This is a genomic window from Streptomyces sp. NPDC008317 (assembly GCF_042955955.1).
Classification (GTDB): Bacteria; Actinomycetota; Actinomycetes; order Streptomycetales; family Streptomycetaceae; genus Actinacidiphila.
The window spans coordinates 796579-1027264 of the sequence record NZ_JBIBFQ010000002.1; the positions used below are offsets into that span (position 1 = coordinate 796579).

The 230686-nt window shown below is 71.9% G+C and carries 176 protein-coding genes, 5 tRNA genes and 3 pseudogenes (2 of these 184 running past the window's edge); 72 read left to right on the forward strand and 112 right to left on the reverse strand.

The features are described 5' to 3' along the window. From ACFY9V_RS08545 to ACFY9V_RS08560, 4 genes are all read right to left on the reverse strand, one after another. Positions 1-619: the 5' portion of an ATP-binding cassette domain-containing protein gene (locus ACFY9V_RS08545; protein WP_391160251.1), read on the reverse strand. It extends 956 nt beyond the left edge of the window; only the first 619 of its 1575 coding nucleotides appear in the window; its start codon is at positions 617-619; its stop codon lies off the left edge, out of view. Beyond that, the gene (locus ACFY9V_RS08550; RefSeq protein WP_391160253.1) at positions 616-1800 is read right to left on the reverse strand and encodes a substrate-binding domain-containing protein; all 1185 of its coding nucleotides are present in this window, start codon (positions 1798-1800) and stop codon (positions 616-618) included. The genes ACFY9V_RS08545 and ACFY9V_RS08550 overlap by 4 nt, the downstream gene beginning before the upstream one ends. A 59-nt stretch (positions 1801-1859) precedes the next feature. Further along, entirely contained in the window at positions 1860-2654 is a 795-nt protein-coding gene (locus tag ACFY9V_RS08555) for a DeoR family transcriptional regulator (RefSeq protein ID WP_391047450.1), read from the reverse strand. A gap of 359 nt (positions 2655-3013) precedes the next feature. Next, on the reverse strand, positions 3014-4072 hold the full coding sequence (locus ACFY9V_RS08560; protein WP_391160254.1) for a helix-turn-helix domain-containing protein: 1059 nt from the start codon (positions 4070-4072) through the stop codon (positions 3014-3016). Between the two features lie 125 nt (positions 4073-4197). Here ACFY9V_RS08560 and ACFY9V_RS08565 point away from each other — a divergent pair, with 125 nt between their 5' ends. The 3 genes from ACFY9V_RS08565 (at position 4198) to ACFY9V_RS08575 (ending at position 7582) form a co-directional block, all read left to right on the forward strand. After that, a complete protein-coding gene (locus tag ACFY9V_RS08565; RefSeq protein WP_391160256.1) occupies positions 4198-5676 on the forward strand; it encodes an MFS transporter in 1479 nt (492 codons plus the stop codon). A gap of 213 nt (positions 5677-5889) precedes the next feature. Further along, complete coding sequence (locus tag ACFY9V_RS08570; RefSeq protein WP_391047457.1) at positions 5890-6891, forward strand: aldo/keto reductase; 1002 nt, start codon at positions 5890-5892, stop codon at positions 6889-6891. 106 nt (positions 6892-6997) lie between these two features. Then, a complete protein-coding gene (locus ACFY9V_RS08575) occupies positions 6998-7582 on the forward strand; it encodes a TetR family transcriptional regulator (RefSeq protein WP_391160258.1) in 585 nt (194 codons plus the stop codon). A gap of 76 nt (positions 7583-7658) precedes the next feature. Here ACFY9V_RS08575 and ACFY9V_RS08580 read toward each other — a convergent pair whose 3' ends face one another. Then, positions 7659-9041: a glycine--tRNA ligase gene (locus ACFY9V_RS08580; RefSeq protein WP_355344566.1), complete on the reverse strand. Its 1383-nt coding sequence runs from the start codon at positions 9039-9041 to the stop codon at positions 7659-7661. Between the two features lie 172 nt (positions 9042-9213). Here ACFY9V_RS08580 and ACFY9V_RS08585 point away from each other — a divergent pair, with 172 nt between their 5' ends. The 4 genes from ACFY9V_RS08585 (at position 9214) to ACFY9V_RS08600 (ending at position 12405) form a co-directional block, all read left to right on the forward strand. Then, complete coding sequence (locus ACFY9V_RS08585; RefSeq protein ID WP_391160260.1) at positions 9214-10203, forward strand: metal ABC transporter solute-binding protein, Zn/Mn family; 990 nt, start codon at positions 9214-9216, stop codon at positions 10201-10203. A gap of 14 nt (positions 10204-10217) precedes the next feature. Next, the gene (locus ACFY9V_RS08590; RefSeq protein WP_391160262.1) at positions 10218-11027 is read left to right on the forward strand and encodes an ATP-binding cassette domain-containing protein; all 810 of its coding nucleotides are present in this window, start codon (positions 10218-10220) and stop codon (positions 11025-11027) included. Then, positions 11027-11926: a metal ABC transporter permease gene (locus tag ACFY9V_RS08595; protein ID WP_355344557.1), complete on the forward strand. Its 900-nt coding sequence runs from the start codon at positions 11027-11029 to the stop codon at positions 11924-11926. Before ACFY9V_RS08590 ends, ACFY9V_RS08595 begins: the two co-directional genes overlap by 1 nt. A 65-nt stretch (positions 11927-11991) precedes the next feature. Next, complete coding sequence (locus ACFY9V_RS08600; protein WP_355344554.1) at positions 11992-12405, forward strand: Fur family transcriptional regulator; 414 nt, start codon at positions 11992-11994, stop codon at positions 12403-12405. A gap of 381 nt (positions 12406-12786) precedes the next feature. On the opposite strand, the gene ACFY9V_RS08605 is transcribed toward ACFY9V_RS08600, so the two are convergent. The 6 genes from ACFY9V_RS08605 to leuA all read right to left on the reverse strand — a co-directional run bounded on the left by ACFY9V_RS08605 (position 12787) and on the right by leuA (position 19388). Further along, positions 12787-13617, reverse strand: coding sequence for an isoprenyl transferase (locus ACFY9V_RS08605; protein WP_188280782.1), 831 nt, complete (start codon positions 13615-13617; stop codon positions 12787-12789). Positions 13618-13646: 29 nt separating this feature from the next. Next, positions 13647-14396, reverse strand: a complete 750-nt coding sequence (recO, locus tag ACFY9V_RS08610; RefSeq protein ID WP_355344550.1) for a DNA repair protein RecO — start codon at positions 14394-14396, stop codon at positions 13647-13649. A 70-nt stretch (positions 14397-14466) separates the two neighbouring features. After that, positions 14467-15159, reverse strand: coding sequence for a response regulator transcription factor (locus ACFY9V_RS08615; RefSeq protein ID WP_355344548.1), 693 nt, complete (start codon positions 15157-15159; stop codon positions 14467-14469). Then, a complete protein-coding gene (locus tag ACFY9V_RS08620; protein WP_391047656.1) occupies positions 15156-16379 on the reverse strand; it encodes a histidine kinase in 1224 nt (407 codons plus the stop codon). The genes ACFY9V_RS08615 and ACFY9V_RS08620 overlap by 4 nt, the downstream gene beginning before the upstream one ends. Positions 16380-16734: 355 nt before the next feature. After that, positions 16735-17451: a TerB family tellurite resistance protein gene (locus ACFY9V_RS08625; protein ID WP_355344543.1), complete on the reverse strand. Its 717-nt coding sequence runs from the start codon at positions 17449-17451 to the stop codon at positions 16735-16737. A gap of 173 nt (positions 17452-17624) precedes the next feature. Further along, positions 17625-19388: a 2-isopropylmalate synthase gene (gene leuA / locus ACFY9V_RS08630; RefSeq protein ID WP_355344540.1), complete on the reverse strand. Its 1764-nt coding sequence runs from the start codon at positions 19386-19388 to the stop codon at positions 17625-17627. A gap of 303 nt (positions 19389-19691) precedes the next feature. Here leuA and ACFY9V_RS08635 point away from each other — a divergent pair, with 303 nt between their 5' ends. Further along, a complete protein-coding gene (locus tag ACFY9V_RS08635; RefSeq protein ID WP_391160264.1) occupies positions 19692-20810 on the forward strand; it encodes a M4 family metallopeptidase in 1119 nt (372 codons plus the stop codon). An 8-nt stretch (positions 20811-20818) separates the two neighbouring features. Further along, positions 20819-21082 (forward strand): protealysin inhibitor emfourin, encoded by a 264-nt coding sequence (locus ACFY9V_RS08640; RefSeq protein WP_391160608.1) that lies wholly within the window; start codon positions 20819-20821, stop codon positions 21080-21082. A 175-nt stretch (positions 21083-21257) separates the two neighbouring features. Here the strand turns inward: ACFY9V_RS08640 and ACFY9V_RS08645 are convergent, their stop codons facing one another. After that, entirely contained in the window at positions 21258-22073 is an 816-nt protein-coding gene (locus ACFY9V_RS08645) for a transglycosylase SLT domain-containing protein (protein ID WP_355344534.1), read from the reverse strand. 300 nt (positions 22074-22373) lie between these two features. Further along, complete coding sequence (locus tag ACFY9V_RS08650) at positions 22374-23849, reverse strand: DHA2 family efflux MFS transporter permease subunit (RefSeq protein WP_391160267.1); 1476 nt, start codon at positions 23847-23849, stop codon at positions 22374-22376. A gap of 177 nt (positions 23850-24026) precedes the next feature. Here ACFY9V_RS08650 and ACFY9V_RS08655 point away from each other — a divergent pair, with 177 nt between their 5' ends. After that, positions 24027-25070 carry an AsnC family transcriptional regulator gene (locus ACFY9V_RS08655; RefSeq protein WP_391160269.1) on the forward strand — a complete coding sequence of 348 codons (1044 nt, stop codon included), beginning with the start codon at positions 24027-24029 and terminating at the stop codon, positions 25068-25070. 47 nt (positions 25071-25117) lie between these two features. Here ACFY9V_RS08655 and era read toward each other — a convergent pair whose 3' ends face one another. Continuing rightward, entirely contained in the window at positions 25118-26059 is a 942-nt protein-coding gene (gene era / locus ACFY9V_RS08660; RefSeq protein WP_355344525.1) for a GTPase Era, read from the reverse strand. A 212-nt stretch (positions 26060-26271) separates the two neighbouring features. Here era and ACFY9V_RS08665 point away from each other — a divergent pair, with 212 nt between their 5' ends. Then, positions 26272-27597, forward strand: a complete 1326-nt coding sequence (locus tag ACFY9V_RS08665; protein ID WP_391047480.1) for an ammonium transporter — start codon at positions 26272-26274, stop codon at positions 27595-27597. After that, positions 27594-27932: a P-II family nitrogen regulator gene (locus tag ACFY9V_RS08670; RefSeq protein WP_355344523.1), complete on the forward strand. Its 339-nt coding sequence runs from the start codon at positions 27594-27596 to the stop codon at positions 27930-27932. Before ACFY9V_RS08665 ends, ACFY9V_RS08670 begins: the two co-directional genes overlap by 4 nt. A 68-nt stretch (positions 27933-28000) precedes the next feature. Here ACFY9V_RS08670 and ACFY9V_RS08675 read toward each other — a convergent pair whose 3' ends face one another. Further along, positions 28001-28351 (reverse strand): cytidine deaminase, encoded by a 351-nt coding sequence (locus ACFY9V_RS08675; protein WP_355344520.1) that lies wholly within the window; start codon positions 28349-28351, stop codon positions 28001-28003. Between the two features lie 138 nt (positions 28352-28489). Here ACFY9V_RS08675 and ACFY9V_RS08680 point away from each other — a divergent pair, with 138 nt between their 5' ends. Beyond that, complete coding sequence (locus tag ACFY9V_RS08680) at positions 28490-28684, forward strand: hypothetical protein (RefSeq protein WP_355344517.1); 195 nt, start codon at positions 28490-28492, stop codon at positions 28682-28684. 103 nt (positions 28685-28787) lie between these two features. Here the strand turns inward: ACFY9V_RS08680 and ACFY9V_RS08685 are convergent, their stop codons facing one another. Continuing rightward, the gene (locus ACFY9V_RS08685) at positions 28788-29612 is read right to left on the reverse strand and encodes a helix-turn-helix domain-containing protein (protein WP_391160609.1); all 825 of its coding nucleotides are present in this window, start codon (positions 29610-29612) and stop codon (positions 28788-28790) included. A gap of 163 nt (positions 29613-29775) precedes the next feature. Between ACFY9V_RS08685 and ACFY9V_RS08690 the strand changes: the two genes are divergently transcribed. Beyond that, positions 29776-31257, forward strand: coding sequence for an MFS transporter (locus tag ACFY9V_RS08690; RefSeq protein ID WP_391160271.1), 1482 nt, complete (start codon positions 29776-29778; stop codon positions 31255-31257). A gap of 11 nt (positions 31258-31268) precedes the next feature. Here the strand turns inward: ACFY9V_RS08690 and ACFY9V_RS08695 are convergent, their stop codons facing one another. Then, positions 31269-31622, reverse strand: coding sequence for a nuclear transport factor 2 family protein (locus ACFY9V_RS08695; RefSeq protein ID WP_391160274.1), 354 nt, complete (start codon positions 31620-31622; stop codon positions 31269-31271). Between the two features lie 107 nt (positions 31623-31729). Here ACFY9V_RS08695 and ACFY9V_RS08700 point away from each other — a divergent pair, with 107 nt between their 5' ends. Beyond that, entirely contained in the window at positions 31730-32626 is an 897-nt protein-coding gene (locus ACFY9V_RS08700; protein ID WP_391160276.1) for a LysR substrate-binding domain-containing protein, read from the forward strand. Positions 32627-32690: 64 nt separating this feature from the next. On the opposite strand, the gene ACFY9V_RS08705 is transcribed toward ACFY9V_RS08700, so the two are convergent. From ACFY9V_RS08705 to ACFY9V_RS08720, 4 genes are all read right to left on the reverse strand, one after another. After that, positions 32691-33983 (reverse strand): CNNM domain-containing protein, encoded by a 1293-nt coding sequence (locus ACFY9V_RS08705; RefSeq protein WP_391047492.1) that lies wholly within the window; start codon positions 33981-33983, stop codon positions 32691-32693. A 19-nt stretch (positions 33984-34002) separates the two neighbouring features. After that, positions 34003-34497: an rRNA maturation RNase YbeY gene (gene ybeY, locus ACFY9V_RS08710; protein WP_355344834.1), complete on the reverse strand. Its 495-nt coding sequence runs from the start codon at positions 34495-34497 to the stop codon at positions 34003-34005. Between the two features lie 13 nt (positions 34498-34510). After that, a complete protein-coding gene (locus tag ACFY9V_RS08715) occupies positions 34511-36634 on the reverse strand; it encodes a PhoH family protein (protein WP_391160277.1) in 2124 nt (707 codons plus the stop codon). 231 nt (positions 36635-36865) lie between these two features. Beyond that, positions 36866-37996: a PfkB family carbohydrate kinase gene (locus ACFY9V_RS08720; protein ID WP_391047496.1), complete on the reverse strand. Its 1131-nt coding sequence runs from the start codon at positions 37994-37996 to the stop codon at positions 36866-36868. Between the two features lie 153 nt (positions 37997-38149). On the opposite strand from ACFY9V_RS08720, the gene ACFY9V_RS08725 reads away from it, so the two are divergent. Together ACFY9V_RS08725 and ACFY9V_RS08730 are read left to right on the forward strand one after the other, a co-directional pair. Next, entirely contained in the window at positions 38150-39463 is a 1314-nt protein-coding gene (locus tag ACFY9V_RS08725) for a 6-phospho-beta-glucosidase (protein ID WP_391160278.1), read from the forward strand. Between the two features lie 239 nt (positions 39464-39702). Then, positions 39703-40503 (forward strand): HAD family acid phosphatase, encoded by an 801-nt coding sequence (locus ACFY9V_RS08730; protein ID WP_391160280.1) that lies wholly within the window; start codon positions 39703-39705, stop codon positions 40501-40503. 14 nt (positions 40504-40517) lie between these two features. Here ACFY9V_RS08730 and ACFY9V_RS08735 read toward each other — a convergent pair whose 3' ends face one another. The 3 genes from ACFY9V_RS08735 to ACFY9V_RS08745 are packed head-to-tail and all read right to left on the reverse strand — an operon-like array spanning position 40518 to position 42833. Continuing rightward, positions 40518-41531: an adenosine deaminase gene (locus ACFY9V_RS08735; RefSeq protein WP_355344496.1), complete on the reverse strand. Its 1014-nt coding sequence runs from the start codon at positions 41529-41531 to the stop codon at positions 40518-40520. Positions 41532-41560: 29 nt separating this feature from the next. Continuing rightward, positions 41561-42466 carry a ribonuclease Z gene (locus tag ACFY9V_RS08740; RefSeq protein ID WP_391160282.1) on the reverse strand — a complete coding sequence of 302 codons (906 nt, stop codon included), beginning with the start codon at positions 42464-42466 and terminating at the stop codon, positions 41561-41563. A 10-nt stretch (positions 42467-42476) separates the two neighbouring features. Then, positions 42477-42833, reverse strand: a complete 357-nt coding sequence (locus ACFY9V_RS08745; RefSeq protein ID WP_355344491.1) for a histidine triad nucleotide-binding protein — start codon at positions 42831-42833, stop codon at positions 42477-42479. A 553-nt stretch (positions 42834-43386) separates the two neighbouring features. On the opposite strand from ACFY9V_RS08745, the gene ACFY9V_RS08750 reads away from it, so the two are divergent. Together ACFY9V_RS08750 and ACFY9V_RS08755 are read left to right on the forward strand one after the other, a co-directional pair. After that, positions 43387-44412 carry a hypothetical protein gene (locus ACFY9V_RS08750; protein WP_391160284.1) on the forward strand — a complete coding sequence of 342 codons (1026 nt, stop codon included), beginning with the start codon at positions 43387-43389 and terminating at the stop codon, positions 44410-44412. A gap of 339 nt (positions 44413-44751) precedes the next feature. Continuing rightward, positions 44752-45792 (forward strand): annotated as a pseudogene (locus ACFY9V_RS08755) (transposase); the annotation flags it as partial. Positions 45793-45806: 14 nt separating this feature from the next. Here the strand turns inward: ACFY9V_RS08755 and ACFY9V_RS08760 are convergent. Beyond that, positions 45807-46082: a hypothetical protein gene (locus ACFY9V_RS08760; RefSeq protein WP_391160286.1), complete on the reverse strand. Its 276-nt coding sequence runs from the start codon at positions 46080-46082 to the stop codon at positions 45807-45809. Between the two features lie 243 nt (positions 46083-46325). On the opposite strand from ACFY9V_RS08760, the gene ACFY9V_RS08765 reads away from it, so the two are divergent. Together ACFY9V_RS08765 and ACFY9V_RS08770 are read left to right on the forward strand one after the other, a co-directional pair. Continuing rightward, entirely contained in the window at positions 46326-46979 is a 654-nt protein-coding gene (locus ACFY9V_RS08765) for a hypothetical protein (protein ID WP_391160288.1), read from the forward strand. Between the two features lie 116 nt (positions 46980-47095). After that, positions 47096-47842: pseudogene (locus ACFY9V_RS08770) on the forward strand (transposase); the annotation flags it as partial. A gap of 252 nt (positions 47843-48094) precedes the next feature. On the opposite strand, the gene ACFY9V_RS08775 reads toward ACFY9V_RS08770, so the two are convergent. From ACFY9V_RS08775 to hrcA, 7 genes are all read right to left on the reverse strand, one after another. Further along, a complete protein-coding gene (locus tag ACFY9V_RS08775; RefSeq protein ID WP_391160290.1) occupies positions 48095-48622 on the reverse strand; it encodes an NUDIX domain-containing protein in 528 nt (175 codons plus the stop codon). A gap of 327 nt (positions 48623-48949) precedes the next feature. Further along, positions 48950-52288 (reverse strand): S41 family peptidase, encoded by a 3339-nt coding sequence (locus ACFY9V_RS08780; RefSeq protein ID WP_391160291.1) that lies wholly within the window; start codon positions 52286-52288, stop codon positions 48950-48952. 22 nt (positions 52289-52310) lie between these two features. Continuing rightward, entirely contained in the window at positions 52311-52655 is a 345-nt protein-coding gene (locus tag ACFY9V_RS08785; protein WP_391160293.1) for a hypothetical protein, read from the reverse strand. 137 nt (positions 52656-52792) lie between these two features. Then, positions 52793-53527 carry a 16S rRNA (uracil(1498)-N(3))-methyltransferase gene (locus ACFY9V_RS08790; RefSeq protein ID WP_391160295.1) on the reverse strand — a complete coding sequence of 245 codons (735 nt, stop codon included), beginning with the start codon at positions 53525-53527 and terminating at the stop codon, positions 52793-52795. Beyond that, positions 53524-54588, reverse strand: a complete 1065-nt coding sequence (locus ACFY9V_RS08795) for a nitronate monooxygenase (RefSeq protein ID WP_391116785.1) — start codon at positions 54586-54588, stop codon at positions 53524-53526. Before ACFY9V_RS08795 ends, ACFY9V_RS08790 begins: the two co-directional genes overlap by 4 nt. Positions 54589-54869: 281 nt before the next feature. Next, on the reverse strand, positions 54870-56003 hold the full coding sequence (dnaJ, locus tag ACFY9V_RS08800; RefSeq protein ID WP_355348854.1) for a molecular chaperone DnaJ: 1134 nt from the start codon (positions 56001-56003) through the stop codon (positions 54870-54872). Continuing rightward, a complete protein-coding gene (gene hrcA / locus ACFY9V_RS08805) occupies positions 56004-57020 on the reverse strand; it encodes a heat-inducible transcriptional repressor HrcA (RefSeq protein ID WP_355348857.1) in 1017 nt (338 codons plus the stop codon). Positions 57021-57283: 263 nt separating this feature from the next. On the opposite strand from hrcA, the gene ACFY9V_RS08810 reads away from it, so the two are divergent. Both ACFY9V_RS08810 and ACFY9V_RS08815 read left to right on the forward strand, forming a co-directional pair. Beyond that, complete coding sequence (locus ACFY9V_RS08810; RefSeq protein WP_391160297.1) at positions 57284-58036, forward strand: MBL fold metallo-hydrolase; 753 nt, start codon at positions 57284-57286, stop codon at positions 58034-58036. A gap of 23 nt (positions 58037-58059) precedes the next feature. Beyond that, positions 58060-58884 (forward strand): DUF3097 family protein, encoded by an 825-nt coding sequence (locus ACFY9V_RS08815; RefSeq protein WP_391047525.1) that lies wholly within the window; start codon positions 58060-58062, stop codon positions 58882-58884. 21 nt (positions 58885-58905) lie between these two features. Here the strand turns inward: ACFY9V_RS08815 and hemW are convergent, their stop codons facing one another. From hemW to lepA, 4 genes are all read right to left on the reverse strand, one after another. Next, the gene (gene hemW, locus ACFY9V_RS08820) at positions 58906-60138 is read right to left on the reverse strand and encodes a radical SAM family heme chaperone HemW (protein WP_391160299.1); all 1233 of its coding nucleotides are present in this window, start codon (positions 60136-60138) and stop codon (positions 58906-58908) included. 170 nt (positions 60139-60308) lie between these two features. Further along, the gene (locus ACFY9V_RS08825) at positions 60309-62225 is read right to left on the reverse strand and encodes a SpoIIE family protein phosphatase (RefSeq protein WP_391160301.1); all 1917 of its coding nucleotides are present in this window, start codon (positions 62223-62225) and stop codon (positions 60309-60311) included. A 161-nt stretch (positions 62226-62386) separates the two neighbouring features. Then, the gene (locus ACFY9V_RS08830; protein ID WP_355348869.1) at positions 62387-64270 is read right to left on the reverse strand and encodes an AMP-dependent synthetase/ligase; all 1884 of its coding nucleotides are present in this window, start codon (positions 64268-64270) and stop codon (positions 62387-62389) included. 174 nt (positions 64271-64444) lie between these two features. Further along, entirely contained in the window at positions 64445-66316 is a 1872-nt protein-coding gene (lepA, locus tag ACFY9V_RS08835; protein WP_391116797.1) for a translation elongation factor 4, read from the reverse strand. Between the two features lie 265 nt (positions 66317-66581). Between lepA and rpsT the strand changes: the two genes are divergently transcribed. Next, positions 66582-66842 (forward strand): 30S ribosomal protein S20, encoded by a 261-nt coding sequence (gene rpsT, locus ACFY9V_RS08840; RefSeq protein WP_188280821.1) that lies wholly within the window; start codon positions 66582-66584, stop codon positions 66840-66842. Positions 66843-67112: 270 nt separating this feature from the next. On the opposite strand, the gene holA is transcribed toward rpsT, so the two are convergent. Further along, positions 67113-68099, reverse strand: a complete 987-nt coding sequence (gene holA, locus ACFY9V_RS08845) for a DNA polymerase III subunit delta (protein ID WP_355348876.1) — start codon at positions 68097-68099, stop codon at positions 67113-67115. A 60-nt stretch (positions 68100-68159) separates the two neighbouring features. Between holA and ACFY9V_RS08850 the strand changes: the two genes are divergently transcribed. Next, positions 68160-68399 carry a hypothetical protein gene (locus ACFY9V_RS08850; RefSeq protein WP_391047534.1) on the forward strand — a complete coding sequence of 80 codons (240 nt, stop codon included), beginning with the start codon at positions 68160-68162 and terminating at the stop codon, positions 68397-68399. 47 nt (positions 68400-68446) lie between these two features. Here ACFY9V_RS08850 and ACFY9V_RS08855 read toward each other — a convergent pair whose 3' ends face one another. The 10 genes from ACFY9V_RS08855 to ACFY9V_RS08900 all read right to left on the reverse strand — a co-directional run bounded on the left by ACFY9V_RS08855 (position 68447) and on the right by ACFY9V_RS08900 (position 83567). Next, positions 68447-69751 (reverse strand): MFS transporter, encoded by a 1305-nt coding sequence (locus tag ACFY9V_RS08855; protein ID WP_391160303.1) that lies wholly within the window; start codon positions 69749-69751, stop codon positions 68447-68449. Beyond that, positions 69748-70371 (reverse strand): helix-turn-helix domain-containing protein, encoded by a 624-nt coding sequence (locus ACFY9V_RS08860; protein ID WP_391160306.1) that lies wholly within the window; start codon positions 70369-70371, stop codon positions 69748-69750. Before ACFY9V_RS08860 ends, ACFY9V_RS08855 begins: the two co-directional genes overlap by 4 nt. 58 nt (positions 70372-70429) lie before the next feature. Beyond that, a complete protein-coding gene (locus ACFY9V_RS08865; protein ID WP_391160308.1) occupies positions 70430-72943 on the reverse strand; it encodes a ComEC/Rec2 family competence protein in 2514 nt (837 codons plus the stop codon). Next, on the reverse strand, positions 72940-73875 hold the full coding sequence (locus ACFY9V_RS08870) for a helix-hairpin-helix domain-containing protein (RefSeq protein ID WP_391160310.1): 936 nt from the start codon (positions 73873-73875) through the stop codon (positions 72940-72942). The genes ACFY9V_RS08865 and ACFY9V_RS08870 overlap by 4 nt, the downstream gene beginning before the upstream one ends. Positions 73876-74130: 255 nt before the next feature. Continuing rightward, the gene (locus tag ACFY9V_RS08875; RefSeq protein ID WP_355348894.1) at positions 74131-74976 is read right to left on the reverse strand and encodes a DegV family protein; all 846 of its coding nucleotides are present in this window, start codon (positions 74974-74976) and stop codon (positions 74131-74133) included. Positions 74977-75342: 366 nt separating this feature from the next. Then, positions 75343-75909 (reverse strand): hypothetical protein, encoded by a 567-nt coding sequence (locus ACFY9V_RS08880; RefSeq protein WP_391160312.1) that lies wholly within the window; start codon positions 75907-75909, stop codon positions 75343-75345. Positions 75910-76071: 162 nt separating this feature from the next. Beyond that, the gene (gene leuS / locus ACFY9V_RS08885; RefSeq protein ID WP_391160314.1) at positions 76072-78939 is read right to left on the reverse strand and encodes a leucine--tRNA ligase; all 2868 of its coding nucleotides are present in this window, start codon (positions 78937-78939) and stop codon (positions 76072-76074) included. 364 nt (positions 78940-79303) lie between these two features. Next, positions 79304-81271, reverse strand: coding sequence for a S53 family peptidase (locus tag ACFY9V_RS08890; protein WP_355348903.1), 1968 nt, complete (start codon positions 81269-81271; stop codon positions 79304-79306). Between the two features lie 217 nt (positions 81272-81488). After that, positions 81489-83276, reverse strand: coding sequence for a hypothetical protein (locus ACFY9V_RS08895; protein WP_355348906.1), 1788 nt, complete (start codon positions 83274-83276; stop codon positions 81489-81491). Between the two features lie 218 nt (positions 83277-83494). After that, a tRNA-Ala gene (locus ACFY9V_RS08900) sits at positions 83495-83567 on the reverse strand. A 133-nt stretch (positions 83568-83700) separates the two neighbouring features. On the opposite strand from ACFY9V_RS08900, the gene ACFY9V_RS08905 reads away from it, so the two are divergent. Then, entirely contained in the window at positions 83701-85059 is a 1359-nt protein-coding gene (locus tag ACFY9V_RS08905; protein WP_391160317.1) for a glycosyltransferase 87 family protein, read from the forward strand. Between the two features lie 87 nt (positions 85060-85146). Then, positions 85147-86262 carry an alkene reductase gene (locus ACFY9V_RS08910; protein WP_391160319.1) on the forward strand — a complete coding sequence of 372 codons (1116 nt, stop codon included), beginning with the start codon at positions 85147-85149 and terminating at the stop codon, positions 86260-86262. Between the two features lie 27 nt (positions 86263-86289). On the opposite strand, the gene ACFY9V_RS08915 is transcribed toward ACFY9V_RS08910, so the two are convergent. Next, positions 86290-87168, reverse strand: coding sequence for an MFS transporter (locus ACFY9V_RS08915; RefSeq protein WP_391160321.1), 879 nt, complete (start codon positions 87166-87168; stop codon positions 86290-86292). Between ACFY9V_RS08915 and ACFY9V_RS08920 the strand changes: the two genes are divergently transcribed. After that, positions 87130-87414, forward strand: a complete 285-nt coding sequence (locus ACFY9V_RS08920) for a hypothetical protein (RefSeq protein ID WP_391160323.1) — start codon at positions 87130-87132, stop codon at positions 87412-87414. The two genes, ACFY9V_RS08915 and ACFY9V_RS08920, sit on opposite strands and share 39 nt — an antisense overlap. A 187-nt stretch (positions 87415-87601) precedes the next feature. Here ACFY9V_RS08920 and ACFY9V_RS08925 read toward each other — a convergent pair. The 6 genes from ACFY9V_RS08925 to ACFY9V_RS08950 all read right to left on the reverse strand — a co-directional run bounded on the left by ACFY9V_RS08925 (position 87602) and on the right by ACFY9V_RS08950 (position 91900). Then, a tRNA-Ala gene (locus tag ACFY9V_RS08925) sits at positions 87602-87674 on the reverse strand. 148 nt (positions 87675-87822) lie between these two features. Continuing rightward, positions 87823-88476: a histidine phosphatase family protein gene (locus tag ACFY9V_RS08930; RefSeq protein ID WP_355348981.1), complete on the reverse strand. Its 654-nt coding sequence runs from the start codon at positions 88474-88476 to the stop codon at positions 87823-87825. After that, positions 88473-88907: a ribosome silencing factor gene (gene rsfS, locus ACFY9V_RS08935; RefSeq protein WP_355348921.1), complete on the reverse strand. Its 435-nt coding sequence runs from the start codon at positions 88905-88907 to the stop codon at positions 88473-88475. The genes ACFY9V_RS08930 and rsfS overlap by 4 nt, the downstream gene beginning before the upstream one ends. Before the next feature lie 215 nt (positions 88908-89122). Next, entirely contained in the window at positions 89123-91117 is a 1995-nt protein-coding gene (locus ACFY9V_RS08940) for a LytR C-terminal domain-containing protein (RefSeq protein ID WP_391160325.1), read from the reverse strand. Positions 91118-91148: 31 nt separating this feature from the next. Next, on the reverse strand, positions 91149-91751 hold the full coding sequence (gene nadD / locus ACFY9V_RS08945) for a nicotinate-nucleotide adenylyltransferase (protein WP_355348927.1): 603 nt from the start codon (positions 91749-91751) through the stop codon (positions 91149-91151). 2 nt (positions 91752-91753) lie between these two features. Then, positions 91754-91900, reverse strand: coding sequence for a hypothetical protein (locus ACFY9V_RS08950; protein ID WP_355348984.1), 147 nt, complete (start codon positions 91898-91900; stop codon positions 91754-91756). A gap of 144 nt (positions 91901-92044) precedes the next feature. On the opposite strand from ACFY9V_RS08950, the gene ACFY9V_RS08955 reads away from it, so the two are divergent. Further along, positions 92045-93178, forward strand: coding sequence for a M48 family metalloprotease (locus ACFY9V_RS08955; RefSeq protein ID WP_391160327.1), 1134 nt, complete (start codon positions 92045-92047; stop codon positions 93176-93178). Here the strand turns inward: ACFY9V_RS08955 and ACFY9V_RS08960 are convergent. The 6 genes from ACFY9V_RS08960 to galE (ACFY9V_RS08985) form a co-directional block, all read right to left on the reverse strand. Next, positions 93072-94370, reverse strand: a complete 1299-nt coding sequence (locus ACFY9V_RS08960; protein WP_391160330.1) for a hypothetical protein — start codon at positions 94368-94370, stop codon at positions 93072-93074. The two genes, ACFY9V_RS08955 and ACFY9V_RS08960, sit on opposite strands and share 107 nt — an antisense overlap. A 66-nt stretch (positions 94371-94436) precedes the next feature. Next, positions 94437-94871, reverse strand: coding sequence for a hypothetical protein (locus ACFY9V_RS08965; RefSeq protein ID WP_188283116.1), 435 nt, complete (start codon positions 94869-94871; stop codon positions 94437-94439). A gap of 93 nt (positions 94872-94964) precedes the next feature. Continuing rightward, positions 94965-96260, reverse strand: coding sequence for a glutamate-5-semialdehyde dehydrogenase (locus ACFY9V_RS08970; protein ID WP_355348936.1), 1296 nt, complete (start codon positions 96258-96260; stop codon positions 94965-94967). Positions 96261-96329: 69 nt separating this feature from the next. After that, positions 96330-96800 carry a hypothetical protein gene (locus ACFY9V_RS08975; protein ID WP_391160332.1) on the reverse strand — a complete coding sequence of 157 codons (471 nt, stop codon included), beginning with the start codon at positions 96798-96800 and terminating at the stop codon, positions 96330-96332. Positions 96801-96983: 183 nt separating this feature from the next. Beyond that, positions 96984-98144, reverse strand: a complete 1161-nt coding sequence (gene proB / locus ACFY9V_RS08980) for a glutamate 5-kinase (RefSeq protein WP_391160333.1) — start codon at positions 98142-98144, stop codon at positions 96984-96986. Between the two features lie 153 nt (positions 98145-98297). After that, positions 98298-99272, reverse strand: a complete 975-nt coding sequence (gene galE / locus ACFY9V_RS08985; RefSeq protein WP_355348945.1) for a UDP-glucose 4-epimerase GalE — start codon at positions 99270-99272, stop codon at positions 98298-98300. A 160-nt stretch (positions 99273-99432) separates the two neighbouring features. On the opposite strand from galE (ACFY9V_RS08985), the gene ACFY9V_RS08990 reads away from it, so the two are divergent. Beyond that, on the forward strand, positions 99433-101130 hold the full coding sequence (locus ACFY9V_RS08990; RefSeq protein ID WP_391160336.1) for an FG-GAP-like repeat-containing protein: 1698 nt from the start codon (positions 99433-99435) through the stop codon (positions 101128-101130). Between the two features lie 98 nt (positions 101131-101228). Here the strand turns inward: ACFY9V_RS08990 and ACFY9V_RS08995 are convergent, their stop codons facing one another. Both ACFY9V_RS08995 and galE (ACFY9V_RS09000) read right to left on the reverse strand, forming a co-directional pair. Continuing rightward, on the reverse strand, positions 101229-103391 hold the full coding sequence (locus ACFY9V_RS08995) for a PIG-L family deacetylase (RefSeq protein WP_391160339.1): 2163 nt from the start codon (positions 103389-103391) through the stop codon (positions 101229-101231). Between the two features lie 312 nt (positions 103392-103703). Next, a complete protein-coding gene (galE, locus tag ACFY9V_RS09000; protein WP_391047568.1) occupies positions 103704-104675 on the reverse strand; it encodes a UDP-glucose 4-epimerase GalE in 972 nt (323 codons plus the stop codon). A gap of 334 nt (positions 104676-105009) precedes the next feature. Here galE (ACFY9V_RS09000) and ACFY9V_RS09005 point away from each other — a divergent pair, with 334 nt between their 5' ends. Both ACFY9V_RS09005 and ACFY9V_RS09010 read left to right on the forward strand, forming a co-directional pair. Then, positions 105010-106002, forward strand: coding sequence for a hypothetical protein (locus ACFY9V_RS09005; RefSeq protein ID WP_391160342.1), 993 nt, complete (start codon positions 105010-105012; stop codon positions 106000-106002). Further along, complete coding sequence (locus ACFY9V_RS09010) at positions 105999-108821, forward strand: stealth conserved region 3 domain-containing protein (RefSeq protein ID WP_391160344.1); 2823 nt, start codon at positions 105999-106001, stop codon at positions 108819-108821. Before ACFY9V_RS09005 ends, ACFY9V_RS09010 begins: the two co-directional genes overlap by 4 nt. A gap of 38 nt (positions 108822-108859) precedes the next feature. Here the strand turns inward: ACFY9V_RS09010 and ACFY9V_RS09015 are convergent, their stop codons facing one another. After that, a complete protein-coding gene (locus tag ACFY9V_RS09015; RefSeq protein ID WP_355348962.1) occupies positions 108860-110605 on the reverse strand; it encodes a stealth family protein in 1746 nt (581 codons plus the stop codon). Between the two features lie 438 nt (positions 110606-111043). Between ACFY9V_RS09015 and ACFY9V_RS09020 the strand changes: the two genes are divergently transcribed. Next, positions 111044-112039, forward strand: coding sequence for a glycosyltransferase family 2 protein (locus tag ACFY9V_RS09020; protein ID WP_355348965.1), 996 nt, complete (start codon positions 111044-111046; stop codon positions 112037-112039). Continuing rightward, entirely contained in the window at positions 112036-112479 is a 444-nt protein-coding gene (locus tag ACFY9V_RS09025; protein WP_355348968.1) for a GtrA family protein, read from the forward strand. Before ACFY9V_RS09020 ends, ACFY9V_RS09025 begins: the two co-directional genes overlap by 4 nt. A gap of 42 nt (positions 112480-112521) precedes the next feature. Here ACFY9V_RS09025 and obgE read toward each other — a convergent pair whose 3' ends face one another. From obgE to ACFY9V_RS09055, 6 genes are all read right to left on the reverse strand, one after another. After that, positions 112522-113964 (reverse strand): GTPase ObgE, encoded by a 1443-nt coding sequence (gene obgE / locus ACFY9V_RS09030; protein WP_355348971.1) that lies wholly within the window; start codon positions 113962-113964, stop codon positions 112522-112524. A gap of 168 nt (positions 113965-114132) precedes the next feature. Continuing rightward, on the reverse strand, positions 114133-114387 hold the full coding sequence (gene rpmA / locus ACFY9V_RS09035) for a 50S ribosomal protein L27 (RefSeq protein ID WP_031514533.1): 255 nt from the start codon (positions 114385-114387) through the stop codon (positions 114133-114135). 14 nt (positions 114388-114401) lie between these two features. Then, the gene (gene rplU, locus ACFY9V_RS09040) at positions 114402-114722 is read right to left on the reverse strand and encodes a 50S ribosomal protein L21 (RefSeq protein WP_355348975.1); all 321 of its coding nucleotides are present in this window, start codon (positions 114720-114722) and stop codon (positions 114402-114404) included. Positions 114723-114992: 270 nt separating this feature from the next. Beyond that, positions 114993-119198, reverse strand: coding sequence for an Rne/Rng family ribonuclease (locus tag ACFY9V_RS09045; RefSeq protein WP_391160346.1), 4206 nt, complete (start codon positions 119196-119198; stop codon positions 114993-114995). Between the two features lie 216 nt (positions 119199-119414). Next, a complete protein-coding gene (locus tag ACFY9V_RS09050; protein WP_355349564.1) occupies positions 119415-120197 on the reverse strand; it encodes a TIGR03936 family radical SAM-associated protein in 783 nt (260 codons plus the stop codon). 216 nt (positions 120198-120413) lie between these two features. After that, positions 120414-121685 carry a hypothetical protein gene (locus ACFY9V_RS09055; RefSeq protein ID WP_391160348.1) on the reverse strand — a complete coding sequence of 424 codons (1272 nt, stop codon included), beginning with the start codon at positions 121683-121685 and terminating at the stop codon, positions 120414-120416. 531 nt (positions 121686-122216) lie between these two features. On the opposite strand from ACFY9V_RS09055, the gene ACFY9V_RS09060 reads away from it, so the two are divergent. Then, positions 122217-125624, forward strand: coding sequence for a CARDB domain-containing protein (locus ACFY9V_RS09060; RefSeq protein ID WP_391047585.1), 3408 nt, complete (start codon positions 122217-122219; stop codon positions 125622-125624). Between the two features lie 96 nt (positions 125625-125720). On the opposite strand, the gene ACFY9V_RS09065 is transcribed toward ACFY9V_RS09060, so the two are convergent. The 11 genes from ACFY9V_RS09065 to ACFY9V_RS09115 form a co-directional block, all read right to left on the reverse strand. Then, complete coding sequence (locus tag ACFY9V_RS09065; RefSeq protein WP_355349555.1) at positions 125721-127646, reverse strand: TIGR03960 family B12-binding radical SAM protein; 1926 nt, start codon at positions 127644-127646, stop codon at positions 125721-125723. A gap of 136 nt (positions 127647-127782) precedes the next feature. Further along, positions 127783-129372 carry a CHAD domain-containing protein gene (locus ACFY9V_RS09070; protein WP_391160350.1) on the reverse strand — a complete coding sequence of 530 codons (1590 nt, stop codon included), beginning with the start codon at positions 129370-129372 and terminating at the stop codon, positions 127783-127785. Between the two features lie 93 nt (positions 129373-129465). Next, the gene (gene rodA, locus ACFY9V_RS09075; protein ID WP_355349549.1) at positions 129466-130665 is read right to left on the reverse strand and encodes a rod shape-determining protein RodA; all 1200 of its coding nucleotides are present in this window, start codon (positions 130663-130665) and stop codon (positions 129466-129468) included. After that, a complete protein-coding gene (mrdA, locus tag ACFY9V_RS09080; protein WP_355349546.1) occupies positions 130662-132872 on the reverse strand; it encodes a penicillin-binding protein 2 in 2211 nt (736 codons plus the stop codon). Before mrdA ends, rodA begins: the two co-directional genes overlap by 4 nt. Then, on the reverse strand, positions 132869-133525 hold the full coding sequence (mreD, locus tag ACFY9V_RS09085) for a rod shape-determining protein MreD (protein WP_391047608.1): 657 nt from the start codon (positions 133523-133525) through the stop codon (positions 132869-132871). The genes mrdA and mreD overlap by 4 nt, the downstream gene beginning before the upstream one ends. Before the next feature lie 6 nt (positions 133526-133531). Then, complete coding sequence (mreC, locus tag ACFY9V_RS09090) at positions 133532-134518, reverse strand: rod shape-determining protein MreC (RefSeq protein ID WP_391160352.1); 987 nt, start codon at positions 134516-134518, stop codon at positions 133532-133534. 124 nt (positions 134519-134642) lie between these two features. Further along, complete coding sequence (locus ACFY9V_RS09095) at positions 134643-135665, reverse strand: rod shape-determining protein (protein WP_355349577.1); 1023 nt, start codon at positions 135663-135665, stop codon at positions 134643-134645. Positions 135666-135929: 264 nt separating this feature from the next. After that, on the reverse strand, positions 135930-136343 hold the full coding sequence (ndk, locus tag ACFY9V_RS09100) for a nucleoside-diphosphate kinase (RefSeq protein ID WP_188282321.1): 414 nt from the start codon (positions 136341-136343) through the stop codon (positions 135930-135932). A 206-nt stretch (positions 136344-136549) separates the two neighbouring features. Next, positions 136550-136921 (reverse strand): DUF4233 domain-containing protein, encoded by a 372-nt coding sequence (locus ACFY9V_RS09105; RefSeq protein ID WP_355349537.1) that lies wholly within the window; start codon positions 136919-136921, stop codon positions 136550-136552. Positions 136922-136934: 13 nt separating this feature from the next. Beyond that, positions 136935-138497 carry a glutamate ligase domain-containing protein gene (locus ACFY9V_RS09110; protein WP_391160354.1) on the reverse strand — a complete coding sequence of 521 codons (1563 nt, stop codon included), beginning with the start codon at positions 138495-138497 and terminating at the stop codon, positions 136935-136937. Between the two features lie 114 nt (positions 138498-138611). Next, positions 138612-141245 (reverse strand): valine--tRNA ligase, encoded by a 2634-nt coding sequence (locus tag ACFY9V_RS09115; protein WP_391160356.1) that lies wholly within the window; start codon positions 141243-141245, stop codon positions 138612-138614. Positions 141246-141363: 118 nt separating this feature from the next. On the opposite strand from ACFY9V_RS09115, the gene ACFY9V_RS09120 reads away from it, so the two are divergent. After that, the gene (locus ACFY9V_RS09120) at positions 141364-142362 is read left to right on the forward strand and encodes a hypothetical protein (RefSeq protein WP_391160358.1); all 999 of its coding nucleotides are present in this window, start codon (positions 141364-141366) and stop codon (positions 142360-142362) included. 128 nt (positions 142363-142490) lie between these two features. Here ACFY9V_RS09120 and clpX read toward each other — a convergent pair whose 3' ends face one another. From clpX to ACFY9V_RS09145, 5 genes are all read right to left on the reverse strand, one after another. Next, positions 142491-143774 (reverse strand): ATP-dependent Clp protease ATP-binding subunit ClpX, encoded by a 1284-nt coding sequence (clpX, locus tag ACFY9V_RS09125; protein ID WP_188282316.1) that lies wholly within the window; start codon positions 143772-143774, stop codon positions 142491-142493. A 165-nt stretch (positions 143775-143939) separates the two neighbouring features. Continuing rightward, positions 143940-144614, reverse strand: a complete 675-nt coding sequence (locus tag ACFY9V_RS09130) for an ATP-dependent Clp protease proteolytic subunit (protein ID WP_223187111.1) — start codon at positions 144612-144614, stop codon at positions 143940-143942. A 69-nt stretch (positions 144615-144683) separates the two neighbouring features. Further along, positions 144684-145286 carry an ATP-dependent Clp protease proteolytic subunit gene (locus ACFY9V_RS09135; protein ID WP_355349570.1) on the reverse strand — a complete coding sequence of 201 codons (603 nt, stop codon included), beginning with the start codon at positions 145284-145286 and terminating at the stop codon, positions 144684-144686. Between the two features lie 399 nt (positions 145287-145685). Further along, complete coding sequence (gene tig, locus ACFY9V_RS09140; protein WP_391116891.1) at positions 145686-147071, reverse strand: trigger factor; 1386 nt, start codon at positions 147069-147071, stop codon at positions 145686-145688. A 208-nt stretch (positions 147072-147279) separates the two neighbouring features. After that, positions 147280-147356: transfer RNA gene (locus tag ACFY9V_RS09145), tRNA-Pro, on the reverse strand. A gap of 120 nt (positions 147357-147476) precedes the next feature. Here ACFY9V_RS09145 and ACFY9V_RS09150 point away from each other — a divergent pair. Continuing rightward, positions 147477-147550 (forward strand) — tRNA-Gly (locus ACFY9V_RS09150). Between the two features lie 130 nt (positions 147551-147680). On the opposite strand, the gene ACFY9V_RS09155 is transcribed toward ACFY9V_RS09150, so the two are convergent. Then, the gene (locus ACFY9V_RS09155; RefSeq protein WP_355349524.1) at positions 147681-148133 is read right to left on the reverse strand and encodes an Lrp/AsnC family transcriptional regulator; all 453 of its coding nucleotides are present in this window, start codon (positions 148131-148133) and stop codon (positions 147681-147683) included. Positions 148134-148326: 193 nt separating this feature from the next. Between ACFY9V_RS09155 and ACFY9V_RS09160 the strand changes: the two genes are divergently transcribed. Then, positions 148327-149409, forward strand: coding sequence for an asparaginase (locus tag ACFY9V_RS09160; protein ID WP_355349521.1), 1083 nt, complete (start codon positions 148327-148329; stop codon positions 149407-149409). Here ACFY9V_RS09160 and ACFY9V_RS09165 read toward each other — a convergent pair. Both ACFY9V_RS09165 and ACFY9V_RS09170 read right to left on the reverse strand, forming a co-directional pair. Continuing rightward, positions 149374-149568, reverse strand: coding sequence for a hypothetical protein (locus ACFY9V_RS09165; protein ID WP_093715861.1), 195 nt, complete (start codon positions 149566-149568; stop codon positions 149374-149376). The genes ACFY9V_RS09160 and ACFY9V_RS09165 overlap by 36 nt on opposite strands. A gap of 134 nt (positions 149569-149702) precedes the next feature. Then, on the reverse strand, positions 149703-150848 hold the full coding sequence (locus ACFY9V_RS09170; RefSeq protein WP_355349518.1) for a PP2C family protein-serine/threonine phosphatase: 1146 nt from the start codon (positions 150846-150848) through the stop codon (positions 149703-149705). Between the two features lie 117 nt (positions 150849-150965). Between ACFY9V_RS09170 and ACFY9V_RS09175 the strand changes: the two genes are divergently transcribed. Further along, positions 150966-152195, forward strand: coding sequence for a GNAT family N-acetyltransferase (locus tag ACFY9V_RS09175; protein ID WP_391160360.1), 1230 nt, complete (start codon positions 150966-150968; stop codon positions 152193-152195). Between the two features lie 6 nt (positions 152196-152201). Here ACFY9V_RS09175 and ACFY9V_RS09180 read toward each other — a convergent pair whose 3' ends face one another. From ACFY9V_RS09180 to ACFY9V_RS09200, 5 genes are all read right to left on the reverse strand, one after another. After that, the gene (locus ACFY9V_RS09180) at positions 152202-153026 is read right to left on the reverse strand and encodes a DNA-formamidopyrimidine glycosylase family protein (RefSeq protein ID WP_355349512.1); all 825 of its coding nucleotides are present in this window, start codon (positions 153024-153026) and stop codon (positions 152202-152204) included. Between the two features lie 8 nt (positions 153027-153034). Then, positions 153035-153523 carry a ribose-5-phosphate isomerase gene (locus ACFY9V_RS09185; RefSeq protein WP_391160362.1) on the reverse strand — a complete coding sequence of 163 codons (489 nt, stop codon included), beginning with the start codon at positions 153521-153523 and terminating at the stop codon, positions 153035-153037. Between the two features lie 42 nt (positions 153524-153565). Beyond that, the gene (locus tag ACFY9V_RS09190) at positions 153566-154150 is read right to left on the reverse strand and encodes a biotin transporter BioY (protein WP_391160364.1); all 585 of its coding nucleotides are present in this window, start codon (positions 154148-154150) and stop codon (positions 153566-153568) included. Between the two features lie 243 nt (positions 154151-154393). Beyond that, positions 154394-154783 (reverse strand): VOC family protein, encoded by a 390-nt coding sequence (locus ACFY9V_RS09195; RefSeq protein WP_391160367.1) that lies wholly within the window; start codon positions 154781-154783, stop codon positions 154394-154396. Between the two features lie 37 nt (positions 154784-154820). Next, positions 154821-155486: a DsbA family protein gene (locus ACFY9V_RS09200; RefSeq protein WP_355349500.1), complete on the reverse strand. Its 666-nt coding sequence runs from the start codon at positions 155484-155486 to the stop codon at positions 154821-154823. Positions 155487-155731: 245 nt separating this feature from the next. On the opposite strand from ACFY9V_RS09200, the gene pepN (ACFY9V_RS09205) reads away from it, so the two are divergent. The 3 genes from pepN (ACFY9V_RS09205) to ACFY9V_RS09215 all read left to right on the forward strand — a co-directional run bounded on the left by pepN (ACFY9V_RS09205) (position 155732) and on the right by ACFY9V_RS09215 (position 164044). Then, positions 155732-158320, forward strand: coding sequence for an aminopeptidase N (gene pepN / locus ACFY9V_RS09205; protein WP_391160370.1), 2589 nt, complete (start codon positions 155732-155734; stop codon positions 158318-158320). Positions 158321-159336: 1016 nt separating this feature from the next. Continuing rightward, entirely contained in the window at positions 159337-160497 is a 1161-nt protein-coding gene (locus tag ACFY9V_RS09210) for a hypothetical protein (protein WP_391160372.1), read from the forward strand. 202 nt (positions 160498-160699) lie between these two features. Continuing rightward, positions 160700-164044 carry a S8 family serine peptidase gene (locus ACFY9V_RS09215; protein WP_391160375.1) on the forward strand — a complete coding sequence of 1115 codons (3345 nt, stop codon included), beginning with the start codon at positions 160700-160702 and terminating at the stop codon, positions 164042-164044. Positions 164045-164177: 133 nt separating this feature from the next. Here ACFY9V_RS09215 and ACFY9V_RS09220 read toward each other — a convergent pair whose 3' ends face one another. The 5 genes and pseudogenes from ACFY9V_RS09220 to ACFY9V_RS09240 all read right to left on the reverse strand — a co-directional run bounded on the left by ACFY9V_RS09220 (position 164178) and on the right by ACFY9V_RS09240 (position 169236). Further along, positions 164178-166766, reverse strand: a complete 2589-nt coding sequence (locus ACFY9V_RS09220) for an FtsX-like permease family protein (RefSeq protein WP_391160377.1) — start codon at positions 166764-166766, stop codon at positions 164178-164180. Further along, positions 166763-167623, reverse strand: coding sequence for an ATP-binding cassette domain-containing protein (locus ACFY9V_RS09225; RefSeq protein ID WP_391160379.1), 861 nt, complete (start codon positions 167621-167623; stop codon positions 166763-166765). The genes ACFY9V_RS09220 and ACFY9V_RS09225 overlap by 4 nt, the downstream gene beginning before the upstream one ends. A gap of 508 nt (positions 167624-168131) precedes the next feature. Further along, complete coding sequence (locus ACFY9V_RS09230; RefSeq protein WP_355337259.1) at positions 168132-168440, reverse strand: immunity 53 family protein; 309 nt, start codon at positions 168438-168440, stop codon at positions 168132-168134. 36 nt (positions 168441-168476) lie between these two features. Further along, positions 168477-168722 (reverse strand): annotated as a pseudogene (locus ACFY9V_RS09235) (IS5/IS1182 family transposase); the annotation flags it as partial. A 214-nt stretch (positions 168723-168936) separates the two neighbouring features. Further along, positions 168937-169236 carry a hypothetical protein gene (locus ACFY9V_RS09240; RefSeq protein ID WP_355337185.1) on the reverse strand — a complete coding sequence of 100 codons (300 nt, stop codon included), beginning with the start codon at positions 169234-169236 and terminating at the stop codon, positions 168937-168939. 410 nt (positions 169237-169646) lie between these two features. Between ACFY9V_RS09240 and pepN (ACFY9V_RS09245) the strand changes: the two genes are divergently transcribed. Beyond that, positions 169647-172220, forward strand: a complete 2574-nt coding sequence (gene pepN / locus ACFY9V_RS09245; RefSeq protein WP_355337183.1) for an aminopeptidase N — start codon at positions 169647-169649, stop codon at positions 172218-172220. 242 nt (positions 172221-172462) lie between these two features. Here the strand turns inward: pepN (ACFY9V_RS09245) and ACFY9V_RS09250 are convergent, their stop codons facing one another. Further along, positions 172463-173797 carry an MFS transporter gene (locus ACFY9V_RS09250; protein ID WP_391160382.1) on the reverse strand — a complete coding sequence of 445 codons (1335 nt, stop codon included), beginning with the start codon at positions 173795-173797 and terminating at the stop codon, positions 172463-172465. Between the two features lie 137 nt (positions 173798-173934). On the opposite strand from ACFY9V_RS09250, the gene ACFY9V_RS09255 reads away from it, so the two are divergent. Further along, entirely contained in the window at positions 173935-174450 is a 516-nt protein-coding gene (locus ACFY9V_RS09255; protein ID WP_355337179.1) for a MarR family transcriptional regulator, read from the forward strand. A gap of 172 nt (positions 174451-174622) precedes the next feature. On the opposite strand, the gene ACFY9V_RS09260 is transcribed toward ACFY9V_RS09255, so the two are convergent. Continuing rightward, positions 174623-174874: a hypothetical protein gene (locus ACFY9V_RS09260; protein WP_188282296.1), complete on the reverse strand. Its 252-nt coding sequence runs from the start codon at positions 174872-174874 to the stop codon at positions 174623-174625. A 48-nt stretch (positions 174875-174922) separates the two neighbouring features. Next, positions 174923-177136: a 4-alpha-glucanotransferase gene (gene malQ / locus ACFY9V_RS09265; protein WP_391160384.1), complete on the reverse strand. Its 2214-nt coding sequence runs from the start codon at positions 177134-177136 to the stop codon at positions 174923-174925. 373 nt (positions 177137-177509) lie between these two features. Here malQ and ACFY9V_RS09270 point away from each other — a divergent pair, with 373 nt between their 5' ends. The 6 genes from ACFY9V_RS09270 to ACFY9V_RS09295 all read left to right on the forward strand — a co-directional run bounded on the left by ACFY9V_RS09270 (position 177510) and on the right by ACFY9V_RS09295 (position 185687). After that, positions 177510-181013, forward strand: a complete 3504-nt coding sequence (locus tag ACFY9V_RS09270; RefSeq protein ID WP_391160385.1) for a beta-N-acetylglucosaminidase domain-containing protein — start codon at positions 177510-177512, stop codon at positions 181011-181013. Between the two features lie 227 nt (positions 181014-181240). After that, a complete protein-coding gene (locus tag ACFY9V_RS09275) occupies positions 181241-181849 on the forward strand; it encodes a hypothetical protein (RefSeq protein ID WP_391160387.1) in 609 nt (202 codons plus the stop codon). Between the two features lie 20 nt (positions 181850-181869). Then, positions 181870-182901 carry a hypothetical protein gene (locus ACFY9V_RS09280; protein WP_391160389.1) on the forward strand — a complete coding sequence of 344 codons (1032 nt, stop codon included), beginning with the start codon at positions 181870-181872 and terminating at the stop codon, positions 182899-182901. A gap of 27 nt (positions 182902-182928) precedes the next feature. Further along, positions 182929-183219 (forward strand): hypothetical protein, encoded by a 291-nt coding sequence (locus ACFY9V_RS09285; RefSeq protein WP_391160391.1) that lies wholly within the window; start codon positions 182929-182931, stop codon positions 183217-183219. A gap of 15 nt (positions 183220-183234) precedes the next feature. Beyond that, a complete protein-coding gene (locus ACFY9V_RS09290; protein ID WP_391160392.1) occupies positions 183235-185172 on the forward strand; it encodes an alpha/beta hydrolase in 1938 nt (645 codons plus the stop codon). 11 nt (positions 185173-185183) lie between these two features. Next, positions 185184-185687 (forward strand): hypothetical protein, encoded by a 504-nt coding sequence (locus ACFY9V_RS09295; protein WP_391160394.1) that lies wholly within the window; start codon positions 185184-185186, stop codon positions 185685-185687. Positions 185688-185879: 192 nt separating this feature from the next. Here ACFY9V_RS09295 and ACFY9V_RS09300 read toward each other — a convergent pair whose 3' ends face one another. Then, the gene (locus ACFY9V_RS09300) at positions 185880-186416 is read right to left on the reverse strand and encodes an HNH endonuclease (RefSeq protein WP_075016193.1); all 537 of its coding nucleotides are present in this window, start codon (positions 186414-186416) and stop codon (positions 185880-185882) included. A 232-nt stretch (positions 186417-186648) separates the two neighbouring features. Between ACFY9V_RS09300 and ACFY9V_RS09305 the strand changes: the two genes are divergently transcribed. From ACFY9V_RS09305 to ACFY9V_RS09375, 15 genes are all read left to right on the forward strand, one after another. Continuing rightward, entirely contained in the window at positions 186649-187716 is a 1068-nt protein-coding gene (locus tag ACFY9V_RS09305) for a mechanosensitive ion channel domain-containing protein (protein WP_391046747.1), read from the forward strand. 170 nt (positions 187717-187886) lie between these two features. Then, positions 187887-189122 (forward strand): ROK family transcriptional regulator, encoded by a 1236-nt coding sequence (locus ACFY9V_RS09310; RefSeq protein ID WP_355337173.1) that lies wholly within the window; start codon positions 187887-187889, stop codon positions 189120-189122. Positions 189123-189370: 248 nt separating this feature from the next. Continuing rightward, on the forward strand, positions 189371-190702 hold the full coding sequence (locus ACFY9V_RS09315) for an extracellular solute-binding protein (RefSeq protein ID WP_391160396.1): 1332 nt from the start codon (positions 189371-189373) through the stop codon (positions 190700-190702). Then, the gene (locus ACFY9V_RS09320; protein WP_355337169.1) at positions 190702-191652 is read left to right on the forward strand and encodes a sugar ABC transporter permease; all 951 of its coding nucleotides are present in this window, start codon (positions 190702-190704) and stop codon (positions 191650-191652) included. Before ACFY9V_RS09315 ends, ACFY9V_RS09320 begins: the two co-directional genes overlap by 1 nt. A 2-nt stretch (positions 191653-191654) precedes the next feature. Further along, complete coding sequence (locus tag ACFY9V_RS09325) at positions 191655-192569, forward strand: ABC transporter permease subunit (RefSeq protein ID WP_391160398.1); 915 nt, start codon at positions 191655-191657, stop codon at positions 192567-192569. Beyond that, positions 192566-193828 (forward strand): 6-phospho-beta-glucosidase, encoded by a 1263-nt coding sequence (locus tag ACFY9V_RS09330; protein WP_391160400.1) that lies wholly within the window; start codon positions 192566-192568, stop codon positions 193826-193828. The genes ACFY9V_RS09325 and ACFY9V_RS09330 overlap by 4 nt, the downstream gene beginning before the upstream one ends. Next, positions 193819-194847, forward strand: a complete 1029-nt coding sequence (locus ACFY9V_RS09335; RefSeq protein ID WP_391160402.1) for a BadF/BadG/BcrA/BcrD ATPase family protein — start codon at positions 193819-193821, stop codon at positions 194845-194847. The genes ACFY9V_RS09330 and ACFY9V_RS09335 overlap by 10 nt, the downstream gene beginning before the upstream one ends. Before the next feature lie 201 nt (positions 194848-195048). Further along, positions 195049-196455 carry a hypothetical protein gene (locus ACFY9V_RS09340; protein ID WP_391160404.1) on the forward strand — a complete coding sequence of 469 codons (1407 nt, stop codon included), beginning with the start codon at positions 195049-195051 and terminating at the stop codon, positions 196453-196455. Between the two features lie 107 nt (positions 196456-196562). Beyond that, a complete protein-coding gene (locus ACFY9V_RS09345; protein ID WP_391046758.1) occupies positions 196563-197540 on the forward strand; it encodes a transporter substrate-binding domain-containing protein in 978 nt (325 codons plus the stop codon). Between the two features lie 57 nt (positions 197541-197597). Then, positions 197598-198893 carry a hypothetical protein gene (locus ACFY9V_RS09350; protein ID WP_391160406.1) on the forward strand — a complete coding sequence of 432 codons (1296 nt, stop codon included), beginning with the start codon at positions 197598-197600 and terminating at the stop codon, positions 198891-198893. 139 nt (positions 198894-199032) lie between these two features. Then, the gene (locus tag ACFY9V_RS09355; RefSeq protein ID WP_391160407.1) at positions 199033-201648 is read left to right on the forward strand and encodes a tetratricopeptide repeat protein; all 2616 of its coding nucleotides are present in this window, start codon (positions 199033-199035) and stop codon (positions 201646-201648) included. 14 nt (positions 201649-201662) lie between these two features. Then, complete coding sequence (locus ACFY9V_RS09360) at positions 201663-203102, forward strand: protein phosphatase 2C domain-containing protein (protein WP_391160410.1); 1440 nt, start codon at positions 201663-201665, stop codon at positions 203100-203102. 14 nt (positions 203103-203116) lie between these two features. Next, the gene (locus ACFY9V_RS09365) at positions 203117-204463 is read left to right on the forward strand and encodes a VWA domain-containing protein (protein ID WP_355337155.1); all 1347 of its coding nucleotides are present in this window, start codon (positions 203117-203119) and stop codon (positions 204461-204463) included. A gap of 106 nt (positions 204464-204569) precedes the next feature. Then, positions 204570-205721 carry an FHA domain-containing protein gene (locus tag ACFY9V_RS09370; RefSeq protein ID WP_355337153.1) on the forward strand — a complete coding sequence of 384 codons (1152 nt, stop codon included), beginning with the start codon at positions 204570-204572 and terminating at the stop codon, positions 205719-205721. Continuing rightward, positions 205718-206434: an MBL fold metallo-hydrolase gene (locus ACFY9V_RS09375; RefSeq protein WP_391046769.1), complete on the forward strand. Its 717-nt coding sequence runs from the start codon at positions 205718-205720 to the stop codon at positions 206432-206434. Before ACFY9V_RS09370 ends, ACFY9V_RS09375 begins: the two co-directional genes overlap by 4 nt. A 92-nt stretch (positions 206435-206526) precedes the next feature. Here ACFY9V_RS09375 and ACFY9V_RS09380 read toward each other — a convergent pair whose 3' ends face one another. Next, positions 206527-207753: a methyltransferase domain-containing protein gene (locus tag ACFY9V_RS09380; protein ID WP_391160412.1), complete on the reverse strand. Its 1227-nt coding sequence runs from the start codon at positions 207751-207753 to the stop codon at positions 206527-206529. 73 nt (positions 207754-207826) lie between these two features. Here ACFY9V_RS09380 and ACFY9V_RS09385 point away from each other — a divergent pair, with 73 nt between their 5' ends. The 4 genes from ACFY9V_RS09385 to ACFY9V_RS09400 all read left to right on the forward strand — a co-directional run bounded on the left by ACFY9V_RS09385 (position 207827) and on the right by ACFY9V_RS09400 (position 215905). Beyond that, the gene (locus tag ACFY9V_RS09385) at positions 207827-208231 is read left to right on the forward strand and encodes a globin (protein ID WP_355337149.1); all 405 of its coding nucleotides are present in this window, start codon (positions 207827-207829) and stop codon (positions 208229-208231) included. A 132-nt stretch (positions 208232-208363) separates the two neighbouring features. Then, complete coding sequence (locus tag ACFY9V_RS09390; RefSeq protein WP_391160415.1) at positions 208364-211882, forward strand: FtsX-like permease family protein; 3519 nt, start codon at positions 208364-208366, stop codon at positions 211880-211882. A 217-nt stretch (positions 211883-212099) separates the two neighbouring features. After that, positions 212100-214856, forward strand: coding sequence for an FtsX-like permease family protein (locus tag ACFY9V_RS09395; protein ID WP_391160417.1), 2757 nt, complete (start codon positions 212100-212102; stop codon positions 214854-214856). After that, complete coding sequence (locus tag ACFY9V_RS09400) at positions 214853-215905, forward strand: ATP-binding cassette domain-containing protein (protein WP_391160419.1); 1053 nt, start codon at positions 214853-214855, stop codon at positions 215903-215905. The genes ACFY9V_RS09395 and ACFY9V_RS09400 overlap by 4 nt, the downstream gene beginning before the upstream one ends. Before the next feature lie 152 nt (positions 215906-216057). Here ACFY9V_RS09400 and ACFY9V_RS09405 read toward each other — a convergent pair whose 3' ends face one another. The 7 genes from ACFY9V_RS09405 to ACFY9V_RS09435 all read right to left on the reverse strand — a co-directional run bounded on the left by ACFY9V_RS09405 (position 216058) and on the right by ACFY9V_RS09435 (position 225189). Then, entirely contained in the window at positions 216058-216741 is a 684-nt protein-coding gene (locus ACFY9V_RS09405) for a hypothetical protein (protein WP_391160420.1), read from the reverse strand. Beyond that, positions 216738-217157, reverse strand: coding sequence for a thioesterase family protein (locus ACFY9V_RS09410; RefSeq protein WP_355337139.1), 420 nt, complete (start codon positions 217155-217157; stop codon positions 216738-216740). Before ACFY9V_RS09410 ends, ACFY9V_RS09405 begins: the two co-directional genes overlap by 4 nt. Before the next feature lie 16 nt (positions 217158-217173). Further along, complete coding sequence (gene ettA / locus ACFY9V_RS09415) at positions 217174-218838, reverse strand: energy-dependent translational throttle protein EttA (protein ID WP_355337137.1); 1665 nt, start codon at positions 218836-218838, stop codon at positions 217174-217176. 367 nt (positions 218839-219205) lie between these two features. Continuing rightward, the gene (locus ACFY9V_RS09420; protein ID WP_391160422.1) at positions 219206-220636 is read right to left on the reverse strand and encodes an LAETG motif-containing sortase-dependent surface protein; all 1431 of its coding nucleotides are present in this window, start codon (positions 220634-220636) and stop codon (positions 219206-219208) included. A 248-nt stretch (positions 220637-220884) separates the two neighbouring features. Beyond that, positions 220885-221457: a single-stranded DNA-binding protein gene (locus ACFY9V_RS09425; protein ID WP_391160424.1), complete on the reverse strand. Its 573-nt coding sequence runs from the start codon at positions 221455-221457 to the stop codon at positions 220885-220887. A 124-nt stretch (positions 221458-221581) separates the two neighbouring features. Next, the gene (locus ACFY9V_RS09430) at positions 221582-223294 is read right to left on the reverse strand and encodes a dynamin family protein (protein ID WP_391160426.1); all 1713 of its coding nucleotides are present in this window, start codon (positions 223292-223294) and stop codon (positions 221582-221584) included. A 209-nt stretch (positions 223295-223503) separates the two neighbouring features. Then, a complete protein-coding gene (locus tag ACFY9V_RS09435) occupies positions 223504-225189 on the reverse strand; it encodes a dynamin family protein (protein WP_391160611.1) in 1686 nt (561 codons plus the stop codon). Positions 225190-225528: 339 nt separating this feature from the next. On the opposite strand from ACFY9V_RS09435, the gene ACFY9V_RS09440 reads away from it, so the two are divergent. Continuing rightward, positions 225529-225601 (forward strand) — tRNA-Arg (locus ACFY9V_RS09440). A gap of 255 nt (positions 225602-225856) precedes the next feature. On the opposite strand, the gene ACFY9V_RS09445 is transcribed toward ACFY9V_RS09440, so the two are convergent. After that, on the reverse strand, positions 225857-226594 hold the full coding sequence (locus ACFY9V_RS09445; protein ID WP_391160428.1) for an SDR family NAD(P)-dependent oxidoreductase: 738 nt from the start codon (positions 226592-226594) through the stop codon (positions 225857-225859). A 183-nt stretch (positions 226595-226777) separates the two neighbouring features. On the opposite strand from ACFY9V_RS09445, the gene ACFY9V_RS09450 reads away from it, so the two are divergent. Both ACFY9V_RS09450 and ACFY9V_RS09455 read left to right on the forward strand, forming a co-directional pair. Then, the gene (locus ACFY9V_RS09450; RefSeq protein WP_391160430.1) at positions 226778-227419 is read left to right on the forward strand and encodes a TetR family transcriptional regulator; all 642 of its coding nucleotides are present in this window, start codon (positions 226778-226780) and stop codon (positions 227417-227419) included. 232 nt (positions 227420-227651) lie between these two features. Next, positions 227652-228557, forward strand: a complete 906-nt coding sequence (locus tag ACFY9V_RS09455; RefSeq protein WP_391160432.1) for a zinc-binding dehydrogenase — start codon at positions 227652-227654, stop codon at positions 228555-228557. 131 nt (positions 228558-228688) lie between these two features. Here the strand turns inward: ACFY9V_RS09455 and ACFY9V_RS09460 are convergent, their stop codons facing one another. Continuing rightward, positions 228689-230686, reverse strand: partial view of a helix-turn-helix domain-containing protein gene (locus ACFY9V_RS09460; RefSeq protein ID WP_391160434.1) — the 3' portion only. 192 nt of this gene lie beyond the right edge of the window; the window shows 1998 of its 2190 coding nt (coding positions 193-2190); the start codon falls outside the window, past its right edge — the gene reads right to left on this strand; the stop codon is at positions 228689-228691.

Genomic DNA, 230686 nt, shown 5'->3' on the forward strand with positions numbered 1-230686 from the left:
TCCGGTGGGTGACCATGAGGACCGCCGTGCCCCGGTCGGCGAGCCTGCGGACCAGGCCGAGGACCTGTTCCGCGTCGTCCTGCCGCAGCGAGGCGGTGACCTCGTCGAGGATGAGGATGCGGCTGCCCTGTCCGGTGGCGACGGCGAGGGACACCATCGCCCGTTCGGCGGGGCCGAGTTCGGCGCAGGTGGTACGGGCGTCGACCGGCACCTCGTGCTCGTCGAGCAGCCGCTGCGCGCGCCGTACCAGCGCCCGGTGGCTGAGCCCGAGGGCGGGGACGCCCTCGAAGCCGCCGAGCAGCGCGACGCAGTCCGCGACCCTGAGCGTGTCGACCAGCGGCGCCTCCTGGTGGACGACGCCGACGCCCGCCGCGCGGGAGTCCATCGGCGACGACCACTCCTGCGGGGCGCCGTCCACCAGCAGGTGGCCGCTGTCCGGGCCGAACACCCCGCTCATGATCTTGATCAGGGTGGACTTGCCCGAGCCGTTCGCCCCGGCCAGCGCGTGCACCGCGCCGGGGACCAGGCCGAGTGAGACGTCCCACAGGGCCTGGGTGGCACCGAAGGTCTTGCACAGCGAGCGCGCCGCCATGACCTCATCGGTTGCCCGGGTGGTCACTTCGTGCCCCAGAGCTTGTGGTACTCGGCGGCGACGTCGAACGGCAGCTTCCACTGGTCGTTGTTGCCGATCATGTTGTCCTTGGTGAGCAGGACCGTGATGGCGCCCTCGTTGGCCGGTTCGACGGCGGGCTGCTTCTGCACCGTGCGGATCATCTGGTCGACGGTCGCGTAGCCGTACAGCGAGGGGATCTCGATGACGGTCGCGCCCTGGATGTCGCCCTCGCGGATGAACTGCCGGTTGATCGGGTCGCCGACCGCGCTGACCAGCTTGACCTTGGCGCCGAGACCGGCCTGCCTGATCGCGTTGACCTCCGCCGCGGCGGCGGCGTCGAAGCCGGTGTAGACGTAGGTGGCGTTCGCGTGCTGCTGGAGGGTCGAGACGGTACGGGTGCCCAGGGCGCCCGAGGCGATCTCGTCGGTGGTGAAGTTGACCGGCTTGAGCACCTTGCACGCCGCGCACTTCTTCATCTCGGCGACGAAGGCGTTGTACGTGACCGTGTTGGACAGGTACTCGCTGGTGATGACCGGCTGGACCACGGCGGTGCCCTTGGAGTCGGCGATCACCCAGTCCGCCTGCATCCGGCCGTTGGCGCCGTAGTCGGGTGCCACGTCGAGGTCGAAGTCGATCTGGCCGGGCTCCAGTTCGGGCTTGGGGTTGGGGGAGCCGGTGCCGTTGTTCATCGAGATCACCGGAATCCCGGCCTTCTTGGCTGCCTCCAGGCCCTGCTGGACGAGCTTGGAGTCGATGGAGACCGTGGCGATCACATCGGCCCGGTTGGAGACGGCGTTGAGGATCATGTTGTTCTGGGTACGGGCGTTGGACTGGCCGTCGTAGATCGTGGGCTTCCAGCCGAGGGTCTTCACGATGCCCTTGACCGCTTCGGCGGGGGTGTTGCAGCCGCCGATGGCGACACCGCACGGGATGATCGCGACCTTGATGTTCTTGGGCACGGTGACCGGCTTGTCGGTCGGTCCCGCGAAGGACTCGGGACCCTTCTGCGCGGCCCGCACCGCGGTGACGAACTGGCTGACGTCCTGGCTCTGCCCGGAGTCGGCCGCGCCGCTGTCACCGCCGGAGCCGTCGTTGGAGGGCGCGCACGCGGTGGCGAGCCCGAGCCCGATGCACGCGGCAGCGATGACCGCTGCCCTCGCCCTTGACGTGAGGACTGTGGAAGGCATACCTCGCTCCTTTGCGGTGGTACACGTCGCCGTGGCGGCGGTGTCTGCGGGATCGCTTGTCATGGGATCGGAACCACTTCGATCGCCAGCCCGGAGGACTCCAGGGCCCGCAGCAGTTCCGGTGGGGCGTCGGCGTCGGTGATCAGGAGATCGGGCTGGGAGGTGTCGGCGAACCGGGCGAAGTGGTCCTTGCCGATCTTGCTGCTGTCGCAGAGGACGACGGTCCGCTTGGCGGCGCGGATCATCGCCTCCTTGACCGCGGCCTCGGCCGGGTCGGGGGTGGAGAAGCCGTGCCGGGGCGAGACCCCGTAGGTGCCGATGAAGGCGACGTCGACGTGGACGCGCGCGATGGCGCCGAGCGCGGGGGCGTCGACCTCGGCCAGGGTGTTGGCCCGGACGCGGCCGCCGAGGGTGTGGACGCTGAGTCCTTGCTTGCCCGCGAGCGCGATCGCCGCCTGGAGGCTGTTGGTCATGACGACCAGCGAGGGACCGCCGGGAAATATCTCGGCCATCCGGCCGGTGGTGGTCCCGGCGTCGATGATCACCGCGCCCTCGTCGGGCATGTGCTTGACCGCGGCGTGGGCGATCAGGTCCTTCGCCACCGCCATCAGCCGCCTGCGCGATTGGAGGTCGGGGACGAGGTGCTCACGGTCGAGGAGGATCGCTCCGCCGTGCACACGCTGGACGAGACCGCGGCGCTCCAGCAGCACCAGATCGCGGCGGATCGTCTCCGACGTCACCTCCAGCCGGTCGGCCGCGGCGACGACTTCGAGCCGCCCGTTGGCCTTGAGCTGGTCGAGCAGCGCTCGCCGACGTTCCTCCGCGAAGTGCGCGGATGTGCCGTTAACGCTCATCGCGGGCCCTTCCGTGCCAACCTCACTTTTGCTTCGTGTGGAATTCATACCTGTATCCACGCAATGCCACAAGAGGCTGCGCGAGGAAGAGTGTCCGAATGAGACATTCCGTGGCCGATGAGCGACCAAGTGTGACCACAGAGTGACGAGTTGATCACCTGGAGGAGCGTGAAGCGGGCATTCCCTCCCATAGGCTCCCTATGGAAACGCCACACCCATCATGGGTCTGTGTGGATATTCCAAATCCGCAGACGCGACCGGCCCCCCGTGCCGAGGAGGCACGGGGGGCCGGAGGGGGTCCGGAAGGGGGGCCGGAAAGCGGGTCCGCCGGCGGCCGGAAGCCGGGGTTCGCTCGCGGATCAGCCCGCGATCGGCTGCCGCTCCTGCGCGGAGACCAGCGCGTGCAGCCGGTTGAGCCGCTCGCGGGTGAGGTCGTCGGCCGGGGTGTACGTGGTCAGGCGGGGGCCCTGCTGCGGGCCGAGCCACAGGTGGGTGAAGTCGAAGGAGAGCAGGCCGACTTCGGGGTTCAGATAGCGCTTGATGTGGCCGTCGGGCTGGAGCACCTCGTGCCGTTCCCACATCTCGCGGAAGTCGGGCGAGCTCTGCTGGAGCCGCTTGAGCAGCTCGCGCCAGGCGGGCTCCGCCAGGTGCTGGGCCATCGAGACGCGGAATTTGGCGGCCATCAGCCGGATGCTCTCCTCGCGGTCGACCATCCGTTCGCGCCACAGCGGGTCGGTGAACGACAGCCACATGACGTTGCGGTCCTCGACGGGCAGCGCGTCCAGGTCGCTGACCAGCCTGCCGTAGGTGCGGTTGTACGCGATCACGTCGTACCGGCTGTTGACGACCGCGGCGGGCAGCGGCGCGAGCTGGTCGACCATGGCGAGCAGCGCGGGTGACATGCCGGGGCATTCCAGGTGCGGGTGCGGGTCGGCGGTCCCGGCGAGGGTGAACAGGTGCTTGCGCTCGTTGTGGTCGAGCATCAGGGCGCGCGCGATGGCGTCGGCGACCTGCCCGGAGACCTGGATCTCCCGCGCCTGCTCCAGCCACGTGTACCAGGTGACCCCGACGGCGGCGAGCTGTGCGACCTCCTCGCGGCGCAGTCCGGGCGTCCGGCGCCGACGGCCGGGCGGCAGCCCGACCTGGTCCGGCGAGATCCGCTCCCGGCGGCTGCGCAGAAAGGACGCCAGCTCCTGGCGGCGGCTCTCCGCGGCGGCGGCCTCGGGCACATCGGCCCCGGAGACGTCCAGCGAGACGTTCCCCTGACCCAGCGGGGCGGCGGCCGAGTCCGGCGACACGGTCCCCGTCCCCGCGGGAACGGAGACCGAATCCGGGGAAACGGCGCCCGAATCCGGGGCGACAGCGCCCGCGCCCGGGGTCACGGTGCTCGGCGGGAAAGCGCTGGCGTCTGCGGTCATATTCCCAGAGTGCCCGATCCGGCAGCCGGTTGCCAGGTGGTCCGTATACCTGGATAAACGCTCTCTGGTACCACCCTGAGAACGGGTCCAGTGTGGACCACGTGACCGACCGAATGGAACCCACCATGACCTCCCGGGCTCAGGTGCTCCCCCGCGTGACCCGCATCGGGGCGCCCGCCCGGAACTCTTCCGTCCCCACCCGCTCGCACTCCCCCGCCCCGGCCCCCGGCCTGAGCTCCCTCGGCCTGCTGACCGTGCTGCTCGGCGCGGCGCTGCCGATGGTGGACTTCTTCATCGTCAACGTGGCCCTGCCCACCATCGACCGCGACCTGCACGCCGGACCCGCGGTCCTGGAGATGGTCGTCGCGGGCTACGGCGTCGCCTACGCGGTGCTGCTCGTGCTCGGCGGGCGGCTCGGCGACATGTTCGGCCGCCGCAATCTCTTCCTGTGGGGCCTCGGCCTGTTCGCCGTCACCTCGCTGGCCTGCGGCGTCGCCCCCTCCGCCTGGACCCTGGTGGCGGCCCGCGTCGCCCAGGGCGCCGCCTCCGCCCTGCTGCTGCCGCAGGCGCTGGCCACCATCCAGTCCGCGACGTCGGGCGGCGCCCGCGGCAAGGCGCTGAGCTACTACGGCGCGACCGCGGGCATCGCCAGCGTCGTCGGCCAGGTGCTCGGCGGTGTGCTGGTCTCCGCGGACATCGCGGGCAGCGGCTGGCGGGCGATCTTCCTGGTCAACGTGCCGGTGGCGGCCGTCGCGCTGGCGCTGGCGCTGAAGTCGGTGCCGGAGACGCGGTCCGCGCACCCGGCCCGTATCGACAAGCCCGGCACCGCACTGCTCGCGGTCACGCTGATCACCCTGCTGCTGCCGCTCACCGAGGGCCGGGCGGCCGGCTGGCCGCTGTGGTCGTGGGTGCTGCTCGCGGTCTTCCCGCTCGCCGCGGCGGCCTTCGTGGCGGTCGAGCGGCGCGGTGAGCGCGACGGCGGCAATCCGCTGATCCCGCCGTCGCTGCTGCGCGTCCACAGCGTGCGCAGCGGTCTGCTGCTCATCGTGCCCTTCTGCCTCGGCTTCGGCGGCTTCATGTTCGTCGTGGCGGTGGCCATGCAGGACGGGCTGCGCTTCGGGGCGCTGGAGGCGGGGGCCGCGCTGGCCCCGCTGTGCGCCGCCTTCTTCGCCGCCTCGCTGCTCGGTCCGCGGATGGTGGCCCGCTTCGGCCGCCGTGTGGTGACCGCGGGCTCGCTGGTCCAGGGCGTCGGCCTGGTGGCGCTGGCCGCGACCTTCCACTACGGCGGCACGGGGCTGAGCATCGCGGAGCTGGCGCCGAGCATGGCCGTGATCGGCTTCGGCCAGGGCTTCGTCCTGCCGGTGGTGCTCCGGATCGTGCTCAGCGAGGTGCCGGCCGCGCAGGCCGGGGTCGGCAGCGGCGCGATGGCGACCACCCAGCAGTCCAGCCTCGCGCTGGGCGTGGCCACTCTCGGCACGCTGTTCCTGACCCTGTCCGGTTCGATCGGCGTACGGGACGCCCTGGTCTGGGCGCTGGTCGCGCAGCTCGCGGCGGTGGTCGCGACGGTCGCGCTGAGCACCCGGCTGCCGCGCAGAATCGTCTAGCGGCGGGCACCCCGGCCCTAACCGGCCCCCGCCCCGAACCGGCCCCGGCCCGCACCCCCGAGAGGACCGGCCCACCGCCCCGGGCCGAGGACGGCCCCCAGGGGCACGGCCGCACGACATATGGACTGACAGATGTTGATATCTGTCAGTCCACATGTGACGGTGGGAACGCACACCCGTCCCGCCGACGACCCCCGAAGGGGACCCCCACCGATGCGCACCCGCACCCTCGGCACCACAGGACCCGTCGTCTCCGCCCTCGGCCTCGGCTGCATGGGCATGTCCGGCGCGTACGGCGCCTCCGACGACGCCGAGTCCGTCGCCACCATCCACGCCGCGCTGGACGCGGGCGTGACCCTGCTCGACACCGGCGACTTCTACGGCATGGGCCTGAACGAACTGCTGATCCGCGACGCCCTGCGGGCCCGCCCCGGCAGCCGCGACCAGGCCGTCATCAGCGTCAAATTCGGCGCGCTGCGCGATGTCGAGGGCGGCTTCGGCGGCTACGACGGCCGCCCGGTCGCGATCCGCAACTTCCTCGCGTACTCCCTGAACCGGCTCGGCACCGACCACATCGACATCTACCGGATCGCCCGCGTCGACCCGGACGTGCCGATCGAGGAGACCGTCGGCGCGATCGCCGAGCTGGTCCAGGCCGGGCACGTCCGGCACATCGGGCTGTCCGAGGTCGGCGCGGAGACGCTGCGCAGGGCCGCCTCCGTCGCCCCGATCGCCGACCTCCAGATCGAGTACAGCCTCTTCTCGCGCGGCATCGAGGACCGGATCCTGCCCACCGCCCGCGATCTCGGCATCGGCGTGACGGCGTACGGCGTGCTCTCGCGCGGGCTGCTCAGCGGCCACTGGACCCGGGGCAGCGGCACGGAGGCGGGCGACTTCCGCAGCTACAACCCGCGCTTTTCCGGGGAGAATCTGGAGCGCAACCTCGGCCTGGTCGAGGCGCTGCGCGAGGTCGCGGACGGCAAGGGCGTCACGGTCGCGCAGGCCGCCATCGCCTGGGTGCTGTCCCGCGGCGACGACATCGTGCCGCTGATCGGCGCCCGCCGCAGGGACCGGCTCACCGAGGCGCTCTCCGCGCTCGACCTGACGCTGGACGCCGCGGACATCGCCGACATCGAGCGGGCCGTCCCGGCCGCGGAGGTCGCGGGCACCCGCTACGACCCCCGGCAGATGACCCATCTGGACAGCGAGCGCTGAGCCGGCGGCGCCCTGCCGCACACTGGACGGCGACGGCCCCGGCGATCTCGGCGGCCGTCGCCGTCGCAGAAGCCGTGTCCCGACCCGCCGAAAGGCCGCCTCTCCCATGCCGCCGGAGCCCCTGACCCGTGACCGCGTCCTCGAAGCCACCGAGGACGTGCTGCGCCGCTACGGCCCCGCGAAGGCCACGGTGGTCGATGTGGCGCGGGCGCTCGGGGTCAGCCACGGCAGCGTCTACCGGCACTTCCGCAGCAAGGCGGAGCTGCGCGAGGCGGTCACCCAGAAGTGGCTGGCCGAGGCGCACGCGGCGCTCGCGGACATCGCCGCGGAGGACGGGCCGGCGCCCGAGCGGCTGCCGCGCTGGCTCGCCGAACTCTTCGCGGCCAAGCGGCGCAAGGCCGGGCTCGACCCGGAACTCTTCGCGACCTTCCAGGTGTTGGCGCGCGACAACAGCGGCGCCGTCAGCCGCCACGTGCAGGAGACGATCGGCCAGCTCGCCGGGATCGTCGCGGACGGCGTCAGGCGCGGTGAGTTCGCCCCCTGCGACCGGGCGGCCACCGCCCGCGCCGTCTGGGACGCCACCTGCCGCTTCCACGACCCGGCGCACGCGGCCGAGTGGACCCTGCCGGGCGTCGACGCCGAGTTCACGGCGGTGTGCGAGCTGGTGCTGCGCGGCCTGTGCGCGGACTGACGCACGGGACGACGAGGGCGGGGCCGCGCGATCCGGTCCGTCCGGCTCGCGCGGCCCCGCCCGTGTGCAACCGGCGTCAGCAGCCCAGCAGTCGGCTGCCCAGGTAGGTCTCCACCTGGTCGAGCGACACGCGCTCCTGCTTCATCGTGTCGCGCTCGCGGACCGTCACCGCGTTGTCCTCGAGCGTGTCGAAGTCGACGGTCACGCAGAACGGCGTGCCGATCTCGTCCTGGCGGCGGTAGCGGCGGCCGATGGCGCCCGCGTCGTCGAACTCGATGTTCCAGTTGGCGCGCAGGGCGGTGGCCAGGCCCTTGGCCTTCGGGGACAGCTCGGGGTTGCGGGAGAGCGGCAGGACGGCGACCTTGACCGGCGCGAGGCGCGGGTCGAGCCGCATCACGGTGCGCTTCTCCATGACGCCCTTGGCGTTGGGCGCCTCGTCCTCGTTGTACGCGTCGAGCATGAAGGCCAGCATCGCGCGGTTGACACCCGCCGCGGGCTCGATGACGTACGGGAACCAGCGCTCGCCCGCCTCCTGGTCGAAGTAGGAGAGGTCCTGGCCGGACGCCTTGGAGTGCGAGGAGAGGTCGTAGTCGGTGCGGTTGGCGACGCCCTCCAGCTCACTGAACTCCTGGCCGCCGAAGTTGAAGCGGTACTCGATGTCGGCGGTGCGCTTGGAGTAGTGGGAGAGCTTCTCCTTGGGGTGGTCGAACCACCGGATGTTCTCCTCCCGGATGCCCAGGCCCGTGTACCAGTTCCAGCGCTCCTGCATCCAGTACTCGTGCCACTTCTCGTCCTCGCCGGGCTTGACGAAGAACTCCATCTCCATCTGCTCGAACTCGCGGGTGCGGAAGATGAAGTTGCCCGGCGTGATCTCGTTGCGGAACGACTTGCCCATCTGGGCGATGCCGAACGGCGGCTTCTTGCGCGAAGTGGTCTGCACCTGGGCGAAGTTGGTGAAGATGCCCTGCGCGGTCTCGGGCCGCAGGTACGCCACCGAGCCCGCGTCCTGGGTCGGGCCGAGGTGGGTCTGGAGCATGCCGGAGAACTGCTTGGGCTCGGTGAAGGCGCCCTTGGTGCCGCAGTGCGGGCAGTTGATGTCGGCGAGGCCGTTGGCCGGGGGCTTGCCGTGCTTGGCCTCGTACGCCTCCTCCAGGTGGTCCGCGCGGTAGCGCTTGTGACAGGAGGTGCACTCGGTGAGCGGGTCGGAGAACGTGGCGACGTGGCCGGAGGCCACCCAGACCTCGGGGGCGAGGATCACCGACGAGTCGATTCCCACCACGTCCTCACGGGAGGTCACCATGGCGCGCCACCACTGGCGCTTGATGTTCTCCTTCAGCTCGACGCCCAGCGGCCCGTAGTCCCAGGCGGCCTTGGAGCCGCCGTAGATCTCACTGCTCGGGAAAACGAAGCCACGGCGCTTGCTCAGGCTGACGATGGTGTCGATCTTGTCGGCGGCCACGGTGCTCTCTTCAGTACGACGAAGCGGTCAGTTGCCTCAGATTACCGGCGGGTGCGGTCCCCTTATCAAATCCGTTCCGGAACCCGGCTCCAGGAACCCGGCCGGGAGCGGATCGCGGACCCCGCCCTACGGATATTGACAATCGTTTCCACATCAGATGAAAATGACAGTCATGAACATCCATCGCCGCCCGATATCCGCCGTCTCCGTCGCCGCCGCGGCCGTGCTCGGCCTGCTGGCAGTGTCGGCCTGCTCCGGTGCCGACGCCTCCGAGAACACCTCGGGTGACTCCAAGAGCGGCGGAAAGCTCAAGGTCACGGCCGCTTTCTACCCGCTGGAGTACCTGGCGGCGCAGATCGGCGCCGACCATGTCGCGGTGACCGACCTCACCAAGCCGGGCGTGGAGCCGCACGACCTGGAGCTGACACCGAAGGAGACCGGCAGGCTCGGCCAGTCCGATGTGATCGTCTACCTCAAGGGCCTCCAGCCCGCCGTGGACGACGCCGTGAAGCTCTCCGGCGTCAAGCACAAGGTCGACGCCGCGTCGCTGACCACCCTGGAGTCCCACGGCACCGAGGTGGACGGCACGCACCACACGACCGGCGACAACGGCACCGGCGGCGGCAGCGAGGAAGGCGCGGGCGCCGACCCGCACATCTGGCTGGACCCGGTGAAGTACGCCGAGGTCGCCAAGGGCGTCGGCAAGGCGCTGGAGCAGGCCGACCCGGCGAACGCGGCGGCGTACGGCAAGAACACCGACGCGCTGGTCGCCCGGCTCACCGCCCTGGACACCGCATTCCGCGACGGCCTGAAGAACCGCGCCTCCGACACCTTCGTCACCACGCACGCCGCCTTCGGCTACCTCGCCGAGCGGTACGGGCTGGTCGAGGAGGCCATCAACGGCATCGACCCGGAGAGCGAGCCCAGCGCGGCGCGGGTCAAGGCGCTGCACGACCTGGTGAAGAGCAAGCACGTGTCGACCGTCTTCTTCGAGACGCTGGTCAGCGACGCCACCGCGAAGACCCTCGCGGGCGACCTGAGGCTGCGCACCGACGTCCTCGACCCGATCGAGGGCATCACCGACAAGTCCAAGGGCACCGACTACTTCCAGGTGCAGCGGAGCAATCTGACGGCCCTGCGCGCGGCGCTCGGCGCGAAGTGACGGAGGTCACCGCCATGGACCAGCAAGCCGTCGAAGCGGCCGGGGACACCGGCGCGGTCACGGACCCGGTCATCGCGCTCAGCGGCGCCACCGCCACCCTCGGCGCTCGCCCCGTACTGCGCGGCATCGACCTGACCGTCGGGCGCGGCGAGGTCGTGGCGCTCCTCGGCGCCAACGGCTCGGGCAAGTCCACGGCGGTGCGCGCGGTCATCGGCCAGGTGCCGCTGACCGGCGGCTCGCTGGAGCTGTTCGGTACGCCGCTGCGCCGCTTCCGGCAGTGGGCGCGTATCGGGTACGTGCCGCAGCGCACCACGGCGGCCGGCGGCGTGCCCGCGACCGTACGCGAGGTGGTCTCGGCCGGGCGGCTGGCCCGTACCCGGCTGCGGCCGATGCGCCGCGCCGACCGGGCGGCCGTGGACCGGGCCATCGCCGTCGTCGACCTCACCGACCGCGCGGGCGACTCCGTGGACGCGCTCTCCGGCGGCCAGCACCAGCGGGTGCTGATCGCCCGCGCGCTGGCCGGGGAGCCGGACCTGCTCATCATGGACGAGCCGATGGCGGGCGTGGACCTCGACAGCCAGCGCATCCTCGCGGCGACCCTGCGCGCCCAGGTCGCGGCGGGCACCACCGTCCTGCTGGTCCTGCACGAACTGGGGCCGCTGGAACCGCTGATCGACCGCGCGGTCGTGCTGCGCGACGGCTGCGTGACGTACGAGGGCGCGCCGCCGCGGGCACTGGGACAGCACGCCCTGCCGGGCCACGACCACGTACACCCGCACGCGGACGCCTCGGCCGCGCCGGTCAGGACGGGACTGCTGAGCTGATGGAATTCCTCGACTACGCCTTCATGCAACGGGCCCTGATCGCCGCCGCGCTGGTCGGCCTCACCGCGCCGGCCATCGGGATCTACCTCGTGCAGCGACGGCAGGCCCTGATGGGCGACGGTATCGGCCATGTCGCGCTGACCGGCGTCGGCCTCGGCTTCCTCCTCCAGTCCAACCCGGTCTGGATGGCCACCGCCGTCTCGGTGGCGGGCGCCGTCGCGATGGAGCTGATCCGCTGGTACGGCAAGACGCGCGGCGACATCGCGCTGGCCATGCTCTTCTACGGCGGCATGGCGGGCGGTGTGATGCTGACCAGCCTCGCGCCGAACGGCTCCAACGCCAACCTGGAGACGTACCTGTTCGGTTCGATCACCACCGTCTCGCCGTCCGACATCACCACGATGTGCCTGCTGGCGGGCTTCGTCATGCTGGTGACCGTGGGTCTGCGGCGGCAGCTCTTCGCGGTGTCGCAGGACGAGGAGTTCGCGCGGGTCACCGGGCTGCCGGTGCGGCTGCTGAATCTGCTGGTCGCGGTCACGGCCGCGCTCACCGTCACGGTCGCGATGCGCGTGGTCGGGCTGCTGCTGGTCAGCGCGCTGATGGTGATCCCCGTCGCGGCGGCGCAGCAGGTCACCCGCAGTTTCCTGGTCACCTTCGTCAGCGCGGTGGCCATCGGCGTCACCGTGACACTGTCCGGCACCGTCACCTCGTACTACGTGGACGTGCCGTCCGGTGCGACGATCGTCCTGATCACCATCGGGCTCTTCATCGTGCTCACCGCGCTCGCCACTCCGCTGGCCAGGAAACGCGCCAGGCGGGCCGCGGCGGAGCGGGAACGGTGCACTCTGGAGGTGGAGGTGCCCGCCGCCCGCGGCGCCGCCGACGAGGTACCCGCCTGAACGGAACGGCCTGGCACAATGGGCCGTCCGGACAGGTGCACGAAGCGACCCAGAAGGAGGCACCGGTGACCACCCATCCCGTACGTGGCCGCTCCACCCGGCAACGGGCCGCCGTGTCGGCCGCTCTCTCGGAGGTCGACGAATTCCGCAGCGCGCAGGATCTGCACGACATCCTGAAGCACCGCGGCGACTCCGTCGGGCTCACCACGGTCTACCGGACCCTTCAGTCGCTGGCCGACGCGGGCGAGATCGATGTCCTCCGGACCGGTGAGGGCGAGTCCGTCTACCGCCGCTGCTCCGGCGGCGGCCACCACCACCACCTCGTCTGCCGCGTCTGCGGCAAGGCCGTCGAGGTCGAGGGGCCCGCCGTCGAGAAGTGGGCCGACGCCGTCGCCGCCGAGCACGGCTTCGCCGATGTCGCCCACACCATGGAGATCTTCGGCACCTGCTCCGACTGCGTCGAGCACCCCCAGCCCTAGCCCACCCCCAAGGGCCTCCCCCGCCCTTCCCCGACCCCGCCCGGACGGCTCTTCCACCGGGGCGGTAGGCCGGTCTTTCCCGGGCGCGGCCCCCGGACGGCTCTTCCACCGGGGCGCCGGCCACGTGTCTTTAGGGGCGCGGGGAACTGCGCGCTCAGCCCCCACCGGGCTTTCAGCCCGAAAACACACAGCAACTGCCCCGCTGGGGCCGGTTTTCAACGGCGCGCCACCGCCGTGGCTGGTCGCGCAGTTCCCCGCGCCCCCACAAGCAGGCCCTGCGCAAGGGCACCGCGCGGCCGGGAATGCCGGGCCGCCGTCCGGGGCGGAGGAACCGTCCGGGGGCGGCCCCGGGAAGGATCGGGTCACCCCGCCCGGGAAGGGCTAGGCGCGTTGGTCGCCGGCGAGCTGGGCCTCGTTGGGGATGGCCCCGCCGAAGCGACGGTCGCGCGAGGCGTATTCGACGCAGGCCCGCCACAGATCGCGCCGGTCGAAATCGGGCCACAGCACGTCCTGGAAGACCATCTCGGCGTAACTGCTCTGCCAGAGCAGATAGTTGGAGGTGCGCTGCTCACCACTGGGACGCAGGAAGAGATCCACGTCGGGCATGTCGGCGTAGTAGAGATACTTGGCGAAGGTCTTCTCGTTGACCTTGGACGGGTCGAGCCGCCCGTCGGCGACATCACGGGCGATGGCCTGCGCCGCATCGGCGATCTCGGCGCGCCCCCCGTAGTTGACGCAGAAATACAGCGTCATCGCGTCATTGTCGACGGTCTGCTCCTGGGCGACCTGGAGCTCCTGCACGACGGACTTCCACATCTTGGGCATGCGCCCGACCCACCGGATGCGGATGCCGAGTTCGTCCATCTCGTCGCGGCGCCGCCGGATCACGTCCCGGTTGAAGTTCATCAGGAAGCGCACCTCCTCGGGCGAGCGCTTCCAGTTCTCGGTCGAGAAGGCGTACAGCGAGAGGTTCTTGACGCCGATCTCCAGGCAGCCCTTCAGCACGTCCAGGACGACGCCCTCGCCGACCCGGTGGCCCTCGGTGCGCGGCAGGCCGCGCTCCTTGGCCCAGCGGCCGTTGCCGTCCATGACGACGGCCACGTGCTTGGGCACCAGCTCGCTCTGGAGCTTCGGCGGACGCGCCCCCGACGGGTGCGGGTCAGGTGTCCGATACGAGCTTCGGGAACGGGCCAGAATCCCGTGACGTGCCATGGTGGTACTTCTCCTCATGCCTTCTCGGCTCAGGTCTTCTCGACGAACCGCAGGGAGCGCAGTCCGCGCTCCAGGTGCCACTGGAGGTAGGCCGCCACCAGCCCGCTGCCCTCACGGCAGTGGCGCGGCTCGCAGGCGTCCGCGGTCTCCCAGTCGCCGCCCAGCAGCGCGCCGAGCAGTTCCAGTGACTCCCGTGAGGGTACGACGCTTCCCGGCACCCGGCAGTCGCCGCAGACGACTCCTCCCGCGCCGACCGAAAAGAACCGGTTGGGACCGGTCATACCGCATTTGGCACAGTCGTCGAAGCTGGGCGCGTATCCGTTGACGGCCAGCGACCGCAGCAGGAAGGCGTCGAGCACCAGCCGGGGCTCGTGGTCACCCGCCGCGAGCGTCCGCAGCGCGCCGACCAGCAGCAGATACTGCTGCACGGCGGGCTCGCCCTCGTGGTCGGTGAAGCGCTCCGCGGTCTCCAGCATCGCGGTGCCCGCGGTGTAGCGGTCGTAGTCGGTGACGATCGAGCCGCCGTACGGCGCGATCGTCTCGCCCTGTGTGCACAGCGGCAGACCGCGGCCGACCAGTTCCCCGCCGCGGACGAAGAACTGCACGTCGACGTGGCTGAACGGCTCCAGGCGCGCGCCGAACTTCGACTTCGTCCTGCGCACACCGCGGGCCACCGCCCGTACCCGTCCGTGCCGCCGGGTGAGCAGCGTGATGATCCGGTCCGCCTCACCCAGCTTCTGGGTGCGCAGCACGATGCCGTCGTCGCGGAACAGACTCATGGGCCCATTCTCGCGTACGGCGGGAGCGGTACGGCGACGGACGGCCGACCGGCTGCCGCCGGGCCCCGGCTCAGCGGTCGGCGCCGGGCGCGACCAGGCCGGACTCGTAGGCGGTGATGACGAGTTGGGCGCGGTCGCGGGCGCCGAGCTTGCCCATGATCCGGCTCACGTGCGTCTTGGCGGTGAGCGGGCTCAGGCCCAGCGCCTCACCGGTCTCCGCGTTGTTCAGGCCGCGCGCGACCAGCGTGAGGACTTCGCGCTCGCGCTCGGACAGCCCGCCGAGCCCGGCCGGGGCCGGGGCGCTGACCAGCGGCCGGTCCGGCAGCCGCAGCACCCGGGCGATCAGCCGCGCGGTGGGGCCGGGCGACAGCAGCGAGTCCCCGGCCGCCACGGTACGGATCGCGTCCAGCAGCTCCGCGGGCCTGGTGTCCTTGACCAGGAAGCCGGACGCGCCCGCGCGCAGCGCCGACACCACGTGCTGGTCGTCGTCGTAGGTGGTCAGTACGAGGATGCGCACACCCGCCAGGTCGTCGTCGGCGGCGATCCGCCGGGTGGCCTCGATGCCGTCGAGCTCCGGCATGCGGATGTCCATCACGATGACGTCGGCGCGGGCGCTGCGCGCCTGCTCGACCGCCTCCAGGCCGTTCGCCGCCTGCCCGACCACCTCCATGTCGCGGGCGGACTCCACCAGCATCGCGAACGCGGCCCGCACCAGCGTCTGGTCGTCGGCGAGCAGCACGCGGATCGGCGGCGGCGAGGTCATCTGTGGTCTCCCTGGTGATCGACGGTGAGCGGCAGCACGGCGCTGACCGCGAAGCCCGTACGGTCCTGGCGCGGCCCCGCGGTGAGGGTGCCGCCGACGCTGCGGGCGCGCTCGCGCATCCCGGCGATGCCGAAGCCCTCGGTACGCCCCTCGGCGCGGTTCGCGGGCGCGGGGCCGCCGCAGGAGCCGTCGTCCTCGATCAGCAGGTGCAGGGCCGTCTCCCGGCGGTCCACCCGTACGGTGATCAGCGGGCTCGGGACCCCCGCGTGCCGTACCGCGTTGGTGAGCGACTCCTGGACGATCCGGAAGGCCGCGGCGCCCACCGCGGGCGGCACCGGCGCGACGCCCACGGCGTCGCCCAGGTCCACCCTGGCCCCCGCCGCCTCGGCGGCCTTGGCGAGCGCCGGTATCCCCGCCAGGTCGGGCAGCGGGCCGTCGCCGTCCGCGCGCAGCACCCGCAGCGTGGTCCGCAGCTCGGCGCGGGCCTCCCGGCAGGTGTCGGCGATCGTGTCGAGCGCGGCGGCCACCGCCGTACGGTCGAGCCGGTCGGGGTCGGCGACCAGGATGTGCGCGGCCACCGACGTCTGCACGCCGATCAGGGTGATGCTGTGCGCGAGCAGGTCGTGCAGGTCGCGGGCGATCCGCAGCCGCTCCTCCGCGACCCGGCGGGCCGCCTCCTCCTCGCGGGTGCGCTCGGCGCGCTCGGCCCGCCCGACGATCGCGGCCACGTAGTTGCGGTGCATCCGCACCACCTCGCCCGCCACCGCGACCGCCACGATCCAGCCGGCGCTCTTGAGCATGTCGGTGCCCGCGTGCGGCGCGCTGATCGTCGACATGATGGCCGCCATCAGCGCGATCACCGTCGGCAGCAGCAGGAACGTACGCAGGGGCGGCCCCGCGACCGCCAGCGCGTACAGCGCCACCATGCTCGACGGGATCGGCGCCACCTGGATGTTCTCCAGGTAGTGGTACGGCGCCACGAACGCCAGCATCCCGAGCATGCACACCAGCGGCGAACGCCGCCGCCACACCAGCACCAGCGCGCTGCCCACCAGCAGCGCCCAGCCCGCCAGGTCCGGCCGCCCGCTGGCCGGCTCCTCCGGCAGACAGCACGCCAGGAACGCCTCCACGGCGAACACGAGCGCGGCGAACGCCACGTCGGCGGGGGCGACCCGCGGTCCCGGCGCCGCCGGGATGCGCGGGGCGCGCAGAAGGTCCATGGTGAGCGCCACGGACCCATCCTCCCGGACGCGGGGTGCGCCGAGCCAGGTCACGGGGTCGCGGCGGGGCGCAGACGGGCCAGCGGTACGGCCCTGAGCCGCGGTACCGCCCACGGACGTGTGGTGACGTTCATGGGCTCCTCCGAAAGCCGAGGTCTTCTCCTACCGTCAGCTTCCTCCGCCGGGCTCGCCTTCCTCGTCCCGCCCAGGACCGATCCGGGGGCTACTCCCCCAGGAGTACGCCCCCCTTCACGCAGGGCCTGTGCCCCGTCAGGGGCGCTGGGGGGCACCTTGAGAAGGGGCACCTTGAGGACAGGCCCTGCGCCAGGGCGCCCACGCGCGGGCGGACCGCAGGTCAGAGGGCCGCGGCGGCTCCGGCGAGGAGGCGGTCGATGTCGGTGAGGGGCAGGGAGAGACAGCGGCCGACGGCTTCGAGGACTTCGCGTTCCGCAGGAAGGTAGGGCCCGTCGGCGAGGGCGATGTGCGCGCCCTGGAGGAGAACCCGCTCGCGCCCGAGCGGGTCGAGGTGGTCGGCCAGGGGCTCGAGCGCCTCGTGGAGCTCGATGGACAGCCAGCTCCCGCACCCGTCGACCTCGTCGGCGAAGGAGTCGGGCCCGAGTGGGGCACCCCCCGAGCCCGAGGCGCCGTACCGGCCCTCGTCGGCGACGATGGCGGCGAGCAGCCCGAGCAACTGGTCCTCGGTGCAGTCGGAGAACCCGGCGGAGCGCACGGCGCCGACGGCGGCCTCGCGGGCCGGGCGGCCGGTGGCGCCGCCCGCGGTGAGGACGGCGAGCGCGATGGTGTGCACGGCGTCCCGCAGCATCGCGGAGAAGCGGGTGGTGGTGGGCCGCAGCAGGACGTCGGAGGCGTACTGCCGGTGGCAGGCGGTGCACTCGATGACGGTGCCCGCGGGGCCCCGGCGCAGGACCGGCACATTGAGCACGGTCAGTCTGCGGGTGCCGGTTCTGCGGTGGTAGGCACGGTCGCCGCCGCAATCAGGGCAGAAGAACTCACCGTCGTCCTCGGTGTGCCACGCCGTTCGCACACCCCAGATACACAGCCTCAGCTTCATCACGCTGCACCCTCCGGCCGTTCGGCAACGCTGCCGCACTGCCGTGATGTTAGCCACAGTCGGCGGTCGCAGTCAGTACCGCGTAAGGGGCAATTGCCTTGCGAGGGTGCTCGAACCGGTCCGCCCGGGGGTTTTCGCCCCTCGGACGGACCGGGTGAACCGGGTCAATCCCGTCAGCGCGCGGCCCGGTTGACAGCCGAGACCAGCGCCTGCAACGACGCGCGGGTGGTGTTGGGGTCGACGCCGATCCCCCACAGCACCTTTCCGTCGATCGCGCACTCGATGTACGAGGCGGCCCGCGCGGAGGCGCCCTCGCTCATGGTGTGCTCGGAGTAGTCCAGGACGCGGGCGTCGATGCCCACCCCGGCCAGCGCGTCGACGAAGGCCGAGATCGGGCCGTTGCCCGTACCGCTCAGGGTGGTCTCGACGCCGTCGACCACGGCCTCGACGGTGAGGGCGTCGGTGCCGTCGCTGGAGGTGGACGTCTGGGCGGAGCGCAGGGCGACCCGGCCCCACGGGTTGTCGCTGGTGGGCAGGTACTCGTCCTGGAAGACCGACCAGATCTGCGCGGGGGTGACCTCGCCGCCCTCGCTGTCGGTCTTGGCCTGGATGATCCGGGAGAACTCGATCTGCATGCGCCGCGGCAGGTCCAGCTTGTGGCCGTTCTTCAGCACGTACGCGACGCCGCCCTTGCCGGACTGCGAGTTGACGCGGATGACGGCCTCGTACGAGCGGCCGACGTCCTTGGGGTCGATCGGCAGGTACGGCACCGCCCACTCGATGTCGTCGACGGTCTTGCCCTCGGCGGCGGCGGTGGCCTCCATCGCCTCGAAGCCCTTCTTGATGGCGTCCTGGTGGGAGCCGGAGAAGGAGGTGTAGACCAGGTCGCCCGCGTAGGGGTGGCGCGGGTGGACCTCCATCTGGTTGCAGTACTCGGCGGTGCGACGGATCTCGTCGATCTGCGAGAAGTCGATCTGCGGGTCGACGCCCTGGCTGAACAGGTTCATGCCCAGCGTCACCAGGTCGACGTTGCCGGTGCGCTCGCCCTGCCCGAACAGGCAGCCCTCGACCCGGTCCGCGCCGGCCATGAGCGCCAGTTCGGCGGCGGCCACGGCCGTACCGCGGTCGTTGTGCGGGTGCGCGGACAGGCACACGTACTCGCGGCGGGACAGGTTCCGCGACATCCACTCGAAGCGGTCGGCGTGTGTGGAGGGGGTGGAACGCTCCACGGTGGCGGGCAGGTTGAGGATGATCTCGCGGCCCGGCTCGGGCTGCCAGACGTCCATCACGCCCTCGCAGACCTCCAGGGCGAAGTCCAGCTCGGTGTCGGTGAAGATCTCCGGGCTGTACTGGTAGCCGAAGACGGTGTCGTCGCCCAGGATCTTCTCGGCGTACTCCATCACCAGCCGGGTGCCGTCCACCGCGATCGCCTTGACCTGGTCACGGCTGCCGCGGAAGACGACGCGGCGGAAGACCGGCGCGGTCGCGTTGTACAGGTGGACGGTGGCGCGGGGTACGCCGCGCAGGGCCTCGACAGTGCGCTCGATCAGTTCCTCGCGCGCCTGGGTCAGGACGGAGACCGTCACGTCCTCGGGGATCGCGTCGCCCTCGATCAGGGAGCGTACGAAGTCGAAGTCGGTCTGGCCCGAGGACGGGAAGCCGATCTCGATCTCCTTGTAGCCCATGCGGACCAGCAGGTCGAACATCTCGCGCTTGCGGGTGGGCGACATGGGGTCGATCAGCGCCTGGTTGCCGTCGCGCAGGTCCGTGGAGAGCCAGCGGGGCGCCTGGGTGATGCGGGCGTTCGGCCAGGTGCGGTCGGCGATGTCCACGGCCTCGTAGTGGCCGTACTTGTGGACCGGCATCACACTGGGGCGCTGGCGCGCGGTGGCCGTGGTGATGGGCGTGGGACGGCCGACGCGATTGGGGGTTGTCATGGGGCTCTGGCTCCTCGGGGGTCCGGCTGAGTGTCGGCCGACGGCGATGGCACGCCTGAACTCCGCGGGGAGGGGGTCGGCCTACGACTACAGGCCCTCGCCGCGGCAGCTAAGGAGAAGCAGCCCGAAACGCATGATGGGACGACCATAACCGAGGCGGACGGAATCACGTAGCCGGTACGAAGATCCTCTCAGCATGCAAGATGCACGGTTCTGTCCACTCAAACCATGATCCTTCGCTCCTTTTCGTCAATCATCGTCGCAACCCGTGACAGCGACTGTGACGCGTGCCACATTGCCGCCATGACTGCCACGCATGCGCCCAACGCCGTCTTCTGCACGATCGTGCCGCCGCACGTGCTCGACAAGCTGTCCCGTTCCGAGGACTCCGGGGTCTCGGGACCCGCTCGCCGCACCCTGGAGCAGGACGCGCTGCAACGCACCAGGCGCCGCCTGACCACGGTGATCGGCGCCACCGCCGTCACCGGGGCCGCCGCCTCCGACCAGCCGCGACGGACCGTTCACGACGCCAAGCACCAGGACACGCTGCCGGGGCGCAAGGTGCGCGCCGAGGGAGCCAAGCCGTCCAAGGACGCGAGCGTCAACCGGGCGTACGACGCGCTCGGCGCGACCTTCGAGACGTATCTGAAGGCGTACGGGCGTCACTCGATCGACGACGCGGGCCTGCCGCTGGTGGCCAGCGTCCACTACCTCCAGGGCTACAACAACGCCTTCTGGAACGGCCAGCAGATGGTCTTCGGGGACGGCGACGGCGAGATCTTCCTGGACTTCACCCTTCCGCTGGACGTGATCGGCCACGAGTTGACGCACGGCGTCACCCAGTACAGCGCCAACCTGGACTATTTCGGGCAGTCCGGCGCGCTCAACGAGTCCGTCTCCGATGTCTTCGGCAGCCTCATCAAGCAGTTCACGCTCGGGCAGAGCGCGGAGCAGGCCGACTGGCTGATCGGCGCCGGGCTGCTCGCACCGGGCGTCGACGGCCACGCGCTGCGCTCGATGAAGGAGCCCGGCACCGCCTACGACGACCCGCGGCTCGGCAAGGACCCGCAGCCCGGCACGATGGACGGCTACGTCACCACCTCGCGCGACAACGGCGGCGTGCACATCAACTCGGGCATCCCCAACCACGCCTTCTACCTCCTGGCGGCCGAGCTGGGCGGCAACGCCTGGGAGCAGGCCGGGCAGATCTGGTACGACACCCTCACCGGCGGCTCGCTGTCGCCGCACGCCCAGTTCGCGGACTTCGCCGCGGCCACCGCCGCGGCGGCCAAGGCCCGCTACGGTGAAGGCGAGCAGCACCAGGCGGTGCTCTCGTCCTGGTCCCAGGTGGGCGTCGCTCCGGCCGCCGCCCCCGCGGCCGAGGTCCCCCGCCAGCAGCCCGGCCAGCCGCAGGAGGCGTGACACAGCCCATGCGTATCGAGGTGGTCCGCTCCGGCGGCTTCGCGGGCGTCCCCCGCCACGCCGCCCTCGACACGGCGGGCCGCCCCGACGCGGCCCGCCTCACCTCCCTGGCCGAGGCCGTCCTGGCCGCTCCCCCGCCCTCGGGCCCCCCGGTCCCCGACGGCTTCACCTACGCCATCACCGCCGACGGCCGCACCGCCCACTGCGCCGACCCCCACCTGACCCCCGCCCAACGCGAATTGATCGAGGCGGTCCTGGGCGAGGGCGCGTAGGCCGCCCCCGTCCGAAGACCTGGAATCCCGGTGACCGACCCGCTGCTTCCCGCGGGCGTCGGGGCGCCGGGACACCTGGCCGACCGGACCGGCGGGCGCCGCTGACGCCGGAAGGGCGGCGGGGCCGTGGGGCCTCGCCGCCCTTCCGGGGTGCGGTGGGTGGTGAAGTGCGCGATCAGTACGCGGAATTCACGTTGTCCATCGAGCCGTAGCGGTCGGCCGCGTAGTTGCAGGCGGCGGTGATGTTGGCGACCGGGTCGTAGATGTCCCACGAAGTACCGGACACGTGGTAGGTCTTGAAGGTCGGGTCGATCACCTGGAGCAGGCCCTTGGAGGGAATGCCGTTCCGGGCATTGATGTCCCAGTTGTTGATGGCCTTCGGGTTACCGCTGGACTCGCGGATGATGTTCTTGTGAATCCCGTTGTAGCTGGCGGGAATTCCCTTGGAGTGCAGGATGTCCAGCGACTGCTTGATCCAGCCGTCGAGGTTGTTCGAGTAGGACTTGGCGGCGGCCTTCACGGGCGTGGCGGCGGCGGCCTTCTTCGGCGCGGCGACGGGAGCGCGCTTGGTCGAGCGGTTCGCGGCGGACTTCTGCTTCGCGCGGTCGGCGGCGTCGGCCGCGGCCTTCTTCTTGGCCGCCTCGGCGTCCGCCTTCTTCTTCGCGGCGTCGGCCTGCTTGGCGGCCTCGGCCTTCTTCGCCGCGTTGGCCTGGTCGGTCTTCTTCTGCGCGGCGTCCCTGATGGACTTCTGCGACGCGAGGCCGGTCTGCGCGTTCAGGTCCTTGACCTGCGTACCGGTGGAGACCGAGAACCCGGCCGGGTTGCTCGCCGCGGTCGCCGAACCGGCACCTGCGGTCGCTTCCAGACCGGTCACGGTCAGCACGACCGCGGCAGCGGCGACAGCGCCGGCGGCCGTGATCTTGTGCTTCTTCGGCATCCGGTTGAACGCGGTGAACGTAGGGAGCTTCTTCGGGATCGTGGGGAGCTGCATTCGGGAATTACCTCTTCCTCCGTAGCGGACCAGTGAATTGTTAGAGGCGGGCAATTCAGAGGTCAAAGACCCCGTCTACGGATTGCATTCGTAGACGGGGTCGGGAGGAGGCGTTTTCCCGTCAATACGGGAGGCGCGGTGTACTAAGCGGCTTCGTATGTGACCTGCGTCCTATCGAGGGGATCACAAGGGGGTGCCCCCTCTGTCGCGGTGCGTGAAAGAGGGGGCACTTTGTGTGTCCGTCATATGTGGCGCCGGTCACTCAAAAGCGAGTGAATCGGATGAAGCGGTCGTCGGCCGTCATTTCAGGCCGGTGGCGACCTCCTCTACCGCGCTGACCTGGGGCTTTCCCTCAGCCTCGGCCGAGGCGTCACCGTCAGCGGCCGGAGCGGGAGCAGAGGCGGCAGCGGCGGGGCGGAGCGTGGCCAGGACGAGCACGGCTCCGGCCAGCGCGGCGACCGCCGCGTAAAGGGAAATGCGGTCCAGGCCCGAGGCGTATCCGGCCCGCAGCGAGCCGCCGCCCGCGGTCGTGTCGCGCAGCCGCGAGGTGAAGACGGCGCCGAATACCGCGATGCCGAGCGTCATTCCGAGCTGGCGGAAGGTGTTCACGGCGGCGCCCGCCATGCCCGCGCGCTGCGGGGGCACGGCCTCCACGGCGGCCGAGACCAGGACCGGGGTGGCCAGCCCCGCGCCCACACCGACGACCGCCAGGCCCGCGAAGAGGGCGGACTGCCCGGACGAGGCGTGCACGGACAGCCACAGCACCGCGCAGCCCGCCGCGATCAGGACGAGACCGCCGGCGATCGGCAGCCGGGGCGCGACGCGGTGCATGTGCCGGCCCGCGACGGCCGCGGCCAGGAAGGACGCCCCGGCCAGCGGCATCAGGGCCAGACCGCCGCGGATCGGGCTGAGGCCGAGGACGTTCTGGAGCCACAGCGAGAGGTAGACCAGGCCGCTGAAGGCCGCCGCCTGGTAGAGCAGGGCGCCGCCGAGCAGGCCGGAGAAGCTGGCGCGGCGCAGCAGCGCCAGGTCGAGCATGGGGTGCGCGGACCTGGCCTCGGCGACGACGAAGCCGACGACGGCCAGGGCGGCGACCGCGAAGGCCGTCAGGGTCAGCGACTCGGTCCAGCCGTGCTCGCCGCCGCGGATCAGCGCGTACGTGAGCGAGGCCGCCGCGAGGGTGAAGGCGGCGGCGCCCGGCAGGTCCAGGCGTCCGGCGCCGCGCCGCCCGGCGGGCAGCACCTTCAGGGTGAGCGCGACGGCGACGACCGCGATCGGCAGGTTGACCAGGAAGATCGCCTGCCAGCCGAAGCCCTGGGTCAGCAGGCCGCCGAGGATGGGCCCGGCAGCGGCGGCGGCGCCGTTGACCGCGCCCCAGACGCCGAAGGCGGTGCCGCGGTCGCGGCCGTGGTAGGTCGCGGACACCAGCGCGGCCGAGGTGGCGAACATCGCGGCGCCGCCCACGCCCTGCACGGCCCGCGCGGTGATCAGCGCGGCGGTGTTCGGCGACAGGGCCGCCGCCAGCGAGGCGAGGGCGAAGACGACGAGCCCGGCCGCGTAGATCCGCCGGTGTCCGAAGAGGTCGGCGAGCGAGCCCGCCACCATCAGCAGGGCGGCGAGGGCGAGCGCGTAGATGTCCATCACCCACTGCAAGGAGGTGAAGGACGCGTCGAGGTCGGACGCCATGCTCGGCAGGGCGACGTTCACGATGGTGACGTCGACCAGCAGGATGAAGGCGCCCAGGCAGATCGCCACGAGGGGCAGCCATTTGCGCATGGGTGGAACTCCGTTCGGGAGCGGACCTCGCGGGCCTGACGGACCTCAAGGGGTCCGCGAGTCCGGCGGATCGTGCGGATCGTGGGGTGCAGCGGTTCCCACGATCCGTGACGCCCGGTCCGCGCCACAGTCAGCGACACCTTGGCGGCGGAATCCGACATCCCCTAGCCTTGCCCGATGGAATCCGACACGACATGGGACATGCTGGAGGGACTCGACGAGCTGGACCACCGGGTCGTGCACGCCCTCCAGATCGACGGCCGGGCGCCGTTCCGCCGGATCGGCGACGTGCTCGGCGTCTCCGACCAGACCGTGGCCCGCCGCTACGGCCGCCTCCGCTCCAGCGGACTGCTGCGGGTGGTGGGCCTGACCGACCCGCACCGGATCGGTGTGACGCCGTGGTTCGTACGGGTGCGGTGCACGCCGGACGCGGCGGCCTCGGTCAGCGAGGCGCTGGCCCGGCGTACCGACACCCGCTGGGTCAGCCTCATCTCGGGCGGCACCGAGATCTTCTGCCTGGTGCAGGCCGCGCTCCCCCAGGGGGACGACTCGCTGCTGCTCCAGAAGCTGCCGCGCACACCGCGCGTGGTGCAGGTGACCGCGCAGGCGATGCTGCACGTCTTCTTCGGGCAGGATCTGAGCCCGGTGACCAAGGCGGGCTGGCTGAGCGCGGACGAGGCGCGGGCGCTGGTCGTGGCGGACGCGCAGGCCCCGGCCCCGGAGAGCACGGCGCCGTATCCGCTGGCCCCCGACGACCAGCCGCTGCTCGACGCGCTCGCGGTGGACGGCCGGACACCCGCCGCCGAACTGGCCGAGGTCACCGGCTGGTCGCAGACGACGGTACGGCGGCGCATGTCGGAGCTGCGGGCGGCCGGGGTCCTCTACTACGACCTGGACTTCGACCGGCGCGCGCTCCAGCCCGCGCTGCGGACGGGGCTGTGGCTGGAGGTCGAGCCCGCCCGTCTGGCCGAGGTGGGGGCGGCGCTCGCCGCCCACCACGAGATCGCCTTCGCGGCGGCGACCACCGGCACGGCCAACGTCTACGCCTCCGTGAACTGCCAGGACGCCAGCGCGCTCTACCGCTATCTGACCGGGCCCGTCGCCGAGCTGCCCGGCATCCGGCGCACCGAGACCTCGCCCCTGCACCGCACGATCAAGGGCGCGAGCCCCCTGCCCGCCCCCAGCGCCAGGACCCGCCTGGCGGACGCCGACCGCACCTGACCCGCCGCGGGCGGCCTACGGTCGGCGAACCGCGAGCCGGCCGCGGGTCAGAAGCCGAGCTTGCGGAGCTGCTTCGGGTCGCGCTGCCAGTCCTTGGCGACCTTCACATGGAGGTCGAGGAAGACCGGGGTGCCCAGCAGGGCCTCGATCTGGGTGCGGGACTTCATGCCGACCTCCTTCAGGCGGGCGCCCTTGGGGCCGATGATGATGCCCTTCTGGCTGGGCCGCTCGATGTAGAGGTTGGCGTGGATGTCGAGCAGCGGCCGGTTCTCGGGGCGGCCCTCGCGCGGCAGCATCTCCTCGACGACGACCGCGATGGAGTGCGGCAGTTCGTCGCGTACGCCTTCGAGCGCGGCCTCGCGGATCAGCTCGGCGACCATGACCTGCTCGGGCTCGTCGGTGAGGTCGCCCTCGGGATAGAGCAGCGGGCCCTCCGGCAGCAGCGGCACCAGCAGGTCGGCCAGCAGCTCGACCTGGTCGCCGCCGGTCGCGGAGACCGGCACGATCTCGGCCCACTCGATGCCGATGTCGCGGCCGAGCTTGTCCACGGCGAGCAGCTGCTCGCGCAGCGTCTGTCCGTCGACCAGGTCGGTCTTGGTGACGATGGCGACCTTCGGCGTCTTCTTGATCCCGGCCAGCTCGCGCGCGATGAAGGTGTCGCCGGGGCCGAGCTTCTGGTCGGCGGGCAGGCAGAAGCCGATCACGTCGACCTCCGACCAGGTGGTGCGCACCACGTCGTTGAGCCGCTCGCCGAGCAGCGTGCGCGGCTTGTGCAGCCCCGGGGTGTCGACCAGCACGAGCTGGGCGTCCGGCCGGTGCACGATGCCGCGCACGGTGTGCCGGGTGGTCTGCGGCCGGTTGGAGGTGATCGCCACCTTCTGGCCGACCAGAGCGTTCGTGAGGGTGGACTTCCCGGCGTTGGGGCGGCCGACGAAACAGGCGAAACCGGACCGGTGCGGGGTGTCTGCGGGCTGGGTACGAGCGCTCATGCGCCCATTCTCCCCGAAGACGGGGGTGCCTGAGCCCGCCCCCGCCCGTACGGCACCCGCCGGGGCCCTTCTCCGGCGGCCCGCGGGTGACGGCACGGTGATCCGCCGGAAACCCTCGCGCAACACGAAACACGGCGGAAACACGTATGCCCACAACCGGAAATACGCGCCCGTGACGCTCTTCCCCAGCCGTCCATGGAAGGGACTCCCCCGTGCTGCTCCTGTCCGCCGGTCAACCCGCGGTCGACGCGGGCGACACCGCCTGGCTGCTGGCCGCCACCGCGCTGGTCCTGCTGATGACCCCCGGCCTCGCGCTCTTCTACGGCGGCATGGTCCGCAGCAAGAGCGTCCTCAACATGTTCATGATGAGTTTCGTGTCGATCGCGCTGGTCACCGTGGTCTGGTTGACCGCCGGTTACACCCTCGCCTTCGGCCCCGACGCGGGCGGCCTCGGCCTGATCGGCGGCCTGGACCACCTCGGGATGCACGGCATCACCCCGACGACCGTCACCGGCCATGTGCCGACCCTGCTCTTCGCCGCCTTCCAGCTCACCTTCGCGATCGTCACCGCCGCGCTGATCAGCGGCGCCGTCGCGGACCGCGCGCGGTTCGGCGCGTGGGTGGTGTTCGTCCTGGTGTGGACGCTGGCCGTATACGTACCCGTCGCGCACTGGGTGTTCGGCACCGGCGGGTGGATCGTCGGCGAACTGGGCGCGCTGGACTTCGCGGGCGGCACCGTCGTGGAGGTGTGCTCGGGCTCCTCCGGGCTCGCGCTGGCGATCGTGCTCGGGCCCCGGCTCGGCTTCCGCAAGGACTCGATGCGCCCGCACAATCTGCCGCTGGTGCTGCTCGGCGCGGGCCTGCTCTGGTTCGGCTGGTTCGGCTTCAACGCCGGGTCCGCGCTCGGCGCCAACGGCCTGGCCGCCGCCGCCTTCGTCAACACCCAGGCGGCGGGCTGCGCCGGGCTGCTCGGCTGGCTGCTGGTCGAGAAGCGCAGGGACGGGCACGCCACCACCCTGGGCGCCGCGTCCGGCGCGGTCGCCGGTCTCGTCGCCATCACCCCGTCCTGCGGCAGCGTCGACATGGTGGGCGCGCTGGTCGTCGGGCTCTGCGCCGGGGTGCTCTGCTCGTACGCCGTGAGCTGGAAGTTCCGCTGGGGCGTGGACGACTCGCTCGACGTGGTCGGCGTCCACCTCGTCGGCGGCGTGGTCGGCACCCTGCTCATCGGTCTGCTCGCCACCGCCACCATGACCGGCGGCCCCGAGGGCCTGCTGTACGGCGGCGGCCTCGGCCAGCTCGGCAGACAGGCCGTCGCGGTCGCGGCGGTCGGGGCGTACGCCTTCGCCGTGACGTACGGCATCGGGCGGGCGATCGACCGGCTGATGGGCTTCCGGGCGAGCGAGGAGGAAGAACGGACCGGCCTCGACCTGACCGTGCACGCCGAGACCGCCTACGATCACGGCGTACTGACGCACGGCACGTCGCTCCCCGCGCACAAGGCCGCTGCTCACGTCCCGGACAGGAGCACCCTCGGATGAAGCTGGTCACCGCGGTCATCAAGCCGTTCAAACTGGACGACGTGAAGACCGCACTCCAGGAGATGGGCGTGCACGGCCTCACCGTCACCGAGGCCAGCGGCTACGGGCGCCAGCGCGGCCACACCGAGGTCTACCGCGGCGCCGAGTACCGGGTCGACCTCGTCCCCAAGGCCCGGGTGGAGGTGCTGGTAGAGGACGCCGACGTCGAGGCCGTCATCGAGACGCTCGTGGCCGCGGCCCGCACCGGCAAGATCGGTGACGGCAAGGTGTGGGCGGTGCCGGTCGAGACGGCCGTACGGGTCAGGACCGGGGAGCGCGGACCCGACGCGCTCTAGAGTGCGTCCCGCCGCGCCGGACAGGCCCCAGGGCCTGTCCGGCGGATCACGAACGGCCCCTTCGACCCCTAGCCCGCGGTGACCGTGCTCCGGACCGTACCGTCCGGGGCCGCGAGGATCACCGGCGTGGCCGGGCCGCCCAGGTCCCCGACGACGGCGCGGTCCCGGTCCGCGGCGGCGGTCTCCGCCGTGACCACGACGGCCGCCTCCAGCGAGGTCGCCCCGCTCGCCACCGCCATCGCCACCGCCGTCTGGAGCGCGCTGAGATTCAGCGACGCCAGCGCCACGGGGCCCGCCACATAGGTCCGGCCCATCTCGTCCCGTACCGCCGCGCCTTCCGGCGCGCCGTTACGGGCACGGACCGACCGGGCCAACGTGATGAGTTTCCGGTCTTCCGGGTCCACGGTCGCATCGCTCATGCGCCGACCTTATCCGCCGCCCCGCACGCGCCTTCGCGGAGGTGGCCCCGGTTTCGTCACCCTGGGTGGCCGAAGATGCGCGGACAGCGAACCGCGCTTAGCGTGGGTCGTGCAGTCCTCCTCGTCTGAGGTGATTCGATGCTTCTGCACCTGCCCTTCGTCATCGTCCTCGCCGTCGCGGCCTTCTTCCTGAAGCGGAAGGGCTCGATGAAGGCGACCCACGCTCTCGTCTGCGGTGCCTTCGGGTTCTATCTGGCGGACACGAGCCTGGCCACGTCGATCCAGGCGGCCAGCGCCAACCTGGTCTCGATGATCGGCACCTTCGGCACCTGAGGTCCCGAGAGCATGAGGTCCCGAGAGCCCGAGTGCCCGAGACCCCGGCGATCCGGACCCGTCCGGGGGACCCGCGGGCCCGGAAATCCTCAGGCCCCCGCGGTCAGCTCGCCCGCTCGTCCACCGAGCGGAACGACCCGCGCCGCTGCTCCGGTGACGCCAGCCACTGGAGCTTGGCGGCCGTTTCGGTGTCCGGCAGCGGATTGTGCATCACGATGGTGAGGTCGGGGCGGGCCGGGATGCGCAGTTGGGTGCTCTCGAAGTGGAGGTCGCCCACGAGCGGGTGGCTCAGCTCCTTGATGAGCTGACCGCTGGGCTGGACGTCGCCGAGCGCCCACAGCTCGGCGAATTCCGTGCTGACCGCCGCCAGTTCGGAGACGATCCGGTGGAAGCCCTCGTCGTCCGGGTACTCCGAGGCGGCGGCACGGTACTGGGCGACGATGGTCGCCGCCAGCGTCGCGTGCCGGTCGGCGCGGCCCCGGTAGACGGGGTCGGTGAAGAAGCTGACCAGGCAGTTGGTGTCGCGCGCGGTGAAGGCGAAGGTCTGCCGGGCGGGCTCGTTGAACGCCAGGATGTTCCAGTAGGCGTCCATGATGTGCGCGGGGAACGGCGACCAGGACTCGATCAGCCGGTAGAGCCCCTCGCAGAAGTCGGCGTCGGGCACCGCTTCCGGCAGCGGCGGATTGAGCCCGGCGAGCACGTACAGATGGCGCCGCTCCGGACCGGTCAGGCGCAGCACGCGCGCGACCGCGTCGAGGACCTGCGGGGAGACGGTGATGTCGCGTCCCTGTTCGAGCCACTGGTACCAGGACGCGCCGACCCCGGCCAGCACGGCGACCTCCTCGCGGCGCAGCCCCGGTGTGCGGCGCCGGGCGCCGCCGTCCGGGAGTCCGGCCTGCGCGGGCGAGATCCGGGCCCTGCGGGCCATCAGGAAGTCCCGCAGTTCCCGGCGGCGGTGCGGCTTCGACGACAACGGCGCGGACACGGTCTGTTCCACTCGCTCCCCCTCGGCCTGCGGCCTGGCTGGTGGTCCGGCCACCAGCATAAAGGGCGGCTCCCCACCGGCCCGTGGATCGCCGGAAGGTGGTCGCATGGCAACCGACACCACCGCGTCCCCTTCGAGCACGTCCGCCTCGGGCCCCGGCACGGGCCCCGCCTCGGGCCCCGCCTCGGGCACGACGGGCGCCCTGCGCGCCCCGGCTCCCCAACACCTCGGCATCCGCGCCAAACTGGTGCTCCTCGTGCTCTGCGCCGCCCAGTTCATGATCTCCCTGGACTTCTCCATCCTGAACGTGTCGCTGCCCGTCCTCGGCTCCGACCTCGGTATGAGCAGGGCCAATCTCCAGTGGGCGGTGACCGCCTTCGCGCTGCCGTCCGGCGGATTCCTGCTGCTCTTCGGCCGGATCGCCGACCTGTACGGGCGGCGCCGGCTGTTCCTGACCGGTCTCGCGGTCTTCGCCGCCGCCTCGCTGCTGGCCACCCTCGCCTGGAACCCGGCGGCCTTCCTGGCCGCGCGGGCCGTGCAGGGCCTGGGCGCGGCGGCCGTGGTGCCAACCGGCATGTCGCTGCTGACCACGACCTTCCCCGAAGGGCCGCTGCGGGAGCGGGCGTTGGGGATCAGCGGCACGCTGCTGTCGCTGGGCTTCACCATCGGCATGGTGATGGGCGGCACGCTCACCGACGCCTTCGGCTGGCGGTCCACGATGGCGCTGCTGGCCGCCGCGGGCGTCCTCGTCCTGGCCGCCGCGCCCGCGCTGCTCACCGAGTCGCGGCACCCGCGCCGCCCGCGGATCGACGTACCCGGCGCGGTCACCGTGACCGGCGGGCTGCTCGCGGTGATCTACGCGCTGTCCACGGCCGCGCAGCGCGGCTTCGGCGGCGCCGACGTGATCGCCGCCCTGGTGCTGGGCGTCGCGCTGCTGGCCGCCTTCGTGGCGGTGGAGTCGCGGGCCGCCGAGCCGCTGGTGTCGCTGCCGATGCTGCGCCGACGCACGGTGGCCTGGGGCAATCTGGCCGGGCTCGCCACCTTCTCGATGATGAGCACGGTGGTCTTCCTGCTCACCCTCTACCTCCAGGAGATCCGCGGCCTGTCGGCGTTCCGCACCGGCCTGGTCTTCGGTGTCCAGGGCGTGGCCGCGGCCGTCACGGGGATGACCGCGGCGCGGGTGATCGGCCGGATCGGCACCCGCGGCACGCTGCTGGCCGGTCTGGTCGTGCAGGGCGCGCTGACCGCCGTGCTGGTCCTGCTCGGCCCCGGCTCCTCCGGCACGTGGCTGGCGATGGCCGGGGTCACGCTGGCGTGCGTCGGCCACCTGTGGGTGATCGTCTCGTACGGGATCACCGCGACGTCCGGGCTGCCGGACCACGAACAGGGCCTGGCCACCGGACTGGTGACGAGCAGTCAGCAGATCGGTCTGACGGTCGGCATCCCGCTGCTCTCCGCGCTGGCGTCCAGCCGGGCGCACCTGCTGTCCGGTATCCACCTGGCGCTGGCGGTGGACGCGGCCGTGCTGCTCGCGGTGGCGGTCATGGTCGCGGTGGGGCTCGGCCGAAGCCGTACCGCCGGGGTCTGAGCGGCCAGGGCTCAGCTCTCCGGGCGGTCCAGGACGCGCAGCCAGCGGCCGTCCGGCTGGCGGCGGGCGACCTGGACCCGGCCGCCCGTGCCGTCCTTCGGGCGGGTGGAGGTCAGCGCGAGGTCACCGCTGATCAGGGTGGGCAGCGGCTCCTCGACCTCGAAGACCGGCTCGGCGGCGAGCAGCCCCGCGTACAGCTCGCGCAGCGCCGCCGTGCCCCGCGACGGGCGGTCGATCGGGTAGGCGACCACCGCGTCCGGTTCGAAGAGCTCCAGAATCCCTTCCAGGTCACCGGAGTTGACCCGCTCCACGAACAGCCGGGCGATGTCCTCCGGGTGGGTGGCGTAAGCGCGGTTCTCGGTCATGGTGTGGCGCTCCCTCGTGTGCTCCTCGGTTCCCCCGCTGTCCATTCTCGACGGCCCCCATCCATAAGTCCAAGATCTGGATCTTCTGCGAGCTAGCATGTCCGATTATGGAACTGCGGCAGCTCGAATACTTCGTGACGGTGGCCGACGAGGCGGGATTCACCCGGGCGGCGACCGCCTTGCACGTGGCGCAGCCGGGGATCAGCGCGCAGGTCAGACAGCTCGAACGGGAGCTGGGGCAGCCGCTGTTCGACCGCTCGGGGCGTACCGTGCGGCTCACCGAGGCCGGGCGCGCGGTGCTGCCGTACGCGCGGGCCGCGCTCGACGCCGTCGCCGGGGCGCGGCTGGCGGCGCAGGAACTGACCGGGCTGGTACGCGGCCGGGTCGCGATCGGCACCGTCACCTCGCTGGGCGCCGACACGGACGTGCCGGGGATGCTCGCCGGTTTCCACGACGCGTATCCGGGCGTGGAGATCACGCTCGGCGAGGACACCTCGGACCGGCTGCTGGCCGGGCTGCGCGCCGGGCGCTACGACCTGGCCTTCGCCGGGATCGCCGGGGAACCGCCCGAGGGCATCGGGACGCAGACGGTCATCGACGACGCGCTGGTGGCGGCCGTCGCGCCCGGCGACCCGCTGGCCGGGCGCCGGACCATGCCCGTCAAGGCGCTCGACGGGCGGCCCCTGATCGTCCTGCCCACCGGCACCGGGCTGCGGGCCGCCGTCGACACCGCGTGCGCGGCGGCGGGCTTCACGCCCCGGATCGCCTTCGAGGCGGGCAACCCGGAAGTCCTCGCCGCCCTCGCGGAGCGCGGCCTCGGCGTCGCGCTCCTGCCGGCCGGTCTCGCCGCCTCACGCCCCGGCCTGCGCGTCCTGCCGCTGACCCGGCCCGCGGTCCGCTCCCGGCTGGCGCTGGCCTGGCGGGAGCACGCGGGCGCGTCCCCCGCCGCCAAGGCGTTCCTCGCCCACGCCCGCCGCTTCCTCGCCGAGCGCAGCCGCCCCTGACGGGCCGACCGTCCTCAGAAGCCCGGGGGTCTCAGGGCCCGGGGGTTTCAGGAGCCCGGGTGTCTCAGGAGGCCGGGACCTCCGCGACCGGGTCGACCCGGACGGTGTGGATACGGTTGCGGCGGCCCGCGGGCGCCTCGGCCGTCAGCCGCAGCGCGGCCGTACCGCGGTCGCCCGACCCGTCCTCCGGCAGCGGCACCACCGTGGTGGCACCGGGGATCGGGACCCGGCCGAGGGACTTGGCGAGCAGCCCGCCCACCGTCTCAACGTCGTCGTCGTCGAGTTCCACCCCGTACAGGTCACCGAGGTCGCCGATGTCCAGGCGGGCCGTGACGCGGTACGAGCCCTCGCCCAACTCCTCGACCGGGGGCGTCTCGCGGTCGTACTCGTCGGTGATCTCGCCGACGATCTCCTCCAGGATGTCCTCGATGGTGACGATCCCGGCGGTCCCGCCGTACTCGTCGATCACCACGGCCACGTGGTTGCGCTCCTGCTGCATCTCGCGCAGCAGGTCCCCGGCGTTCTTGGTGTCGGGCACGAAGGACGCGGGCCTGATCAGCGTCGAGACCGGCTCGGACTCCGACTCCCGGTTGATGTGCACCCGGCGCGCCAGGTCCTTGAGGTAGACGAAGCCGACGACGTCGTCCTCGCTCTCCCCGGTCACCGGGATACGGGAGAAGCCGCTGCGCAGCGCCAGCGTCATGGCCTGACGGATCGTCTTGAACCGTTCGATCATGACCAGTTCGGGCCGCGGCACCATCACCTCGCGGACGATGGTGTCGCCCAGTTCGAAGACCGAGTGCACCATGCGGCGCTCCTCGTCCTCGATCAGCGACTCGGACTCCGCGAGGTCCACCATCGCGCGCAGCTCGGCCTCGCTCGCGAACGGGCCGCGCTTGAAGCCCTTGCCGGGCGTCACCGCGTTGCCCAGCAGGATCAGCAGCCCCGGCACCGGGCCCATGACGCGGGCCAGCGGCAGCAGGACGTACGAGGCGGCGGTCGCGGTGTTCATCGGGTGCTGGCGGCCGATGGTGCGCGGTGAGACGCCGACGGCCACGTACGACACGAGCACCATGACGCCGATCGCGACGGCGAGGACTTCCCAGGTGCTGTCGAAGTGCCGGTCGCACACGACGGTGATCAGGACGGCCGCGGCCGTCTCGCAGCCGACCCGCAGCAGCAGGGCGACATTGAGGTAACGGGTCGGGTCGGAGGCGACGGCCAGCAGATTGGCGGCGCCCTTGCGGCCGGAACGCAGCGCGTCCTCGGCGCGGAAGCGGGACACGCGGGCGATGGCGGTCTCGGCGCAGGCGGCGAGCCAGGCGACGACGACCAGGACAACAGCGGAGACGATCATGCGGAAGTCACCGTCGGCGTCAGTGGGTGGTGGGCGCGGGCGACGGGCCCTCGGCCCCTTGCTCGTCGCGCCAGCCGTCCAGAATGGCCTTCTGCAGACCGAACATCTCGGCCTTCTCGTCGGCTTCCTCGTGGTCGTAGCCCAGCAGGTGGAGGACGCCGTGGACGGTGAGCAGTTGCAGCTCCTCGTCCATGGAGTGCTTCGTCGGCGCCTCCTCCGCCTGCTTCTTGGCGACCTCGGGGCAGAGCACGATGTCGCCGAGCAGCCCCTGCGACGGCTCCTCGTCCTCTTTCCCCGGACGCAGCTCGTCCATCGGGAAGGACATGACATCCGTCGGCCCCGGCAGGTCCATCCACTGCATGTGGAGCTGCTCCATGGCGTCGGCGTCCACCACGATCACCGACAGTTCGGAGAGCGGGTGGATTCGCATGCGCTGAAGGGCGTAGCGGGCGGCGTCCAGGACCGCCCGCTCGTCGATCTCCCAGCCGGACTCGTTGTTGACGTCGATCGCCATGATGGTGAAGTGGTTACTTTCCGTTGGCACCGGTCGCGCCGGCGATGCTGTCGTCGTAGCGCTCGTAGGCGTCCACGATGCGTCCGACCAGCTTATGGCGCACCACGTCCGTGCTCGTCAGCCGGGAGAAGTGGATGTCCTCGATATCGGTGAGGATGTCCTGGATCTGCCGCAGCCCGCTCTTCGTCCCGTTCGGCAGGTCGACCTGCGTCACGTCACCGGTGATGACGATCTTCGAGTCGAAGCCGAGCCGGGTGAGGAACATCTTCATCTGCTCGGCGCTGGTGTTCTGCGCCTCGTCGAGGATGATGAACGCGTCATTGAGCGTGTTGTGCGTCAGCAGATAGTCCTCGGTGACGTACAGCGAGTCGGCCGCCGCCACCTGGATGCACACCGCTTCCTCACGGCCCGCGGGCTCGATGCTGTCGATGAACCGCATGGGGCGGCCACCCCCGCCGGCCGCGTCATACGTGTCGCGCTTGCGGGCCAGCCGAAAGGGCTCGACGCCCTCGGGGAGCCGGATGTCGATGATGTGGGCGTCCCGGCGGTGCTGGACGTCCCGTCCCCCGGCCCTTCCGGGCTTCCGGCCCTCGGCCGCACGTCGACGGGTGTACGCGACTCCGCCGAGCGACTGGACCAGCGCGATGACATCGTCCCTGAGCAGGATCGATGTCGTCGTGTACTGGATACGGCAGGTGCGATCCGACTGAGTGACCGGCCCTCCGTCGGAGTCCAGCAGACCCTGGAGCAGGGCCAGCCGGATCTCGGCGGAGTTGTTGAGATAACTGTCCGGCACGAACTTCGAGCCCGACGTGTTGCCGAGGAGGTCAAGGGTGCGCAGCGCCGCGGTCACCGGGTTCACGGTGGTGATGACATCGCCGGGTGTCCTGACACGGTTGAGCGTGTAGTCAGGCCCGCCCTTGTGCCGGACGGTCACGCCGGGCAACGCGGCTTCCAGAGCGGTGACGAGTTCCGGGTCGGCGGTGGCGAACGACGGTGTGGTGGAACCGGTGAGGCACCCGTCTCCGAGCAGGAGACCGAGGGCGTACGGGTCCATCGGGACGTCGCGCTCCGGGAAGCACACCGGCGCCGTGAGCAACGGAAGCTCATACCGGCGGGCGTGGGCCGCGCGGAGGCTGCCGATCATCTCCTTGGTCTCCAGGACTCGCCACGGCTTGTCGCGGCGCTTGTCCGAAGCCGTCCTGACCGTCCACAAGTGGTCCCCGCAGGCCAGTGTCGAAGCCCCGTCCTGGGCCGTGACACGGTAGATGTCCTTCTCGCCCTGCGGGTAGACACCGAGAACCGGGGTCGGTTCGCCGTCGGATCCGACGACGAGGTCACCGACCTGGAGGTCGCCGATCGGACGCCAACCGTCCGGTGTCAGCACCTTCGTGAAGACCGGCTGCGCCCTGCCGCGCATGTATGCCAGCGGGGCGACCTCGATCGTGCCCGCTGCCATCAGGCGGGGGATGGAGTCGGCGTCGAGCATGTCGTGCAGGGCGTCGTAGAGCGGGCGCAGGTACGGGTCGATCTTCTCGTAGAGGGTGCCGGGCAGGAAGCCGAGGCGTTCGCCGGCCTCGACCGCGGGGCGGGTGAGGATGATCCGGCTGACCTGCTTGGACTGGAGGGCCTGGACGGCCTTGGCCATGGCCAGGTAGGTCTTGCCGGTGCCCGCGGGGCCGATGCCGAAGACGATGGTGTGGGTGTCGATCGCGTCCACGTACCGCTTCTGGTTGAGCGTCTTGGGGCGGATCGTGCGGCCGCGGCTGGACAGGATGTTCTGCGTGAGGACCTGGGCGGGCGTCTCCGCGTCCGGGTCGACCGCCGTGCCGTTGGCCCTGAGCATGGCGATGGAGCGTTCCACCCCGTCCTCGGTCATCGGCTGGCCGGTGCGCAGCACCAGCATCATCTCGTCGAAGAGCCGCTGGACCAGGGCCACCTCGGGGGCTTCGCCGACGGCGCTGATCTCGTTGCCTCGGACGTGGATGTCGACGGCCGGGAACGCCTGCTCGATCACGCGGAGGAGAGCGTCTCCCGATCCCAGGACGGTCACCATGGGGTGCTTGGCCGGTACGACGAAGTGGGCGCGCGCCTGCTGCGGCGGCTGCGGCTGCTGCTTGGTCGGTGTCTGAGTCATGGGCCGGCGCTAGGGCCTGCTCATCCCGCTTTCTGCTGATCGGCAGGCCCGGAGGGGCCTGGGGGTTCCAAGCGTACGACGCCGCGCCGCGCCCGCCGAGGGGATTTGGCGGTGTGCCCGCGGCGGAAGGGGCACGGGGAGCCACGCGGGGAGCCGCGTGGGCAGGGGCGCGGGCAGGGGCGCGGGCGAGGGTCCGGGCGGGGGTGCGGGGAGCGGCTCGCGGGCCGGGGCTCAGGCGGGGCGGAAGCCGACGGTGGGGACCGCGCGGCGCAGCGGCCAGGGCCGGGGGTCGGTGGGCAGCAGGGCGTCGAGGAAGGCGTAGCGGCCGAGCGGGGAGGCGGGGTCGCAGGGGCCCGGGTCCGCGGCGGCCCGCGCCCGCGCCTTCGTCTGCTGCCACCAGGCGGCGATCTCGGCCCAGCCGGGCGCGGACAGCGAGCCGCCGAACTCCTGCACGGACAGCGCCGCGCACAGCGACGCGAAGGCCAGCCGGTCGGCCAGCGGCCAGGCGGCGAGCGTGCCGGTCACGAATCCGGCGACGAAGACGTCGCCCGCGCCCGTGGGGTCCAGGGCCTCCACGATCAGGGCGGGCACCTCGGCCGTCTCTCCGCTGCCGGAGTCCACGGCGAAGGCGCCCTCGGAGCCGAGGGTCACCACCGCGAGCGGCACCCGTTCGGCCAGGGCCCTGGCGGCCTCGCGCGGGCAGGCCGTCCGGGTGTACCGCATGGCCTCCTCGGCGTTCGGCAGAAACGCGGCGCAGTGCCGTAGCCCATCCAGGTCTGCCGGGTCCCAACGGCCGGTCTCGTCCCAGCCGACGTCCGCGAAGACCTTCGTCCCCGAGGCGGCGGCGGCCCCGATCCACTCCTGGTCCCGCTCCTGGTCGCCCGCCCTGCCGTGGTGCCCGAGCGACGCCACCGCCGCCCGCGCGGGCGGCGGGCAGGCGGGAACCGACTCCTGCGCGGGCGGCGCCTCGTGCCCGTGGCTGACCATCGTCCGCTCGCCCTCGTACGCCATCGACACCGTCACGGGCGAGTGCCAGCCGGGGATGCGCCGCGACGGCGCCAGGTCGATGCCCTCGCCCGACGACAGGCTGTCCCAGCAGTAGTCGCCGTACACGTCGTCCCCGAACGCCGCCGCCAGCGTCGTCCGCAGCCCGAGTCTCGCCAGCGCCGTCGCCATGTTCGCGATCCCGCCGGGGCTCGAACCCATCCCCCGCGCCCACGACTCGGTGCCGCGTACGGGCGCGCTGTCCAGTCCCGTGAAGATGATGTCCAGGAACACGGTGCCGGTCAGGTAGACGTCGGTCGCCGGGTCGCCCGCCGCGCGGAGCGTGCCGAGGGGGTCGAGAACGGGCATGTCGTCCATCCCGTCACTGTGCCACGGCGTCCGCGCCCGGGGCTGCACGTACCGCCACCTGATGTCGGTTGACGCACCGCGGGGCCGGTGGGCGCGGCGAGCCCCCGCCGGGGGAAGATCCGGGGGACGACATCAGCCAGGCAGGACGGAAGGTCACCGCGCATGCGCCTGACGATTCTGGGAGGCGGCGGCTTCCGCGTCCCCCTCGTGTACCGAGCCCTGCTCGACGACCCCACGGTCAGTGACGTCGTGCTGTACGACACGGACCCGCGGCGGCTGCGGGTGATCACGGCGGTGCTGGCGACGATGCCGGGCGGCCCGCCGGTGCGGCCGACGACGGACCTGGACGACGCCCTGCGCGGAGCGCGGTTCGTCTTCTCGGCGATCCGCGTCGGCGGCACCGCGGGCCGCGTCTCGGACGAGCGGGCGCCGCTGGCCGAGGGCGTGCTGGGCCAGGAGACGGTCGGCGCGGGCGGGGTACTGTACGGGCTGCGGACGCTGCCGGTCGCGACGGCGGTGGCGGAACGGGTCAAGGCGGTGGCGCCGGACGCGTGGGTCATCAACTTCACGAATCCGGCCGGGATGGTGACCGAGGCGATGAGCCGGGTGCTGGGCCCGCGGGTGATCGGGATCTGCGACTCGCCGGTGGGGCTGGTGCGGCGGGCGGCGCGGGCGGCGGGCGCGGACCCGGACGGACCGGGCTTCGGCTACGACTACGTGGGCCTCAACCACCTCGGCTGGCTGCGGAAGTTGACGGTCGACGGTACGGACCTGCTGCCGGGCCTGCTGGCCGACCCGGTGGCACTCGGCACCTTCGAGGAGGGCCGGCTCTTCGGCCCCGAGTGGCTGGGCGCGCTGGGCTCGCTGCCCAACGAGTACCTGCACTACTACTACTTCCGGCGCGAGTCGCTGGCCGCGGTGCGCGCCGCGGATGCCACGCGCGGTGAGTTCCTGGACCGGCAGCAGGGCGCGTTCTTCGTCGCGGCCGATGAACAGCCGGGCCGGGCGCAGGAGTTGTGGGAGCGGACCCGGCTGGAGCGCGAGGAGACGTACATGGCGGACAGCCGTGCCGCGTCCGGCGGTTGGGAGCGCGACCCGCACGATCTGGACGGCGGCGGTTACGACCGGGTGGCGCTCGCGCTGATGCGGGCCATCGCGCGGGACGAGCGGACGACGCTGATCCTCAATGTGCCGGGCGGCGGGGCGGTGCCGTTCCTCGACCCGGAGGCCGTGGTCGAAGTGCCGTGCGAGGTCGGGGCGTTCGGGGCGAGGCCGCTGCCGGTGGCGGCGCCGGACGAGCACCAGGCGGGGCTGATGCTGGAGCTGAAGGCCGTGGAGCGGGCGGCGATCGAGGCGGCGGCCACCGGTTCGCGCCGGGCCGCGCTGCGGGCGCTCGCGCTGCACCCGCTGGTGGACTCCCCGGCGGTCGCGGCGCGAATCCTGGCGGCGGCGCTCCCCGACGACGGCCGACGCTGACGGGCGGGCGCCCGGCCGGCCCCATCCGGGCCGCCCGGCCGATCCGGGCCGCCCGGCCGATCCGGGCCGCCCGGCGCAACGGCCCGCCCGGCGCAACGGCCTCTGAACTGCGGGTTAACTCAAGGGAAACGAGTTGACGGAACCCGCGCTCGGTGCCACGCGCGTAGACCTCCCTTGACCAGCCAGGATCGACGGGTCTAGGTTCACCGGCACCAACCGAGCGTTGAAGGAGCACCGTCATGCCCCGAGCCCGACTCTCCGCCCGCACCCGCACCTTGGCCGTCGCCGTGGTCGCGGCGTCGCTGGGCGCCACGGTCTACGGAGTCGGCGTCGCCGGCGCCCACGATTCCGTGCCGCGCAGCGACAAGCAGATCCCCAACCTCACCGACGTGGTCAGTGAGATCAAGGCGTACTACGGCGACACCGTGGACGCCTCGGGCGAGCACTTCGCGTCGCCGAGCAGCAACTACGCCAAGCAGGTCGCGGGCATCGAGGCCAAGGCCAAGCAGTATCTGGCCCACGAGGTCGGCCACGGAGGCCGCGGCGGCCACGCGGCCAAGCCCGCCATCGTCCTGGACGTCGACGACACCAGCCTAAACACGTACAACTACGAGCTGGAGGTGGGCTTCGCCTACACGCCCGCCAGCAACTCGGCGTACATCGCGAACAAGAACATGGACGCCGTCTTCGGCATGGAGAAGCTGACCAACTGGGCGGCGGACCAGGGCATCACGGTCTTCTGGGTCACCGGCCGCCCGGAGGCCCAACGCGCCGACACCGTACGGAATCTGGCCGCCGTCGGCTACAAGCCGGCCGCCGACGCCGCGCACCTCTACCTGAAGAACGCGGCCAGCCCGCCGTCGTACCTGCCGTGCGGCTCGACGTGCACGACCATCGAGTACAAGTCCGGTACCCGCAAGCACATCGAGTCGCTCGGCTACAACATCGTCGGCAACTTCGGCGACCAGTACAGCGACCTGACCGGCGGCTACGCGGACAAGTCCTTCAAGCTGCCGAACCCGATGTACTTCCTGCCGTAGGACGCGAAGAGGCGTCAGCCGAACGCGTACGCCTCCACCTCGGCCAGGCACGCCGCCCTGCGCGGCTCGTCGTGGTCGAGGAAGGCGGCGAGGAACGAATTGCGGGCCAGGGTGCGCTCGTCCTCCTCGGTGAGAGCGAGGGCGGCGCGCACCGCCGCGAAGTTGTCGTCCGCGTAGCCGCCGAAGTAGGCGGGGTCGTCGGAGTTGACGGTGACGCGCAGGCCCTCCGCGAGCATGCGCGGCAGCGGGTGGGCGGCCAGTGAACCGACGCAGCGCAGGCGGACGTTGGACAGCGGGCAGACCGTCAGCGGCACCTGTTCGCGGACCAGCCTGGCCACCAGCGCCGGGTCCTCAAGGCAGCGGATGCCGTGGTCGATCCGCTCCACGCCCAGCACGTCGAGGGCCTCGCCGATGTACGCGGGCGGCCCCTCCTCCCCCGCGTGCGCGACCCGCCGCAGCCCGGCCGCCGCAGCCCGCTCGTACACCTCGCGGAACTTCGCGGGCGGGTGCCCGACCTCCGCCGAGTCCAGGCCGACGCCGGTGATGAGGCCGGGGCCGGCGCCCGAGCCGAAGTACGGGCGCGCCGCCTCGAAGGTGTCCAGCGCCGACCGCTCGGACTCGTCCCGCAGGAAGCACATGATCAGGCCGCCGCTGATCCCGTGCCGCCGCCCCTCGCGCTCCAGCGCCCCGGCCAGGCCCTCCACGACCGTCCCGATCGGCACCCCGCGCGCGATGTGCGCCTGCGGGTCGAAGAACACCTCCGCGTGCCGTACGCCCTGCTCCGCCGCCCGCGCCAGATACGCGCCCATCAGCTCGGCGAAGTCCTCCTCGGTGCGCAGGACGGCCATCAGCGCGTAGTACAGGTCGAGGAAGGACTGGAGGTCGGTGAAGGAGTACGCCTGCCGCAGCGCCTGGGCCGTCGGGTACGGCAGCGCGACCCGGTTGCGCGCGGCGAGCTCGAAGGCCAGCTCGGGCTCCAGGGTGCCCTCGATGTGCAGGTGCAGTTCGGCCTTGGGGATGGGGGGCATGGCGGGGTTCGCTTTCAGGGGGTTCGGGCTCAGCGGCGGCGCGGGACCGGGACGCGGATCAGGTCGTGGGCGACGGTCAGCTCGCCCTGGTAACCGGCCGTCCTCGCCTGCCGTTCGAAGACGGCGGGATCGCCGTAGCGCTGCGAGAAGTGGGTGAGGACGAGGTGCCGTACGCCCGCGTCCCGTGCGACGGCGGCGGCCTGACCGGCCGTCAGATGGCCGTAGTCGGCGGCCAGTCCCGCGTCCTCGTCCAGGAAGGTCGACTCGATGACCAGCAGGTCGCAGCCCTCGGCGAGGGCGTGGACCCCGTCGCACAGCCGGGTGTCCATGACGAAGGCGAAGCGCTGGCCGCGCCGCACCTCGCTGACCTGGTCGAGCGTGACGCCGTTGAGACCGCCGTCGCGTTGCAGCCGGGCGATGTCGGGACCCGCGACACCGTGCTCGGCCAGCCGCTCGGGGAGCATCCGGCGGCCGTCGGGTTCGACGAGCCGGTAGCCGTACGACTCGACCGGGTGGGAGAGCCGGCGCGCCTCCAGCGTGAAGGCGGGGGTCGTGGCGAGCACCCCGTCGGCCGCGACCGGCGCCTCGCGCAGGTCGGCGGCCTCGTGGTAGGCGGTGGCGTACCGCAGCCGCTCGAAGAAGCGCTGCCCACTGGCCGGGTAGTGCGCGGTGACCGGGTGCGGGACGCGGTCGAGGCTGATCCGCTGGAGCACACCCGCCAGGCCCAGCGAGTGGTCGCCGTGGAAGTGCGTGACGCAGATCCTGGTGAGGTCGTGCGCCGCGACGCCCGCGTGCAGCATCTGCCGCTGGGTGCCCTCGCCGGGATCGAAGAGGATCGCCTCGCCGTCCCAGCGCAGGACGTACCCGTTGTGATTGCGGTGCCGGGTCGGCACCTGGCTGGCGGTGCCGAGGACGACCAGTTCGCGTACCGACAAAGGCCGGACCTCAGACCAGCCGCTGGAGGTCGCGCCCGCCGAGCACGTGGGCGTGCGCGTGGAAGACGGTCTGTCCGGCGCCGGGGCCGGTGTTGAAGACGATCCGGTAGCCCGTCGTGTCGACCTTCTCCTGCGCCGCGACCTCGCCCGCCTCGCGCAGCACGTCGGCGGCCACCAGGGGTTCGGCCGCCGCCAGGGCGGCGCCGTCCGGGTAGTGCACGCGGGGGATCACCAGGACGTGGGTCGGGGCCTGGGGGCTGATGTCGCGGAAGGCGACGGTGGTCTCGGTCTCACGCACGATCGTCGCGGGGATTTCGCCGGCCACGATCTTGCAGAACAGGCAGTTGGCCTGCGGCTCTCCCGCCATGGTGGCGGCCCCCTTTTCGTACGGATACGGGTCGTGTGCATGCTATCCGCCGCTTGCGGGTCGGCGCTGTGCGGCTTGTCTTTCCCGCCCGCCCGCCCACCCGTGCGGGTGCTTTCTTCGTCTGCGGGTGCCGCTTGTGCCTGGTCGGTCCCGGCCCGGGGCACCTCCTCGGGCGACGAACCTGCGGCCACCTGCGCCTGCTTCTGCCCCTGCCCGTTCGTCCCCCTGCGGGGGCACCCCGGCCCGTCCCCTCCCGGTACGTCGGCGTCCGCCTGTCCGGTGGGGGTGGGTGGGATCCCGAGCTCTGTGGATGCAGCTCCCGGCCGGGTTTGCGGCGCGCCAAGGTTTCTCATAGCACCCGAATGGAAGTGGTACGTGGCGACGAATCACGCGCGCAAGACGGACATCCACGCGGCGATCGTGGACCTGTTCGCGGGCCATCTTCCGGCGGCGGACCGGCGGTAGGGCTTCTCCCAGGTGGCGCCCGTGCCGGAGCTCTTCGCGGGGCGGGCCACGAAGGCCGTTGTCAGAGGAGATTGGCAAGATTGCGGCCATGAATGTCACTCCCGTCACTCCGCCACGGCCGATCGACGTTGTCGCGGTCTTTCCCGAACTGGCCCCACTGGCCCGCACGGCGACCCGCCTGCACCCCCGTCCCGGTGCGCCGACGCGGCACGACAGCTCGATCGGCGGGCCGCTGCTGTGGCCCGCCGACGAGCCGTGGCCGTACTGCGAGGAACCGCATGTGGTGGACGGCGTCAACCCGGTTCGGTCCCCAGCGGATCTGCGGCAGGAACGCCGGATCTTCGCCGGCGCGTACGGCCGGGACCTGAACGCCGAGGAACGGGAGGCCCTTGAACGGATCCGGCCCCCTCGGACGCGTCCAGTGTGGCTGGCGGTTCAGTCGTACGACGGCCCCATAGAGATGCTGCCCGTCGCGCAACTGTACGCACGCGACGTGCCCGATCTGCGGCCGCCGGAGGGCAAGGACCTTCTGCAGGTGCTGTGGTGCCCCTTCGATCATCCGATCATGCCCAGGACCCTGCTCGTCTGGCGCTCGGCAGCCGCTGTCACCGACGTCCTCGACACGCCCCCCGAGCCGCCCGCAGTGCAGTTCGACGGCTATCTGCCGGAGCCGAGCGTGCTCGAACCGGAGCAGATCACCGAGTATCCCGACCATCTGGAGCTGAGCGAAGAACTGCGGGAGCGGATCAGGCAGTGGGACGTGCCGCAGGCGGCGGAGGAGGACATGGACCCGGACACGTACTACGACTGCGCGCTGTCCAACGCACCCGGCTGGAAAGTCGGCGGCTGGCCCGCCTGGGACTCCACCGACCCCGACCCGGAACGCTGCTCCGAGTGCGGTACCCGTATGGAGGTCCTGATGACCGTCGCCACGTTCGAGGAAGGGGACGACGCCGGGAACAGCTGGTCTCCGCACCCCCACCCCGGTGCCGGACCGTACCCGGGCCACCGCGGCTACAACGCGACCGGGGTCCAGATAGGCAGCGGCTACCGGCAGCATCTGTTCGTCTGCACGGCGAATGCCGAACATCCGCACATCGAGTTGATGACGTAGCCCGCCCGCAGCGTGCTGCCGGTGCGTCACCGTGGGGGCATGCCGCGATTCAGGATGTCCGCGAAGCTCGCGGTCCCGGACACCCGACGGATTTGTTGACCTGCAGGAACGTGACCTCCGACGCATGGAGTTCCGCGCAGGTGAGTGCTTGTGTCTGAGCCTCGGTTTTGGGTAGCTCTGGGTCCTGGGCTGGGGCTGCGGGAGACGGTTGCAGTCGGTGGCTCCGGCTTGGACGAGGTTCTGTTCGTCGGCCTGCCGCGGTAGGAAGTGGCGGCAGGATCAGCGGTTTCGGAAGCGTGTGGCCGCGGAGTTGAGCGGGGCCGACCGGGCTGAGTGCGGGCCGACGCGGTGCTGTGCCCGGACGGGCCGGTGACCACGCCGGTGAATCTGACGCTGACGGCCGAACACCGGCGTGGGACGGTCCTCGGACCAGTTCATCCCCGGCTGGCCGTACTCCTTCGTCGCCGCCCTCGAATCGGGCCGGACGTCTTGGTGCCAACTCCTGGACGCCGTCCGTCTCGGACCCGAGGACGACGTCGCCGAGGTCACCGCCGCCCAACTCCGCCGGGTCGTCACGGACCTGATCGAGATAGGCCGCTGGCACTTCGGCGATCGCGACATCCTCATCGTCTTCGACGCCGCTTACGACGCCCCGCGCATGGCCCACCTCCTGGCCGGCCTCCCGGTCGAGGTGCTGGGGCGGATGCGCTCCGACCGCGTCATGCGACGGCCGACGCCCTCGCTCAAGAAGTACGCCCTGTCCTACCCCCAGGGCGGGCGACCCCCAAAGCACGGCAAGGAGTTCCGCTTCGCCAAGCCGGCATCCACCCCCGTCTGACCACCCGCTCCGCCTGGATCGACCACACCGGCGAACTCCCCGTCCAGGTCGACCGCCTGCCCGGCGGAGGCGACCCACTCCCGCTCTGGCTCTGGTCGTCCGCCACCAGCCTGGACAGCGAGGACGTCGACGTGCGCTGGCTGGCGTTCCTGAGGAGGTTCGACATCGAGCACCTCCTCAGGCTGATGAAACAGACCCTCGGGTGGACCCGTCCGAAGCTGCGAACCCCCGAGGCCGACGAGCGCTGGACCTGGCTGATCATCGCCGCCCACACCCAGATCCGCCTCCTGCGCGAGGCCGCCGCCGACTTACGCCACCCCTGGGAGAAGCCCGCCGGGCCCGGCCGACTCACCCCGGCCCGAGTCCGCCGGGGGTTCAGGAACCTCCGCCCGAACCTGCCCTGCCCGGCGCGTGCACCCAAACCAAGCCAGCCGGGCCCCGGCAGGCCACCCGGCTCGAAAAACCGGCACCCCGCCACCCGCTACGACGTGGGCAAGACCACCAGACGCCCCGAAAGCATCATCGAACACGATCAGCTCAGAGACGGAGTACAACGTCAGAATGGAACAGCCAGCCCGGCCTCGCGCAATCGAAGCAGTGCCACATCCATGCACTCGGCGACCGAGGCCCCGTCCGCCCTCATCCCACCGCCCAGCGGCCCACCTGAAGCAGCGAACGTCCACGCCGGCTGACCGTCACGCATGCGCTCCGCGTCGACCCGGATCATGGCACCGACTCCCTGCTCGCCAAGCCACTCCAGGATGGACAGCGTCACGTCCTCGATGCCGCTGTCCAGATCCGCCTTGGGCCGCCGCCCCATCCCCTTGGCCATGACCACAACCCTACTCAGCAGCTGAACGAGTCGTGTCACGCACTCTCAAAGCGGCTCAGACCATAAAGAACAAGCTGAGCTTGCCATTTAATGTCCGGGGGATCATCGAGTCGGTGTCCCGGAAGCTCGAACCGGTATTGCGGTGCGCCCGAGAGTGTTGTGGTCACGCCAGTGGGCATCGCTACTGCTGGCGGGCGGGCCCTGGGCCCGGATCCTGTATCGCGGCTCGGTAGCGTCACCCTGGTGGACCTTAATCTTTTCAACAGCGTGCCCAATGGCCTGACGCCACGCGCCCGGTCGTTCGTCAGCTCGCACGGCGTCAAAGTAGACCTCCGATCCGTCGAGGTGCACAGGCAGTGGTGGCTGGAGCGAGCTATTCCAGCAGCGACGATCGACCGGATGGCGGCGTGTCAAGAACGTTGGGGCGGTCTGCTCCTGCCGCCTGCATCGCAGTACGACGGCGGCCCCAAGTTCTTCGATCCGGACTCGCCGGAAGGCTCTGCCTCCGAAGGGTGGTGGTTCGAAGCCGGACCGCAGCGTACCGCCGTCCCCTACTCGTTCATGATCGGACCAAATGATGAGTTCGGCATCCATGCGGACCGTTGGACGCCACTCCACGCGACCGTCGAGGGCTGGGTGGAGTCGCTCGCGCTGACTCACCACGCATCCATGTGGGCAAAGCAGATCACCAAGGTCACGGGCGATGATGTCGACGGCATCGACCTGGACGCCTACGAGCCGGTAATAGAGGTGCGGGGCCTGGCCGACACGTGGTGGCGGGGAAGCGAATCGTTGGTGGCGATGTACACGGGTGAGGCTGAATCCCTCTCCTTTCCCAGAGCACGCACCGCGCTGATCTATTCGGGCCTGGACGACTGGGGACTGCGAGGTGGTTGAGGACGTCAGCGCCTGAGCGCTTCAAGAGGGGCGGCTTCCACCCAAACGGCGATTCTCCGGACGAAAGGTCGGCCTTCGCATAATCCTGAACTCAGCTACGGGGAACAGGGTTCGACATGGAGGCCGCAGTGCCGGGTCTGCTCCACCAGGACGCCCGCCAGCAGGCATTCGCGAGACTGTCACGTTTTCGGGGCGATTTCTACGACTCCCTCACCGCGCGGGGTGACGCGCTGTTCGAGCTGGCGGACGCGTTGCTGTGCACGGACGGACCGGTCAAGACCTCGGTGGACCTGTCGCTGGCGCCCGAGCACCGACGCGGACACGGCTCCCTCTATGCCGCGCTGAACAACGGTGCAGTCGACAGGGACCGGCTGCGACGGCGGTTGGCCGAGCTGCCGCGGGCGGCCGACGGCCGCCTGATCTTGGCGGTGGCCGTGAGCCCGTGGCTGCGGCCGGACGCCGGCACCGCGCCGGACCGTTCGTTCTGCCACACCTACGGACGGGACAAGGACGAGCACCGGATGATCCCAGGCTGGCCCTACTCGATCGTCGTCGCCCTGGAGAGCGGCCGGACCTCGTGGACCGCACCTCTGGACGCGGTCCGCCTCGAACCCGGCGCCGACGTCTGCGCCGTCACGGTCGCCCAGCTCCGCCGAGTCGTGGAGGAACTGTTCACAGCCGGGCGACCGCCCAAACATGGTGGTGAGTTCGTCTTCGGACAGCCCGACACCTGGGGCCAGGAACACGCGGTGACCGTCACCGAGACCCGACTCTACGGGAAGGCCACCGCCCGGGCCTGGGACCGGCTCCATCCCCGCCTCACGAAACGGGCGGCCTGGCTCGACCACGACGGCGAGCTGCCCCGTGCACCCAAACCGACCCGACCAGGACCAGGACGCCCTCCTGCCTCGAAGAACAGCACCATCGCCACCCGCCACGACGTGGGAAGAGTCCTCGCAACCGGCGAGCCGCACCAACGACCGGCCCATGCCTGCGTTTCGTCACTCGGTAAGGCCCATTTCGTCGGTACCTCTGGGTGGGGTCCGGGCCCTGCGCGACTGGCCGTCCGCCCAGGGCAGGCGGGGGGTGCGGGCCGGGCGGGGAGGGGTGGAGGGTTATGAGGGAGGACGGGGAACGGGTGGGGGTGCCGGGGGCCAGCCGTGGAGGGAGATGGCCAGGCCGCCGTCGAGGTAGGAGCGGAGGGCGAGGTCGGTGGACGGGACCATGGGGGTGGGGAGGTCGGTGACGGGCGTCCAGCGGACCTGGCTGTGCTTGCCGGGCTCGCGGTTCTCCGGCTGGCCGTGCCAGGTGCGGGTGGCGAAGACCACGGTGAGGAATCCGGCCGGGGACTCCACGCCCCACGCGCCGTGCACGACGTGAGCGAGGGTCAGGTGGCCGGGGTCGACGGTGAGGCCGGTCTCCTCGTACAGCTCGCGCACGGCCGTGGCGGTGACCGGCTCCCCCGGGTCGCTCTTGCCGACCGGGAAGTCCCACATGCCCTGGCCGAATTTGGACCGCTCACCGCGCTGGAGCAGCAGGACCCGGTCGGCAACGGTGTCGTGGACGATGACGGCCGCGACGAGCAACGTCATGGAGTCGACAGCGGGCGGCAGCGCCGGGGGGCGGTCTCCAGGCTGGGACATCGAGGCTCCCTTCATACGGACCGACACGGACAGATGAGGCATGCGGGGACCTCGGGTCCTCCACTCCGGGGCCACCCCCCCTCCCCCGGCAACCCCCACCGGACAGGCGGACGCCGACGTACCGGGAGGGGACGGGCCGGGGTGCCCCCGCAGAAATGCGGTGACAAGAAGGGCACCGGATAGAGGAGACCAGGTAGCCGCATTTCGAGGAGGTGCCCCGGACCGGCACCGACCAGGCACAAGCGGCACCCGCAGACGAAGAAAACACCCGCACGGGTGGGCGGGCGGGCAAAACCAGGCCCGAAGGGCCAACCGCCGCCGACCCGATCAACCGCCCATACCCGGCAGCTCCGGCGGCCTCTTGGCCGGAGACTCCTCCAGCGCGGCAAGCGCCATGCCCACGGCAGTGTCAAGCTGCGGATCCCGCCCGCCAACCGAATCCTGCGGAGCGTGAACAACCTCGACGTCCGGATCAACCCCATGGTTCTCGACGCCCCAGCCGTACCCCTCCAACCAGAAGGCGTACTTCGGCTGCGTGACAGCCGTCCCGTCGACCAGGTGGTACCGGTTGTCGATGCCGATGACCCCGCCCCAGGTGCGGGTACCGACCACAGGCCCGATGCCGAGAGCCCGAATCGCGGCGTTGACGATATCCCCGTCGGACCCGGAGAACTCGTTGGCGACAGCCACAATCGGCCCCCGCGGGGCATCCTGCGGATAGCTGACCGGGTGCGCGTCGCGCGGCAGGTCCCAGCCGACGACCCGGCGGGCCAGCTTCTCCACGACGAGCTGCGACGTATGGCCGCCGCGGTTCTCGCGGACGTCCACGACCAGGCCCTCGCGGGCGACCTCGACGCGCAGGTCGCGGTGGAGCTGCGCCCAGCCGCTGCCGACCATGTCGGGCACGTGCAGATAGCCCAGCCGCCCGCCGGACGCGCGGTGGACGTGGGCGCGGCGGCCGGCGACCCAGTCGTGGTAGCGCAGCGGTTCCTCGTCGGCGAGCGGTACGGCCACGACATGGCGTACGGGGCCGCCCGCGGCGGGGGCGACGGTCAGTTCCACCGGCTTGCCCGCGGTGCCGACCAGCAGCGGCCCCGGTCCCGTCACCGGGTCGACGCGGTGGCCGTCCACCGCCAGCAGGAGGTCGCCCGCGCGGACGGCGACGCCCGGCGCGGCCAGCGGGGAGCGGGCGTACGGGTCGGAGGACTCGCCGGGCAGCACCCGGTCGATCCGCCAACCGCCGTCCTCCGTACGGGAGATGTCCGCGCCGAGCAGACCCTGCCGGTGCAGCGGGTCGAAGTGGCCGCCGGACGGGATGACGTAGGCGTGCGAGGTGCCCAGCTCGCCGTGCAGCTCCCACAGCAGGTCGATCAGGTCGTCGTGGGTGGCGATCCGGTCGAGCAGCGGCCGGTAGCGCTCGCCCGCCGCCGCCCAGTCGACGCCGCCCATGTCGGCGCGCCAGAAGTTGTCGCGCATGAGCCGGTGCGTCTCGTCGTACATCTGCCGCCACTCGTCCTGCGGGCGGACGGTGACCCGGACCCGGGTCAGGTCGACGGTGACGGAGCCGCCGGACTCGTCGTCCGCGTCGGACTTGCTGTCGGCGGGCGTGATCCGCAGCCGCGATCCGTTGGTGAGCAGCACCTTGGCGCCGTCGCCGGTGACCGCGAAGGCGTCGGCGTCGTCGGCGATCTCCTCGATACGGAGCTGCGCCAGGTCGTACCGCTCCAGCACGGTGTTGGGCGGCTGGGCGTCCGGGGTGGCCAGGGCCGCGCCGAGCGCGCCGACCAGCGGGTGGCGCAGCCACAGCACACCGCCCTTGGCGGCGCGCAGCCCCGAGTAGTGCCCGGCCTCGACGGGGAAGGGCACGATCCGGTCGGCCAGGCCCTCCAGGTCGACGCGGGTGACGGGCGTACGCGGCCGGTCGTCCTTCTTGCCCTCGCCGCCGCTCTCCTTCCCCGCGCCGTCCTGCTCCTCCTTGGCCGGGCCGTCCTGGTCGTCCTCGTCGGCGTCGTACGGGCGGCCGTGGCGCTGCGGGCCGAACGGCGAGGGCGTCGTCGCGCACAGCGTGATCAGGTGCGGGCGGCAGGCGTTGGGGAAGGACAGGTCGAAGACGTGCGCGTCGTAGACCGGGTCGAAGGCGCGCTCGGACAGGAACGCCAGGTGGCGGCCGTCGGCGGTGAAGGCGGGCGCGAAGTCGTTGAACCGCAGCGGGGTCGCGTCGGCCACCGACAGGTCGGCGGTGGCGGCGATCTTCAACTGCCGCAGTTCGCCGGGGCCCGGCTGCGACCAGGCGAGCCAGGCCGAGTCGGGTGAGAAGGCGAGGCCGGACGCGTCGCCCGAGTCGCCCGCGATCACCTCGCGCACCTCGCCGGTCTGCGTCTCGACCAGCAGCACCCGGCCGTCGTGCGAGGCGACGGCGATGCGGTGGCCGTCCGGCGAGACCTCCATGCGCAGCACCCGGCCCAGGCGGCCCGCGGCGAGCCTGCGCGGCGCGGTGCCGGCCGGCAGGCCGACGGCGGGGGCGACCTCCAGGGCGTCCTCGCCGTCCGCGTCGGTGACCCACACCACCTGCTGCTCGCCGTCGGCGCCGCCCTGCCCGAACACCCGCGGCAGCCGGGTACGGACGCCGGGGTCGGCCGCCAACGCCCTTGCCGGGCCGCCGCGGTGGGTCAGCCAGTGCGTGGTGCCGCGGATCTCCAGGGCGCTGCCCCGGCCGGTGTGGTCGGGGCGCGCGTCCCCGAGGTACCGGACGGCGCGTACGGGGTACGGCCGCAGGTCGGCGCGCTGGCCGCCGAGGCGTACCTCGATCTCGCGCGGTGCCGCGTCGGCGTCGGTCAGGTCGTCCAGCAGGTGGACGCGGCCCCCGGCCATGTACGCCACGCGGGCGCCGTCGGTGGCGGCCTGCCGGGCGTAGAAGCCGTCGATGCCGTCCGCGGGGGTGTGGCGGCGCAGGCCGGTGCCGTCGGGCAGGCTCGAATAGAGCGCTCCGGCGCCCTCGTGGTCGGACAGGAACGCGATGCGGTCGCCGACCCACATCGGGCACTCGATGTTGCCGTCGAGGTCCTGGTGCACCCGCTCGAAGGCGCCGTCGCCCGCGCGGTCGATCCACAACTTGCCCGCCGTGCCGCCGCGGTAGCGCTTCCAGTGCGCGGCTTCCCTGCTCATCGTCGGCGACTGGATCAGCACCGCGCCGTCCGGGCCGTACGCGAGATCGCCGACCGGGCCGTACGGCAGGGTCCGCGCGGGCCCGCCGTCCAGCGGCACCGCCCGCGCCCATGTCCGCCGCGAGGACGCCTCGCCGTACGGCGTGACCGCGACCAGCTCGCCGTCCGGCGTCCACGTCCGCACGGCCGTCCGTACGTTGCCCCAGTACGTCAACCGGCTGGCCTGGCCGCCCTCCAGGGGCGCGGCGTGCACCTCGGGCGCCCCGTCCCTGGTCGACGTCCACGCCACCCACTCGCCGTCGGGCGAGACCCTGGGCCGTCCGACCGGCATGTTGTCCGCGCTCACCCGCCACGCCCGGCCGCCGTCCAGCGGCGCGACCCACACATCGTCCTCGGCGGCGAACGCGAGCAAGTCGCCGTGCGGGTGCGGGTGTCGGAGGTAGGAGGGCTGCGGCGCGCTCGGGCGCGGCTGCCGCGTCACGTGCTGGTCGTGGTCGGTCACCACGCCAGCCTAGCGACGGCGATCATGTCTTCGCCGAGCAGTTTCCGAGACCTCGTACGTCGAAGACGGTCTTCTTTCCGACCACCGCGGTCAGGTGGCCCTGGACGCACTTGTCGTCCAACTGCTTGGTCACCGTGCCCTTTACGGTGATCTTCTCGTCGTGGTCGGTCCGGCCGAGGCAGTTGACGTCGTCCTCGGTCCTGCCCGTCGTCGCGCTGCACGACAGCCAACTCACGTCAATGTCGTCCTTCTTGAGCGCCCGCGTCGCCAACTGGTCGGTCGTCGCCGACACCGCGCTCGCCCCCAGCCCGTCCGCCGGGTCGCATCCGCTGATCGTCATCGCCATGAGGGCGGCCGTCACGGCCATCCCCCCGGCTCCCCATGTCCCCATTCGTCCCATCCCCCCAACCTCCGCCCGCGACCGCCCTCCCGTAAATCCCCCGAAGGCAGGACCTTCCCCTTACGGGTGGCTGCCCCGCCCGTAAGGCCGGGTGGGTCGGAAGGTCAGGACCAGCGGCCGGTGCGGGCGAGGAGGACGGAGGCGGCGGCCACCCCGGCGGTGGAGGTGCGCAGGACGGTGGGGCCCAGGCGGTAGGCGGTGGCGCCGAGCGTGGCGATCTCCTCGGCGGAGACCCCGCCTTCCGGCCCGACGACGAGCACGACGGACCCGGACGCGGGCAGCGCGGCGGAGGCCAGCGCGGCCGAGCCCTCCTCATGGAGGACCCCGGCGAATTCGGCGCCGGCCAACAGCCCGGCGACCTGACGGGTCGTCATCAGGTCCGCCACGGAGGGAAACCGCAGGCGCCGCGCCTGCTTGGCGGCCTCCCGCGCGGTGGACCGCCACTTCGCCAGGGCCTTGGCGCCCCGGTCACCGCGCCACTGGGTGACACAGCGGGCCGCCGCCCAGGGAACGACGGCGTCGACCCCGGCCTCCGTCATGGTCTCGACGGCCAGCTCCCCGCGGTCCCCCTTGGGCAGCGCCTGGACGACGGTGATCCGCACGGCGGGCTCGGGTTCGACCCGCGTCTCGCGTACCTCGACGTCGAGCACGTCCTTGCCGGAGACGGCGGCGACCACCCCGTAGGCACCGCGCCCGCCCCCGTCCGTGAGGACGATCGCCTCGCCGGGCGTGAGGCGGCGCACGGAGACCGCGTGCCGCCCCTCGGGCCCGGTGAGGGTGACGGTGGACGGGGAGCCGTCCAGCGCGGCGGGTTCGACCAGGAAGACGGGGGCCGTCATGCGAGCGCCTCCCGGGCGGCGTGGAGTTCTTCGACGAGGAGTTCGACCAGGCGCCCGGCGGAGACGTCACGGGCCAGCCGATGGCCCTGACCGGCCCACAGGGCCATGCCCTGCGGATCGCCCGCCGCGGCGGCGGCCTTGCGCAGCCCGGAGGTGAGGTGGTGGATCTGCGGGTATCCGGGCGGCGCGTACGGCCCGTGCTCGCGGATGAAGCGGTTGAGCAGCCCGCGCGCGGGCCGCCCGGAGAAGGCGCGGGTCAGTTCGGTGCGGGCGAAGACCGGATCGGTGACGGCCCGCTTGTGCAGCGGACTCGCCCCGGACTCCGGGCAGACCAGGAACGCCGTGCCGAGCTGCGCCGCGTCCGCGCCCGCCGCGAGCACCGCCGCGACCTGCCCGCCGCGCATCAGCCCGCCCGCCGCGATCAGCGGCAGCTGCACGGCCTCGCGTACCTGCGGCACCAGCGACAGCAGCCCGAAACCCGCGCCGTCGAGCTGCGGGTCGTCGCGGTGGGTGCCCTGGTGGCCGCCCGCCTCCACGCCCTGGACGCACACCGCGTCCGCCCCCGACCACTGCGCGGCCAGCGCCTCGGACGGCGAGGTGACCGTCACGACGGTGTACGTACCGGCCTTCGCGAAGGCGTCGAGCACCGAGCGCTCCGGGCACCCGAAGGTGAAGCTCACCATCGGCACCGGGTCCTCCAGCAGGATCGCGACCTTCGCGTCGTACGCGTCGTCGGTCCCGCTGTCCGGGTCGCCCAGCGGCGTCCCGTACCAGGCGGACTCCCCCGCCAACTGCTCGGCGTACACCGCGACCGCGGACGGATCCGCCGTCGCGGGCTGCGGCATGAACAGATTCACCCCGAACGGGTGCGAGCTGAGATGCCGGACCTGCCGGATCTCCTCGTACATCGCCTCGGAGGTCTTGTACCCGGCGGCCAGAAAGCCCAGGCCGCCCGCCGCCCCCACGGCCGCGGCGAGCTGCGGATTCGACGCGCCTCCGGCCATCGGCGCCTGAATGATCGGATACGCCGAGAACGACGAGAGATCGGTCAACGCGGACATGCCGTTCATCGTGCCATGCCGCCTCCCGGCGAGGTGCGGTACCCCGTGCGGGGCGCGGCCCCCGCGTCCGCCTCACGTGAGGCGGTGCCTCGTTTTTCAGGGCGCGGGGAACCGCGCGACAAGCCCCCGCCGGGCCGGTGGTCCGAGGACGTAGCGATCCGCCCCTCTGGGGCCGGTGGTGACCCGCGGGAGCCATTCGGCCGGTCCGCGGTTCCCCGCGCCCCTGAAAAGACCGGCTCACCCCCCCCGCGGGGGGCACCCTCGTGCGGAGCGCGGGCGCGCTACCGCCCGTTGAAGGCGTCCTTGAGACGGGAGAAGAGGCCCTGCTGGCCCGGCGCGAACTGCCCCAGGGGCCGCTCCTCGCCGCGCAGCACGGCGAGCTGCCGCAGCAGATTCTCCTGCTCGGCGTCGAGCTTGCTGGGGGTGAGGACTTCGACGTGCACGACGAGGTCGCCGCGCCCGCCGCCGCGCAGGTGCGTGACACCGCGCTGGTGGAGCGGGATGGACTGGCCGGACTGCGTGCCGGGCCTGATGTCGATCTCCTCCAGGCCGTCCAGCGTCTCCAGCGGGCACTTGGTGCCGAGGGACGCGGCCGTCATCGGGATGGTGACCGTGCAGTGCAGGTCGTCGCCGCGCCGCTGGAAGACCGGGTGCGGGACCTCGCGGATCTCGACGTAGAGGTCACCGGCCGGGCCGCCGCCGGGGCCGACCTCGCCCTCGCCCGCGAGCTGGATACGTGTGCCGTTGTCGACACCCGCGGGGATCTTGACGGTGAGCGTACGGCGGGAGCGGACCCGGCCGTCGCCCGCGCACTCGGGGCAGGGGGTGGGCACGACGGTGCCGAAGCCCTGGCACTGCGGGCAGGGCCTGGACGTCATGACCTGGCCGAGGAAGGACCGGGTGACCTGGGAGACCTCGCCGCGACCGCGGCACATGTCGCAGGTCTGCGCGGCGGTGCCGGGCGCGGCCCCCTCGCCGTTGCAGGTGCCGCAGGTCACGGCGGTGTCGACCTGGATGTCCTTGGTAGTGCCGAACGCGGCCTCGTCCAGCTCGATCTCCAGCCGGATCATCGCGTCCTGGCCGCGCCGGGTGCGCGAACGCGGCCCGCGCTGCTGCGACTGCCCGAAGAAGGCGTCCATGATGTCGCTGAAGTTGCCGAAGCCCGCGCCGAAGCCGCCCGCGCCGCCTCCGCCACCGGCGGCCAGCGGATCGCCGCCGAGGTCGTAGACCTGCTTCTTCTGCGGGTCGGAGAGCACCTCGTAGGCGGCGTTGATCTCCTTGAACCGCTCCTGCGTCTTGGGGTCCGGATTGACGTCCGGGTGCAGCTCACGGGCGAGCCGGCGGAACGCCTTCTTGATCTCGTCCGGGCCTGCGTCGCGGCGCACGCCGAGAACGGCGTAGTAGTCCGTGGCCACTTACGACTCCGCCAGGATCTGTCCGACGTAACGTGCCACTGCGCGTACCGCTCCCATCGTTCCGGGGTAGTCCATGCGGGTCGGTCCGACCACGCCGAGTTTGGCGACTGCCTCGTCGCCCGAACCGTAGCCGACCGCCACCACCGAAGTGGAATTGAGCCCCTCGTGAAAATTCTCATGACCGATCCGTACGGTCATGCCCGAATCCTTGGCCTCGCCGAGCAGTTTGAGGAGCACCATCTGCTCTTCGAGGGCTTCGAGCACCGGCCGGATCGTCAGCGGGAAGTCGTGGTTGAACCGGGTGAGATTCGCCGCGCCGCCGAGCATGATCCGCTCCTCGGTCTCCTCGACGAGCGTTTCGAGGAGCGTGGCGAGCACGGCGGTGACCGCGGGGCGGTCGTCCGGGTCGAAGCCGTCCGGCAGGTCCTGGACCAGCGGGGGCACGTCCGCGAAGCGGCGGCCGACGACCCGGCTGTTGAGCCGGGCGCGCAGGTCGCCGAGCACGGTCTCGCCGATCGGCGCGGAGCAGTCGATGAGCCGCTGTTCGACGCGGCCGGTGTCGGTGATCAGCACGAGCATCACGCGGGCGGGCGCCAGCGGCAGCAGTTCCACGTGCCGGACCGACGAGCGGGTCAGCGACGGGTACTGCACGACGGCGACCTGCCGGGTGAGCTGCGCGAGCAGCCGTACCGTACGGCCGACCACGTCGTCGAGGTCGACCGCGCCGTCCAGGAAGTTCTGGATCGCGCGGCGCTCGGCCGACGACAGCGGTTTGACGCCCGCGAGCTTGTCGACGAAGAGCCGGTAGCCCTTGTCGGTGGGAATGCGGCCAGCGCTGGTGTGCGGCTGGGCGATGTATCCCTCGTCCTCCAGGACCGCCATGTCGTTGCGCACGGTGGCGGGCGAGACGCCCAGCCGGTGCCGTTCGGTGAGCGCCTTGGAGCCGACCGGCTCCTCGGTCCCGACATAGTCCTGGACGATGGCACGCAGCACTTCGAGCCTGCGTTCGCTCAGCATCGCGCACCTCCAGCCGTATGGCCTCGTCCGTCTACCGGTCCTTAAAACCGCCCTGGCCTGGCACTCCTGCGTTTCGAGTGCCAGCCGCCCCGCAGCAAGTGTACGGCGAGGTAGCGAGGGCGAGGCAAGGGCACCGTACGGGTGGGCGAAGTGTGGCGGGATGGGCGGCGGTACGAGGCGACGGAGCGGCGGTCGGCGACGGGCGGCAGGGGACGGCGGGGGACGACGGGCGGCGCGGGCGCGGCGGCGATAGCGTCGGTCACGTGAGATCTGCGGAACCGGCGGAGCCGGTGGAGGGCACGGGGTGGGAGCAGCTGGCTCCCGGTGTCGCGCGGCGGCGGCTGCCGCATCTGGATGTGACCATCGGACTGGTGGTCGGCGACGACGGTGTGCTGCTGGTCGACACCGGCTCCACGCTGCGGGAGGGCGCCGAGCTGCGGGCCCAGGTCGAGGCGCTGACCGGCAGGACCGTCACCCATGTCGCGCTCACCCACGGCCATTTCGACCACGTCTTCGGCACCGCGGCCTTCCCCGGCGCCGAGGTGTACGGGCAGACGTCGCTGGCCGCGCTGCTGCGGCGCGAGCGGGAGGCGCTGCGCGAGTCGGCGGTCGCCTTCGGCACCGACCCGGCGGAGGCGGCGCGGGCCGCCGAGGCCCTGGTGCTGCCCGACCACCCGGTCAGCGGCGAGTACGCCCTGGACCTGGGCCGCGACCGTCCGGTGCTGCTGGTCCACCCCGGCCCCGGCCACACCCGCAACGACCTGGTGGTGGTCGTGCCGGGCGCCACCCCGAGCGATCCCGCCGTGGTCTTCTGCGGCGACCTGGTCGAGGAGTCGGGCGAGCCGCAGGCCGACGACGACGCGGCGCCCGACCGCTGGCCCGGCACCCTGGACGCGCTGCTCGCCCTCGGCGGCGAGACGGCCCGTTACGTGCCCGGCCACGGCGCGGTGGTCGACGCCCGCTTCGTACGGGCCCAGCGCGACGCGCTGGCGGCCCGCTTCGGGTCCGTCGCGTAGCCGCCCTGGTTACGATCTCCCTCATGCGCAGCAGGAGTTACGACGACCCCGACCTCACTCCCCCGTGGAAGCGGAGTACCCCCGCGCCCGAGGTGGCCGCGGAGCGGGATCTGGTGGTCGAGGAGGTCGGCACCGGTTTCTGCGGGGCCGTGGTGCGGGTGGAGAAGACCGCCGAGGGGCTGACGGTCACGCTGGAGGACCGCTTCGGCAAGCACCGCGTCTTCCCGATGGAGCCGCGCGGCTTCCTCATCGACGGCAAGCAGGTCACCCTCGTCCGCCCGCAGGCGCCGGGCCCGCGCGGGCCCCTGCTGTCCGCCTCCGGCTCGATCGCGGTCACCGGCGCGAAGGCGCGGGTGGCGCGCGCCGGACGGATCTACGTCGAGGGCCGGCACGACGCCGAGCTGGTCGAACGCGTCTGGGGGCACGACCTGCGCGTCGAGGGCGTCGTGGTCGAGTACCTGGAGGGGGTGGACGACCTCCCGGCCATCGTCGAGTCCTTCTCGCCGGGGCCCGACGCCCGCCTGGGCGTCCTGGTCGACCACCTGGTGCCGGGCTCCAAGGAGTCCCGTATCGCGGCGGCGGTCACCGGGGCGGACGTCCTGATCGTCGGCCACCCCTATATCGACGTGTGGGAGGCCGTGAAGCCGTCCTCCGTCGGCATCCGGGAGTGGCCGCGCGTCCCGCGCGGCGAGGACTGGAAGACGGGGGTCTGCCGCAGCCTCGGCTGGAACATGACGACGGGTGAGGCGTGGCAGCGGATCCTGGCCTCGGTCCACACCTACAAGGACCTCCAGCCGGAGCTGCTGGGCGCGGTGGAGCACTTGATCGACTTCGTGGCGGCGCCGTAAGGAGCCGCCCCGGGGCGGCTCCTAGTCGACCAGGTCCCTGACGACGGCGTCGGCCAGGAGTCGGCCGCGCAGGGTGAGGACGGCGCGGCCGTCCGCGTAAGGACCGGCCTCCAGGAGGCCGTCCGTTACCGCGCGGGCGGCGGCGCGGGCGCCCTCCTCGGCGAGGAGGTCGAGGGGGCAGCCGTCGGCGAGGCGCAGTTCCAGCAGGACGCGCTCGACGCGGCGGTCCTCCGCGGTGAGGATCTCCCGCCCGGCGCCGGGTGAGCGTCCTTCGCCGAGGGCCTGCGCGTAGGCGCCGGGGTGCTTGACGTTCCACCAGCGCACGCCGCCGACGTGGCTGTGGGCGCCGGGCCCCGCGCCCCACCAGTCGGCGCCGGTCCAGTACAGCTCGTTGTGGGTGCAGCGCCCGGCGGGGGTGGTGGCCCAGTTGGAGACCTCGTACCAGGTGAAGCCCGCGGCGGCCAGCCGCTCGTCCGCGATGAGGTAGCGGTCGGCGTGCACGTCGTCGTCGGTCATGGGCACCTCGCCGCGCCGGATCTGCCGGGCGAGCCGCGTGCCCTCCTCGACGATCAGCGCGTACGCGGACACGTGGTCGGGACCCGCGGCGACGGCCGCGTCCAGGGAGGCGCGCCAGTCGTCGTCGGACTCCCCCGGCGTGCCGTAGATCAGGTCGAGGTTGACGTGCTCGAATCCGGCGGCGCGCGCCTCGGCGACGCATGCCTCGGGCCGCCCCGGGGTATGGGTGCGGTCCAGCACCTTCAGTACGTGCTGCCGCGCGCTCTGCATCCCGAACGACACCCGGTTGAAGCCGCCCGCGCGCAGTTCCGCGAGGTAGCCGGGGTCGACGGACTCCGGGTTGGCCTCCGTGGTGATCTCGGCGCCGTCGGCGAGGCCGAATTCGTCGCGGATCGCGGCCAAGGCGCGGACGAGGTCGGCGGCGGGCAGCAGCGTCGGGGTGCCGCCGCCGACGAAGACCGTCTCGACCGGGCGCGGGTCGTCGCCCAGGACCTTCCTGGCCAGCCGGATCTCGTCGGTGAGCACGTCCGCGTAGTTCTCGCGGGAGGCGAGGGCGCCGCCCGAGCCGCGCAATTCGGTGGCGGTGTAGGTGTTGAAGTCGCAGTAGCCGCAGCGCGTCGCGCAGTACGGCACGTGCAGGTAGAAGCCGAGCGGCCGGTCCGCCGCCCCGTCGAGCGCGTGCGCGGGCAGCGTCCCGTCCGCGGGCACGGGCTCACCATCAGGCAGTACGGAAGGCATCTGTCCAGTATCCGGTACGCGCGAGGTGCCCGAATCCGCGCGGTCGCCGGCCTCGCTCGGGTCGCGGTCCCGGTCCCGCTCGGATGCCGGTCGCGGCCCCGCTCGGGTCCCGGTCCCGGCCCCGCTCGGGTCCCGGTCCCGGCCCCGTTCGGACGCCGGTCCCGGCGCGCTCACCTCGCCTGGAGGACCAGCAGCGCCAGGTCGTCGGCGGGCGGCGCGTCGTCGTACTCGTGGACCGCGCGCCTGATGCGTTCCGCGACGGCGACGGCGTTCAGCCCCACGCAGCCGCCGAGCGCCGCCGCCAGGCCGTCGTCGTCGTCGAACTGCCGGTGCCCGCGGCGGCGTTCGGTGACGCCGTCGGTGACGCACAGCAGTGTCTCGCCGGGGGTGAGGTCGAAGGACTCGCAGTCGTACCGTGTGTCGTCGCCGATGCCGAGCAGCATCTGCGGACTCGCGGCCTCGCGTACCCGCCCGTCCGGGGTGAGGACCAGCGGCAGCGGGTGGCCTGCCGAGGCGAGCGTGCAGCGGGCGCCGCGGCCTGTGGCGTACGGCACAATCTCGCCGTAGAGCAGCGACAGGAAGCGGGCCTGGCCGCCCTCCCAGTCGCCGGTCTCGCCGATCAGGGCGGTGGCGGCCTCGTCGGCGAGCGCCTTGTTGAGGCGGTCGAGGACGTCGGGGACGCCGTAGCCCTCGCGGGCCAGCAGCCGCAGGACCGGGCGGGCGATGCCGGTCAGCGAGGCGGCCTCGGGGCCGTTGCCGCAGACGTCGCCGAGGGCGAAGCACCAGCGGCCGTCGCCCGCGGGGAACAGGTCGTAGAAGTCGCCGCCGACCCAGTCGCCGGCCGTGGGCTCGTACACCACGGCGTGGTCGACGCCGGGGATGCGGCCCGCGGCGGGCGGCAGCAGGCCGCGTTGCAGGACGGTGCTGATCATCGCCTGGCGGGCGTACTGCCGCGCGGTGTCCACGGCGAGCGCGACCCGGCGCCCGAAGTCCTCGACCAGGCCGACCACCTCGCCCGGCAGACCGAGCAGGCCGGTGCGGCCGAGCAGCAGCGTGCCGTGCCAGCGCCCGGCGGCGACCAGCGGTACGGCCAGCGCGCCGCCGTGCTCCCACATGTCGTCGGTGGCCGGCCAGGGCCACGGCATGGCGCCGCCGAGGCGGGTGCCGGAGCGCAGGCCCGGCGGGGGCGGGGTTTTCTCCAGTACGGCGCGCAGGCCGTCGATACGGTGCTCCGCGCCGTGCCAGACGCTGGACAGCCGTGGCCGGCCGCCGGTCCCGTAGAGCCAGACCGCGCACCAGTCCGCGAGCCGCGGCACGAGGAGCTGGGTCGCCAGCACGGCCACGTTGTCCTCGTCGAGCTGGCCCGCGAGCAGGTCGGACGCCTCGGCGAGGAAGGACAGGGAGCCGCGGTTGATCCAGTCGGAGTCCGCTTTCCGGGCGGAGCCGGAGGGCGCGGGCGCCAGGATCTCGGCGGCCCGCAGGCCGCGCCGTAGCGGCTCCTCGCTCTCGTCTTCGCTCTCTTCGCTTCCTGCGGCCGGGGACGGGCCGGTGAGGTCGAGGCGGCACCAGACGGTTTTACGGTCGCGGCGGTAGCTGATGCCCCAGGCGTCGGACAGGGCGGCGACGAGTTGCAGGCCGCGACCGCCTTCCCTGTGGTCGCCGGGGTCCGGCCGGTCGTCGCCGCGCAGCACCCGTGCCGGGTACTGGTCGGACACCTCGATCACCAGACCGGGCTCCCGCGACCCGCTGTCCCCGAACGCCTCCGCCGCCGCCTGCGCTCTCGTCTCCAGTCGGCACAGGACGTCCACGGTGGTGCCCGCGTGGATCACCGCGTTGGTCACCAGCTCGCTGACCAGCAGGATCGCGTCGTCCACGACCTGTTCGGTGAACGCGGCGGCCTCCGGCAGGCCCTGGCTCGTCCAGTCGGCGAGCGCGGCCCGCAGGAAGCGCCGGGCGGCGCCCGCCGCGAGCTGATTGCCGGGCAGCGTGGTCCCGGCAGCGGTGCCGGTGCTGATACCGGCGCCGGTACGGGTGCTGGCGGTACGGGTGCCGGTGCCCTCGCGGGGGCGTGGCGGGTCGAGCCTCACAGGCGGCTCCCGAGGATGCGGCGACAACGCACACACCGTGACACACCGAACCCGTCCGAACGCGCCGCGTGACCCCCGGGGTCCCCCGAATCGGTCCCCGCCCGGCCAACTCCGGGCGCGGCGCGCCCGCGAGGGGTACCCTGCGCGCCGCTCGCGGGGGCTTACGCCTCGCGCGCTCCGGCGTACATCTCCTCGATCAGCGGGGCGAATTCGCGCTCGACGACCGGGCGCTTGAGCTTCAGGCTCGGGGTGAGGTCGCCGTGCTCGATGTCGAGGTCGCGGGGCAGGACGCGGAATTCGCGGATCTGCTGCCAGCGCTGGAGGTTGTCGTTGACGCGCTGGACGTAGCCGGCGATGAGTTCGCGGACCTCGTCGGTGCCGACGACATCGGCGTACGAGCGGCCTTCGAGGCCGTGCTCCGCGGCCCAGACGAGGATGGTGGGCTCGTCGAGGGCGAGCAGCGCCGTACAGAAATTCCGGCCGCCGCCGACGACCAGGACGTTGCTGACGAAGGGGCACACCGCCTTGAACTGTCCCTCGACCTCGGCGGGCGCGATGTACTTGCCGCCCGAGGTCTTGATCAGGTCCTTCTTGCGGTCGGTGATCTTCAGGAAGCCGTCGGGCGACAGTTCGCCGATGTCGCCGGTGTGGAACCAGCCGTCGGACTCCAGCACCTCGGCGGTCTTCTCGGGCAGCCCGTGGTAGCCCTGCATGATGCCGGGGCCGCGCAGCAGGATCTCGCCGTCCTCGGCGATCCGGACCTCCAGGCCGGGCAGCGCCTTGCCGACGGTGCCGGTGCGGTAGGACTCGCCGGGGTTGACGAAGCTGGCGGCGCTGGACTCGGTGAGGCCGTAGCCCTCCAGGATGTGGATTCCGGCGCCGGAGAAGAAGTAGCCGATCTCGGGGGCGAGCGCGGCCGAGCCGGACACGCAGGCGCGCAGCTTCCCGCCGAACGCCTCGCGGATCTTGGCGTAGACGAGCTTGTCGGCGATCGCGTGCTTGGTGCGCAGGCCGACCGGCACGGTCGGGACGCCGGTCAGCCGCATGCTGTTCTGCGCGGCCTTGGCGTACTCGCGGGCGACCTCGGCCGCCCACAGGAAGATCTTGTACTTGGCGCCCCCGCCCGCCCTGGCCTTGGCGGCGACCCCGTTGTAGACCTTCTCGAAGATCCTCGGCACGGCGGCCATGTAGGTCGGCTGGACGACCGGCAGATTCTCGATGATCTTGTCGACGCGGCCGTCGACGGCGGTGACGTGGCCGACGGTGATGTGCCCGGCGGTCAGCACCTTGCCGAAGACGTGCGCGAGGGGCAGCCACAGGTACTGAACGTCGTTCTCGTCGAGCAGCCCGATCGCCTCGATGGCGCGCGCCATGTACGCCCAGCAGTCCTGCGGCAGCCGGACGCCCTTGGGGCGGCCCGTGGTGCCGGAGGTGTAGATGAGGGTGGCGAGCTGGTCCTTGGTGATGGCGGCGACGGCGTCGGTGACGGCGGCCGGGTGCCGCTCCAGGTAGGCGGCGCCGCGCTTGATCAGCTCGTCGAGCGACAGCACCCAGCCGTCGCCGTCCGTGTCGGCCGCCCCGGCCGCGTCCATGACCACGACATGCGTCAGCTCGGGCAGCTCGGCGCGGCGCTCGCGGGCCTTGGCGAGCTGCGCCGCGTTCTCCGCGATCAGGACGCGGCTGCCGGAGTCGGCGAGGATGAACGCGGTCTCGTCGGCGTTGGTGCTCGGGTAGACGGTGGTGGTGGCCGCGCCCGCGCACAGGATGCCCAGGTCGGCGAGGATCCAGTCGACCGAGGTGTTGGACGAGATCGCCACCCGCTCCTCGGGCCGGATGCCGAGGTCCATCAGGCCGGCGGCGATGGCGTAGACCCGCTCGGCGGCGGCGCCCCAGGTGAGCGCCTGCCAGGTGTCGGGGCCCTGGCCGCTCTCGGACGGGACGGGGAAGCGGTACGCCTCCGCGTCGGGGGTCGCCGTCACGCGCTCCAGAAAGAGCGTCGCCACGGAGGGCGGCCGATTCTCGATCAACGTCTGTGTGTCGGTCACGACAACCTCCGGGCCCGCGCCTGTGTTCTTAACTCACCAGTAACCTACGTCGGATCAGGGTAGAGGGCCGACGCCCGGCGCGTAAGAGGGGAAGGCCCGCCGGTTGCCCCGGACGCCCCGTTCGCCTCATCCCCTGCCGCTTCGGCCCCGGACCCCGCCCCTCACCTGCTTCTTCTACTTCTTCGCCTTCGACTCGCCCTCGGAGTCGGTCGACAGGACGGCGATGAACGCCTCCTGCGGCACCTCCACGTTGCCGACCATCTTCATCCGCTTCTTGCCTTCCTTCTGCTTCTCCAGCAGCTTGCGCTTACGCGAGATGTCACCGCCGTAGCACTTGGCCAGCACGTCCTTGCGGATGGCGCGGACGGTCTCGCGGGCGATCACGCGGGCGCCGATGGCGGCCTGGATCGGCACCTCGAAGTTCTGCCGCGGGATCAGCTCGCGCAGCTTGGCCACCAGCCGGACGCCGTACGCGTACGCCTTGTCCTTGTGGGTGATCGCGGAGAAGGCGTCCACCTTGTCGCCGTGCAGCAGGATGTCGACCTTGACCAGGTCGGCGCTCTGCTCGCCGGTGGGCTCGTAGTCGAGCGAGGCGTAGCCGCGGGTCTTGGACTTCAGGTTGTCGAAGAAGTCGAAGACGATCTCGGCCAGCGGCAGGGTGTAGCGGATCTCGACCCGGTCCTCGGAGAGGTAGTCCATGCCGAGCAGCGAGCCGCGCCGGTTCTGGCACAGCTCCATGATCGCGCCGATGAACTCGGTGGGCGCCAGCACCGTCGCCCTGACCACCGGCTCGTAGACCTCGGCGATCTTGCCCTCGGGGAACTCGCTGGGGTTGGTGACCGTGTACTCGGTGCGGTCCTCCATGACGACGCGGTAGACCACGTTGGGCGCGGTCGCGATCAGGTCGAGGCCGAATTCGCGCTCCAGGCGCTCGCGGATCACGTCGAGGTGCAGCAGGCCGAGGAAGCCGACGCGGAAGCCGAAGCCGAGGGCGGCGGACGTCTCCGGCTCGTAGACCAGCGCCGCGTCGTTGAGCTGGAGCTTGTCCAGCGCCTCGCGCAGCTCGGGGTAGTCGGAGCCGTCCAGCGGGTAGAGGCCGGAGAACACCATGGGCTTGGGGTCCTTGTAGCCGCCCAGCGCCTCGGTCGCGCCGCGGTTCAAGGTGGTGATGGTGTCACCGACCTTGGACTGCCGTACGTCCTTCACACCCGTGATCAGATAGCCGACCTCGCCGACGCCGAGGCCGTCGTGCGGCTTCATCTCGGGCGACGAGACACCGATCTCCAGCAGCTCGTGGGTGGCGCCGGTGGACATCATCTTGATCCGCTCACGCTTGGTGAGCTGGCCGTCGATGACCCGGACGTAGGTGACCACGCCCCGGTAGGAGTCGTAGACGGAGTCGAAGATCATCGCGCGGGCGGGCGCGTCGGCGACGCCGACCGGCGGCGGCACGTCCTGGACCACCCGGTCGAGCAGCGCGTCCACGCCGACGCCGGTCTTCGCCGAGACCTTGAGCACATCGGAGGGGTCGCAGCCGATGAGGTTGGCCAGCTCCTCGGAGAACTTCTCCGGCTGGGCGGCCGGCAGGTCGATCTTGTTCAGCACGGGAACGATCGTCAGGTCGTTCTCCATCGCCAGGTAGAGGTTGGCGAGGGTCTGCGCCTCGATGCCCTGCGCCGCGTCGACCAGCAGGACCGTGCCCTCGCAGGCGGCCAGCGACCGCGAGACCTCGTAGGTGAAGTCGACGTGGCCCGGGGTGTCGATCATGTTCAGGATGTGCGTGCTGCCGGTGCCGTCGCCCGTGGTCGGCGCCCAGGGCAGCCGGACGGCCTGCGACTTGATCGTGATGCCCCGCTCGCGCTCGATGTCCATCCGGTCGAGGTACTGGGCGCGCATCTGGCGTGCGTCGACGACGCCGGTGAGCTGGAGCATCCGGTCGGCGAGGGTGGACTTGCCGTGGTCGATGTGCGCGATGATGCAGAAGTTGCGGATCAACGCCGGGTCGGTACGGCTCGGCTCCGGCACATGGGAAGGGGTCGCGGGCACGCAGGGTCCATTTTCTCGGGTCGGGCGGGCTGGTTGCTCGGGGCGAGCGGGGCTGGCGTAAGGGCTATCGTCCCATGGTTGCGGCACCGGCACCGGTTTGGGCCGTCCTGTGAACGGCTGGTAGCCTGGAGCACTGTGCCTCGTGCCCTCTAACCCGAGGCATCTGCTCGTTTCAGTACCAAGCGGCAAACCCCGAGCAGCACACCCCAAGCAGCACACCCCAAGCAGCAACCCAAGTATCAATCGAACCTGAGAAGGCTCTTTCGTGGCGAACATCAAGTCCCAGATCAAGCGGAACAAGACCAACGAGAAGGCGCGCCTGCGCAACAAGGCCGTCAAGTCCGAGCTGAAGACCGCGATCCGTCGCACCCGCGAGGCCGTGGCCGCCGGTGACGCCGAGAAGGCCACCGAGGCCGCTCGTCTCGCCGCCAAGAAGCTCGACAAGGCCGTCAGCAAGGGCGTCATCCACAAGAACCAGGCCGCCAACAAGAAGTCGGCGCTGGCTCAGTCGGTCTCCGCTCTCTGATCTCCGCTCTTTCGATTCATCGCGGGCAACCGGACCCAGCGGCCCCTCTACCGCCCGGACCCGCACTTCGCACCACCGCGGTCGCGCACGATCTGCGTTCGCCACGCGGGCGCGACCGCACCCAGTGAGAGCACTGACGTGAACCGCCCGTCCGGGAGTCCCGGACGGGCGGTTCTGTTGTCCGAGGGCCGCTGTCGGAGGGGTGCTGCCGCTGCACGGGGGGCGCTGTCCGAGGGCCGCTGTCCGAGGGTCGCGCGGTCCGGTCTCCGGTCAGGAGCGGGCGCGGGACGCCTGGGCGATGGTGACGACGGCCTTCTCCAGGGCGTAGGCGGGGTCGGCGCTGCCGCCCTTGACGGCGGCGTCGGCCTCGGCGACGGCCCGCAGGGCGGTCGAGACGCCGTCCGCGGACCAGCCGCGGATCTGCTGCCTGACCCGGTCGATCTTCCAGGGCGGCATGCCGAGGTCCCTGGCGAGCTGGCCGGGGTTGGCGCCGCGCGGCGCGGAGGCGAGCTTGCCGATGGCGCGGACGCCGGAGGCCAGCGCGAAGGTGATGCCGGGCAGCGGCTGGCCGACGGACAGCGCCCAGCGCAGCCGCTCCAGCGCCTCCGCGGTACGGCCGGTGACGGCGAGGTCGGCGACCTCGAAGCCGGTGGCCTCGGCGCGGCCGGTGTAGTAGCGGGCGACCACGGCCGCGTCGATGGTGCCTTCGATGTCGGCGACGAGCTGCGCGCAGGCGCTCGCCAGCTCCCGCAGGTCGCTGCCGATCGAGTCGACCAGGGCCTGGGTGGCCTCGGGCGTGGCGGAGCGGCCCAGCGTACGGAACTCGCCGCGCACGAACGCCAGCCGGTCCGCGGGCTTCGTCATCTTCGGGCAGGCCACCTCGCGCGCCCCGGCCTTGCGCGCCGCGTCCAGCAGCGCCTTGCCCTTGGCGCCGCCCGCGTGCAGCAGGACCAGCGTGATCTCCTCGACGGGCGCGGCCAGATACGCCTTGACGTCCTTGACCGTGTCCGCCGACAGGTCCTGCGCGTTGCGCACCACCACGACCTTGCGCTCGGCGAACAGCGACGGGCTGGTCAGCTCCGCCAGCGTGCCCGGCTGGAGCGCCTCGGGGGCCAGGTCCCGCACATCGGTGTCCGCGTCGGCCGCGCGGGCCGCCATGACCACCTCGCGCACGGCGCGGTCGAGCAGCAGGTCCTCCTGGCCCACGGCGAGCGTGAGCGGAGCGAGCGGGTCGTCTGAAGCAGTCTTCCTGGCCATCGCCGCCCAGCATCCCACGGGGGTCGGACATCGCCGCACCGCGTCGGGGACACTGGTGCGGTGAGCGACGTACGACATGTGCTGGTGCTGCCCGACCGCGACGCCGCGGAGGAGGTCGCCGAGCTGCTGACCGCGCGCTTCGCCCTGCGCGAGGAGCCGCACCTGGTCCGGGACGCCCTCGCGGGCGAGGACGACGCCGAGGACGCCCAGTGGCTGGTGGTCGTCGAGGACAGCGACGCCCGTCTCGACACGTCGGCGCTGGACGCGCTGGCCGCGCAGTTCGAGGGCTGGCTGGAGTAGCGGGGCCGGGTGCGCGGGGCGGCCTGCGCGGGGCGGCCTGCGCGGGCCTACGTCGCTGCCGCCGCCCTCCGATCCGCCGCCGCTTCCGTCTCCGCTTGCGCTTCCGCCGCCGGGTCGGGCTCCTCGTCGGGGAGTTCGCGTATGCGCGGTATCGGCGAGGGCAGCAGCCACAGCACGCTGAGCAGGCCGCCGACGGTGGCGATCCACAGCGTCGGGCGCAGTCCGATCGCGCTGCCGAGGGTGCCGCCGACGAGCGCGCCGAGCGGGCGGACACCGTAGTTGACGGTGCGGAAGGCGCCGCTGACCCGTGAGCGCAGGGCGTCGGGTATGACGGCGCTCTGCAAGGAGCCGCTGGCGATGTCGAGCAGCATCAGGCCGAAGCCGGAGGCGAATTCGGCGGCGAAGAAGGCGGCGAGCAGCATCGGTGTCGGCCCGGTCGCCAACGGGATCAGGATCAGCGGCGCGGGGAACCCTATGAATCCCAGGACCAGGGTCGGCCCGACCCCGATCGACCGGGCGATCCGTCCGGTGAGCACCGCGCCGATCACGCTGCCGACCGCGCCGGCCCCGATGGCCATGCCCAACAGCCCCGCGTTCAGGCCGAGCTGTTCGACGGCGTAGAGGATCACCAGGGTGTGGAAGACGAAGTTGAAGAAGTTCACCGTCGCAGCCGCCGCCGCGAGCGGGCGCAGCACGCGGGAGCGGACGATGAAGCGCAGCCCCGCCGTGAAGTGCCCTTTGCGCGGCGGCGCGGCCGGTGGTTCCACCGGGTCTATCCGCGCGAGCAGCACGGCCGAGACCAGATACGAGCAGGCGTCGGCGAGCAGCGCGAGCGGTGCGGCGAGCACCTGCACGAGCAGGCCGCCGACGCTGGGGCCCGACACGAACGAGAAGGCCCGGCTGCCGCTGGTCAGCGAATTGCCCCGCACATACTCCTCGGGGCGCACCAGCGACACGAACAGCGTGGCGTTGCAGACGTCGAAGACGACGGCGAGCGTGCCGACGGCGAAGGCGACCGCGTAGAGCTGCGCCAGGGTGAGCACCCCGAGGGCGTAACCCACCGGGAGCGAGACCATCAGGGCCGCCCTCAGCAGGTCGACGGCGATCATGGTCTGCCTGCGGCGACCGCGCCGGTCGGCCCAGGCCCCGGCCGGGAGCGAGAACAGCAGCGCGGGCAGCAGGCCCGCCAGCGACAGCCAGCCCATCTGGGCCGCGTCGGCGTGCAGCACGAGGACGGCGGCGAGCGGAATGGCCAGGAAGGTGATCTGGTCGCCGAGCAGCGAGACGGTCTGGCCCGTCCAGTACCGCCGGAAGGGGCGCTGCCTGAGCAGTTCCGGCACCACGGCGCTCACCTCTCCTCGGGGTCGGGTTCCGGAGGGCGGCCGTCCTCGGGGTGCTCGGGGTCGACGTAGCCGATCTGGAGGTAGGGCACCCGCCGGGCGCCCTCGGGGCGGCGGGCCGGGTCGTTGATCCGGTCGGCGTACCGGGCCAGGAGCGCGTCGATCTCCTCGCCGAGCGCGGTCAGTTCGTCGGGCGTCACATACAGGGACGTGTCCGTGAAGCGCTCGGCCTCCTGCCACTTCCGGGGCAGTGCGCCGCGCGTCTCGATGGCCCGCGTCATCCGGTGGAAGTAGTTCTCGGCGACGGCCACCGTCAGCGCCTCGGCCGCCGACGCGACCGCCGTGTCCTCGGAGTAGCCGGGCCAACTCGTGAACTCGGCCGTCGCCCGCCACGGCTTCTCCCGCCCGGGTCCTGGCGGTGCCTCTTCCACCAGGCCGTATTTGGCGAGTATCCGCAGGTGGTACGAGCAACTGGCGACGGATTCGCCGGTCAGCTCCGCGGCCCGCGTCGCCGTGAACGGCCCCTCGCGGCGGAGCAGCCCGACGAGCGACATCCGCGTGGGGTGCGCGTAGGCGCGCAGGGCGCGCGGGTCGGTGAGCTGGACCTTGGACTCCATCGGCTTGTCCTCCATGTATCTAAAGCTATCTTTAGAAAGCTTCCCTTACAAGCACTCCTTTACAAAGAATCCTTTACATCCCTGCCCCCTTCCCGGCCACGCTCGTCCGCAGCTCCCCCCGCCCGTCCTCGGCCACCGCGATCGACCCGTCGGTGTCCGTCCGCAGCACCACCGCCCCCAGCGCCCGCAGCGCCGCGACCGTCCGGGCCGCCGGATGACCGTAGGGGTTGTCCGCGCCGACCGAGATCACCGCGAGCCGCGGCCGCACCCGGTCGAACAGCTCCTTGTCCTGATACGCCGAACCGTGGTGCGCCACCTTCAGGACATCGACCCGCGGCAGATCCGGCGCCTGCGCCAACAGCCGCTCCTGCGCGGCCGGTTCCAGGTCGCCCATCAGCAGCAGCGTCAGACCTCCGGTGCGGACCAGCAGCGCCACACTGGCGTCGTTCGGCCCGTTGTCGGGCAGCGCCGCCGCACTGGGCGGCGGCCACAGCACCCGCCATTCCAGCGGGCCGAGACCGCGCCGCTCCCCCGCCGCCGCGAGCACCATCGGCACCCCGGCCGCCGCCGCTTCCCGCCGTACGGCCACGGCCTGCCGCGGCGGCTCGCCCAGCACCGTCGTCTCGATCGCGCCCACCCTGCGGCCCCGCAGCACTCCCGGCAGACCGTCCACGTGGTCGGCGTGGAAGTGCGTCAGGATCAGCAGCGGCACGGAGGTGACGCGCAGGTCCCGCAGGCAGCGGTCGACCTTGTCCGGCTCCGGCCCCGCGTCCACCACGACCGCCGCGCCCGGCCCCGCCGACAGCGCCAGGGCGTCGCCCTGCCCGACATCGCACATCGCGAACCGCCACCCGCCCGGCGGCCAGCCCGCCACGAACCTCGGCAGCTCCACCGGCCGCACCAGCGCGAGCAGCAGCAGGAACGCGCATACCACGCACAGCCACGGCCTGCGCCGCAGCACCCCGCCGCCGACCACGACGGCCGCCGTCAGCACCGCCAGCAGCGCCGCGCCCGCCCAGCCGCCCGGCCAGGCGACCTCGGCGCCCGGCAGCGCGGCGCCGTGCCGGGCCACCGCCGCGATCCAGCCGGTCGGCCAGCCCGCGAGCCACGCCAGCGCGCGGGCGGCGGGCAACGCGACCGGGGCGAGCGCCAGTGCCCCGAACCCGAGGACCGTGGCCGGACCCACCGCCGGTTCCGCCAGCAGATTGCACGGCACCGCGACCAGGCTGAGGCGAGCCGACAGCAGCACGATCACCGGGCCGCACACCGCCTGCGCGGCCCCCGCCGCCGCCAGCGCCTCCGCCAGCCTCGGCGGCACCCCCCTGGCCCGTAACGCCTCGCTCCAGCGGGGCGCCAGCGTCAACAGCGCGCCCGTGGCGAGCACCGACAGCGCGAAGCCGTAGGAGCGGGCCAGCTCCGGCTCGTACAGCACCAGCAGCAGCACCGCCGCGGCCAGCGCCGGGAGCAGGGACCGGCGGCGGCCGGTGCCGATGGCCAGCAGCGTGATCAGCCCGCAGGCGGCGGCCCGCAACACGCTCGGGTCCGGTCGGCAGACCAGTACGAATCCGAGCGTCAGGCCCGTGCCGAGCAGCGCCGTCAGCCGGAGCGGCAGCCCCAAGGAGGCGGCCAGGCCGCGTCGTTCGGCCCTGATCGCCACACCCGGCGGTCCGATCAGCAGGATCAGGACGATCGTGAGGTTGCCTCCGGAGACGGCCGTGAGGTGGGTGAGGTCGGTGGCCCGGAAGGCGGCCTTCAGGTCGGGTGTGAGGCCCGTGGTGTCGCCCACGACCAGCCCCGGCAGCAGCGCTCGGGCGTCCGCGGGCAGTGGGCGGCTCGCCTCCCGCAGGCCGGCGCGGAGTCGGCCCGCGACGCGCTGCGGCAGGCTCGGCGGTGCCAGGACGCGGGGCGGTCCCTGCGCCTTGAGCAGGGCGGCGGCCCTGTCCCCCGGCCGGTCCGCCGGGGCCAGCCGGGCCGTGACCGCGATCGTCGTGGACGGCAGCAGCTTCAGCCACCGCCCGATGTCCCCCTCGGCCAGCACCACCACCGGCGTCCGGACGCGCGTGCCGCCGACCCGTAACGCCTCTCCCCCGACGACGGCCGTCCGTGGCGCCTGTGCGGCTCCCCGGACCCGTGGGCGGGCCTCCGTCGGGTCGCCTGTCACCCGCAGCTCGACCTCCGCCACCGCCCCGCGCTCGGCCATCCCCGCCACCGGCCCCCGATACCGGTCCGCCTCCCCGAGCACGGCCGCGCCCGCCCCCACCGTCCCGCACAGCACCACCGCCGCCAGCGCCGCCCCCAACTCCCGCCGCCCGCCGCCCCTCACGCCTGCCTCCACCAACAGCGCCGCGCCCGCGAGGAGCGCCGCCAGCACCACCCCGGTCCCGACGCGCGTCCCCAGCCCCGGCCCGACCGCCGCCCCGCCCCACGCCGCGACCGCGGGGCACACCAACCGCCAATCCGGCGGTCCCTCCTGCCGTGGGTTCGCGGCCCCGAGCCGCGAAGCCGCCGCCGCGTGCACAGCGGCCCGCTCGCTCGCCGCGGGCCCAGCGCCCTCCGGGTCGTCGCTGCCGGGCACGGGGCGGGTCATGGGTGGACCAGGGGCTTGAGGGTGGTGAATTTGCGGTCACCGATGCCGGGGACTTGGCGCAGTTGGTCGACGGAGGTGAAGGAGCCGTGCCGGGTGCGGAAGTCGAGGATGTGCTGGGCGAGGACGGGGCCGACGCCGGGCAGGGCGTCGAGTTGGGCGGCGGTGGCGGAGTTGAGGCTGACCGGGGAGCCGGGGGCGGCGGCGGGGTCGCCGGGATCGGCCGGGGCACCGGGGGCCGGGGCGATGCCGACCAGGATCTGTTCGCCGTCGGTGAGGGGGCGGGCGAGGTTGAGGGTGCTGGTGTCCGTGCCGGGGAGGGCGCCGCCGGCGGCAGAGAGGGCGTCGGCGACGCGCGAGCCGGACGGAAGCCGCCGTAGCCCCGGCTTGGCGACCTTGCCCGCGATGTCCACGGTGAGTTTCGGCGCGGGGGTGGTCGTGGCCGCCGACGCCATGGCCGAGGCGCCCACGGCCGTCAGCGGCCTCCCCGACGACGACAGCGGCGGCGGCACCGCGATCGTCCGGGGGCGGCCCGCCACGAAGTGCTGCACCGCGAGGCCACCCGCGATGACCAGTACGGCCACCAACGCCAGCACCGTCTTGAACTCCAGCCCGCAGCGGACGAAGAGCCAGGTGCGCAGGCGTCGCACCGGACCGGTCGGTTCCTCGGCCACCGCGGGTTCCTCGGACAGAGGCAGCGGCAGCGACTCAGGCGAGGGCTTGGCCGAGAGCGCAGGCGTGGACTCAGGCGTGGGCGCAGGCGACGGCCCCGACCGTTCCGGTGGTTCCGACCGCGCCCCCGGCGGCCCTTCCCGCGCGCCGCGCTCCACCGCCGTACCGAACAGGGCGGCGGCGCGTTCGCGCACCTCGGCCGGGTCGGGGCCGGACTTTCGTTGCGGACGGATGGCGGTGCGGATCGGTTCCAGAGAGTTCATGGGTCCGATGCTGGACCCGATCACCGCCGAAAGATGATCTTGGTCTGAATCTGTGGACAACTCGGCGATTGTGGATAACTCCGTCACCCGTGAGAGTGATTCAGGCCCCCGGCCGACGGCCCCGCCGACCGCTCACACCGCGCGCATCGCGCAGGCCGCGCACCTCGCAGGCCGCGCACACCGCTCACACCGCGCAGGCCGCCCACGCCGCCCACGCCGCCGAAGCCCCATGCCCCCAACGGGCACCCACCCCGCTCAGTGCGGCGAGATGACGACCCCGAGCAGCCCCGGCCCGGTGTGCGCGCCGATCACCGCGCCCACCTCGCTGACCACCAGGTCGTCGAGGCCCGGCACCCGCTCCCGCAGCCGGTCCGCGAGGGCCGCCGCGCGGTCGGCGGAGGCGAGGTGGTGGACGGCGAGGGTCACCCGGCGGGTGCCCGCCTGCTCGACGACGATCTCCTCCAGCCGGGTGATCGCCTTGGAGGCCGTCCTGACCTTCTCCATCAGCTCGATCCGGCCGTCGACGAGGCGCAGCAGCGGCTTCACGGCGAGAGCGGAACCGAACAGCGCCTGGGCGGCGCCGATCCGGCCGCCCCGGCGCAGATAGTCGAGCGTGTCGACGTAGAAGTACGCGGAGGTGGCGTCGGCCCGCTTCTCGGCGGCGGCGACGATGTCGTCCGGGGTGCCGCCCGCTTCCGCCGTCTCGGCCGCCGCGAGGACGGTGAAGCCGAGCGCCATCGCGACCATTCCGGTGTCGACCACCCGCACCGGTACCGCCGCCTCCTTCGCCGCGAGCAGCGCCGCGTCGTAGGTGCCGGAGAACTCGCCGGACAGGTGGAGCGAGACGATCGCCTCCGCGCCCGCGTCCGCGACGGCCTCGTAGACGGCGGCGAATTCGGCCGGGGACGGGCGGGAGGTGGTGACCGGATGTCGCCGCTGGAGGGCTCGTGCCACGGCGGGGGCGGAGATTTCGGTGCCCTCTTCGAGGGCTTCGTCGCCGATGACCACGGTGAGCGGCACGACGGAGATGTTGTGCCGGCGCACGGCCTCGGGGTGGAGGTAGGCCGTGGAATCCGTGACGATGGCGACATGCGGGGACATGACGGGGAGGTTACCGGTGCGCAGGTCGGGGCGGTACTCGGGCCCTCACTGCCGGGCGGGCCGCTCTCCCCCGGCTGCCGCCGGGAGGTGCCCCACGAACGCCTGACGGGCTGATGGTTCGCTTCTGGCGCCCCGCCCCAGCCCCGGGGCCCGCCCGCACACGCCGGACGGGCTGACACGTCGCCTCTGGCACCCCCGCCAGGCTCGGGCTCGGCCGCACACGCCGAACGGGCCGCATTCGGCTTCTGGCGGCCCGCCAAAAAGGCTCACCCCTGGCGGCCCTCCGAGGGCTCACGCCTGCCACAACCGCCAACGGCTCACCCCTGACACCCCGCCAGGCTCACCCCTCGCACCCCGCCAAAGGACCTACTCCGCAGTCGGGCTCAGCTTCGGCGGAGCCGCCGACTCCCAGTGGCGGAGGGCGGCCGATTCGATGTCGATCTGGTGGCGGAGGGCGGTGAGGTCGTCGGAGGCGAACTGGTGGGCGCGGTCCTGGGCGGCCCAGCGCAGGGAGTCCGCGGAGTGGGTGATGCGGTGGGCGCGGGTGGAGAGGTCGGGGAGGAGCGCGGCGAGGCGGGCGCGGTCGGGCTCGCGCTCCAGGAGGGCCAGCTCGCGGTCGAGGGTGCGGGCGTGGTCGTTGAGGCGGGCCATGAGACCGGCGGCCTCCGTCAGCGACGGGTCGTGTTCGAGGGCGCGGAAGGTGCTGTCGATGGCGGTGCGCAGGTCGAGACGGAGCTGCGCGACCTGGCCCGCGGGGCCGGTAGTGGTGTAGCGGCGGGCCTTGAGCTGGGTGTCCTCGATGGCGCGGCGCGCCTGGGCCGAGGCGCGGGCGACACCGCGGCGCGCGGCGCGCACGGTCTTGACGGTGGCCACGACCCCGAGCGTGACGAAGGCGAGGAAGAGCACCAGGACGACGAAGCCTGCGATTTCCACGGGCGCTCTCCTCCAACCTCGAACGGCGGACACTCCACCATCCACCGTAGACGTCTCCACCGTAAACGGGAGGGGCAGGCCGCGGGATCCGGCCGATCCCCCAACCTGCCCCTTAAGGGTCGCGCTCCGCGAGGCGGCGCCCCCTGCGAAGAAGCCGCGGCCTCACACCACGATGTTGACCAGCTTCGGCGCCCGCACGATCACCTTGCGCACCGCCGCACCGCCCAGCGCAGCGACGACGGCCGGGTCGGACAGCGCCTGGGCCTCCAGCTCGGTGTCGGAAATGGTCGGAGGAACCTCCAACCGTGCCCTGACCTTGCCCTTGATCTGGACGACGCACACGACGGCCTCGTCCTGCGCCAGGGCGGGGTCGGCGACCGGGAAGGGCTCGTGCACCAGGGAGGAGGTGTGGCCCAGCCTGCTCCACAGCTCCTCGGCGATGTGCGGCGCCAGGGGCGCGATCAGCAGCACCAGGGGCTCGGCGATGGCGCGCGGCACGGGGCCGCCCGTCTTCGTCAGGTGGTTGTTCAGTTCGGTGATCTTGGCGATGGCGGTGTTGAAGCGCAGGCCCGCCATGTCGCCGGTGACACCGTCGATCGCCTTGTGCAGCGCGCGCAGCGTGGCCTCGTCGGGCTCGGCCTCGGAGACGGTCACCGCGCCGGTGGCCTCGTCGACGACATTGCGCCACAGGCGCTGCAACAGCCGGTACTGGCCGACGACCGCGCGGGTGTCCCAGGGACGGGAGACGTCCAGCGGGCCCATCGCCATCTCGTACAGGCGCAGGGTGTCGGCGCCGTATTCGGCGCAGATCTCGTCGGGCGTCACGGCGTTCTTCAGGGACTTGCCCATCTTGCCCAGCACACGGCTGACGGGCTCGCCCTGGTAGAACCAGCCGCCGTCCCGCTCCTCGACCTCGACGGCGGGCACCGCGATGCCGCGCGCGTCACGGTAGACGAACGCCTGGATCATGCCCTGGTTGAACAGCCGGTGGAACGGCTCCACGGACGAGACGTGGCCCAGGTCGTGCAGCACCTTGTGCCAGAAACGGGCGTACAGCAGGTGCAGCACCGCGTGCTCGGCGCCGCCGACGTACAGGTCGACGCCGCCCGCGGGCTGCCCCTCGCGCGGGCCCATCCAGTACTGCTCGATGGCCGGGTCGACCAGCCGCTCGCTGTTGTGCGGGTCCAGATAGCGCAGCTCGTACCAGCAGGAACCGGCCCAGTTGGGCATGGTGTTGGTCTCGCGGCGGTACGTGCGGACGCCGTCGCCCAGGTCCAGCTCGACCGTCACCCAGTCCTCGTTGCGCGACAGCGGCGGCTCCGGGGAGGTGTCCGCGTCGTCGGGGTCGAAGGTGCGGGGGCTGTAGTCGTCGACCTCGGGCAGGGCGACGGGCAGCATCGAGTCGGGCAGCGCGTGCACGACGCCGTCCTCGTCGTAGACGACGGGGAAGGGCTCGCCCCAGTAGCGCTGACGGCTGAACAGCCAGTCGCGCAGCCGGTAGTTGACGGTGCCCTCGCCGATGCCGCGCTCGGCCAGCCAGGCGGTGATCACGGCCTTCGCCTCGACCACGCCCAGGCCGTCCAGGGACACCCCGGACCCGGCCGAGTTGACGATCGTCGCGTCGTACGACCCGAAGGCGTCGTCCCACTGGGCAGGGTCGGTGCCGCGGCCGTCGGTGGGGGCCACGACACAGCGCATCGGCAGTTCGAAGGCGCGGGCGAAGGCGAAGTCGCGGGTGTCGTGGGCGGGCACGGCCATGATGGCGCCGGTGCCGTAGCCCATCAGCACATAGTCCGCGATGAAGACGGGGACATTTTCACCGCTGACGGGGTTTACGGCGAAGGCGCCGGTAAAGACGCCGGTCTTCTCCTTGGCGTCGGCCTGCCGCTCCACGTCGGACTTCGAGGAGGCGAATTTGCGGTAGGCGGCGACGGCCTCCGCGGGCGTGGCGTGGCCGCCGGTCCACACCTGGTGGGTGCCCTCGGGCCAAGCGTCGGGGACGATCGCGTCCACCAGGTCGTGCTCGGGGGCCAGCACCATATAGGTGGCGCCGAACAGCGTGTCCTGACGGGTGGTGAAGACCGTGATCGGGCGGTCGGCGCCGGCCACGGGGAAGTCGACGCGCGCGCCTTCGCTGCGCCCGATCCAGTTGCGCTGCTGCTGCTTGATGGCCTCGGGCCAGTCCAGCAGGTCCAGGTCGTCCAGCAGCCGGTCGGCGTACGCGGTGATGCGCATCATCCACTGGCGCAGATTGGCCTTGAAGACGGGGAAGTTGCCGCGCTCGGAACGGCCGTCGGCGGTGACCTCCTCGTTGGCCAGCACGGTGCCCAGTCCGGGGCACCAGTTGACCGGCGACTGGGCGACGTACGCCAGCCGGTGGCCGTCCAGGACACCGGCGCGCTCGGCGACGGTCAGCTCCGCCCACGCGCGGCCGTCGGGGGTCGCGCGGACGCCGCCCTCGTACTGCTCGACCAGCTCGCTGATCGGGCGGGCGCGGGCGGCCTCCTCGTCGTACCAGGAGTTGAAGATCCGCAGGAAGATCCACTGGGTCCAGCGGTAGTACTCCGGGTCGATCGTGGCGAAGGAGCGGCGCTTGTCGTGGCCCAGGCCCAGCCGCCGCAGTTGCGCCGTCATCGTGACGATGTTGGCCTCGGTGGTGACCCGCGGGTGGGTGCCGGTCTGTACGGCGTACTGCTCGGCGGGCAGGCCGAAGGCGTCGAAGCCCAGGGTGTGCAGCACATTGTGGCCGGTCATCCGCTGGTGGCGGGCGTAGACGTCGGTCGCGATGTAGCCCAGCGGGTGGCCGACGTGCAGTCCCGCACCCGAGGGGTACGGGAACATGTCCATGATGAATTTCTTGGGGCGCGCGGCCGTCTCGGGGTCGCCGTCCAGGTCGCCGCTGGGGTTCGGCGCCTCGTAGGTGCCGTGGGCCTGCCAGAAGTCCTGCCAGCGGCCCTCGATGTCCGCGGCCAGTTCGGCCGTGTAGCGGTGGGGCGCAGCCGTCTCGGCGGCCGGGGTGATCTCGCTCATCGTCCTCGGTACTCCATCGATGTCTTGACGGCTGCGGCCCGGAAGCCTGCTGCCCGTCGCTGCCTGCGGAAACAAAAAAGCCCCTCGCGCAGGAGGGGTGCCGCACTGACGGGGTTCTCGGTCAGCGCGGCTCGCTAAGCAGGAGGCTCACAGCTCGCATGGCATCAGGTTACCGCAGCGGGGGCGGGGCCCGCACCGAGGATCGCTCCCCGGTACGGGCCCCGCTTCACCGCGTCCGAAACGCTTCCGAAGCGCGTCCGCACGCCTCGGATCCGCGCCGGATCGGCGTAGAACCATGTCCGAAACGCGGAGGCGCGTCGGATCAAAACCGCGTCACACCGTTCTCAGAACCGCGTCACACCGTTCAGTGCTTGCCGTTCTTCTTCGGCGGCAGGTACGACTTCACGTAGTCGGCACCCGGGGTGCCGACGCCGGTGACGTCGTCGTAGCCGACCGTGGCGTGCAGCGACGCGTCCGCACCGAGGGTACGGAGCGAGGTGATCGTGCCGTCCGAGGCGTCGAAGGCGTTCGCGAAGTCGACACGCACGACGGCGAGACCCTGGCCCTGGCCCAGCGGGTGGTCGGTCACGTCGTGGTACGCGGACGTGCCGTACTTGTTGTAGATGAGCGGGTTGGCGAAGCCGATCGCGATGCCGTTACGGGCCTGCTGCGACAGCGCCTGGACGCCCGCGATCACCGGCGCGGCGAGCGAGGTGCCGCCGATCCGGTACTCGCTGTACTGGAGCGACCCGTCGGGGAAGGTCTGGGTCTGACCGACGAGGAAGCCGGTGTTCGGGTCGGCGACCGCGGCGATGTCGGGCTCGACACGCTGCTTGACGGTGCCGCCGTTGGCGAGCGCCAGCGAGTCGGGGACGACGCCGCGCTGGTAGTACGGCTGCGCGTACAGCTTGCTGGTGCCGCCGCCCGCGCCCGAGGTGTACGGGCCGGGGAAGCCCACCCAGGACTTGCCGTCGGCCGACAGCGGGGCGCGCTCGGTGCCCCAGCCGGTCTCCCACTTGTACTTGTCGTTCTTGCCGACCGCCAGCGAGGTGCCGCCGACGGAGGTGGCCCAGTCGGAGTTTCCGGGGGTGTCGGCCTGCTTCACACCGGTGGAAGCGACGTTGTCGCCGTTGTCACCGGAGGAGAAGTAGAAGCCGATGCCCTCGACAGCGCCCTGCTGGAAGACCTGGTCGTAGGCCGCGGCCACGTCCGGGGTCTCGTTGGCCTCGACGTCGCCCCACGAGTTGGAGACGATGTCGGCCAGGTGGCCGTCCACGACCTTGTTGAGCGTGTCGAGGAAGTCGTCGTCGTAGCAGGAGGCCGCGCCGAGGTAGACGATGTTCGCGTCGGGGGCGACCGCGTGCACGGCCTCGACGTCGAGCGTCTCCTCGCCGTACCAGCCGGACGCGCCGCACTCGTCGGTGTTGGTGAACTCGCTCGGCAGGACCTGCGAGAGCTGGCCCTTCTTGTACTTCTGGTCGCCGTTGCGCTTGGCGTACTGCGAGGCGTCGGCGGCGATGGTCGGCGAGGCGTACGCGTCGGTGATGGCCACCGTCACGCCCTTGCCGGTGTACTTGCCGGCGCCGTACGCGGCACGGAGCTGCTCACCGGTGTAGCCCTTGATCGCGTAAGGCGCCTTGGTGCCGTACGCGTTGGGGAGCTTGTTGTTGGTGTTCGAGCCGAAGTACGTGGAGAAGGGTCCGGCGTTCTTGAAGACCGCGTCCGGAGGCGGCAGCGTGTCGTCGTGGCTGGACTTCTTGGGTGCGTTGTCCAGGCCGGTGACGGTCAGCACCGCGCCCTTGAGCGAGGCGGGCGCGGACGCCGTGGTCGCCGGGGCGTGGTAAGTGTGGCCCGCCTTGGAGTAGTTGTGGAGCTGGGTGCCGAAAGCCTTCTCCGCGGCGGCCACGTCACCGGTCACGGCGATGTAGTGCTGGGAGGTCGCGGTCACCTTCAGGCCGGAGGACTTCAGCCAGTCGGTGACCTCGGCTATCTGGGCCTTCGTCGCACCGTAGCGCGACTGGGTCTGCGCGGTGGTCAGATAGTGACCGTAGTCAGCCGAGTTCGGATCCGAGACGGACTTGGCGTAGGCCGCGAGGCCCTTCGCGTCCCGTCCGGCCAGATAGACGCGGACGGACACCTTGCCGGTGTTCGCGGTCGCGCCCTTGTCTGCCTGGGTGGTGGCCCACTGCGGCTTGGTGCCGGAGAGGAGTTGGCGTCCGCTGGGCTGGTCGGCCGTGGCGGACTGGGTGCCAAGCGCGAGCGCGCCGGCGACCAGGGGCAGCGCGGCGGCCGCCACCAGTCCCACACGCGTTCTCTTGCGCTCAAATCTCATGAAACCCCCATGCGAAGCGAGTTGTCGCGAAGTGCGGTGTCGCCGCTATCCGTACGGCTCGTACCGCAGAGCGACACTCTTTCGCTGATCGGTTCATGTCAGGGGCATGGTTTTCCCAAGAGCGGGTCAAGGAACGGTAGCCACCGCCCGTCGTGCGTATGGCCGTTCAGGTCGCGTGCCCGATCGGGCACGGGGCCCGTCGGGGCCGCCCGCCCGGTCAGGCGGGGTGCTCGTCCAGCTTCTGGAACAGCCGGTGGAAGCGCAAGGTCGATCCCGCGGGAACGTCGGGAAGTTCACGCGACCGCAATCGCCAGGCGGCCACGACCGCGGCCGTCAACTCCGTACGGCAGGTGTCGCGGTCCATCTCCGGCACGCCCTGACTCTTGGCGTAGGAGCGGTACATGACCATGTCCCGCTCGGTACGCGGGCTGACCGGCCAGCCGCGCAGCAGCGTCTCGACCGCGCGCACCCCGCGCGCGAACCGCTCGTCCCCGGTGCGCGCGGCGAGCGCCTTGAACCCCGGTACGAAACCGGCCATCCGCCACTCGACGTCCCGCTCGTCGCGCAGCGGATCGGCCCACGCCAGATCGGCCAGCGACACCGCGGTGAGCCAGCAGGCGATCTCGGGACGGCCGGACTTGCCCTCCGCGATCGACCACTCGTAGAAGAACCGCCGGGCCGCCTCACGGGAGTTGACCATCGTACGGATCCGGCCGACATGCTCCTGCGCGACCGCCGTCAGCTCGTCGTTCATGGCGTTGTGCCGCAGCACCACGACGAGGTTGACCACCCGGCGCAGGTCGTCGGGCTCCTCCTCCACGGCCGCGCGGGCGGAGCCGATCGCGTACTCGGGCGAGCTGCTCAGCTTCTGCGACATGTACCGGAACTCCTTGGCGTCCAGGCCGCTTCCGGGCCGGGTCGCCACGCGGATGCCGACGCGGGTCAGGCGCGCGTAGATGTCCTTCATGTCGACGCCGAGGCTGCGGGCGACGCGCAGCGCCGACTCGGCGACCGCGCGGTGCCTGACGAGCAGCCGGTCGCCCGCGCGGGCCGCCGCCGCCTCCTCGCCGAGCGGGATGACGATCTCCTCCTCGACCCGGCTCACGTCGATGTTGAGCGCCTCGGCGAGCAGCCGCGGCGACATCTCCCGCACATTGATGCCGTGCAGGGCGGCGATCATGAAGAAGGCGTACGCGAGCGTGCGGCCGTTGCTCAACGGGTAGTGGACCAGGCGTCCGAGCATCTGCTGCACATGGCCGTCCAGCCGGTCGCCGACGCGGACCCGGAGCATGCCGCCGAGCAGCGCGCCGTCCTCCAGGCTGGCCTCCTCGCCGCGGACCGCCGCGAGCAGCGCCGCCACGCGGTCCTCGACCTGGTTGTACGAGGCGAGCTGGCCGAGCGCCTGCGACCGCGTCCACGCCTCGACGATCTCCCGCGCGTCCACACCGTCCTTGCCGAGGCCGCGCAGGGCGATCCGCTTCGGCGTGACGTTCAGCGTGTTCCACGGCAGCGAGTCGGCCCTGACGGCCCGCCAGTCGGTGTCCCGCGCGGCCAGCAGGAAGTGCAGGTCCGAGCGGCCCTCAAGCCGCCGCAGGACGTCGAAGCAGCCGGTCGCGATCTTCTCCGCGTCGTCCGAGACGAAGAGCGTGTTGCGGTCCGGGTCCAGCTCCGCGATCCACTTCAGGTCCAGGGTGTCGCCGGAGTCCCGCCAGTACACCCGCCAGTCCTCGTGGCTGCTCGCGAGATCGACGGCGACCTGCCGGATCAGCGTCGACTTGCCCTCGCCGCTGGGGCCCACCACCAGGTGCACGGTGCTCGCCGAGCCGCGCTCGTACAGCAGATTCCCGGTGATACGCGAGACCGCCTCGCGGCGCGGCACGTCCGCCAGCACCGTCTCCCAGGTCGGCAGGGCACCGTCGAAGTAGCGGACCAGACTCTCCCGCGAAGCCTCGCGCCGACCGGCGAGGAACTCACGGTCGATCAACTGCCAGTCCAGCTGGTCCAAGAGGTCTCTCCCCCGTCGCTTCCGCCCTGTGCGCCCAGGGTAGTTGACCAGCCGTCAGGCCGGTCGGGTGACGGATCGCGCAGCCGGTCAGAGCAGACCGGTCCCGCGGCCGGTCCGAAGCCGCGCCCCGGGCCGCGCCCCGCAGGAGCCGGCCGCCGCGCAACGGAAAAGAGCGAGATCCGTCCGCCTTCTGCGGACAGGTCTCGCTCTCTCACTCGTGGAGCTACGGGGAATTGAACCCCGGACCTCTTGCATGCCATGCAAGCGCTCTACCAACTGAGCTACAGCCCCGCGTGGTGTCGGGCGGTGGGCCCGGCGACTCGGGATACATTACACGGCCGCGGGCCGGGACCGCCAACTCGTTTCCGGCCGGTGGCGGGCCTCCGACCTCGGGGTTCTGTGACGGCGGGAGGAGCGTGGTGGCGTGGGCGCGGTACGGCGGCGGCGGGCGGCGGCGGTGACCGCGGCCGGGGTCGGCTGCCTCGCGTCCTTCGCCGGGTTCTGGGCGGCGCAGCGCGGCGCGCACGTGTCGATGATCGACCTCATGGTGTACCGGGCCGAGGGCCTGACGGTACGCGGCGGCGGTGACCTGTACGCGATGCGGGCGACGTACGCGCGGCTGCCGACGACGTATCCGCCGTTCGCCGCGCTGCTGTTCGTGCCGCTGACGTGGCTGCGGCCCGGGGCGATGCGGACGGCGGCGACGGCCGGGAATCTGCTGCTGCTGGTGGCGCTGGTCGCGCTGTCGCTGCGACTGGCCGGCCGTCCCGTACGCGCGCCGCGGGCCGCGGTGGTGCTCGCCGTGGCCGCGGCGGCGGTGTGGTGCGAGCCGGTGTGGACGACCCTGCGCTACGGGCAGGTCAATCTGCTGCTCGCGGTGCTGGTGCTGTGGGACCTGACCCGCCCTGCCGCGCACCGCTGGGCGGGGGCCGGGATCGGGATCGCCGCCGGGATCAAGCTGACGCCCGCGCTCTTCGCCGTCTTCCTGGCCGTGGCGGGGGCGGCGGCGCTGCGCCGGGAGGGAAGCGGCGCGCCCTATGTGCGGCGCGCGCTGGTGGCGGGCGGCACCTTCGCCGGTACGGTCGCGGTCGCGGCGCTCGCGCTGCCGTACGACTCGCGGCGGTTCTGGACCGGGGTGGTGCTCGCGCCGGACCGGGTCGGCTTCGGCGAGGACACCGCCAACCAGTCGCTGCGCGGGGTGGTCGCCCGGTTCCAGCACACCGGGGACCCGGGGACGGTCTGGCTGGCGGGCGCCGCCGTGGCGGGTCTGGCCGGGCTCGCGGTGGCCGTCGCGGCGCTGCTGGCCGGGGACCGGCTGCCGTACGGGCCCGCGTGGGCGGCGGTGGCCTGCGCCATGACGGCGCTGCTGGTCAGTCCGGTGTCGTGGTCGCACCACTGGGTGTGGGCGGTGCCGATACTGGTGCTGCTCGGCTCCGAGGCGCTGCGCCGCGGGGACTGGCGGTGGGCGGCCGGGACGGCCGCGGCCTGCGGTCTCTTCTGTTCCTTCGCGCTGTGGGCGGTGCCGCACGGCCCCGGACGGCTGGAGCTGCGGCAGAGCGGGCCGCAGATACTGCTGTCGGCCGGTTATCCACTGGCGGCCGTGGCGTTCCTGGCGCTGGCGGGCGCGCTGGCCGTCCGCGCGCTGTACACCATGCCCTCCAGGCGCGTGTCAACCGCCGAAAGCCGTCGTCCGGCGCCGATTCCGGAGGCGGCTCCCGACCCCGCGCCGCCCCTGGTCACGGCGCCCGCCCCCGCCCCGGCCGCTCCGGCCGGAAGTTCATGAATCCTCAACATTTCCGGGGCGGATCCGCGGTTACGGTGGCTTCCGGCCGACTACGAGCCCCGCCGCCGGACGAGCCTGGAGACCGCTTTGACCACCGCGTTCGACCCCCTCGACCTCGGCGGTGTGCGGCTGCCGAACCGTATCGTCATGGCACCGATGACCCGCAGCAGGGCGTACGGTCCCGGACTCGCCCCGACCGACGCCGCCGTGCGCTACTACGCGCAGCGCGCCTCCGCCGGGCTGATCGTCACCGAGGGCACCCAGCCCTCCCCCGTCGGCCAGGGCTATCCCGACACTCCCGGTCTGCACAGCGACGAGCAGATCGCCGCCTGGCGCCGGGTCACCGACGCCGTGCACGCGGCGGGCGGCCGGATCTTCGCGCAGCTCATGCACACCGGCCGGATCGGCCACCCCTCCCTGCTGCCCGACGGCCTCGTACCGGTCGGCGCCTCGGCCGTCGCCGCCCAGGGCACGGTCTACACGCGGGACGGGCCGAAGGAGTTCGTCGTCCCCGAGGAGCTGACCGAGGACGGCATCCGGCAGACCGTGGCCGACCACGCCGCCGCGGCCCGCAACGCGATCACGGCGGGCTTCGACGGCGTCGAGGTGCACGCGGCCAACGGCTATCTGGCGCACCAGTTCCTCGCGCCCAACTCCAATGTCCGCACCGACGACTGGGGCGGCTCCCCCGAGCGCCGGATACGGTTCGCGGTCGAGCTGGTCACGGCGGTGGCCGGGGCGATCGGCGCCGACCGTACGGGCCTGCGCGTCTCGCCCGGCAATCCGCTCGGCGACCTCCACGAGCCGGAGCCGGGACCGACGTATGTCGCGCTGGTCCAGGCGATCGAAGCGGTCGGCCCCGCGTATCTGCACCTCATCGAGAACGACGACCGGGCGCTCACCCTGGAGCTGCGCAAACGCTTCTCCGGCGCCCTCATCCTCAACGCCCGTACGGTCGGCCGCCCTTCGGGCCCGGAGGAGCTGGCGCTGATCGAGGACGGCACCGCCGACATGCTCTCGTACGGCGCCCTCTTCCTCGCCAACCCCGACCTGCCGCGCAGGCTCCGCGCGGGCGGACCGTTCAACACCCCGGACCGGGCCACGTATTACGGCGGCGACGAGCGCGGCTACACCGACTACCCGTTCCTGGACGCGCAGGACGCGGAGGACGGGGAGGACGCGGAGGCCGCACAGGACGCGTAGGACGCACCGGCACAGGCCCTCCGCGCCTCAGGCCCGGCGCCGCCCGCTCCGCCGCCACTCGACCGCGACCACGGCGCCGACCGACGACACCGCCGCCATGGCCGCCGACGTCACGGCGTAGGCGTGGGCCGAGGGGTGGGCGCCGGGCAGGTCGAGCCGGTTGAGGTAGAGCGTGCCGAGGGTGGCGACGCCGAGGAGCTGGCCGAGCTGGGTGGCGGTGGCGAGCAGGCCGCTGGCCTCCGCCGCGTCGCGCGGCGCGACCTTGCCGAGCGCCAGGGTGAGCGTCGGGCTGAAGGCGAGGCCGAGTCCGGCGCCCAGGGGCAGCAGCGTGCCGTAGAGCAGCGCCCCGCCATGGCCGCCGCCGCGCAGCGCGAGCCCGAGGCCCGCGAAGGACCCGGCCGCGACCAGCAGGCCCGCCGGGGCGAGCCACGGCCGCCAGGACACCGGCAGCCGACGCCAGTTGAGGCCGACGGCGCCGAAGGTGACCGCGCAGGTCGCGAAGGTCAGACCGGTGCGCAGCGCGCTGTCGCCGAGGCCCGACTGGAGGTGCAGGGCGATGGCGAAGAGGAAACCCGCGTTGGCCGCCATCGTCAGCGAGATCACCGTCACCGCGCGCCGCATGCCCGGCGCCCGCAGCACACGCGCGGACACCAGCGGGGCGCCGCCGCGCCGGGCGAGCCGCGCTTCGAGCACCATGAAGAGCGCGAAGAGCAGCACGCTCAGGCCCAGCGAGAACCAGCCCCACAGCGGCCAGCCCTCCTCCTGCCCGAGGACGAGCGGCACGGTGAGCAGCGTCACCGCGGCGCCGAGCACGACCAGGCCCGGCAGGGCGAGACCGCGCCCGCCGCCCCCGGGGTCCCGGCGCCCGTGGCCGCGCCGGGCAGGCGGGTCAAGGTCTTCCGGCACCACGCGGTCGGCACCGTCAATCTGTCGTCCAGCTCGCTGAGCATCGACGGCATGGCCGAGCACCGCATCGTCGTCTACACCCCGCTCGGCGCGCAGGACACCCGCCGGATCGAGCGCCTGCGCGCCATCCCCGACCCGGTCGTCGGCTGCCCCGAGCACGGCCGCCCGCTCTCCGAGATCTTGCGCGAGAAGGCCGAGCAGGCCACGCGGGAGGGCCGGAACGCAGAGATCCCGCTCCCCCGGTGAGGGAACGGGACCTTCGTACGTGGCGTGTGGACCGTGTCCCCGGGGTACTCCCGCCTCGGCGTCCGGCCCGGCCGACCTCACGGGGCTCCAGATGGCGAAGCCCCCGCGGCGCGAGGCGCGGCCGGGCAGAAACGACAGAGGGCGGAGTGACTCGCGTTTCCGCGAGCACACTCCGCCCTCGACCTTGTGGAGCTACGGGGAATTGAACCCCGGACCTCTTGCATGCCATGCAAGCGCTCTACCAACTGAGCTACAGCCCCGCGTCAGCGCGGGTTTCCCCGGCGACGAGAAGAAGCATAGCCGGTGAGCGCGCCGGAAACGAAATCCGCTGCACCGCCGCGCGCGGACGCGTCCCGGACCCGGTCGAGGGCCGTCCGGAGGCCGCCGCGAGCACGGTCCGGCGCGCGCTCAGGTGTCGTCGCCGAGGACCGGCTCCGGCAGGGTGCCCGCGTTGTGCTCAAGCAGCCGCCAGCCGCGGGCGCCCTCGCCGAGGACGGACCAGCAGCAGTTCGTCAGGCCGCCGAGCGACTCCCAGCTCGTGGACTCCAGGCCGAGCAGCCGTCCGATGGTGGTGCGGATGGTGCCGCCGTGGCTGACGACGACGAGGACGCCGTCGTCGGCGAGCTTGTCGGCGGCGGTCAGCACCACGGGCGCGGCCCGGTCGGCGACCTCGGTCTCCAGCTCGCCGCCGCCGCGCCGCACCGGCTCGCCGCGCTTCCAGGCCGCGTACTGCTCGCCGTAGCGCTCGACGATCTCGGTGTGGGTCAGGCCCTGCCAGGCTCCGGCGAAGGTCTCGCGCAGACCCTCGTAGTGCGTGACCGGCAGGTGGGTCACCGCGGCAAGCTCCGCGGCGGTGCCCGCGGCCCGGCGCAGGTCGGAGGCGATGATCGCGTCCGGCCGCAGCGCCGCGAGCAGCCGGGCGGCGCGGCGCGCCTGCGCCGTGCCCTCGGCGGTCAGCTCGATGTCGGTGTTGCCCTGGAAGCGCTGTTCGAGATTCCAGGCCGTCTGGCCGTGCCGCCAGAGCACGATCCGGCGGCCACGGCCGCCCTTGTTCCCGTTCAGTTCAGGTCTCCCTCGTCCTGCGCCTCCTGCGCCTGGGCGTGCTCGGCGCCCTTGCCGCGGGTCGCGACCGCGTCCTGCGGCAGCTCGATCTCCGGGCAGTCCTTCCACAGCCGCTCCAGGGCGTAGAAGACCCGCTCCTCGGAGTGCTGCACGTGCACCACGATGTCGATGTAGTCGAGCAGCACCCAGCGGCCGTCCCGCTCGCCCTCGCGCCGTACCGGCTTGGCGTCCAGCTCCTTGGCCAGGGTCTCCTCGATGCCGTCGACGATGGCCTTGACCTGTCGGTCGTTGGGCGCGGAGGCCACCAGGAAGGTGTCGGTGATGGAGAGGACGTCGCTGACGTCGTAGGCGATGATGTCGTGCGCGAGCTTGTCGGCCGCGGCCTGGGCGGCGGTACGGGTCAGCTCGATGGAACGGTCCGTGGCGGTCACTGAGGAGACTTTCGGGTCGGGGGCTGGTCACCCAAGGGTCTCACGACCCTCGGACAGCCCCCGACCCCTTTTCGATCACCGCGCGCCGGTCACCACGGGCCGGAGCCCGCGCGCCGGTCACCATGCGCCGATCGCCGCGGACCGGTCACCACGCTCGGTCACCGCGGACCGGTCACCACGCTCGGTCACCGGCGACCGGAGCCCGCGGCGGGCGCTCACTGGCCCGTCTGCTTGTAGTCCTTGCCGAGCACCACCGAGATGTCCGCGGTCGCCGGCACCGTGCCCTTCTTCACCGCGCTCGCGGGCAGCCCCAGGGTCGACGCGACGTCCTTGGCCGCGGCCAGCCGCGCGTCGTCGCCGTAGACGATCTGCGAGAGGGCCTGGGACTTGTCCGCCGTGCCGCCCGGCACATAGGTGTACGTGCCGCCGTTGACGATCGCGGCCTGCGCCATCGGGCCCGACTTCTTGTCGCCGGTGGCGTCCTTGATCTGCACGCGGGCCTGCGCGGTCGCGTCGGAGGTCTTGACCGTGCCGCCGAGGATGTCCTTGACGACGCTGTCGCTGGTCTTCGCGGTGAGCGTGCCGTCCTTCTGCACCGGCAGCATCGCCGTGTCGTACGCGCCGGTCTTGGCCAGCTCCGCGAGCTGCGCGAGCGACGCGCCGAGCTGCTGGTCGGTCAGTGACGGGTCGAGGATCTGGGCCAGCGACTGGACGGTCTTGGTCGCGGACGCCGCGTCGCTGGGCATCTTCTTCAGCAGCGCCTGCATGACCTGCCCGAAGCGGCTGAGCTGCTTGGTCTGCGGCTCGCCCGGCGCGAGGTAGGTGGCGTACGCGACGGCCGCCTGGCCGGTCAGCTCGGTCTGCTTGCCCTGCCGGACCAGCGTCTTGTCCTTGTCCTTGCCGGTGCCCTTCACCTCGGCGTCGGTGTCGACGTAGACGTCGCCGAGCGAGTCGACCAGCAGTTCCAGATACGGGGTGTCCAGCCGCCAGGTGCCCTTGATGTCGGAGCCGAGCAGCGAGTTGAGGGCGTCCCTGGTCGGGCCGACGCCGTCGCCGACCGCCTTGTCCAAGGTGGTCGACGTGCCGTCCTCGGTGGTGACGTTGAGGGAGTTGGGCAGCAGGACCGTCGTGCCGCGGCCCTTGGTCTCGTTGTCCACCAGCAGCGCGGTGGCGGGCGCGCCCTTGTCGACCGGCATCAGGTGCACGACTATGACGTCGCGCTTCTGCGCGCCGCCCGCCGCCGCGGCCGGGCCCTTCGAGTCGCCGAGGCCGGGCAGCTTTCCCGCCTGCCACAGATAGCCGACGCCGCCGAGCATCGCGAGCACGACCAGCAGGATCAGGCCGACCTTGCGGTTCTTGCCGCGCCGCTTGGCCTCCTCGCGGCGCTCGGTGCGCGACTCGGAGAACTTCAGCCAGTCGATGACCTCTTCCGACTCCTCAGAGTCCTCGTCGATGAAGGCGAACTGCTCGGTCAGATACTGCCCGTCGGGCCCCTTCGCCCCGCCCGCGGCGGCCGGTGCCTGCCGCGTCCCGGGCTCCTCGGGGAAGACCGGCTGCTGCCCGGTGTCGTACACGGGCGGCTGCTGCCCGGTCTCGTACACCGGCGGCTGCTGCCCGGTCTCGTACACGGCGTGCCGGCCGGTGTCGTAGACCGGTTGCTGGCCCGTGTCGTAGACGGGCTGCTGTTGACCGGTGTCGTAGACCGGCTGCTGCCGCCCCGTGTCGTAGACCGCGTGCTGGCCGGTGTCGTACACGGGGGGCTGCTGGCCGGTCTCGTAGACGGTGTGCTGCCCGGTGTCGTACGCCTGCGGCTGCCCGGCGCCGTAACCCTGGCCCTGTCCCTGGCTCTGGCCCGGCGCCTGGCCCTGTCCCTGGCCGTAGCCGCCGGGGCCCGGTCCCTGTTCGTAGTACGGCTGTTGGGGCTGCTGCGGGATCCAGCCCTGCTGCTGGCCGGCGTAGGTCTGCGAGGGGTCGCCGTAGTACGGGTCCTGGTAACCGGGGTGCGGCTGCTGCTGGGGGACGTGCGGCGGCGCCTGCTGAGCGGCCTGCTGCTGCGGCTGCTGCCCCTGTTGCTGCTGCGCGGGATGGGGCTGTGCGTACGGGTCGTAACCGTAGGGCTGCTGCTGGTAGTAGGGGTCTTGCGCGTAAGGGTCTCTCTCGTTCTCAGGACCGCCCTCGGCTTGCTGCCAACGGGGGTTTGCGTCGTTCACGAGGAACCCCTTCACGTGGTTCGTTGCGGAGCTACCCGGTCGCGTCCCGGTACAGCGCGCGTTTGTCGATGTAGCGCACTACACCGTCCGGAACCAAGTACCAGACAGGATCCCCCTTGGCCACCCGCTGGCGGCAGTCCGTGGAGGAGATCGCCAGCGCCGGGACCTCCACGAGCGAGACACCGCCCTCGGGGAAGCCCGGGTCCGACAGCGTATGCCCGGGGCGTGTGACCCCGATGAAGTGCGCGAGAGAGAACAGTTCCTCCGCGTCCCGCCAGGAGAAGATCTGGGAGAGCGCGTCGGCACCGGTGATGAAGAACAGCTCGGCGCCCGGGTGCTCGGCGCGCAGATCGCGCAGGGTGTCGATGGTGTACGTCTTGCCCGCGCGGTCGATGTCGCTGCGGCTCACCGAGAACTGCGGGTTGGACGCGGTGGCGATCACCGTCATCAGGTAGCGGTCCTCGGCGGCCGACACCTTCTGGTCGCTCTTCTGCCACGGCTGGCCGGTCGGCACGAAGACCACCTCGTCGAGGTGGAAGAGGCTGACGACCTCGCTGGCGGCGACCAGGTGACCGTGGTGGATGGGGTCGAAGGTGCCGCCCATCACCCCGATGCGGTGCTTCGCGTCCGGCATGGTCAGTCCCGGTTGAAGCGGGTCACGATCCACAGCAGGAGCAGCAGGGCGGCCAGTGCGCCGAAGCCGGTCACGTACGGGCTGAGGCTGTTGTGGTTGCCGCCCCCCTCGGCGAGTGTGGTCAGGGCGGAGGCTGCGTTGGACGACATGATCAGCGGGACCCTTTGCGATATCGGGGACGGGGGAGAAGACTCTCGGCACATCGTACGGGCGGGCGGAAGGGAACTTCGCGCAGGCTCCGCGCGTCCAGAGTATGTACCGGTTGGCTATCAGGGGGTTGGGCCAGTATGTCCGTGCCGAATGGACCGAACGACACGCAGGACGGTCAGAAGAACCTGCCGGGGCGCAACCGCAAGCGCTTCCCCGGCATCTCGTCGCGGGCGTACGAGCACCCGGCCGACAAGTCCGCGCTGGTGGCGCTCCGCAAGCTCAGCGGCTTCGACACGGTCTTCAAGGCGCTCAGCGGTCTGCTGCCCGAGCGGTCGCTGCGGCTGCTGTTCCTGTCGGACTCGGTGCGGGTCAGCGACGAGCAGTTCGCTCATCTCAACGCGATGCTGCGGGACGCCTGTTACATCCTGGACATGGAAAAGGTCCCGGCGATGTACGTGACGCAGGACCCGCAGCCCAACGCGATGTGCATCGGCATGGACGAGCCGATCATCGTGGTCACCACCGGCCTGGTCGAGCTGCTCGACGAGGAGGAGATGCGGGCGGTCGTCGGCCACGAGGTGGGCCACGCGCTGTCCGGCCACTCGGTGTACCGGACGATACTGCTCTTCCTCACCAGCCTGGCGCTGCGCGTGGCGTGGATCCCGCTGGGCAATCTGGCGATCCTCGCGATCGTCACCGCGCTGCGCGAGTGGTTCCGCAAGTCGGAACTGTCCGCGGACCGCGCCGGTCTGCTGGTCGGTCAGGACGTGCAGGCGTCGATGCGCGGTCTGATGAAGATCGCGGGCGGCAACCATCTGCACGAGATGAACGTGGACGCGTTCTTGAAGCAGGCCGACGAGTTCGAGGCGGCGGGCGATCTGCGCGACTCGGTGCTGAAGATCCTCAACGTGCTGCCGCGCAGTCACCCGTTCACCACGGTGCGCGCCGCCGAGCTGCGCAAGTGGGCGGGCAGCCGGGACTACCAGCGGCTGATGGACGGCCACTACCCGCGGCGCGAGGAGGACAAGGACACCTCGGTGTACGACTCCTTCAAGGAGTCCGCGACGCATTACGCCGATACGGTGAGGAGCAGCAAGGACCCGCTGATGGGGCTGATCCGGGACATCTCGTCCGGGGCGGGCGACATCGGCGGCAAGCTGCGCGACCGCTTCACAGGCTCGGGCTCGACGAACGGGGCGGCGGGGGCGTCAGAAGGCTCGGGCGACTCGCCCGAGGACTCGGGGCCGCCGTCCGAGCCGCAGCCGGGGATGGGCTGACCGAGGGGCTTCCCGGCGCGCCGGGCGCGCCCGCGGCGCCCCGCGGCAGCCATGTGGCGTTCGGCAGCACGCCCGGCGCCGTCGTGCTGCTCGGCCGCACGCCCGGCGCCGTCGTGCTCGCGGTGGCAGGCGGCTGCCCGGTGGTGGCGTCGGTCAGCGGGGCGCAGACCGCGCCGACCGGCCGGTCGTGGCGGTACGGATCGGCTCCGGCGACCGCGCCGGGCGCCGACTGGCCGGCCAGTATCGGCCGGAAGTAGTTCTGTACGGCCGCGCCGCAGGCCAGCGGTCCCGCCGCCACATCGGCCTGGACGACCTGGATCTGGCGCTGGCGCAGGTCGGCGTGGCTGAAGCGGAATCGCATCTGGCGGCGCACGGTGAACAGCGACACGGCGTTGTCGGCGAATCCCGGCCGGTACAGCGCGTAGACGAAGGTGTGGTCCGCGGCGATCTCCAGCTCGTCGTCGCCGGTCTCGGTGGCGTCCAGGGTGCCCTGCACGCGGATGCCGTCCCGGACCAGCCGCACCCGCGCCGCCGGGTCGAAGCGGACCAGCCAGCCGGTCGCCTCGTGGGTGCCGTCGGTGTACGGCCGGGTCAGGCTGCTGTCGAACTGGTCGAGCTGTCCGGGGTCGAGCAGGGCGCGGACACTGCTCACATCGCCGCCGGTGACCGTCTCCTGATTGATCGACGAGTCGGTCAGATAGAGCTTCGCGGTGCTGAAGGCCTGCGTCACCTCGCCCACGCCGTAGTCGCCGATCCGGTGGATCGCGGGCATCGTGATGCCCTCGGCGCCGACCCGGTACGCCTCCGCGCGCTGTCCGCGGAAGGGCTCGGTCGCGGAGACCGAGGCGACCTTGCCGGACGGGACCAGCGGGATGACGGTGGCCCTGAGCTGTTCCGTGGCGTCCTGGCCGCGGCCCTTGTAGGGGTGCCTGACGCCCATGTAGATGGCGAAGCCGAAGGCGACGACGATGAGCGTGATGAGGGCGACCGCCTGCCGGGCGAGGCCGCGCGGCAGCGCGTGCCGGACGCGGACCGCCCGGTCGGCGTCGTCCAGCCGCTCCTGGGCGGAGAACTCCTGGATCCGGGCAGCCCGGACGAACGACTCGTCGAACACGACGGATCGGTACTCGTCCTCACCGCCTCCGGGGACGCCCTCGGGCGTGCCCTCAGGAGGATTTCCAGGCCCGCTCATATCACAAGGTTAAGTCTCTGGGCGTGCGAATAAACGCCCTGGTACCGGTCAACTTATGACAGGAGATCAGGGAAGCCGGTTCGCGGCGACCGGAGGCAGGCTGCTCTGTGTGCCGACCGGGCCGCTGGACGGCGGGGGGACCACCGGTGGTCGGGTCGCGCCGCCCGCGCCGCGGTAGACCGCGGCGAAGGTCAGGGCGACCACCCCTATGCCCATGACCACGGCCAGGGCCCAGGCCACCGGACGGTGCCAGCGGGTACTGCTCCCGCGGTACGGCCGTCCGGCCGGGTAGAGGTCGTCGGAATCCGGTACTCCCGCTTCGTCCAGTTCGGGGACAGCGGCGTGAGCACCGGCTCGATTCCGACCCGGCCAGCCGGGCGGTAGCGCGGGACCTTCGGCGACGGCAAGCATCCGTTCCTTGGCCGAGGGCTCATGGAACAGAGCGGACCGTACGAATTCTTCGTCGAGGACTACGGAGGCGAACTCGTCATCGTCCGGCATCTGTCCAGAGTAATGCGGAAGTTGGTCCTTTGGGCAGGGGAATCCGGACTGTCTGTGGGCCGTCCGGAGGACACTTCCGCGTGTCGGCGGGTGTCAGCGGATGTGTCCGTCACCCGTGACGACGTACTTGGTGGAGGTCAGTTCCGGCAGTCCCATGGGGCCGCGGGCGTGCAGTTTCTGGGTCGAGATGCCGATTTCGGCGCCGAAGCCGAACTGGCCGCCGTCCGTGAACCGGGTCGAGGCGTTGACCAGCACCGCGGCGGCGTCCACCCGCTGGGTGAAGCGGCGCGCGGCGGCCTGCGAGGACGTCACGATCGCCTCGGTGTGGCCGGAGGACCACAGCCGGATGTGCTCGACGGCCGCGTCCAGGCTCTCCACGACCCCGGCGGCGATGTCGTAGGACAGATACTCCGTCTCCCAGTCCTCCGCGGTGGCGGGCACGACGGTGGCCTTGCTGCCGCTGCTCTCGGCCAGCGCCTGCACCCGCGGGTCGCCGTGCACGGTGACCCCGGCCTCGGCGAGCGCGTCCAGCGCGCGCGGCAGGAAGCGGTCGGCGATGTCGCGGTGCACCAGCAGGGTCTCCGCCGAGTTGCAGACGCTGGGGCGCTGTGCCTTGGAGTTGATCAGCACCTCCACGGCCATGTCGATGTCGGCCTCGGCGTCCACGTACACATGGCAGTTGCCGGTGCCGGTCTCGATCACCGGAACGGTCGAACCCTCGACGACGGTACGGATCAGGGCGGCGCCGCCGCGCGGGATCAGCACGTCGACCATGCCGCGGGCGCGCATCAGCTCGGTGACGGAATCGCGGCTCTCGCCGGGCACGAGCTGGACGGCGTCGGCGGGCAGTCCCGCGCCGCCGACCGCGTCGCGCAGCACGGTGATGAGAGCGGTGTTGGAGGCGTACGCGGAGGAGGAGCCGCGCAGCAGCACCGCGTTCCCCGACTTCAGGCAGAGCGCGGCGGCGTCGACCGTCACGTTGGGCCTGGCCTCGTAGATGATGCCGACGACGCCGAGCGGGACGCGGACCTGCCGCAGCTCCAGGCCGTTGGGCAGGGTGGAGCCGCGCAGCACCTCGCCGACCGGGTCGGGCAGCCCCGCCACGTGCCGGACGTCGGCGGCGATGGCCGCGACCCGCTCACGGGTGAGGGTGAGCCGGTCCACGACGGTGTCGCCGGTCCCGGCCGCGCGGGCCCGCGCCACGTCCTCGGCGTTGGCCGCGACGATCTCCTGCGTGCGGACGATCAGCGCGTCCGCGATGGCCAGCAGGGCGTCGTCCTTGACGGACCGCGGCAGCGGGGCCAGGTCCGCGGCGGCGGCCCGCGCGCGGTACGCGGCGAGCAGCACGGGGGACTTGGGCAGCGGCGAGGGCAGCGGCGGGTGGGTCATGGAAGCAGGGTACCGGCCCGCCACCGGCCGGTTGGCAGGTCCCGCGACAGTGCTCCGCGGGGACGGGCCCTAGAACGGGTGTACGCCCACCGGGACGGCCGGCGGCGGTCCGTAGCCCTCCGCGACGCGCTGGTGGTAGGTCGCCCGGTCGATGACTTCCAGGCCGACGGTCTCCCAGGGCGGCAGGCCCGCCGTCGAGCGGTGCTCGCCCCACAGCCGCAGCGCGATGGCGGCGGCGTCGTGCAGGTCGCGGGCCTCCTCCCAGTAGCGGATCTCCGCGTGGTCGGTGGCGTACCGGCTGGTGAGCAGGAAGGGGTGGTCGTGGGCGAGCTGCTCAAGACCGCGTCTGACCTCGGTCAGCGGGGTCTCGGGGCCCGAGACGCTGAGCGTGACGTGCCACAGCCGGGATATCGCTCGTTCGGCGGGAGGCGCTTCCCGCTCGGGGTCCCCGTCGATGTCGTCACTGATGTCGTTGCCGACGCTGACCAGCGCGCGTTCCCCCGTACCCCTGGTCAATGGCCCTGGGCGCCCTCGTCTCACCGGCGGCCTCCCTGTGGGTTGCGTTCCGCGAGCGCCGTCCGCACCGGTAGGCGCTGACGACTCCTCCGCATCAAAGTTGACCAGGCTCCGGCGGGCCGCGGGGGCGTTTTCGGCAAGAAGGCCCGAACCAAGGTCCTGAGGAGATCCCCGGACATTGACCGGGGAGTCGAGGGTTCCGGGGGCTCAGGGGCGCAGAAGTACCAGGTCGTCACGGTGGACGACCTCGCGTTCGTAGGCGGGGCCGAGTTCGACCGCGAGGTCGCGGGTGGAGCGGCCGAGCAGCCGGGGCAGTTCGCGGGCGTCGAAGTTGACCAGCCCGCGGGCGACCGCGTGCCCGGTCTCGTCGAGCAGGTCGACGGGGTCGCCCGCGACGAAGTCGCCGTCCACGGCGGTGACCCCGGCGGGCAGCAGCGAGCTGTGCCGCTCGGTGACCGCGCGGACCGCCCCGGCGTCCAGCCGCAGCGCGCCACGCGGGGTGGAGGCGTGCGCGAGCCACAGCAGCCGGTCGGCGGAGCGTTTGCCGGTGCGGTGGAAGTGGGTGCCGGTGGGGCGCCCGGCCAGCGCGTCGGCGGCGTGCACGGCGGAGGTGAGGACGACGGGGATGCCCGCCTCGGCGGCGATCCTGGCGGCCTCGACCTTGGTGACCATGCCGCCGGTGCCGACCCCGGCCTTGCCCGCGCTGCCGATGGTGACGCCCGCCAGGTCCTCGGGTCCGGCGACCTCGGTGAGCAGGGTCGCGCCCGGCGTACGCGGGTCGCCGTCGTAGAGCCCGTCGACGTCGGAGAGCAGGACCAGCAGGTCGGCGCGGACGAGGTGGGCGACGAGGGCGGCGAGCCGGTCGTTGTCGCCGAAGCGGATCTCGTCGGTGGCGACGGTGTCGTTCTCGTTGACCACCGGGAGGGCGCCCATGGCCAGCAGCTGGTCGAGGGTGCGGTAGGCGTTGCGGTAGTGGGCGCGGCGGCTGACGTCGTCCGAGGTGAGCAGCACCTGGCCGACGCGGACGCCGTACCGGGCGAAGGAGGCGGTGTAGCGGGCGACGAGCAGGCCCTGGCCGACGCTGGCGGCGGCCTGCTGCCTGGCCAGATCGCGGGGGCGGCTGGCCAGGCCGAGCGGGGCGAGTCCCGCGGCGATGGCGCCGGAGGAGACCAGGACGATCTCCTTGTCCGGCCGGCCGCCCGGTCCCGCGCTCGCGCCGGTGCCCGAGCCGCGGACCGAGGCCAGGACGTCGACGAGCGCGTCCACCCGGTCGGCGTCCAGTCCCCCGGCGGCCGTGGTCAGCGACGACGAGCCGACCTTGACCACGACCCTGCGGGCCTCCACCACGTCCTGCCGTGCCGTTGTCACGTACGTCCCTCGTATCGCCGCTGTCACGCCTGTCCCGAATCGGCGCTCCGGCCGGTGCCGTCGCGCGCCCCGGCCCCCGGCCGTCTCCGGTCCGTTTCCGGTCCGTCTCCGGTCCCTCTCCGGCCCGTTTCCGGATCGCGTCCGGAGGACCGGCTACCGCGGCGGGTGCTGGAGCTGCCAGGCCGCCCAGGCCGAGGTGACCATCGCGCGCACGTCGTACTGGGCGGTCCAGCCCAGCTCCCTGCCGATCGCCTCGGCGGAGGCCACGACACGGGCCGGGTCGCCCGCGCGGCGCGGGGCCAGTTCGGGTTCCAGCTCAGTGTGACCGGAGACCTCGCGGATCAGGTCGACCATCTCGGCCACCGAGACGCCCTGGCCGCTGCCGATGTTCAGCACCAGCGACGCCTCGGGGTCGCGGGTCAGGCGGCGGGCGGCGGCCAGGTGCGCGCCGGCCACGTCCTGGACGTGGACGTAGTCGCGCACGCAGGTGCCGTCGGGCGTCGGGTAGTCGGTGCCGAAGATCAGCGGGCGGCGGCCCTGCGAGATCCGCTGGAAGACCAGCGGGACGATGTTGGCGGCGCCGCGGTCGCCCAGCTCGGGCGCGGCGGTGCCCGCCACGTTGAAGTAGCGCAGCGACGCGGTGGCCATGCCGTGCGCCCGGCCGGCCGCGGCGATCAGCCACTCCCCCGCGAGCTTGCTCTCGCCGTACGGGCTCATCGGCGCGCAGGGCGTGTCCTCGGTGACCAGTTCGACGTCCGGCATGCCGTACACCGCGGCGGAGGAGGAGAAGACGAAGCGCCGCACGCGCGCGTCGACCGCCGCCTCCAGCAGGGTCTGAAGGCCGGTCAGATTCTCCCGGTAGTAGAAGAGCGGTCGCTCGACGGACTCGGCGACCTGCTTGCGGGCGGCGATGTGCACGATGCCCTCGACCGCGTGCGCGGCCAGCACCCGGTCGAGCGCGGCCCGGTCCAGGACGCTGGCGCGCTCCACCGGAACTCCGGACGGCAGCCGTTCGGTGTCACCGGCGGTGAGGTCGTCGAGGACGACCACCTTTTCTCCGCCGTCCACCATCGATTTGACGACATGCGATCCGATGTATCCGGCTCCGCCGGTGATCAGCCAGGTCATCGCCCCAGTCTAGTCGGCGTTGCCGCGGTGAATTCAGGGGCGCTCGATCGGCACGCGGTCTAAGGTCTGTCGGACCCCTCACCTAGACTCGCCGCGTCCGAACCGGACGGGTCTTCGCATCGGGTTCGGCATTCATCACACTCACATCCCAGGGGGGATTGTGTCCGAAGCACAGCCGGTGCGCTTTTCGAAGCGCCGCCGCCTCGTCGCGGTGTGCACCACCGGCGTCCTCGCTCTCGGCGCTCTGGCGCTGAGCACGAACGCGCAGGCCGACAGCGGCCCGCAGCACAGGATCACCCGGCCGACGGCGCCCAGCGGGCCCGCGCCGACGCTCACGCTGCCCAAGCAGGCCAAGCAGTACTCCACGAAGGCGGCGGCGGGGCCGCTGCGGTACGACCCGGACGGGGACGGCTACGCCGACCAGCTCTACCGGGGCAACAACCGGCACTACTACAACTTGCTCACCAAGGACAACGACGACGACGGCGACCTCGGCGCCAGCAGCGACGGCACCCTGTACAAGGACGTCCTCACCCCGGGCAGCCTGGACGGGCAGGGCACCGGCATCCTCGCGCTGACCAACTCGGGCCGCCTGTCGTACTTCGGGGCGGGGAGCTTCCCCAACGGCGGCGCGCGGTGGACCGGCACCGGCTGGTACGTCTACAACAAGCTGGTCGCGACCGACGACATCACGGGGGACGGCAAGCCCGACATCGTCGCGCGCACGCCGGCCGGTCAGCTCTATCTGTACGAGGGCACCGGCAACGCTTCCGCTCCGTTCAAGGGCAAGGTGCTCGTCGGTTCCGGCTGGAACCAGTACGACCAGCTCACCAGCCCCGGTGACATGAACGGCGACGGCATCAGCGACCTGATCGCCCGTAAGACGGACGGCACGCTGTACTTCTACGCCGGTACGGGCAACGCCGCCGGTCCGTACGCGGCCCGCGTCGCCATCGGCACAGGCTGGAACGCGTACAACCAGCTCGTCGGCACCGGTGACGGCTCGGTCCTGGCGAGGGCCACGAATGGCACTCTCTACATCTACCGGCAGAACGGCGCGGGCGGTTTCGCGCCCAAGCAGGGCGGCTACAAAGACTGGAACGTGGAGCTGTTCGCGGGCGCGGGTTCCAACCCGGCCTACGGCAAGAAGGAGCTCTACGGCCTGTCGACCGGCGGCACCTTCTACTGGTACTACACCAACAACAACGGGACGCTCGCCGCGCGCCAGCAGGTGGCGGGCGGCTCGGGGGGATACAACACCTTCGCACTGGCCTCGTCGCTCGGTGACTACGGGTACGCCGACCTGCTGTTCCGGGACGGCACCAACCTGTGGAACCTGGATTCCGACGTGAGCAGCCCGCTGGCCACCGGCTGGGGCGGCTACAACCTCTTCGTCGGCCCCGGTGACCTCAGCGGTGACGGCAAGGGCGACCTGCTGGCCCGTGACACCTCGGGCAACCTGTACCTCTACCGGGGCCAGGGCACCGGCGCGGCGCTGACCGGCCGCCTGCTGGTCGGTCCCGGCTGGGGTGCGTACAACGCCATCGTGGGCGCCGGTGACTTCACCGGTGACGGCCTGGCGGACATCGTCGCGCGCACCAGCGACGGCACGCTCTACCTGTACAAGGGGACGGGCGTCAGCTCCCGCCCGTTCGAGACCCGCGTGAAGATCGGCACGGGCTGGAACCGCTACAACAAGCTGGCGTCGCCGGGCGACATGGACGGTGACGGCCGCGCCGACCTGCTCGGTGTGGACGCCAGCGGCAATCTGTTCAGCTACAGCTCCACCGGCACGGGCCAGTTCAAGGCTCCGGTGAAGCAGGGCGGCGGCTGGAACGGCTACAGCCGTCTGTTCTGAGACGTCCTGTGGTGTCCGCCGCCTGTTGAGTGGACGGACGAGGGCGCCCGCACCTTCCAGGTGCGGGCGCCCTCGCGCGTCACGGCCGACAACCCGTGCTATCTCGTGGCCAGTTGGGTGAACGTGCCGGTGCCGTGGACGCGGGTGACGCCCGGGGTGGCGTTCACGGTGAAGGAGACCAGGGCCGTACGGTCGGTGCCCGCGACGAGCACGTCGGGGCGGCCGACCGCGAAGGGCTCCGTCGGGGTACTGGCTGTGGCGGCGGCCGGTCCCTTGCCGTATTCACCGTGCACCAGCAGCGCGTTGCCGAAGTCGGCGCGTACGGCCAGCAGCGGGTTGGTCTCCGCGCCCCGGCCGCTGAGCAGGGCGACCGGGCCGAAGCCCGCGTCGCGCACGGCGGAGGCCGGAATCCAGCGACCATGCCGTCCCGCGGTGAGGCGTTCGACCGCGATCTCGGCGGTCTCCGGCCTGCGGAAGGCCAGCAGCAGCGAACCGTCCGCCGCGGTCACCGCTTCGGGCACTTCGCCGGGCACGCCGGTGTGCCGCAGGGGACGGCCGACCAGTTCGGCGCTCGGGGTGGACTGAGTCCACTGGTGGACCCCTTGGTGGCCCGCGGCGAAGACGTGGATCCGGCCGTCGTGGTCGACGGTCGCGGTCAGTCCCTCCTGGACCTGGCCGCCGGCGAGTTGCTGCCACGGCGACCACTGACCGGAGGCGTCGCGGACCCGCGTGCTCAGACCTTTGGAGGCGTTGCGGACGAAGACGTGGATCCGGCCGTCCTTGCCGATCACAGCGGTCGGCGGCCCGACCCTGCGGCCGCGGACCGGATTCGCCTCGGGGCTGCCGAGGCTGCGCCAGCCCCGGATCGCCCGGTCGCCGTCTTCGCCGGCGGACTTGCCCGAGGCACCCACCTGCTGGTCGAGCACCACGACCTCCCGGGTGTTGTCGCCCGGCGCGGCCGACAGACCGGAGAAGCGCAGGCCGAACAGCAGATGGTGGCCGTGCTTGTCGGTGACGACGCTGAGCGCGGGGGTCAGCGGGCCCCCGCCGAGGTCCTCAGGCGCATTCCAGTGTCCGCTTGCCGGCGCGGTCTCGGTCCAGCGGGCGGCCCGGGTGCCGAGCACGCCGTACACGGTGAGCCTGCCGTCCTTGGCGGCCACCGCCTGCGGACCAGAGGTCGGGTAGCGGTAGTGGGTGCTGCGGACCCAGCCGCGCGGGGACTTCAGCGCGTCGCCCTGGCCGACGCTGTAGTCACCGCAGCCGCCGGTGTCGCCGCACTTCCAGCCCGGAGCGCCGCCGTACACATCGAGCACGTCCGCCTTGAAGCGGACGGTGGCCTGCGGGAGATTGTGCGGCCAGCGCTGGTTGTAGTAGCCGCGGTAGGCCTCGGTGAGGAAGGTCGGGACCGGGCCGCCGCTCGCCGCGGCCTTCTCGGTCCACTGCGCCATGGCCCGCCAGGTGAACAGCGCGGTGGCGGTGTGGTCACGGTGGTCGGAGTAGCCGACCTGGTCGCTGTCGCGCGGGTACCGCGCGTTGTGGACCTGGATGTCCGGGTCGGGGTCCATGGTGCGGATCAGCGTCGGCCGGAAGGTGGTGAAGAGGAAGGCGAGCGCGTCGATCAGCGTCTGCCGGTCGAAGGTGTGGGCGGCGCGTACCGGGCCGTCGGGCAGCGGTACCGTCCGTACCGTCCCGTCCACGGCCCAGAGCTTGTCGATGCCGAAGGTGCCGCCGCCGCGCACCGGAGTGTGCATGTCGATCCGCAGGAAGACCAACTCGGCCCGCCTGCCGTCGTGTTCGAGGGTGTTGACCTCGGCTGCGCCGCCGTGAGGCAGGGCGAGCGCGGTACGCGTCCACGGCGTGAAGATCTCCGCGCCGAGCATCCGCGCGTACGCCTGCCGCAGCCCCTGCTGCCGCGCGGAGACGTACGCGGGTACGTTCGGCAGCGGGCGCGGGTGGCCGGGGGCGCGGTTCACGCCGAAGGAGTCGCCGCTGGTCACGTAGACCGTGACGACCGGCACATGACGGTCGAGGGTGGCGGCGGTGTCCGGATTCATGAAGTACAGGTCGTCGTCGGGGTGCGCGACCACTTGCATCACGAGCGGTGCGGCGGGGGCACCGAAGGTGACCCGCGCGGAGGCGGGCAGTACACCGCCGGTCGGGGGCGGCCCGAAGACGACCGGCGCTCCCGTCATCCTCGGCTTGGCCGCGGTGCTCCGACCCGTACAACCCGCGACCGTGGCCGCCGCGAGTGCGCCCGCCATCGAACCCACCACGACCCGGCGTCCGGGACCCCTGCTTCCTTGTTCCAGCATTCGGTCCAACGTTCCGGCTCCGTTCACCTCTCGTGTGATCATTTCGACCACCCGCTGCACAAGAGGGACAATTTCGAGCCGGGGTTTCTTCGCTTTGATGTGACCGTCATCACATGTCCGGGTCAGGCAAGTACCGGAAGCAAAAGCCGAAAAGGCCGGAATGCATTGACCTGCGGAACCGGCTGGTCAGCCGCATGAAAAAGGGGAGCCGGACTCACCGTGAGTGAGTCCGACTCCCCGAATCGGAATGGCGCGCCCCGGTTACTCCGGGTGTCGCAACTGCCAGCCCGCCCAGGCCGAGGCCACCATCTCGCGCACGTCGTAGACGGCCTTCCAGCCCAGTTCCCTGCCGATCGCGTCGGCGGACGCCACGACCCTGGCCGGGTCGCCGGGCCGACGCGCGGTGACCTCCGGGGCGATCCCGGTGTGACCCGAGATCTCCTGGATGATGCCGACCATCTCCGCCACGGAGACGCCCTCGCCCCGGCCGATGTTCAGCACCAGGGCCGCCTTCGAGTCCTCGGTGAGCCGGCGGGCGGCGGCGACGTGCGCGGACGCGATGTCCTCGACGTGGATGTAGTCGCGGATGCAGGTGCCGTCCGGCGTCGGGTAGTCGTCGCCGAAGATCAGCGGAGTCCGGCCGCGGGAGAGCCGGTCGAAGACCATCGGCACCAGGTTGAAGATCCCCGGGTCGCCCAGCTCGGGCGCGGCCGCGCCCGCGACGTTGAAGTAGCGCAACGACGCGGTGGCCATCCCGTGCGCCCGCCCGACCGCGGTGACCAGCCACTCGCCGGCCAACTTGGTCTCGCCGTACGGGCTCATCGGCTCGCACGGGGTCTGCTCGGTGACCAGGTCCACGTCGGGCATTCCGTATACGGCCGCGGAAGACGACAGGACGAAGCGCTGCACCCGCGCCTCGACGGCGGCCTCGAGTACGGTCCGCAGACCCTCGACGTTCTCCCGGTAGTACCACAGCGGGCGCTCGACGGACTCTCCGACCTGCTTCTTCGCCGCGATGTGCACGATGCCCCGGACGTCGTGTTCGCTCAGCGTCCGGTCGAGCAGCGCCCGGTCCAGGACGGTGCCGCGTACCAACGGCACACCGGCCGGCAGGCGTTCGGGATCTCCGGTGCTCAGATCGTCGACGACGACCACCTGCTGTCCATCGGCAACGAGCGCCCTGACAACGTGCGAACCGATATAACCAGCGCCGCCGGTAATCATCCAGGTCATGGCCGAACCCTACCAACGGCGACCACGGGGAAGACCTGCCGGACCGAGCCGCCGCTCAGGGCGCGCACGGCAAGCGGGGCCGCACGGACGACTCCGGGAATCGACTCGGCGTTCCCGCCGCGTTCACCCGCTGTGCGATCATTTCCACCGCCTCGACTCACAGCGGGTGGCAGTGACACGGCTCCGGCGGAACCAGTGATCCACTTCACACATTCGATTGGCCCGCAGGTGAACAGCCATGGTCAGGAATTGCAACATTCGGCCAACTTGCTGATGTTTGGCATCCTTGACAGGATGCGTTGGCTGACCAATGAGAATGGGAGACACGTGCGCCGTGAGTGATTCGCTCCTGCCCTACGCGGTGGGCGCGGTAAAGCGCGCCCGCACCCTGGCGGTACGAGCCCGCCGCAAGGTCGAGCGGATGAACACTGTGCCCGCGCTCGGTACAGGCATCAGACCGCGGCCGATGATCACCCCGGTCCACCTCTCAGTGCTCGGCGGCCGCACGCTGAACCTCGCGGTGCCCTTCTCCCGGCACACCGCCGACCCTTCCGCGGCCCGCCTCGAACTGATCCACGGCAACCATCGGGTCAGTGTCGACCTCGCCCTGGAGCCGGAGTCCGACACGTCCCTGCTGCTCACCGCGACGGTACCGCTGCGGTACACCGAAGGTGAGAACGACACGGGGCGCGGGCTGCTGCTCAGTGCGGGGCTCTGGCGGTTCTGTGTCGTCGTCACGGACGAGGGCGGTCGTGAGACCAGATCCGACCTGGCCGCCCTGGCGTTCGCCGCGGTGCACGGCCCGATGCTCCCGACCTCGCCGTCCGAGTCCAGCGGCGCGGTCTTCCGGCCGGTGCGCTCGGTGGACGGCCGCGCCATGCTCAAGGTCACAGCCCCCGCCCACCAGGCCGAACTCGTCAGATTCGACCTGCTCTGGGACCGGGTGACCGTGCACGGCCGACTGCTGGCCGCACGGCACCCGGTGACCGAGTACACCGCCGAGGTCGTACGCCGGGGAGCCAACAAATCCGTCTCGGCGGCGCTCGATTGGGACGGCGACAACTTCACCTTCGACCTGCCGTTGCGAGCCATGACCGACGGTCCGGGCGTCCAGCGCACCTGGGACGTCCAACTGCGCGGGGGGCGCGCCAAGCTGAAGGTCGCCAAGCGGCTCACCCAGGTGCGTCATCCCAAGCAGGTCTTCCGGACTCCCTTTCGCATCATCGCCCTGGACGACGGTTCCTTGACCCGTGCGCACGTCTATCTCACGCCTGCCGGTGCCCTTGCGGTGGCCTGCGCGGCCATCGGAACCAACGAGGACGCATGAAGATCACATTTCTGCTCACCTGGGGCGACGAGATGGGCGGCACGGAAATGGCCGCCTACACCCAGGCGATCCATCTCTCCGCCCGGCACGAAGTCGAAGTGCTGAGTGTCTTCAAGACCCGCCTGGAGCCGTTCTTCGCGGAGGCGAAGCAGATCAAGCGGCGCTACCTGGTGGACAGGACCGGCGCCTACGGGCGTCCGGTACGCCGCAGCACGCTGGACGAGGAAGCGTGCAGGACGCTGCAGTCGCTGCCCAGCGAACTGATCAAGCCGGTCTGGGAGAACACCTTCGACCAGCTCTCCGACATCGAGATGACCGCCGCGCTGCCCGCGCTCGACTGCGATGTGCTGATCACCACCTCCCCGGCCCTGATGGCCGCCGCCGCGGAACTGGCTCCGGCCCGTGTGGTGACCGTGCACGAAGAGCACCGCGCTTCCCAACTGCGCGGCGTAGCCGGTGAACCGCTGCTGGTGTACGGCCCGCGGATCGACGCCCTGGTGTCGCTGACCGAGCGCACGAACGACTGGTTCGCCGACTCGCTCGGCGACGCGGCGCCCGAGCTCGTCACCATTCCCAACGCGGTGTCCGACGGCTACCGCCCGCGCTCCGACCTCCAGAACAAGGTCATCGTGCTGGCCGCCCGCATGACCCCGGAAAAACAGCTCAACCACGCCATCCAGGCGTTCCACCAGATCTCCGGCGACTTCCCCGACTGGAAGCTCCGGATATTCGGCGACGGCCCCCAGGAAGTGCGGCTGCGCCAGCTCGTCGAGGGATTCGGCCTGCAACTGCGGGTCGAACTGGTGGGCCGCTCGCAGCAGATGGACGAGGAGTGGGCCAAGGCCGGGCTCTGTGTCCTGCCCTCGCGCAACGAAGCCTTCCCGCTGGTGCTCCTGGAGATGTTCGCCGCCGGTGTGCCGGTAGTGGCCTACGACATCGTCACCGGCCCGGCCGAGATCATCAGGCACGACGTGGACGGGCTGCTGGTGCCGCCCGGTGAGATCGACCTGCTGGCCGAGGCGATGGCCCGGCTGATCGGTGACGAGCAGACTCGGCACGCCTTCGGCAAGGCGGCGCGCGAGGGCGTCTACGAGCGCTTCAGCGGTGAGGACATCACCGCCCGCTGGGAGGAGTTGTTCACCCGGCTGGTGGCCGAGCGCGACAACCCGCAGCGCCTGGGACGACGTGCCGACCGGGCGGCGCTGCGGGTGGTGGCGGGCGGCACGCGCAACTTCACCGTGGCCGCGCCCGTCTCGCCGCTGGCGAATTCCACCGACGAGCAGAAGGCCCGGGAGGTGATGATCCAGGCGCAGGACCGCAAGCTGGTGCGCTCCGCGGGGCGGCTCGCCGAGGTCCGCGACGACGTCAACGGGCCCCAAATGCTCGCGACCAACCTGGAGATCAGCGCCACCGTCCTTGAGGACGTCGGCATTCCGTACGTCCTGCTGCGGGCCGACGGCGTCCAGCACCGGCTCGCGGTACCGGTCGAGGAACGGCCCCGGGTGCTTGAGGCGCTGGCCACCGCCCTGCACGGCAAGGCGGTCTACGCCGAGCTGATCTCCCCGCGTGGCGCCGCGCCCGGAGCGGTGCTGGCGGAACGGCTGCGGGACGTCGGCGAGGTGGCCGGGCTGCGGATCTTCAAGCCGGTGGTCACCGGCAGCCGTACCCTGCGCTACGGGCCCGCGTACGGCTGCAGCGTGGAGTTCTGGTCCGTCGACGAGGAAGACGGCTGGCGTTCCACCCCACGGGCGACGACGCTCCTTGGGCGCCGGTTGCCGTCCCTCGAACCCACCGCGAAGCTGCGGGTGGGCGAGCGGGACTACCCGACGCTCTCGCAGTTCACCAAGCAGTTGATGTGGGATGTCGACCAGCCCATCGACGTCGTCTACACCTGGGTGGACGGCGACGACACCGCATGGCAGGACCGCCGCAACGAGGCGCGCCGCCGACGCGGACTGCCGGTCTCGGAGAACACGGACGTCGACAACGGCGACGTGAGGTTCCGCAACCGTGACGAACTGCGCTACTCACTGCGGTCGCTGGAGATGTACGCGCCCTGGGTGCGCAACATCTATCTGGTGACCGACGACCAGGTGCCGCCCTGGCTCGACACGTCGTGCCCCGATGTGAAGGTGGTGAGCCACCGGGACATCTTCGCCGACCCGAGTTGCCTGCCCACCTTCAACTCGCACGCCATCGAGAGCCAGATCCACCGGATCGAGGGCCTGTCCGAGCACTTCCTTTATCTGAACGACGACGTCTTCATGGGCCGCCCGGTCACACCCGAGCTGTTCTTCCTCAGCAACGGCATGGCGAATTTCTTCCGGTCGCCGACCGCCGTACCGCCGACCGAGCCGTCGGACGAGGACGAGGGCTACTTCGCAGCGGCCAAGAACAACCGCAAGCTGCTGGAGGACGCCTTCGGACGGACCGCCACGCAGAGCTTCCTGCACACGCCGCACGCGCTGCGCCGCAGCGTGCTCGCGGAGATCGGCGAGAGGTTCCCGGAGGAGGTGGCCAGGACCGCGGCCAACCCCTTCCGCGGCAACAGCGACCTGTCGATCACGTCGTCGCTGCACCACCACTACGGCTACCTGACCGGCCGCTGCGCGCCCGGCAGGATCTCGTGCAGCTACGTCAACGTCGGCAACTACGACCACCACTCGGTGCTCGGCCGACTGCTCGCGTCCCGAAACTACGATGTCTTCTGCATCGGCGAGTCGCCCGACGCCGAGGTGCCCGCCGAGGAGCAGGCGCGCGTGATGTACGCCTTCCTCAACGCCTACTACCCCGTGAAGTCCCGCTTCGAGCGGGACTGAACGGGGCAGGCGCCGGCGACAGCCCGCCCGGTGCCGGGCTACTCCTTCTCGAAGGGGCTCGGCACCGGGAAGTACGCGTCGAGGAACGGGGTGATCAGGTCCTTCTGGCCGGTCGCGTCGTTCTCCGTGGAGACCGTGTCATTGATGCAGAAGACGGTCTTGTCGCGGTTGGCGAGCAGCCGGCCGAGCCGGGTCTCGGTCCAGGGGTGGGTCAGGTCCAGGTAGGTGTACGGCAGGTCGTTGGACGGGATCGCGCGCCTGGTGTGGAAGGCGTAGTAGTGGTGCAGCGACGAGGCGACGGAGATGTCGTCCATGCTGCGGAAGTGGCTGGACTCGGTGTGCCGGTACTCGGCGGCGAACTCGTCCTCGATCTCGTCCAGGACGCTGCGCCGCAGGGCGTGCGGCATGTGCTTCATCTTCTGCACGAGGACGGCGCCGTAGCGCTCCTCGATCAGCCGCCGGTTGTTCTTCCCGGCCGCCGCGACCGGCGGGTCGGCCTCCGTCTTCTCGCCCAGCGGCACCAGCGCGGGTGAGGGGAAGAACTTCGTCAGGCCGTTGGCGAGGAAGAAGTCCTGCGGCGTCACCTCGTTGCCGAGCAGCACGTCGTCGTTGAAGTACAGGAAGTGCTCCGACAGGCCCTCGATGTGGTGCAGTTGGCTCTCGATGGCGTGCGAGTTGAAGGTCGGCAGCGAGCCGGGCGAGCGGAAGATCTGCCGGTGGCTGACCACCTCGATGCCGGGGTGCTCGGTCTTCAGCCAGGACGGCGTCTGGTCGTCGGTGACCAGGAAGATCTTCCGGACCCACGGCGCGTACATGTGCAACGAGCGCAGTGAGTACCGCAGTTCGTCACGGCTGAGGTAGCGCGCCGCGTTGGCCGCCTCGTCGTGGTACGCCGCGCCGGTGAAGTCCGCGCGGCGGCGCAGCCACGCCGGGTCCGCGCCGTCCACCCAGGTGTAGACGACGTCGACCGGGAAGCGGATCTCGTCGGTGGTGTGGATCGCGAAGTGCTCGCGGGTACGGACCTCGAAGCGCGGGCCCGCGCCGGTGTCGCGCGGCGCGAGGTCGGTGAAGAACGCCTCGGGCGCCTGCACGGTCTTGGCGTCGGCGGGGACGGCCTCGGCGAATTTGCCGGGGCGCGGCGCCACGAGCGCGCCGTCCTCCTCGCGCCAGAACTCGATGTCGCAGCCGTAGCGGGTGCCGAGCGCCAGGCCCTTGCTCTCGTCGGTGCGGTACCAGGTGAGGCGGAAGACCCCGGCGCCCGCCAGACGGCGCCAGGACGGCTGCTCGTAGCCCGGCAGCGACTCCTCGGGCACCGGGGAGTTCCCCTTGACCGCGGTCACGTAGCCGGGCTCCTCGGCGCACAGCGCGGTCAGCGCGGCGAGCACCGCCTCCCGGTCGCTCTCGTGGACGGCCACGGCCGAGGCGGTGTGCGAGCGGCCCCGTACGCAGAAGTGGTCGAGACCGGCGGCGGACAGGCAGCCGAGGACCGCGTCGAGGTTGGCCCTGCGGGCCGCCAGCGGGGTCACGCCGGGGACGATCAGCGCGACCTTCGCCTCGCGGTTGACCGTGATCACCGTGCGGTCCGGACGGTCCACCAGCGCCTGGTGGCGCTTGCCGACCCTGGCCGCCCTGGCCCGCTCGGCGGCGGCGGTCGCGCCCGCGATGCGCAGCTTCACCTGCTTGCGCAAGTCCGAGTCGACGCGGGAGGCGATCTTCCGTCGGGCGCTCTCCGGTACTGCTCGTCGGTAGACCCCCAGCAGTCGGGGTGCCTCGGGATTACGCACGGCGGGCGGCTCCTCATCGATTGCGGGGCCCGCCGCGACGCGGGCCGTTGACGTACGACGACGGCCCGTACGGTGGTCCGGGCCGATACCTCAAGTATGCCTTGCGTTCTCCAAGGGGCCGCGTGCGGTATACCTGTCCGGAACTCCGGCCGCGCGCGACGTTACACGTAATGCGGAATCAGGAATTCGGTTGCCCATCGTTGGGTGAATTCTTCATTGAGCCGCAAGGGCGCTTCGCGTAACTTTCCCCGACGCCTTGTTCGGCGCCCAAAGCAGGGCCACGGGCCGTCCTACGCTGACGCAGAGCGTGCGGGATCACGTGCGGATCCGTCCGCCGGGACCGCACTCACTCAGCACTCACTCAGGACTTACCCAGCACTCGCCCTGAATCCGCACCGCATCCGCCCTGCATCCGCGTACGGCGCCGAAAGTGATCTCATGCGACTGTCGATCGTAGTTCCCTGCTACAACGAAGAAGCCGTGATCGAGCTCTTCGACGTACGCATCCGGGAGACCCTCACGGCGCTCTCCGTCGATTACGAGCTGTGCTACGTCGACGACGGCAGCTCCGACCGCACCCTGGAGCGGCTGCGGGCCCTGGCCGAGAACCGCGAGGCGAGCACGCGATACGTGTCCTTCAGCCGGAACTTCGGCAAGGAGGCGGGCATCCTGGCCGGGCTCAAGGAGACGACCGGGGACGCGGTGGTCGTGATGGACGCCGACCTCCAGCACCCGCCGGAGCTGATCGCGCGCATGCTGGAGCTGCACCGCGCCGGGCACGACCAGGTGATCGCGCGGCGCACCCGCGAGGGCGACAAGAAGCTGCGCACGGCCGCCAGCCGGCTCTACTACCGGATGATCAACAAGTGGGTGGACGTCGAACTGACCGACGGCGTCGGGGACTTCCGGCTGCTGTCGCGGCGCGCGGTCGACGCGCTGCTCGCGATGCCGGAGTACAACCGCTTCTCCAAGGGACTTTTCTCCTGGATCGGCTTCGACACCGTCACCTTCGACTACCGCAATGCCGCGCGGGAGGCGGGCGAGACGAAGTGGCACTTCGGCGCGCTCATCAATTACGGCATGGACGGGCTGATCTCGTTCAACAACCGGCCGTTGCGGCTGGCCATCTATCTGGGAATGGCGCTCAGTGCCGTCGCGGCGGCGTATGCCGTGGTCGTCACCGTCATGGCGATGATCAAGGGGCCCGACGCGCCCGGTTATGTGACGCTGCTCGTCGCCGTCGTCGGTCTGGGCGGGCTCCAGATGCTGATGCTGGGGTTGATAGGCGAGTACATTGGGCGCATCTACTACGAGACCAAGCGACGGCCGCACTTCCTGGTCAAGGAGACGAACGCGCCGCGGGCCTTCGGGGTGGCACGGCAGGCCGGCGCCGCACCGACGAGCGCGTCGCTGCCCCGGATGGAGATCCGTTGAGCCTGGCCGGCACCCGCTCACCGCAACTGCTCCAGATCGTGCGGTTCGCCCTCGTGGGCGGGGTCAACACCGCCACCTTCTACGGCTTCTACCTGGCCCTGCACCCGTGGATGCCGTACTTCGCCGCGTACACCCTGGCGTTCGTGCTCAGCATGATCGGGTCGTTCTTCCTGAACACGTACTTCACGTACCGGACGCGGCCCACCTGGCGGAAGTTCCTGCTCTTCCCGCTGACCAACCTGACCAATTACGTGGTCACGAGCGTCGGCGTCTACGCCCTCGTGGAGTGGGCGGGCATGAACGACAAGATCGCCCCGCTGGCCGCCGCGGCAGCCGCCATCCCCTTCACCTACCTGCTGAGCCGCCGGATTCTCACCCCGCCGTCCGCGCTCGCCGAGCCCGACCCGAACCGCCCCTCCCCGGCCCACGCGGACGCCTGACCCACCCCGACCGGCCCCCTTCCCAGGGGGCCGGTCGCGCGTTTACTTGAACGGGTCGAAGCCGTGGTACTCCTCTTCGGCGTCGTCGCGCTCGGCCTGCTTGTCGCGGCGGCGGGTGACGGCGGCGCGAGGGGCGTCGAAACGGTGGTCCTCGCCGCGGCGGCCGAGCATTTCGGCGCCTGCGGCCATGCTGGGCTCCCAGTCGAAGACGACGGCGTCCTCGTCGGGGCCGATGGCGACGGCGTCGCCGGCGTTGGCGCCGGCCTTGAGGAGGGCGTCCTCGACGCCGAGGCGGTTGAGGCGGTCGGCGAGGTAGCCGACGGCCTCGTCGTTGGAGAAGTCGGTCTGGCGGACCCAGCGTTCGGGCTTCTCGCCGTGCACGCGGTACAGGCTCTCGCCGTCGTGGGTGACGGTGAACCCGGCGTCGTCGACGGCCTGCGGGCGGATGACGACGCGGGTGGACTCCTCCACCGGCTTGGCGGCCCGCGTCTCGGCGACGATCTTCGCCAGGGCGAACGACAGCTCGCGCAGCCCCTCGTGGGAGACGGCCGACACCTCGAAGACCTGGTAGCCGCGGCTCTCCAGCTCCGGCCTGATGATCTCGGCGAGGTCGCGCCCGTCGGGCACGTCGATCTTGTTGAGCACGATCAGCCGCGGCCGGTCCTCCAACCCGCCGCCGTACGCCCGCAGTTCCTCCTCGATGATGTCGAGGTCGCTGGCGGGGTCGCGGTCGGACTCCAGCGTCGCGGTGTCCAGCACGTGCACGAGCACCGAGCAGCGCTCGACGTGCCGCAGGAACTCCAGGCCGAGGCCCTTGCCCTGGCTGGCGCCGGGGATCAGCCCCGGTACGTCCGCGATCGTGTAGACGGTCGAACCGGCCGTCACCACACCGAGGTTGGGCACCAGCGTGGTGAACGGGTAGTCGGCGATCTTCGGCTTGGCGGCCGACAGCACCGAGATCAGCGAGGACTTGCCCGCGCTCGGGTAGCCGACCAGCGCCACGTCGGCGACCGTCTTCAGTTCCAGGACGATGTCCCGCGCCACACCGGGCTCGCCGAGCAGCGCGAAGCCGGGCGCCTTGCGGCGGGCCGAGGCCAGCGCCGCGTTGCCGAGGCCGCCGCGACCGCCCTGGCCCGCGATGAAGGTGGTGCCCTGGCCGACGAGGTCGGCCAGCACATTGCCGTCCTTGTCCTGCACGACCGTGCCGTCGGGCACCGGCAGCACCAGGTCCGTACCCTCCTTGCCCGACCGGTTGCCGCCCTCGCCGGGCTTGCCGTTGGTCGCCTTGCGGTGCGGGCTGTGGTGGTAGTCGAGCAGCGTCGTGACGTCCTGGTCGACGACGAGGATCACGTCGCCGCCCCGGCCGCCGTTCCCGCCGTCGGGGCCGCCCAGCGGCTTGAACTTCTCCCGGTGAACGGAGGCGCAGCCGTGGCCTCCGTTACCCGCGGCGACATGCAGCTCGACGCGGTCCACGAAGGTGGTCATGGCATTCCTCCAGATACGTACGGGGTGGTGCGGATGTGCACGGGGTGGTGCGGTACGCGCGCTTTCACGCGTTCCAAGACGTAACACGCCGAGGGCGGCCCCGCTTCCCTGGTCGGGAAGCGAGGTCCGCCCTCGGAGGTGAAACTGTGTCGCTCTACGGTGCCTGGATCAGGCGGCCGGAACGATGTTCACTACACGACGCCCACGCTTGGTGCCGAACTCGACCGCACCGGCGGAGAGGGCGAACAGCGTGTCGTCCTTGCCGATGCCGACGCCGGAGCCGGGGTGGAAGTGCGTGCCGCGCTGGCGGACGATGATCTCACCGGCGTTGACGACCTGGCCGCCGAAGCGCTTGACGCCGAGCCGCTGAGCGTTGGAGTCGCGACCGTTCCGAGTGGACGATGCGCCCTTCTTGTGTGCCATCTCTCCTCAGTCCCTTACTTCGCAGCCGTGGGGATGCCGGTGATCTTCAGCGCCGTGTACTGCTGGCGGTGACCCTGGCGACGGCGGTAGCCGGTCTTGTTCTTGTAGCGCAGGATGTCGATCTTCTGGCCCTTGTGGTGGTCCACGATTTCGGCCTCGACCTTGACACCGGCCAGCACCCACGGGTCGCTGGTGACGGCGTCGCCGTCGACGACGAGCAGCGTCGAGAGCTCGATCGCGTCGCCCACCTTGCCCGTGGGAATCTTGTCAACCTCAACGATGTCGCCGACAGCCACCTTGTGCTGACGACCACCGCTACGCACGATTGCGTACACGCGGATCTCACTCTCTCGCTCTTGAAATCGGACCCCTGATGCCAGCCGTCCCGATGGTGCGCGGGGGGCCTCTCCCGGCGGACCGGGAGGGATTTGCTCAGAAGTGGGCGCACAAACGCCGAAGGTCAAGACTACGGAGGGCCTCCGGCCCGGTCAAATCCGCTACGGTGCCCCGCCGCGAGACCTGTGCCCCGAAGGGGCACAGCCCACCCGCAGGGTGGACACGCGTGGCCCGCGCCCGGGGCAGGGCGCGGGCCACGCGGGGCCGGACTACTCGGAGGGCGCGGCCGACTTCTTGGCGGCAGCCTTCTTCGTGGTCGTCTTCTTGGCCGCGACCTTCTTCGTCGCCGTCTTCTTGGCGGCAGCCTTCTTCGTGGCGGCCTTACGCGGCGCCCGCTTCTTGGGCTCCGCGTCAGCGGCATCGGCGGCCGGTGCCTCGGCCGGGACGACCACGACGGCCGCGTCGTCGGCGCCCGACGGCGACCCGGCGGGAGCCGTCACCTTGCGCGTGGCACGACGACGGGCACGGGCCGGGGGCTCCGTGGAGACCTCGGGCTCGGGCGCGGCCTCGACCGGGGCCGTCGGGGCCTCGGCGGGGACGACCACGACAGCGGCGTCCTCGGAGACCGCGGGAGACCCGGCGGGAGCCGTCACCTTGCGCGTGGCACGACGACGGGCGCGGGCCGGGGGCTCCGTGGAGACCTCGGGCTCGGCGACCGGCGCCTGCTCGATGACGGGCTCGCTGACCGGGACGACCACGACGGCCGGTTCCGGCTCGTGGTCGGCCGCGGGCGGCGCGCCCGCGGGCGAGGTGGCCTTACGGGCGCCGCGCCGCCGGGAGCGGCCGCGGCTGCCGTGGGCGGCGGCCTCGGCCTCGGCCGCGGTGCCGAACCACTCCTCCTCGGGGTCGCCGACGGTCGGCACCAACTCGGCCTCGCCGACCTCGATCGGCTCCAGCTCGGGCAGTTCGTCGGCCGAGTCGACCGAGTCGGCGTCGTCCGCGTCCGCCTCCAGCACGTGCTCGTTCTCGTGCTCGTGGTCGTGACCGTCGCCCGCCGCGCCGCCGTTGCCGGACTTGCCGCGCCGCTTGCGCTTGCCGCCGCCACCGCCGGTGGTGGTCGCCTGGTCCATGTGGACGATGACGCCGCGCCCGTTGCAGTGCACGCAGGTCTCGGAGAAGGACTCCAGCAGGCCCTGGCCGACCCGCTTGCGGGTCATCTGCACCAGGCCGAGCGAGGTGACCTCGGCCACCTGGTGCTTGGTCCGGTCCCGGCCCAGGCACTCCAGCAGCCGCCGCATGACCAGGTCGCGGTTGGACTCCAGGACCATGTCGATGAAGTCGATGACAACGATGCCGCCGAGGTCCCGCAGCCTGAGCTGGCGGACGATCTCCTCGGCCGCCTCCAGGTTGTTGCGGGTGACGGTCTCCTCCAGGTTGCCGCCCTGCCCGGTGAACTTGCCGGTGTTGACGTCGACCACGACCATCGCCTCGGTCTTGTCGATCACCAGCGAACCGCCGGACGGCAGCCACACCTTGCGGTCCAGCGCCTTCAGAAGCTGCTCGTCGATGCGGTACGTCGCGAAGACGTCGATCTCCGAGGTCCAGCGCGACAGCCGGTCCGCCAGGTCGGGCGCGACGTGGGTGACGTACTCGTGGATCGTGCTCCACGCCTCGTCACCGCTGACGATGACCTTCGAGAAGTCCTCGTTGAAGATGTCGCGGACGACGCGGACGGTCATGTCCGGCTCGCCGTAGAGCAGCGTCGGCGCGTTGCCGCTCTTGGCCTTCTTCTGGATGTCCTCCCACTGTGCCTGGAGGCGTTCGACGTCGCGGCGCAGCTCGTCCTCGCTGGCGCCCTCCGCGGCGGTGCGGACGATGACGCCCGCGTCCTCGGGGACGATCTTCTTGAGGATGGTCTTCAGCCGGGCCCGCTCGGTGTCGGGGAGCTTGCGGCTGATGCCGGTCATCGAGCCCTCGGGCACGTACACCAGGTAGCGGCCGGGCAGCGAGACCTGGCTGGTCAGGCGGGCGCCCTTGTGGCCGATCGGGTCCTTCGTCACCTGGACGAGGACCGGCTGGCCGGACTTGAGCGCGGACTCGATACGGCGCGGGCCGTTGCCCATGCCGAGCGCCTCGAAGTTGACCTCGCCCGCGTACAGGACGGCGTTGCGGCCCTTGCCGATGTCGACGAACGCGGCCTCCATGGACGGCAGCACGTTCTGCACCTTGCCCAGGTAGACGTTGCCGACGTAGCTGGTGGCCTGCTCCTTGTTGACGTAGTGCTCGACGAGGACGTTGTCCTCCAGCACGCCGATCTGGGTGCGCTCGCCGTTCTGCCGGACCACCATGACGCGCTCGACGGCCTCGCGGCGCGCCAGGAACTCCGCCTCGGTGATGATCGGCACGCGGCGGCGGCCCTGCTCGCGGCCCTCGCGGCGGCGCTGCTTCTTGGCCTCCAGGCGCGTGGAGCCCTTGATGGACTGCACCTCGTCGGCGCCGGTGCCGCCACCGGACTCCGACTTCTGGCGCGGCTCGCGGACCTTGACGACCGTGCGCTCCGGGTCGTCGCCGCCGTTGGCGGAGTCGTCGGCGCCGGAGTCGGAACCGCGACGGCGACGGCGCCTGCGGCGACGGCTGGTGCTGGAACCCGAGCCGTGGTCGTCGTCGTGCGCCGACTCGTCGGCGGAGTCCTCCTCGTCGTCGCCCTCGGACGACTCGTCCTCGTCGTCGGAGGACGCGGTGTCCTCGTGCTCGCTGGACTCGCCCCGGCGACGGCGGCGACCGCCGCGGCGGCGACGGCGGGACGGACGGTCATCGCCGTCGTGCTCGCCGTCGGCGTCCGCGTCGTTGTCCTGCTCGTCGTCCGCGTCGGGGTCGGCCTCGTCCACGTCCACGGCGGTGGCCGCCTCGGCGGTCGCCGGCTCCGCGGCGGAGCCGCCACGGCGACGGCGGCGGCGGCGCGGGCCGCTGTCCCGCTCGTCGGTCTCGTCCTCGTCGGCGACGGCGGGCTCCTCCGCGACGGCACCGGCCGCCACGGGCTCGGCCGTGGGCGCCTGGAAGACCGGCGGCTGGAAGACGGCCGTCGGCGGACGCGACGCCCTGCGGCGTCCGCGCGCCGGGCGCTCCTCGGTCCTGACCTCAAGGGTGATGGACGCGACGGGGATGCCGAACGCCTCGGCGAGGGCGGCCACCGCGTTGGCGTTCGCCTCCTCGACCGTCTGGCCGTAGCCGCGGATCTCGTACGCGTCGTCGACCTCGACGTTCCACTCGTCGCCGTCCTGGAGCGCCTTCCCGGTGTACTCGAAGCGCTCTTCCGGCGTGTCGTGCGCACTGGCGGTGACGGTGTCGGCCTCGGCCTCGGCCTCGTCCCGGGGCGCCAGCGCGCCCGGCTTCAGCCGCCGGGAGCCGTCGCCCGCGGAGAACGTCGCCGCAGGGGCTCCGGCCGTGCGCTTGCGTGACCGCCGGGCGCGCGGCTCCGGCTCGGCGGCCGGGGCGGGCGGCGCCACGGGCGCCGCGGGTGCGGGGGCCTCGGCGATCTCGCCCGCGGTGCCGTCGGCGGCGGGCGCCTCGGCGGGTGCGGCCACCTTGCGCGTGGCACGACGGCGGGCACGCGGCGGGGCCGCGTCCCCAGCGGGGGCCTCGGCGGCGGCGGGGGCCTCGGCGGCGGGCTCGGCGGTCACCGCGGCGGGCGTACCGCCGTCAGGGGCATCGCCCGAGGCGGTCTCGTCGGCGGTGGAGGCGGCCGGGGCGGCCACCTTGCGCGTGGCGCGACGGCGGGCACGCGGCGGGGCCGCGTCCCCAGCGGGGGCCTCGGCGGCGGCGGGCTCGGCGGTCACCGGGCCGGGCGTACCGCCGTCAGGGGCATCGCCCGCAGCGGTCTCGTCCGCCGTCGAGGCGGCCGGGGCCGCCACCTTGCGGGTAGCACGGCGGCGAGCGCGCGGCGGCGCGGCGGGGGCCTCGTCGGAGGCGGCGGTGTCGTCAGCGGCGGAGCCGGACGCCGCGGCGGTGTCCGTACCGCCGTCAGGGGCATCGCCCGCAGCGGTCTCGTCGGCGGTGGACGCGGCCGGGGCCGCGACCTTGCGTGTGGCGCGACGGCGAGCGCGCGGCGGGGCGGCTGCCTCGGACGCCGAGGCGTCGTCGGAGGCCGGAGCCAGGCTCTCGGCGGTCTCGGAACTCATGGGGGCGGCCGTGGCGGCGTCGGAGGCGGTCTCGTCACCGGCGGTCACGGCCGGAGCGGCGACCTTGCGGGTGGCGCGACGGCGAGCGCGCGGCGGGGCGGCTGCCTCGGACGCGGAGGCGTCATCGGAGGCCGGAGCCGGGGCCTGGGCCGCGGGCTCGGCGGGGGCGGAGCCGCCGGCGGCGTCGGTCGGGGGGCCCGCGGGGCGGGAGGCGGCCCGGCGGCGGCGCGGCGGCGCGGCCTCGGCGGCGGCCTCGGATGTGGGGGTGGGTTCGTTGGAGTCGGTCTGGTCGTGCATTCGGGCAATGCTCCCGTCGAGCTCCCGGGCGCCGCGTCCATGTCCGGTGCGGCGGGCCGCTTGGTCGCGGTGCCGCTGTCCGGGGGCGCGGGCGCCGCACGGGAGCTGCTGTGTCGCTCGTCGGCACCGCGTCGGCGGGTCGACGAAAGTCTCATGTGGTCTGCGGCGCCGGACCCGGGTGGCTCCCTGGTGCGTCGGCGACGCGTGACGACGTGGCTACGCGGACCCGGCAGGTACCGTCACAGCGTCGCGATCATGCGCGAGCGGGTCGGTGACCGTGCCGGACTCCTCGTCGAGCGGCCCCTGCGCCAGCCTGGTCACCGCTGCGGGGACCGGCGGCGCGAGGTCGGCCGTCGCATGGAGGCCGGACAGTACGTCGTCGGGCCGTACGGCAGGTGTCAGGTGCCGTACAACCAGCCGCAGTATCGCACAGGCGCGGTCCTGCGGCCTATCGGCACCCTGTTCGGACATGTCCGCGTCGTGCCCGGCGCCGTTGTCCGGCGTGTCGTCCACGACTTCCAGGCGCGTGACGGCGCCGCGGGTGTCGAACGTGCGGATGCCGTTCTTCGTCTTGCGCTGTACTTCCACGGTCTCCGCGGCGAGGAACGCCGCGACGGCCTGTCGTGCCTCGGCCGGGTCGACACCGTCGAGCCTGACCTGCCAGACGGACGCCTCGAGGCGTTCGGCGAGTCCCGAGGTCCGGGCCTCGACCGCCTCGATGACGTCGAGTCCCGCGGGCAGCGACTCGTCGAGCAGCAGCCGCAGCTTCTCCGGGTCGACGCTGCGCGCGAGGGCGATCTCCAGATACTCCGCCTCGCTGCCGACGCCGGTGGGTGCGGCGTTGGCGTACGACACCTTGGGGTGCGGGGTGAAGCCCGCCGAGTACGCCATCGGCACCTCGGCGCGGCGCAGGGCCCGCTCGAAGGCGCGCTGGAAGTCGCGGTGGCTGGTGAACCGGAGGCGGCCACGCTTGGTGTAGCGCAGTCGAATGCGCTGCACCGCCGGTGCGGGCGGCGGACCTTCGGGCTGTCGCTTGCCCAGTGTCGTTCAGTCCCTCGTGCGTACTCGTGTCCCGGGAGCCCGTCACCGGGCCCGCTTGTCTTTCACAAGGTTACGCCGCGTCGCGCGTTGCTGTTGACGGGTGACCCCCGCCCTGTGGACAACCCGGGGTCGACAGTCTCGGGGGAACGCCCTGAACCGGTGCCGGTCCCCCGCTCAGCGGTGGGTCGGCGGACGCCGCTTGGCGAGGTCGGGGCCGGGCTGCTTACGGTGGCGGGCCGCCGGCCGGGGCAGCGCTTGCGTGGCGTGCGCGCTCGCCACCAGCGCGTCGGCCGGATCGGGCGCCTCTGATACGTCGGCCGCGTCCGTCGCCGGCGCCGGGCCGAACGCCCCCGGCTCGTACCCGGCCCGCCGCGGCGGCAGCCGCCGCTCGGCGGCGCCGACCGGATCGCCGAAGAGCGCCCTGCGGGTCTCGGCGCGCAACTCGCGCAGCGAGCGGCGGGCGTCGGCGACCGCGTCCTTGACCGGCTGCCAGACCGCGCGCCGGTACCAGCGGCCCGCGGCCCGTACCGCGCGCAGTACGGGAGCGCCGGTCCGGCTCCAGACCCAGGCGGCGGGGACCGCGATCAGCACGCGGGCCAGCCACGCGATGCCGCGGCCGACGGCGCGCGAGACATAGCCGGTCACCCGCCAGGCGTGGCCGAGCGCCGCGCCGATCTCGCGTGCGACCGGGACGACGACGCGCCGCCACACGAAGCCGACCGGCAGCACGACCAAGGTTCTGACCAGCCAGAGCAGGCCGAGCCACGTCATCCGCAGCGTCCACGCGAGGCCGCGGCCGACCGGCGTGAGCACGTACCGCCACAGCGCCGCCAGCGGCCACACCAGCGCGTACCGCACGAAGAAGACGACGGCCGCGGCGAGTGCGAGCGCGACGGGCACCAGCAGGGAGCGCCAGAGCCAGCGGGCGGGCACGGCCAGGAGGTAGTGGCCGAGCCAGGAGGCGCCCGCGCCCAGGCCCGCGCCGAGGGTCAGCAGCGTCCAGCGGACGGCGCGGCCGACGGGCGCGAGGACGTACGTGTAGAGGGCGGTCAGGGGGACGACGAGCAGCCAGTGCGCGAGCAGTCCCGTGCCGGCGCCGAGCATCCGCAGTGTCCAGGCGGCGGCGTGGCCGAGCGGTACGAGCACGTACCGCCACAGGGCGACGAGCGGGACGACGACCAGGTAGCGGGTCAGGAAGACGGCCGGGATCACCACCAGGGTGCGCACCGCCCAGGCGAGCGCGGCGCCGAGGACCCGCAGCGGCGGGAGCAGCAGGCGGCGCCATGTCCAGCGCAGTCCGGCCGAGGTCGCGCGCCCGGCCGTCGCGAGCGCGTCCCAGAGCAGGCGCAGCGGCAGCACGACGGCGAAGGCGACGAGACGGACCGGCATACGTATGGCGACGGTCAGGCAGCCGTCGCCGCTCCCCCGCGGGTGTTCCAGAGCCATGCGGTGAACCTACCCGCAGGGCTTGGCGGGTTGGCGTACCGCGCGGTGTCCGCAGCCGGATCGGCACCCGGCGGATACCGCCCGGAGACGTCGCGCGGCGGCGGCCGGGGGCGTGGCACGGCCACGTGTCACGGCCGCGCACACGGGCCGGGGCGCGGCTCGACGTGCTCCGGCGAGCACTCCTGCGAGTACGGCTCCACGCACGCCTCGAAGCGCGGCTCGCGGCACCGCGCGAAAACGCTCCGCCACGGCGCGGGCCAGGGGCCTTGCGCAGGTTCCGCCCCGTCAAGTCGTCGGCGGCGCGCATGTGTTGGGCATGCGCAGGTCTTGTCAACAAATCGAATGACGTGCGTAAACCGTTGACAAGCCGGTGACACGATCGCAACATGTGACTCGCAAAAAGCTGGTCAATGCTCTCTCAATTCTTCACATCTGTATGCAACTTCACGGCAGGAGCCGCCTCGCGTCCTGCGAACCCCGCGCGTCCCGCGCGTCGTCCGCGCTCTCTCGTTCCGACTGAACAGAGGACACATGAAACGGAAACAGCTCAGCCGTCGGCTGATCACCGGCCTGGTCACCGCCGGTCTGATCGCCATCGGGCTCCTGCCACTGTCCGGGGCCGCCGCCGCGGCCGACCGGCCCAACCTCGCCTCGGGGAAGGCCGCTTCGTCGAGCGGCGCGGTGGGCGGATACCCCGCCTCCGCGGTCACCGACGGCAACCAGGGCACGTACTGGGAAGGACCGAACAACACCTTCCCGCAGTGGGTGCAGATCGACCTCGGCGGCAGCGGTGCCGCCGTCGACCAGGTGGTGCTCAAGCTGCCGGCCGGCTGGGAGGCGCGCACCGAGACCATCGCGGTGCAGGGCAGCACCGACGGCGCCGCCTTCAGCACGCTGTCCGCCGCGCAGGGCCGCACCTTCAACCCCGCTTCCGCCAACACCGTGACGGTCGACTTCAGCGCCGCGACGGTCCGCTACGTACGGCTGAACATCACCGCCAACACCGCGTGGCCGGCCGCGCAGATATCCGAGCTGGAGATCCACGGCACGACGGTCACCGACCCCGGCGGCCCCGGCCCCGGCGATCCCGGCCCCGGTGACGGCACGGGCAAGGACCTGGCGCGCGGCAAGCCGATCGAGGCGTCCTCGACGGCCCAGTCCTTCGTCGCGTCCAACGCCAACGACGGCCAGGTCGGCAGCTACTGGGAGTCCAACGGCTTCCCGTCGACGCTGACGGTCAAGCTCGGTTCCGACGCCGACATCACCTCCGTCGTCGTCAAGCTCAACCCCGACGCCGCGTGGGGTCCGCGCACGCAGAACATCCAGGTGCTCGGGCGCGGCCAGAGCGCGACCGGCTTCACCTCGCTGAAGGCCAGGGCCGACTACGCGTTCAGCCCGTCGAGCAACCAGAACACCGTGACCATCCCGGTCACCGGCCGGGCCGCCGACCTCCAGCTCGGGTTCTTCTCCAACTCCGGTGCCCCGGGCGGCCAGGTCGCCGAGGTGCAGGTCATCGGCGTACCCGCGCCCAACCCCGACCTGACCGTCACCGCGCTGTCGTGGACCCCGACCGCCCCGGTCGAGACCGACACCGTGAACGTCAGCGCCACCGTGAAGAACATCGGCAGCGCCGCGTCGCCCGCGACCACCGTCAATGTCAGCGTCGGCGGTGTCGTCGCGGGCAGCGCCCCGGTGGCCGCCCTCGCCGCCGGTGCGTCCGCCACCGTCCAGGTCGCCGTCGGCAAGCGGGCGGTGGGCAGCTACACCGTCTCGGCCGTGGTCGACCCCAATGGCACCGTCATCGAGCAGAGCAAGGACAACAACAGCCTCGCCTCACCGACGAAGCTGGTCGTCGCGCAGGCGCCGGGCCCCGACCTCGAAGTGCTCGGTATCACCTCCAACCCGGCCAGCCCCGCGGTCGGCGCGGCCGTCTCCTTCACCGTCTCGGTGCACAACCGCGGCACCACCTCGACGGGCGTCGCCACCGTCACCCGCCTCACCGTGGGCGGCACGACGCTCGACACCAGCACCCCGGCGATCGCCGCGGGCGCGACCGTCACCGTGAACGTCACCGGCACCTGGACCGCGACCAGCGGCGGCGCCACCCTCGTCGCGACCGCGGACGCCACCAACGTCGTCGCCGAGACCAACGAGACCAACAACACCTTCTCCCGCTCGATCGTGGTCGGGCGCGGCGCCGCCGTCCCGTACACCGAGTACGAGGCCGAGGCCGCCACGTACCAGGGCACGCTCCTGGAGACCGACCCGCTGCGCACCTTCGGTCACACCAACTTCGCGACCGAGTCCTCGGGCCGCAAGTCGGTACGGCTGAACACCACCGGTCAGTTCGTGGAGTTCACCTCCACCAACCCGACCAACTCGATCGTGGTGCGCAACTCGATCCCCGACGCCGCGAACGGCGGCGGCATCGAGGCCACGATCAGCCTCTACATCAACAACACGTTCAACCGGAAGATCACCCTGTCCTCGAAGCACAGTTGGCTGTACGGCAACACCGACGGCCCCGAGGCGCTGACCAACTCGCCGCAGGCGGACGCCCGTCGGCTGTTCGACGAATCCAACGCGCTGCTGTCGACGACGTATCCGGTGGGCACCAAATTCCGCCTCCAGCGGGACGCGACCGACACGGCGTCGTTCTACGTCATCGACCTGATCGACCTGGAGCAGGTGGCGCCGCCGAAGGCCAAGCCCGCCGAGTGCACGTCGATCACCGAGTACGGCGCGATCCCGGACGACGGGATCGAGGACACCGCCGCGATCCAGCGGGCCGTGACCGCCAACCAGAACGGCCTCATCAACTGCGTGTGGATCCCGGCGGGCCAGTGGCGCCAGGAGAAGAAGATCCTCACCGAGGACCCGCTGCACCGCGGCCAGTACAACCAGGTCGGCATCAGCAACGTCACGATCCGCGGCGCGGGCATGTGGTACTCGCAGCTCTACTCGCTGATCCAGCCGCAGGACGCCGTGGGCAGCATCAACCACCCGCACGAGGGCAACTTCGGCTTCGACATCGACAACAACACGCAGATCTCCGACATCGCGATCTTCGGCTCCGGCCGGATCCGCGGCGGTGACGGCAACGCCGAGGGCGGCGTGGGCCTCAACGGCCGGTTCGGCAAGAACACCAAGATCAGCAACGTGTGGATCGAGCACGCCAACGTCGGTGTCTGGGTCGGCCGCGACTACGACAACATCCCCGCCCTGTGGGGACCGGCGGACGGCCTCGAATTCAGCGGGATGCGCATCCGCGACACCTACGCCGACGGCATCAACTTCACCAACGGCACCCGCAATTCGAAGGTGTTCAACTCCTCCTTCCGCACCACGGGCGACGACTCGCTCGCGGTCTGGGCCAACAAGTACGTCAAGGACCAGTCCGTCGACATCGCGCACGACAACCACTTCGTGAACAACACCATCCAGTTGCCCTGGCGCGCCAACGGCCTGGCGATCTACGGCGGTTACGGCAACACCATCGAGAACAACCTCGTCTACGACACGATGAACTACCCGGCGATCATGCTGGCCACCGACCACGACCCGCTGCCGTTCTCCGGCCAGACGCTGATCGCCAACAACGGCATCCAGCGCGGCGGCGGCGTCTTCTGGGGCGAGGCGCAGAAGTTCGGGGCCATCACCCTGTTCGCCTCCACCAGTGACATCACCGGCGTCACCATCCGGGACACCGACATCGCCGACTCCACCTACGACGGGATCCAGTTCAAGAACGGCGGCGGCGCCATGCCGGGCGTCACCATCAGCAACGTCACCATCGACAAGTCCAACAACGGCGCCGGGATCCGCGCCCAGGGCGGCGCGCGGGGCAGCGCCAATCTGTCCCACGTCACCATCACCAACTCCGCCAACGGCAGCGTCCTCATCGAGCCCGGATCGCAGTACGTGATCAACGGCTCGTAACCGAAGGCTCGCCCCCCGAAAAAACCCGTGGCCCCGCACGCGTCCTGCGTGCGGGGCCACGGGCCGTGTCGCGCTACCTCGCGGCGGCGCCGACCGTCACTTCACCACCGACAGCGGCAGCAGCTTCTGCCCCGTCGGGCCGACCTGGATGTGGGTGTCCATCTGCGGGCAGACACCGCAGTCGAAGCACGGCGTCCAGCGGCAGTCGTCGACCTCGGTCTCGTCCAGGGCGTCCTGCCAGTCCTCCCACAGCCAGTCCTTGTCGAGACCGGAGTCCAGGTGGTCCCAGGGCAGGACCTCCTCGGCGGTGCGCTCGCGGGTGGTGTACCAGGACAGGTCGACGCCGAAGGCGGGCAGCTCGGCCTCGGCGGCGCGCAGCCAGCGGTCGTAGCTGAAGTGCTCGCGCCAGCCGTCGAACCGGCCGCCGTCCTCGTAGACGGCCCGGATGACGGCCGACACCCGGCGGTCGCCGCGGGAGAGCAGGCCCTCGATGATGCCGGGCTTGCCGTCGTGGTAGCGGAAGCCGATGTTGCGGCCGTACTTCTTGTCGCCGCGGATCGCGTCGCGCAGCTTCTCCAGCCGGGCGTCGGTCTCCTCCACGCCGAGCTGCGGGGCCCACTGGAAGGGGGTGTGCGGCTTGGGCACGAACCCGCCGATGGAGACCGTGCAGCGGATGTCGTTCTGCCCGGTGACCTCGCGGCCCTTGGCGATGACCTTCTTCGCCATGTCGGCGATCTGGAGGACGTCCTCGTCGGTCTCGGTGGGCAGCCCGCACATGAAGTAGAGCTTCACCTGCCGCCAGCCGTTGCCGTAGGCGGTGGCCACGGTACGGATCAGGTCCTCTTCCGAGACCATCTTGTTGATGACCTTGCGGATCCGCTCGGAGCCGCCCTCGGGGGCGAAGGTCAGACCGGAGCGGCGGCCGTTGCGGGTCAGCTCGTTGGCCAGGTCGATGTTGAAGGCGTCGACGCGGGTGGACGGCAGGGACAGGCCGATCTTGTCGTCCTCGTACCGGTCGGCGAGGCCCTTGGCGACCTCGGCGATCTCGGTGTGGTCGGCGGAGGACAGCGAGAGCAGGCCGACCTCCTCGAAGCCGGTGGCCTTCAGGCCCTTCTCGACCATCTCGCCGATCCCGGTGATGGACCGCTCGCGCACCGGGCGGGTGATCATGCCCGCCTGGCAGAAGCGGCAGCCGCGGGTGCAGCCGCGGAAGATCTCCACCGACATCCGCTCGTGCACGGTCTCGGCCAGCGGCACCAGCGGCTGCTTGGGGTACGGCCACTCGTCGAGGTCCATCACGGTGTGCTTGGACACCCGCCACGGCACGCCGCTGCGGTTGGGCACGACGCGGGAGATCCGGCCGTCGGCCAGATACTCCACGTCGTAGAAGCGCGGCACGTACACCCCGCCGGTCCTCGCCAGCCGCAGCAGCACCTCGTCCCGGCCGCCGGGACGGCCCTCGGCCTTCCACGCGCGGATGACCTCGGTCATCTCCAGGACGGCCTGCTCGCCGTCCCCGATGACGGCCGCGTCGATGAAGTCGGCGATCGGCTCGGGGTTGAACGCGGCGTGGCCGCCCGCCAGCACGATCGGGTCGTCCAGCGTGCGGTCGGCGGCGAGCAGCGGGATGCCCGACAGGTCGAGCGCGGTGAGCATGTTGGTGTAGCCCAGCTCCGTGGAGAAGCTGAGGCCGAACACGTCGAAGGCGCGGACCGGGCGGTGCGCGTCGACCGTGAACTGCGGCACATCGTGCTCGCGCATCAGCGCTTCGAGGTCGGGCCACACGCTGTACGTGCGCTCGGCCAGGACGCCCTCGCGCTCGTTGAGCACCTCGTAGAGGATCATGACGCCCTGGTTGGGCAGGCCCACCTCGTACGCGTCCGGGTACATCAGCACCCAGCGGACGTCGGTGCTGTCCCACTCCTTGACGGTGGAGTTCAGCTCGCCGCCGACGTACTGGATCGGCTTCTGGACGTGCGGGAGAAGTGCTTCCAGGCGCGGGAAGACCGACTCGACAGGCATCTCGGCGACTCTCATCAGACGGCTGGGACTCCCCCGGCCGGCGGCGTGGGGGCTGGGTGACCCTCAAGGGTACCCGTGTCTCGCGGCGGCCCGGTCCCGCTCATCCGTCACGGCCCCACCGCGCCCGGGCCCCGGCTCAGATGTCGCGGTCCGCCGACCGCCAGACATCCGGCAGTTCCGCCTCCACGGCCGCCGCTCTGGCCCGCTCGGCCGCGATCAGCGCCGTGTACGCCTCGGTGGGCTCCCCCGCCGCCCGTGCCTCCCGCGCGGTACGGCCGAGCGCCGCCCGGCACATCACGCTGTCCTGGTGCTCGCCGAGGAGCTGCTGGACGGACTTCATCCGGCCGGTGTGGGCGGCGGCCCGCTTGCCGAGCACCGGCTGCGCGGCCTCGCCGCAGTAGCGGGCGCGCTTGGCGGATTTGCGGGCCTCGTGCAGCGCGATGTCGCGGTCGTCGCCTGGCGGCAGCGCCAGCGCGGCCTGGATCTGCCGCCGCAGCCGCAGGTGGTCGCGGCCCACGGCGGCGGTGGCGGCCTCGTGGGCGGGCGCGGCGGCCGACACCAGGAACGGCGGCAGCACGAGCAGCGCCTCCAGGCGGTCGAGCAGCGCGAAGTAGCGGGTCCCGTTCAGCACCCGGACCAGGGCCGCGTGGGAGCGCGCGTGGCTGTCGGCGGCCAGGCCCCGCAGCCGGTCGCGTACGGCCGCGGTGACCAGCGCGGGGTCGGCCTCGGCGAGCAGCCCGTCCACGCGGTCCGCGAGGACCTCGCGGTCGCGTTCGGTGCCGAGGACGGCGGCCAGCCACTTCAGCTCCGCGCCGAGCGGGTCGGTGGCACCGCGGTCCAGCTCCCTGCGGAAGCTCTTGAGGGCGCTGCGGGCCCTGCGGGTGGCGACCCGCATCCGGTGCACGGCGTCCTCCTGGTCGCGCCGCACCAGCGGGTCGAGCGCGAGGATCGCGGTGAGCTGTTCGCGCAGGTACCCGGTGGCGACCTCGCCCGCGGTGGCGGGGGTGCCGGGCGGCGCGGGCGGTTCGGCGAGCCGGTCGCCGAGCGCGCGGGCCAGTTTGGAGCGGGAGGCCGAGCGGCGCTGTCCCGCCGCCGTCAGCCGCTCCTCGACGGCGTCCAGCAGGGCGGGCGGGCCGCGCATCAGCTCGACCTCGGTCTCGGTCCAGCTCGGGCCGTCCGCCCCCGCGTCGGCGTCGGCGCCGGTCTCGTACGCACCGGTCTCGTCGGCACCCGTCTCGTACGCACCGGTCTCGTACGCGGCTGCCGCGTACACGTACGCCGCGACCTCGTCGTGGGCGATCTCGGCGAGCGCGCCGCCCTCCGCGTCCAGCAGCAGGGTCCGGTGCCGGGTGGTGCGCAGCCGGACCACCGGGTTCAGCGGGCGGCCCCTGAGCAGCGCGGCGACCTCGGTGCGCAACTCCTCGGGCGGGGCGTCGTCGGCGGCGCCCAGCGGGACACGGACCTCGGTGCGGGTGTCGGGCTCGCCGGTGGGCAGTTTCAGGTGCCAGCCCGCGTCCTCGCCCCCGGTACGGCGGCGGAGCGTGGTGCGGTGGGCGGCCAGCGCGAGGCCGGCGGTGTCGTAGTAGACGGCGTCGAGGAGGACGGGGTCCAGGCGCCGGATTCCGGCGACGGACGGCAGTCCTTCGAGGTCGGGAGGCGTCAGGGGGCGGCCGGGGCCGTCACCGGCCTCGTACTTGCGTTCGGTCTCGCGCACTCGCTGACCCATGCTCGACGGTAACCGGGCACCCCGCCCGCGAGCAATGGCGCGGCCGGCCGGGACGGGATCCGCGGACCCCTCCCGACCGGCCGGGCCCGCGCGTCACGCCGACATCGGCCGCTGCATCCGTACGGACTGCAACAGACCTATGGCCACACAGTTGGCGAACATCGATGATCCGCCGTACGACACAAAGGGCAAGGGGATACCCGCGACCGGCATGATGCCCAGCGTCATGCCGATGTTCTCGAAGGACTGGAAGGCGAACCAGGCGACGATTCCGGCGGCGACGATCGTGCCGTACAGGTCGGTGGCATTGCGGGCGATGGCGCAGGCCCGCCACAGGATGAGGCCGATCAGCGCGATGATCAGGGCGGCGCCGAGGAAGCCCAGTTCCTCGCCCGCGACCGAGAAGACGAAGTCCGTCTGCTGCTCGGGCACGAACTGCCCGGTGGTCTGGCTGCCGTGGAACAGGCCCTTGCCGAGCAGGCCGCCGGAGCCGATGGCGATCCGCGCCTGGCTGGTGTTGTAGCCGACGCCCGCCGGGTCCAGGGCGGGGTTGGCGAAGGCCGCGAAGCGGTCGATCTGGTACTTGTCCAGGATGCCGAGCTGCCAGACGGCGAGGGCGCCGCCGATCCCGGCGGCGATCAGGCCGAACACCCAGCGGTTGGACGCGCCGGAGGAGAGCAGCACCCCGAGCACGATCGCCGCCATCACCATCACCGAGCCGAGGTCCGGCATCATCATGATGATCAGGATCGGCAGCGCGGCCAGGCCCAGCGACTGGAGCACGGTCCGGTGGTCCGGATGCTCGCGGTCGCCCGCGTCCACCCGCGCGGACAGCACCATCGCCATGCCGAGGATGATCGCGACCTTCACGAATTCCGACGGCTGGAGCGAGAAGCCGCCGCCGATCACGATCCACGAGTGCGCGCCGTTGACGGTCGAGCCGAGCGGGCTGAGCACCGCGAGGATGCCGAGGATCGCCAGCACGTAGTAGAACGGCACGATGCCGCGCATCCTGCGGTGCCCTATGACGACGACACCGATCGCGAGACCCGCGCCGATCCCGGCGTTCATCAGGTGCCGCATCAGGAAGTAGTACTGGTCGCCGTGGGTGAGATTGGTGCGGTTGCGGGTCGCGGAGTACACCAGCATCGTGCCGATGGCGGTCAGCGCGAGGGACGCGAAGAGCAGCACCCAGTCCATCCGGCGCGCTATCGAGTCGCGGGCGAAGAGCTTGCCCAGCGTGGACCGCTCGGGGGTGAAGCGGCGGATCGAGTAGCTGTTGGTGGCACTCATGACCAGGATTTCCTGCCCTGCAGCAGCTTCTCGGTGCGGGTCGGGGTGAGGGCCGCGAGCACCGGGCCCGGGTCGCCCGGCGTGCCGTGCTGCGACGGCGTCAAGGTGGTGTCGGAGGCGGGCACGACGACGCCGTCACCGGAGATCTTCGGCAGCGCGGCGACCGGCTTGGGCATGATGCCCTTGCTCGCGTCGATCTTCGGGCCGTCCTTCTCGATGCCGTACATCGCCTCGTAGATCCGGCGGACCGCGGTGCCCGAGGCGCCGGAGCCGGTACCGGCCTGCGAGATCGTCATCACGATCGTGTAGTCCTTGGTGTACGTGGTCAGCCACGAGGTCGTCTGCTTGCCGGAGACCTCGGCGGTACCGGTCTTGGCGTGCAGCGTGATCTTGTCCTGCGGCCAGCCGGCGAACTTCCAGTTGGCGGTACCGTCCGTGACGACGCCCGCGGTGGCCTTGTTGATGTACTTCAGCGTCGACTTGGAGTCGGGCAGCTTGCCCGCCACCTTCGGCTTGATCGGCGTGACGGTCTTGCCGTCCGCGCTGACCACGGCCTTCCCTATGGTCGGCTGGTACAGCGTGCCGCCGTTGGCGAGCGCCGCGTAGATCCGGGCCATCTGGATCGGCGTGACGAGCGTGTCGCCCTGGCCGATCGCGTAGTTGACGGAGTCACCGGCGCGCAGCACGTAACCGTCGGTGCAGTTCTCCCGCGCGATGGCGGTGGCCAGGTCGTTCTTCTTACTGGTCTTCTTGAGCTTGCACCAGTAGTCCTTCATCGCGTCGTAGTAGCTCTGCTTCCACTGACGGTCGGGGACGCGGCCGGTGACCTCGCCCGGCAGGTCGATGCCGGTCTTGGCGCCGAGGCCGAACTGGTGGGCGGTCTTGTAGAACCAGTCCTTGGGGTGCTTGGGGTCGGTGCCGCCGTCCTTCTGCCACTGGTCGTACGCGATGCCGTAGAACACGGTGTCGCAGGAGACCTCCAGGGCGCGGCCGAGCGAGATGTCGCCGAAGCTCTCGTTCTCGAAGTTCTTGAAGACCTGGTTGCCGATGGTCATCGACGAGGTGCAGGGGTAGCCGCCGTTGATGTCGTAACCGGCGTTGACGGCCGCCGAGGTGGACACCACCTTGAAGGTGGAGCCGGGCGCCGACTGGCCCTGCGTGGCGCGGTTGAGCAGCGGGTAGTTGGACTCGGTCTCGTTGAGCGCCTTGTAGTCCTTGGCGGAGATCCCGCCGACCCACTCGTTGGGGTCGTAGGTGGGGGCGCTGGCCATGGCGATGACCTGGCCGGTGTTGTTGTCCAGGACGACGGCCGCGCCGGAGTCGGCCTTGTAGTTCTGGTGGGTGATGCTGTCGTACGTCTTGCGCGCGTCGGCCATGGCCTGCGCGAGTTCCTTCTCGGTGAGCGCCTGGACCTTGGAGTCGATGCTGGTCACCAGGTTCGCGCCGGGCTGCGCCGGGGTGTCGCCCGCCTTGCCGATCACCCGGCCGAGGTTGTCGACCTCGTAGCGGGTCACGCCCGCCTTGCCGCGCAACTGCGCGTCGTAGACGCTCTCCAGGCCGGAGCGGCCGATCTGGTCGGAGCGCTGGAGCGGCGCCTCGGTCTTCTCCGAGGCGGTCAGCTCCGCGTCGGTGACCGGCGACAGATAGCCGAGGACCTGCGCGGTGTTCGCCTTGGAAGGACTGGGGTAGCGGCGTACGGCGGTGGGCTCGGCGGTGACGCCGGGGAAGTCCTCGCGCCGCTCCATGATCTGGAGCGCCTGCTGGGTGGTGGCCTCGTCGGTGATCGGGATCGGCTGGTACGGCGACCCGTTCCAGCACGGCTTGGGCGTCTTCGCGTCGCACAGCCGCACCTTGTCGGTGACTTCCTTGGGGGTCAGCCCGAGGACACCGGCGAGCCGGGTCAGTACGGCCAGGCCGTCGTCGCGCTGCTTGAGCAGGTCGGTACGGGAGGCGGAGACCACCAGGCGCGTCTGGTTGTCGGCGAGCGGCACACCGCGGTCGTCGAGGATCGAGCCGCGGACGGCCGGGGTGACGACCTGCTGGATGTGGTTGTTCGCGGCCTTCTGGTCGTACTCCTGGCCGTTGCGGATCTGGAGATACCACAGGCGTCCGCCGAGGGTGAGCAGCAGGGACACCACGAGGATCTGGAGGATCACCAGGCGGATCGTGACCCGGGAGGTGCGCCCGGTCTCCGGGATGTTGCTCACCTTCTGGCCCCCCTGGGCATCGAGGCCATCGTCTTGGCCCGGCCGAACAGGCCGCGCTGCGGGCTGATCCCGGAACCGGTCCTGGTACGGGTGGGCCGGGTGCGCAGCGCGCTGCCGCCGAAGCCGCCGGTCGGGTCCTCGGTGAGCGGATCGTGGTCGAAGCGTCTGGCCAGGGCCATCACGAGCGGCACCACGAAGGGCGCGAGCAGCAGGTCGTAGACGGTCGCGGTGAACACCAGCTTGGGCAGGCCCACATGGGCGCCCGCGGTGTCGCCGACGAGGCTGCCGACGCCCGCGTACAGCAGCGTGGTGCCGACGGCCGCGCCGATCACGACGAGCATGGGTCCGGCGGCCGTGCGCAGTTGGCCGCTCTCGGGCTTGGCGAGTCCCGCCAGGTAGCCGATGACGCACAGCACGAGCGCGTAGCGGCCGACCGCGTGGTCGGCCGGTGGCGCGAGGTCGGCGAGCAGTCCCGCGCCGAAGCCGACCAGGCAGCCGCCGACGTGGCCGTAGGCGATGGCCAGGCCGAGCACGGTCAGCAGCAGCAGGTCGGGGACCGCGCCGGGCAGGTGCAGCCGGGCCAGCACGCTGACCTGGGCGACCATGGCGATCACCACGAGGACGGTGGAGAGCACGATCCGGTTGAGGCGCACGGTGTCTCAGCCCCTCTTGCCGTTGCTTGTCGTATTTTCCGTGGTGCCGGCCGTGGTGCCGGGGGTGGCGCCGCCGGTCGGGGTCGAGCCGGGCTTGGGCGTGGATGTGGGCTTCGGCTTGGGCGACGGGGTCGGCTTCGGCGGCAGCACGCTGTCGCGCGGGTCGGCACGCGGGCCCTGGACGACGACACCGACGATGTCCAGCCGGGTGAAGCCGACGAACGGCTGCACCTGGACGGTCTTGGTGAGGTTGCCGCCCGAGGGGTCGACGCCGACGACCTTGCCGACCGGCACGCCCGGCACGAACGGCTTGCCCGCCTCGGAGCCGAAGGTGACCAGCCGGTCGCCGTTGTGCACCGTGGCCTTGCCGTTGAGGAGCTGCACGCGCATCGGCTGGTTGCCCTGGCCGGTGGCGAAGCCCAGCTCCATGGAGCCCTCCATGCGGGTGCCCACGGTGAAGTCCGGGTCGTTGGCGAGCAGCACCGTGGAGGTGGAGGGGCCGACGGTGGTGACCCGGCCGACCAGGCCGTCACCGTCGATGACCGTCATGTCGCGGGTGACGCCGTCCTTGCTGCCCGCGTCGATGGTGACCGTCCAGGAGAATCCCTGCGCGGCTCCTATCGCGATGACCTGCGCGCCCTTGATGGCGTACTGACCGGCGCCCGCGGTCTTCAGCAGCTTGTCCAGCTCCGCCGCCCGGTTACGGGTGACGTCCTTGCTGCCGAGCTGCTGCTTGAGCGCCTCGTTCTCGCGTTGCAGGCGGCTGATGGTGCTGTTGCGTCCGCCGGAGTCGCGGACCGCGTCTATGGCGTTGCCCACCGGGTCGACAACGCCTGACACGGAGTTCTCGACGGGGCCGAAGACGGACTGCGCCGCCTGCCGTGGCCGGTCGAGCGGTGAGTCCTCACCGCCCCTGATGTCCACGGTGATCAGCGCGAACGCGATCACCACCAGCAGCACCAGCAGAAGCCGGCTCTCTCGTGTGTCCCTCACGGGCGCCAGTCCGTGCCTTCCTCATCGGACCTGCCGCCGCTGTGCACCGCGGCCGGTCAGAGCTTGTGGGGCGGGTTCCCGCCGTCGCTGCGGGCGACCGGTGAGCCCGTGTGCTGCCCGTGCCTCATCTGCGTGGCGAGGAGTCGAGCACCTGCTGGAGTGCCTCGAATTCCTCGACGCACTTGCCCGCGCCCAGCGCCACGCAGTCCAGCGGCGACTCGGCGATGTGAATGGGCATTCCCGTCTCGTGCCGCAGCCGCTCGTCCAGGCCGCGCAGCAGCGCGCCGCCGCCGGCCAGCACGATCCCGCGGTCCATGATGTCGCCGGACAGCTCGGGCGGGCACTTGTCCAGGGTGGTCTTCACCGCGTCGACGATCGCGTTGACCGGCTCCTCGATGGCCTTGCGCACCTCGGCCGCGGAGATCACCACGGTCTTGGGCAGGCCGCTGACCAGGTCACGGCCGCGGATCTCGGTGTGCTCGTCGTCGTCCTTGGAGGCGAAGGCGGAGCCGATGGTGAGCTTGATCTGCTCCGCGGTCCGCTCACCGAGCAGGAGGCTGTACTCCTTCTTGATGTGCTGGATGATCGCGTTGTCCAGCTCGTCACCCGCGACGCGGATGGACTGGGCGGTGACGATGCCGCCGAGGCTGATCACCGCGACCTCGGTGGTGCCGCCGCCGATGTCCACCACCATGTTGCCGGTGGCCTCGTGCACCGGGAGCCCGGCGCCGATCGCCGCCGCCATCGGCTCCTCGATGATGTGCACGGTACGGGCGCCGGCCTGCGTGGTCGCCTCGATGACGGCGCGTCGCTCGACTCCGGTGATGCCGGAGGGCACGCAGACGACCACCCGCGGGCGGGCCAGGTACCGCCGCTTGTGGATCTTGAGGATGAAGTAGCGCAGCATGCGCTCGGTGATCTCGAAGTCGGCGATGACGCCGTCCTTCAGGGGGCGCACCGCGACGATGTTGCCGGGGGTGCGGCCGATCATCTTCTTGGCCTCGGAACCGACCGCGAGGATGCCGCCGGTGTTGGTGTTGACGGCCACGACCGACGGCTCGTTCAGGACGATCCCGCGGCCCCTGACGTACACCAGCGTGTTGGCCGTCCCGAGGTCGACTGCCATGTCACGGCCGATGAACGACATGTTGTTCGCCATGTGGATACGTCTGGCCTTCCCGAGCTTGAGCGGAGATTCCATCGTAGTCGCGCCCGGCGGGGCACGGGGTCGGGGTTCCGACGTCATTGTCATCAGAACACACAGCGGACCTCTGTAATGGTGACGCCGTGTCGGGGTGTTTGGTTCCCGATCGCCGACGGCATATGCCCGGGGCGGCGGGATTCCCCCGGGCGCCTGGTCCGACGGGGCGTCAGCAACGGTACTCCGTACCCGAACAGCCAGGTCCCGGGATTAGGCCAGACCGGGGAAGAAGATCTTGATCTCGCGCTCGGCGGACTCCTCGGAGTCCGAGGCGTGGATCAGATTCTCCCGGACAATCGTCCCGAAGTCCCCCCGAATGGAGCCCGGCGCGGCGGCGATCGGGTCGGTCGGACCGGCCAGCGCGCGGACGCCCTCGATGACCCGCTCGCCCTCGACGACCATCGCGACCGCGGGGCCCGACGCCATGAAGTCCATCAGCGGCTCGTAGAACGGGCGGCCGACGTGCTCGGCGTAGTGCTGCTCCAGCGTGCCGCGGTCCAGGGTGCGCAGTTCGAGCGCGGCGACGGTCCAGCCCGCCTTGCGTTCGATGCGGCCGACGACCTCGCCGATCAGGCCGCGGCGGACGGTGTCCGGCTTGAGAAGGACAAGGGTGCGCTGCGACACGGGACGGCTCCTGCTGTGTGCGGTCTACGGGTTCGGTGTACGGGTTCTCTGTACGGGTGCGGCGTGCGGCCGGCGGGGTGCGGCCGCGGGGGGCGCGGCCGTATGGGCTCCGGCCGGCGGGGTGCGAAGTATGACGAGCCTACAAGGGCGGGCGGTGCCCGGCGGACACCGGGCCGGGACGGACGGGACGGACGGTGCGGCTGGGGTCACGCTTCCTGGGCCCGCGCACGGTCTTGTGCCCGCGCCTCGGCCTGCGCCGCGTGCCGGGCCTTCAGGACGTCCACCTTGCGCCCGTAGTGGATCGCCGCCCACCACAGACCGGCGAAGATCACGCCGAGGAAGAACATCGTGCCGACCCAGTACCCGCTGACCACCAGCGCGGCCTGGAGCACCCAGCCGACGGTCAGCGCGCCCGGCCGGGTGAGCATCCCGCACAGCAGCACGCACAGCGCCATGGCGATCCCGCACACCGTCCAGACGGTGCCCATCGACAGGTCGGGATGTTTCATCGCGACCAGACCGGCGAAGCCGATGACGAAGAACTCGCCGATCAGCGTGCTCGCACACAGCGTCCGCATCGTCCCGCCCCCTTCACTTGCGGCCCAGCAGCAGCCGGGCCTCTCCCACGGTGATGACGGAACCGGTGACCAGCACTCCGGCCCCGGAGAACTCGCCCTCGTCCTCGGCGAGCGTGATCGCCGCCTCCAGCGCGTCGTCCAGCCTCGGCTCGACCTGCACCCGGTCGTCCCCGAACACCTCGACGGCCAGCGCCGCCAATTCGTCCACGTCCATCGCGCGGTGCGTCGAGTTACGGGTGACGACCACCTCGGAGAAGACCGGCTCGAACGCCTCCAGCAGCCCGCGTACGTCCTTGTCGCCGCTCGGCCCGACCACACCGACCAGGTGCGTGAAGCCGAACGCCTCACCGACCGCCGCCGCCGCGGCGGCCGCGCCCGCCGGATTGTGCGCCGCGTCCAGCACCACGGTGGGGCTGCGGCGCACCACCTCCAGGCGGCCGGGCGAGGTGACCGAGGCGAACGCGGCCCGCACGGTGTCCATGTCGAGGGTGCGCGACTGGGTGCTGCCGATCCCGAAGAACGCCTCGACGGCGGCCAGCGCGACCGCCGCGTTGTGCGCCTGGTGCTCGCCGTGCAGCGGCAGGAAGACCTGTTCGTACTCGCCGCCCAGGCCGCGCAGCGTCAGCAGTTGCCCGCCGACGGCGACCTCGCGGTGCACGACGCCGAACTCCATGCCCTCGCGGGCGACCGTCGCGTCCGCCTCCACGGCCCGCTTGAGCAGCGTCTGCGCCGCGTCGGCGGGCTGCTGGGCCAGGACGGCGGTGGCGTTCTTCTTGATGATGCCGCTCTTCTCCACCGCGATCTCGCCGGGCGTGGAGCCCAGCCGGTCGGTGTGGTCGAGCGCGATCGGGGTGACCACGGCGACCTGGCCGTCCACCACGTTGGTGGCGTCCCAGCCGCCGCCCATGCCGACCTCGACCACCGCGACGTCGACCGGCGCGTCCGCGAAGGCCGCGTACGCCATCCCGGTGAGCACCTCGAAGAACGACAGCCGGTGCGGCTGCGCGTCGTCCACCATGCCGACGAAGGGCTGGATGTCACGGTAGGTCTCGATGAACCGCTCGGCGGAGATCGGCGCGCCGTCCAGGCTGATCCGCTCGGTGACGGACTGCACGTGCGGGCTGGTGTAGCGGCCGGTGCGCAGGTCGAAGGAGAGCAGCAGCCGCTCGATCATCCGGGCGGTGCTGGTCTTGCCGTTGGTGCCGGTGATGTGGATCGCCGGGTAGGCGCGCTGCGGGTCGCCGAGGACGTCCATCAGCGCCGTGATCCGGTCGAGCGAGGGCTCCAGCTTCGTCTCGGGCCAGCGGCCGAGCAGCTCCTCCTCGACCGTGCGCAGCTCCCGGTCGACGGCGGGGTCCGCGGGCCGCGCCGGTACGTCGTCCTCGGCCGCGACCGGGCTGACACCGGCCCGCAGCGTCCGGCTGCCCGCCTCGATGACGGCCAGGTCGGCCTCGCGGAGGGTACCGCCGGCCGCCCCGTCCGCGTCCTCGACGTCGTCGTCCACGTCGTAGGCGGTGTCCTGGATTTCGTACGCGTCGTCTTCGGGGCCGTCGCCGTTGTGCGGGTGCTCGCTCACAGCGCCCAGTCTACGGAGCCCGCGAGCGGAAACGGCCACGGGCCCGGACCGCGGGTGCGCGGTCCGGGCCCGTGGCACACGGTGGCCCTTCGGGGCGGGCGGCCCTCGGTGCGGTCAGGCCGAAGGGAGGGCCGCGATCTGCGCGGTGATCCGGGCGATGTCGGCCTCGGCGGTCGCCAGCCGCGTACGGATCTTGGCCACCACCGGCTCGGGCGCCTTGCCGAGGAACGCCTCGTTGCCCAGCTTCTTCTCGGCGTCGGCCTTCTCCTTCTCGGCCAGGCCGAGATCCTTGGTGAGCCGCTTGCGCTCGGCCGGAACGTCGATCGTGCCGGACAGGTCGAGCGCGACCGTGGCGCCCGCGACCGGCAGCGTCGCGGTGGCGTGGAAGTCCTCGCCCGCGGGCTGGAGCCGGAGCACCTGGCGGATGGCGTCCTCGTGCGGCGCGAGCAGCGTCCCGTCCAGGGTCAGCAGCGCCGGGACCTTCTGGCCGGGCTGGAGCCCCTGGTCGGAGCGGAAGCGGCGGACCTCGGTGACCACCCGCTGGACCTCGGCGATCTCCGCCTCGGCCGCCGCGTCCCGGAAGCCGCTGTCGCTCGGCCAGTCCGCGACGACCAGCGACTCGCCGCCGGTCAGCGTCGTCCACAGCGTCTCGGTGACGAAGGGGACGATCGGGTGCAGCAGCCGCAGCATCACGTCCAGGACCTCGCCCAGGACCCGCCCGGAGACCCGGGCGCCGTCGCCGCCCGCGAAGAAGACGGTCTTGGACAGCTCCACGTACCAGTCGAAGACCTCGTCCCACGCGAAGTGGTAGAGGCTGTCGCTGAGCTTCGCGAACTGGTAGTCGTCGTACAGGCCGTTGACCTCGGCGACGACCGTGTTCAGCCGGGACAGGATCCACCGGTCGGTGGCCGACAGCTCCTCGGGCGCGGGCAGCGGGCCCTGGACGGTGGCGCCGTTCATCAGCGCGAAGCGCGTGGCGTTCCAGATCTTGTTGGCGAAGTTGCGGGACGCCTGGACCCAGTCCTCGCCGATCGGCACGTCGGCGCCGGGGTTGGCGCCGCGGGCCAGGGTGAAGCGGACGGCGTCCGAGCCGTACTTGTCCATCCAGTCCAGCGGGTCCACCGAGTTGGGGTTGGACTTGGACATCTTCTTGCCGAACTCGTCGCGGACCAGGCCGGTCAGCGCGATGGTGTGGAACGGCGGGGTGCCGTCCATCGCGTACAGGCCGAACATCATCATCCGGGCGACCCAGAAGAAGATGATGTCGTGGCCGGTGAGCAGGACGTCGGTCGGATAGAACTTCTCCAGATCCGGCGTCTGTTCGGGCCAGCCCAGCGTGGAGAACGGCCACAGGGCGGACGAGAACCAGGTGTCCAGGACGTCGGAGTCCTGCGTCCAGCCCTCGCCGGACGGCACCTCGTCGTCCGGTCCGACGCAGATCTGCTGGCCGTTCGGCCCGTACCAGACGGGGATGCGGTGGCCCCACCACAACTGGCGCGAGATGCACCAGTCGTGCATGTTGTCGACCCAGTCGAAGTACCGCTTGTTCAGCTCCGGCGGGTGGATCCTGACCCGGCCGTCGCGGACCGCGTCGCCGGACGCCTTCGCCAGCGGCTCGACCCTGACCCACCACTGGAGGGACAGCCGCGGCTCGATGGTGGTCTTGCAGCGCGAGCAGTGGCCGACGGAGTGGACGTAAGGACGCTTCTCCGCGACGATCCGGCCCTGTTCGCGCAGCGCCTCGACGATCGCGGACCGCGCCTCGAAGCGGTCCAGGCCCTGGAAGGGGCCGGGCGCGGTGATGACCGCGCGCTCGTCCATGACGGTCAGCGACTCCAGGCCGTGCCGCTGGCCGATCGCGAAGTCGTTCGGGTCGTGCGCGGGCGTCACCTTGACGGCGCCGGTGCCGAACTCCGGGTCGACGTGCGTGTCGGCGACGACCGGGATCGTCCGGTCGGTGAGCGGCAGCTTGATCCGCTTGCCGACCAGGTGCCGGTACCGCTCGTCGTCCGGGTGGACGGCGACGGCGGTGTCGCCGAGCATCGTCTCGACGCGGGTGGTCGCCACGACGACCGTCTCGTCGCCCTCGCCGTACTTCAGCGAGACCAACTCGCCGTCGTCGTCCTGGTAGTCGACCTCGATGTCCGAGATCGCCGTCATACAGCGCGGACACCAGTTGATGATCCGCTCGGCGCGGTAGATCAGCTCGTCGTCGTACAGCTTCTTGAAGATGGTCTGGACGGCCTTGGACAGGCCCTCGTCCATGGTGAAGCGCTCGCGGGACCAGTCCACGCCGTCGCCGAGGCGGCGCATCTGGCCGAGGATCCGGCCGCCGTACTCCTCTTTCCACTGCCAGACGCGGTCGACGAACGCCTCGCGGCCGATGTCGTGCCGGGACTTGCCCTCGTCGGCGAGCTGCTGCTCGACCTTGTTCTGGGTGGCGATGCCCGCGTGGTCCATGCCGGGCAGCCACAGCGACTCGTAACCCTGCATCCGCTTGCGGCGGGTGAGGGCGTCCATCAGCGTGTGCTGGAAGGCGTGACCCAGGTGGAGCGTGCCCGTGACGTTCGGCGGCGGGATGACGATGGTGTACGCGGGCTTGTCGCTCTTCGCGTCCGCCTCGAAGTAGCCGCGTTCTACCCAGCGCTCGTACAGCGCCCCCTCTACCTCGGCCGGCGTGTAGGTCGTCGGCAGTTCGGGGGTGCTGTGCGGCCCGCGGTCGGGGCTCTGCTGAGAGTTGTCGGTCACGGCACGATTCTACGGTGGCGGACCATCCCGTTACGAATCCGTATCGCCCCCGCTGTAAGAACCCGATAAAGGATCGGCGAGGATGGTCCGACGGTCGTAAACGAGGGGACCACCTGACATGAGTGACAACCAGCCGCCGCCGAACCCGTACGGGCACCAGCCCCAGCAGGGCGGATACGGGCAGCCGCAGCCGCAGCAGCCGCAGCAGGGCGGATACGGGCAGCCGCAGCAAGGTGGTTACGGCCAGCCGCCGCAGCAGCCGTACGGCCAGCCCCAGGGGCAGCCCGGTTACGGCTACCCCCAGCAGGGCCCGCCGCAGCAGGCGCCGTACGGGCAGCCGCAGCAGCAGCCGGGGTACGGCTACGGCGGCCAGCCGCCCGTGCCGCCGCAGGGCGGTGGCGGCGGGAAGCGCACCGGGATCATCATCGGCGCCGTGGTGGCGCTGGTCGCGATCGGCGCCGGGGTCTTCTTCCTCACCAAGGGCAGTGACGGCGACAACAGCGCCAACAGCGCCAACGGCGGCAAGGGCGGCGGCAAGAGCACCGTCAAGAACGACGGCAAACAGTACAAGCTCATCACGCCCGAGACCGTCGCGGAGACGTACAAGAAGTCGAAGGACGCGGACACCGGCGACGGCTTCGACGCCAAGGACGTCACGCTGCTCAAGACGCTCGGCGTCACCGACCCCCAGCAGGTCAGCTCGGGCTACACCAGCGGGTCCCAACTCACCGGCAAGCTGCTGGAGTTCAGCGGTGTCTACGGCAAGGTCGCGGACCCGCAGAAGGTGGTCGACGGCATGTTCGCCGACCTCAAGAAGCAGGCCGCCGACGACAAGGAATCCGGCGGCGGCAAGACCGAACTGGTCGGCAGCCCGCAGAAGGTGCAGCCCGCGGGCATGGACGACGCCGTCATGTCGTGCCAGAACACCAAGTACACCGAGGGCAGCAAGTCGTTCACCACACCGATCTGCCTGTGGGCCGACTACAGCACCGTCGGCTACACCCTGCCGGTCGACCTGGCGACGGCCACCACCGGCGTCGGCAGCGGCATGCCGATCGACGAGGCGGCGGCGCTCACCGCGAAGGTCCGCAAGGACGTGCGCGTCCCGCTCAACTGACGCCGTACGCCGACGCGTTCGGCGTGAGCGTTCCGCGGTCAGCCGTTCCGCGGAGCCGTTCCGCGCAGACGGAAGGGGGCGCCCGGATCCACCGGGCGCCCCCTTCGCGTGTGCTCGTATCTGTGGCGCTACGCGCTCTTCTGCTCGCCCTTGCCGACGATGCGCGGCTCACGCGGCACCAGCGTCGGGTTGACGTTGGAGTGCACGACATCGGCCGTGATGACGACCCGGGCCACGTCCTTGCGGGACGGCACCTCGTACATCACCGACTGGAGGACTTCCTCCATGATGGCCCGCAGACCGCGGGCGCCGGTCTGCCGCAGGATCGCCTGGTCCGCGATGGACTCCAGCGCGCCGTGCTCGAACTCCAGCTCCACACCGTCGAGTTCGAAGAGTTTTTGATACTGCTTCACCAGCGCGTTGCGCGGCTCGACCAGAATCTGGAGGAGCGCCTCGCGGTCGAGGTTGTGCACGCTGGTGATGACGGGCAGCCGTCCGATGAACTCGGGGATCATGCCGAACTTGACCAGGTCCTCGGGCATGATCTCGGAGAACTGGTCGGCCATGTCCAGCTCGCGCTTGGAGCGGATGGTCGCACCGAAGCCGATGCCCTTGGCGCCCGCGCGGGACTCGATGATCTTCTCCAGACCGGAGAAGGCACCGCCCACGATGAACAGCACGTTCGTGGTGTCGATCTGGATGAACTCCTGGTGCGGGTGCTTGCGCCCGCCCTGCGGCGGCACCGAGGCCGTCGTGCCCTCCAGGATCTTCAGCAGCGCCTGCTGCACGCCCTCGCCGGACACATCGCGGGTGATCGACGGATTCTCGCTCTTGCGGGCGACCTTGTCGATCTCGTCGATGTAGATGATCCCGGTCTCGGCCTTCTTGACGTCGTAGTCCGCCGCCTGGATCAGCTTCAGCAGGATGTTCTCGACGTCCTCGCCCACGTAACCGGCCTCGGTGAGGGCGGTCGCGTCCGCGATGGCGAACGGCACGTTGAGCATGCGGGCCAGCGTCTGGGCCAGCAGCGTCTTGCCGGAGCCCGTCGGGCCGAGCAGCAGGATGTTGGACTTCGCCAGCTCGATCGCGTCGTCGTGCCCGCGGCCGGCGTTCTCACCCGCCTGGACCCGCTTGTAGTGGTTGTACACCGCGACCGACAGGGCCTTCTTCGCGGGCGTCTGCCCGACCACGTAGCCCTCGAGGAACTCGTAGATCTCCCGCGGCTTGGGCAGGTCCTCCCAGCGCACCTCGGAGGACTCGGCCAGCTCCTCCTCGATGATCTCGTTGCAGAGATCGATGCACTCGTCGCAGATGTACACACCAGGGCCTGCGATGAGCTTCTTCACCTGCTTCTGGCTCTTTCCGCAGAATGAGCACTTCAGCAGGTCGCCGCCGTCACCGATGCGTGCCACGAGGTGTTTCCCCTTCGCCTGGGATCCGCCGAGATCAACGGAGCCTGGTGCTTCTCTCATCGACGGTACCTTGCCGCGACCCCCGTGTGGGCCCCCCTTGGACGTACTCACTCAGTGGAGTCCAAGGAGGGCCACCCGCGCGACCGGTCCGTTGTCCGACTGTGTTCAGACCGTCACAGAGGTCTTGCGGGTCGAGACGATCTGGTCGACCAGCCCGTAGGCCAGCGACTCCTCGGCGGTAAGGATCTTGTCCCGCTCGATGTCGTCGCGGATCTGCTCGATCGGCGTCGTGGAGTGCTTGGCCAGCATCTCTTCGAGCTGCTGCCGCATCCGGATGATCTCGTTGGCGGCGATCTCCAGGTCGGAGACCTGCCCGCGGCCGGTCTCGCTGTACGGCTGGTGGATCAGCACCCGCGCGTTCGGCAGCGCCATCCGCTTGCCGGGGCTGCCGGCGGCCAGCAGGACCGCGGCGGCGGACGCCGCCTGGCCCATGCAGACCGTCTGGATGTCCGGCTTCACGAACTGCATCGTGTCGTAGATCGCCGTCAGCGCGGTGAAGGAGCCGCCGGGGCTGTTGATGTAGACCGAGATGTCCCGGTCGGGGTCCATGGACTCCAGGCACAGGAGCTGCGCCATGACGTCGTTGGCCGACGCGTCGTCGATCTGCACGCCGAGGAAGATCACGCGCTCCTCGAAGAGCTTCGCGTACGGGTCGTACTCGCGCACGCCCTGCGAGGTGCGCTCGACGAAGCGCGGAATGATGTAGCGGGCCTCGGCACCGAACACACCGGGCCGCTCGGCCTCGGTGCGCTCGTACAGGCCGCTGCCGGGGAAGTTCATGCTGTTCACGTCCACCGTCCTGGTGATGATGCGGAAGCTGGGTGCTGTCGGCTGGGGTTCCTGAACGGATCAGGCGCCGGTGCCGCCACCGCCCGGGACCTCCGTGGCGGACAGCATGACGCCGTCCAGCAGGCCGTACTCCTTGGCCTCCTCGGCGGAGAACCAGCGGTCGCGGTCGGAGTCCTTGGTGATCTGGTCGAAGCTCTGCCCGGAGTGCTGGGCGATCAGCTCGGCCATGCGGCGCTTGGTGTGCAGCAACTGCTCGGCCTGGATCTTGATGTCGGTGGCGGAGCCGCCGAGACCCGCGGAGGGCTGGTGCATCAGGATGCGGGTGTTCGGCAGGGCGAAGCGCTTGCCGGGGGTGCCCGCGGTCAGCAGGAACTGGCCCATCGAGGCGGCCATGCCCATGGCGATCGTCACGACGTCGTTCTTGATGAACTGCATCGTGTCGTAGATCGCCATACCGGCGGTCACGGAGCCGCCGGGGCTGTTGATGTAGAGGAAGATGTCCTTGTCCGGCTCGGCTGCCAGGAGAAGGAGCTGGGCGGTGATCTTGTTGGCGATGTCATCGTCGACCGCCTGGCCGAGGAAGATGATTCGCTCGCCGAGCAGTCGGTTGTAGACCTGGTCGCCGAGGCCACCGAGAGTCGGCTCGCCGGCGGCGGAAGGCATCGGAGTCGTCACGTATCCACCTGCTCGTTGTCGGACGGCCGTGAAGCCGTCACAGGGTCTTCGTCCGGGCCGGGGCCGACCCCTTCTGGTGCCGAGCCCCCGCCCTCCTACTTACGGACCCTAACGCGCAGGTGGGGCCCAGCAATCCCCTACGCGGAACTGTTCGCTGCCAGCGGAGACCAAGACGCCGCGCCGGCACAGGGGGTTGGTGGCCCGGCCCGGACATGCCTGCGCGTTCACCTCGCGGAGGCGGGTGCTTCGAGGGGCGCGGGGAACCGCGCGACACGTCCCCACCGGCCGGTGGTCCGAGAACAACCGTGACTGCCCCCTCCGGGGCCGGTGGTGACGTGCAGCCGTCGTCGTGGCTGATCGCGCGGTTCCCCGCGCCCCTGACGGGGCTCAGGCCTGCTCGACAGGCTCCGGCTTCTCGTCGGCGGCCTCGACGGCCTCAACCGTCTCGCCGTCCTCGTCCTCTTCGTCCTCGAGGTCCACGACCTCACCGTTGGTGTCCGTGACCTTGACGGACTCCACGACGACCGCGAGCGCCTTGCCGCGGGCGACCTCGCCGACGAGCATCGGCACCTGGCCGCCTTCGACGACGGCCTGGGCGAACTGGTCGGGAGACATCCCGGAGGTCGCCGCACGGCGCATGAGGTGCTCGGTCAGCTCCTCCTGGTTGACGGAGAGCTTCTCCTTGTTGACCAGCTCGTCCAGCAGGAACTGGGTCTTGATGCCCTTGACGGCCTGGGCCTCGAGCTCCGCGTCGTACTCCTCGCGCGTCTTGCCCTCGCGCTCCAGGTACGTGTCCCAGTCCAGACCCATCTGCGGGAACTGGTGGTGCTCCAGGTTGTGGGTCCTGGTCTCGATCTCGTCCTTGAGCAGCTTCTCCGGGATCGGCACCTCGGACAGCTCGATGAGCGCGTCGAGGACCTTCTCCTGGGCGGCGGTCGCCTGGTCGTACTGCTTCATCCGCTCCAGGCGCTTGCGGCTGTCCGCGCGCAGCTCCTCAAGGGTGTCGAACTCGCTCGCGAGCTGGGCGAAGTCGTCGTCCAAGGCGGGCAGTTCGCGGGCCTGTACGTCGGAGACGTCGACCTTGACCTCGGCGGCGCTGCCGGCGGCGGAGCCGCCCTTCAGCTCGGAGGTGAAGGTGGCGGAGCCACCGGCCTCCAGGCCGATGACGGCCTCGTCGATGCCGTCGAGGAGCTGGCCGGAGCCGATGGTGTAGCTGACGCCCTTGGCGACGCCGTCCTCCAGCACCTCGCCGTCGACGGAGGCTTCGAGGTCGACGATCACGACGTCGCCCTCGGCCGCCGCGCGCTCGACCGTGGTGGTCGAGGCGAAGCGGTCACGGAGCTGCTCCAGCGAGGTGTCGACGTCCTCGTCGGTGACCTCGACGGCGTCCACGACGACCTCGATGCCGGAGTAGTCCGGGATCTCGATCGCGGGGCGGATGTCCACCTCGGCGGTGAACTTCAGCTCGTCACCGTCGTTGAACTCGGTGATGTCGACGTCGGGCTGGCCGAGTACGTTCAGCTCACCCTCGTTGACCGCCTCCGTGTAGAACTTCGGCAGCGCGTCGTTGATGGCCTCTTCGAGGACCGCGCCACGGCCGAACCGCTGGTCGATGACGCGCGCAGGGATCTTGCCCTTGCGGAAGCCCGGCACCGTGACCTGCTGGTTGATCTTCTTGTACGCCGCGTCGAGGCTGGGCTTGAGCTCCTCGAAGGGCACCTCGACAGTGAGTCGAACCCGAGTCGGGTTCAGAGTCTCGACGGCGCTCTTCACGGTTGGGTCTCCTTGGGGGCTTTACGTTGATGGGGGCGGCCGGATCATCCGGTGATCTCGCCGGATCGTCCGGTGATCTCGTCCGGCAAGCAGTACACGGCATGCCGCGCGCTCGGTCGCCAGCGGCCCATCCTACCGGTACCACAATGCGCACGGTCCGGGCCTTCGTGCCCCGGCCCCCAGAATCCCCTCGGGATCGCGGAACCGCTGGTCGGGGTGGCCGGATTCGAACCGACGGCCTTCCGCTCCCAAAGCGGACGCGCTACCAAGCTGCGCCACACCCCGCTGGTGCGACACGTAGAGTACATGCCCCCGTACGCGTGGGCAGCCGGTATTCCCCCGCCGGTTCACCGGTTCGACCGGCTACTATCCGATGTGCCACAATCACTGGCGCATCACACTCCCGCGGGCGTAGCTCAATGGTAGAGCCCTAGTCTTCCAAACTAGCTACGCGGGTTCGATTCCCGTCGCCCGCTCCACGGCCTCCGGCCCGGTCGGTATCACTCGACCGGCGTCCGGGGGCTTTCTGTTTCCCCGGCGCCGCGACCGGCGCCGCGACCGGCGCCGGGTCGGCCCGGATCGGCCCGGGTCGACCCGGGTCGCGGCCTTCTAGTCGACCGGGATGCCCTGGGGGGACTTGATGCGCTTCATGATCATCTGGGAGTTGACGTCGCTGACGCCCGGCAGGTCGATGAGCTGGTCGGTCCAGAAGCGCTCGTAGGCGTCGGAGTCGGCGACGGCGATGCGCAGGAGGCAGCCGGGGGCGCCGTAGAGGCGGTAGGCCTCGACGACGTCGGGGGTGGACTGGACCTCGGCCTCGAAGGCGGCGACGGAGGCGCGGTCGCGGCGGACCTCGACGGAGGCGAAGACCTCGAAGCCGCGGCCGACGGCGGCCGGGGCGACGACCGCGCGGTAGGTCTCGATCACTCCGTCGTCCTCCAGCTGCCGCACCCGGCGCAGGCACGGGGAGGGCGTGAGGCCGACCCGCTGGGCCAGTTCCTGGTTGCTCAGCCGGCCGTCGGCCTGGAGCTCGCGCAAGATTCGTCTGTCGATGGCGTCCATGGTGGCAATACCTACCACTCGGTGGCCGAATACCGGTCGGTACGAGCAATCAAATGTCAGGTCTACGCGCATATCATTGCACCGGGTGCAGAGTGGGTAAGTGTCACCCCGAGGAGTGGGGACATCCGGCGGCGTCCGGAGAGCCCCGCGCGAACGCACCGGACGCGCACAATCAGACGGAGGCGAAGGCATCGTGCGACACGTCGTGGTCATCAGCACCGGGGGCACCATAGCCAGCCGATGGCAGGGCGACGGGTACGCGGCGGAGGCGGCAGGGCAGGAAGTGCTCGCCGCCGGCGCGGTGCCCGAGGGCGTCGAGGTCCGGGTGGTGGACCTGTTCACCGTCAACAGCTCGCGCCTGACCACCGACCACCAGCTGCGGCTGCTGCACGCCGTGCACGAGGTGCTGGCCGATCCGGCGGTGGACGGCGTGGTGGTCACCCACGGCACCGACACCCTGGAGGAGTCCGCCTTCTTCCTCGACCTCTTCCACGGCGACCGCCGCCCGGTGGTCTTCACCGGCGCGCAGAAGCCGCTGGACGCGGAGGACGGCGACGCGGCGGGCAATCTGTACGACGCGCTGCTGACCGCGGCCACCGGCCGCGACATCGGCGCGGTGATCGTCTTCGCGGGCCAGGTCTGGGCCGCCCGCGGCACCGTCAAGCAGCACACCGTGGACGCGCACGCCTTCGGCGCGCCGGACGGACTGCCGCTGGGCCGCGTCGAGTTCGGCCGGGTGACGTGGGGCCGCCGCCGTCCGCGCCCCGAGCCGCTGCCGCTGCCCGCGCCCGGCGCCGTACCGCCGCGGGTGGACGTCCTGATGCACCACAGCGACGGCGACACCGTGCTCTTCGAGGCGGCGCTGGGCGCGGGCGCGCGCGGCGTCGTCGTGGTCGGCACGGGCGCGGGGAACGCGAATCCGCAGGTCGCGGAGGCGGTACGGAAGGCGACGGCGGACGGCGTCCTGGTCGCGGTCAGCACGCGGGTCGCGGCGGGCGCGGTGGCGCCGCTCTACACCGGCGGCGGGGCGGTCGACCTGGTGGCGGCGGGCGGGCTGCTGGCGGGCACTCTGCGTCCCGGCCAGACACGTATCGCGGTGCTGGCGACGCTGCTCTCGCTCACGTCGCCGTCCTCGGACCTCCCCCGCCTGCCCTCGGAGCAGGACGGACGGTCCGGCACGGGCACCGCCACCGCCGCGTTGCGGCGGATTCTGGAGGCGGCCCCGCAGGCGCTGCCCGCGTCAGAGCTTTATCTGGTTGATGGTGTCGGCAAGTGAGGTCAGGAATCGGTTGACCGACGGCGCCATGTTGGTGGAGGCGAGGAAGAAACCGAAGAGGGCCGCCACTATCGCCGGACCCACCTTGATGCTCTTCCCCCGGATCATGACCACCAGGATGATCGCCAGCAACAGCACTACGGACAGGGAGATGGCCACAGCGGTTCACTTCCTCTTCACGGTACGCCTCGCCGGTCCGGGAGCATGGAGCCGCGCCCCCGCCCCGCCCGGTCCCATGGTGCCATCGGGGAACGACAGTTGGACCCGAAGGCCCATAGTCCCATTCCCGTCGGCTAGTCCCTGCACACCACGAGTAGCGCCCGGTCGTCGTTGACATCCTTGGCGACCGCTTCGATCAACCGCCAGGCGGAGCCCCGGAATCCGGTCGCCACGAAGCGGTCCGCCTCGCCGATCAGCCGGTCGATGCCCTCGGAGATGTCCTTGTCCGGCGTCTCCACCAGGCCGTCCGTGAACAGCATGAGGACGTCCCCCGAGCGCAACGTCCCCTTCACGCCGTGGAATTCGGCCCCGTCGTAGACCCCGAGCAGCGGGCCCTCCGCGGCCTTCTCCTCCCACCGGCCGCTGCCCGCGTGCAGTTGCACCCCTGGGAGGTGCCCGGCGGACAGCAGTTCGTAGTCGCCGCTCTCCAGGTCGAGCACCAGGTGCACGGAAGTGGCGAAGCCCTCGTCCCAATTCTGCCGGAGCAGATAGCCGTTGGCGGCGGTGAGGAAGGAGTGCGGCGGCAGCGAGCCGAGCAGGCCGCCGAAGGCGCCGGACAGCAGCAGCGAGCGGGAGGCGGCGTCCATGCCCTTGCCGGAGACGTCGGTGAGCACGGCCTCCAGCGTCCGGCCGCCGACCGAACCGCGGGTGGCCACCACGAAGTCGCCGGAGAAGGACTGGCCGCCCGCCGGGCGCAGCGCCATCTCGGCGTGCCAGCCCGCGGGCAGCCGCGGCAGTCTGCTCTGGACCCTGATCCGCTCCCTGAGGTCGAAGAGCATGGTGTGGCCGCCCCGCCAGGGCACGCCGACCCGCGCCCTGAACTGGGCGATGACCAGGCCGGTGAGCGCCACCGCGGTGACCACCAGGACGGTGCCGGGCGTGACGCGGGCCGGGCCCTCGCGGTACGGGCCGAGCGCCGCGGATTCCGCGACCAGCGCGACGGCGGAGGCCGCGTAGAGGAGCAGCAGGCTGGAGGGGCGCAGCAGCAGGCCGCCGGTGAGGATCGGCAGGACCAGGGAGCTGGGCGGGCACCAGACGGGCAGGCTCACGGTGGTGTACGCCAGCGCGGGGACGGTGAGGATCAGTACGGTGAGGCCGACCCAGTCGGAGGCGCCGCCGCGGAAGTAGTCGACCCCGGCCCTGCGCACACCGAGCCGGGCCCGGTGCAGCCATCTGCTCCACCGCAGCCCGAGCCCCTCGCCCGCGACGCCCTTTGCCATGTCTTGGCGACCCTATCGACCGTTCGCCCCGCCGTGCAGGGCGGATACCCCCCGACCTGTCACGTAGACGGCGGAAATACGTTCGCCCGCGGACGGCGCGGCTGGTAGGCAGGGCCTATGACGACGGAACTGCGGGTGCTGGAACGGGACGACTGGGAAGAGTTCTACGGCCGCCTGGAGCGGGCTTTCGGCGGGCCGGCCGAGCCCCCGGAGGAACGGGGGCTGTGGCGTGAACTGACCGAGCTGGAAAGGTCGTTGGCGGTGTGGGACGGCGGGGAGATCGTCGGCACCGCGGGCGCCTTCTCGTTCCGTGTGACGGTGCCCGGCGGGGCGTCGCTGCCCGCCGCGGGCGTGACCATGGTGAGCGTGCAGCCGACGCACCGCCGCCGCGGTGTGCTGACCTCGATGATGCGCAGGCAGCTCGACGACGTGCGCGAGGGACCCGAACCGCTCGCCGTGCTGACCGCGTCGGAACCGGCGATCTACGGCCGGTTCGGCTACGGCACGGGCACGTTGCAGCTCCGCGGCAACGTCGACACGACCAGGACCGCCGTCAGGGCCCTGCCGGGCGTGGACGACGTACGGCTGCGGCTGGTGCCGCTGGAGGCGGCGGGCGAGGCGTGCGAGGCCGTCTACGCGCGGGTGGTGCCGACCCGGCCCGGCATGCTGGCCAGGCGGCCCGGCTGGGAGCGGGTGCCGCTCCTCGACGCCCCGGCGAGCCGGGACGGGGCGGGCGAGCGGCTGTGCGTGGTGGCCGAGGTGGACGGTGAGGTACGCGGTTACGCGCGCTACTCGGTGAAGCTGTCGTGGAGTTCCTTCGGTCCCGACAACATCGTGAAGCTGAGCGACGTCGAGGCGCTGGACCCGGTGGTCTACGCGGCGCTGTGGCGCTATCTGTCCTCCATCGACCTCACCTCGCGGGTGGCGTTCTACAACCGGCCGGTCGACGACCCGCTGCTGCATCTCCTGTCCGACGTACGCCGCGGTGAACTGGCCTTCCGCGACAGCCTGCACGTGCGCCTGGTGAATCTCGGCGAGGCGCTGGAGGCGCGGACGTACACCGCCCCGGTGGATGTGGTGCTGGAGGTGGAGGACGCCTTCTGCCCCTGGAACGCCGGGCGTTGGCGGCTGTCGGGCGACGCGAAGGGCGCGACGTGCGAGCGGACCGCGGACGCGGCCGACCTGGCGCTGTCCGTCAAGGAGTTGGGCGCGGCCTACCTGGGCGGGCCGACGCTGCGCGGGCAGGCGGAGGCGGGGCTGGTACGTGAACTGCGGCCGGGGGCGCTGGCGGAGGCGTCCAGGGCGTTCCGCGGGGACGTCGAGCCGTGGCTGCCGCACGGCTTCTGAGATCGGTCAGCTCACCGGCGGATGCGCGGGCTGGCAGACCGGGCACCAGAAGAGATTGCGGGCCGCGAGCGGCCGGGTGCTGATCCCGGTGCCGCACACCAGGCAGGGCTGTCCGGTGCGCCGGTAGACGTACACCTCGCCGCCGTGGTCGTCCTGGCGCGGCGGGCGGCCCATCGCCTCGGGGGTGTGCTCGGGGCGCACGGTGTCGATCCGGTTGGTCCGTACGCCCTCGCGCATCAGCGTCACCAGATCGGACCACATCGCGTCCCACCGCTGACGCGGCAGTTCACGCCCCGGCAGGAACGGGTCGACGCCGTGCCGGAAGAGCACTTCGGCGCGGTAGACGTTGCCGACGCCCGCGATGACCTTCTGGTCCATCAGCAGCGCGGCGACGCTGATCCGGGAGCGGGACAGCCGCTGCCACACCCGCTCGGGGTCGTCGCCCGGCCGCAGCGGGTCGGGGCCGAGGCGGTCGTGTATCGCCCGCTTCTCCGGCTCGGTGATCAGCTCGCAGGCGGCCGGGCCGCGCAGATCCGCCCAGTGCGCGCGGTTCGCCAGCCGCAGCCGTACGGTGTCGGTCGGCGGCGGCGCCTTGCCGTCGCCGAAGGTGACCTTGCCGATCAGGCCGAGGTGGATGTGCACCCAGCCGGTCGCGCCGAAGCCCAGGAACAGGTGCTTGCCGTGGGCCTCGGCGCTCTCCAGCACCTGCCGGTCGACGAGCGCGGCGCTGTCGGAGAACTTGCCCTGCGGGCTGCTCGCCCGGACCGCCCCGCCGCCGAACCGCTCGCGGTGGTCGGCGGCCAGGCGGTGGATCGTGTGGCCTTCCGGCATCGCCCGCGTCAGCCCTGGCGGGGGTGGTGGTCCGGGACCGGCGGCAGCTCGCCGGTGGCCTCGTACGCGCTCAGCATGTCGATACGGCGCTGGTGGCGCTCCTCGTGCGAGTACGGGGTGGTGAGGAAGATCTCCACGAATTTCGTGGCCTCCGCCTCGGTGTGCATCCGGCCGCCGATGCTCAGCACGTTCGCGTCGTTGTGCTCCCGCGCCAGCGACGCGGTCTGCTCGCTCCACGCCAGCGCCGCGCGGACGCCCTTGACCTTGTTCGCGGCGATCTGCTCGCCGTTGCCCGACCCCCCGATCACGATGCCGAGGCTGCCCGGCTCCCCCGCCGCGCCCTCGGCCGCCCGCAGGCAGAACGGCGGGTAGTCGTCCACCGCGTCGTAGATGTGCGGCCCGCAGTCCACGGGCTCGTGGCCGTGGACGGTCAGCCACTCCACGAGGTGGTTCTTGAGTTCAAAACCGGCATGATCGGACCCGAGGTAAACGCGCATGCGATGAGTTTTGCATGTCCGGCGGGCCGGAGCGGGAGTGCCCTACCGGGTGAGCCGCCAGGCCGCGGGGAGCAGGCCCATCGCCAGGACGGCCTTGAGCGCATCGCCCAGGAGATACGGGGTCAGGCCGAGGGAGACGGCCTGCGACGCGGACAGATGGGCGGACCAGGCGAGGTAGGGGACGCCGATCGCGTAGATCACCGCGGAGCCGAGGACCATGACGCCCGCGGTGCGCGCGATGGTGCGGTCGCCGCCGCGGCGGGCGAGGGCGCCGACCACGCCGGAGGCCAGGAGCATGCCGAGGATGTAGCCGAAGCTGGGCATGGACCAGCCGGAGGCGCCCTCGGAGAACCAGGGGAGCCCGGCGATACCGGCGGCGGCGTACAGGGCGAGGGAGGCGAAGCCGCGGCGGGCGCCGAGGGCGGTGCCGACCAGCAGCGCGGCGAAGGTCTGGCCGGTGACCGGGACGGGCGAGCCGTGCACCGGGACCGAGAGTTGCGCGGCCAGGCCCGTGAGCACCGCGCCGCCGACGACCAGGGCGGTGTCGCGGACGCGCGAGGCGGGCAGCAGGTCGGCCAGGACCGCTCCGGGGGCTCGGGAAACGGCGACGGATTCGGCGGTGGTCATCGGTACTCCGCGGGGTGAGGACGGTCGGGGACACCGTGACGCTAACGCAGCGGCCGAGCGTGATCATCGTGAGAAGGGAACAAAGCCGCGAGCGACCGGTTGGAGACTTCCGTGCACCGTCAAGTTATCGGCGCGGTCCGGGGAGTCGGGGAGTTTCGGCAGGTCGCGTGAGGCATCTCACGTCCGTGACATGCGTCGGGGCGGGACCTCGCGGGCCCGCCCCGACTGCCGTGCCGGTCAACGTCACTTGTGGGGTTCGATCAGATCCCACCGGTTGCCGTAGAGGTCCTCGAAGACCACGACCGCGCCGTACGGCTCGTAGCGCGGCTCCTCCTCGAAGACGACCCCGGCGGCGACCATCCGTTTGTAGTCGCCGTCGAAGTCGTCGGTGGTGAGGAAGAGGCCGACCCGGCCGCCGGTCTGGTCGCCCACGCGGTCCGCCTGGGCGAGGTTGCCCGCGCGGGCGAGCAGCAGCGCCGTCTCGGACGAGCCGCGGGGCGCGACCACCACCCACCGGCCGCCGTCCGCGCGGGGCGTGTCCTCGCGCAGCTCGAAGCCGAGCGCGCGGGTGTAGAAGTCGATGGCCTCGTCGTAGTCACGCACGACGAGCGCCACCAGCCCTAGATGTGCCATCGGCGCGGCACCCCGTCCCGAACCCGGTCCCCCGCGCTCACTCGAAGCTCGGGCCCTTGGTGCGGGTGCGCTTGATCTCGTAGAAGCCGGGGATCGAGGCGACCAGCAAGGTGCCGTCCCAGAGCTTGGCGGCCTCCTCGCCGCGCGGGGTGGGGGTGACGACCGGGCCGAAGAAGGCGATCTGCTCGCCGTCGTCGCCGGGGACGGCGATGACGGGGGTGCCGACCTCCTGACCGACCTTGTCGATGCCTTCCTTGTGGGAGGCGCGCAGCTCGGTGTCGTACTCGTCGGAGTCCGCGTAGTCGGCGAGGTCGGCGGGCAGGCCGACCTCTTCGAGCGCGGCGACGAGGGTCTCGCGGGTCTTGGGCAGGCCCTGGTTGTGGAAGCGGGTGCCGAGGGCGGTGTAGAGCCGGCCCACGTACTCCTCGCCGTACTTCTGCTGGGCGGCGACGACGACCCGGATCGGGCCCCACGCGTCGCGCAGGAAGGTGGCGTACTCCTCGGGCAGCGTGTCGAGCTTGTCCTCGTTGAGCACCGCCAGGCTCATGGCGTGCCAGCGCACCTCGACCGGGCGGACCTTCTCGACCTCCAGCATCCAGCGGGAGGTCATCCACGCCCAGGGGCACAGCGGGTCGAACCAGAAGTCGGCCGGGGTCTTGTCGTTGCCTGGCCGGTTGTCGGTCTCGGGGGCGGTCGCGGTCACTGCGTACTCCTCGAACGGATCGTGCCGGGGCGTGCCGGGCGGCACGGGCGGGCATGTGGGCTCACGGGGACATGAGTCCTCTGTCACGCACAACGCGCGACCGACGCGACGGCATTCCCCGTACCCCTCCCCCGTACGCCCCCCGTGGGAGGATGCGGGACGCTGTGACCACCCGGGAGACCCCCGGGGCCGCCCATGAGCCCACAGACCCGCTGGGCCTGTGAGAACAGACAAAGGAGTCGCCCGTGCCCGGCGAGAACCTCAGCCGCGAGGAGGCCCGCGAGCGGGCCTCGATCCTGTCCGTCGAGCGCTACGACGTGGCCCTCGACGTACGGTCGGCGGTGGACCCGGCCGACGCGGGCGGGGACCGCACCTTCCGGTCGACGACCGTGATCGACTTCCGGTGCTCGCGACCCGGCGCCTCGTCCTTCGCGGACCTGCTCGCCCCGGCCGTCACCTCCGTCCGGCTCAACGGCCGGGAGCTGGACCCGGCGGCCGTCTTCGACGGCACCCGGATCGCGCTGGACGACCTCGCGGAGCGCAACACCCTCGTGGTCGACGCGCGTTGCGCGTACAGCAGGACCGGCGAGGGGCTGCACCGCTTCGAGGACCCGGAGGACGGCGAGGTCTATCTGTACACGCAGTACGAGCCCGCCGACGCGCGCCGCGTCTTCGCCAACTTCGAACAGCCCGACCTGAAGGCGCCGTTCACCTTCCAGGTGACCGCGCCCGAGGGCTGGACGGTGCTGAGCAACAGCGAGCGGGACGGCGAGCCGGTGCCGTACGAGGGCGACGGCGGCGGCGCGGTGTCGCGCTTCCTGCCGACGCAGCCGATCTCGACGTACATCACGGCGGTCGTCGCGGGCCCGTACCACGTGGAGCACGACCACTACTCGCGGACCTTCGAGGACCGGGCGGTGCTCGACGTGCCGTTGAGCGCGCTGTGCCGCAGGTCGCTGGCCCGGCACTTCGACGCGGACGAGATCTTCACGGTCACCAAGCAGGGCCTGGACTTCTTCCACGACAACTTCGACTACCCGTACCCCTTCGGGAAGTACGACCAGGCGTTCGTGCCCGAGTACAACATCGGCGCGATGGAGAACCCCGGATGTGTCACCTTCCGGGAGGAGTTCGTCTTCCGCGGCAAGGTCACCCGCGCGTCGTACGAGGGCCGGGCCAATGTGATCCTGCACGAGATGGCGCACATGTGGTTCGGCGACCTGGTCACCATGCGCTGGTGGGACGACCTGTGGCTGAAGGAGTCCTTCGCGGACTTCATGGGCGCCTTCGCGATGGTGGAGGCCACGCAGTACGACGCCGGGTGGATCACCTTCGCCAACCGGCGCAAGGCGTGGGCGTACCGCGCCGACCAACTCCCCTCCACGCACCCGGTGGTCGCCGACATCCGCGACCTCCAGGACGCGAAGCTGAACTTCGACGGCATCACGTACTCCAAGGGCGCCTCGGTGCTCAAGCAACTCGTGGCGTACGTGGGCCGGGACGCCTTCCTGGAGGCGGCGCGCCGGTACTTCAAGCGGCACGCGTACGGCAACACCACGCTCGCCGACCTGCTGGCGGTGCTGGCCGAGACCTCGGGCCGCGACATGGCGCAGTGGTCGCGCGCGTGGCTGGAGACGGCGGGCGTCAACTCCCTGACCCCGCAGGTGGTCTACGGCGCGGACGGGAAGATCACCGAACTGTCGGTGCTCCAGACCGCCGCCGAGTCGCACCCCGAACTGCGCCCGCACCGCGTCGCGGTGGGCCTGTACCGGCGGGTGCCGGGCGGCGCGCTCGAACGGTACGCGCGGGTCGAGACCGACGTGTCGGGCCCGGTGACCGTGGTGGACGGCCTGGCCGGCCAGGACCGGCCCGAGCTGGTGCTGGTCAACGACGACGACCTGACGTACTGCAAGATCCGCTTCGACGAGGTGTCACTGGACACGCTCCGCGCCCATCTCGGCGACCTCACCGATCCGTTGGCGCGAGCGCTGGCGTGGTCGGCGGTGTGGAATCTGACCCGTGACGGGCTGATGCCCGCCCGTGACTACCTCGGTCTCGTGCTGCTCTTCGCGGGCTCCGAGAGCGACATCGGGGTGCTCCAGTCGCTGCACCAGCAGGCGCGCTCCGCGCTGTCGCACTACGTGGCGCCCGACCACCGCGAGGAGGCCGCCAGGTCGCTCGCCGAGGGCGCGCTGCGGGAGCTGCGGCAGGCGGAGCCGGGCAGCGGCCACCAGTTGGCGTGGGCGCGGTTCTTCTCCTCCGTGGCCTCGTCGGCGGCCGATCTCCAGTTGCTGCGCGGGCTGTTGGACGGCTCGGCGAAGATCGACGGGCTCGACGTCGACCAGGAACTGCGCTGGACCTTCCTCGAGACCCTCACCGCCGAGGGCGACGCGGACGCGGCGGCGGTCGCGGCCGAGCGCTCCCGCGACGACACCGCCTCCGGTCACCGGCACGAGGTGCGCTGCCTGGCCGCGCGGCCCTCCGCGCAGGTCAAGGCGGCGGCCTGGGCCGATGTCGTGGACTCCGACCGGCTCTCCAACGCCTTGGTCGAGGCCACCATCGCGGGCTTCGCGCAGCCGGGGCAGCGGGGGTTGACGGCGCCGTACGTCGAGCCGTACTTCGCCTCGATCGAACGCGTGTGGGGCGAGCGGTCGATTGAGATCGGCATGGCGGTGGTGCGGGGTCTGTTCCCGCACCACCAGGGTCCTGAGGCGCTGGCCGCGGCCGACGCGTGGCTCTCTGCCCGCGCCGACGCGGCGCCCGCCTTGCGGCGCTTGGTCGTTGAGTCGCGCGACGACCTCGCGCGGGCGCTCCGCGCCCAGTCCCTGCGGTGAGCTGACGGGGGCGTGTCCTTGCCCGCCCGCCCACCCGTGCGGGTGTTTTCTTCGTCTGCGGGTGCCGCTTGTGCCTGGTCGGTGCCGGTCCGGGGCACCTCCTCGAAATGCGGCTACCTGGCCTTGCTCATTCGGCACCCTTCTTGTCACCGCATTTCTGCGGGGGCACCCCGGCCCGTCCCCTCCGGGTACGTCGGCGTCCGACGGTCCGGTGGGGGTGGCCGGGAGGGGGGTGGGTGGGTACGGGTACGTCGGCGTCCGCCTGTCCGCTGTGGTGGCAAAGGCGGTGGGTGGGGGCCAGGCCCTGCGCCCCGCCAACCTCTCGGCGGGGTGAGCGAAAGGCGGTGAGTGGGGGTGCGGGCCCTGCGCCCCCCGACCGCCCGGCGGGGTGGGCGAAAGGCGGTGAGTGGGGGGTGCGGGCCCTGCGCCCCCCTGACATCCAGCCGGGGCGGAGACATGCGGTCTCCGCCGATGCCCACAGCGGAGGGACACCTCCCCCAGTTACAGCGCACGGGCGGACGCCGACGTAGTGGAGCCCACCCACCCATCGCCGCCCCCACTGGCCAGGCGGAGGCCAACGGACCCTGGCCCACCCACCCCCGCCCCGGCACCACAGCGGACCGTCGGCTGTCCCCGCACCTCAGCCCACCCACCCCCTTCCCCGGCAACCCCCACCGGCAGGCGGACGCCGACGTACCGGGAGGGGACGGGCCGGGGTGCCCCCGCAGAAATACGTTGACGGCCGGGTGCCGGATTCGCGAAGGCCAGGTGATACGGATTTCGAGGAGGTGCCCCGGCCCGGCACCGACCAGGCACAAGCGGCACCCGCAGACGAAAAAACACCCGCACGGGTGGGCGGGCGGGCAAAGAGCAGGCCCCCGGAGGGGGTCACCCGAATAGGTGAAAAGGTAAGCTCGGCATCCGAACACGTGGACTTTAGCCCAGGCTTGTCCGGGTTTGTCGACGGGCGTGTAACAGCGGTTAGTGACGGGGCCGGCGGCGGGAACGACCACGGCATGAGCATCGAGAACCCCCACTCACACCGCACCGCCGACCACCTCCGCACCGCCCACAGCGTCTTGACGGTCCGTCAGCTCAGGGAGCGCGGCGTGACGCCGGGCGTGATCGCGGAGCGGTGCCGCCCGGGAGGGCCGTGGCAGCAGGTGCTGCCGCAGGTGTACCTGCTGCACTCCGGCCCCCCGAACAGCGCGGAGCGCCTGGAGGCGGCGCTGCTGTACGCGGGCCGCGATCCGGGAGCGCACGGCCCGCTCGGCGGCGGCCGGGAGGCGATGGTGACCGGGCTGGCCGCCCTCGCCCTGCACCGCTTCTCTTCGGTGCCGCCGCTGCCGGGGCTGCCGCGGATCGACGTCCTGGTGCCGCGGCAGCGCAGGCTGCGCGACGCGGGCGACGTGGCGATCCGCAGGACCAACGCACTGCCCCGCCCGCAGGAGGTCGCCGGACTGCCCTGCGCGCCGATGCCGCGCGCCTTGGCCGACGCGGTCGCGGAGCTGGACGACGCCGAGACGGTGCGGCGGCTGCTGACCGAGGCGGTGCGCGGCGGGCACTGCGACGCGGGCGCCGTACTGGAGGAGCTGGAGCACGCGCGGCTGCTGGACCGGCCGCAGGTGGCGGCGGCGCTGGACGCGCTGCTCGCCGAGGGCCGGTCGGTCGCCGAGGACCGGCTGATCGCGATGGTGCGCTGCCACGCGCTGCCCGACCCGGTGTGGAACGTCGACCTCCGACTGCCGGGCGGCCCGCCGCTCGGCGGGGTCGACGCGTACTGGCCGGAGCACGCGGTGGCGGTGGAGATCGACGCGCGCACCGTACGGCCGGGCACGGCGGCGGGCGAGGACGGCCACGGTGACGTATACGCGACGGACGCGTACGGGGACGGGGACGCGTACGGACCGGGCGGCACGTACGGTCCCGGCGGCGCCTTCGACCAGCTCTTCGACCGGGCCTTCGAGCACGGTTTCGAGAACGCCGAGGACGACGCCGTGTGGTCGCGCTACGCCCGTGAGCGGGAGCGGCTGGAGGCGCTGGGCATCACCGTCATCCACCTCACTCCGGCCAAACTGAGGGACTCCGCCGAGCAGCAGGCGGCGATCGTCAGGACCGCGCTGATGGCGTCCGCCGACCGGACACCCGCCGCGTATGTGGTGGTCACCCCGAGGTGACCACCCGTCACACGAGGAAGCGGGGTCCCGGCGATTTACCCCGACCCGTACCGTATTCGTCCTGATGGCGGTTGGCGGAAACACGTCATGCCCAGACCATTGGACGGTCAACACTCCCCAAAGGGGAGTCAATTCCAGCAATGTGAGCGATCGACCGGCTCCGTTTTCCGAACAGACCACCTCGGTCCGAACAGGGATGCCCATGCCACTCGCTCACATTCCCGGCAAGAGACGCGCGGCCCGTATCGCGCTGGCCGCGGGTCTGGTTGCCGCGCTGTCGGCCGCCGGGCCCGCGCTCGCGATCGCGGACGCGCCCGCCTCGCCCTCGTCGCCCTCCTCCACCCCCGCGCCCGGCCCCGGCTCGCCGGACAAGGGCGCCGCCGACAAGGGCGGAGCCGCGGACAAACTCGGGTCCGCGGACGCCTCGCTGCTGGCCAAGGCCAAGGCGGACGGCGACAAGAACGTCACCTTCATGGTCGCCACCAAGCCCGGCAGCACCGGCCAGGTCGCCGACAAGCTGGACGCGCAGGGCGCCAGCGTGGGTCTGCGGTACGACAAGATCGGCTATGTGCGGGCCACCGTGCCGACCGGCAAGGCGGACCAGGCCATCGCGGCGGCGCAGAAGCTGTCCTCGGTCATCGCGATCGACCTCAAGCAGGAGATCAAGCTCGACGACCCGACCCCGGCGGCGGACACCACCGCGGCGGCGGCCAAGAACGGGAAGGCGTCGGCCACGACGTACCCCGGTCCCGGCAAGGACACCCCGGCCAAGAACCCGTACCAGCCGGCGTTCGAGACCGGCGCGGTCGACTTCGTCAAGGACAACCCGAAGTACGACGGCCGCGGCGTGACCATCGGCATCCTGGACTCGGGTGTGGACATCGGCCACCCGGCGCTCCAGAAGACCACCACCGGTGAGCGCAAGATCGTCGACTGGATCACCGCGACCGACCCGATCCTCGACGGCGACGCCACCTGGCGCCCGATGGTGACCGCGGTCTCCGGCCCGGCCTTCACCTCCTCGGGACGCACCTGGAAGGCGCCCGCGGGGAACTACTACTTCAGCACGTTCGCCGAATCCGCCACCATCGGCGGCGACATGAACGGCGACCTGAACCGCGACGGCGACACCACCGACAAGTGGGGCGTGCTGTACGACCCGGCCGCCGGTACGGTCCGCGTGGACCTGAACGACAACGGCGACTTCACGGACGACACCGCGATGAAGCCGTACAAGGACGGTTTCCAGATCGGCCACTTCGGCACCGACAACCCGGCGACGCCGATCTCCGAGTCGATCCCGTTCACCGTCGAGATCCGCAAGAACGTGCCCATGGACCCCTACGGCGGGACCTGGGTCGGCAAGACCGCGGACTTCGTGAACTTCGGCCTCGTGGAGTCCGAGCACGGCACGCACGTGGCGGGCATCACCTCCGCCAACAGCCTGTTCGGCGGCAAGATGAACGGCGCGGCGCCCGGCGCGAAGATCGTCTCCTCGCGCGCCTGCACCTGGAGCGGCGGCTGCACCAGCATCGCGCTCACCGAGGGCATGATCGACCTGGTCGTCAACCGGCACGTGGACGTGGTCAACATGTCCATCGGCGGTCTCGGCGCCCTCAACGACGGTGCCAGCGCCCGCGACCAGCTCTACAAGGAGCTGATCGACACCTACGGCATACAGCTCGTGATCTCCGCGGGCAACGACGGCCCCGGCGTCAACACCATCGGCGACCCCGGCCTCGCGGACCACGTGCTCAGCGTCGGCGCGTCCATCTCCAAGGAGACCTGGGCGGCCAACTACGGCTCGCAGATGACCGTTCCGTACTCGATGATGCCCTTCTCCTCGCGCGGCCCGCGTGAGGACGGCGGCCTCGCCCCGGTCATCACCGCGCCCGGCGCGTCCATCAACACCATCCCGACCTGGGAGCCGGGCGGGCCGGTGAAGGAGGCGGGCTACACCCTGCCGCCCGGCTACGCGATGCTCCAGGGCACCTCGATGGCGTCCCCGCAGGCCGCCGGAGCCTCCGCGCTGCTGCTGTCCGCGGCCAAGGCCAAGCACCTGACGGTCAGCCCCGCGCAGCTCCGTACCGCGCTGACCAGCACCGCCAAGTCGATCCCCGGCACGCAGACCATCGAGCAGGGCGCCGGTCTCATCGCCGTCGGCCCGGCCTGGAACCTGCTCAAGCAGGGCGGCAAGACCAACACGTACACGGTCAAGGCGCCGGTCAACACGGTGCTGAAGGACTACCTCGTCACCCCGGGCTTCGGCACCGGCGTGTACGACCGTGAAGGCGGCCTCCAGGCCGGGCAGTCGCGGACGTACGACGTCACCGTGACCCGTACCAGCGGTCCGGTCTACGCCCAACTGCACACGCTCACCTGGGCGCACAACGACGGCACGTTCAAGGTGGCCAGCCCGCTGGTGCTGCTGCCGCTGAACAAGCCGGTCACCGTGAAGGTCACCGCGAAGCCGAAGTCGGTGGGCGCGCACAGCGCGTTGCTGAACATCGACGACCCGCTGACCCGCGGCATCGACTCGCAGATGTCGGCCGCGGTGCTCGTCTCCACCCCGGTCGCGGGCCCGTCGTACACGCTGACCCGCTCCGGCAGCATCGAGCGCGACACCACGAGGTCGTACTTCGTGACGGTCCCGGCGGGCGCGACCTCGCTGGAGGTCGCCATGGACGGGCTCAAGACCGGCAGCCAGACCCGGTTCCTGACGATGCACCCGTACGGTGTGCCGCTCGACTCGACCCAGACCATCGACTGCTACCCGAACTACGACAACCCCAACAACAAGTGCCGCCCGGACGTGCGCTCCTACGCCAACCCGATGCCGGGCGTGTGGGAGATCGCGGTCGAGGCGCGCCGCACCTCGCCGCAGCTCGACAACCCGTACAACCTGTCGGTGACGCTGCTCGGCGTGGCCTTCGACCCGGCGGTCAAGACGGTTCCCGAGGCCAAGGTCGGCACGCCGACCCCGGTCGACTGGACGGTCACCAACGGCTTCGCCCCGATCCAGGGCAAGCTCAAGGGCGGCCCGCTCGGCTCGGCGTTCACCGCCAAGCCGACGATCGCCGACGGTGACACGCAGACCACCACCTTGACGCTCGGCCCCGGCGCCTCCCGGCTCGACGTGTCGATCGGCGGGACGTCCGACACGGCCGCCGACCTCGACCTGTACGTCTACCGGGACGGGGTGCTCGTCGCGCAGTCCGCCAGCGGCGGCTCCGACGAGCGGGTCAGCCTGGCCAACCCGCCCGCGGGCACGTACACCTTCGAGGTGGACGCCTACGCCGTACCGGCAGGGACGACCACCTACGACTACGAGGACGTCTACTTCTCCGACGCCCTCGGTACGGTCACGGTGGACGACACCACCACGGTCAACCTGCCGCACGGCGCCTCCGCCAAGGTCTCGGCCTCGCTCCTGGCCTCGGCCGCGGCGCCCGAGGGACGCAAGTTCTTCGGTGAGGTGCAACTGCTCAACGCGCGCGGCTCGGTCGCGGGCAAGGGCAGCGTGATCATCACGAAGACGACGCCGTAACGGAGTTGTCCTTCGGGGGGTGCGGGGCTCTCGGCCCCGCACCCCCGGTACGTACGTGAACAGGGCGGCCGTCTTCTTGACGGCCGCCCTGTCCGCGTGCACCGAGCGCGTTCAACTCACCGTGTCCGGTGGGTTATTCGCGGGCCGCGCCCGCCGCCGCCGGGTTGGCGCGCAGCAGCGCGCGGGCCGGAAGGGCGGTGGAGAGCAGGCCGATGACCGTCGCGGCGCCCGCGAGGCCGAGAGCCGTGTCCGGCGGGATGTACGGGCTCGCGCCGGTCAGACCGCGGGCGATCGGGACGAGGGTGATCCACGCGATGGCACCGCCGATCAGCAGCCCGGCCGCGGCGACCAGCAGCGCCTCCAGGCGGACCATGCCGAGCACCTGGCGGCGCGTGGTGCCCGCCAGCCGCAGCAGCGCGACCTCGCGGCGCCGGTCCAGCACCGTCATCACCAGCGTGTTCGCGGCGGCGACCGCGGCGAATCCGCCGAGGACGGCGGCCATGACGCTGTTCGCCCAGGCGTTCAACTCCAGCTCCTTGTCGGCCTGCTGGCGGTACCCGGCGCGGTCGGTGACCGTGAGCCCGGCGACGCCCAGCCGCGACAGGTCCCGCGCGACGGCCGTACGGTCCGCGCCGGGCGCGTCGTGCACCAGCACCTGCGTGTCGTACGCCGTCCGCGCGTGGTCGGCCACCGCCGTGCGCGGCATCAGCAACTGGCCGATGCCCAGGCCGCGTTCGTACGTCGCCACGACCGTGGGCCGCACCCGGGTGCCGTCGCCGAGCCACAGCGGGATCCGGTCGCCGACCTTCACCTTCGCCGTACCGGCGAGCAGGGAATCCACGGCGACGGTCCGGCCGTCACCGGTCAGCGCGCTCAACGAGCCGGTCTTGACGCCCAGTTGGAGGACGTCGGGCAGCTTGCCCGGGTCTCCGGAAACGCCCAGCAGGGACGCGGAGTTGAGCGAGCCGGAAGCCCGGTAGAGCGCGCCGGTGCGCAGGACGCCGACCGCGCCGTCCACGCCGGGCACCTTCGCGGCGCGCTGCGCGGTGTCGGCGGGCACCCCCGCGCCGGACGAGCCGAGCACCTGGTCGGCGACGACGCCGTCCTTGATCTGGTGGGCCGCCTCGTGCTTGAGCGAGCCCTGCATGCACAGGAGCGTGCCGCAGAAGGCGGTGACCAGCACGATCGGGGTGATCGCGGAGGCCAGCCTGCGGGCGTTGGCCCGGCTGTTGGCGGCGGCGAGCTGCGAGGCGGCGCCGCCCGCGCGCAGCGGCAGGCCGAGCAGCGCGGCGGCGGCCCAGGCCACGACGGGCCCGAGGAAGGCCACGCCGACCATGAAGCAGAAGACGATGCCGAGGGCGACGTTCGCGGCGTCCTCGCCCGTGGTGTGCGCGGCGACGGCGGCCAGGACGCAGCCGCCCGCGACGGCCGCGGCGCCGAGCACGGTCCTGATGACGCCGGGCCTGCGGCGCTCCACCGCGGCCTCGCCGAGCGCCTGGCTCGGCCGGGCCTTCGACGGGCGGCGGGCGGCCAGATATCCGGCGGCCAGCGCCGCGAGCAGGCCCGCGCCGACCGCGCTCACCATCGGGATCCAGCCGGTGCTGAGCGTCACCCCGGCCGGGACGGCGTCCCGGTGGACGAGCTGCCTCACCCACCAGCGGGCCAGCGCCACGCCGGGCAGGATGCCCGCGGCGCCCGCGATCGGCGCCACCAGCATCGCCTCGGTCGCCACGGTGCGGCGGATCTGCCGCGGGGTCGCGCCGACGGCGCGCAGCAGCGCGATCTCCCGGCCGCGCTGGCCGATCGCCAGCGCGACGGTGCCCATCACCACGAACACAGCCGTCGCCGTGGCGATCCCGCCGAACGAGGCGCCGATCGCCGTCAGCATCTCCTTGCCCTCGGCCAGCTCCGGGTGCTCGGCGAGACCGCGGCCGTCGCCGGTGCGCACCTTCGCCGGGTCGCCGGGGGCGCCCTTGACCGCGGCCTTCACCTGCCGGGCCAGCTCGTCCGTGCTGACGCCCTTGGCGGGCAGCACGGCGATGGCGTCGGTGCGGCCCGGGTGTCCCGACAGGCGGTCGGCGACGGGGTCGGCGAAGTAGGCCGAGGCGCCGGCCGAGGCGCTTGTTGTAGCGCTTGCCTTGGTGCCGTCTTTCGCGCCGGCGCCGGTGCTGGTCTCCGTGTCGGTCAGGCCCGAGACCTTGTACGTGGTCGCGCCCGTCGGGGCGGTCAGCGTGAGGGTGTCGCCGACGCCGACGTGCGCCGCCCGGGCGGTGGCCGCCGACAGGGCGACCTCGCCCGTACCAGGTGCCCGCCCCCGCACCACCGTGCTCGCGTCGATCGCGTGGGCCGACCAGTCGCGGCCGGTCAGCGGCGGCAGCGTCTTCGACTGCACCGGGAAGGCCGTGTCGGGTACGGCCGCCGACACGCCCGGCGCGCGGGCGATGCGGTCGGCGAGCGCCGTGTCCACGCGGGGCTGGTCCGGCAGCGACGCCGCGTCGCTGTCGGCGTCGTCGCCGTGCCCCGTGGTGATCCGCGCCGACGGGTCGGCCGCCACCACGACGGGCGTGGCCGCGTACCGCACCGGCTTCACATGCGCCGTGATCCCGGTCTGGAGCATGCTGCCGCACGCCGTGATGACGGCGGACGCGAACAGCAGCGCGACGAAGGTGCCCACGAAGGACGCGGGCCTGAAGCGCACGGAGGCGCGGGCCAGGCCGTTCATGCCGCCGCCCCCACCCGTCCCGCGCCGCGCCCGGTCTCGCGCCGGGTCTCGCGCCGGGTCTCGCGCTGGGTCAGCGCCACCATCCGGTCCGCGACCGCCGTCGGCTCGGGGTGCCACAGCTCGTCAGCGAACGAGCCGTCCGCCAGGAACAGCACGCGGTCCGCGTACGACGCCGCCACCGGGTCGTGCGTCACCATCACCACGGTCGCGCCGAGCCCGTTCACCGCGTGCCGCAGCAGCCCCAGCACCTCGCGGGCCGTCCCCGTGTCCAGCGCCCCCGTCGGCTCGTCCGCGAAGATCACGTCAGGCTCCGTGACCAGCGCCCGCGCGATGGCCACGCGCTGCTGCTGCCCGCCGGAGAGCTGGCCGGGGCGGCGCCTTCCGTGGCCTTCCAGGCCCACCTGGGCCAGCAGCTCCGCCACCCGGCGCCGGTCGGGGCGCTCGCCCGCCAGGCGCTGCGGGAGCTGGACGTTCTGCTGCACGGTCAGCGACGGCAGCAGATTGAACGACTGGAACACGAACCCGATGCGGCTGCGCCGCAGCTCCGTCAGCCGCTTCTCGCTCAGCGCGGTGATCTCCACCCCGCCCAGCAGCACCTGCCCGGCGCTCGGTTTGTCCAGTCCGGCCGCGCACTGGAGGAACGTGCTCTTCCCCGAGCCGGAGGGGCCCATCACCGCCGTGAAGCTGCCGCGGGGCAGCCCCAGATCGATGCCGCGCAGCGCGTGCACCGCGGCTTCGCCGCGGCCGTATGTGCGCCGCACTTCTCTCAGCTCCACCGCGTACGCCGTGGCCGGCGTGCCTGTCGTTTCGGCGTCCGCCGCCTTCTGTGCCCGCTTGCGTTCGCGCCGCGACGCCATCTCTTTCCCCTCAGCTCAGTTCGTTTCCCGGCCCTCTCGACGCTACGGAGCCGCGCTCTCCCGAACCATGGCGTCCCCTGGCGTCCCCATGGTGGGGACAACCCCCGTCCCGGCGTGACGGCTGCCGCCGTTGTCTTGTCTTTCCCACCCGCCCACCCGTGCGGGTGCTTTCTCCGTCTGCGGGTGCCACTTGTGCCTGGGTCGGTGCCGGTCCGGGGCACCTCCTCGAAATCCGTCTCACCTGGTCCTGGGGATTCGGTGCCGTTCCTGTTGACGTATTTCTGCGGGGGCACCCCGGCCCGTCCCCTTCCGGTACGTCGGCGTCCGACGGTCCGGAGGGGGGTGGGCGGGCTCGGGTGCGTCGGCGCCCGCCTGCCGGTGGGGGTGCCGGGGCGGGGGTGGGTGGGCTGGGGTGCGTCGGCGTCCGGCCGCCGAGGGGGGTTGCCGGGGGAAGGGGGTGGGGTGGTCGACCCGTGCTGACAGGGTGACGCCCCGCCGGTCACATCACTTACTGGACTCTCGCTGTTGCCCAGACCTGGAACAGTGAGAGGGCCTCGGTCAGGTTGCCGGGTCCACACGCGATGTGAAACGCCCCCTCGGCCGTCCGAGTCATCACCCAGTCGTGCTCACCTCGCATGACCCGCTGTGGGGAATACTCGCGGGTCGCCAAGTCCGTCTCCTCAAGATCAATCGTCACGGCCCAGCCCGGGTTGTCGAGCGTCTCGATCTTCACGCCCCATCCGTGTTCCCAGTCGCCATCGCACTGTGAGGCGTACCAGCTCTGCAACCAGTCAAGGACATGCTCGGATTTGGACATAGACGCAGATGCTAGAAGCTGCCCGACGGATCGGGCCCGCAGCCAGAGTCGGATCGCTGCGACGGTGACCGTCCCGTGAAAGACGTAGGCCCGCTTGTCGTAGCGCGTCGCGACGGCCCTGAAGTGTTTATTCGAGCTGGTTGACCGTGCGCTCGACCGTGTTGCGTCGCTTGTACATCTCCTTGTCGAAGCTGGCGGGTCGGCACCCTTTACCGCCGCGGCTTCGACGCTTGGCCCGCTGGCCTTTGGGCTCGGGATGGTGTGCTTGATTTGAGTCCTTCGCGACCATGCTCAAGTACGGACCCGGCAAAGGATCCCGTTGATCACCCGCCGGTGATCGCACCAACGGCCGCCCCAACCCCCCCAGACTTCGGCAGAAGCGACTCAAGCCGCATCCACTCGTCGTTGGTCGGATCACCCCGCCCCACGACCAGAACAACGACCACATCATCAGATGGTCACAAAGATCTGCCGGACAGTCCCTAGGCGAATCGGGCTACTGGATGGTGTCGGGAAGGTCTGGGGCAGCGGTGTCGGCTACAAGTTCGGCAAGCTCGAAGCGGTACTCGAATTGCTTCATGTAGCCCTCGACACGGAGGACGTATGTCCGCTCGGAGCACTTGAACGCCTGCCTGCGCCGGGGTTTGCGCACGTCGCGGTCGAAGGTGTTCACCAGGTTGAGGAAAACGCCCGGCGCCTCCTCATGGCTGGCCTCGAACTCGGTGAGGGTGTCAACCCGATAGGGCCCGTGAGGCGAACCGCCGACCGGACTTATCAGGACCATCCATCGGGCCACGCCAGCTCCTCGCCCATCGCATGAGAGTGATCAACACCCCCCATTCCACCCGACCCTGCCAACGATCACCAACAGCCCACCCGCCAGCCGCCCAGAACCCGGCCCCCATCCACCCCCTCCTCCGCCACCACAGCGGACAGGCGGACGCCGACGTACCCGGAGGGGACGGGGCGGGGTGCCCCCGCAGAAATGCGGTGACGGGGAGGGTGCCGGATACACGGGAGCAGGCAGCCGCATTTCGAGGAGGTGCCCTGGACCGGCACCGACCAGGCACAAGCGGCACCCGCAGACGACAACACACCCGCACGGGTGGGCGGGCGGGAAAAGACAAAGCCCTGGCGGCGAGCCGTGGAACGGAAACGTGCCGTGCGAGGATGGGCGTCTCATCTGACGAGAAGGAGTGGGCCACCGTGCCTGGTACGAACCTCACGCGTGAGGAGGCGCAGGAGCGTGCGCGCCTGCTCACCGTGGACGCTTATGACATCGAGCTGGACCTGCGCGGCGCCCAGGAGGGCGGCACCTTCCGGTCGGTGACCACCGTACGGTTCGAGGCCGCCGAGGCGGGAGCGGAAACGTTCATCGACCTGGTCGCCCCCCTCGTGCACGAGGTGGTGCTCAACGGCGAGCCCCTGGACGCGGCAGCCGCGTTCAAGGACTCGCGGATCGCGCTGCCCGGCCTGCGCTCCGGCGAGAACGAGCTGCGAGTCGTCGCGGACTGCGCGTACACCAACACCGGCGAGGGCCTGCACCGGTTCGTCGACCCGGTCGACAAGCAAGCATATTTGTACACGCAGTTCGAAGTACCGGACGCCCGCCGCGTCTTCGCCAGCTTCGAGCAGCCGGATCTGAAGGCGAGCTTCGCCTTCACGGTCCAGGCCCCGGCCGGCTGGACGGTGATCTCGAACTCCCCGACCCCCGAGCCCCCGGCGGACGGCGTGTGGGTGTTCGCGCCGACCCCGCGCATCTCGTCGTACATCACGGCCCTGATCGTCGGCCCGTACGCGTCGGTGCACAGCAGTTGGGAGGGGAACGGCCGCAGCGTGCCGCTGGGCATCTACTGCCGTCCCTCGCTGGCGGAGTACCTGGACGCCGAGGCGATCTTCGAGGTCACCCGGCAGGGCTTCGACTGGTTCGAGGAGAAGTTCGCGTACGCGTACCCCTTCCCGAAGTACGACCAGCTCTTCGTGCCGGAGTTCAACGCGGGCGCGATGGAGAACGCGGGCGCGGTGACGATCCGCGACCAGTACGTATTCCGGTCGAAGGTCACGGACGCCGCGTACGAGACGCGGGCCGAGACGATCCTGCACGAGCTGGCGCACATGTGGTTCGGCGACCTGGTCACCATGGAGTGGTGGAACGACCTGTGGCTGAACGAGTCGTTCGCCACGTACACCTCGATCGCCTGCCAGGCGTACGCGCCGGGCTCGAAGTGGCCGCACTCGTGGACGAGTTTCGCCAACTCGATGAAGACGTGGGCGTACCGGCAGGACCAACTGCCGTCCACGCACCCGATCATGGCGGAGATCAACGACCTGGACGACGTGCTGGTCAACTTCGACGGCATCACGTACGCCAAGGGCGCCTCGGTGCTGAAGCAGCTCGTCGCGTACGTGGGCGAGGACGAGTTCTTCGCGGGCGTGCAGGCGTACTTCAAGCGGCACGCGTGGGGCAACACGCGGCTGGCGGATCTGCTCGGCGCGCTGGAGGAGACCTCGGGGCGCGACCTGAAGACCTGGTCGAAGGCGTGGCTGGAGACGGCGGGCATCAATGTGCTGCGGCCGGAGGTGACGGTGGCCGAGGACGGTACGGTTGCCTCGCTCGCGGTACGGCAGGAGGCCCCGGCGCTGCCCGTCGGCGCGAAGGGCGAGGCCGTGCTGCGCCCGCACCGGATCGCGGTCGGCGCGTACGACCTGGTGGACGGCAAGCTGGTACGGACCCAGCGCGTCGAGCTGGACGTCGTTGGCGAGTCGACGCAGGTGCCGTTCCCCGCGGGGACGCCGCGCCCGGCCGTCATCCTGCTCAACGACGACGACCTGTCGTACGCGAAGGTGCGGCTGGACGAGCAGTCGCTGGCCGTGGTCCGCGACCACGTCGGGGACTTCACGGAGTCGCTGCCGCGCGCGCTGGTGTGGGCGTCGGCCTGGGACATGACGCGGGACGGCGAACTGGCCGCCCGTGACTACCTGGAGCTGGTGCTGCAGGGCATCGGCAAGGAGACCGACATCGGTGTGGTGCAGTCGCTGCACCGGCAGGCGAAGCTGGCGCTCGACCTGTACGCCGACCCGGCCTGGCGCGACACCGGCCTGGCCCGGTGGACCGAGGCGGCGCTGGAGCACCTGCGGACGGCGGCGCCGGGCAGCGACCACCAGCTCGCCTGGGCACGCGCGTTCACCCTCGCGGCCCGCACCGACGCCCAACTGGACGTACTGGCCGGGCTGTTGGACGGCACGGTGACGTACGAGGGACTGGCCGTCGACACGGATCTGCGGTGGGCGCTGCTGTCCCGGCTCGCGGCGACCGGCCGCGCGGACGAGAAGGCGATCGACGCGGAGCTGGCGCTCGACCCGACCTCGGCGGGCGAGCAGCACGCCGCGGCGGTACGGGCGGCGCGGCCGAGCGCCGAGGTCAAGGCGGCGGTCTGGGCCTCTGTCGTGGAGGACGACAAGCTGCCGAACGCCGTGCAGGAGGCGGTGATCGGCGGCTTCGTGCAGACCGACCAGCGCGAGCTGCTGGCGCCGTACACCGAGCGGTACTTCGCGACGGTGAAGGACGTGTGGGACTCGCGCAGCCACGAGATGGCCCAGCAGATCGTGGTCGGCCTCTACCCGGCCCTCCAGGTCTCGCAGGCCACCCTGGACGCCACCGACGCCTGGCTGGCGTCGGCCGATCCGGCCCCGGCGCTGCGTCGCCTGGTCGTGGAGTCCCGCTCCAGTGTGGAGCGTTCGCTGCGGGCCCAGGCTGCCGACGCCGCCGCCGCCGGCTGACCGTCCGGCCTTCTTGCCACCGGGGCCCCGGACCGCCTTCGCGGTCCGGGGCCCCGGTGCGGCTGCCGCCCTCCTGCGGGTCACCACCCGCCCCGGCGGGGCAGTTCGCTTGTCGCCGGACCACCCGCCGGTGGGGGCTTGTCGCGCAGTTCCCCGCGCCCCTAAAAGCCAGGCCCTGCGCAAGGTGAACGCACCGGGGCCGCGCCCCGGAGAGCCACGTCCCGCGCGAGGTGAACCCATGGCTAGGCCGCGAGGGCCGGGGTCGGGGTGGGCGTCGGGCAGGGAGGCACTGGGCAAGGGGGCGCCGGGAGGGGGGCGAGGCGGACCGCGGCAGCGGGAAGGCGGGGCTCGAGGCGGAGGAGAAGGGCGGCGGCGCAGAGCGCCGTGAAGGTGAGCAGGGCCCAGGGAAGCCGGGAGTCGGCGGCGAAGAGGGCCGTGAAGAGGGAAGGGGCGAGGGTCGCGGCCAGGGACCAGGAGAGCTGGTAGGTGGCCATGTAGCGCCCGCGCAGAGCCTCGGGGGCGGCGGCGACGGCGAGCGCGCTGGAGGACGGATTGTGCACCAGTTCGGCGACCGTGTAGAGCGCCACCAGTGCGAACACCCCGCCGGCGACGGCCCATCCGGCCTGCGGCCGTACCGCGCCGAACGCCCCGAGCCCCACGAAGGCGGCGGCGAAGATCACCGCGCCGAGCGCGGCGGACCGGGTGCGGCGGGCGCCGCGCCCGCGGACGCGCCGGGCGACGTGGACGCCGCCGACGGCGCACAGCACGGTGTTGACGGTGAAGGCCGCGCCGGTCAGCGACTGCGGGCCGTTCAGGGTGCCCGCGATGAAGAGCGGGAAGAGCACAGCGAGGGCCGAATAGCCCAGCGCGGTGAGGAAGTTGGCGGCGGTGAGGCCGAGGAAGGCCCGGTCGGCGAGGACGAGCCGGTAACCGGCGGCGGCGGGCCGCTCGGCCGTCGCGGAACCGTCCGGCACCCGCGAGGCGCGGATACTCCGTATCAGCAGGGCGGCGACGCCGAAGCTCAGCGCGTTGAGCCAGGCGGCAGCGGTGAAGCCGCGGTCACCGGCGACGGTGATGACCAGCGAGGCGAGCAGCGCCCCGGCGCCGAGCCCGGCGTTGCGCAGGGCGCGGGCGGCGGCCTGGAGGCGGTCGCGGTCGAGGCCGCTCGCGACCTCGCCGATGTACGCCTGCTGGACGGCGGGGAAGGCGCGGTCGCCGAAAGCGGTGCCGAGGGCCACGACGGCGAAGGCGGGCAGCGAGGTCGCGAAGGGATAGAGCGCGAATCCGGCGCCGCGCACCCCGTAGAGCAGGAGTTGGACGCGGCGGGCGCCGTAGCGGTCGACGGCGGTCCCGGCGAGCGGCAGGGCGCCCATGCCGATGAGTCCGACGACGGTCAGGACGGCGCCGACCACGGCGAAGGAGAGCCCGGTGATGTGGTGGAAGAAGACCAGGCTGAAGGGGATGTACATCCCGGAGCCGACCGAGTCGACGCCCATCGCCCCGAGCAGGGCCCGCTCCCCCGGAATCCGGGCGGCGGCGGGTCGTGCGGTGGTGGCTCGCGTACGCGGCAGCGACATGGTGAAGCTCCCCGATCCCGGTTCCGGTTCCGAACGAAGGCCGACCGGTCAGGTCGACAGAAGATAGCTTAGCACTAAGCTACTTACTTGTAAGCTACTTTCTTGCCGTCGAGCGACCCCGCCCCGATACTGAGGCCATGACTCAGGAACCCCTCGACGTCGTCGACGCCATCACCGGTCAGTGGAAGTCGGAGCGCCCGGACCTCGACACGCTCCCGATGGCCGTCTTCGGCCGGATCTACCGGATCGCGCGCCTGATGGGCGACCGGATGGAGAAGGAGTACCAGCGGTACGGCATCGGCCGCGGCGAGTTCGACGTGCTGGCGACGCTGCGCCGCTCCGGCGAGCCGTACACCCTCTCGCCCCGGCAGCTCTCGGCCGCCCTGATGCTCACCACCGGCGGGATGACCGGCCGGCTGGACAAGCTGGAGCGGGCCGGGCTGCTGGACCGCGCGCCCGATCCGAACGACCGCCGCGGTCTGCGCGTCTCCCTCACCGAGAAGGGGCTGCGGGTGATCGACCAGGCGGTCGGCGCCGGGCTCGCCCTCCAGAAGGCGACGCTCGACGCCGTCGAACCGGCGCAGGCGGAACAGCTCGCCGACCTGCTGCGGCTGCTGCTGGCCGCGTCGGCGGAACCGGGCGCCCGGCGCTGAGACCCGCCACCCGCGGACCCGCCACGCGCAGACCCGTCACGCGCAGACCCGCCACCCGCGGACCCGTCTCCCGCCCGCGCGCCCGACGCCGCGCGGGCAGCACAAAGCCCCCTGGCGCGCCGGGAAGTCCGGCGCCGAGGGGGCGAAGGGGCCCGAGGGCCGAGTGCCGCGGCTACTGCTTCGGGTGCTCCTGCTCCTTGCGGGTCTTGTCGGTCACCATGACCAGACCCGCGATGACCCCGAACAGGACGAGCGGGGCGAGCACGAACAGGCTGAGCGTCTCGATGACGCTCAGGCCGGAACCCGGGTCGTCGCCGTCGTCGCGGGCGAGCGCGAACGCCGGGGTCGACATGAGCAGCATGAGCGTCGTACCGGCGGTGATGACTCCGGCGCGCACGGCCTTCTTGGTGAGCTTCTTGTCCACGCCCTCAATGTAGTGAAGCCCCTCACGGGCCGCGCGCCCGGGGTGTCCTTACGGGTGTTCCGGGCCTTCCGGGTGTTCCGCCGCCCCCGCCCCGGCCACGACGGCCGGCCCGCTCCCGGCCGCGACGGCCGCCCCGGCCCCGGTCCCGGCGGTCGCCGCGCTCCCGGCCGCCGCCCCGACCGCCTTGCCCCCCGCCTCCGCCATCGCCTGCCGTACGTCGTCCACGAGCGCGTACAGCCGCGGCGAGACGGCGATCCGGTCCAGGGTGAGCGGGGTGCCGTCGGCGTCGGCGACGGGCAGCCGCCAGTTCGGGTACTGGTCCCAGGTGCCGGGCAGATTCTGCGGGCGGCGGTCGCCGACCGTGTCCGGCAGCCAGATGCCGACCATGCTCGCGGGCGTACGCGCCAGGAAGCGGTGAACGGCCTTCACCACCGCCTCCTCGTCGACCGCGCCCTCCGGCAGCAGCCCGAGCCGGCCGAGCAGCGCCAGCCACTCCGCGACCTCGGCGGCGTCGGCCGCCTCCTCCTCCGCGAGCGGGCGGGTCAGCAGCCCGAGCCGGTGCCGCAGCTCGACGTGTTCGCCGGTGAGCCGGGCCGCCGTGCTCGGCAGGTCGTGGGTGGTGACGGTCGCCAGGCACGACTCGCGCCACGCCTCGGGCAGCAGCGGACGGCCGTCGCCGCCCTCGGGCCCGGTCCCCTCGTAATCGCGTTCGAACCACATCACCGAGGTGCCGAGGATGCCGCGGCCCGCCAACTCCTCGCGTACGCCGGGCTCGACGGTGCCCAGGTCCTCGCCGATCACCACCGCGCCCGCGCGGTGCGCCTCCAGGGCCAGCAGGCCGAGCATCGCCTCCGCGTCGTAGCGGACGTAGGCGCCCTCGGTCGGCGGGCGGCCCTCCGGCACCCACCAGAGCCGGAACAGCCCCATGACGTGGTCGATCCGCAGGCCGCCCGCGTGCCGCAGCATCCGCGCGATGAGGTCGCGGTACGGCGCGTAGCCGGTCGCGGCCAGCGCGTCGGGGCGCCAGGGCGGCAGACCCCAGTCCTGGCCGCGGGAGTTGAAGGCGTCGGGCGGCGCGCCCACCGACATGCCCGTGGCCAGGACGTGCTGCATGGACCAGGCGTCGGAACCGGCGGGGTGCACGCCCACGGCCAGGTCGTGCACGACGCCGATGGTCATGCCCGCGTCCCGCGCGGACCGCTGCGCGGCGCCGAGTTGGGCGTCGGTCAGCCAGCTCAGCCAGCAGTGGAAGTCGACCCGGTCCATGTGCTCGCTGCGGGCCCGCGCGACCTGCGGCGAACGCGGGTCGCGCAGCCCCGCGGGCCACTTGTGCCAGTCGGCGCCGTGCAGTTCGGCCAGGGTGGACCAGGTGGCGTGGTCGTCGAGGGCCTGGCCCTGCTCGGCGAGGAAGTCGACGTAGGCGGCGCGGCGGCCGGGGCTCAGCGGCACCTCGCGCAGCAGTTCCAGGGCCTCGGCCTTCAGCGCCCAGACCGCGTCCCGGTCGATCAGCGCGTCCTTGAGCAGCACGGTGTCGCGCAGCGCGGCGGCCCTGCGGGACAGCGCGTCGGCCTTCTCCCTGGCCTCGCCGGACAGGTACGCGTACTCCGGCACCTCCTCGATCCGCAGGTACACCGGGTCGGGGAAGCGGCGGGAGGACGGGCGGTACGGGGAGGGGTCGGTGGGCGGGCCGGGGACGGCCGCGTGCAGCGGGTTGATCTGGACGAATCCGGCGCCCAGCGTCCGTCCCGACCAGGCGGCGAGGTCGGCGAGGTCACCGAGGTCGCCCATGCCCCAGGAGCGCTGCGAGAGCGTGGAGTAGAGCTGCGCCATGAAGCCGAAGGCGCGTCCCGTCGGGCCCGCCAACCGCTCGGGCGCCACGATCAGGTCGCCTCTGGAGGTACGTCCGTCGGCGGTGGCCGCGCGCAGCGCGTACCGCCCCGGCGGGGGCGTCACGGCGGGGTCCAGCGCCTCGCCCGTCTCGGTCTCGACGGTGAGCCGGGTGTCCTCGGGCAGTGCGCGCAGCGTCTGCGCGAGTGTGCCGCGGCCCGATCTGAGCACCGTGCACGGCGGGAGCAGCCGGTTGGCCCGGCGCGTCTCGTACGCCGTGAGGGCGGACTTGACCGCGCTGGGCGTCGAGGCGTCCACGCCGAGCGCCGCGAGGACGGCGACGACCGTCTCCTCCGGCACCGGGACCTCCCGCCCGGGTGCCGGCCGGTACGTCACGTCCACGCCATAGAGCCCGGCAAGCCGCACCCGGTCCATCGGGCCTCCGCATTCGTCAGTCAAGGGGTTGATCGGTCGGTCACGCGTCCTCGCTCGCACGGGTTTGTCCCGGGAGCCGCACTGACCCCTACCCCGACGCCGCGCGCTGTACCCGGAGGCGCGCCGCGCCGCTCGTTCGAGGGGAGTTCCGGAAGGCGGCCCGCGGCCCGTCCGCGACGCGCCGAAAGGGCCGCCCGTGACCCTCCCGCCCCCTGCCTGCGGCGGAAGGCGGCGGAAGGCGGCAGCGAGGCGACCGGGAGGCGGACGGAATCCGGCGGCAAAGCGGAGGAAACTCCAGCCACATTGACACCGCACCGCGAGGAGTGATGGGCTCGGCGTCCGTCGTCGGTGCAGCACTCCGCAAGGAGGAACCGTGCAGGCCCTCCGGAGGAGTTCCGCCGCAGCCATCGCGGCCACGTTCATCGGCGGCTGGCTGGCCCAGTCCCCCGCCGCGACCGCCGCTCCCGCGCCGCCGAGCACACCGCCCGCCGGGACCAGGACGGACACCGCGGCCTCCCCGCGGCCCCCGGCGGTGTGGCCGCGCCCTCAGAGTCTGCGCGCGCAGGGGCAGTTCGCGCGCGTGACGAGGACGGTGACGCTGGTCGCGGGCACGGACGCCGACCCGTACGCGCTCGATGTGATCGAGGACGCGCTGCGCGGCGCGGGCGCCCAGGAGATCCGCAGGTCGGACACGCCGGGGTCCGGGCTGACCGTCTACGCGGGCGACGCGGCGCAGCCCCGGCTGACCGCGCTCAAGGCCCCCGAGCAGGACGACTTGGCGTCCGGCGGCTACCGGCTCGCGGTGGACGGCGGCACGGTGGCGCTGGCCGGAGCGGGCGAGGACGGCCTGTTCCACGCGGCGCAGACGCTGCGTCAGCTCGTGACCAGCGACAGCGGCGGCGAGCGCGGCTTCGCGGGCGTGGTCGTACGCGACTGGCCGACGGCGGCGGTGCGCGGGGTGACCGAGGGGTACTACGGCGTGCCGTGGACGCAGTACCAGCGGCTGTCGCAACTGGACTTCCTGGCCAGGACCAAGCAGAACCGCTATCTGTACGCGCCGGGCGACGACCCGTACCGGCAGGCGCAGTGGCGCGACCCCTATCCGGCGGGTCAGCGCGCGGACTTCAGGGCGCTGGCGGAGCGGGCGACGCGGGACCATGTGACGCTGGCGTGGGCGGTGGCCCCCGGACAGGCGATGTGCTTCTCGTCGAAGTCCGACCAGCGGGCGCTGGAGCGGAAGCTGGACGCGATGTGGGCGCTGGGCGTGCGGGCGTTCCAGTTGCAGTTCCAGGACGTGAGCTACAGCGAGTGGCACTGCGGCGCGGACGCGCGGGAGTTCGGCTCGGGGCCCGACGCGGCGGCGCGCGCCCAGGCGAAGGTCGCCAACGTGGTGGCCGCGTATCTGGCGCGGCGCTACGGCAGCGCCGATCTGTCGCTGCTGCCCACGGAGTACTACCAGGACGGCACGACCCCGTACCGCACGGCACTGGCGAAGGCGCTGAGCCCGGACGTGACGGTCGCCTGGACCGGTGTCGGGGTGCTGCCCGCGCGGATCACCGGCACCCAAGTGGCGGACGCGGCAGCCGCGTTGAAGCACCCGCTGGTGACGGTGGACAACTACCCGGTGAACGACTTCGCGCCGGGCAGGCTCTTCCTCGGCCCGTACACCGGCCGTCAGCCCGCGGTGGCGACGGTCTCGGCGGGGGTGCTGGCGAGCGCGATGCAGCAGCCCGCCGCGTCCCGTATCCCGCTGTTCACGGCGGCGGACTTCGCCTGGAATCCGCGCGGTTACGACCCGGCGGCCTCCTGGCAGGCGGCGATCGACGACCTGGCGGGGCCGGATCAGGCGGCCCGTGCGGCGCTGCGCGCGCTGGCGGGGAACGAGGCGTCGTCGGCGCTCGGCGGCGACGAGTCGGCGTATCTGCGCCCGCTGACCAAGGAGTTCTGGGCCGCGCTGGACTCCGGCGACCGGGCCCGGCTGACGGCGGCGGCGGCCCGGCTGCGGTCGGCCTTCACCGTGATGAGCGGCGCGCCGCACGCCCTGCGCGGGCTCGCCGACGGCACCTTCGGCGCCGAGGTGCGGCCGTGGCTGGACCGGCTGTCGGCGTACGGGACGGCGGGCGGGCACGCGGTCGACATGCTGGTGGCGCAGGCGGCGGGCGACGGCGCGGCGGCCTGGAAGGCCCGGCAGTCGCTGGACCGCGGCCGGGCGGCGCTGACGCAGGGCACGGCGAAGGTCGGCGAGGACGTGCTCGACGGCTTCCTGTCGCGGGCGGTCGACGACGGCGACGCCTGGTCGGGGCTGCGCGCGGACGGCAGGACCGCGACGGCCACGCTCGCCTCGGGGCGCGGCACCGACCCGTCGGCGATGGTGGACGGCAAGAATTCCACGGCGTGGTCGAGCAACGCTCCCCCGCAGCCCGACGACTCCTTCGGGGTCGATCTCGGGACGGCCAAGCAGGTCGGCTCGGTGCGGATCGCGATGGGCGACGGCAGCGGCTCCGACGACTTCCTGCACGACGCGGTCCTCGAACTGTCCGCGGACGACGGCACCGGCTGGCACCGGGTCGGCGAGTACCACGACCAGGCGGTGATCTCGGCGACGCTCCCCGCGGGCACCCGCGCCCGCCAGGTGCGGCTGCGCGCGAGCGACGGGCAGTCGGGGGCGGTGACGGTGCGGGAGTTCACCGTGTCGGTGAGCGGCGAGGTGGCTCCGACGGCCAGCGGTCCCGACGACGCGTCGGCCGTGGTGGACGGCGACCTCTCCACCTCGACCGCCGCGGATTCCGACGCGGGTGCGCTGACGGTGGACTTCGGCGGCGCGCGGCTGCTGGACAGCGTGACGATCGCCGCGTCCGGTGCGCGTACGGGGTCGGGCGCCCCCGCCGCAGCGGTCGATCCGGCGCCGGGGCCGATGGCGGGTTCCCCCTTCGGCCCGCATCCGATCGCCGTACGGGACACGGGCCCGCCCACCCGCACGGCCACCGGCCGGGTGACCAAGGCGCCCGCGGCCGTGGAGGTGCACACCCCGGGCGGCGGCTGGCAGCGGATCGGCAGCCTGACCGCGGACTGGACGGAGCTGCCCGCGGGGGTCGTCGCCGACGCGGTACGGCTGTCGGACGGCGCCGGGGTGCACGAGGTGGTGCCGTGGTTCGCCGGGGCGCCGCGCGTCACGTTCGACCAGCCGGAGGTGGACGCCGAGATCGGCGGCTCCGCCGTCCCGGTGACGGCGTCGGTGGCCTCGGGGCTGCCGCGCGACGAGAAGGCGGCGGTCTCGGTGGCCGCACTGAAGGGCGGGGCGACGGCGACCGCGCCCGCGTCGGTCCCGCTGCGGCGGGGCGCGGCGGGAGCGGTGCCGCTGAGCGTGTCGGTGCCCGCGGGTACGGCGCCCGGCACGTACAGCCTGCCGGTGCGGATCACCGTGGCGGGCCGCACCGTGGAGCGGCGGATCACCGTACGGGCGCGGGTGCGGACCGCGGGGCCCGATCTGCTGCGCGGCGGCGCGGCGACGTCCTCGGGTGACGAGACCCCGGACTTCCCGGCCTCCGCGGTGGCCGACGGCGACCCGGAGACCCGCTGGTCCTCGCCGGTGGACGACCACGCCTGGGTGCAGGTGGAGCTGGCGGCCCCGGCCCGGGTCGGCAGGGTCGTCCTGCACTGGCAGGACGCGTACGCGGCCGGATATCAGGTGCGGACCTCCGCCGATGGAGTGACCTGGCACACGGCGGCCACGGTGACCGACGGCGGCGGCGGGACCGAGACGGTGTGGCTGGACGCGCAGGACGGCACCCGGTACGTGCGGGTGCAGGGCGAGCGCCGGGCGACCAAATTCGGCTACTCGCTGTTCGGCGTCGAGGCGTACGCGGTGGCGGACTGAATTGTGGGCACATAGGCGCTTCGGCGGACGCCTGAGGACACCCTGTGTGGCTTGTGTCGCGGTTGGGCAAACCCGCTTCCGACACCTCACGAGCAACGCATAGTGTGAGGAGCCACTAACACATCGCTAGTGGCGTCACGCCTCACGACGACGCCGTTGCCACACAGGGGGACTCGTCCGTGACACGAAGTTCGGTGCCGGCTGCCGCGCTGACCACCACCGCACTTATGCTGCTCACCGCATGCGGCGGAAGCGACGGGGACAAGGGGTCGGACAAGATCGCCTCGACACCGCCGGCCAGGGCCACGACGAGCGCGAGCGCGTCGCCTTCGGCGAGTGCGACGGCTACCGTCCAGCGCCCGGTGATCAGCTTTCCGCCGGGTTCCAAAACGGTGTACGCGGACCAGCACACGGGAGACCCGGAGAAGGACGCGGTTCTCGCTGACGAATCGCATGCGGTCGACTCGGCATACGCAGCCATCCTGGAGGGCAAGGCCCGTACACCGGCCATGGAGTTCTACAACTCCGGCACGGCGCTGCGGGACGCCATCGACTTCGTCCAGGGTTGGCTGGACAAGGGCGACACCTGGGTCGGCACTGTCCGGTACTTCGACCGCAAGGTTACTTTGCGGAGTGACGGATCCGCGGTGGTTATTTACTGCTCCGACGAGACCAAGGCGTTCGTCAAGTCAACCAAGACGGGCAAGGTCGGCCAGGACAGCGCCTCAGCGGATGACTACGTGCTCTACAACGAGCGGTTGCTCAAGAGCGGTCAGGGCGTGTGGATTCTCAACAGCGTGACGCCGAAACGGGGGGCGAGTGAATGCCAGCCGTAAGCTCCCCTACCAGGGCCCTTATGGCTCTGGCCGCAGCCATGACGCTGCTGACGGTCACGCCCGGTATTGCCCATGCCGGGATCGGCGGGCCTGGTACCAAGGGGCGAGCCAAGCCACCTGCTCGCCCCAAGTCCGAGGGGACCGCTGACGGCGGAAAGATCTCAGCCCTCGCCGGCGTCCAGTTCGACCTCTCCAAGAACGGCACTGGTCCCAAAACAGGCGCCGTCACCCCTGTCTCCAACTGGACACCACCCGCGTGCTGGTACGCCCCCAAGTACGACTCCGAAGGCGCAGCTCGGGACTTCCTGGGGTATGACCGCAGCCCGAACCACACCGGCATGGAAGACGCTCAGTGGGTCAGGGACCGGTACGTCAACGGGCACCCGTACACCAATTTCAACCTGGCCAAACAGGGCAAGGGCTACTGGTGGGGCACATTCTTCGACGAGAACCAACTCACCGATCCCGCCGCCGACGATTGCACCAAACCGCCGTTCTGGGTCGACACGGGTGCCGCTCCACCGCCGGTCAAGAACGCCGTCACGCCGGAGATCCTCGCACAGCTCGCCTATGCCCAGATCCTCATCCCGCAAGGCAAAGCGAACCTCAACCCGGACGGCACCCTCATCGTGAACGTGGCCACATGGGTGTGGATGGACCACACGACATTCCACCCGGTGTCCGTACGGGCCTACGTCTCGGTCCTCGGCATCGAGGCGACGACGACGGCTACCCCCATCGGTCTGCACATCGATCCCGGCACCGATGACGCCACCCTCATTCCGGCCTCGGGGGAATGCCCCATCGACGCCCACGGCAACGTCGGAACCCCTTACGCCAAGGGAGCAGACAGCAACAATCCGCCGTGCGGGGTCACCTACCATCGCTCCACCCAGAACCAAGGCCCCTACCCGCTCAAGGCCACGGTCACGTGGAAGATCAGCTGGACCGGCACCGGCCAGCCCACGCCCGTAGCTCTGCCGGACGGAACTTTCGGAACTCCGCAGGACGCTTTCGTACGCGAATACCAAACGGTAGTTGTGAACCGCTGAACGCATCGGCACTCGGGGGGAATCACCATGACGGATCTCGCCGTCAACGAAGCGGACATGCAGTCGCTGAGCGCCGCTCTTGGGACAGCGCTTCTCGAACTGACAGCACTCCAGCACTCCTTGCACCACATGAATCTGGATCCGGTGGGAGCGCCGCCGCTGCTGGATGAGCAGACGACTTACACCCGTACGCGATACGACGACGTCACCGATCTTGGCAAGAACCTCAACGACAGGATCGATGACGTCGAGCGGGTCGGACCCACCCTCCAACGCACCGACCACCAACTGTCGGACAACGCGCCGCAGACGCGGTGAAGGAGGGAGACAACCGTGGGTCTCTCTCGTTATCCGACACTTGGGTTCGACCCGACTCCTGGCGACCCCGAAGGCGTCACCACGCTCGCGGGCGAATGGCAAGACGCAGCATTCCTCATGATCAAGATAGCCATGAAGCTGGACAGCACTGAGGATGCGCAAGCCCGGTGGCGGGGCAAGGCAGCGGACGCCTTTCGGTCCAAGCTTTCGGCTCAGCGCGTCATGATCGGGAAACTCCGGGCCTCGTACGAGGACAATGCGGCACTGCTGACGGGGTGGGCGGGCCAACTCACCGAGTTTCAGCGGGAGGCCGCCGCGCTGGAGCTTCGGGCCGCAGGGCTCGACGAAAAGCGCCGGTGTCAAATCATCGGCCCGCAGAACATCCCTGTGCCGATGCTACAGGCCAGCCCCGCTCCGCCCGGACAGACCCCGACGCCATCGATACCGCCTGAGCAACTACAGGAAGAGATATCCGGAGTTCATCATCAGGCGGAGCAGTTGCACGAGCGATATCTCGATGCTGCTCGCGCCCTTGCTCGGACGGTGGAAAATCTGCTGCCCTTGCCGACAGGGAACACGGGTTGGTACGGGCAGGACATCGACGCCGCGCAGGAGTCCATGCTCGTCCAGCAGGAGGCGACACGTAAGGGTGGCCCGGTCCCCGTCGATCCCGCGCTGCGGGCGATTTGGTGGAACAGCCTCACCTCGGACGAGCAGGCCGTAGCGGCCCGCGAATACGCCAACGCCCCAGCCGCCGACGTCTACTCGACCCAGGGCCTGCCTGCCGGCGCGGCCGACAGGCTGAACCGGCTGAGGCTTCAGGCAGAGGTGCGGAAGCCGGGCTGCCCGCAGCGGCTGAAAGATCTGTGGGATCGGCTGACCAATAAGCATAGATACGACTTCCAGGACGACGTCTTCCTGTTGGGCTTCGACGACGTGGGCAACGGTCACGTGGCTGTATCGTTCGGCAACCCTGACACTTCGTCCAACACCGCCGTCTACGTGCCCGGAACGGGTTCTTCCCTGGACAAGGCCAACGGAGATCTGAACCGGGCGCAGACGCTGTACGCGTCGGCGAACAGCCAGAATCCCCACTCGACCGCGTCGGTCTACTGGCTCGGCTACGACGCACCCGGCTGGGACGTTCCCGGTCCGGCGTCGCAGAGCTTCGCCGACGCGGGTGCCCCGAAACTGGCCGCGTTCGTCAATTCCCTCGGGGCGAACCACCGTGGCGCGGGCCATCTCACGGTGATCGGGCACAGTTACGGTTCCACGCTCGTCGGTGACGCCTTCGCGCACGCCGGAATGAAGGCCGACGACGTGATCTTCGTCGGATCGCCGGGCGTCACCGTGGACAGTGCATCGCAGTTGGGCCTCGATCCCAGCCACGTGTGGGCGAGCAAGGCGAAGTTCGACCCCGTACCCGAGATCTCGGCACCGCTGAATCCGTTGAAATGGACCGACGACCACAGTGTCAGATACGGCAACGACCCGACATCCACGGCGTTCGGCGGCCGGACCTTCGACGCCGGTGACGGCACCCGCGTCGGGCACGCGCACAGCGAATACTGGGACCCAGGTCCGTCCCTGGACAACATGACGCGTATCGTGACCGGCCAGCCCGACAGGGTCACGGCAATGCCGACCGAGCACAAGGTCGGCGTCCTCCCGAACCTCGCGGACCTGCCGGTACCTGTCATCGCTGCTCCGGAGTTCGGCGGAGCGGCCCTCCAGAACCTCGGCCACCACGTGGGAGGCTACTGGGGCAAGCCGATGGAGGACGCCGGCGACGCCCTGCACGAATTCGGGCAAGCCGAGAACAACGTGGTCAACATCGGCGGTGACCTCCTGACCGGCGACCTCCACGGCGTGGGCACCGATGCCAAGGACCTCGGCAGCGACCTGAAGGACAGCGGCAAGAACGCCATCAAAACCGTGACCGACTTCTTCTAGCAGTGGGAAGCATGAGCAAGAGCGAGCGAATGGCGAAAAGCGCTGCGGTCGGCACCCTCATGGTGCTGGCGGCAACTGGGTGCGGAGGTGCGATGAACAACGGCAACGTCTCGCCCGACTCGGTCGAGAAGAAGGCACACACGCTCACCCAACAGGCCCTCGACGCCCTCACCCCGGTCATCGGCTCCACCGACACGTCGGTCGAGCACCAGGGCTGGAAGCAGTGCTCAACCGAAACACCGGGTAATCACCGCTTCGAATACACCTACATCCTGAAACTGGATGTCCTCGTACAGGACCCGGAGGCTGCCCTGGCCGCCGCCAAAGCCCATTTCGCGAAGGAGGGCTACCTTCCCGGCCCACCGCAGACGGGCCGGGTCAGCGCCAGTGAAGCGCATTCCACGTGGGGGGTGGCCGTAGGAGTGGACGATGACAAAAAGTCCATGTTCATCAGTGTCGACTCGGACTGCGTCTTCACCACCCACGACCCCCCGAAGACCGGCAGCTCGTCGTAGCAGGCTGCTCGCCGTCCGCAGACATCGAGGGCGGGAGGCCCGCATATATATGCGGGCACATGCACACGTCATCTCACTGAAGTTTACGCCATCAGTGGTAACGCGCCGTTCCCCGGAGGACGCTCCCGCACCCGCATCCGCGCGGATCGGGAGCGTCCTCCCGGGAATACCGGAAATAGCTGAGCCCGGATCTCAGGCTGATATGCCGTCGATCCGGGCCAGGGCGTCGTCCGCGCCGAACGGTTGCAGGTATGGCAACCAGCGCGGGTCCCTATGTCCGGTCCCGATGATCCGCCAGGCGAGCCCGGACGGCGGGGCGGGTTGATGGCGCAGCCGCCAGCCGAGTTCCGCCACATGGCGGTCGGCCTTCACGTGATTGCAGCGTCTGCACGCGGCCACCACGTTCTCCCAGGCGTGCTGGCCGCCCCGGCTGCGCGGAATGACGTGGTCGACGCTGGTGGCGGCGGCTCCGCAATACGCGCACTTGCCGCCGTCGCGGGCGAACAGCGCCCTACGGGTCAGCGGCACGGTGCCCCGAAAGGGGACTCGCACGAATTTGGTGAGCTTCACGACACTGGGCGCGGGCAGCGCCTGTGTCTCACTGTGCAGATAGGCGCCGGATTCCTCGAGGCAGACGGCCTTGTTGTTGAGCACGAGGACAAGCGCACGGCGGAGCGGTACGACGCCGAGCGGCTCGTACGACGCGTTCAGGACCAGGACATGCGGCACGGATGCCTCCTTTAACGCCGGCGGCGCGTGGCTCGCGCCGGGACGATCTGGCCTAAGTCTCTCCGGAAGGCGGCCCATGGCGCCACCATGCCCGGGTAACGGACCGAGGGTGTTTTGCAGCACACCTGTGTTCATCCCCACGATCGTGGCCTGCCCCTCCTCCCGCACGGCAACGAGACGGCATCGGTCGTCCCGTTAGTGTGGAGGCTTGTTTCCCACCGGAGGTTCCGCAGTGCCCACCGCGACGTCCACCGCCGCCGCCGTACCGTCCCGCCTGTTCCCGCTCGCCGCCGGAGACCGTGATTCGTCGGTCTACCGGGCCGGCGGCTGGATACAGGAGAACTGGGCGAGCTGGCTGAGCGCGGGGCTGCGCATTTTGTTGATCGTCGCCATCGCGATCGTGCTGCGTTCGGTGGTGCGGCGGACGATCAGCAGACTCATCGACCGGATGAACCGGGGCGCGGAGGCCGCGGCCTCCACCGCCCTGGGCGGCCTGCTGGTCAACGCGGAGCGGCGCAAGCAGCGCAGCGAGGCGATCGGCTCGGTGCTGCGCAGTGTGGCGTCCTTCCTGATCCTGGGCACGGCCGCGCTGACCGTGCTGTCGGTGCTCAAGATCAATCTGGCGCCGCTGCTGGCCAGCGCCGGGGTCGCCGGGGTCGCGATCGGCTTCGGCGCGCGCAATCTGGTGACGGACTTCCTGTCCGGCGTCTTCATGATCCTGGAGGACCAGTACGGGGTCGGCGACGTGATCGACGCGGGGGTGGCCAGCGGCACCGTCATAGAGGTGGGCCTGCGGGTCACCAAGCTGCGCGGTGACAACGGCGAGATCTGGTACGTGCGCAACGGCGAGGTCAAGCGGATCGGCAACCTCAGCCAGGGCTGGGCGACGGCCGTGGTGGACGTGCAGGTCGGCGCGGGCGAGGACCTGGAGCGGGCGCGCCAGGTGATCGCGGCCACCGGCGAGGACATGGGCAAGGAGGACCCCTGGGACGAGATGCTCTGGGAGCCCGTACGGGTCCTCGGCCTGGAGTCGGTCGGCACGGACTTCGTGGTGATCCAGACGCACGCCAAGACGATGCCGGGGCGGGCCACCGATGTCGCCCGTGAGCTGCGCTGGCGGATCAAGCGGGCGTTCGACGAGGCGGGCATCGTGATCTCCGGCGGTACGCCGACGGTGGAGGTCACCGAGGCGACGGTGCCCGAGGGCGCGTCGGAGGTGGCCGAGATGCGGCGGCAGACCGCCGTGGAGGACGCGCGCCCCGCGGCGCCCGTGCCGCCGCCCGCCTCCGGCGAGCGCTGACCCCCGGCACCTGTCGCTTTGCCGAAGCCCCTGGCACCCTGATGGCGCCGGGGGCTTCGTTCATAACGACTTGGCCGTCCTGCCGTCGACCCCCCTTGACGCTCCGCCAATGGCGGGCCTACCTTTCGTTTTGCCAATAGGAAACTTTCCTAACAGTGAACTGAGGGAGGATGGCGCGCATGGCTGGCACCCCTGGAACGCCGCGCGTACTGCGCGCCATGAACGACCGCGCCGCACTCGACCTCCTGCTGGAGCACGGCACGCTCTCCCGTACCCGGATCGGCAAGCTGACCGGACTGTCCAAGCCCACCGCGTCGCAGCTGCTGGCGCGCCTGGAGGCGGCGGGGCTGGTCCAGGCCACCGGCACCACGGCGGGCCGCCCCGGCCCCAACGCCCAGCTCTACTCGGTCAATCCGGCCGCCGCGTACGTGGCGGGACTCGATGTCAACTCCGAGCGGATCAGGGCCGCGGTCGCCGACATCACCGGCCGTACCGTCGGCACCTTCAAGCTGCTCACCCCGCGCCGCCGCACCGCGGGCAACGCGGTGGAGCAGGTCGTGCAGGCCGTGGACGGCGCGGCCAAGGCCGCCGGGCTGAACCGCTCCGACCTGCACCGGATCGTCATAGGCACGCCCGGCGCCTTCGACCCCAGCACCGGACGGCTGCGCTACGCCAGCCACCTGCCCGGCTGGCACGCGCCCGCGCTGCTGGACGAGCTGGCCGCCGCGCTGCCGATGCCGCTGGAGTACGACAACGACGTCAATCTCGCCGCCGTCGCCGAACAGCGGATCGGCGCCGCCCGCGAGCACGACGACTTCGTGCTGCTGTGGAACGAGGAGGGCATCGGCGCCGCCATCGTCATCGGCGGCCGGCTGCACCGCGGCTGGACCGGCGGCGCGGGCGAGGTCGGCTTCCTGCCGGTGCCCGGCACCCCGCTGGTCCGCAACGTCACCAAGGCCAACAACGGCGGCTTCCAGGAACTCGCGGGCTGCAACGCCGTGTTGCGGCTGGCCAGGGAACTCGGCATCGACGTCCCGGCCGGCACCCAGCAGGACGCCGCCGCCGAACTGCTCGCCGAGGCCGCGCTGCGGCACACCGCGAGCGAGGAGACCGGCGCCGACAGCGGCCCGTACGGCGAACTGCTCGCCCGGTTCGCCACCGGCACCGCCATCGGTCTTGCCTCGCTGGTCGCCGTGCTCGACCCGGCGATGATCGTGCTGTCGGGCGATGTGACCGTGGCGGGCGGCGAACCGCTGCGCGCCCTGGTCCAGGCCGAACTCGCCGAACTGGCCGTACCCCGGCCGCATCTGGTGCTCGGCACGGTCCAGGACCACCCCGTACTGAGCGGGGCGCTGGAGAGCGCGCTCGCCACCACCCGCGACGAGGTGTTCGACACCTCGCGCTGACCTCGCCCCGACAACAGACCCCGCCACCCCGAACCGCCCGAGCCAGAGCCAGAACCGCCACAGCCAGAACCACCAGAGCCCAGAACCCGCGTACCCCGCAGATCCAGCGGACCGGCACACCCCGCCGCTCCGGTGGTCCCGCACACCCTCAGCACACCCTCAACAGGCCCTCAGCACACCCTCGACCAGTCCTTGAAAGCAGTACTTGAAAGGCCCGCAAGGCCCGAAGATCCCCCGGAGGAAGCGCAGTGTCCCGTCTGACGAAGGCAGCCGCCGCCGTAGCGGCCACCGCCGCGATATCGCTGCTCGCGAGCGCATGTACCGGCCAGAGTTCCGGCTCGGCCGACGACGACGCCAGCAAGGACGTCTCCATCACGTTCTGGCACGGCTGGACCGCGCCCAACGAGCTGAAGGCCATCAACGACAACGTCGCCCGGTTCGAGAAGGCGCACCCCAACATCCACGTCAAGGTGCAGGGCAACATCACCGACGACAAGATCAACCAGGCGCTGCGCGCGGGCGGTTCGAAGGCCCCCGACGTCGTCTCCTCCTTCACCACCGACAACGTCGGCCAGTTCTGCTCCTCCGGCTCGATGGCCGACCTCGGCCCGTTCCTGACGAAGTCGAAGATCGACCCGGCCGCCACCTTCCCCAAGCCGATGCTGGAGTACACCCAGTTCAACGGGACCCGCTGCACGCTGCCGCTGCTCGGTGACGCGTACGGGCTGTACTACAACAAGAAGGCGTTCGCCGCCGCCGGGATCAGCGCGCCGCCCAAGACGATGAGCGAGTTCAAGGCCGACGCGATCAAGCTGACGAAGTCCAAGGGCGACTCGTACAGCCAGCTCGGCTTCATGCCGAACTTCCACGGCTACGAGTCCACCACCACGCACCTGGCCGCGCAGTGGGGTGTGAAGTACTTCGACGCGAGCGGCAAGTCCCAGGTGGCCAAGGACCCCGGGTTCGCGAAGATGTTCGGCTGGCAGCAGGACATGGTCAAGTCGCTGGGCGGCTTCGGCAAGCTGGAGAAGTACCGCAACACCTTCGGTGACGAATTCGGCGCGAAGAACCCGCTGCTGACCGGCCAGGTCGCGATGGGCATGGACGGCGAGTGGCGGCTGGGCATGGCCAAGGACGCCGGGATGAACGACCTCGGCGTGGCGCCCTTCCCGGTCCCCGACGACCAGGCGAGCACGTACGGCAAGGGCTACCTGTCCGGCACGATCATCGGCATCGCCAACACCAGCACGAAGAAGAACGCGGCCTGGGAGCTGGTGAAGTTCATGACCACCGACACCGACGCGGTCGTCTCCTTCGCCAACGCGATCCACAACGTGCCCTCCACGCTGGCCGCGCTGAAGTCGCCGAAGCTCGACGCCGACCCCGGCTTCAAGACCTTCATCGACATCGCGCAGAACCCGAACAGCACCACCACCCCGCCGAGCATCAACGGCGGCGCGTACCAGCTCACGCTCCAGGACTTCGGTTACGCCTACGAGTCCGGCAAGTCCAAGGACCTTGAGCAGGGTCTCCAGGGTGTCGACGCGCAGGTCGACAAGGACATCGCGCAGGCCAAGTGATGACCGCCGCCCTCCATCCCCTGCTGAAGGCCAAGCGCCGCAAGTCGGCGCTGCGCACCCTGGCCTTCCTGTCCCCCTGGATCATCGGGTTCAGCGTCTTCTTCGTGTACCCGCTGGTCTCCACCGTCTACTTCTCGTTCATGAAGTACAACGGCATCAACGCGCCGACCTGGGTGGGCGGCAAGAACTGGTCGTACGTCTTCTCGGACTACCCGTTCTTCTGGCCCGCGCTGCGCAACACGCTGTGGCTGGTCGTCGTGATGGTGACGCTGCGGGTGCTGTTCGGACTCGGCATCGGCCTGCTCATCACGAAGATCAAGACGGGCGCGGGCTTCTTCCGTACGGCGTTCTACCTGCCGTACCTGGCCCCGCCGGTCGCCGCGACGATGGCGTTCGTCTTCCTGCTCAACCCCGGTACGGGACCGGTCAACCACCTGCTGGGCGACTTCGGTCTGCCCACCCCGGGCTGGTTCACCGATCCGCACTGGTCCAAGCCCGCGCTGACCATGCTGGCCGTGTGGGGCATCGGCGACCTGATGGTGATCTTCATGGCCGCGCTGCTCGACGTGCCCAAGGAGCAGTACGAGGCGGCGGAGCTGGACGGCGCGGGCCCCTGGCACCGCTTCCGGTTCGTGACGCTGCCGAACATCTCGCCGATCGTGATGTTCGCGGTGGTCACCGGTGTCATCCAGACCATGCAGTACTACACACAGCCGCTGGTCGCGGGGAAGGTCGCGAGCGGGGTGATCGGCAACTCCGGCCAGCAGGTGGAGCCCGGCTACCCCGACAAGTCGACCCTCACCCTGCCGCAACTGGTCTACGAACGCGGCTTCCAGCGCTTCGACTACGGCTCGGCGTGCGTCATCGCCCTCGTGCTGTTCGTGCTCTCGATGGCGTTCACGGCGCTGCTGCTGCGCCGCCGCAACGGCTTCCTGTCGGCGGAGGACTGATCATGACCCAAGCGACCATCGCGCCCGGCGGCGCCGTCCGCGACCCCGCCGCGGGCCGCGGCCCCGACCTCCGCGCCCGGCGCAAGGCGCGCCGCAAGGAGACCCTGCACTGGATCGCCGTGCACTCGCTCGGCATCGCGGCGGCGGCCTTCTTCGTGCTGCCCTTCGTCTTCGTCTTCCTCACCGCGGTGATGAGCGACAACCAGGCGCTCACCCGCGACCTGTGGCCCGACCACTGGCAGTGGTCCAACTTCCGCACGGTGTGGGACACCCCGGGCTTCCTGACCTGGTGGCGCAACACGCTGGTGTACGCGGTCGGCGGCACCGTGCTGACCGTGGTGTCGTCCCTGCCGGTGGCGTACGCGCTCGCCAAGTTCCGCTTCCGCGGCCGTAATCTGGTCATGGTCCTGGTGATCTCGACGATGATGCTGCCGCCGCAGGTGGTCATCATCCCGATGTACCTGTTCTGGACCAAGCAGTTGGGGATGGACGGCAGCCTGTGGCCGCTGATCATCCCGATGGCCTTCGGTGACGCGTTCACCATCTTCCTGCTGCGGCAGTTCCTGCTGACGATCCCCAAGGAGTACACCGAGGCCGCCAAGGTCGACGGCTGCGGTGAGCTGCGCACGCTGCTCACCGTCATCGTCCCGATGATCAGGCCGGCCCTGGCCGCGGTGGCGCTCTTCCAGTTCTTCTACTGCTGGAACGACTACTTCGGGCCGCAGATCTACGCCAGCTCCAACCCCGGGGCCTGGACGCTCAGCTACGGACTGGAGTCCTTCAAGGGCGCACACCACACCAACTGGAATCTGACCATGGCGGCCACCGTTCTCGTGATGGCCCCGGTGATCGTGGTCTTCTTCTTCGCGCAAAAGGCCTTCATCGAAGGCGTGACCCTGACGGGAGTCAAGGGATGAAACTGGCAGTCGTGGGCGGCGGGTCCACGTACACCCCCGAACTCATCGACGGATTCGCGCGGTTGCGCGACACTCTGCCGATCGAGGAACTGGTGCTGGTCGACCCGGCCGCGGACCGCCTGGAGTTGGTCGGCGGGCTCGCCCGGCGGATCTTCGCCAAGCAGGGCCATCCGGGCACCATCGCCACCACCGCCGACCTGGAGTCGGGGGTGGCCGGCGCGGACGCCGTGCTGCTCCAGCTCAGGATCGGCGGGCAGGCCGCGCGCAACCAGGACGAGACGTGGCCGCTCGAATGCGGCTGCGTCGGCCAGGAGACCACCGGCGCGGGCGGTCTCGCCAAGGCGCTGCGCACGGTCCCGGTGGTCCTCGACATCGCCGAGCGGGTGCGCAGGGTCGCGCCGCAGGCGTGGATCATCGACTTCACCAACCCGGTCGGCATCGTGACCCGGGCGCTGCTCCAGGCCGGGCACAAGGCCGTCGGGCTGTGCAATGTGGCGATCGGCTTCCAGCGCAAATTCGCCAGGCTGCTGGACGTCTCGCCGGAGCAGGTGCACCTGGACCACGTCGGGCTCAACCACCTGACGTGGGAGCGCGGGGTGCGCCTGGGCGGGCCGCAGGGCGAGGACATGCTGCCCAAGCTGCTCGCGGAGCACGGCGACACGATCGCCGCCGACCTGCACCTGCCGCGCGAGATCGTGGACCGGCTCGGCGTCGTCCCCTCGTACTACCTGCGCTACTACTACGCGCACGACGAGGTGGTGCGCGAGCTGCGGACCGCGCCGTCGCGGGCCTCCCAAGTGGCCGCGATGGAGAAGCAGTTGCTGGAGATGTACGGCGACCCGGCGCTGGACGAGAAGCCGGAGCTGCTGGCCAAGCGCGGCGGCGCCTTCTACTCGGAGGCCGCGGTGGCGCTGGCGTCCTCGCTGCTGCGCAACACCGGCGACGTCCAGGTGGTGAACACGTACAACAACGGCACGCTGCCGTTCCTCGCCGACGACGCCGTCATCGAGGTGCCCGCGGTGGTCGACGGGACCGGCACGAAGCCGCTGCCGGTCGCGCCGCTCGACCCGCTGTACGCGGGCCTGATCGCCAATGTCACGGCGTACGAGGACCTGGCGCTCGAGGCCGCGCTGCGCGGCGGCCGGGACCGGGTGTTCAAGGCGCTGCTGTCGCACCCGCTGATCGGCCAGTACGAGTACGCCGAGGCGCTCACCGACAGTCTCGTCGCGCACAACCGGGAGCACTTGGCGTGGGCGTGAGCCGGGAACCGCTCGTCCCCGGTGGCGTCCTCGCCATCGACGCGGGCAACAGCAAGACCGACGTGGCGCTGGTCGCCGCCGACGGAACGGTGCTCGGCGCCGCCCGCGGCGGCGGCTTCCAGCCGCCGGTCGTCGGGGTCGGGGCAGCCGTCGACGCCCTCGCGCGCATCGTGGAGCGCGCGGCGGCCGACGCGGGCCTGCGGCGTGCCGCGGACGGTTCCGACAGCGCCGATACGGGGACACCTCTGGTGGAGCACACCTCGGCCTGTCTGGCCAACGCGGACCTGCCGGTCGAGGAGCAGCAGCTCGAAGCGGCGGTGCACGGGCGCGGCTGGGCGAGGTCGACGCGCGTCGCCAACGACACCTTCGCGATCCTGCGGGCGGGCGTGGACGCGCCCCGCGGGGTGGCGGTGGTGTGCGGCGCGGGCATCAACTGCGTGGGCATGCTGCCGGACGGCAGGACGGCCCGTTTCCCGGCGATCGGCAAGATCTCCGGGGACTGGGGCGGCGGTTCGGGTCTCGCCGAGGAGGCCCTGTTCCACGCCGCCCGCGCCGAGGACGGCCGGGGCGGACCGACGGCGCTGGCGGCCACACTGCCCGCGCACTTCGGACTGCCCACGATGTACGCGCTGATCGAGGCGCTGCACCTGGAAACGATTCCGGCGGCCCGCAAGTACGAGCTGACGCCCGTGCTGTTCGCGACCTCCGACGCGGGGGACGCGGTCGCCCGCTCGATACTCGACCAGCAGGCCGACGAGATCGTGGCCCTGGCCACGGTGGCGCTGGCCAGACTCGACCTGCTGGACGAGGAGGCCGACGTGGTGCTGGGCGGCGGGGTCATGGCGGCCAGGAATCCGTATCTCATGGACGCCCTGACCGAACGGCTCACCGCCCGCGCCCCCAAGGCCCGGCCGCACGTCGTGACGGCGCCGCCCGTCCTCGGCGCGGCCCTGCTGGGTCTGGACCACCTGGCGGCCCCGGCGCGGTCCCACGCGGCACTGCGGGCCCACTACGCGTAACGCCTCACACCGCCCTGTTCGGTTCCCGGTCGCCCGGGAACCGAACAGGGCGTTGACGCGTGTGGGGGGTTAGGGGAGCAGGCAAGGCGGTCGTGCGGCAAGATCCACCGGTTGGCTAGGTGGATGCAGGTGGCTGCGGCCATACTGCTGGCTGAGAGCGTGACTTCCGCGGACGCGGTGGTCGGTCCCGGGGGAGGGTGAGTGACGCAGACGCCGACGATGGGCGGGGGTTCGAACGGGCTGAACCGGGCGGGGGTACCGGCGCAGCGCCGCCGGGCCTGGGTGGAACGTACGGATCAGCTCAAGGCCGCCGCCACCACGGAGCCGGGCCGGCTGCGGATCATCGGCGCCGTACTGGCCCTGCTGGTCGTGGCGTTCGGCGCCGTCACGGCCTGGCAGGTCAGCGACCGTACGACGGCCGCGGGCAGCGTGCTCCACCACAGCGGGCCCCTGAGCGCGGACGCGGCGGAGATCTACCGCAGCCTCGCCGACGCCGACGCGACGGTGGCGGGCGGCTTCCTCGTCGGCGGCCAGGAACCGCGCTCGGTCACCGACCGCTACGACAAGGACATCGACACCGCGGCCGAGCTGATCACGCACGCCGCCGCGAACACGCAAGGGTCCGCGGAGGCGAGCGCGCAGATCTCCTCGCTCAACCAGCAGCTCCCGCGGTACACCAAGCTGGTTGCCACCGCTCAGGCCAACAACCGGCAGGGCCTGCCGCTGGGCGGCGCCTACCTGCGGTTCGCCAACGAGCAGATGCGCAAGCCCGGCGGGCTGCTCGACGCCTCCAAGAAGCTGTACGAGGCGGAGTCGGCGCGGCTGGACGACGACTACTCCGGCGCCAAGGCGCTGCCCTACGCCTCCTGGGCGCTGGGCATCGTGGCGCTCGGCGGCCTGGTGTGGGCGCAGCGCCGCCACTACCGGCGCACCAACCGGGTGTTCAACCACGGCATGCTCGCCGCGTCCGCCGCCTGCGCGGTGGTCCTGCTGTGGCTGGTGGTGGGACACACGGTGGCGCGTACGCAGCTCGACAACTCCGACGCGCACGGCGCGGAGTCGATGAAGGTGCTCAACAGCGCGCGGATCGCGGTGCTCCAGGCCCGCGGCGACGAGAATCTGACGCTGGTTGCCCGCGGTTCCGGCAGCGCGTACGACGCGACGTTCCAGAGCGGCATGGAGACGCTGGCGGGCAAGGACCCCAAGGGTGTGGGCGGTGAGCTGGCGAAGGCGCTGAAGCTGGCCGACAACACGGCGGGCCGCACCCCGGTCGATTCCGCGATCAAGGGTGTGCAGGCGTGGCGCGGCAGGCACGATGTGGCCAGGGCGAGTGACAACAACGGTGACTACGCCACGGCGGTCGCCGAGGTGATCGGCGGCAAGGACAGCAGGGGCAAGACGGTCACGGAGACCACCGGGCAGTGCTTCGACGTGGTCGACGCCAGTCTGGAGAAGGCCGTCGCGCAGGAGCAGCACGAGTTCCAGCAGGCCGCGAGGAACGGCCACGGCGCGCTGTCGCTCCTGCCGTACGGCGCGGCGGTGCTCGCGGTGCTGGCGGCGGCGGGCGCGGTGTTCGGCATCGGGCGCCGCCTGTCGGAGTACCGGTGATGAGCGTGCGGAACGAACCCGGGGTGAGGCGGACTGTGGAAGCGATACGGCCAGGACGCGGCAGGCGGGCCAGGGCCAGGCTGCGCGGCTGGGGCGGCGTCGCGGGGATGGCCTCGGCGTGCGCGCTGGCGCTGAGCGCCGCGCTGCTGCTGCCGTCGGACACCGCTCCCGCCGCCGACGCGGGCAGGACCGCCCCGCGGGCGCCGGTGACGCACGCGCAGTACGCGGCCGACGACGCGTGCGAGAACTCCGCGACGGCCCTGGACCCGGCGACCGGCGCGGTCACGAGCCTCGACCCCGACGGCGGGACGCGGGACGGCGCGGCGGTGGAGCGGATCAGGCGGAACAAGCGGCTGATCGTCGGTGTCGACCAGAACAGCTATCTGTGGGGTTACCGCGACCCGGTCTCCGGTGAGATCACCGGCTTCGACATCGCCATCGTCAAGGCCATCGCGAAGAGCATCCTCGGCGAGAACGCGCAGGTGCAGTACCTGACGATACCGACCGACCAGCGCGTCCCGATGATCCTGACCCACAAGGTCGACATGGTGGTGCGCACGATGAGCATCACGTGTTCCCGGCTGACCGAGAAGGACAAGCAGATCGCCTTCTCCAGCGCCTACTTCATGGCGGGCCAGCAGCTTCTGGCGCCCGAGGGCTCCCCCGTCACCGGCTTCGACGACTCGCTGAGCGGCAAGAAGGTCTGCACCGCGTCCGGTTCGACCGGTGAGACCAAGCTCCAAGCGGACCCGCACGGCGCGAAGATCATGCTGGTGCCGAACCAGCTCGACTGTCTGGTGCGGGTGCAACTCGGCCTCGCGGACGCGGTGTTCACCGACAACGCGCTCGCGGCCGGCCAGGCCGCGCAGGACCCGTCGATGCGGCTGGTCGGCAAACCGGTCACCACCGAGCCGTACGGTGTGGCGATGAACCTGGCGGACACCGACCTGATCCGGCAGGTCAACCAGGTGCTGGCGACGTACAGCGGCGGCGGCGCCGACAGCGAGTGGATGCGGCAGTACCACCGCTGGCTCGGCCAGCACCTGTCCGGGATCACCGGCCCGCCGGAGGCCCACTACAAGTAACGGCGCGACGCAGTCGGGGGCACCAACAGCGCACACGGACAGCGGAAAGAGGGTGTGATGGCGGTCGCTGGACCCACCGGACCGGTCATGGGACGGGAAGAGGTCGACCGTGCCCTGGAGCGGCTCGGCACCGAGCACGAGGCGATCGAGTCCTCGCTGCTCGCCCTCCAGGACCACTCGGGCCGCCGTCTGCTGGAGGGCGCCGAGCTGACCGGTGTCACCAAGGAGCGCTGGGCGGAGACCGACGCGGCGATCACCCTGCTGTGGGCGCATTTCGAGGCGTACACCGAGGCGTTGGACAGCGCGCGTGAGCTGCGGGCCAAGCGCCGCTGGCCGACGCAGACCGAACTGGTCCGGCTGACCGAGCTGCTGCGCGGCGAGGGCGTGACCGTCACCGGGGCCGCCACCCCGGACGCCGCCAGGTCGCTGACCGGCCCGGCGAAACTGACCGAGAAGTTCAGCCTGGAGCAGTTGCTCGCGCGGATGAACGGCTGGTACGACCAGGCCATGGAGACGGTGGCCGCCGCCGACTCCGTGTGGTCGGCGCTGCCCGCCAGGATCGACCTGCTGGCCGCCGAGACCCGGCGGGTCCAGTCGCTGGCGGACTCGGTGGGCGTACGGCCGGGCACGCACCCGGCGGGCGACGAACTGGCCGGTCTGATCGACGACTTGGGCGTGCTGCGCGCCCGTACCGTCTCCGACCCGCTCGCCTTCTGGCGGGCCGCGCCCTCGCCCGGCCGCCCCGACACCGAGCGGTACGAGCAGGCGGGCCGCCAACTGGAGCGGATCCGCCGCGAGGTGGAGGCGGTGCTGCACGTACGGGACGACGCCGAGCACCGGCTGCTGCGGCTGCGTGACGTGCTGTCGCGCGCCGACCGCACGCTGACCGAGGCGCGCAGCGCCCGGGTCGAGGTGCTGTCGAAGATCCTGGCGTCCGACGTGCCCGCGGTCAGCGGCCCGGCGGCGGCGCTGCACGAACAGCTCGCGTCCGCCGAGGCGTTCTGGCGCGGCTCGCAGTGGCACCGGCTGTCCCCGCTGCTGGACGGCCTGGAGGAGCGCGCGGACGAGGAGCTGCTGCGGGCCCGTGACTCGCTGACGGCGGTGACCGCGCCGCTGGCGGTCAGGGCGGAGTTGCGCGGCAGGCTGGACGCGTACCGCGCGAAGGTGGCGCGGCTGGGGATGGCCGAGGACCCGCTGCTGATCGAGCGGTACGACCAGGCGCGCCGTCTGCTGTGGAGCGCGCCGTGCGACCTGGCCGCGGCCGAGCGCACCGTGCAGCGGTATCAGCAGGCGGTCGCGGAGGTCACCGTGCCGCGCACGTCGGGGCCGCAGGACAGCAGGGGGCCGGTATGACCGGGACCGCCGGAATGTCGTCGTCGGACGGGACCGTTGCGTACAGGGCGCGCGTGGCGTACGCGCGACAGGGGAAAGGCTGAGGGGGAACACCGTGAGCAAGTGCCAACGGCCCGGTTGCGGCGGGACCTTGGAGGACATGGGAGGCGGCGAGCTGTACTGCGACACCTGCGGCCTCGCGCCGCTGCCGGTGGCCGCGCAGGGCGGCGCGGGCCCGGTGGGCGCGGCGGGCTCGGTGCCCGGCGCGCGCGGCGCGGACTCGGGCCGCTCCGGCCGTTCGGTGTCCTCGCAGACCTCGTCGCACTCCTCCTCGCGGTCCTCCAAGTCCTCCTCCCGCGCCTCGCGCCGTTCGGTCTCCGGGCGGCTGTCGCGGTCGCTGAGCGGCACCGCCACCGGCCGTTCGGTGTCGGTGCGCAGCAGCCGCAGTTCCAGCAGCGGCTCCACCCGCGGCAAGCTCGGCGCGGGCCTGGTGTCGGTGCCGACGGTGCCGCGGCCGGACCCGGCCGCCGCGGTGCTGGAGAACCCCGAGGTGCCCGAGCGCAAGCGCTTTTGCAGCAAGGGCGACTGCGGCGCGCCCGTCGGCCGCAGCCGCGGCGACCGCCCCGGCCGTACCGAGGGCTACTGCAGCAAGTGCGGCCACCCGTACTCGTTCTCGCCCAAGCTGCGGCCCGGCGACATCGTGCACGGCCAGTACGACGTGGTGGGCTGCCTGGCGCACGGCGGTCTCGGCTGGATCTACCTGGCGGTGGACCGGGCGGTGTCCGACCGCTGGGTGGTGCTCAAGGGCCTGCTCGACACCGGGGACGAGGACGCGCTGGCCGCGGCCGTCTCCGAGCGGCGCTTCCTCGCCGAGATCGAGCACCCCAACATCGTCCGGATCTACAACTTCGTCGAGCACCTCGACCAGCGCACCGGCACCCTCGACGGGTACATCGTGATGGCGTACGTCGGCGGCAAGTCGATGAAGGAGATCGCCAACGAGCGGCGTACGCCGGACGGCAGGCGCGAGCCGCTGCCGGTCGCGCAGGCCATCGCGTACGCCATCGAGGCGCTGGACGCGCTGGGGCACCTGCACAGCCGCAATCTGCTCTACTGCGACTTCAAGGTCGACAACGCCATCCAGACCGAGGACCGGCTCGAACTCATCGACATGGGCGCCGTGCGGCGGATGGACGACACCGAGTCGGCGATATACGGCACGGTCGGCTACCAGGCGCCCGAGGTCGCCGAGGTCGGCCCCTCGGTCGCCTCCGACCTGTACACGGTGGCGCGGACGCTCGCGGTGCTGACCTTCGACTTCCAGGGCTACACGAACGTCTTCGTGGACAGCCTGCCCGACCCGGGCAACATCGAGGTCTTCTCCCGCTACGAGTCCTTCTACCGGCTGCTGGTCCGCGCGACCGACCCGGACCCGGACAAGCGGTTCTCCTCCGCCGAGGAGATGTCCGACCAGCTCCTGGGCGTGCTGCGCGAGGTCGTCGCCCTGGAGACCGGCCGCCCGCGGCCCGCGCTGTCCACCCTTTTCGGCCCCGAACTGCGCGTGGTGGACACCGAGTTGGTACGGCCGGTGACCGGTGACACCTCGACGCTCGGCGCCGACCGCGCGCTGGAGAAGGCGTCGCGGCGCCGCGACCGGGTCGGCGGCAACGGGTCGGCGCCCGCGCTGCCCGCCGGAAGCATCCCGGCCCAGCCCGCGGGGCTGCCCGCGGGGCCCGGCCCCGGCGCGTACAGCCCGACCGTGATCGGCGCCCCGCTGCCCAACTGGGGCCCGCCGCCCGCCACCAGCCCCACCGTGTCGCGGCTGAACGCGGGCGCGGCGGTACTGGCGCTGCCCGTACCGCATGTCGACCCCGCCGACCCCAACGCGGGTTTCCTGGCCGGGCTTTCGGCCGCGGCCCCGGCCGAGCTGGTGGCGGCGCTGCACTCCGCGCCGCAGGACTCGGTGGAGAAGCGGCTGCGGGAGCTGCGGGCGCGGCTGGAGATGGCCGACCTCGACGGCGCCCAGCAGGTGATGGCGACGCTCGCCGACGCCGAGGACGACGCCATCGACTGGCGGGTGGTGTGGCACCGCGGCCTGGCGGCGCTGTGCACGGGCGACCACGAGACGGCGGCGCTGAGCTTCGACGCGGTCTACGACGCGTTCCCCGGTGAGCCCGCGCCGAAGCTGGCGCTGGGCATCTGCGCCGAGGTGCTGGGGCAGTTGGACAACGCGGCCGAGTACTACCGGCTGGTGTGGACGACCGACCAGAGCTATGTGAGCGCGGCCTTCGGTCTCGGCCGGGTGCTGCTGGCCTCCGGCGACCGGCAGGGCGCGGTACGCGTCCTGGAGTCGGTGCCCGAGTCGTCGATCCACTTCACCGCCGCGCGGGTGGCGGCGATCAGGGCCCGGCTGCGGGACAGATCGCCGCAGGAGCCGCTGCTGGCCGACCTCCAGGCGGCCGGGCTCCAGGTCGAGGAGCTGCAACGGCAGGGCCTGGACTCCGACCGGCGCGAGCAGCTCGCCACCGAGGTGCTGGGCAGCGCGCTGGACTGGGTGCTGGCGGGCCGTGTCGGGGACCTCCCGGCGGGCGCTCCGGGCGTACCGTCAACAGCCGGACCGCACAAGGCCGTTCTGGGCTCCGCCCTGAACGAGCGGGACCTGCGGTTCGGCCTGGAGCGCTCGTACCGGGTGCTGGCCAGGCTCGCCCAGCAGGGCAGTACGAGGATCGAACTGGTGGAACGCGCCAACCGCTTCCGCCCCCGGACGTGGGTGTAAACGAGATGCCGCCAATGCCCGAGTCGCCGCCTTCCACGACGACGCTGTGCCCCTCCTGTGCGGAGCCGCTGGACGCGGAGGACCGCTTCTGCGAACACTGCGGCGCGGACCTCAGCCTCAGCGCCTCCGGCGCGGACCCGTCAACGGCGGGGTCCGCCGCCTCGCCTTCCGGCGCGGAAGCGCCCGGGACCGCGGGCGGTCCGGCGGGAGCCGCGCCCTCGTCCGCCGGCCTCGCGGGCACGGACGGCGACCCGCACGGCGGCGCGCGCCCGCAGGCCGCAGGCGGCGGCCAGGAGGGTCAGCTCGGCGGCGGGCAGGGCGGCACCGGGCAACCCGGCGGCGGAGCCGAAGGCGAAGGCCCCGCGACCGACGCGTTCCTGCTCGCTCCCCCGCAGGCCGCGGCGCAGCCGGGCGGCGGCGGCGACACGCTCGCGCTCGGGGTGCCGCTGGCCGGTGCGAAGGTGTCGGATCCGCGCGAGGAGGAACCGGCGGAGGAGAACGGCACGGTGTGCGTGGCGTGCGGCCTCGGCGGGGTCGACGCGGACGGGTACTGCGAGCACTGCGGGCACGCCCAGCCGCGCAAACGGGACCACCAGGAGCAGGAGTTGGAGGGCGTGGCCGCGGTGAGCGACCGCGGGCTGCGGCACCACCGCAACGAGGACGCCTTCGCCCTGTCCACGACCTCGCTGCCGGACGGCACCCCGGCGGTCGCCGCGGTGGTCTGCGACGGCGTGTCCACCGCGTACCGCCCGGACGACGCGTCGGCCGCCGCGTCGGTGGCGGGCAACGAGTCGCTGCTGGCCTCGCTGGAGCGCGGCGCCCCCGCCGAGGAGGCCATGCGCGGCGCGCTGATGGCGGCCTTCGACGCGGTGAGCGCGCTCGCCGAGGAGGAGGCCCAGGACGGCGTCCCGCACCACAACGCACCGGCCTGCACCTGCGTCAGCGCCGTCGTCACCGGCCCGGTCTTCACCGTCGGCTGGATCGGCGACAGCCGCGCGTACTGGATCCCCGACGACCGCGACCGCCCGTCGGCCCGGCTCACCGAGGACGACTCGTGGGCGGCCAGGATGGTCTCCGCCGGTCTGATGACCGAGGCGGAGGCGTACGCGGACGACCGGGCGCACGCGATCACCGGCTGGCTCGGCGCGGACGCCGTCGAGGTCGACCCGCATGTGGCGGCCTTCCAGCCGGAGAGCCCCGGTGTCATCGTGGTGTGCACCGACGGGCTGTGGAACTACGCGGAGTCGGCCGCCGAGATGGCCGAGGTCGTACCGCCGGACGCCAGGACCCGCCCGCTGCACAGCGCGCGGACGCTGGTCGGGGTGGCGCTGGACGGCGGCGGCCACGACAACGTAACGGTCGCGGTGCTGCCGTTCCCGGCCGCCGTGTCGCGGGCAGGATTCCCACCCGCCCAGGTCACGGAGGGCCTGGGCGGGGCTGTGAACGGGCTTTAAGGAGCGCAGTACCGATGGCCAAATTCTCGAAGTCGAACGTGCCGCAGTTCTCGGTCGACATCTATCAGAACGAGTTCCTTCCCGAGGGCGGCCGCGAGGTCAACGCCATCGTCACCGTGACGTCGACCGGCGGCGGCACCTCGGGCGGGCAGCCGCTGCCGGGTCCGGCGTCCGCCGCCGGGGGCGCGGCGCCCAGCGCGGGCGTGGTCATCATGGTCGACTGCTCGGGCTCGATGGAGTATCCGCCGACGAAGATGCGCAACGCCCGTGACGCCACGGCCGTCGCGATCGACACCATCCGCGACGGCGTCGCCTTCGCGGTGGTCGGCGGCACCCACCAGGCGCGCGAGGTCTACCCGGCCAACGGCACGCTGGCGGTGGCCGATCCGACCACCCGCGCGCAGGCCAAGCAGGCGCTGCGCAAGCTGACGGCGGGCGGCGGCACCGCGATCGGCACCTGGCTGCGGCTGGCCGACCGGCTGCTGGCCAGCACCGACGTGGCCATACGGCACGGCATCCTGCTCACCGACGGCCGCAACGAGCACGAGAAGCCGGAGGACCTTCAGGCCACCCTCGACGCGTGCACGGGCCGTTTCACCTGTGACGCGCGCGGTGTCGGCACCGACTGGGAGGTCAAGGAGCTGACCGGGATCGCCTCGGCGATGCTCGGCTCGGTCGACATCGTCGCCGATCCGGCCGGACTCGCCGCGGACTTCCAGGCGATGATGGAGAACGCGATGGGCAAGGAGGTCGCGGACGTCAGCCTGCGGCTGTGGACCCCGCAGGGCTCCGAGATCGCGTTCGTGAAGCAGGTCGCGCCGACCGTGGAGGACCTGAGCGCGCGGCGCACCGAGGCCGGTCCGCGCGCGGGCGACTACCCGACCGGGTCGTGGGGCGACGAGTCCCGCGACTACCACGTGTGCGTGCGGGTGCCGGTGGCCGGAGTCGGCCAGGAGATGCTGGCGGCGCGGCTGTCGCTGGTGCTGCCGCAGCCGGACGGCACCGTCGAGGTGCTGTCGCAGGGCCTGGTCCGCGCGGTGTGGACGGACGACATGGCCGCCTCCACCCGGATCAACCCGCAGGTCGCCCACTACACCGGGCAGGCGGAGCTGGCGCAGGTCATCCAGCAGGGTCTGGAGGCCCGCAAGTCCGGTGACATGGACGGCGCGACGGCGAAGCTGGGCCGCGCGGTGCAGCTCGCGAGCGCGTCGGGCAACGAGGACACCGCGAAGCTGCTGTCGAAGGTCGTGGACGTGGTCGACGCGGCGAGCGGTACGGTGCGGCTGAAGGCCAGGGTCGCCGACGCGGACGAGATGACCCTGGAGACCCGGTCGACGAAGACCGTGCGTGTGAAGAAGTGACCCGTGCGGTCGCGACATGTGACGACGTAACGTGTGAGGACGTAACCGTCAGCAGCTCGCACGGATTGTGACCCCGCCCCCGGCGGGCGGAGGGGGAGCCAGCACCATGCCGACTTGTCCGAACGGCCATCAGTCCGGGACCGACGACTGGTGCGAGGTCTGCGGGATGCGGATCGCCGTGCCGTCGTCCTCGTACGGGACCCGGCCGCCGTCCTCGTCGGCGTCCGCGTCCGCGTCGGCGTCCAGTTCGCCGGTGTCGACCTCGCCGGGGGCGTCGTCGCGCGGCTACGAGCCGGACGGGCCGGCGGCGCCGGAGGTGTGCCCGCAGTGCGGGACGCCGCGGGAGGGGATGGCGCTGTTCTGCGAGGAGTGCCGTTTCAACTTCCAGACGCACACCTCCACCACCTTCGTCGCGCCGCCCGCCCCGCCCGTTCCGCCGCCGACGGCGTCCGGTTTCCCGCCGTATCCGGACTACGGCTCGCAGCGGTCCCGCCCCTCGCAGGTGAACCGGCCGGCGGAGCCGCTGCCGTCGCAGTCGGTGACGTCGGGTTCCGGGGACTTCCTGCTGGACCCGCCGTCCTCGCAGGTGAAGGCGGTGGGGACGGGTCCGGCTCCGGTGGCGGAGCCGGAGGTCTCCGCCGAGCAGCCGCCCGCCGCGCGGCCGACGCCCACCGAGGCGTCGGCGGCTCCGCCCGCGTCCGCCACGCGCCGCCCGATCGAGGGCGGCGGCCCCGAGCACGCGCCGTCCTCGCCGGCGGCGCCTCCGTTCCAGAACCCGTATCTGTCCGGTGAGCAGTCCGGGCCCTCGGTCTCCCCCGGGTCCGGCCACGAGCCGCCCGCGGCGTCCGCCGGTACGGCGTGGGTCGCGGTGATCGGCGCGGACCGGGAGTACTTCACCGCGATGATGGCCCGCAGCGGCCCGGACGCGGAGGGCCTGTACTTCCCCGCGTTCTCGCCGGAGATCCAACTGCCCCTGATCGGCAACCAGATCACCATCGGACGGCGCCGCCAGAGCACCGGTGAGGCCCCCGACATCGACCTGTCCCGCTCCCCCGAGGACCCGGGCGTCTCCCACCAGCACGCGGTGCTGGTCCAGCAGCCGGACGGCTCCTGGGCGGTGGTCGACCAGGACTCCACCAACGGCACCACGGTCAACCTGGGCGAGGACGCGATCCGCCCGTACACCCCGATCCCGCTCTTCGAAGGCGACCGGGTCCACGTGGGGGCGTGGACGACGATCACACTCCGCCGGGCGTGACGCGCGTGTCCGGTACGGGGGCGGCCCTGCGCCGCCTCGACCTGGGCCGGTTCGTCCGGCCGGGCTCCGAGACCGCCGACGGGAAGCCGCGGGTGGAGCCCGCGCTCGGCTATCTGGTCGAGCACGACGGCGAACTCCTGCTCTTCGACACCGGGATCGGCACCGCGGACCCCGAGACGGACGCGCACTACCGCCCGTACCGCCGTCCGCTGCCCGACGCGCTCGCCGCGGCGGGGGTGACGACCGCGGACATCGCGCTGGTGGTCAACTGCCATCTGCACTTCGACCACATCGGCGGCAATCCGCTCTTCCCCGGCACTCCGGTGCTGGTGCAGGACGCCGAGCTGGCGGTGGCGCGCGGCGGCGGCCACACGCCCGAGCATCTGGTCGGCTTCCCCGGCGCCCGCTACGAGGAGCTGACCGGTGAAGTGGAGATCCGTCCGGGGCTGTGGATTCTGCCGACGCCTGGTCACACGGTCGGTCACCAGTCGCTGGTGATCCGCAGGCCGGACGGGACGGTGATCCTGGCCGGTCAGACGCACACCTCGGCGTCCGACTTCGCCGCCGCGCAGGGCGCGGTCCTGGCCGCCGCCGGCGGTGCGGGAGCGCCGCTGCCCGAGCCCGACCCGTGGGTGGAGCGGCTGCTGGCGTACGACCCGCGGCGGATTCTGTTCGCGCACGACGCGGCGGTCTGGGAGCCGTTGTCCGGCTGAGGGCTTTTCCGGCCGCCGCGGCTCACAGCGGCGGGGGGCTTCTCCGGCCGCCGCGGCTCAGAGCGGCGGGGGGCTTTTCCGGCCGCCGCGGCTCACAGCGGCCAGCGGTACGGGCCCGCCGGGTCGTCCAGCCAGGTCCACTGGCGGGGGCCGTCGACGGTGAGGCCGAAGCGGGACCTGGCCGGGTGGCCGAGGTCGCGGAAGACGGTGTGCGCGGACTCGGCGAGCGCCCACAGGTCGCGGGGGCCGCTGACGCGGGTCGTGCCGTCGGCGGTGACGCGGGCGGTGGAGCCGTCGGCGGCCAGCAGCCGGGCGGTGCCGGTCCCGGGCGACCAGGTGAGGTCCAGCGGGCCCGCGACGAGGGTGAGCAGGAAGCGGAAGAGGTCGTTGCCGATGATCCGCGGCGGTGTGCGGGTGGCCCGTACCGCCTGCGCCGCGTCGTCGGCGGCGGGCGCAGGGGCCGTCGTGGAGGGGCCGCGCAGCGGGACGAAGAAGGCCGGGGTGGCCAGGAAGTGCCCTTCGGCCTCGGTGGCGCTCCGCACGGTGAGCGCGATCAGCCCGGTCCCGAGGGGCGCGAGGATCCGGGCGCCCGGCCGGCACTGGGCGAGCCAGGCCGCCGGGATCGCGGGCAGTTCGCAGGTCGCGATCACCCGGTCGTACGGGGCGCCGGGCGGGTGGCCGAGCGCGCCGTCGCCGGTGACGACGGTGACGGAGCGGGCGGCGGGTGTGCCGTACGCGGCCAGGTGCGCGCGGGCGGCGGCGGTGATCCGCTCGTCCAGGTCGATGGTGGTGACGGCGTCGGGGCCGAGCCGGTGGGCCAGCAGCGCCGCGTTGTAGCCGGTTCCGGCGCCGATCTCCAGGACGCGGTGGCCGTCCGCCACGTCGAGCGCTTCGCACATCAGGGCCATCAGCGAGGGCTGGCTGCTGGAGGAGAGCAGTTCGCCGTCCACCACGTCGGTGGCGATCGGCCGGTCGGCGTAGCTGCCCGCGAGCCAGCGCAGCCGGTGGCGCGGGTCGGGGTCGGCGGCGGTGAGCCGGTCCTGCCCGCCGCCGTGCGCCGAGCGCTGGTAGTCGGGTACGAACAGGTGGCGCGGCACCTCGGCGAAGGCGGCCCGCCAGGCCGGGTCGGTGAGGCCGCCGCCCGCGACGATGCGGCGGACCATGCGGGTGCGCAGCGCGGAGGCCGCGGCCCGGTACCGCCCGGCCGCGCCCGTACCCGTATCCGTAGCTGTATCCGCGCCTGTATCCGTATCCGAGGTCGTACCGTCCGCGCCCGTGTCCGTACCCTCCGTGCCCGCTTCCGCGTCTGTGTCGGCCATGCCTCCATCGTGCGCCCGCGGGCCCGGTCCTACGACTCCGGTACTCGGCCGGTCCTTCTGCGACCATGGGGGTGTGAATGAGATCCCGCGCGGCACGGTGCAGCAGCAGACGTTCTACGAGCTGGTCGGCGGCGAGGAAACCTTCCGCCGTCTGGTGCACGTCTTCTATCAGGGGGTGGCGGGCGATCCCGAACTGCGGGCGATGTACCCCGAGGAGGATCTCGGCCCGGCGGAGGACCGGCTGCGGCTCTTCCTCATGCAGTACTGGGGCGGTCCCCGCACGTACAGCGACGAGCGCGGCCACCCGCGGCTGCGGATGCGGCACGCTCCCTTCGAGGTGAACAAGGCGGCGCACGACGCGTGGCTGCGCCATATGCGGGCGGCGGTCGACGAGTTGGGCCTTGAACCCGCGCACGAGCAGCAGTTGTGGGACTACCTGACGTACGCCGCCGCGTCGATGGTCAACACCCCCGGCTGAAAACGGCCCTGAGCGGAGGCGAATCGTCCGCTCAACGGTCGGTCACGATCGTATTCCGACAATCTCCGGCACCGTTCACCACGCCCTCCCCCTTTGAGACCATCCGGTCAGCGACAGGACGGGGGCTCGCCGGTGACCGGTTTCGTGCTGCTGCGCGTCCGCGCGCACCGGTTGCTGCTCGCCGCCGCGCTGCTCACGGTGGTCCTCACCACCTCCGTGCTGGCCACCTTCACCGCCTTCACCGGCGCGATCGGCGACGCGGCGCTGCGCCGCACCCTCCAGCACCAGGCCGCGGACCGGTCGACGGTCGAGGTGCAGGCATCGGTCACCGGGCCGACGCGGGACGGGCTGGATTCGGCCGTACGGCGCATCGTGCCCGACGCCTTCGACGGGCTCCCGGCCACGGTCAGGTCGAGCACCAGGTCGGGCCCGTACGGGCTGCCGTTCGCGCTGCGCCCCGCCGGGTCGCCGACGGGCGGGGACCCGGATCTGACGCTGCTGGCCACCTTCGACCGCTCGCGCGTCACGATCACCGAGGGCGCCTGGCCGACGCCCGCGGCCAAGGGCTCCGCCGAGGTGCGGGTCGCCATGCCGGTGGTCGCGGCCCAGGCGCTCACCGTGCGCACCGGCAGCGTCATCACGCTCACCGACCGGCTCGGCGGGCCGCCGCTGCGCATCCGCGTGACCGGCCTCTACCGCCCCGCCGACCCCGCCGCGCCGTACTGGCATCTGGACCCGCTGCGCGGACGCGGCATCCACACGCTGTCGTTCACCACGTACGGGCCGATGCTCGTGGACGGCGGCACCTTCGGCTCGGGGCGGGTGGCGCCCGCCGAGATGTCCTGGCAGGGCACGGCGGACTTCGGCGGCGTGGGCGTGGGCCGGATGGACGCGCTGGAGCGCAGCGCGAAAGCGGCCGTCGCCGACCTCCATGACGCGAAGCCGACCGGCTCCGCGCAGGTGTCGAGCGAGCTGCCGACGCTGCTCGACGGGCTGCGCCGCAGCCTGCTGGTGACCCGTTCGACGCTGCTGATCGGCGCGCTCCAGCTCGTCATCCTGGCGGGCTTCGCGCTGCTGCTGGTCGCGCAACTGCTGGCCGAGGAGCGGGCCGGGGAGACCGCGCTGCTGCGGGCCCGCGGCGGCTCCCGCTCGCGGGTGGCCCGGCTGGCGGCCGGGGAGGCGCTGCTGCTGGCGGTGCCCGCCGCGCTGATCGCGCCGCTGCTCGCCGGTCCCGTCACGCGACTCCTGGCGGGGACCGGCGCGCTGGCCCGTACCGGCGTCACGCTCGGCGGCGGCAGTGGCGGCGCGGCCTGGCTCGTGGCGGTGTGCGCGGCGCTGGCCTGCGCCTTCGCGGTGATCGTGCCCGCTGTGCGCGGCGGCGGCTCCTTCACGGCCGAGCGCGCGGCGCGGTCCCGGCGGGGCGCGCTGCCGGGCGCCCTCCAGGCCGGGGCGGACGTCGGGCTGCTGGTGGTCGCCGGGGTCGCGTACTGGCAGTTGCAGCGCCGGGCGTCCGGCGGCGGCGTGCTGAGCGCCGACGGCGCGGGCGGTCTCGGCGTGGACCCGGTCCTGGTGGCCGCGCCCGCGCTGTGCCTGCTGGCGGGCACAGTGCTGGTGCTGCGGCTGCTGCCGCTGGCGGCCGGGCTCGGTGAGCGGCGGGCGGCGCGCGGTCGCGGGCTCGCGCCGGCCCTGGCGGGCTGGCAGTTCGCCCGCCGTCCGCGGCGCGGGGCGAGCGCGGTGCTGCTGCTGGTACTGGCCGTGGCGATGGGGATGTTCGCGATCGGGCAGGGCGCGAGCTGGGACCGTTCGCAGCGCGACCAGGCGGACTTCACCGTCGGCTCCGACATCAGGGTCACCGGGATGACGACCCCGCCGTTCGGGCAGGCCGGGATCTACGCGAAGGTGCCGGGCATCACCGCGGTGGCCCCCGCGGCCCGCGACGAGGTGCTGCTGACCCAGCAGCGGCACGCGACGGTCCTGGCCATCGACACCGAGCAGGCGGGCAGGGCGATGCGGTTCCGCTCCGACCTCACGGCGGGGCGGCCGGTCGCGGAGCTGCTCGCGCCGCTGAGGGCGGGAGAGAAGGGCGGGGCCGCGGGGAGTGGCGGGGATTCGGGCCGGGCCGCCGGGAGCGCAGGGGATTCGGGCCGGGCTGCTGGGGATTCGGGCGGGGCCGCCGGGAGCGCAGGGGATTCGGGCGGGGTTGCTGGGGATTCGGGCGGGTTCGCCGTCCCCGGTGACGCGCGCCGGGTGGAGTTCACCGCGTCACTGCGGGCGGTGGACCGGCACGGCCGCCCGATCGCGTCCGCCAACGGCCCCGACCACCTGACCGCCGCGCTGACGGACGCCACGGGTGTGGTGTACGAGTTCGAGCTGGGCGACCTGCCGCCGGACGGCGCCCCGCACCGGCTCACCCTGGACCTGGCCTCTGCGGCGGGCACGGCGGGCGGCGGGCCTGCGGGACCGCTGCGGCTGACCCGGATCGACACCGTCTTCTCGCTGCCGGGCGTGAAAGAGACGCACCGACTGACGATCTCCTCCGCGCGGGTCGTCGGGCCGGACGGCGGCGGCGAGGCGCTGAGCGCGGCGGGTACCGGTACGGCGCGGGGCGCCGCTTCGTGGGACGCGCGGGCGGACTTCGACGACCCGAGCCTGGCGGGCGATCCCGGTGCGGTGCCGCCGTCCGCCGAACCGCCCGTGCTGGGCGGCCCCGCGCTGTTCGGCCTGGAGTACGCCACCGGTTCCACGGAGGTGGTCCCGGACAGCTGGCAGGCGCCGCCGACCGCCACCGTACGCACGCGCGTCGAATCGCTCGTGCCGCCCGAACTCCCGGCCGTCGCCACCGACTCGTACCTCAAGGCGGTCGGCGCGAAGGTCGGCGGCACCGTGCGGCTCCAGCTCAACGGTGTGGACATCGTCGCCCGCGTCACGGCCGCCGTCCGCGCGATCCCCGGCACGGCGGACCGGAGCGCCGCCGCCGCGGACGGTACGCAGGACACGCAGAGCCGGGAGGACCTGGACGCGGGCGCCCTGCTGCTCGATCTCCGGTCCGTCAACCGGCTGTTGGAGTCGCAGGACGCGCGTTCCATGGAGCCCACCGAGTGGTGGCTGGCCACCGGGCCCGGCACGACCGCGCGGGTCGCCGCCGCGTTGCGCGCCCGAACCGACGTCGACGTGGTGCTCGTACGGGACGAGACCGCGGCGGATCTGCGGGCCGATCCGCTGGGCGCGGGACCGCAGTCGGCGCTGCCCGCAGCGGTGATCGCCGCGGCCGTACTGGCCGCGGTCGGCTTCGCGGTCAGCGCGGTCGGCGCGATCAGGGAGCGCAACGGCGAATTCGCGGTGCTGCGCGCCCTGGGCACCCCGCGCCGCCAGTTGGCCCGGATGATCGCCGCGGAACAAGGGACGCTCGTGCTGATCTCGCTCGTCGTGGGCGTGGTGCTGGGCGCGCTGCTGACCCGGCTGATCATCCCGCTGGTGGTGCTCACTTCGCAGGCCGCCCGGCCCGTCCCCGATCTGCTGGTCGAGATGCCCGCGGGGCCGCTGGCCGAACTGCTGGGCGTCGTCCTGATCGCGCCGCTGGTCGTCGTCCTCGCCACCGCGGTGCGCCGCGGCGATCCGGCGGCGGCGCTGCGGCGGCAGGGGGAGGACTGAGATGCCGGACGACAACTCGCGTGAGGGCGGGGGCACTTCGGAGGGCGCGTCGGGGGGTTCTTCGGAGCGGGCCTCGGGGCGGCGGGCTTCGGACCGGGCTCGGGAACGGTCCTCGGACCGGGCTTCGGGGCGGCGGGCTTCGGACCGGGCTTCAGGGCCGGCTTCAGGGCGTGCTTCTGCCGGCACGCCGGTGCCCGGTGCTGACGGTGGCGCGCGCGTGGACACCTCCTGGGTACGGGTCAGGCTGCGGTCCGCGCCCGCCGCCGCGCTCGCGACGGCCGTCCTGGTCCTGGTCACCGCCTTCCTCGCCGCGGCGCTCCCCCGCGCGGTGGACCGCTACGAGGACACCGCGCTGCGGCAGGCCGTCCGGGACGCGGCGCCGCTCGACCGCGGTGTCAGCCTGACCGGCCCCTACAGGCCCGAGTTCACGACGACCGAACTGCTGGACCCCACCGCCGTCGACCATGTGGAGACGGTCTTCCAGCGGATGGCGAAGCCGCCGCTGCGGCTGCGGAAGGACCGGTCCGTCATCGGGGTGCGCGCCTCGGAGGCGCCGGTGCCCGACCAGGGGCTGCCCCGTACCTCCGAACTCTTCCCGGCCGCCAGCCTGGTGGCGCAGGCGGGACTGGCCGGGCACGGCCGCCTGGTCGCCGGGCGGCTGCCGGCTCCCGCGCCGGACGGGGGCGTTCCGGCGCCGCTGTCGGTCGAGGCCGCCGTCACCGTACGGACCGCCGAGGTCATGCGTCTCACGGTCGGTCAGACCGTGCACCTGCACGGCCGCACCCCGACCGCGCTGACCGTCCGGATCTCGGGCATCGTCGCACCCCGTGACCCCGCCGACGACTTCTGGACCGAGAACAGCGACCTGCTGACCCCGCAGCTGTCCGCGCCGCCGACCCCGCCGGGCAGCGAGCCCAAGACGTACTGGCACTTCTCGCTGCTCGTCGACCGTACGGCCGCGCGCTCGATGCCGCTGCTGGGCACGCTGGTGACCCGGTACTGGCACCACCCGCTGGCCACCGACGGCCTGGCCGCGCACGATGTGCCCGCGCTGCAAAGGCAGTTGGCGTCCTTCAACGCCGGACCCGACTCGGTGGCCCTGCAACAGGCCACCGACCCCGACATCCGGCTCACCGGCGGCCTCGGCACCGTGCTGGACGACTACTCCGACGACCGGCGGGCGGTGTCGCCGCTGGTGCTGATCGCGGCGGTCGGCGTCGGCACGACCGCGTTCGCGGTGCTGCTGATGGCGGGCGGCCTCGCCGCCGAGCGGCGGCGCGGTGAGATCGCGTTGCTGCGCTCGCGCGGCGCCGCCCTGCGCGGCGTCTTCCGGCGGCTGCTCGGCGAGACGACGGCCGCCGCCGTGCCGGGCGGCGCCGTGGGCGTCGCCCTGGCGCTGCTGGCGCTGCCGACCTCGCGCTACGGCACGTCGCTGCTGCTGGGCGCGGCGGTCACCGCGGTCGCCGCGCTGGCGCTGCCGGTCCGGGCCGTGGCGGCGGCCCGGCGGCCACGCGCGGCGGGCCGCGAGGACGTCACCGCTGCCCGGCCGTCGCGCCGCAGACTGGTCGCGGAACTGACCGTCACCGTCCTGGTCGTGGGCGCCGTACTGACCCTGCGGCGGCGCGGCACCGACAGCGGCGGCGACCCGTATCTGGCGGCGGCCCCCGTGCTGGTCGCCGTCGCGGCGGCGCTGGTGCTGCTGCGCCTGTATCCGCTGCCGCTACGGCTGTTGGCGCGCCCCGCGGCCCGGCTGCCCGGCGCGGTCACCCATCTGGGCCTGGCCCGCGCGGGCCGCTCCCCCGCCACCAGCCAACTGCCGCTGCTGGCGCTGCTGGTGGCCCTGACCGTGGCGTCCTTCGGCGGCTCGGTGCTGGCCGGTATCGACCACGGCAGGGACCGGGCGGCGAGCGTCCTGGTCGGCGCGGACGCGCGGGTCGACTCCCGCTTCGGGCTCCCCCGCCAACTGCCCGACGAGGTACGGAAGAAGGTGCCCGGCGTCGGCCGGGTCGTCACCGCCCGCGTCGAGCCGAACAGCCCGACCGCGCCCTTCGGCCTGTCCTACTCGCTGGTGATCGTCGACCCAGCCGCGTACGCGCGGCTGACCCACGACATCGGGCTGCCCGCCTTCCCCGCGCAGGCGTTCGACCACGATCCGGGGCGGGGGACGCTGCCCGCCGTGCTCAGCCCCGGTCTCGCCTCGCTGCTCGGCGACGGAACGGCCCGGGTGGACGCCGCCGTCGGCGCCGTCACCGTCAGGACCGCGGCCGTCCTGACCAGCACCCCGGCCGCGCCCGGCGCCGAGTTCGTGATCGTCTCCGCGGCGCAACTGGCCGCCAGACACCCGGACCTGGCCGCGTACAGCCAGTACAGCGGTCCTACGGTGCTGCTGGCGATGAACGCGCCGGGCAGTCACATCGACGGCGGGGCGCTGCGCGCGGTCGCCAAGGAGCCCGCGTCCTTCGTGACGGTGCTGACGCGCGGCGAACAGCGGTCCCGGCTGGGCGACTTCCCCTTGCAGCGCGGCGCGCGCTCGATCTATCTGGCGGCGGTCGCGGCGGGCGCCGCCTTCAGCGCGCTGGCCCTGCTGCTGTCGCTGCTCCAGGCCGCGCCGCAACGGGCCACGCTGCTGGCCAGGTTGCGCACCATGGGCATGACGCGGCGGCAGTCGCGGCGGCTGGTCCTGCTGGAGATGCTGCCGCAGGCGCTGCTCGCCGCCGTCGGCGGTGTCCTGGTGGGCCTGGCGGTGGTCCCGCTGCTCGGACCGGGCGTCGATCTGCGGGCGCTCACCTTCGGCGGCGGCGAACAGGGCGTGGAATCGGCCGACTTCGGGCTCGGCCTGCGGGCCGATCCGTGGTCCCTTGCCCTGCCGTCGGCGGGGCTGCTGATACTGGCCTGTGCGGTGCTGCTGATCCAGGTGTGGGTGAGCGGACGGCGGCGGGAGAGCGCGGAGTTGAGAGTGGGGGACCGGGTATGACGGGCGAAGCGGGCGGCGAGGTGCGCGGAGCGGTGGCGGGTCCGGTGACGGGACCTGACCGCGCTCCCGTCAGCAGTCTCGCGGATCTGGAGCGGGCGGTCGCCGAGCGGCGGGAGCGGCCCGCGTACGGCAAGGACGCGCTGATCAGTTGTGACCGGCTGGTGCGGATCTTCACCGCGGACGGGGTGGAGGTGCAGGCCCTCCAGGGGCTCGATCTGCTCGTCGGGAAGGGCGAGTTGATGGCCCTGGTCGGCGCGTCGGGCAGCGGGAAGTCCACGCTGCTCAACATCCTGGCCGGGCTCGACGTGCCGACCGCGGGCGCCGCGTCCGTCGGCGGCTACGACCTGCTGGCGATGGACGCCGCGTCGCGGCTGCGGTACCGCAGGGAGGTGGTGGGGTTCGTCTGGCAGCAGACCGGCCGCAATCTGCTGCCGTACCTCACGGCCGCGCAGAACGTCGTCCTGCCGATGCAGCTCGCCGGCCGCACCGGCGGGCTGCGCACGAAGCGGCAGCGCACCGCGCGGGCCACCGAACTGCTCGGCATGCTCGGCGTCGGCTACTGCCACGACCGGCACCCCGGCCAGATGTCCGGCGGCGAGCAGCAGCGCGCCGCCATCGCCGTCGCCCTGGCGAACAGCCCGTCCGTCGTCCTCGCCGACGAGCCCACCGGCGAACTCGACTCCGCCACCGCCGAGCAGGTCTTCGCCTCTTTCCGCACCGCCAATGAGGAGTTGGGCACCACGGTCGTCGTCGTCACTCACGACCACGCCGTCGCCAACGCCGTCCGCCGCACCGTCGCCATACGCGACGGCCGCACCGCATCCGAGGTGGTCCGCCACACCGAGGTCGACGAACACGGCCAGGAGTCCGTCGTGGCCCGCGAATACGCCACCGTCGACCGCGCCGGCCGCCTCCAACTCCCCCGCGACTACACCGACTCCCTCTCCATCCGCTCCCGCGTCCTCCTCGAACTCGAACCCGACCACATCTCCCTCTGGCCCGACCCCTCCCAACCCCCTCAGCGGACGGAGGAGCCCCAGGACGGCTGACGGCCACCCACGTCCGCACCCGCGACGACGAGCACCCTGGGGCCGAACGCGGCACGGCAGCCGCCGACGGCGGGAGGGTGCACGGGGGGGACCCTCCCGCAGGGGTGGAAGCATCTGCACGGGTGGGCGGGTGGGAAAAAGGCGGACAGGCCCTAGGCCGGGGTGACGGTCAGACCGGAGGCCGGCGCGGCAGCGCGTACGGCCACGGAACCGAGCGCGGTGCGCAGCCGCAGCCACGGCCCGGCGGACAGAAGCACGGCGTCCTCGGCCCCCCGCAGAAACCCGAGGGCATGGGCGGCGTGCACCGCCCGCAAGGGCAAGCCGGTACCGGGAAGCGGCCGAGCCCACAACTCCTCGGCGAGCGCGTCGAGTCCGGCCCGCGTACGCCCGGCGTCGCCCAACTCCTCCGTACGCGTACGGAATTCCCCGATCACACGGGTGGCAGCCGCCCGCACGGCGTCCCCGTCGACCTCGGTGACCCGCAGCCAGCCGCCGCGCGGCGGCAGCAGCCCGGCCCAGGAGGGCCCGGTGACGGACCCGGGCAGCACCAACTCGCCCCCCTCCGGCGGAGGCACGGCGTCGAGGAGCTGCCCGGCCGACACGGTCGCGTCGACCGCCGCCCCGACCCCGTCCTCGGCCAGCGCCGCGGTGCGGACCGCGAGGACGCCCCCGAAGGGCGGGTGGCCGAAGACCCCGAGGGCGGCCTCCCCTTCGGCGGACCTGAGCCGTACGACCGCCGCCTTGTCCCAGCGGATCAGCCGGCCGAGGAAGGCGGCCAGATCGGCCGCCTCCCCCGCTCGCGCCAGCGTCAGCGTCGACCGCGCGGGAGCGGTCATACGGTGACGGCCCCGTCCAGATACCGCTGGAGGAACAGCTTCTCCTCCGCGGTGATCCGCCGCGGCCGTCCGGCGGCGAGGTTGTACGGGACGACGACCGTGGAGGCCCGCACGTACACCGTCTCGCCGTCCTTGACCTCGTAGTGGACGGTCAGCGACGCCGCGCTGATGTCCGAGACCCACGTCTCGACGGTGACCGGCTCGTGCCGGTGCACCAGCGGACGCAGGTAGTCGATCTCGTGGCGGGCCACGACGGACCCGCCGGTGAACGACACGCTTCCCTCGCCCGGCGCCAGCCGGAACATGAAGTCGATCCGCGCCTCTTCCAGATACCGCAGGAAGACCACGTTGTTGACGTGCCCGAAGGCGTCCATGTCCGCCCAGCGCAGCGGGCAGAGGAAGATGTGCCGTGCCATCACAGATACCGTGCCCTCAGCCGCGGGTCAGCTTCTTGTACGTGGCGCGGTGCGGCCGGGCCGCGTCGGCGCCGAGCCGCTCCACCTTGTTCTTCTCGTACGACTCGAAGTTGCCCTCGAACCAGTACCAGCGGCTCTCGCCCTCGTACGCGAGGATGTGCGTCGCCACCCGGTCGAGGAACCACCGGTCGTGGGAGATCACGACGGCCGCGCCGGGGAACTCCAGCAGGGCGTTCTCCAGCGACGACAGGGTCTCGACGTCGAGGTCGTTGGTGGGCTCGTCGAGGAGCAGCAGATTGCCGCCCTCCTTGAGGGTGAGCGCCAGGTTGAGGCGGTTGCGCTCACCGCCGGAGAGCACGCCCGCGGGCTTCTGCTGGTCCGGGCCCTTGAAGCCGAAGGCCGAGACGTAGGCGCGGGACGGCATTTCGACCTGGCCGACGTTGATGTAGTCCAGCTCGTCGGAGACGACGGCCCACAGCGTCTTCTTGGGGTCGATGTTGGCGCGGCTCTGGTCGACGTAGGAGATCTTGACCGTCTCGCCGACCTTGATGGAGCCGGAGTCCGGGGTCTCCAGGCCCTGGATCATCTTGAACAGCGTGGTCTTGCCCGCGCCGTTCGGGCCGATGACGCCGACGATGCCGTTGCGCGGGAGTGTGAACGACAGGTCGTCGATCAGCACCTTGTCGCCGAACGCCTTGGAGAGGTTGTTGACCTCGACCACGATGGAGCCCAGGCGCGGGCCCGGCGGGATCTGGATCTCCTCGAAGTCCAGCTTCCGCACCTTGTCGGCCTCGGCGGCCATTTCCTCGTAACGGGCCAGGCGGGCCTTGGACTTCACCTGACGGCCCTTGGCGTTGGAGCGGACCCACTCCAGCTCTTCCTTGAGGCGCTTGGCGCGCTTGGCGTCCTTCTGCCCCTCGACCTTCAGGCGGGCCGCCTTCTTCTCCAGGTACGTGGAGTAGTTGCCCTCGTAGGGGTGCGCCCGGCCGCGGTCCAGCTCCAGGATCCACTGGGCCACGTTGTCCAGGAAGTACCGGTCGTGGGTGACGGCGACGACGGTGCCGGCGTACTGCGCCAGGTGCTGCTCCAGCCAGTTCACCGACTCGGCGTCCAGGTGGTTGGTGGGCTCGTCGAGGAGCAGCAGGTCGGGCGCTTCGAGCAGCAGCTTGCAGAGCGCGACGCGGCGCTTCTCGCCGCCGGAGAGCGTGGTGACCTGCCAGTCGCCGGGCGGGCAGCCCAGGGCGTCCATGGCCTGTTCGAGCTGCGCGTCCAGGTCCCAGCCGTTGGCGTGGTCGAGCTGCTCCTGGAGCTTGCCCATCTCGTCCAGCAGCGCGTCGGAGTAGTCGGTCGCCATCAGCTCGGCGATCTCGTTGAACCGCGTGAGCTTCGCCATGGTGTCGGCGGCGCCGTCCTGCACGTTCTCCAGCACGGTCTTGGACTCGTCGAGCTGCGGCTCCTGGAGCAGCATCCCCACCGAGAAGCCGGGCGACAGGAACGCGTCACCGTTCGACGGCTGCTCCAGGCCCGCCATGATCTTCAGGACGGTCGACTTACCGGCGCCGTTCGGCCCGACGACGCCGATCTTCGCTCCCGGCAGGAAGCTCAGCGTCACGTCGTCGAGGATCACCTTGTCGCCGTGGGCCTTGCGGGCCTTGCGCATGGTGTAAATGAACTCAGCCAAGAGAAACCGTCCGGCAATCGAGTAGGGCCACAGTGCGGCACCGCCGCGTGAGGGCAGATACACCCCATCTTGCCGTACGTCCACCCATCCGTGCGAACGGGTCCCTTCCCCACCCCGCCCGGCGGCCGCCTGGCGCTTGGCCTCCCGGTGGGTCAGCACGACGCCGCCCAGCATCAGCACGCTGACGAAGAAGGTTCTGACCACGTGTACGTCGTGTACGTCTCGCGTGCCTGCTGAGCGCCGACGGAAGCCGCTGTTCGCACGAGCGTCGCGGTAGGCGTCGCGGACCGGACGGGGGCGGGTGTGCGAACGGGTCCTGCCGCACCCTCCGGTGCGGCAGGACCCGTTCGCGGTGGGGCGCCCCGGGTCAGGCGGTGGGGGTGTTCTTCTTGCGGCGGAAGAAGAAGGCGGCGGCGCCGCCGAGGACGACGAGGGCGATGGCGATGCCCGCGATCATCGGGGTGGCACTGCTGCTACCGGTCTCGGCGAGATCGGTGCCGCCCGTGGTGCTGCCGGAGGTCGCGGGGCTGGGGGCGTTGGTGGGGGTGGCCGTCGGGGTGGGGCCGGGGGTGGTGGCGGTCTTGCAGTCCAGGACGCCCTCGAAGGTCTTCACCTGGTCGTTGGGCAGGGTGATGTCGATCTTGTACTTCTGGTCCTCCTGGACGGGAACCGTGACGGTCTGGGACTTGCCGGGCGCGACCGTGTAGCTCTTGCCTTCGAGCTCGAAGGTGAAGTCCTCGTCGCCCTGGTTGGCGGCGGTGACGTCGACCCCGTTCTTGGCGCAGACGACCTGCGCGGACAGCGCCGGGATCGGGCCCTTCTTGGCCCAGGACAGGGTCGCCGCCGCGGTGACGGTGGTGCTCTGCGAACCGGCGAGAATCTGGGACTGGCTGGAGGTGTCCGTGGCGGAGAAGGCACGGCCGACGGATATCTCGGTGGTGGCCGCGACGGTCACCGGGGCGGTGCCGTCCGCGGTGCCCGCGGGGACGTCGAAGTAGAGCGCGGTGCCGTTCTTGACCGGACCGCTGATCGCCTTGCCGTCCTTGTCGACGATCTTGACGCCCGCCGGGGCGTCGGCGCCGAGCTTGACGTCGACCGCGTCGGCGGTGGTGTGCACGGTCACCGGACCGAGCCGGTCGCCGGACTTGCCGGAGACGGCGGGCGGGTCGAGCGTCACCGAGGGCTTGGGCTCCTCAAGGGTCTGCGCGTGGCTGTCCAGGTACTCCGCGAGCGCCTTGGCGTCGCTGTCCTTGGCCTGCACGTTCACCCCCGGGTCGGACAGGTGCCAGATCGCCACCTGCGTACCGGCCGCGGCCAGGCCCGGCGTGAGCGGGTGGTCGAGGGTGACCCCGGCGGCCTTGAGGGTGTCCGTGACGCCCGCCACGTCGACCTTGGGGTAGGAGTTGTTGAGGATCCAGGCGATCTTGCCCGCGTCCTTGTTGTCCTTCAGCGTCGAGTTGTCCCAGGTGACCTCGTTGTAGGTCGCCTTGTCGACGGTGTGGTGATTGAAGTCGATGCAGTACGTCTCGATGGTGCCGCCACCGGTCACGGCCATCGAGAAGAGTCCGGCGGTGACGTCGTACTCGTCCTTGGCACCGGGGTTGACGACGGCCTGGTCGGCCTTGTCCTTCTCGATGCCGCCGAGCACGGCGGTGGCGCCCGTGGCCGACGGCGTCGTGCCGTCGTTCGGGGCGGCGAAGGCCGCGCCCGCGCCCGCCATCACGCCCGCCGCGAGCAGGCCCGTGGCAATGCCGGCCGCCGCGAGGCGGGCGGCGCCCCGCCTGTAGGTCTTGAACATGGATTTCCCCTCCGGGCAAGGCGCGTTGGTCGTTCAGAGGATCGCCTTGCCTGCGCAGTTCCGGCCCCCGTGCGTGCTGAACGAGGAGATCCTAGGAACCAGGCGTCACACGCTCACCAAGAGAGTCCCCGCAGCGCCTTTTCGAATCCCAATCGTTATCGGCACAATTGCATGATTCCGTGTTTGTCGATAAGTCATCGACAGAATTCATCCCGGGAAATGCCGCCGAAAGCGGATACTCCGGATACTCAGGGCGCCCCCGCGGGAACGGGCGGCGCCGGATCCGGCCGGGCGACCACCGGCGGTGTCTCGGCCGCGTTCCCGACCGAGTTCCCGGCCGCGTTCCCGACCGCGTTCCCGACCGTGTTCCCGGCCGTGTTCCCGGCCGCGCTCCCGACCGCGTTCCCCACCACGGCCCCCGCCGCTCCGGACGCGGACGCGGCCCCCGCCCCGGTCATGCTCGCCGCGACCCGGCTGAACCGCGAGACGCCCCGCGCCAGGTCGTGCCCGACCGCCACCGCCTCGATCTCCGCGGTCAGATAGCGCCGACCCTCACGCTCCTCCTCACGGATCCTCAACCGCCCCTGGACGAGCAAGGGTTCACCGACTCCGACCGATTCCTTCACATGCCAGGCCAGCGTCCGCCACGCGCACACCGTGTAGAAGCTCGTGGCCCCGTCCGTCCACGCGCCGCGCTCGGCGTCCCACCGGCGCGAGGTGGTCGCCAGCCGGAAGCGGGTGACGGCCACACCGGTCGCGGTCTGCCGGGTCTCCGGCTCGGTGGCCACATTTCCCACCACGGTCACAAGCGTCTCGTTCATTTCTCTGCCCTCCCTGCCGATCGCCCCCCCGCGGGACGCCGTAAGGACATCGTGCAGGAATTCGACCAGGCATGGAGAAACCGGCCAGAATCTGTGGATTACCGGCCGGTTGTGGATAACTTCGTCACTCGGACGAGTGGTCTCCCAGAGAAGTGCGGACGGAATGCGCCGCGTGCGCGGAATGCGCCCCGGCGACCACCGCGTACTGCTCGCGCACCTCGCGGTACCGCATCAATTCGGCCGCCACCGGTTCGAGCACCCGGGCCCTGCCGCAGTCCGCCGCCGCGTCCCGCAGCCGCCGCTCGGCGGCCTGGCCGTACCGCCGGGCGGGCCCGCGGGCCGCGAACCGGCAGGCACCGGCGAGGGCCGGGCCGCCGAGTCCGCCGACCGCGATCATCACGACCGGCAGCCACCACGTCAGATCGAGCGAGCCCACCGCGACCGAGATCAGGCAGACCGCGCCTGCCACGGCCAGCGCCATCAGCAGCCACTGCGCGCCACCGGCCGCCGACCACCAGCCGGGCCGCTCCGGCGCCCCCGGCCGCGCCCGCGCCGCCGCGCCGTCCAGCGCCTCCGGCAGCCCGTCGCCGCCGCGCCGGGCCGCGTCACGTACCGCCTGCGCCCAGGGCGCGGGCAGCCCGCGGGACGCGTCGGCCGCCACGCCGCGCACCGCCTCGTCGACCACCGGCCGGGACGCGGACAGCCCGCCGCCGCCCGTACGGGTCGCTCGTCCGGGTGAACCTTGCGCCGGGCGCTCACCGCGGGAACCGGCGCCGACCGCGGCCCGTTCACCGATCAGCCGACCCCACGGCGTACCGCAGGCCCCCTCCGCCGCGCCCGCCCAGTCCCGTTCCGCCGACTGTCCTGCCCCGGCCGCGCCCACCGCGTCCGCGAGCCGGTCCACGAATTCCTCGCGCGCCGAGTCCGTGAGCCCGGCGCCGCCCTCGCCGACGTAGAGCGGGTGCAGCCTGCTCGCCGTGCGGTCCATGTCGGCCGCCAGCCGCCTTCCGGCCGCCGCGCGGTCGGTGACGAGCTGGGCCAGTACGGCACGCAGGTCCGCGACGCCCTCGCCGGTCAGCGCGGACGCGGAGAGCACCACGGCACCGTCCTCGCCGTGCTCGCCGACCGCGAGGCCGTCCTCGTCCAGCAGCCGCCGCAGGTCGTCGAGGACCAGGTCGACCGAGTCGCCGGGCAGCCGGTCGATCTGGTTGAGCACCAGCACGGTCACGTCGGCGTGCCCGGACAGCGGGCGCAGATAGCGCTCGTGCAGGGCCGCGTCGGCGTACTTCTCCGGGTCGAGCACCCAGACGACGACGTCCACCAGGCCCAGCAGCCGGTCCACCTGATCGCGGTGGCCGGTCGCGGCCGAGTCGTGGTCGGGCAGGTCGATCAGGACGAGCCCGTCCAGGCTCTCGGCGCGCCCGGTGGCGCCGTCGGCGGCGAAGGCGCCCTCGGTCCCCGACAGCTCCTCCGACAGGTCCCCCGGCCACTCCCCCGCCGCGTCCAGCGCGCCGCGCCTGGCGTAACGGTCCTGCGGTGCGATCCCCAGCCGGTCGAGCAGCCCGGCCGCCCGCTCCGGCTGCCAGGCGCAGGCGACCGGCTTCGCGGTGGTCGGCCGCCGTACGCCGGTCTCGGAGAGCGCGAGCCCCGCCAGGGCGTTGAAGAGCGTGGACTTCCCGCTGCCGGTCGCCCCGGCCAGCGCCACCACCGTGTGGTCGAGCGACAACCGCCGCCGCTCGCCCAGGCGTTCCAGCAGCTCGCCGGTCTCGGCCAGCGCGTCCGGGCTGATCCGCGTCCTGGACAGCCCCAGCAACTCGCCGAGCGCGTCCACCCGCACGGTCAGCGCGTCCGTAGCGCTCCCCCGCCCCTGAGTGACCGACGAAGAGACGGCGGACGAAGAGACGGCGGACGGAGAAGCGGCGGACGGAGAAGCGGACGGCGCGGAGGACGACGGGCCCGGGACACGTCCCGGCCCGTCCCCCGCCGCGTCCGTGGACCCGCTCGCCGCCGATCGTGCCGAACTGCCGGTCGTCGTGGCCACCGTGGTCACCTTTCCCTCTGGAGTACGGACAGCGCCGCGATCAGCGACGACTGCTGCCGCGCGGTCACGTCGTAGCCGTCGACCGGGGCCAGCCGCCGGTCCCGCTCGGCGCGCAGCAGCCCTGCGACGGCGTCGTCCAGCCGGTCGCGCGCGGTGTCGCGCAGCCGCAGCGCGGCCTGTACGCCGACGGTCTCGGCCAGGCGCTCACCCGCGGCGCTCCCGCGCTTGCCGCCGAGCAGCGCGGTCGCCAGCAGCGCGGCCACGTCCTCGGGGTCGACGGGCGGCCGGTCGGCGTCGCGGGCGGCCCGCGCCTGCGCGTAGGACAGTTCGGTCAGACCGCGGCGCCAGCGGCGTACGCCCTTGTCGATCCGGGCGGCGACGGCGACGCGGTCGCGGTCGGGCCGCGCGGAGGGCTCGCCGAGCAGCGCCGATCCGGCGCGGTCGCGCTGCCAGTTGGCGACGACGCGTTCGTCGGCGGCGTCGGTCTCGGTCCGCAGCAGGGCCGCGAACTCCTCGGCGAGCGCGTGCTGGAGGGCGTCGGGGCCGCACGCGGGGTAGCCCTGCCAGTGCGCGAGGGCCTCACCGGCCAGCGGGACGCCCGCGCCGATCGCGGTGTCGATCCGCTCCCCGGCCTGTTCGTACGCGTCCTCCGCGCCGCGCGCCAGGCGTACGGCGGCGGCGTGCTGGGCGGCGGAGGCGGAGGCGAGGGCGGGCAACCGGCCGCGCAGGGAGTCCAGTACGCCGACGGCGGTGCGCTGGGCGGCGTGCTGGCGGGCGGCCGGGTCCTGGGCGCAGTGCGCGAGCCATTCGCGCAGCGCGGCCACCGCGGTCTGCGGCAACAGGCCGCCGCCGCCCGCGGATTCGGGCAGTTCGGGGACGGTGAAGCGGGGTACGTCGCCCAGGCCCGCCTTGCCGAGCAGCGCCGCGTAGTGCCTGCCGACGTCGTCCGCGATCTGGTGCGGGACGCGGTCGAGGACGGTGGCGAGCGTGACGTCGTACTCCTTGGCGGTGCGCAGCAGATGCCAGGGCAGGGCGTCGGCGTAGCGGGAGGCGGTGGTGACCAGGACCCAGATGTCGGCGGCGCAGATCAGCTCGGCGGCCAGTTCCCTGTTGCGGGTGACGAGGGAGTCGATGTCGGGGGCGTCGAGGAGCGCGAGGCCGCGGGGCAGGCTGTCGTCGGTCTCCAGACGCAGTTCGGCGCCCCCGGATTCGCCGCGGTCGGTACGGTCGCCCCGGCCGCGCCGGTCGTCGTTCCGGTCGCCGCTGTCGCCCCGGCCCGGCCTGCCGCCCCCGGCCGCGCCGCCCGGACCCACCCGTTGGCGTACCGCCCAGGCCCTGTTGAGGCCCGGCAGGACGCGCGGGTCCGCGAACCAGGCGCGGTCCTCGGGGTGGCAGACCAGCACCGGGGTGCGGGTGGTCGGCCGGAGCACACCGGATTCGCTGACGCGGCGGCCGACAAGGGAGTTGACGAGGGTCGACTTGCCCGCGCCCGTCGAACCGCCCACGACGGCCAGCAGAGGGGCCTCGGGCGCCTTCAGCCGGGGCACCAGGTAGTCGTCGAGCTGGGCGAGCAACTCCTGTCGGGTACGCCGGGCGCGGGCGGCTCCGCGCAGTGGGAAGGGGAAGCGTGCGGCGTCGACGCGGTCGCGCAGCGCGGACAGCGCGTCGAGCAGCTCGGGCCGTACGTCCAAGATCGCCACACCCGCAGAATGCCCCATATTGGAGCATTTTTGAAGCGTATTTCGGGTAAATCACCCCATTCGGCCCGCACTACATGAAATGGGGCGGCCCATGGTGTCGATGGGGCAGAATGAGCCATCGGCATAACGAGTGCACAACAGCAGCGATCCGAGGCGTCAAAAGCGATGCACGTTCTGCACATGCCTGCGATTATCGGACCACTTCACCGAACCTCCACAACGTGTCACGCGGGTGAAGCAACCGGCGGCAGGCATGTAGCGCCCTATCCTTGACCTCGGTACAAGGTCACGGAACCACCCAGGGGCGGAGACAGCCGCGGCCACTGTCCGGCCCCCGTAGCTCAGTGGATAGAGCAGGCGCCTTCTAAGCGCTTGGCCGCAGGTTCGAGTCCTGCCGGGGGCACTCCTATCCGAACGGACCCTTCGGCTCGTCCCAGGATATTTCCGCAGGTCGGCCCTTTCAGGGCTTCCGTCGAACCGGTGACGCGGCAGGCGGTGTGCCACCGCCCTCATGTCCGGGAAGTCCGGTTGATGCTGGCTGGATCCGGCCATCTACGGCCGGCCGTCCCGCATGCTTGCCCGCCTCGCCCTCGAACTCGCCCACCACGCCACGCGGCCGCCGACCGGCGAGGACACCGGGCTCAACTCCTCGTCCGAATCAGCGGGTCTGATCGGTCGGTCGGATCAGGATCTCGTTGACCGCGACGTGGTCGGGCTGGGTGAGCGCGTACAGGACGGCGTCGGCGATGTCCTCGGCGTTGAGCGTCCGCATCGATTCGGCATAGGTCTTGGCGTAGTCCCGCAGGGCGGGGTCGGTGATGTGGGTGAGCAGTTCGGTCGCGACCATTCCGGGTTCGACGACGATCACCCGTACGCCCCGGGCGGTGACTTCCTGCCGCAACGACTCGGCGAAGGCGGTGACGCCGAACTTGGTGGCGGCGTACACACCGCCGCCCGCCGACGCGGTGCGCCCGGAGGTCGAGGAGATCTGGACGACGGCGCCCCTGCTTTCCAGCAGGTGGGGCAGGGCGGCATGGGCGGTGTACATCGATCCGAGCAGGTTGGTGTCGACCATGCGGCGCCACTCGGCGGTGTCCGCGTTCAGGATCGGTCCGTTGAGCATGACGCCCGCATTGTTCACGAGGGCGTCGAGGGCGCCGAAGCGGTCGACGGCGGCCGCGACCGCGTCCTGTACGGACTGACGGTCGGTGACGTCGAGCTCCAGGACCAGGAGTTCACCCGGCGCCTCCTGCGCGAGCGACGTCAGACGGTCCGCCCGGCGCGCTCCGACAGCCACCCGGGCGCCCGCCTTCGACAGGGCGAGCGCGGTGGCCCGGCCGATGCCCGAGGAGGCGCCGGTGACCAGTGCGGTCCTGCCGTCAAGGGTGCTGTTCATGTCTTCCTCCGGTGGTGCGCCGCGAAGACGGCGCGTGATGAAGCGGCGGTGATCCGCGAGGCGTCATGGCGACGGCGCGGCCGGCCCGACAGAAGGTGACCGCCGGGTCATATTGACCGTACACCTAAGCTGACCCGGCGGTCACCTTGCTGGTAGGCTGGACCTCCTGACCAGGGAGTACGCATGAGCGAGACGACAGAGACCGCAGGTCGGCGGGCGGACATGGTCCGCAACCGGCGTCTGCTGCTCCAGGCCGCGACGGAGGCGTTCGCCGAGCGGGGCACGGATGTGTCGATGGGCGAGATCGCCCAGCGTGCCGGACTCGCCAAAGGCACCGTGTTCCGGCACTTCGCCTCGAAGGAGGACCTGCTCGCGGCCATCATGCTGCGACTTCTCGACCGGCTGACCGGCACGGCGGAGCGCCTTGCCGACGCGGACGACGCGGCGCTGGCACTGGCGGAGTTCATGGCCGACGGCGTCGGGGCGCTGGCCGCCGACCGCGCCTTCTGTGAAGTGATCGGACGCCCCTCGCTGGATCACGCCGGGGTGCGGGACGGGATCGGCCGCCTCCGCGACGCGGCCGACGTGCTCACGGCCAGGGCGCAGGAGCAGGGCACCGTCCGCGGGGACGTCACGGGAACGGACATCGTGCTGCTCCTCGCGGGCATCCATCAGACGGCGGCGCCCCTGCTGGCCGCACAGCCCCAGGCGTGGCGCCGCTACCTCGAACTCGCCCTCGACGGGCTCCGTGCCACCGGCGCCCGTACGCTGCCGCATCGCCCGGACCACCTGGACCTCGGCGAGAACGCCGCCGCGCGGTCCTGACTCGCGGACCCTGGCTTTCTGTCGCCTGGCCGGACGCCTACCCGGAGATCACCGGAGACGAGGCCGTCAAGGGTCTGATCACCGTCCGTGGCTCCACACCGCGGGCTCCATCGCGGGCCTACGCGTCCTCTGCCCCCCTGACTGCCCGACTTGCCTCTGACACTGATGTCAGGTTTTAGCCTGGTCGATGTCAAGGCACACCAAGCCGTCGGGACGAACAAGGCAGGACATCATGCGCGCAGCCCGGTACCACGAGTACGGCGGTACGGAGACCCTCACGGTCGAGAAGGTCCAGGACCCGCTGCCGGGTCCCGGAGAGATCCGCGTCGCCGTCGTGGCGGCCAGCGTCAACCCCGTCGACTGGAAAGTGCGCAGCGGGGAGGTGCGCGACGTACTCCCAGTGGACCTGCCCGCGATACCTGGCCGCGACGCCGTGGGCCTGGTGGACATGATCGGGGAGGGCGTCACCGGAGTGAGCGTGGGCGACCGCGTCTTCGGGCTGGGCGGAGTCACGGGGGCGACGGCGGAGCTGGCCGTGCTCTCGGCGTGGGCGCCCGCGCCCGCCGCGTGGACCGACGAGCAGGCGGCCGGGGCGGGTCTGGTGTCCGTGACGGCGCTGAGCGGGCTCAAGGCGCTCGGCCCGCTCGCGGGGCGCACCCTGCTCGTCGAGGGCGCCGCCGGAGGCGTCGGCGGCGCGGCGGTCGAGATCGCGGTCGCCCTCGGAGCCACCGTGATTGGAACCGCCAGTGAGCGCAACCACGCCTTCCTCACCTCACTCGGGGCCCTTCCCACCACCTACGGTGCCGGCCTGTCGGAGCGTCTCGCCGACCTGGCCCCGAACGGGGTCGACCTCGTGCTCGACGCCGCCGCCTCCGGCTCCCTCCCCGACCTCATCGAGATCGCCGGCGACCCCGCCCGCGTGCTGACGGTCGCCGACTACGCGAACGCGGAACGTCTGGGGGTCCGTATGGCCAACGCGGTGAACGATTCCACGCTTCTCGCCGAAGCGGCCGCGCTCGGCGAGCAGGGCCGGTACGCACCGCGCATCGAACGGACCTTCCCGCTGGAGGAGATCGCGCGGGCCCATGCCCTCTCCGAGCGCGGACATGTGCGGGGAAAGATCGTGATCCTCATCTGACGTCGGCCGTACGCGGTCCGAGGGGGCGCGGCTCCCCGGCGCCGTCGACGGTCTCGAATCCCGCCACCCCCCCCTCGCGGGAAACCTCCGGACACCGACCGGACACCGCCGGTACGGGCGGACGGCTCAGCTCAGTCCCGGCCCGAGACGGTGTCGGCGCGCCGGACGAGCTCCCGGAACCGCTCGCCCAGCTCATCGGTGTCCCGCAGGGGTGCGTCCGGCCCCGCCGAGTCCTCCCACCACCGCGCTGACGCCAGGTCATCGAGGTCCGCCGCCACGGCCGCGGCCACGCCCGCCAGGCGCGCCCGGTACTCGTCCTGTTGGGGGCCCAGCTCGCTGGCGACGGCGAGCATCGAGGCCGCGTCGGTCAGGCGCCCTTCGCCGCGGGCCGCCTGCGCGCACTCCGCGAGGACCGCGGCCACCGAGAACTCGCTGCCCAGCTCCCGCGCCGTGGCCGCGGCGGCGCGCCAGTGCCGCGCCGCCGCGGACCGGTCACCGCGCAGCAGCGCGCCGTCCCCGCGGCCGATGAGCACGTGCACAGCCGCCCACACGTCGCGTTCGACGTCGAGGCGCGCTTTGACGTGGGCCTCCGCCCTGGCCAGCAAAGACACCGAAGCGTCGAAGTCCTCCAGACGCAGCGCCGCCGCCGCCGCGAAGATCGCCGCTTCCGCGGCCAGCGAGGTGTCGTCGATCCGCTCGGCCAGCCGCATCGCCCGCTCCGCGGTGGCGAACAGGTCCGCGGCGACGCGGTGGAACCCGGCACGCGCCACCAGCCAGCGGGCCCGGCCCCGCTCGCTCAGGTCGTGCTCACGCAAGCGTTCGGCCCAGTCGAGGCCCTCGTGGGTGTGCCCGGTCATCCACAGCGGCAGCCACACCGACCACAGCAGTTCGGCGGCGTCGTCGTGCCGACGGGAATCGACGAGGTGATCGAAGCCGAGCCGCAGCACATGGCGATCCGCCTCAACCTCTACGACGGCGGTCAAATCGCCGCGGCCACGGATCCGCGCACCCTGTTCGCGCGCTGCCCGCAAGGCCCATTGGGCCACGCTCCGACGGATGTGGTGGCGGTCGTTCGGCCCGAGTGCCTCGAACACGTACCGGCGGACCGGTTCCAGCAGCCGGAACCGCGCGACCGGTCCCGCGTCGGCGCCGCGGGTGACCAGGGAGTGCTCGACCAACTCGGCGAGCGCGCCCACCGCGTCCGACGCATCCGGCGCGGCGACCGCCTCGACGATGTCGAGGGAGAAGCTGCCCGGGACCATGGCGAGCCGGGGAAGCAGTCGCCGGGCCGCGGGTCCGAGCATCCGGCAGCTCCACTCGACGGTGGCCGCCATGGTGCGTTGCCGCGCCGGCAGGTCCCGCGGGCCGGCCACGGGCAGATCCGCCAGCTGATCGACCCGCTTGAGCAGTTCCCGTGGTCCGAGGCGGGCGGCGGCGGCAGCCAGGAGCTCGATGGCCAGCGGCAGCCCGTCGGCCCGTCGGCACAGCAGCGCGACGGCGGCGTCGTCCCCGCTCCCGGTCGGCGGCGCGCCGGCGGCGGTGAGCCGCTCGCCGAAGAGCCGGACGGCTGCGGCCGGGCCGAGGGGAGCGATGCGCACCTCACGTTCCCGCCGCACCCGCAGCGGGACGCGGCTGGTGGCCAGGATCACCGCGTCGTGGGATGCCGTCAGCAGCTCGGCCAGCTGCGGGCCGCAGGCCGTGACGCGCTCCAGGTTGTCGAGGACGAGCAGCGCCGACGTGCCGGTGAGGTGCGCGGCGAGGCCGGTCACCGTGTCGCTGTGGGAGCCCGCGGAGCGGGACACGGCGGCGATGGCGTCGTCCGGGTCGGTGACGTCGGTCAGGTCCGCGAAGTACACAGCCCCCGGATGGTCCGCGGCCACCGCGTCAGCCGCCGCCAGCGCGACGGTGGTCTTGCCCACCCCGCCGGGGCCGGTGAGCGTCACCAGCCGGCCCGGCGCGGTGCGCAGGGCGGCGACGATCTCGGCGACCTCGCCGTCCCGCCCGATCACCGGGACGGCCGGGGGTGACGGCGGGCGGGGTGTCAACGTGCGGGCCGGCATTTCGGACGCCCCGTCCCCGGCCCGGCCCAGGATGGCCAGCAGCGCCATGCGGTCCGCTTCGCGGAGCTG

Bases quoted from the DNA above. Each gene is read 5' to 3' on its own strand.
- ACFY9V_RS08550 (WP_391160253.1), bottom strand. From the start codon at position 1,800: ATGCCTTCCACAGTCCTCACGTCAAGGGCGAGGGCAGCGGTCATCGCT.
- ACFY9V_RS08555 (WP_391047450.1), bottom strand. From the start codon at position 2,654: ATGAGCGTTAACGGCACATCCGCGCACTTCGCGGAGGAACGTCGGCGA.
- ACFY9V_RS08560 (WP_391160254.1), bottom strand. From the start codon at position 4,072: ATGACCGCAGACGCCAGCGCTTTCCCGCCGAGCACCGTGACCCCGGGC.
- ACFY9V_RS08565 (WP_391160256.1), top strand. From the start codon at position 4,198: ATGACCTCCCGGGCTCAGGTGCTCCCCCGCGTGACCCGCATCGGGGCG.
- ACFY9V_RS08570 (WP_391047457.1), top strand. From the start codon at position 5,890: ATGCGCACCCGCACCCTCGGCACCACAGGACCCGTCGTCTCCGCCCTC.
- ACFY9V_RS08575 (WP_391160258.1), top strand. From the start codon at position 6,998: ATGCCGCCGGAGCCCCTGACCCGTGACCGCGTCCTCGAAGCCACCGAG.
- ACFY9V_RS08585 (WP_391160260.1), top strand. From the start codon at position 9,214: ATGAACATCCATCGCCGCCCGATATCCGCCGTCTCCGTCGCCGCCGCG.
- ACFY9V_RS08590 (WP_391160262.1), top strand. From the start codon at position 10,218: ATGGACCAGCAAGCCGTCGAAGCGGCCGGGGACACCGGCGCGGTCACG.
- ACFY9V_RS08595 (WP_355344557.1), top strand. From the start codon at position 11,027: ATGGAATTCCTCGACTACGCCTTCATGCAACGGGCCCTGATCGCCGCC.
- ACFY9V_RS08605 (WP_188280782.1), bottom strand. From the start codon at position 13,617: ATGGCACGTCACGGGATTCTGGCCCGTTCCCGAAGCTCGTATCGGACA.
- recO (WP_355344550.1), bottom strand. From the start codon at position 14,396: ATGAGTCTGTTCCGCGACGACGGCATCGTGCTGCGCACCCAGAAGCTG.
- ACFY9V_RS08615 (WP_355344548.1), bottom strand. From the start codon at position 15,159: ATGACCTCGCCGCCGCCGATCCGCGTGCTGCTCGCCGACGACCAGACG.
- ACFY9V_RS08620 (WP_391047656.1), bottom strand. From the start codon at position 16,379: ATGGACCTTCTGCGCGCCCCGCGCATCCCGGCGGCGCCGGGACCGCGG.
- ACFY9V_RS08625 (WP_355344543.1), bottom strand. From the start codon at position 17,451: ATGAAGCTGAGGCTGTGTATCTGGGGTGTGCGAACGGCGTGGCACACC.
- leuA (WP_355344540.1), bottom strand. From the start codon at position 19,388: ATGACAACCCCCAATCGCGTCGGCCGTCCCACGCCCATCACCACGGCC.
- ACFY9V_RS08635 (WP_391160264.1), top strand. From the start codon at position 19,692: ATGACTGCCACGCATGCGCCCAACGCCGTCTTCTGCACGATCGTGCCG.
- ACFY9V_RS08640 (WP_391160608.1), top strand. From the start codon at position 20,819: ATGCGTATCGAGGTGGTCCGCTCCGGCGGCTTCGCGGGCGTCCCCCGC.
- ACFY9V_RS08645 (WP_355344534.1), bottom strand. From the start codon at position 22,073: ATGCAGCTCCCCACGATCCCGAAGAAGCTCCCTACGTTCACCGCGTTC.
- ACFY9V_RS08650 (WP_391160267.1), bottom strand. From the start codon at position 23,849: ATGCGCAAATGGCTGCCCCTCGTGGCGATCTGCCTGGGCGCCTTCATC.
- ACFY9V_RS08655 (WP_391160269.1), top strand. From the start codon at position 24,027: ATGGAATCCGACACGACATGGGACATGCTGGAGGGACTCGACGAGCTG.
- era (WP_355344525.1), bottom strand. From the start codon at position 26,059: ATGAGCGCTCGTACCCAGCCCGCAGACACCCCGCACCGGTCCGGTTTC.
- ACFY9V_RS08670 (WP_355344523.1), top strand. From the start codon at position 27,594: ATGAAGCTGGTCACCGCGGTCATCAAGCCGTTCAAACTGGACGACGTG.
- ACFY9V_RS08675 (WP_355344520.1), bottom strand. From the start codon at position 28,351: ATGAGCGATGCGACCGTGGACCCGGAAGACCGGAAACTCATCACGTTG.
- ACFY9V_RS08680 (WP_355344517.1), top strand. From the start codon at position 28,490: ATGCTTCTGCACCTGCCCTTCGTCATCGTCCTCGCCGTCGCGGCCTTC.
- ACFY9V_RS08685 (WP_391160609.1), bottom strand. From the start codon at position 29,612: ATGGCCCGCAGGGCCCGGATCTCGCCCGCGCAGGCCGGACTCCCGGAC.
- ACFY9V_RS08690 (WP_391160271.1), top strand. From the start codon at position 29,776: ATGGCAACCGACACCACCGCGTCCCCTTCGAGCACGTCCGCCTCGGGC.
- ACFY9V_RS08695 (WP_391160274.1), bottom strand. From the start codon at position 31,622: ATGACCGAGAACCGCGCTTACGCCACCCACCCGGAGGACATCGCCCGG.
- ACFY9V_RS08700 (WP_391160276.1), top strand. From the start codon at position 31,730: ATGGAACTGCGGCAGCTCGAATACTTCGTGACGGTGGCCGACGAGGCG.
- ACFY9V_RS08705 (WP_391047492.1), bottom strand. From the start codon at position 33,983: ATGATCGTCTCCGCTGTTGTCCTGGTCGTCGTCGCCTGGCTCGCCGCC.
- ybeY (WP_355344834.1), bottom strand. From the start codon at position 34,497: ATGGCGATCGACGTCAACAACGAGTCCGGCTGGGAGATCGACGAGCGG.
- ACFY9V_RS08715 (WP_391160277.1), bottom strand. From the start codon at position 36,634: ATGACTCAGACACCGACCAAGCAGCAGCCGCAGCCGCCGCAGCAGGCG.
- ACFY9V_RS08720 (WP_391047496.1), bottom strand. From the start codon at position 37,996: ATGGACGACATGCCCGTTCTCGACCCCCTCGGCACGCTCCGCGCGGCG.
- ACFY9V_RS08725 (WP_391160278.1), top strand. From the start codon at position 38,150: ATGCGCCTGACGATTCTGGGAGGCGGCGGCTTCCGCGTCCCCCTCGTG.
- ACFY9V_RS08730 (WP_391160280.1), top strand. From the start codon at position 39,703: ATGCCCCGAGCCCGACTCTCCGCCCGCACCCGCACCTTGGCCGTCGCC.
- ACFY9V_RS08735 (WP_355344496.1), bottom strand. From the start codon at position 41,531: ATGCCCCCCATCCCCAAGGCCGAACTGCACCTGCACATCGAGGGCACC.
- ACFY9V_RS08745 (WP_355344491.1), bottom strand. From the start codon at position 42,833: ATGGCGGGAGAGCCGCAGGCCAACTGCCTGTTCTGCAAGATCGTGGCC.
- ACFY9V_RS08750 (WP_391160284.1), top strand. From the start codon at position 43,387: ATGAATGTCACTCCCGTCACTCCGCCACGGCCGATCGACGTTGTCGCG.
- ACFY9V_RS08760 (WP_391160286.1), bottom strand. From the start codon at position 46,082: ATGGCCAAGGGGATGGGGCGGCGGCCCAAGGCGGATCTGGACAGCGGC.
- ACFY9V_RS08775 (WP_391160290.1), bottom strand. From the start codon at position 48,622: ATGTCCCAGCCTGGAGACCGCCCCCCGGCGCTGCCGCCCGCTGTCGAC.
- ACFY9V_RS08785 (WP_391160293.1), bottom strand. From the start codon at position 52,655: ATGGCCGTGACGGCCGCCCTCATGGCGATGACGATCAGCGGATGCGAC.
- ACFY9V_RS08790 (WP_391160295.1), bottom strand. From the start codon at position 53,527: ATGACGGCCCCCGTCTTCCTGGTCGAACCCGCCGCGCTGGACGGCTCC.
- ACFY9V_RS08795 (WP_391116785.1), bottom strand. From the start codon at position 54,588: ATGTCCGCGTTGACCGATCTCTCGTCGTTCTCGGCGTATCCGATCATT.
- hrcA (WP_355348857.1), bottom strand. From the start codon at position 57,020: ATGCTGAGCGAACGCAGGCTCGAAGTGCTGCGTGCCATCGTCCAGGAC.
- ACFY9V_RS08815 (WP_391047525.1), top strand. From the start codon at position 58,060: ATGCGCAGCAGGAGTTACGACGACCCCGACCTCACTCCCCCGTGGAAG.
- hemW (WP_391160299.1), bottom strand. From the start codon at position 60,138: ATGCCTTCCGTACTGCCTGATGGTGAGCCCGTGCCCGCGGACGGGACG.
- holA (WP_355348876.1), bottom strand. From the start codon at position 68,099: ATGGCCAGGAAGACTGCTTCAGACGACCCGCTCGCTCCGCTCACGCTC.
- ACFY9V_RS08860 (WP_391160306.1), bottom strand. From the start codon at position 70,371: ATGGAGGACAAGCCGATGGAGTCCAAGGTCCAGCTCACCGACCCGCGC.
- ACFY9V_RS08865 (WP_391160308.1), bottom strand. From the start codon at position 72,943: ATGACCCGCCCCGTGCCCGGCAGCGACGACCCGGAGGGCGCTGGGCCC.
- ACFY9V_RS08870 (WP_391160310.1), bottom strand. From the start codon at position 73,875: ATGAACTCTCTGGAACCGATCCGCACCGCCATCCGTCCGCAACGAAAG.
- ACFY9V_RS08875 (WP_355348894.1), bottom strand. From the start codon at position 74,976: ATGTCCCCGCATGTCGCCATCGTCACGGATTCCACGGCCTACCTCCAC.
- leuS (WP_391160314.1), bottom strand. From the start codon at position 78,939: ATGAGCGAGATCACCCCGGCCGCCGAGACGGCTGCGCCCCACCGCTAC.
- ACFY9V_RS08890 (WP_355348903.1), bottom strand. From the start codon at position 81,271: ATGAGATTTGAGCGCAAGAGAACGCGTGTGGGACTGGTGGCGGCCGCC.
- nadD (WP_355348927.1), bottom strand. From the start codon at position 91,751: ATGCCGGACGCGAAGCACCGCATCGGGGTGATGGGCGGCACCTTCGAC.
- ACFY9V_RS08950 (WP_355348984.1), bottom strand. From the start codon at position 91,900: ATGTCGTCCAACGCAGCCTCCGCCCTGACCACACTCGCCGAGGGGGGC.
- ACFY9V_RS08960 (WP_391160330.1), bottom strand. From the start codon at position 94,370: ATGAGCGGGCCTGGAAATCCTCCTGAGGGCACGCCCGAGGGCGTCCCC.
- ACFY9V_RS08965 (WP_188283116.1), bottom strand. From the start codon at position 94,871: ATGCCGGACGATGACGAGTTCGCCTCCGTAGTCCTCGACGAAGAATTC.
- ACFY9V_RS08970 (WP_355348936.1), bottom strand. From the start codon at position 96,260: ATGACCCACCCGCCGCTGCCCTCGCCGCTGCCCAAGTCCCCCGTGCTG.
- galE (WP_355348945.1), bottom strand. From the start codon at position 99,272: ATGACCTGGCTGATCACCGGCGGAGCCGGATACATCGGATCGCATGTC.
- ACFY9V_RS08995 (WP_391160339.1), bottom strand. From the start codon at position 103,391: ATGGCGGGCGCACTCGCGGCGGCCACGGTCGCGGGTTGTACGGGTCGG.
- galE (WP_391047568.1), bottom strand. From the start codon at position 104,675: ATGACCTGGATGATTACCGGCGGCGCTGGTTATATCGGTTCGCACGTT.
- ACFY9V_RS09010 (WP_391160344.1), top strand. From the start codon at position 105,999: ATGAAGATCACATTTCTGCTCACCTGGGGCGACGAGATGGGCGGCACG.
- ACFY9V_RS09020 (WP_355348965.1), top strand. From the start codon at position 111,044: ATGCGACTGTCGATCGTAGTTCCCTGCTACAACGAAGAAGCCGTGATC.
- obgE (WP_355348971.1), bottom strand. From the start codon at position 113,964: ATGACCACCTTCGTGGACCGCGTCGAGCTGCATGTCGCCGCGGGTAAC.
- rpmA (WP_031514533.1), bottom strand. From the start codon at position 114,387: ATGGCACACAAGAAGGGCGCATCGTCCACTCGGAACGGTCGCGACTCC.
- ACFY9V_RS09045 (WP_391160346.1), bottom strand. From the start codon at position 119,198: ATGCACGACCAGACCGACTCCAACGAACCCACCCCCACATCCGAGGCC.
- ACFY9V_RS09055 (WP_391160348.1), bottom strand. From the start codon at position 121,685: ATGGCTCTGGAACACCCGCGGGGGAGCGGCGACGGCTGCCTGACCGTC.
- ACFY9V_RS09060 (WP_391047585.1), top strand. From the start codon at position 122,217: ATGAAACGGAAACAGCTCAGCCGTCGGCTGATCACCGGCCTGGTCACC.
- ACFY9V_RS09065 (WP_355349555.1), bottom strand. From the start codon at position 127,646: ATGCCTGTCGAGTCGGTCTTCCCGCGCCTGGAAGCACTTCTCCCGCAC.
- ACFY9V_RS09070 (WP_391160350.1), bottom strand. From the start codon at position 129,372: ATGGGTCAGCGAGTGCGCGAGACCGAACGCAAGTACGAGGCCGGTGAC.
- rodA (WP_355349549.1), bottom strand. From the start codon at position 130,665: ATGAGTGCCACCAACAGCTACTCGATCCGCCGCTTCACCCCCGAGCGG.
- ACFY9V_RS09095 (WP_355349577.1), bottom strand. From the start codon at position 135,665: ATGTCGTTCATCGGCCGTGACATGGCAGTCGACCTCGGGACGGCCAAC.
- ACFY9V_RS09105 (WP_355349537.1), bottom strand. From the start codon at position 136,921: ATGCGGACGCTGTGTGCGAGCACGCTGATCGGCGAGTTCTTCGTCATC.
- ACFY9V_RS09120 (WP_391160358.1), top strand. From the start codon at position 141,364: ATGAGTGACAACCAGCCGCCGCCGAACCCGTACGGGCACCAGCCCCAG.
- ACFY9V_RS09130 (WP_223187111.1), bottom strand. From the start codon at position 144,614: ATGAACTTCCCCGGCAGCGGCCTGTACGAGCGCACCGAGGCCGAGCGG.
- ACFY9V_RS09135 (WP_355349570.1), bottom strand. From the start codon at position 145,286: ATGCCTTCCGCCGCCGGCGAGCCGACTCTCGGTGGCCTCGGCGACCAG.
- ACFY9V_RS09155 (WP_355349524.1), bottom strand. From the start codon at position 148,133: ATGGACGCCATCGACAGACGAATCTTGCGCGAGCTCCAGGCCGACGGC.
- ACFY9V_RS09170 (WP_355349518.1), bottom strand. From the start codon at position 150,848: ATGGCAAAGGGCGTCGCGGGCGAGGGGCTCGGGCTGCGGTGGAGCAGA.
- ACFY9V_RS09175 (WP_391160360.1), top strand. From the start codon at position 150,966: ATGACGACGGAACTGCGGGTGCTGGAACGGGACGACTGGGAAGAGTTC.
- ACFY9V_RS09180 (WP_355349512.1), bottom strand. From the start codon at position 153,026: ATGCCGGAAGGCCACACGATCCACCGCCTGGCCGCCGACCACCGCGAG.
- ACFY9V_RS09185 (WP_391160362.1), bottom strand. From the start codon at position 153,523: ATGCGCGTTTACCTCGGGTCCGATCATGCCGGTTTTGAACTCAAGAAC.
- ACFY9V_RS09190 (WP_391160364.1), bottom strand. From the start codon at position 154,150: ATGACCACCGCCGAATCCGTCGCCGTTTCCCGAGCCCCCGGAGCGGTC.
- ACFY9V_RS09195 (WP_391160367.1), bottom strand. From the start codon at position 154,783: ATGGCACATCTAGGGCTGGTGGCGCTCGTCGTGCGTGACTACGACGAG.
- ACFY9V_RS09210 (WP_391160372.1), top strand. From the start codon at position 159,337: ATGAGCATCGAGAACCCCCACTCACACCGCACCGCCGACCACCTCCGC.
- ACFY9V_RS09215 (WP_391160375.1), top strand. From the start codon at position 160,700: ATGCCACTCGCTCACATTCCCGGCAAGAGACGCGCGGCCCGTATCGCG.
- ACFY9V_RS09220 (WP_391160377.1), bottom strand. From the start codon at position 166,766: ATGAACGGCCTGGCCCGCGCCTCCGTGCGCTTCAGGCCCGCGTCCTTC.
- ACFY9V_RS09225 (WP_391160379.1), bottom strand. From the start codon at position 167,623: ATGGCGTCGCGGCGCGAACGCAAGCGGGCACAGAAGGCGGCGGACGCC.
- ACFY9V_RS09230 (WP_355337259.1), bottom strand. From the start codon at position 168,440: ATGTCCAAATCCGAGCATGTCCTTGACTGGTTGCAGAGCTGGTACGCC.
- ACFY9V_RS09250 (WP_391160382.1), bottom strand. From the start codon at position 173,797: ATGTCGCTGCCGCGTACGCGAGCCACCACCGCACGACCCGCCGCCGCC.
- ACFY9V_RS09255 (WP_355337179.1), top strand. From the start codon at position 173,935: ATGACTCAGGAACCCCTCGACGTCGTCGACGCCATCACCGGTCAGTGG.
- malQ (WP_391160384.1), bottom strand. From the start codon at position 177,136: ATGGACCGGGTGCGGCTTGCCGGGCTCTATGGCGTGGACGTGACGTAC.
- ACFY9V_RS09275 (WP_391160387.1), top strand. From the start codon at position 181,241: ATGCTGCTCACCGCATGCGGCGGAAGCGACGGGGACAAGGGGTCGGAC.
- ACFY9V_RS09280 (WP_391160389.1), top strand. From the start codon at position 181,870: ATGGCTCTGGCCGCAGCCATGACGCTGCTGACGGTCACGCCCGGTATT.
- ACFY9V_RS09285 (WP_391160391.1), top strand. From the start codon at position 182,929: ATGACGGATCTCGCCGTCAACGAAGCGGACATGCAGTCGCTGAGCGCC.
- ACFY9V_RS09295 (WP_391160394.1), top strand. From the start codon at position 185,184: ATGAGCAAGAGCGAGCGAATGGCGAAAAGCGCTGCGGTCGGCACCCTC.
- ACFY9V_RS09310 (WP_355337173.1), top strand. From the start codon at position 187,887: ATGGCGCGCATGGCTGGCACCCCTGGAACGCCGCGCGTACTGCGCGCC.
- ACFY9V_RS09320 (WP_355337169.1), top strand. From the start codon at position 190,702: ATGACCGCCGCCCTCCATCCCCTGCTGAAGGCCAAGCGCCGCAAGTCG.
- ACFY9V_RS09325 (WP_391160398.1), top strand. From the start codon at position 191,655: ATGACCCAAGCGACCATCGCGCCCGGCGGCGCCGTCCGCGACCCCGCC.
- ACFY9V_RS09330 (WP_391160400.1), top strand. From the start codon at position 192,566: ATGAAACTGGCAGTCGTGGGCGGCGGGTCCACGTACACCCCCGAACTC.
- ACFY9V_RS09345 (WP_391046758.1), top strand. From the start codon at position 196,563: ATGGCCTCGGCGTGCGCGCTGGCGCTGAGCGCCGCGCTGCTGCTGCCG.
- ACFY9V_RS09350 (WP_391160406.1), top strand. From the start codon at position 197,598: ATGGCGGTCGCTGGACCCACCGGACCGGTCATGGGACGGGAAGAGGTC.
- ACFY9V_RS09355 (WP_391160407.1), top strand. From the start codon at position 199,033: ATGGGAGGCGGCGAGCTGTACTGCGACACCTGCGGCCTCGCGCCGCTG.
- ACFY9V_RS09360 (WP_391160410.1), top strand. From the start codon at position 201,663: ATGCCCGAGTCGCCGCCTTCCACGACGACGCTGTGCCCCTCCTGTGCG.
- ACFY9V_RS09365 (WP_355337155.1), top strand. From the start codon at position 203,117: ATGGCCAAATTCTCGAAGTCGAACGTGCCGCAGTTCTCGGTCGACATC.
- ACFY9V_RS09370 (WP_355337153.1), top strand. From the start codon at position 204,570: ATGCCGACTTGTCCGAACGGCCATCAGTCCGGGACCGACGACTGGTGC.
- ACFY9V_RS09380 (WP_391160412.1), bottom strand. From the start codon at position 207,753: ATGGCCGACACAGACGCGGAAGCGGGCACGGAGGGTACGGACACGGGC.
- ACFY9V_RS09400 (WP_391160419.1), top strand. From the start codon at position 214,853: ATGACGGGCGAAGCGGGCGGCGAGGTGCGCGGAGCGGTGGCGGGTCCG.
- ACFY9V_RS09405 (WP_391160420.1), bottom strand. From the start codon at position 216,741: ATGACCGCTCCCGCGCGGTCGACGCTGACGCTGGCGCGAGCGGGGGAG.
- ACFY9V_RS09410 (WP_355337139.1), bottom strand. From the start codon at position 217,157: ATGGCACGGCACATCTTCCTCTGCCCGCTGCGCTGGGCGGACATGGAC.
- ACFY9V_RS09420 (WP_391160422.1), bottom strand. From the start codon at position 220,636: ATGTTCAAGACCTACAGGCGGGGCGCCGCCCGCCTCGCGGCGGCCGGC.
- ACFY9V_RS09425 (WP_391160424.1), bottom strand. From the start codon at position 221,457: ATGAACGAGACGCTTGTGACCGTGGTGGGAAATGTGGCCACCGAGCCG.
- ACFY9V_RS09445 (WP_391160428.1), bottom strand. From the start codon at position 226,594: ATGAACAGCACCCTTGACGGCAGGACCGCACTGGTCACCGGCGCCTCC.
- ACFY9V_RS09450 (WP_391160430.1), top strand. From the start codon at position 226,778: ATGAGCGAGACGACAGAGACCGCAGGTCGGCGGGCGGACATGGTCCGC.
- ACFY9V_RS09455 (WP_391160432.1), top strand. From the start codon at position 227,652: ATGCGCGCAGCCCGGTACCACGAGTACGGCGGTACGGAGACCCTCACG.